At 30.9% G+C, this 197,016-nt stretch carries 165 protein-coding genes, 4 tRNA genes and 1 pseudogene; 73 read left to right on the forward strand and 97 right to left on the reverse strand.

The annotated features are described in order from the left end of the window. Positions 1 to 593: 593 nt before the first annotated feature. Positions 594 to 1,106: an ankyrin repeat domain-containing protein gene (locus tag EG240_RS00005; protein WP_125016126.1), complete on the reverse strand. Its 513-nt coding sequence runs from the start codon at positions 1,104 to 1,106 to the stop codon at positions 594 to 596. A gap of 57 nt (positions 1,107 to 1,163) precedes the next feature. Further along, complete coding sequence (locus tag EG240_RS00010; RefSeq protein WP_125016129.1) at positions 1,164 to 2,687, reverse strand: catalase; 1,524 nt, start codon at positions 2,685 to 2,687, stop codon at positions 1,164 to 1,166. Positions 2,688 to 2,966: 279 nt separating this feature from the next. On the opposite strand from EG240_RS00010, the gene EG240_RS00015 reads away from it, so the two are divergent. Genes EG240_RS00015 through EG240_RS00025 form a run of 3 tightly spaced genes read left to right on the forward strand, consistent with a single transcriptional unit; the run spans position 2,967 to position 10,052 of the window. Further along, on the forward strand, positions 2,967 to 6,185 hold the full coding sequence (locus EG240_RS00015; protein WP_125016131.1) for a toxin-antitoxin system YwqK family antitoxin: 3,219 nt from the start codon (positions 2,967 to 2,969) through the stop codon (positions 6,183 to 6,185). Further along, on the forward strand, positions 6,154 to 8,091 hold the full coding sequence (locus EG240_RS00020) for a hypothetical protein (protein WP_125016133.1): 1,938 nt from the start codon (positions 6,154 to 6,156) through the stop codon (positions 8,089 to 8,091). Before EG240_RS00015 ends, EG240_RS00020 begins: the two co-directional genes overlap by 32 nt. Continuing rightward, complete coding sequence (locus tag EG240_RS00025; RefSeq protein ID WP_125016135.1) at positions 8,088 to 10,052, forward strand: DUF3857 domain-containing protein; 1,965 nt, start codon at positions 8,088 to 8,090, stop codon at positions 10,050 to 10,052. The genes EG240_RS00020 and EG240_RS00025 overlap by 4 nt, the downstream gene beginning before the upstream one ends. 33 nt (positions 10,053 to 10,085) lie before the next feature. On the opposite strand, the gene EG240_RS00030 is transcribed toward EG240_RS00025, so the two are convergent. From EG240_RS00030 to EG240_RS00055, 6 genes are all read right to left on the reverse strand, one after another. Then, positions 10,086 to 14,924 (reverse strand): DNA repair ATPase, encoded by a 4,839-nt coding sequence (locus EG240_RS00030; protein WP_125016137.1) that lies wholly within the window; start codon positions 14,922 to 14,924, stop codon positions 10,086 to 10,088. A 48-nt stretch (positions 14,925 to 14,972) separates the two neighbouring features. Further along, on the reverse strand, positions 14,973 to 17,057 hold the full coding sequence (locus EG240_RS00035) for a flotillin family protein (protein WP_125016139.1): 2,085 nt from the start codon (positions 17,055 to 17,057) through the stop codon (positions 14,973 to 14,975). An 89-nt stretch (positions 17,058 to 17,146) separates the two neighbouring features. Continuing rightward, positions 17,147 to 17,833 carry an OB-fold-containig protein gene (locus EG240_RS00040; protein WP_125016141.1) on the reverse strand — a complete coding sequence of 229 codons (687 nt, stop codon included), beginning with the start codon at positions 17,831 to 17,833 and terminating at the stop codon, positions 17,147 to 17,149. An 18-nt stretch (positions 17,834 to 17,851) separates the two neighbouring features. Then, positions 17,852 to 18,046 (reverse strand): DUF4177 domain-containing protein, encoded by a 195-nt coding sequence (locus EG240_RS00045; protein ID WP_125016143.1) that lies wholly within the window; start codon positions 18,044 to 18,046, stop codon positions 17,852 to 17,854. A 75-nt stretch (positions 18,047 to 18,121) separates the two neighbouring features. Next, a complete protein-coding gene (locus EG240_RS00050) occupies positions 18,122 to 18,826 on the reverse strand; it encodes a PspA/IM30 family protein (RefSeq protein ID WP_125016145.1) in 705 nt (234 codons plus the stop codon). A 14-nt stretch (positions 18,827 to 18,840) separates the two neighbouring features. After that, complete coding sequence (locus tag EG240_RS00055; protein ID WP_125016147.1) at positions 18,841 to 19,233, reverse strand: type III secretion system chaperone family protein; 393 nt, start codon at positions 19,231 to 19,233, stop codon at positions 18,841 to 18,843. A gap of 94 nt (positions 19,234 to 19,327) precedes the next feature. Here EG240_RS00055 and EG240_RS00060 point away from each other — a divergent pair, with 94 nt between their 5' ends. Further along, on the forward strand, positions 19,328 to 19,993 hold the full coding sequence (locus EG240_RS00060) for a helix-turn-helix domain-containing protein (protein ID WP_125016149.1): 666 nt from the start codon (positions 19,328 to 19,330) through the stop codon (positions 19,991 to 19,993). Between the two features lie 56 nt (positions 19,994 to 20,049). On the opposite strand, the gene rplS is transcribed toward EG240_RS00060, so the two are convergent. The 3 genes from rplS to trmD form a co-directional block, all read right to left on the reverse strand. After that, positions 20,050 to 20,406 (reverse strand): 50S ribosomal protein L19, encoded by a 357-nt coding sequence (gene rplS, locus EG240_RS00065; protein WP_125016151.1) that lies wholly within the window; start codon positions 20,404 to 20,406, stop codon positions 20,050 to 20,052. A gap of 178 nt (positions 20,407 to 20,584) precedes the next feature. After that, positions 20,585 to 21,436 (reverse strand): TraB/GumN family protein, encoded by an 852-nt coding sequence (locus EG240_RS00070; protein WP_125016153.1) that lies wholly within the window; start codon positions 21,434 to 21,436, stop codon positions 20,585 to 20,587. 86 nt (positions 21,437 to 21,522) lie between these two features. Then, on the reverse strand, positions 21,523 to 22,203 hold the full coding sequence (gene trmD / locus EG240_RS00075) for a tRNA (guanosine(37)-N1)-methyltransferase TrmD (protein ID WP_125016155.1): 681 nt from the start codon (positions 22,201 to 22,203) through the stop codon (positions 21,523 to 21,525). A 175-nt stretch (positions 22,204 to 22,378) separates the two neighbouring features. On the opposite strand from trmD, the gene EG240_RS00080 reads away from it, so the two are divergent. From EG240_RS00080 to EG240_RS00090, 3 genes are all read left to right on the forward strand, one after another. After that, positions 22,379 to 23,311: a peptidylprolyl isomerase gene (locus EG240_RS00080; protein WP_125016157.1), complete on the forward strand. Its 933-nt coding sequence runs from the start codon at positions 22,379 to 22,381 to the stop codon at positions 23,309 to 23,311. A 231-nt stretch (positions 23,312 to 23,542) separates the two neighbouring features. After that, complete coding sequence (locus EG240_RS00085; RefSeq protein ID WP_125016159.1) at positions 23,543 to 24,109, forward strand: acetate uptake transporter; 567 nt, start codon at positions 23,543 to 23,545, stop codon at positions 24,107 to 24,109. Positions 24,110 to 24,209: 100 nt separating this feature from the next. Further along, entirely contained in the window at positions 24,210 to 24,755 is a 546-nt protein-coding gene (locus EG240_RS00090; protein WP_125016161.1) for a hypothetical protein, read from the forward strand. 28 nt (positions 24,756 to 24,783) lie between these two features. On the opposite strand, the gene EG240_RS00095 is transcribed toward EG240_RS00090, so the two are convergent. Then, positions 24,784 to 26,316, reverse strand: a complete 1,533-nt coding sequence (locus EG240_RS00095; protein ID WP_125016163.1) for an FMN-binding glutamate synthase family protein — start codon at positions 26,314 to 26,316, stop codon at positions 24,784 to 24,786. 192 nt (positions 26,317 to 26,508) lie between these two features. Next, on the reverse strand, positions 26,509 to 27,078 hold the full coding sequence (locus tag EG240_RS00100) for a thioredoxin family protein (RefSeq protein ID WP_125016165.1): 570 nt from the start codon (positions 27,076 to 27,078) through the stop codon (positions 26,509 to 26,511). A 127-nt stretch (positions 27,079 to 27,205) separates the two neighbouring features. Here EG240_RS00100 and EG240_RS16640 point away from each other — a divergent pair, with 127 nt between their 5' ends. Continuing rightward, positions 27,206 to 29,623, forward strand: coding sequence for a hypothetical protein (locus EG240_RS16640; RefSeq protein WP_203229276.1), 2,418 nt, complete (start codon positions 27,206 to 27,208; stop codon positions 29,621 to 29,623). 181 nt (positions 29,624 to 29,804) lie between these two features. Here the strand turns inward: EG240_RS16640 and EG240_RS00110 are convergent, their stop codons facing one another. The 4 genes from EG240_RS00110 to EG240_RS00125 form a co-directional block, all read right to left on the reverse strand. Further along, positions 29,805 to 33,359, reverse strand: a complete 3,555-nt coding sequence (locus EG240_RS00110) for a M1 family aminopeptidase (RefSeq protein WP_449580049.1) — start codon at positions 33,357 to 33,359, stop codon at positions 29,805 to 29,807. A gap of 98 nt (positions 33,360 to 33,457) precedes the next feature. Further along, positions 33,458 to 34,336 carry an ABC transporter ATP-binding protein gene (locus tag EG240_RS00115; protein WP_125016169.1) on the reverse strand — a complete coding sequence of 293 codons (879 nt, stop codon included), beginning with the start codon at positions 34,334 to 34,336 and terminating at the stop codon, positions 33,458 to 33,460. A 98-nt stretch (positions 34,337 to 34,434) separates the two neighbouring features. Then, entirely contained in the window at positions 34,435 to 35,475 is a 1,041-nt protein-coding gene (locus EG240_RS00120) for a PLP-dependent cysteine synthase family protein (RefSeq protein WP_125016171.1), read from the reverse strand. Between the two features lie 70 nt (positions 35,476 to 35,545). Then, positions 35,546 to 37,609 (reverse strand): S9 family peptidase, encoded by a 2,064-nt coding sequence (locus EG240_RS00125; RefSeq protein WP_125016439.1) that lies wholly within the window; start codon positions 37,607 to 37,609, stop codon positions 35,546 to 35,548. Positions 37,610 to 37,751: 142 nt separating this feature from the next. Between EG240_RS00125 and EG240_RS00130 the strand changes: the two genes are divergently transcribed. After that, positions 37,752 to 38,075, forward strand: coding sequence for a YbaB/EbfC family nucleoid-associated protein (locus EG240_RS00130; RefSeq protein ID WP_125016173.1), 324 nt, complete (start codon positions 37,752 to 37,754; stop codon positions 38,073 to 38,075). A 1-nt stretch (position 38,076) separates the two neighbouring features. After that, complete coding sequence (locus EG240_RS00135; protein WP_125016175.1) at positions 38,077 to 38,763, forward strand: DUF4369 domain-containing protein; 687 nt, start codon at positions 38,077 to 38,079, stop codon at positions 38,761 to 38,763. A gap of 40 nt (positions 38,764 to 38,803) precedes the next feature. Here EG240_RS00135 and EG240_RS00140 read toward each other — a convergent pair. From EG240_RS00140 to EG240_RS00175, 8 genes and pseudogenes are all read right to left on the reverse strand, one after another. Continuing rightward, positions 38,804 to 38,884 (reverse strand): annotated as a pseudogene (locus EG240_RS00140) (pyridoxine 5'-phosphate oxidase C-terminal domain-containing protein); the annotation flags it as partial. Between the two features lie 30 nt (positions 38,885 to 38,914). Continuing rightward, a complete protein-coding gene (locus tag EG240_RS00145; protein ID WP_125016177.1) occupies positions 38,915 to 40,870 on the reverse strand; it encodes a M4 family metallopeptidase in 1,956 nt (651 codons plus the stop codon). Positions 40,871 to 40,999: 129 nt separating this feature from the next. Then, positions 41,000 to 41,641 (reverse strand): pyridoxamine 5'-phosphate oxidase, encoded by a 642-nt coding sequence (gene pdxH, locus EG240_RS00150; protein ID WP_125016179.1) that lies wholly within the window; start codon positions 41,639 to 41,641, stop codon positions 41,000 to 41,002. 5 nt (positions 41,642 to 41,646) lie between these two features. After that, on the reverse strand, positions 41,647 to 42,558 hold the full coding sequence (locus EG240_RS00155) for a ribonuclease Z (RefSeq protein ID WP_125016181.1): 912 nt from the start codon (positions 42,556 to 42,558) through the stop codon (positions 41,647 to 41,649). A 36-nt stretch (positions 42,559 to 42,594) separates the two neighbouring features. Then, complete coding sequence (locus tag EG240_RS00160; RefSeq protein ID WP_125016183.1) at positions 42,595 to 42,927, reverse strand: ribonuclease Z; 333 nt, start codon at positions 42,925 to 42,927, stop codon at positions 42,595 to 42,597. 30 nt (positions 42,928 to 42,957) lie between these two features. Then, positions 42,958 to 43,884, reverse strand: coding sequence for an aspartate carbamoyltransferase catalytic subunit (locus EG240_RS00165; protein WP_125016185.1), 927 nt, complete (start codon positions 43,882 to 43,884; stop codon positions 42,958 to 42,960). 32 nt (positions 43,885 to 43,916) lie between these two features. Further along, the gene (gene pyrR, locus EG240_RS00170) at positions 43,917 to 44,465 is read right to left on the reverse strand and encodes a bifunctional pyr operon transcriptional regulator/uracil phosphoribosyltransferase PyrR (RefSeq protein ID WP_125016187.1); all 549 of its coding nucleotides are present in this window, start codon (positions 44,463 to 44,465) and stop codon (positions 43,917 to 43,919) included. Between the two features lie 111 nt (positions 44,466 to 44,576). Then, complete coding sequence (locus EG240_RS00175; protein ID WP_125016189.1) at positions 44,577 to 45,155, reverse strand: DUF5715 family protein; 579 nt, start codon at positions 45,153 to 45,155, stop codon at positions 44,577 to 44,579. A 184-nt stretch (positions 45,156 to 45,339) separates the two neighbouring features. Here EG240_RS00175 and EG240_RS00180 point away from each other — a divergent pair, with 184 nt between their 5' ends. Then, positions 45,340 to 46,800: an alanine/glycine:cation symporter family protein gene (locus EG240_RS00180; protein WP_125016191.1), complete on the forward strand. Its 1,461-nt coding sequence runs from the start codon at positions 45,340 to 45,342 to the stop codon at positions 46,798 to 46,800. A 53-nt stretch (positions 46,801 to 46,853) separates the two neighbouring features. On the opposite strand, the gene EG240_RS00185 is transcribed toward EG240_RS00180, so the two are convergent. The 10 genes from EG240_RS00185 to EG240_RS00230 all read right to left on the reverse strand — a co-directional run bounded on the left by EG240_RS00185 (position 46,854) and on the right by EG240_RS00230 (position 63,617). After that, complete coding sequence (locus EG240_RS00185) at positions 46,854 to 47,447, reverse strand: hypothetical protein (RefSeq protein WP_125016193.1); 594 nt, start codon at positions 47,445 to 47,447, stop codon at positions 46,854 to 46,856. Positions 47,448 to 47,512: 65 nt separating this feature from the next. Beyond that, positions 47,513 to 48,040: a DUF4833 domain-containing protein gene (locus EG240_RS00190; RefSeq protein ID WP_125016195.1), complete on the reverse strand. Its 528-nt coding sequence runs from the start codon at positions 48,038 to 48,040 to the stop codon at positions 47,513 to 47,515. Between the two features lie 102 nt (positions 48,041 to 48,142). Next, on the reverse strand, positions 48,143 to 49,408 hold the full coding sequence (locus EG240_RS00195; RefSeq protein WP_125016197.1) for an aminotransferase class I/II-fold pyridoxal phosphate-dependent enzyme: 1,266 nt from the start codon (positions 49,406 to 49,408) through the stop codon (positions 48,143 to 48,145). A 105-nt stretch (positions 49,409 to 49,513) separates the two neighbouring features. Further along, on the reverse strand, positions 49,514 to 50,287 hold the full coding sequence (locus EG240_RS00200; protein WP_125016199.1) for a hypothetical protein: 774 nt from the start codon (positions 50,285 to 50,287) through the stop codon (positions 49,514 to 49,516). Between the two features lie 57 nt (positions 50,288 to 50,344). Beyond that, positions 50,345 to 52,750, reverse strand: a complete 2,406-nt coding sequence (locus EG240_RS00205) for an alpha-ketoacid dehydrogenase subunit alpha/beta (RefSeq protein ID WP_125016202.1) — start codon at positions 52,748 to 52,750, stop codon at positions 50,345 to 50,347. Between the two features lie 310 nt (positions 52,751 to 53,060). Next, a complete protein-coding gene (gene secDF / locus EG240_RS00210; protein ID WP_125016204.1) occupies positions 53,061 to 56,054 on the reverse strand; it encodes a protein translocase subunit SecDF in 2,994 nt (997 codons plus the stop codon). 219 nt (positions 56,055 to 56,273) lie between these two features. Beyond that, positions 56,274 to 58,214, reverse strand: coding sequence for a DNA topoisomerase (ATP-hydrolyzing) subunit B (gyrB, locus tag EG240_RS00215; RefSeq protein ID WP_125016206.1), 1,941 nt, complete (start codon positions 58,212 to 58,214; stop codon positions 56,274 to 56,276). Positions 58,215 to 58,337: 123 nt separating this feature from the next. After that, positions 58,338 to 58,781: a GreA/GreB family elongation factor gene (locus EG240_RS00220; protein ID WP_235830308.1), complete on the reverse strand. Its 444-nt coding sequence runs from the start codon at positions 58,779 to 58,781 to the stop codon at positions 58,338 to 58,340. Between the two features lie 53 nt (positions 58,782 to 58,834). Then, the gene (locus EG240_RS00225; protein ID WP_125016210.1) at positions 58,835 to 60,595 is read right to left on the reverse strand and encodes a TonB-dependent receptor; all 1,761 of its coding nucleotides are present in this window, start codon (positions 60,593 to 60,595) and stop codon (positions 58,835 to 58,837) included. A 13-nt stretch (positions 60,596 to 60,608) separates the two neighbouring features. After that, positions 60,609 to 63,617 (reverse strand): tetratricopeptide repeat protein, encoded by a 3,009-nt coding sequence (locus EG240_RS00230; RefSeq protein WP_125016213.1) that lies wholly within the window; start codon positions 63,615 to 63,617, stop codon positions 60,609 to 60,611. 177 nt (positions 63,618 to 63,794) lie between these two features. Between EG240_RS00230 and EG240_RS00235 the strand changes: the two genes are divergently transcribed. The 3 genes from EG240_RS00235 to EG240_RS00245 are packed head-to-tail and all read left to right on the forward strand — an operon-like array spanning position 63,795 to position 66,340. Next, positions 63,795 to 64,478 carry a cell division ATP-binding protein FtsE gene (locus EG240_RS00235; protein ID WP_125016215.1) on the forward strand — a complete coding sequence of 228 codons (684 nt, stop codon included), beginning with the start codon at positions 63,795 to 63,797 and terminating at the stop codon, positions 64,476 to 64,478. Continuing rightward, the gene (locus tag EG240_RS00240) at positions 64,478 to 65,368 is read left to right on the forward strand and encodes a glycosyltransferase family A protein (RefSeq protein WP_125016217.1); all 891 of its coding nucleotides are present in this window, start codon (positions 64,478 to 64,480) and stop codon (positions 65,366 to 65,368) included. The genes EG240_RS00235 and EG240_RS00240 overlap by 1 nt, the downstream gene beginning before the upstream one ends. A gap of 36 nt (positions 65,369 to 65,404) precedes the next feature. Beyond that, on the forward strand, positions 65,405 to 66,340 hold the full coding sequence (locus EG240_RS00245; RefSeq protein WP_125016220.1) for a glycosyltransferase family 2 protein: 936 nt from the start codon (positions 65,405 to 65,407) through the stop codon (positions 66,338 to 66,340). Here the strand turns inward: EG240_RS00245 and EG240_RS00250 are convergent. Continuing rightward, positions 66,324 to 67,394, reverse strand: a complete 1,071-nt coding sequence (locus tag EG240_RS00250) for a glycosyltransferase (RefSeq protein WP_158611968.1) — start codon at positions 67,392 to 67,394, stop codon at positions 66,324 to 66,326. The genes EG240_RS00245 and EG240_RS00250 overlap by 17 nt on opposite strands. 35 nt (positions 67,395 to 67,429) lie before the next feature. On the opposite strand from EG240_RS00250, the gene EG240_RS00255 reads away from it, so the two are divergent. Then, positions 67,430 to 68,332 (forward strand): glycosyltransferase family 2 protein, encoded by a 903-nt coding sequence (locus tag EG240_RS00255; RefSeq protein WP_158611969.1) that lies wholly within the window; start codon positions 67,430 to 67,432, stop codon positions 68,330 to 68,332. On the opposite strand, the gene EG240_RS00260 is transcribed toward EG240_RS00255, so the two are convergent. The 5 genes from EG240_RS00260 to EG240_RS00280 are packed head-to-tail and all read right to left on the reverse strand — an operon-like array spanning position 68,308 to position 73,253. Next, entirely contained in the window at positions 68,308 to 68,712 is a 405-nt protein-coding gene (locus EG240_RS00260) for a sugar 3,4-ketoisomerase (RefSeq protein ID WP_125016226.1), read from the reverse strand. The two genes, EG240_RS00255 and EG240_RS00260, sit on opposite strands and share 25 nt — an antisense overlap. A gap of 8 nt (positions 68,713 to 68,720) precedes the next feature. After that, entirely contained in the window at positions 68,721 to 70,181 is a 1,461-nt protein-coding gene (locus tag EG240_RS00265) for an oligosaccharide flippase family protein (RefSeq protein ID WP_125016228.1), read from the reverse strand. Then, positions 70,171 to 71,181 (reverse strand): hypothetical protein, encoded by a 1,011-nt coding sequence (locus EG240_RS00270; protein WP_125016230.1) that lies wholly within the window; start codon positions 71,179 to 71,181, stop codon positions 70,171 to 70,173. The genes EG240_RS00265 and EG240_RS00270 overlap by 11 nt, the downstream gene beginning before the upstream one ends. Continuing rightward, entirely contained in the window at positions 71,182 to 72,279 is a 1,098-nt protein-coding gene (locus tag EG240_RS00275; RefSeq protein WP_125016232.1) for a DegT/DnrJ/EryC1/StrS family aminotransferase, read from the reverse strand. Further along, positions 72,276 to 73,253 carry a GNAT family N-acetyltransferase gene (locus EG240_RS00280; RefSeq protein ID WP_125016234.1) on the reverse strand — a complete coding sequence of 326 codons (978 nt, stop codon included), beginning with the start codon at positions 73,251 to 73,253 and terminating at the stop codon, positions 72,276 to 72,278. The genes EG240_RS00275 and EG240_RS00280 overlap by 4 nt, the downstream gene beginning before the upstream one ends. 140 nt (positions 73,254 to 73,393) lie before the next feature. Here EG240_RS00280 and thrS point away from each other — a divergent pair, with 140 nt between their 5' ends. The 6 genes from thrS to EG240_RS00310 all read left to right on the forward strand — a co-directional run bounded on the left by thrS (position 73,394) and on the right by EG240_RS00310 (position 79,582). Beyond that, positions 73,394 to 75,340, forward strand: coding sequence for a threonine--tRNA ligase (gene thrS, locus EG240_RS00285; RefSeq protein WP_125016236.1), 1,947 nt, complete (start codon positions 73,394 to 73,396; stop codon positions 75,338 to 75,340). Positions 75,341 to 75,372: 32 nt separating this feature from the next. Continuing rightward, entirely contained in the window at positions 75,373 to 75,927 is a 555-nt protein-coding gene (gene infC / locus EG240_RS00290) for a translation initiation factor IF-3 (protein ID WP_262674410.1), read from the forward strand. A 70-nt stretch (positions 75,928 to 75,997) separates the two neighbouring features. After that, positions 75,998 to 76,195 carry a 50S ribosomal protein L35 gene (gene rpmI, locus EG240_RS00295; protein ID WP_125016240.1) on the forward strand — a complete coding sequence of 66 codons (198 nt, stop codon included), beginning with the start codon at positions 75,998 to 76,000 and terminating at the stop codon, positions 76,193 to 76,195. Positions 76,196 to 76,305: 110 nt separating this feature from the next. After that, on the forward strand, positions 76,306 to 76,650 hold the full coding sequence (rplT, locus tag EG240_RS00300; RefSeq protein WP_125016242.1) for a 50S ribosomal protein L20: 345 nt from the start codon (positions 76,306 to 76,308) through the stop codon (positions 76,648 to 76,650). Between the two features lie 162 nt (positions 76,651 to 76,812). Beyond that, a complete protein-coding gene (locus tag EG240_RS00305; protein WP_125016244.1) occupies positions 76,813 to 77,628 on the forward strand; it encodes a 2,3,4,5-tetrahydropyridine-2,6-dicarboxylate N-succinyltransferase in 816 nt (271 codons plus the stop codon). Between the two features lie 100 nt (positions 77,629 to 77,728). After that, positions 77,729 to 79,582, forward strand: a complete 1,854-nt coding sequence (locus tag EG240_RS00310) for an LTA synthase family protein (protein WP_125016246.1) — start codon at positions 77,729 to 77,731, stop codon at positions 79,580 to 79,582. A gap of 42 nt (positions 79,583 to 79,624) precedes the next feature. Here the strand turns inward: EG240_RS00310 and EG240_RS00315 are convergent, their stop codons facing one another. Next, the gene (locus EG240_RS00315; RefSeq protein ID WP_125016248.1) at positions 79,625 to 80,377 is read right to left on the reverse strand and encodes a lipopolysaccharide kinase; all 753 of its coding nucleotides are present in this window, start codon (positions 80,375 to 80,377) and stop codon (positions 79,625 to 79,627) included. A 93-nt stretch (positions 80,378 to 80,470) separates the two neighbouring features. On the opposite strand from EG240_RS00315, the gene EG240_RS00320 reads away from it, so the two are divergent. Continuing rightward, positions 80,471 to 81,532, forward strand: a complete 1,062-nt coding sequence (locus EG240_RS00320) for a glycosyltransferase family 9 protein (RefSeq protein WP_125016250.1) — start codon at positions 80,471 to 80,473, stop codon at positions 81,530 to 81,532. Positions 81,533 to 81,534: 2 nt separating this feature from the next. On the opposite strand, the gene EG240_RS00325 is transcribed toward EG240_RS00320, so the two are convergent. Then, positions 81,535 to 82,353: a glycosyltransferase family 2 protein gene (locus EG240_RS00325; protein WP_125016252.1), complete on the reverse strand. Its 819-nt coding sequence runs from the start codon at positions 82,351 to 82,353 to the stop codon at positions 81,535 to 81,537. Between the two features lie 57 nt (positions 82,354 to 82,410). Between EG240_RS00325 and EG240_RS00330 the strand changes: the two genes are divergently transcribed. Further along, positions 82,411 to 83,148, forward strand: coding sequence for a glycosyltransferase family 2 protein (locus EG240_RS00330; RefSeq protein WP_125016254.1), 738 nt, complete (start codon positions 82,411 to 82,413; stop codon positions 83,146 to 83,148). Here the strand turns inward: EG240_RS00330 and EG240_RS00335 are convergent. Next, complete coding sequence (locus tag EG240_RS00335) at positions 83,140 to 83,853, reverse strand: polysaccharide deacetylase family protein (protein WP_125016256.1); 714 nt, start codon at positions 83,851 to 83,853, stop codon at positions 83,140 to 83,142. The genes EG240_RS00330 and EG240_RS00335 overlap by 9 nt on opposite strands. A gap of 72 nt (positions 83,854 to 83,925) precedes the next feature. On the opposite strand from EG240_RS00335, the gene EG240_RS00340 reads away from it, so the two are divergent. The 7 genes from EG240_RS00340 to purL all read left to right on the forward strand — a co-directional run bounded on the left by EG240_RS00340 (position 83,926) and on the right by purL (position 93,957). Next, positions 83,926 to 84,678 carry a glycosyltransferase family 2 protein gene (locus tag EG240_RS00340; RefSeq protein WP_125016258.1) on the forward strand — a complete coding sequence of 251 codons (753 nt, stop codon included), beginning with the start codon at positions 83,926 to 83,928 and terminating at the stop codon, positions 84,676 to 84,678. Continuing rightward, the gene (locus EG240_RS00345) at positions 84,651 to 85,493 is read left to right on the forward strand and encodes a DUF5672 family protein (protein ID WP_125016260.1); all 843 of its coding nucleotides are present in this window, start codon (positions 84,651 to 84,653) and stop codon (positions 85,491 to 85,493) included. The genes EG240_RS00340 and EG240_RS00345 overlap by 28 nt, the downstream gene beginning before the upstream one ends. Continuing rightward, positions 85,490 to 86,449: a hypothetical protein gene (locus tag EG240_RS00350; RefSeq protein WP_125016262.1), complete on the forward strand. Its 960-nt coding sequence runs from the start codon at positions 85,490 to 85,492 to the stop codon at positions 86,447 to 86,449. The genes EG240_RS00345 and EG240_RS00350 overlap by 4 nt, the downstream gene beginning before the upstream one ends. 2 nt (positions 86,450 to 86,451) lie before the next feature. After that, positions 86,452 to 87,402 (forward strand): lipopolysaccharide core biosynthesis protein rfaS, encoded by a 951-nt coding sequence (locus EG240_RS00355; RefSeq protein ID WP_125016264.1) that lies wholly within the window; start codon positions 86,452 to 86,454, stop codon positions 87,400 to 87,402. A gap of 90 nt (positions 87,403 to 87,492) precedes the next feature. Further along, on the forward strand, positions 87,493 to 88,632 hold the full coding sequence (locus tag EG240_RS00360; protein WP_125016266.1) for a glycosyltransferase: 1,140 nt from the start codon (positions 87,493 to 87,495) through the stop codon (positions 88,630 to 88,632). A gap of 74 nt (positions 88,633 to 88,706) precedes the next feature. Then, the gene (locus tag EG240_RS00365; protein WP_125016268.1) at positions 88,707 to 90,221 is read left to right on the forward strand and encodes a hypothetical protein; all 1,515 of its coding nucleotides are present in this window, start codon (positions 88,707 to 88,709) and stop codon (positions 90,219 to 90,221) included. 67 nt (positions 90,222 to 90,288) lie between these two features. After that, on the forward strand, positions 90,289 to 93,957 hold the full coding sequence (purL, locus tag EG240_RS00370) for a phosphoribosylformylglycinamidine synthase (protein WP_125016270.1): 3,669 nt from the start codon (positions 90,289 to 90,291) through the stop codon (positions 93,955 to 93,957). An 80-nt stretch (positions 93,958 to 94,037) separates the two neighbouring features. On the opposite strand, the gene EG240_RS00375 is transcribed toward purL, so the two are convergent. Then, a complete protein-coding gene (locus tag EG240_RS00375; protein ID WP_125016272.1) occupies positions 94,038 to 95,846 on the reverse strand; it encodes an acyltransferase family protein in 1,809 nt (602 codons plus the stop codon). A gap of 432 nt (positions 95,847 to 96,278) precedes the next feature. Further along, positions 96,279 to 97,409, reverse strand: coding sequence for a DegT/DnrJ/EryC1/StrS family aminotransferase (locus tag EG240_RS00380; RefSeq protein WP_125016274.1), 1,131 nt, complete (start codon positions 97,407 to 97,409; stop codon positions 96,279 to 96,281). 132 nt (positions 97,410 to 97,541) lie between these two features. Here EG240_RS00380 and EG240_RS00385 point away from each other — a divergent pair, with 132 nt between their 5' ends. After that, positions 97,542 to 98,777 (forward strand): 3-deoxy-D-manno-octulosonic acid transferase, encoded by a 1,236-nt coding sequence (locus EG240_RS00385; RefSeq protein WP_125016276.1) that lies wholly within the window; start codon positions 97,542 to 97,544, stop codon positions 98,775 to 98,777. Here EG240_RS00385 and EG240_RS00390 read toward each other — a convergent pair. Both EG240_RS00390 and EG240_RS00395 read right to left on the reverse strand, forming a co-directional pair. After that, complete coding sequence (locus tag EG240_RS00390; RefSeq protein WP_125016278.1) at positions 98,772 to 99,002, reverse strand: hypothetical protein; 231 nt, start codon at positions 99,000 to 99,002, stop codon at positions 98,772 to 98,774. The two genes, EG240_RS00385 and EG240_RS00390, sit on opposite strands and share 6 nt — an antisense overlap. 32 nt (positions 99,003 to 99,034) lie before the next feature. Then, positions 99,035 to 99,553 (reverse strand): hypothetical protein, encoded by a 519-nt coding sequence (locus tag EG240_RS00395; RefSeq protein WP_125016279.1) that lies wholly within the window; start codon positions 99,551 to 99,553, stop codon positions 99,035 to 99,037. A 33-nt stretch (positions 99,554 to 99,586) separates the two neighbouring features. On the opposite strand from EG240_RS00395, the gene EG240_RS00400 reads away from it, so the two are divergent. The 3 genes from EG240_RS00400 to EG240_RS00410 all read left to right on the forward strand — a co-directional run bounded on the left by EG240_RS00400 (position 99,587) and on the right by EG240_RS00410 (position 102,612). After that, positions 99,587 to 100,033 (forward strand): GNAT family N-acetyltransferase, encoded by a 447-nt coding sequence (locus EG240_RS00400; protein WP_125016280.1) that lies wholly within the window; start codon positions 99,587 to 99,589, stop codon positions 100,031 to 100,033. A 69-nt stretch (positions 100,034 to 100,102) separates the two neighbouring features. Then, complete coding sequence (locus EG240_RS00405; protein ID WP_125016281.1) at positions 100,103 to 102,307, forward strand: S46 family peptidase; 2,205 nt, start codon at positions 100,103 to 100,105, stop codon at positions 102,305 to 102,307. A gap of 74 nt (positions 102,308 to 102,381) precedes the next feature. Beyond that, positions 102,382 to 102,612, forward strand: coding sequence for a hypothetical protein (locus EG240_RS00410; protein WP_125016282.1), 231 nt, complete (start codon positions 102,382 to 102,384; stop codon positions 102,610 to 102,612). Between the two features lie 132 nt (positions 102,613 to 102,744). On the opposite strand, the gene EG240_RS00415 is transcribed toward EG240_RS00410, so the two are convergent. Both EG240_RS00415 and EG240_RS00420 read right to left on the reverse strand, forming a co-directional pair. Next, a complete protein-coding gene (locus tag EG240_RS00415; protein WP_125016283.1) occupies positions 102,745 to 103,185 on the reverse strand; it encodes a hypothetical protein in 441 nt (146 codons plus the stop codon). Positions 103,186 to 103,196: 11 nt separating this feature from the next. Then, complete coding sequence (locus tag EG240_RS00420; protein ID WP_125016284.1) at positions 103,197 to 104,708, reverse strand: GH3 auxin-responsive promoter family protein; 1,512 nt, start codon at positions 104,706 to 104,708, stop codon at positions 103,197 to 103,199. Between the two features lie 98 nt (positions 104,709 to 104,806). On the opposite strand from EG240_RS00420, the gene EG240_RS00425 reads away from it, so the two are divergent. Beyond that, positions 104,807 to 105,601 carry a DUF2797 domain-containing protein gene (locus EG240_RS00425; protein ID WP_125016286.1) on the forward strand — a complete coding sequence of 265 codons (795 nt, stop codon included), beginning with the start codon at positions 104,807 to 104,809 and terminating at the stop codon, positions 105,599 to 105,601. 66 nt (positions 105,602 to 105,667) lie between these two features. On the opposite strand, the gene sppA is transcribed toward EG240_RS00425, so the two are convergent. Further along, entirely contained in the window at positions 105,668 to 107,434 is a 1,767-nt protein-coding gene (sppA, locus tag EG240_RS00430) for a signal peptide peptidase SppA (RefSeq protein ID WP_125016288.1), read from the reverse strand. Between the two features lie 132 nt (positions 107,435 to 107,566). Here sppA and folK point away from each other — a divergent pair, with 132 nt between their 5' ends. Beyond that, positions 107,567 to 108,706 (forward strand): 2-amino-4-hydroxy-6-hydroxymethyldihydropteridine diphosphokinase, encoded by a 1,140-nt coding sequence (gene folK, locus EG240_RS00435; RefSeq protein WP_125016290.1) that lies wholly within the window; start codon positions 107,567 to 107,569, stop codon positions 108,704 to 108,706. A gap of 24 nt (positions 108,707 to 108,730) precedes the next feature. On the opposite strand, the gene EG240_RS00440 is transcribed toward folK, so the two are convergent. Further along, positions 108,731 to 109,267: an RNA methyltransferase gene (locus EG240_RS00440; RefSeq protein ID WP_125016292.1), complete on the reverse strand. Its 537-nt coding sequence runs from the start codon at positions 109,265 to 109,267 to the stop codon at positions 108,731 to 108,733. A 121-nt stretch (positions 109,268 to 109,388) separates the two neighbouring features. Here EG240_RS00440 and EG240_RS00445 point away from each other — a divergent pair, with 121 nt between their 5' ends. From EG240_RS00445 to EG240_RS00505, 13 genes are all read left to right on the forward strand, one after another. Beyond that, on the forward strand, positions 109,389 to 109,901 hold the full coding sequence (locus EG240_RS00445) for an FUSC family protein (protein WP_125016294.1): 513 nt from the start codon (positions 109,389 to 109,391) through the stop codon (positions 109,899 to 109,901). 79 nt (positions 109,902 to 109,980) lie between these two features. Further along, on the forward strand, positions 109,981 to 110,517 hold the full coding sequence (locus EG240_RS00450) for a TetR/AcrR family transcriptional regulator (RefSeq protein WP_125016296.1): 537 nt from the start codon (positions 109,981 to 109,983) through the stop codon (positions 110,515 to 110,517). An 82-nt stretch (positions 110,518 to 110,599) separates the two neighbouring features. Then, positions 110,600 to 111,376, forward strand: coding sequence for a DUF3575 domain-containing protein (locus EG240_RS00455; RefSeq protein ID WP_125016298.1), 777 nt, complete (start codon positions 110,600 to 110,602; stop codon positions 111,374 to 111,376). Positions 111,377 to 111,494: 118 nt separating this feature from the next. Further along, complete coding sequence (gene mutS / locus EG240_RS00460) at positions 111,495 to 114,095, forward strand: DNA mismatch repair protein MutS (protein ID WP_125016300.1); 2,601 nt, start codon at positions 111,495 to 111,497, stop codon at positions 114,093 to 114,095. A 4-nt stretch (positions 114,096 to 114,099) separates the two neighbouring features. Beyond that, positions 114,100 to 114,672, forward strand: coding sequence for an HPP family protein (locus tag EG240_RS00465; RefSeq protein ID WP_125016302.1), 573 nt, complete (start codon positions 114,100 to 114,102; stop codon positions 114,670 to 114,672). A 177-nt stretch (positions 114,673 to 114,849) separates the two neighbouring features. After that, positions 114,850 to 115,539, forward strand: a complete 690-nt coding sequence (locus EG240_RS00470; protein WP_125016304.1) for an OmpW/AlkL family protein — start codon at positions 114,850 to 114,852, stop codon at positions 115,537 to 115,539. Positions 115,540 to 115,837: 298 nt separating this feature from the next. Beyond that, positions 115,838 to 115,923, forward strand: a tRNA-Leu gene (locus EG240_RS00475). Positions 115,924 to 115,995: 72 nt separating this feature from the next. After that, positions 115,996 to 116,081, forward strand: a tRNA-Leu gene (locus EG240_RS00480). 87 nt (positions 116,082 to 116,168) lie between these two features. Further along, positions 116,169 to 116,244: transfer RNA gene (locus tag EG240_RS00485), tRNA-Gly, on the forward strand. Between the two features lie 3 nt (positions 116,245 to 116,247). After that, positions 116,248 to 116,333: transfer RNA gene (locus EG240_RS00490), tRNA-Leu, on the forward strand. A gap of 80 nt (positions 116,334 to 116,413) precedes the next feature. Next, positions 116,414 to 117,160, forward strand: a complete 747-nt coding sequence (locus EG240_RS00495; protein ID WP_125016306.1) for a GIN domain-containing protein — start codon at positions 116,414 to 116,416, stop codon at positions 117,158 to 117,160. A 91-nt stretch (positions 117,161 to 117,251) separates the two neighbouring features. Then, positions 117,252 to 117,626, forward strand: a complete 375-nt coding sequence (locus EG240_RS00500; protein WP_125016308.1) for a YegP family protein — start codon at positions 117,252 to 117,254, stop codon at positions 117,624 to 117,626. A gap of 1 nt (position 117,627) precedes the next feature. Next, on the forward strand, positions 117,628 to 118,353 hold the full coding sequence (locus EG240_RS00505) for a GIN domain-containing protein (RefSeq protein WP_125016310.1): 726 nt from the start codon (positions 117,628 to 117,630) through the stop codon (positions 118,351 to 118,353). A gap of 39 nt (positions 118,354 to 118,392) precedes the next feature. Here EG240_RS00505 and tsaB read toward each other — a convergent pair whose 3' ends face one another. The 29 genes from tsaB to EG240_RS00650 form a co-directional block, all read right to left on the reverse strand. Then, positions 118,393 to 119,058, reverse strand: coding sequence for a tRNA (adenosine(37)-N6)-threonylcarbamoyltransferase complex dimerization subunit type 1 TsaB (gene tsaB, locus EG240_RS00510; RefSeq protein ID WP_125016312.1), 666 nt, complete (start codon positions 119,056 to 119,058; stop codon positions 118,393 to 118,395). Then, entirely contained in the window at positions 119,055 to 120,377 is a 1,323-nt protein-coding gene (locus tag EG240_RS00515) for an efflux RND transporter periplasmic adaptor subunit (RefSeq protein ID WP_125016314.1), read from the reverse strand. The genes tsaB and EG240_RS00515 overlap by 4 nt, the downstream gene beginning before the upstream one ends. Continuing rightward, positions 120,377 to 121,819, reverse strand: a complete 1,443-nt coding sequence (locus tag EG240_RS00520) for a TolC family protein (protein WP_125016316.1) — start codon at positions 121,817 to 121,819, stop codon at positions 120,377 to 120,379. Before EG240_RS00520 ends, EG240_RS00515 begins: the two co-directional genes overlap by 1 nt. Before the next feature lie 93 nt (positions 121,820 to 121,912). Continuing rightward, entirely contained in the window at positions 121,913 to 122,149 is a 237-nt protein-coding gene (locus EG240_RS00525; RefSeq protein WP_125016318.1) for a hypothetical protein, read from the reverse strand. Between the two features lie 10 nt (positions 122,150 to 122,159). Beyond that, positions 122,160 to 122,702, reverse strand: coding sequence for a DUF420 domain-containing protein (locus EG240_RS00530; RefSeq protein ID WP_125016320.1), 543 nt, complete (start codon positions 122,700 to 122,702; stop codon positions 122,160 to 122,162). After that, complete coding sequence (locus EG240_RS00535) at positions 122,702 to 123,367, reverse strand: SCO family protein (RefSeq protein WP_125016322.1); 666 nt, start codon at positions 123,365 to 123,367, stop codon at positions 122,702 to 122,704. The genes EG240_RS00530 and EG240_RS00535 overlap by 1 nt, the downstream gene beginning before the upstream one ends. A gap of 3 nt (positions 123,368 to 123,370) precedes the next feature. Then, positions 123,371 to 124,030: a hypothetical protein gene (locus tag EG240_RS00540; protein WP_203229277.1), complete on the reverse strand. Its 660-nt coding sequence runs from the start codon at positions 124,028 to 124,030 to the stop codon at positions 123,371 to 123,373. Positions 124,031 to 124,098: 68 nt separating this feature from the next. Beyond that, positions 124,099 to 124,452, reverse strand: a complete 354-nt coding sequence (locus tag EG240_RS00545) for a cytochrome C oxidase subunit IV family protein (protein WP_125016324.1) — start codon at positions 124,450 to 124,452, stop codon at positions 124,099 to 124,101. A gap of 17 nt (positions 124,453 to 124,469) precedes the next feature. Further along, positions 124,470 to 125,456: a cytochrome c oxidase subunit 3 gene (locus tag EG240_RS00550; RefSeq protein ID WP_125016326.1), complete on the reverse strand. Its 987-nt coding sequence runs from the start codon at positions 125,454 to 125,456 to the stop codon at positions 124,470 to 124,472. A gap of 67 nt (positions 125,457 to 125,523) precedes the next feature. Next, positions 125,524 to 126,108 carry a cytochrome c oxidase subunit 3 gene (locus tag EG240_RS00555; RefSeq protein WP_125016328.1) on the reverse strand — a complete coding sequence of 195 codons (585 nt, stop codon included), beginning with the start codon at positions 126,106 to 126,108 and terminating at the stop codon, positions 125,524 to 125,526. Beyond that, positions 126,108 to 127,007 carry a heme o synthase gene (gene cyoE, locus EG240_RS00560; RefSeq protein ID WP_397337227.1) on the reverse strand — a complete coding sequence of 300 codons (900 nt, stop codon included), beginning with the start codon at positions 127,005 to 127,007 and terminating at the stop codon, positions 126,108 to 126,110. Before cyoE ends, EG240_RS00555 begins: the two co-directional genes overlap by 1 nt. Positions 127,008 to 127,097: 90 nt before the next feature. Continuing rightward, positions 127,098 to 127,841, reverse strand: a complete 744-nt coding sequence (gene deoC / locus EG240_RS00565; RefSeq protein WP_125016330.1) for a deoxyribose-phosphate aldolase — start codon at positions 127,839 to 127,841, stop codon at positions 127,098 to 127,100. A 43-nt stretch (positions 127,842 to 127,884) separates the two neighbouring features. Further along, a complete protein-coding gene (locus EG240_RS00570) occupies positions 127,885 to 128,190 on the reverse strand; it encodes a VanZ family protein (RefSeq protein WP_125016332.1) in 306 nt (101 codons plus the stop codon). 55 nt (positions 128,191 to 128,245) lie between these two features. Next, positions 128,246 to 128,626, reverse strand: coding sequence for a glycine cleavage system protein GcvH (gcvH, locus tag EG240_RS00575; protein ID WP_125016334.1), 381 nt, complete (start codon positions 128,624 to 128,626; stop codon positions 128,246 to 128,248). A gap of 59 nt (positions 128,627 to 128,685) precedes the next feature. Then, the gene (sov, locus tag EG240_RS00580; protein ID WP_449580051.1) at positions 128,686 to 135,948 is read right to left on the reverse strand and encodes a T9SS outer membrane translocon Sov/SprA; all 7,263 of its coding nucleotides are present in this window, start codon (positions 135,946 to 135,948) and stop codon (positions 128,686 to 128,688) included. 30 nt (positions 135,949 to 135,978) lie between these two features. Then, entirely contained in the window at positions 135,979 to 136,560 is a 582-nt protein-coding gene (gene ruvA / locus EG240_RS00585; protein WP_125016339.1) for a Holliday junction branch migration protein RuvA, read from the reverse strand. A gap of 92 nt (positions 136,561 to 136,652) precedes the next feature. Then, positions 136,653 to 138,932: an NADP-dependent malic enzyme gene (locus EG240_RS00590; RefSeq protein WP_125016340.1), complete on the reverse strand. Its 2,280-nt coding sequence runs from the start codon at positions 138,930 to 138,932 to the stop codon at positions 136,653 to 136,655. Between the two features lie 70 nt (positions 138,933 to 139,002). Beyond that, complete coding sequence (gene queG, locus EG240_RS00595) at positions 139,003 to 139,932, reverse strand: tRNA epoxyqueuosine(34) reductase QueG (protein ID WP_125016342.1); 930 nt, start codon at positions 139,930 to 139,932, stop codon at positions 139,003 to 139,005. Next, positions 139,933 to 140,955 (reverse strand): Holliday junction branch migration DNA helicase RuvB, encoded by a 1,023-nt coding sequence (gene ruvB, locus EG240_RS00600; protein WP_125016345.1) that lies wholly within the window; start codon positions 140,953 to 140,955, stop codon positions 139,933 to 139,935. 534 nt (positions 140,956 to 141,489) lie between these two features. Further along, positions 141,490 to 141,930, reverse strand: coding sequence for a hypothetical protein (locus tag EG240_RS00605; protein WP_125016347.1), 441 nt, complete (start codon positions 141,928 to 141,930; stop codon positions 141,490 to 141,492). Positions 141,931 to 142,117: 187 nt separating this feature from the next. Continuing rightward, on the reverse strand, positions 142,118 to 142,303 hold the full coding sequence (locus EG240_RS00610) for a hypothetical protein (protein ID WP_125016349.1): 186 nt from the start codon (positions 142,301 to 142,303) through the stop codon (positions 142,118 to 142,120). 91 nt (positions 142,304 to 142,394) lie between these two features. Beyond that, a complete protein-coding gene (locus EG240_RS00615) occupies positions 142,395 to 144,200 on the reverse strand; it encodes a cytochrome c oxidase subunit I (RefSeq protein WP_125016351.1) in 1,806 nt (601 codons plus the stop codon). A 32-nt stretch (positions 144,201 to 144,232) separates the two neighbouring features. After that, entirely contained in the window at positions 144,233 to 145,420 is a 1,188-nt protein-coding gene (locus EG240_RS00620) for a cytochrome c oxidase subunit II (RefSeq protein WP_125016353.1), read from the reverse strand. A gap of 18 nt (positions 145,421 to 145,438) precedes the next feature. After that, entirely contained in the window at positions 145,439 to 146,794 is a 1,356-nt protein-coding gene (locus tag EG240_RS00625) for a quinol:cytochrome C oxidoreductase (protein WP_125016355.1), read from the reverse strand. 27 nt (positions 146,795 to 146,821) lie between these two features. Next, on the reverse strand, positions 146,822 to 147,370 hold the full coding sequence (locus tag EG240_RS00630; RefSeq protein WP_125016357.1) for a c-type cytochrome: 549 nt from the start codon (positions 147,368 to 147,370) through the stop codon (positions 146,822 to 146,824). A 7-nt stretch (positions 147,371 to 147,377) separates the two neighbouring features. Next, a complete protein-coding gene (locus EG240_RS00635; RefSeq protein ID WP_125016359.1) occupies positions 147,378 to 147,902 on the reverse strand; it encodes a DUF3341 domain-containing protein in 525 nt (174 codons plus the stop codon). Between the two features lie 6 nt (positions 147,903 to 147,908). Beyond that, positions 147,909 to 149,312, reverse strand: coding sequence for an NrfD/PsrC family molybdoenzyme membrane anchor subunit (gene nrfD, locus EG240_RS00640; protein WP_125016361.1), 1,404 nt, complete (start codon positions 149,310 to 149,312; stop codon positions 147,909 to 147,911). Positions 149,313 to 149,344: 32 nt separating this feature from the next. Further along, positions 149,345 to 152,395, reverse strand: a complete 3,051-nt coding sequence (locus tag EG240_RS00645; protein ID WP_125016363.1) for a TAT-variant-translocated molybdopterin oxidoreductase — start codon at positions 152,393 to 152,395, stop codon at positions 149,345 to 149,347. A gap of 30 nt (positions 152,396 to 152,425) precedes the next feature. Then, positions 152,426 to 153,700: a c-type cytochrome gene (locus EG240_RS00650; RefSeq protein ID WP_125016365.1), complete on the reverse strand. Its 1,275-nt coding sequence runs from the start codon at positions 153,698 to 153,700 to the stop codon at positions 152,426 to 152,428. A 218-nt stretch (positions 153,701 to 153,918) separates the two neighbouring features. On the opposite strand from EG240_RS00650, the gene EG240_RS00655 reads away from it, so the two are divergent. After that, a complete protein-coding gene (locus EG240_RS00655) occupies positions 153,919 to 154,308 on the forward strand; it encodes an SPOR domain-containing protein (protein WP_158611970.1) in 390 nt (129 codons plus the stop codon). A 43-nt stretch (positions 154,309 to 154,351) separates the two neighbouring features. Here the strand turns inward: EG240_RS00655 and EG240_RS00660 are convergent, their stop codons facing one another. Together EG240_RS00660 and EG240_RS00665 are read right to left on the reverse strand one after the other, a co-directional pair. After that, a complete protein-coding gene (locus tag EG240_RS00660; protein ID WP_125016369.1) occupies positions 154,352 to 154,876 on the reverse strand; it encodes a hypothetical protein in 525 nt (174 codons plus the stop codon). 68 nt (positions 154,877 to 154,944) lie between these two features. Further along, a complete protein-coding gene (locus EG240_RS00665) occupies positions 154,945 to 157,974 on the reverse strand; it encodes a leucine--tRNA ligase (RefSeq protein ID WP_125016371.1) in 3,030 nt (1,009 codons plus the stop codon). A 182-nt stretch (positions 157,975 to 158,156) separates the two neighbouring features. Between EG240_RS00665 and EG240_RS00670 the strand changes: the two genes are divergently transcribed. The 10 genes from EG240_RS00670 to EG240_RS00715 all read left to right on the forward strand — a co-directional run bounded on the left by EG240_RS00670 (position 158,157) and on the right by EG240_RS00715 (position 166,232). Then, positions 158,157 to 159,032: a cell division protein FtsX gene (locus EG240_RS00670; protein WP_125016373.1), complete on the forward strand. Its 876-nt coding sequence runs from the start codon at positions 158,157 to 158,159 to the stop codon at positions 159,030 to 159,032. Between the two features lie 5 nt (positions 159,033 to 159,037). Further along, positions 159,038 to 159,277, forward strand: coding sequence for a DUF3098 domain-containing protein (locus tag EG240_RS00675; protein ID WP_125016375.1), 240 nt, complete (start codon positions 159,038 to 159,040; stop codon positions 159,275 to 159,277). Positions 159,278 to 159,318: 41 nt separating this feature from the next. Continuing rightward, a complete protein-coding gene (locus tag EG240_RS00680; RefSeq protein WP_125016377.1) occupies positions 159,319 to 160,137 on the forward strand; it encodes an undecaprenyl-diphosphate phosphatase in 819 nt (272 codons plus the stop codon). A 2-nt stretch (positions 160,138 to 160,139) separates the two neighbouring features. Beyond that, positions 160,140 to 160,859, forward strand: coding sequence for a tRNA pseudouridine(55) synthase TruB (truB, locus tag EG240_RS00685; RefSeq protein WP_125016379.1), 720 nt, complete (start codon positions 160,140 to 160,142; stop codon positions 160,857 to 160,859). Between the two features lie 39 nt (positions 160,860 to 160,898). Then, the gene (locus EG240_RS00690; protein ID WP_235830309.1) at positions 160,899 to 161,543 is read left to right on the forward strand and encodes a YiiX/YebB-like N1pC/P60 family cysteine hydrolase; all 645 of its coding nucleotides are present in this window, start codon (positions 160,899 to 160,901) and stop codon (positions 161,541 to 161,543) included. 76 nt (positions 161,544 to 161,619) lie between these two features. Then, on the forward strand, positions 161,620 to 162,033 hold the full coding sequence (locus EG240_RS00695; RefSeq protein WP_125016381.1) for an RrF2 family transcriptional regulator: 414 nt from the start codon (positions 161,620 to 161,622) through the stop codon (positions 162,031 to 162,033). Positions 162,034 to 162,115: 82 nt separating this feature from the next. Then, positions 162,116 to 162,826: a phosphoadenylyl-sulfate reductase gene (locus EG240_RS00700; protein WP_125016383.1), complete on the forward strand. Its 711-nt coding sequence runs from the start codon at positions 162,116 to 162,118 to the stop codon at positions 162,824 to 162,826. Between the two features lies 1 nt (position 162,827). Continuing rightward, positions 162,828 to 163,739, forward strand: coding sequence for a sulfate adenylyltransferase subunit CysD (gene cysD, locus EG240_RS00705; RefSeq protein WP_125016385.1), 912 nt, complete (start codon positions 162,828 to 162,830; stop codon positions 163,737 to 163,739). Between the two features lie 18 nt (positions 163,740 to 163,757). Then, on the forward strand, positions 163,758 to 164,999 hold the full coding sequence (locus EG240_RS00710; protein ID WP_125016387.1) for a sulfate adenylyltransferase subunit 1: 1,242 nt from the start codon (positions 163,758 to 163,760) through the stop codon (positions 164,997 to 164,999). A gap of 3 nt (positions 165,000 to 165,002) precedes the next feature. Continuing rightward, positions 165,003 to 166,232 (forward strand): sulfite exporter TauE/SafE family protein, encoded by a 1,230-nt coding sequence (locus EG240_RS00715; RefSeq protein ID WP_235830310.1) that lies wholly within the window; start codon positions 165,003 to 165,005, stop codon positions 166,230 to 166,232. Positions 166,233 to 166,258: 26 nt separating this feature from the next. Here the strand turns inward: EG240_RS00715 and EG240_RS00720 are convergent, their stop codons facing one another. Then, positions 166,259 to 166,858, reverse strand: a complete 600-nt coding sequence (locus EG240_RS00720; RefSeq protein WP_125016388.1) for a thioredoxin family protein — start codon at positions 166,856 to 166,858, stop codon at positions 166,259 to 166,261. A gap of 51 nt (positions 166,859 to 166,909) precedes the next feature. Here EG240_RS00720 and EG240_RS00725 point away from each other — a divergent pair, with 51 nt between their 5' ends. From EG240_RS00725 to frr, 3 genes are read left to right on the forward strand one after another with little or no spacing between them, the layout of a single operon-like run. Continuing rightward, entirely contained in the window at positions 166,910 to 167,695 is a 786-nt protein-coding gene (locus EG240_RS00725) for a patatin-like phospholipase family protein (protein ID WP_125016390.1), read from the forward strand. A 59-nt stretch (positions 167,696 to 167,754) separates the two neighbouring features. Continuing rightward, on the forward strand, positions 167,755 to 168,459 hold the full coding sequence (pyrH, locus tag EG240_RS00730) for a UMP kinase (RefSeq protein ID WP_125016392.1): 705 nt from the start codon (positions 167,755 to 167,757) through the stop codon (positions 168,457 to 168,459). Positions 168,460 to 168,483: 24 nt separating this feature from the next. Continuing rightward, positions 168,484 to 169,047 (forward strand): ribosome recycling factor, encoded by a 564-nt coding sequence (gene frr, locus EG240_RS00735; RefSeq protein ID WP_125016394.1) that lies wholly within the window; start codon positions 168,484 to 168,486, stop codon positions 169,045 to 169,047. 64 nt (positions 169,048 to 169,111) lie between these two features. Here the strand turns inward: frr and EG240_RS00740 are convergent, their stop codons facing one another. Next, on the reverse strand, positions 169,112 to 169,441 hold the full coding sequence (locus EG240_RS00740; protein ID WP_125016396.1) for a DMT family transporter: 330 nt from the start codon (positions 169,439 to 169,441) through the stop codon (positions 169,112 to 169,114). Positions 169,442 to 169,602: 161 nt separating this feature from the next. Between EG240_RS00740 and asnS the strand changes: the two genes are divergently transcribed. Next, on the forward strand, positions 169,603 to 171,039 hold the full coding sequence (gene asnS / locus EG240_RS00745) for an asparagine--tRNA ligase (RefSeq protein WP_125016398.1): 1,437 nt from the start codon (positions 169,603 to 169,605) through the stop codon (positions 171,037 to 171,039). Between the two features lie 124 nt (positions 171,040 to 171,163). Beyond that, positions 171,164 to 172,630, forward strand: coding sequence for an RNA polymerase factor sigma-54 (rpoN, locus tag EG240_RS00750; protein ID WP_125016400.1), 1,467 nt, complete (start codon positions 171,164 to 171,166; stop codon positions 172,628 to 172,630). A gap of 34 nt (positions 172,631 to 172,664) precedes the next feature. Here rpoN and EG240_RS00755 read toward each other — a convergent pair whose 3' ends face one another. From EG240_RS00755 to EG240_RS00765, 3 genes are read right to left on the reverse strand one after another with little or no spacing between them, the layout of a single operon-like run. Further along, positions 172,665 to 173,354 (reverse strand): porin family protein, encoded by a 690-nt coding sequence (locus EG240_RS00755; protein WP_125016402.1) that lies wholly within the window; start codon positions 173,352 to 173,354, stop codon positions 172,665 to 172,667. After that, positions 173,354 to 174,610 (reverse strand): DUF3078 domain-containing protein, encoded by a 1,257-nt coding sequence (locus EG240_RS00760; protein ID WP_125016404.1) that lies wholly within the window; start codon positions 174,608 to 174,610, stop codon positions 173,354 to 173,356. Before EG240_RS00760 ends, EG240_RS00755 begins: the two co-directional genes overlap by 1 nt. A 2-nt stretch (positions 174,611 to 174,612) precedes the next feature. Then, positions 174,613 to 176,379: a 1-deoxy-D-xylulose-5-phosphate synthase gene (locus EG240_RS00765; RefSeq protein WP_125016406.1), complete on the reverse strand. Its 1,767-nt coding sequence runs from the start codon at positions 176,377 to 176,379 to the stop codon at positions 174,613 to 174,615. A 62-nt stretch (positions 176,380 to 176,441) separates the two neighbouring features. Here EG240_RS00765 and EG240_RS00770 point away from each other — a divergent pair, with 62 nt between their 5' ends. Further along, positions 176,442 to 176,882, forward strand: coding sequence for a nucleoside deaminase (locus tag EG240_RS00770; RefSeq protein ID WP_125016408.1), 441 nt, complete (start codon positions 176,442 to 176,444; stop codon positions 176,880 to 176,882). A 40-nt stretch (positions 176,883 to 176,922) separates the two neighbouring features. Here the strand turns inward: EG240_RS00770 and EG240_RS00775 are convergent, their stop codons facing one another. From EG240_RS00775 to EG240_RS00785, 3 genes are all read right to left on the reverse strand, one after another. Next, a complete protein-coding gene (locus EG240_RS00775; protein ID WP_125016410.1) occupies positions 176,923 to 177,498 on the reverse strand; it encodes a porin family protein in 576 nt (191 codons plus the stop codon). Positions 177,499 to 177,591: 93 nt separating this feature from the next. Continuing rightward, positions 177,592 to 179,136 (reverse strand): Rne/Rng family ribonuclease, encoded by a 1,545-nt coding sequence (locus EG240_RS00780; protein WP_125016449.1) that lies wholly within the window; start codon positions 179,134 to 179,136, stop codon positions 177,592 to 177,594. Between the two features lie 346 nt (positions 179,137 to 179,482). Continuing rightward, positions 179,483 to 179,776, reverse strand: coding sequence for an HU family DNA-binding protein (locus EG240_RS00785; RefSeq protein ID WP_125016412.1), 294 nt, complete (start codon positions 179,774 to 179,776; stop codon positions 179,483 to 179,485). Positions 179,777 to 179,909: 133 nt separating this feature from the next. Here EG240_RS00785 and mutY point away from each other — a divergent pair, with 133 nt between their 5' ends. The 4 genes from mutY to gldD are packed head-to-tail and all read left to right on the forward strand — an operon-like array spanning position 179,910 to position 183,304. Beyond that, on the forward strand, positions 179,910 to 180,938 hold the full coding sequence (gene mutY / locus EG240_RS00790) for an A/G-specific adenine glycosylase (protein WP_125016414.1): 1,029 nt from the start codon (positions 179,910 to 179,912) through the stop codon (positions 180,936 to 180,938). Between the two features lie 36 nt (positions 180,939 to 180,974). Further along, a complete protein-coding gene (locus EG240_RS00795) occupies positions 180,975 to 181,424 on the forward strand; it encodes a single-stranded DNA-binding protein (RefSeq protein ID WP_125016416.1) in 450 nt (149 codons plus the stop codon). Between the two features lie 22 nt (positions 181,425 to 181,446). Continuing rightward, positions 181,447 to 182,757: a gliding motility-associated protein GldE gene (gene gldE / locus EG240_RS00800; protein ID WP_125016418.1), complete on the forward strand. Its 1,311-nt coding sequence runs from the start codon at positions 181,447 to 181,449 to the stop codon at positions 182,755 to 182,757. Then, on the forward strand, positions 182,741 to 183,304 hold the full coding sequence (gldD, locus tag EG240_RS00805) for a gliding motility lipoprotein GldD (protein WP_125016420.1): 564 nt from the start codon (positions 182,741 to 182,743) through the stop codon (positions 183,302 to 183,304). Before gldE ends, gldD begins: the two co-directional genes overlap by 17 nt. A gap of 39 nt (positions 183,305 to 183,343) precedes the next feature. Here the strand turns inward: gldD and EG240_RS00810 are convergent, their stop codons facing one another. Then, the gene (locus EG240_RS00810) at positions 183,344 to 186,472 is read right to left on the reverse strand and encodes an AsmA family protein (protein WP_158611971.1); all 3,129 of its coding nucleotides are present in this window, start codon (positions 186,470 to 186,472) and stop codon (positions 183,344 to 183,346) included. A gap of 214 nt (positions 186,473 to 186,686) precedes the next feature. Here EG240_RS00810 and EG240_RS00815 point away from each other — a divergent pair, with 214 nt between their 5' ends. Then, a complete protein-coding gene (locus EG240_RS00815) occupies positions 186,687 to 187,820 on the forward strand; it encodes a linear amide C-N hydrolase (protein ID WP_125016424.1) in 1,134 nt (377 codons plus the stop codon). A 103-nt stretch (positions 187,821 to 187,923) separates the two neighbouring features. Here the strand turns inward: EG240_RS00815 and EG240_RS00820 are convergent, their stop codons facing one another. From EG240_RS00820 to EG240_RS00840, 5 genes are all read right to left on the reverse strand, one after another. Beyond that, on the reverse strand, positions 187,924 to 188,472 hold the full coding sequence (locus EG240_RS00820; protein WP_125016426.1) for a hypothetical protein: 549 nt from the start codon (positions 188,470 to 188,472) through the stop codon (positions 187,924 to 187,926). Positions 188,473 to 188,491: 19 nt separating this feature from the next. Continuing rightward, a complete protein-coding gene (locus tag EG240_RS00825) occupies positions 188,492 to 188,896 on the reverse strand; it encodes a hypothetical protein (RefSeq protein WP_125016428.1) in 405 nt (134 codons plus the stop codon). A 267-nt stretch (positions 188,897 to 189,163) separates the two neighbouring features. Next, entirely contained in the window at positions 189,164 to 191,125 is a 1,962-nt protein-coding gene (locus EG240_RS00830) for an oleate hydratase (protein ID WP_125016431.1), read from the reverse strand. A 28-nt stretch (positions 191,126 to 191,153) separates the two neighbouring features. Further along, positions 191,154 to 192,638, reverse strand: a complete 1,485-nt coding sequence (locus EG240_RS00835; RefSeq protein ID WP_203229278.1) for an amino acid permease — start codon at positions 192,636 to 192,638, stop codon at positions 191,154 to 191,156. A gap of 20 nt (positions 192,639 to 192,658) precedes the next feature. Then, complete coding sequence (locus tag EG240_RS00840) at positions 192,659 to 194,050, reverse strand: glutamate decarboxylase (protein WP_125016433.1); 1,392 nt, start codon at positions 194,048 to 194,050, stop codon at positions 192,659 to 192,661. A 483-nt stretch (positions 194,051 to 194,533) separates the two neighbouring features. Here EG240_RS00840 and EG240_RS00845 point away from each other — a divergent pair, with 483 nt between their 5' ends. Continuing rightward, positions 194,534 to 195,562: a linear amide C-N hydrolase gene (locus EG240_RS00845; RefSeq protein ID WP_397337229.1), complete on the forward strand. Its 1,029-nt coding sequence runs from the start codon at positions 194,534 to 194,536 to the stop codon at positions 195,560 to 195,562. Between the two features lie 90 nt (positions 195,563 to 195,652). After that, the gene (locus EG240_RS00850; protein WP_125016437.1) at positions 195,653 to 196,843 is read left to right on the forward strand and encodes a porin; all 1,191 of its coding nucleotides are present in this window, start codon (positions 195,653 to 195,655) and stop codon (positions 196,841 to 196,843) included. Positions 196,844 to 197,016 lie beyond the last annotated feature (173 nt).

Raw genomic sequence — 197,016 nt, forward strand, 5'->3', positions numbered from 1 at the left:
CGCCTTATTCTCGTGCCAAACAAGCTTTTTTGAAGTTAATTTTTGATTATTTTTTAGTTTACTGAAATTTAATGTTTTGGAGTTTTGAAAATTTGTGAATTTGCAGATTCGAGGGTTTGGAAATGAAAATCCACAAATAATAATATACCACAGATGCACGAATGAAATTTCAAAATTTAAAATTTAATGATTGAAAAATGAAATAATAAAGATGTTGAATACTCCTTAATCTATGTAAACTTTGTTAGATATAAACCTACAAGGTTTGAAAACCTCACAGGTTAACTTTATGACTTTATGACTTTATGACTTTAAACTTTCAAACTTTAAGACTCTTCTTGCGTTAGGGATTGAAGCGATATCCTTTTTTTTTTAATTTTAGAACACATTATATGATTCAAGGAATGAGATTCTGAAACAAGTTCAGAATAACAATAGAAAATATTAAAAAAAGATTTAGCGGAAAGCCCGACCGAGCGGTTTCTATTACATAAAATTTTACTCATATATATAATGAGCGAGGGAACGCCCAAAATATAAAAAACAAAAAAAATCGGGATAAACCCGATTTTAACCAAAAAACACAACCAAAACTATTTCAATAATGAAATAAGTTCTTTATTTTCTTGCATAGTCGCATGATCTAATGCTGTTTTTCCTCTGTTATCTTTTAAAGACTTATCTGCTCCTGCATTCAAAAGCGAAGTTACCATTTCTGGTTTTCCAAAAGTTGCAGCAAAAATCAAACTTGAAGCTCCATTATAATTCACTTGATTTACATTTGCTTTGTTAGCAATTAACAAATCGACCATAGCCGTATTTTGTTTGAAAATAGCTCCCATTAACGCATTGTTACCCGATTTATCTTGAGCGTTTAAATTCGCACCATTTGCAATTAAAAATTGAACAGCCTCTGGTGCATTGTTGTAAACAGCTAGAATTAAGGGCGTGAATCCCTTTTCATTTGTTTGATTGATGTCTACTTTTTCTAAAACATACTTTTTAAGTTCTTCAACATTGTTTGCACGTGAAGCAGCAAAAATATCTTGAGCTTGAACGGAAACAATAGTGAAAGCCAACAATAAGGTAAAAACTAATTTTTTCATGCGATTTATATTTTAAGAAAAGGAGCGCGAGTGATCACACTCCTTAAAATTATTTGATTATTTTTTTATGTATTCTTGAATATCTGAAACTTTTAAGTTTGTCGCTTTTAATAAACGTTCTCCATAAGTTTTATCAGCTTGATAGAAATGAGCGATCATTTTCTTAACAATTACTTTGTTTTGAACTGCATTTAAAGCGCCTCCTAAATTTTTGATTAAGTTATCCTGATCTTTCTTAGAGAATGAACGGAATAATTCACCAGCTTGTGCAAAGTTGTTTTCTTTATCAATTTTAGCTTGAACTGTTGTTGTTCCTGCTGGGAAAACTGATTTTGAATATTTGAACTTTGCGTTATCTACAACTTCTGGTTGATTTGTAGACGGTTGGTAATTGATATCACCTTCTTGTTTACGCATTGACATATAACCATCTTGGTTGTATGTTTTTACGTTATTGATCGGACGGTTTACATCAACTTGTTGGAAGTTTCCACCAATACGGTGACGTTGTGTATCAAAGTAAGAGAATAAACGACCTTGTAATAATTTATCTTCAGATGGCTCGATTCCAGGAACTAAAGTACCAGGAGAGAAAGCTGCTTGCTCTACTTGTTGGAAGTAGTTTGTAGCATTTTCATTCAAAGTCATCGTTCCAACTTTTACCGATTTAGCAACAGCTTCTGGCCAAATTTTAGTTACATCAACTGGATTAAAATCTAATTTATCAAAATCTTCAGCTTTCAACATTTGAACATATAAATCCCATTTCGGAAAATTACCTTTTGCGATTTCAGTATATAAATCTACAGTTGCATGCTCAATTGCAGTCGATTGAATTTTGTTAGCTTCTTCTTGCGTTAAGTTTTTGATTTCTTGCTGCGGAACCCATTTGTATTTTACGTAAGTAACCTCACCATTCTCATTTACCCATTTGTAAGCATGAACTCCGTTTCCTTCCATTTGACGGTAGTTTGCAGGAATTCCGTAATCAGAGAATAACCAAGTTAACATGTGTGTCGATTCTGGTAAATTAGAAAAGAAATCGAATACACGGTTTGGATCAGATGCGTTATTCATAATTGGAGATGGTTTAAACGCATGAACCATATCAGGGAATTTGATAGCATCACGAATAAAGAAAACAGGTAAGTTGTTACCAACTAAATCATAGTTTCCTTCTTGTGTATAAAATTTTACAGCAAAACCACGAGGATCACGGTAAGTTTCAGGCGAACCTTGTTGGTGCGTTACTGTAGAAAAGCGTACCATTAAAGGTGTTTTTTTACCTGCTTGAGATAAAAAATCTGCCATAGTAACATCAGAAAAATCTGCAGAAGCAACGAATTCACCAAAAGCACCTGCTCCACGAGCGTGAACAACTCTTTCTGGAATTCTTTCTCTATCGAAAGCCGCTAATTTCTCAATTAAATGAATATCTTCTAATAAAACTTGTCCGTTATTACCGATTGTTTTAGAATTTTGATTGTCACCTACAGGAGTTCCTGTATTAGTAGTTAACGTTTGAGCAAACGAAACTGACGTTACTAAAGCGAATCCTAATGCTAATGATTTATTCAACATAATTTGTTACGTATAAAAGTTGTTTTTATTTTTTTACATCACAAAATTACTTCGTCAAACTAGGATTTTTAAAGGTTCTTAAATGTTATAATTTATGCTATCATAAGAAATATTTATAACGCTTAATTCTTTACATATAAAAATGTAGATAGAATCGAAAAAAATAGTATTTTAACTTTTTTGATTTTTTATAATTTACAAAAGAAAAACACAATACAAAATCACTATATCAAACTAAAAAATAACAACTTAACAAAAAGAGCATTTATTTAAAACAAAATGAAACATAAAAATTTAATCTTTTCAGCATTACTTTTCAGCATGTTGACTCAAGCTCAAAATGAGAAATCATATTATGACACAGATATTTTTTTTTCTGAAGGAGTTGAATCAACAAAAAATTCAAAATATGATGAATCGGTAATTGCATATAACAAAGTTCATCCGTTAGATTCAAAATATGCTCAAGCTCAATATGAAATGATTCTTTCATTGCTTTATGCTGAAAAAAAAGAAGAAGCATTAAAGATTTGTGAAAAGCATTATAACGACAAGTTATACGAAAATTTTCCTCCGCAATTATTAATACATGGAATTCTATTAAGCGATCTTGGAAAATATGATGAAGCTTTAAAAATCTTTAATGAAGCAGATATATATTTTCCAAATTCTGCTGGTCTAAATTATAACAAAGCCATTGTTTATATCCGAAAAGATGATAAACAAAAAGCTGTTGATTTATTAAAAACGAATATCAAAATAGATCCTTCACATTCATCTTCTCTTTATAACTTAGGTCTTTTGGCGCTTGATGATGGTCAATTAGTAGAAGGTAATTTACTTATGATGACTTATTTGCTTTTTGAACCAGAAAATTCAAAAGCTAAACAGGCATTATTAGCTCTGAACGAAGATTATTCGAAAACATATAATGCAAAACCAAAACTAAAAATCAGAGAAAAAGGAGATGATTTTTCATTACTTGAAGAAGTTTTGAGAAATAAATATCCATACAATAGTCAATTCAAATTATTGATTGAATTTGATGATTTGGCTCCTAGAAATATGCAAGCAATTGCAGAATATTTCAAAGATCACGAAATTAAAGATGGTTATTTTGAGAATCAATTCGGTAAATTGTATAAATATATCGCTGAAAACAATTTAACAAAAGATTATTTATATCATTCGCTTTCGCTTTTTAAAGATGGATTTGCAAAAGAATATAAAAAGAATGAAAAAAGCATTAACGAATTTTACACAAATTATTTGGCTAATGTACTTTGGAGCGAAATGTACAACAAAGCCTATTTGAATGGAAATGAATACAAAGTTTTTATAGATGACAATTCAAAATCGTTTTATCAATTTAAAGATGGTAAAACAAATGGCGATTATTTCTATACTTCAAACTTAGGTTTTCTTGAAACATCAGGGACTGTAAACAATGATTTATTAGTCGGAAAAAAAACAACTTATAATGAAAATGGAACGATTCAATTAGAAGAGAATTTCAAAAATGGTAAAAAAGACGGTGAAGCAATTACCTATTTCCCAAACAACAAAATGATGTTTAAAGGTTTATATAAAGATGATAAACTAAACGGAAAATATGCTGTGTTTTTTCCAACAGAAAAATTGAATTGCGATGGAACTTATGTTAATGACGAATTTGATGGCGAAAGTTTTTGCTATTTTTCTGACGGAAAACCAAAAGTAATCGTGAATTACAAAAACGGAAAACATGAAGGTGCATTCAAAAAATTTAATGAAGTCGGAGAAATCATTGAAGAGACAAACTATAGTGATGGAGAAGTTGAAGGTGAATACAAAACTTATTTTTCTAAAGACAAATTAAAATCTATAAATACAGTCAAAAATAAAAAACCTATTTCGTATGTTTCTTATTATTTAAATGGAAATAAGGAATCTGAATATTTTTATACTGACGGAAAAATAACAGAAGTTAAAGAATATAACATAAACGGAACTCTTGCAACTTTAAAATTATTTAATTCAAAAGAAGATTTATCCAATGTAAAATATTACAACAAAGATGGAAAACTTTTCTATGAAGATAATTATAGCGGTGGAAAAGCAAAACAATCCGTTCAATATTTTGCCGATGGTACGTCTCAAAAATTGAAAAATAATGGCGATATCAAATTCAATGATTTAGATGGAAAAACCTTTTCTGAAGGTAACATGAAAAATGGTTTACTTGATGGAAAATGGAATTATTATTATCCAAATAAAGCTTTAAAAACTGTTTCAAACTACACAAATGGCGAAGAAAATGGAATTAGAACTGCATATTTAGACAATGGATATCTTGATTATATTGTGAATGTTGAAAACGGAAAATTGAATGGGTTGTACAAAGATTATATCAACGAAAAAATCAATTATATCGCATATTATAAAGACGATTTATTTCATGGTCCGGTTACAACCTTTTATTTGAATGGAAACAAAAAAGATGAAAGTTTTTATGTAAACGGAGTTCTAGAAGGCAAATTAAACACCTATTCTCAAGATGGTAAATTAATTCAAACTACGAATTTCATAAATGACATAATTACTGATGTCATCTATTTTTATGATGGAAAAAGTAGTAAAATTGATTACGTAAATCAGGATGGAATTGTTGAAGCAATGCAAAACAAAGCCGTAAAACGAAAAGTTTCTATAAAAAATGGAAACAAAGATGGTGTTTATGAAATTTCTAATACCAAAAACGAATTAATCAGTAAAGAAAATTATGTAAATAGTAAATTACATGGAAAATCTACTGAATATAATGGATTGGGTAAATTAGAATCAGAAAGTAATTATCATGCTGGAGTTTTACACGGAAACGTAAAACATTTCGATTTAAATGGTAAAATGAATGCATTCGACAATTATGAATCTGGTTTTATAGTCGGAGAAAGCATTATCTATCATCCAAATGAAAAGCAATTTGTGGTTACAACATTCGATATAGGTTCAAAAAATGGACCTGAATCATATTACAATTCAGATGGAACTAAAGTTTTGGTTTTGAACTATTTTAATAATTTTATTGAAAGCTATCAAGTTTTAAATAATGAAAATAAAATGGGTGAAGCAATTCCATTTACTTCTGAAATAACTGCGATAAAATCTAATTTTTCAGATGGAAAACCAGCTTTAGAAATGAGTCTTAAGAACGGAATTTTTGAAAATGATTTCATTGTTTACAACTCTAAGAATCAAAAAGATTTTCAGATCAATTATAAAAAAGGAAAAGCAAACGGAACAGCTTTATATTATTTAAATGGTAAAAAATACAAAGCAATCGATTATAAAGAAGGTTATCTTGATGGACAAATCGTATATTTCAATGATCAAGAAAACATACTTTACAGCACCGATTACAAGAATAATGAAAAACATGGTTATTTCAAAGTTCTTGAAAACAACACATTAAAACCAATCAAAAAATATGATTCAGATGAATTGGCAGAAATTCTTTAATATAAAATTAAGCTTGATATTTTTCTTATCGAGCTTAATTTCCTATTCACAGAACTTGACAGAACTTCAAAATAAATATCCGGATGAGAGTGAAATTGCTTTAGAAGTTTCAGAACATTATTTCATTTCATTAAATAAAAACAATGAAATTGAAGTGAAATCAAATTCTGTTGAAGATTATTTACTTCTAAAAAACACTTCGGCAGGAGTTTCTATAAATGAATCTTTGGTTTTTTCTGAATTGATTTCAGTTACAGCTTTCGAAGCATATACCATTGGAAATGAAGCTGAAAAATTCAAAAAAACTCCAGTTAAAATAATCGTTGACAAACCTTACAATTCAAGTTCTGTTTTTGATTCTGATACGAAACTAAAAGTGTTTACGTTTAGTAATTTATCCCAAGGAACCAGAAAAGTTCTGAAACATAATTTGGATTTTAAAGATCCAATGCTTTTACATCGTTTTAATTTTACTGCGGGAATTCCATCAGTTAGCAGAAAAATTGTACTTACGGTTGACAAATCAATCGAAATTGGTTACAAAATTTTTAATGATACAGATCATTTAGTAAAACTTACAACAGAAGAAAACAAGAAAAATACAACTTACACTTTTGTGATTAATGATGCACCGATTTTTAGAAATGAACCTAAAACCGCAGGAAGATCTTATGAACTTCCGCACTTACATTTTTGGATAAGTTCTTATACAATTAAGGGAGAAAAAACTCCTGTTTTTGGAAAAGTTGAAGGTTTGTATAAATATTACAGTGATTTTATCAAAAACGTAAATAAAACAGAAGATCCAGCTCTAAAAAAATTCACTTTAGAACTTGTCAAAGATGCAAAAACGAATGATGAAAAGATGGAAAAGATTTTCAAATTTGCACAAGAACAAATCAAATATGTCGCTTTTGAAAGTGGTTATGAAGGTTTTATTCCTAGGAATGCTTCGCTGGTTTTCGAAAGAAAATTTGGAGATTGTAAAGATATGTCAAGCATCATGACTGAAATGGCAAAATATGCCGAAGTTCCGAATGTAAATTTAACTTGGATTGGAACTAGAGAATTACCTTATTCTTATGAAGAATTACCAACGCCGGCGGTCGATAATCACATGATTGCAACTTATGAAAGAAATGGAGAAATCATTTTCTTAGACGCAACTGATTCGCAAGTTCCTTTTGGTTTGCCTTCTGAATTTATTCAAGGAAAAGAAGCTTTAATCTCAAACGGAGATTTGTTTAAAATTGTAAAAGTTCCAACGCTGACTGCCGACCAAAATAAATATGAAGATGTGTATTCTTATGTTTTGAATGGAAATAAAATTGAAGGAAAAGGAAAATTAAAAACCAATGGTTTAACTCGTTCTTATTATCTTAATGTAATGAGCGACATTTCTAAAAATCGTAAAAAATATATCGAAGGTATTTTAGAAAGAGGAAATGATAAACTAAATGTTGTTTCATTTACTGAAAATAATATTCAAGATAAAACGCTTCCGTATGAAATTGATTATATTTTCGAGAATGATAATTATGTTGTTCATGCTGGTGATGAAACCTATTTGAATATGTTTTTGCATAAACCTTTAATCGATTTAATTTTTGATGAAGAACGAAAAACCACAGCAGATTTAGACCGTTTACAAAATTTTGAATTTAAAACAGCATTCAAAATTCCAGAAAACACTAAAGTTACTTATGTTCCTGAAAATGTAACTTTTGAAGATGCCTTTATAAAGTATAAAATAAATTTCAACAAAACTGCTAATGAAATTCTTCTAAATTATACCATCGAAAATAAAAAAACATACATAAAACCTTCAGAAGTTAAAAGCTGGAACGAATCACTTAAAAAATTAAAATCAAATCTAAACGAAACAATTGTAATCAAAAAAGCATGAGAAATCTAAAAACAAAAACTTTATTAATTCTGTTTTTTGCAGTCGTAAATTCGATGAATGCACAAAAGATGGAATTTAGTAAATTTCATTTTAACGACACTGAAATTGTAATTTCAGAAGAATTTAAAAATGAAGAAGAGATTATTTTAGAGCAAAATATAAAATCTGAATTTAGCTTTGGAAATAGTTACTCAAATGAATATTATTTATTTCACGAAAAAAAACTACTGAATTCAAACATCGCTATAGAGCGAAATAATAAAGTTTACATTCCTTATACTCAAAAAGAAGATTTAATTGTAAACAAACTTCGTGTAATTCTTCCTAACGGTAAAAAGATTGAATTAAAAGAATCGGATATCATGAAGGATAAAAACGAACAAACTGGTGTTACGTACGAATATTTTGCCGTAAATGGTTTAGAAAAAGGTGCAATAATTGAACGTTATTACATTCTTAAAAAACCTGTTGATGTTTCGGGTGAAACGATAAATGTTCAGGAAAATTTTCCGATTGTTAATTTTTCATTAGAATTAATTTATCCAAATTATTTAGAATTCGAAACAAAATCATATAACGGATTAACTGACGCATCTTTTAATAAAGATAAATATCAAGATAAAAATTCAAATTCATTAGAAGCGAAAAATATTCCGGGTTTGAATTCTGATGAACAACAAAGCAATTGGATTCGAAATGTAAAAGCTGTTCGTTATAAGTTAGCTTCGAATAAATCTAAAAACACAAGCAATTTGTATGCTCATAAAGATTTTGTAAGCGAATTTTTTGAAAATTATTATGTTGATTTAGATTCAAAAGACAAAAGAGAATTAGAAAAATTCACATCGAAATTACAAAAATCAACCGATCCATTACTAAATGCTCGTGCAATTGAAGGTTTGATTAAAGAAAATATTCAATACAACCGTTACTATAAATTAAACACAAATATTTCGGATATATTAAAAAGTAAACAAGCCAATTTATTTGATTTAATGAAATTGTATATCGCGGTTTTAAATCAACAAAACATTGAACATGAATTGGTTTTTACAACGGAAAAAGACAAAGCTACTTTCGATAAAGATTTTGAATCGTACGAAAACATCAAAGAAATTTTGATTTACATGACGGAAGCAAATACATTTATCGAACCGATTGCTACGAATTATAGAACGCCTTTAATTGATTTTAATTTTGGAAATAACTACGGACTTTTTGTAAAACCAAAAGTTTATCAAGGTGTAAAAATGCCTGTTACTACAACTCGAAAAATTCATTTTGCAGATAATTTAAACATCACAAATATGGATATTATTATCGATGCAAGTAAAGGAATTGAAGATGCTAGTTTTAAATCAGTTTTAGAATTCACAGGTTACACGGCTTCCTATTTTCAAGTGGTAAAAGATTTTGTGAATGAAATTGATTTCGAAAATATGAAACAAGATTTAGCCTCAAATTACGCCTTTGAAACGTCTAATAAACCAAAAGTTACAACTGTTAATGATGGTGTTGTAAACCTTGCTTTAAAACCATATATCGTTACAATTGAAGGAAATGCTGAAGATATTATTTCAAAAGCTGGAAATAATTATCTGGTAAAAATAGGTTCGGTTATTGGAAAACAAATGGAAATGTACGCAGATAAAGAACGTCAACTTCCGATAGAAATTGATTATCCACATTTTTATACAAGAAAAATTTCAATGATTATTCCTGATGGATATAAAATCAAAAATCCAGAAATCATTAAAATGAATCATGTTTTAACTAAAGATGGAAAAGTGGTTGCTGATTTTATTTCTGATTATAAAATCGAAGGAAATAAATTAGTTATTACTAACACTGAAAATTATGATTTTGAAATCTTACCTGTTTCTGATTATCCGAAATATCGTGAAATTATCAATGCAGCAGCAGATTTTCATAAAATGAATTTGATTATTGAAAAGATTTAAAACAAAAATGAGGTCCAAAAAGACCTCATTTTTTTATACTTGTTTTTTCAAAATCGCTTTGATAATTCCTTCCAAGTTTTCGTTGAATTCCAACAACTGTCCAAAAACTTTGTCGTCTTTATTTAATCCGCCGTGTTTATTGTTTTTTACAAAAGTTGCTTTAATAGTTTCCCAACGTTCTTTCTCTTCATTGGTCATCAAATTAGCAATTTCTTTTAAACGTAATAAATTCGATTCAGTATCGGTTGTCAATGTTTGCGATTCACTTTCGTAATGCGCTAAAAGGGTTTCATCGATTTCTTTTTCGTTCATCATTGGAACAATTTTCGAAACTAATTTTGACATATTTCTATATGAACCTTGCATTTTAAAAGGCGGTTCCGTTCGGTAATCATCTTGCATTGCAGCACTCGAAATATAGTTTTGATTTACTTTTAACACAACATTTCTAATTTTGATTACGTGTTTTAAAACCGCGATAAAATCATCAATTTCTTGTTTCAAATAATTCCCTTCTAAATCAGGAAGTTGCTCTTGATTTTCAGTAACGAATTGGACCAGCTTGTAAAAATCAGTCAAACTTTTCGATGCAATTTTATCTAAATACGAATTATCACTTGTCGCATTTTCAATCAAACTTAAATTAAACAAAGATTCAGTATCGCCAATCACATCACCCAAATTATAAACATCTGCACGATTGGCTAACATATCCGGAATTTGAAATTTTGAACCGCTTTCTGTGTACGGATTTCCAGCCATTACAATGCAAAAACGTTTTCCTCGTAAATCATACGTTTTACTTTCACCATCAAAAATTCCATCAATTTTACGTTGTCCATCAGCAAGTGAAATAAATTTCTGTAAGAACTCAGGACTTAAATGCTGAATATCATCTAAATACAACATTACATTATCAGCCATTTCAAAAGATAAATTTATCTTTTTCAACTCTTCTCGTTCACCCGAAGTTTTAGCTTCAATCGGATCTATCGAAGTAATATTATGTCCGATAGTTGGTCCATTTACTTTCACAAAATGCAAGCCCATCGTTTTGGCTAAATATTCCATCAAGGTAGTTTTTCCGTAACCTGGTGGAGAAATTAGCAACAACATTCCCATTCTGGCAGTGCGCTTATTCTCCCCTGCCGTTCCCAATTGTTTGGCTAAATTATTTCCGATTAACGGGAAATATACTTCGTTGATTAATTTATTCCGAACGAAAGAAGTCAATACTTTCGGTTCAAATTCTTTAAGTTTTAATTCCTTTTCGTAAGCTTTAGAAATTTGTTCTTTTACGTTTTGGAAAGCTTTATAATTTGGTACATCCGTATGAATGAAATGTTCTAATTTCGAAATAAAATTGTGATAATGTTGATTGTAAATTCCATCAACAATTGTATTGTGATTTCCTTTTAAATTTAAAATTTCAATGTTTGAATTTCCATCGTTAAAATGAAATTTATCTTCTGAAAATAAAATCATCGTAGCCACTTCATTCACCACATTTCGATACGAAACATATTTTTCATTTTCATCAATAAACGAAAAAATCCAATTTTCAATCAAATAAAATTTCTCAGTTACTGAAAAACGTTTATCTGAAATTAAACTATTAAAATCAATCGTATGTTTATTTTTTTCTAAATAATTATGAAATTCACGATTGAAATATTCTGCTTCGTTACTCATTGAAAATGCTTGATATTTGGTCAATGTTGTAAACAAATAATTCGCAATATTTTCTGAAGTAGTTTTTGATTTATCCCAATCTGTTTGCCAATTCTCAAATCGTTCTTTGATTTCATTTAAAATATGATTGAAACGGTTTGAATTCGGAAAATTCTTCAAAATCAATTGAGCTGAAACCAACAATGCTTGTAACTTTTCTTGAATTTTAATTTCTAACGAATGCCAAAAAACCTGAGCAGTTGTTCGCGTTTCCGAATCGAATTGCAAAACATTCAGTTTCGAATTTTTCTCAACTAAAGCATTGAAAATTTGCAATGCATCAAAATTATGAACACCTTTTATATAACCTTCAGAATAGTTTTGTTCTATAATTTGATTGATAAATTTTTCTGCTTCGAAATCGTTTTCATTACGTGCTAAAAAAGCTTGATAAGCTAAATATTCAGCACGATAAACGTGTTGATTTTCCGAAACAAATTCTTGATTCCAAATATTTTGGTAACGATAAATTTCTTCGTTTTTAACTTTCTGATAAAAGCTCGTTCCGGTTAAATGAAAAAATAATTCGTTGTTTCGATTCAATAAAGTCAACGCTAATTGCTGCGTATTTACCGTGAATTTATTTTGACCAAGCGCAATGATATTTTGTCCATCAACAAACAATTCGTTTTTATCACGTAAAACTCGAAGCGTATCTTCTTGCGATTTTTTTAAATGATTTTCTAAATTTTCAGCTTTAGAAACATCTTTTAAATCTTTCAATTCTTGAATGATTTGACGCATTTTGTCAATCATCAAATCGGAAGAATAAAACGCCAGAATTTCTTCTTTAACCGAAAAAGTTTTGGCTTTGTTTTCGATATTTTTTAAAACCCGTAAACCAATTTGCTCTAACGAATTGGTGCGTTTATTGGTTTGCTCAACCAATTGTTCGCGCTTGGTGTTAAAGGCCTTAATAATTTCGTCACGTTTATCGGCAATTTTTAAAGCGAAATCATCAAAATCAGAAAACTTACTTTCTAATTCTTCAAGCTGAACAATGATTTTTGTATTGTATTCTTCGGTTTTTTCTGCCGTTGAAGACAATTCTAAAAAATTCACCACCGTTTGCTCTAACAAAGTCATTTGAGCGGCAAATTCGGCAACCGCTTCTTTACTTTTTAGGGCATTGGTTTTACGAGTTAATTGCGCACGAACTTCATTTAAAGAAGCGAAAATAACCGAAATCTTTTCAATGATTTTAGTCGTTTGCGTCGCATCTTCAATCTTTAAACTGTTAAGAATATCAATCAACAATTCTAATTCAGAAGCGATTTTTAAACAAGCTTCTTCAATTTGTTTGGCATCGAAAACTTTTTCAATAGCAGTAACCAAATCTTTCTGAATCGTAACTTTTTCTTCATAAGGAATCAAAGCTTCATCCAACAATAAAAAAGCAATGGTTTTCGCAGATAAATTTTCGTTTATTCCTGAAAGTTGATTTTCAAATTCTTGAACTCGTTCTGAATCGATATAACGAATCGAACGTAAATCGATTACTTTTCCTTGTAATTTTCGAGCTTCAGCTAAATGACCGACCAATAAATCCAATTGATTGTAAATCGTACTATTTACTTTGAAAACAATTTCTTCAATGATTTTCTCCGTTTGTTCTAAATTTTCCTGAGCAAATTTTTTCTGAACTTGAACTTTAGCAAATTCATCAATCGCTGTGTTTGCAATCGATTTAATTTCTTGTAACGGAACCGCTAATTGAAAGGTTTCTTTGGTATTAATCCAAAAATAACTATCAATAATATTATTCGATTTTCGAACGATATCTTCATATAAACCTTCGTACGAATCTTCTTTATTAATTAACTGAATAACTTCTTGCGCTTCGGCCATTGCCTTTACAATATCTTTATTTCCAATTTTGTAAAGCGGATGATTGGTTTGCGTAGCATTTTCAATTAATTGCTGCGTAAACGGAGTTTCCCAAATTTGTACTTGATGATGACGCGTTGCTTCTTCTTCGGTTCGGAAATAAATTAAACTTCCATCTTGAAAAATCGTAAAACCATTACAAATAATCGGTGTTTCAACCGTTTGCTGAATGATGTTGTATGATAATAAAACGTACGTATTTGTATCAGACTGATTGAAGATGTACATAAAATCTTCTCCGTTTGGCGAATTGACACGACGGAAAAATTGTGCATCTTGAATTTGATTATCAAACAAATGATTCGTTCCATTTTGAAGATAATAACCGTTTGAAAAAATCAAACCTTGATTATCTGGCAATAAAACTGCGGAATTTAAAAGTGCTGGAATATTTACGACTTCTTTAGTTCGAACGTTGAAAATAAACGCACGGAAATCTTCCTGAAATGGTTTTACTTTCACAGCGATTAAGTTTCCTAAATCGGCATAAAAATATTCTGCATCATCTAATTGTTGGTCAACATTGGTAACTTTTTCAGAATAAATTCCTTTACCTGTTTCTGTATTATTTTCAATTTTAAACGTGATATCGCCATTAATCGATTCGATAAAAACTTTATCTAAAATCGAAATATGCGGGTGACGTCCCAAACGACGGTCGTCAATCGAAGTTTTTTGCCATTCAAAATCAAATGGTTCGGCTTTTTTAACTTCGTGAATACTTCTATCGTCTTGATAAATTAATTTTCCATCTTTAATCAACCATTTAAAAGCTTTTAAATCTTGTGCACTTTTACTGGTTTGGAAAATCATATACAGATAATTATCTGTTTTTCTGAATTTCGAAAAAATGGAATCTCGGTAATATTTATATAAATTCTGAAAATCAGCAAAGAAATTTTTATCGTCAATCAAATCCAATGATTGTGGAATAAACTGATTTTCTTCAAACAAATAAATACTAAAAACGTCGCTCAATTGGATATCCGTTCGCAAACCAAAATGAACGTTATACCCAAAAATACACAGATGGTCAAACGCAATAATTCCACGCGCAACACAAGTATTTTCGGTAGTAATTCTTTGGTTGGCACTTAATGCAAAATTGGTTGAATTGAAAACTTCTTTACGAGCTTCGTTCAATTTTTGCAAATCGGTAGAAAGCAGCTCCTTTTGGTTAAGGAGCCTTTTTCTTATGATTTCATACGCACCAGCATCAAGCGTTTCGGTAACATTTATGTTTTCTTTTTGCATTAAAATAAAATCTAAAGGTGGTTAAATCAGATTCAAAATTCGGTTGGTTTATCTAAATTTTTGATTGGCAATTCCCAACTGATTTGCGATTCCGAATAACGAATTAATGAAACCTGTATCTTCATTATTTCCTGAAGCCGACGCTGCTTGTTGCAATTTGATTAACGCCGCAGTAATGGTTAAATTTTTAATATCGTTTGAAGAAATTCCGTATTTCTCAGAAATCGAACGGATTTTTCCTGCCAAATCTCCTTCTCCATTTTCATCAATTAACGCATTTTTAATATCGGTTGCGTGTTTTGAATTGTTGATTAAGTGGTCAAAACCTTTCGCATTTGAAACTTGTTTAACGATATTTTCGAAGAACATAGTTTCACCACCAACGATGTCAATTTTCGCAGATTTCAATGCATTAGATAAAACTTCAGCTTGTGCTCCGGCAATATCTTTTTGGATGTTGATTTGAGCCAATTCAACTTCTTTCTCTTTTTGTAATTGCAATTTGAATTCTTCGTGCTCTTTTCCAACGCCATCTAATTTCTTCATTGCTTCAGCTTTTTCTTCAATTCCTTTCGCTTCAGCAAATGCTTTTTCACGAATAACTTCCGCTTGCGCTAAACCTTCTTTTCTATGAGCTTCCGCTTTTTTCTCGATAACATTTGCTTCAGCTGTTCCTTGAGTTTCTTCAGCTTCTGCTTTTGCAATCATTACTTCAGCTTCAGATAAACCAATTGCAGCTTCTTCTTTCGCTTGCGCTTCTGCAATAATTTTACGAGCTTCTGCTTCTTTTGTTGAAGCTTCTTTTTTCGCTTCAGCATCAATCAATAATTCCTGTGCTTTACGTTCAGCAACTTGCTTTTGCGCATCAGCTTGAATTACTAAACGAGCTGCTTCTTGTTCCGATGCGATTTTTGCAGCTTCAGCAGCTTTCACAGTTTCGATTAAACGCTCTTCAGCTTCTTGAGATGCAGCGATAATTCCAGCTTGTTTGTTACGTTCAACTTCACGGAAAACTTCCACATCTTTTACGCCTTGTTGCTCTTCAACAACTCCTTTTTCAAGCATTACACGTTCTTTGATAACACCTTGAATGTTTTTCTTTTCTACCTCGATTGAACGCTCTTTATCAATTTGAGCCAAAGTCACAATTCTTTCACGCTCGGTTTGTTCCAACGCGCGGTCTTTTTCTACTCGTTCTGTTTCAACAGCATCTGTACGAATTTTATTTTTCTCAGCAATGATAATCTGACGAAGTTTGTTTTCTTCTTGAATGGCTAATTGTTCTTCGGTTGTAATACGAACCGTTTCTGCTTTTAAACGTTCTTCTTCACGAACTTTCGTAATTTCTGCATCTTCGCGAGCTTTTATATTATCAATTTCTCTACGCTGACGTTCTTCTTTTTCAGCCAATTGACGGTCTAATTCAAGAATCGCTTCACGTGCTTCAACATTCTGTTTTCTGATTACTTTCTCTTCTTCACGACGAATAAAATTGGCATTCATATTTTGTTGAGCTGTTAACTCTGTAATTTTTTTAATTCCTTCAGAATCTAAAATATTATCTGGACTTAAATATCTTAATTCGGTTTGTTCTAAATAATCAATCGCACAGTCATCTAAAATATATCCATTTAAATCAGTTCCGATGATGTTTAAAATCTCATCACGAAATTCGCGACGTGCTTCATATAATTCAATAAAGTCGAATTTTTTACCAACCGTTTTTAAAGCTTCCGAAAATTTAGCTTCAAAAATGCTTTTCAACGTTTCTTGCTCACTTGCGCGTTCACATCCTAAATTTTGAGCTACATTAATCACATCGTTTACCGATTTATTAACTCGAACGAAAAACGCAACTTTGATATCGGCACGAATATTATCCTTACAAATTAAACCTTCGTTTTGTTGACGTGCAATTTCGATTTTCTTTACAGAAATATCCATAATTTCCATTTTATGAAAAACCGGAATCACATACATTCCTTTATTGAAAGCTACCTGCGAACCACCAACTCCGGTACGAACAATTGCTTTTCCTTGTGGGATTTTTTTATAGAAAACACTTAAAACGATGAAGAACGCAATGATAATAAAGACGATAACTCCAACAGCAAGTAAAATAAAATTTGTCATAAATAATTAGTTTTTTGTGGTTAATTAGTTGAATAAAATGGTAGTTGTAATTTCAATAATTGGATAAATTAAGTTAATAAAAATCATAATTAAAAAGAGTTTAGTGTGATGTGTTTAGTTACTAGATAATAATGTTTTGTTGGAGTTTCGTCGGTTATAATAACCGTATCTCCGAAATTTATTTTTTCGCCTGATAGACTTTTAATATTTAATGTAATAATGTCTTTATCGATAGGAAATTCGGCAAAACCGATTTTATCTCCTTCAATTGTTGATTTCATTTTTCCGACTCTTCCAATGAAATCAGTTTCTTCTTCTCCGTGATATCCCAATTCTTTAAATGCTTTTACTAATGGTTTTGTTATCCAGTGCATCATTATAAATACAATAATAAAAACTGGTATTAATATTAATGTTGACCAAATTCCGAATTCGGCTAATCCTAAAAGAGTTGTTGAAACTAAAGTGATTACCCAACTTATGAATTTAAAAATGGTAAAAATAACCATCAATGGAACTTTCCCTACATTGATAAAATCTAAACATTTGGCAAAAAATGAGGGTTCAGCATCAGCTTCTGCTCCATCCGAAGCATCAAAATCTGCATCAGTATCGACATCAGAAATATCACCTAAATGAATATCTGAATCGCCACCAAAATCAAATCCATCGCCAGCCAAAAATTGAAACACCCAATAGATTAAGGAAAATCCCATCAAGATGGTCATAATTCCGTTTGGCAATGGATTGAATAATAAGTTTAATAAATCTGTCATTTATAGATTTTTAATATTTTATATTGGCCGTTTAAAAGTGTAATAAATTTGCTGAGAAACACCAGACGTTCCAATTGTTGCACAAGTTACAAGTTCCCATCCTTGGCTTCCCATTTTATTAAATTCTAAATTTATTTTATCGACATCAGCAGAAACTTTTGTAAATCCAACTTTACAAGAAACTTCAATGGTTTTATATTCAAATCGTATCATCTTATTCGTTTTAAATTCTTACTAAATTCAATAAATTTTGGTTAAAAAAAAACATTAGAAACAGTGATTTTTAAATTACTCTTCGCTTTTAGATTGAATTTTCAATTTTAAAGCTTCCAATTCATTTTCAATCAAATCACCTTTAAGAGTTTCGTTAATTTCATCATCAACTGTTTTGGTATTGTTCGCCATATAACCATATGCTTGCGCCAAAGCTTCGTCTTCTTCTACTTTGTTTTTCATACGTTCAAGCATACTAACCGTACTGTTCGAATCGATTTTCGCCATTTGCTTGTTCACCATTTTTGTAGCATTTGCCACACGAACACGCGCTTTTAAAGTCGTCAATTCATTTTCCCATTTATTGATATTGAATTTAAGAACTTCGGTATTTTTAAAAACTTCTTCTGCCGATTTTTCGTGAACGGTTACTTGATATTCCAATTCGGCAATTTCTTCAAGCAAGCGTTTCTTAATCATCAAAGCTTCTTTCGCAAGAGATTCGGCTTGTTCAACAGTAATTTCATTTCGATTTGCTTTCTCTAATAACAAGATTGCTTTATTTTCGTATTCTTCTGCTTCTTTGGTTTTAGCTTTTACAGAATTCTGAGTTCGGATTGCCATTGCTTTAACTTTTGCATAAGCTTCCAATGCTTGATTCAAGTCTTCGCGCATTTCACGAATTCCTTGTTCAGTCATTTTAATTGGTTCTTCCATTTTTTCGACTACCGAATGTATTTCGGCTTGTCCGATTCTAAATATGCGTTTAAAAATATTCATCTTATTTGTTTTTTTTATTGTTTAGAAAATTCAATGATTTGAGCAGAAAATTCACTCATTAATAAGCTTAAAGAATTTAAGGTTGCTTCAAACTCATTTTGATCTAAATTTGAGATTTGAAGTGTGTAACGATAAATCACTTTTGTTCCGTCTTCCGTGATTGCAAAAGCTCCGTGGATGATATCGCGATTTTTCATCAACAAGGCTTTAAACATTTCACAATTTTCATTTGTAATGGTAAACAAATACAATTCGAAAATTATAATCGGTGGTGCAATCCCAACTATTAAGTTTTGAATGCCATCCATTAGATTCTCAATCATAAAAACACCTTCACTTTCATTGCTGTAAGAAATGGTATAATCTACGTTTCGAATATAAGTTTCAACTTTAGAGAAATAATTCATTTTGATGTTAATTGTGTTTTTTGTAATTTGCTTCCATAAAATTAAACAATTTGCTAAAAAAATTAGCAAATCAAAATGTTAAAATTTTCTTAAAATGACTAAGATAGGCGAAAATATAAAAAAACTAAGACAAGTAAAGAACTTAACACAGCAATCATTTGCTGATTTATTTGAAGTTAGCCGTGGAAACATCTCTTCATACGAAGAAAAGCGTGCTGAACCAAAAATTGAAACAATTAGCAAAATTGCTAAATATTTTAGCATACCAATTGGGCATTTGATTGAAAAAAACTTAACTGTAAATGAAATATTACACTTTGATAACTATTTCGAGGAAGGTGATCCTTTACAGAATGTTAAAAATTTGAGCAAAATTCCTTTTTTATCGAGAGAAGTTTTACAAGAAAAAAAAGATTTAAAATTAAATATGGATAAATATCCTTCTATCTTTTTCCCTATTTATAATTCGCATACTTTTATTGCATTAGAATACAATTCAGGTTTAGGAGCACCGATTGATTTTCCATATGAAGAACCGACCATTTTGTTTTTTGAACATCTGGAAGTAGAAAATCTACATTTGGTTGAAGATAAATTTGGTCTTTATCTAATAGAAGATGACGTATTTATTGGTAAATACCGTCAAGAAGAAAATGAACTTGTTTTGGAATTAAATCAATGGAAAAAAATCACTTTTAATATTGAGCAAATTCAAAATTTTTATCAGTTGTATTCGGTATATAAGAAGGTGTATAAATAAAAAAAAAAACTCCATCCGAAATACGAGTGGAGTTTTTTATAGTCTTAATTAAAAGATTACTTACGACGTAATTCTTTAATTTTAGCTTTTTTACCAGTAAGTTCTCTGAAGTAGAAGATACGAGCTCTACGAACTTTACCTCTTTGATTAACTTCAACTTTTTGTAAAGCTGGCATGTTGATTGGGAAGATACGCTCTACTCCAACGTTTCCAGACATTTTACGGATTGTGAAAGTTTCAGTTGTTCCAGAACCTCTTCTTTGGATTACAACTCCTTTGAAGAACTGAGTTCTAGTTTTTTCACCCTCTTTAATTTCATAAAAAACTGTGATTGTATCTCCAGCTTTGAAATCAGGAAAATCTTTTTTTGTAACGAATTCGTCTTGTACGAATTTTAATAAATCTAAAGCCATCGCTTAAATAAATTTAGGTTAAATCAGAACAACGTGCACGTTTCTCGCTAGAGGTTGATCCAATTGAGGTGCAAATATAATTCTTTTTATTTATTTGTTCCAAATATTTTATTGAACATTTTTTACCCGAAACATACTCTTAACTAACTGAATATATAATAGTTAATATTTTATGTTATTATTTTACAGCTTCAACTTTATAACCTACTTTACGTAACAAATCCAAAACTCCATCTTCACTTCCTAAATGTGCAGCTCCAACTGCAAAAAATGTTGGTTTTGATTGCATCATCTCAGGCATTTTTTTTACCCAATTGTTATTTCTGTTTACAACAAATTCATCATAAGCTTTGCTATCCATATAACTCGCTTGTTTTAATAAATCCAAAAGCTTATCAATATTTTGTTCTTTATAAAGTTCAACCATTTGCTTGTTAGAATCCGAACCAGTTCCTAATTCCTCAAGCATTTTTATAGAAGCATCAATGTTTAAATGATCTTCCATGATTTTCATCTGCTCAGAAATGCTTTCTAATCCATTAAGTGATTTTTGTGATGCCATCGCTTTTTGAATCAATTCTATTTCATACATTTTCATATTTTCACAAGGAAAAGATTTCATTGTAACCAAACTTGCAATACCACTTTCAGAAACATTATCAAACATTGCGATATCCATTGCTAATTTCTCTTTTAAAAGAGCTGCTAATTTTTCATATTGTTTTGGAGAAATTCTTTCTTTCAATGATTTGTCGGATTGCATTGCATTTTGCATTAACATCATTTCTTCCATATTACCAAAATTAATCTCAGTTACTAATGCTTCAGAATTTTTTAATGCATTTTCGAAATTATCAGTAAAAAAATAATCTGGTTCACAAATCATGTGAATGGTTCCGAATACATAAGACGGCTTAGTCAAACCATTTCCTGAAATTTTCCATAATAAAGAATTTTCGTTCTGAGCAAAACCAATTGCCGATACTAAAAATAATATGAACGTAAATAAAGATCTAAATAAATTTTTCATGTCTTAAAAGTTTAATTATACAAGTAAGTATTCAAATCGAAAAAACGTTACAGTTAAAAACAAAAAAATCTGAAAATTAATTCAGATTATTCTTTATCTAGTAAATCGGGTCTGCGATTTAATGTATGTTCATATGCTTTTTGTTCACGCCATTTTTCAATTTCAGGAAAATTACCACTCAATAAAATATCCGGAACTTTCCATCCTTTATATTCAGCTGGACGTGTATAAATCGGCGGAGCTAATAAATTGTCTTGGAAACTATCCGTTAAAGCAGAAGTTTCGTTAGATAAAACACCAGGAATCAAACGGATAATTGTATCACAAAGAACAGCTGCTCCTAATTCACCACCAGAAAGTACATAATCACCAATTGAAATTTCTCGGGTAATAAAGTTATCACGAACACGTTGATCGACTCCTTTATAATGTCCGCACAAAATAATGATATTTTCAACCATCGACATTTTATTAGCGATTTGTTGATTCAGAGTTTCACCATCTGGCGACATATAAATGACTTCATCGTAATTACGTTCATTTTTTAGTTTGGTAATACAAGCGTCAATAGGCTCAATACTCATTACCATACCTGCTCCACCTCCAAATTGATAATCATCAACATTCTTATGTTTGTTGGTACTATAATCTCTAAGGTTATGAAAATGAACTTCAACCAATCCTTTTGCAATGGCTCTTTTAAGAATCGAAGCTTCAAACGGACTTTTAATTAATTCTGGTAAAACGGTAATAATATCGATACGCATGATTGTAATTTTATGCAAAAATAAACCAATTTATTAAAGTAACGAATATGTTTGATTCTGGATTTTAAAATCTCATACATAATTAAGTCTTTTTTAACGAATCAAGAAGCTATTACAAATATAGATTTTAACAAAAAAACGTATCTTTGCACTTATTTATTTTAAATCAGAAAAGATGCAAGACGGAATTTATGCAAAATTTAATACCGAAAAAGGTTCGATTTTAGTAAAATTAACTCACGATAAAACTCCTGGAACTGTTGGAAACTTTGTTGCTTTAGCAGAAGGAAATTTAGAAAATAAAGCACGTCCGCAAGGAAAACCATATTACGATGGATTGAAATTTCACCGTGTGATTCAAGATTTCATGATTCAAGGTGGTTGTCCAAAAGGAACAGGAACTGGTGATGCAGGTTATAAATTTGATGATGAATTTCATCCAGAATTAAAACACGATCGCCCTGGAATTTTATCTATGGCAAATGCTGGTCCTGGAACAAATGGATCTCAGTTTTTCATCACGCATATTGCAACGCCTTGGTTAGATAATAATCATACTGTTTTTGGTCATGTTATTGAAGGACAAGAAATTGTTGATGCAGTGGAACAATCGGATGTTTTAGAAAGCGTTGAAATCATCAGAGTTGGAGAAGAAGCTAAGAACTGGAATGCAGTTGAGGCTTTCCGTACTTTCGAAGGTTCTCGTGAGAAAAGAATTGCTGCTGAAAAAGCTGCTGCTGCTGCTGAATTAGATGCTATTGCTGCAGGTTTTGAAACAACAGAAAGTGGTTTACGTTACCAATTCATTCAGAAAGGAAATGGAAAACAAGCTGAAAAAGGTAAAAAAGTAGCAGTTCATTACAAAGGACAATTAGTAAACGGAAAAGAATTTGATAACTCATTCAAACGTAAAGATCCAATTGAATTTACGTTAGGAGTTGGACAAGTTATCGAAGGATGGGACGAAGGTATTCAATTATTAAAAGTTGGAGATAAAGCTCGTTTTGTTATTCCTTCTCATTTAGGATACGGTTCTCGTGGTGCTGGTGGAGTTATTCCTCCAAATGCAGTTTTAATTTTCGATGTAGAATTAATGGATGTGAAATAATTTTTCACTAAAATATATTTAAAAAGCTCTTCAGAAATGAAGGGCTTTTTTTACATAAAAAAACTTTTTCAAGAATCATTTGAGAATAAAAAAATAGCATATTTGTTAAAATTTAATAAAAAATACAAATTTTAAGAATAAAAAAAATATTATGTTTTTATTAGTTGTATTATTATGAATATTTTAATTGCTACTTTCTCAAATCTTTTTATACTTGTAAAAATTTAAAAGATGAGTGAGTACTTACATTTAAAAGATCAAACTTCAAATCCTGGACCAATCGGATTATTTGGATTTGCACTAACTACAATTTTATTAAACATACATAATGCAGGTTTCTTTCCTATCGACACAATGATTATGGGAATGGGTATTTTCTTTGGAGGAATCGCACAGTTTTGTGCTGGTATTATGGAATGGAAAAGAGGAAATCAATTTGGAAGCGTTGCATTTATGTCATTCGGTGCATTTTGGCTATCTCTTGTTTTTATTTGGATTGCATCTGCTGCTGGATTACCAAAGCCAGATTCAATTTCTATGGGAAGTTATTTAGCAATTTGGGGATTATTTGCATTTGTATTTTTTATACAAACTTTAAATGGATTAATGATTGGTAAAATCTTATTCGGTTTATTAGTTATCTTATTTGCTTTACTTTCGATTTATAATTTCACAGGAATTGCTTGGATTGGAAAACTAGCTGGTTTCGAAGGAATTTTATGTGGATTTGTTGCTTTCTATGAAGGAAGCGCGATTATGATTAATCACAAATACCAAAAAAATGTACTACCAATGTAATTCTATAATTATTTAATTTTAAAATCCTCATTAACACTAATTTTAGTTTTTTGAGGATTTTTTTTATGATTAAAATTGTATTTTTGGAAAAACTTTCAAAATGAAGAAAATAATACACTCGTTATTCTTATTTCCTGTTTTTTGTTTTGCTCAAATTGATGTTCCTATTCATTGTGGATTTGATTTTACTTCATATTTTGTAGTTCATCCGCACGAAGACGGAAAATCTAAAACGATTGATGGCTTACGTCTTTCGATTGTTGACACGAATGAGAATGAGGTAATTAATGAGAATAACAGTTTAAGCTGGATTAATTCGGGAAAGCCACTTGTCTTTACAAGAAACTATAAAATAAACGAACAAAATAAAAGAATACCAATAACAGAAAATGGAAAATGGTTTTACTATTTCGCTGATGATCATTATCTATTAACTGTTGCAAATACTTTTCAAGCAGAAAATTATATGCTTAAGGTTGAAGATGTAGATGGCGAAGAAAACGGCGGAAATTTCAAAACACAATACATTCCATTAGCAAGCTATAACATGTATATTCTATGTACATCTGAAGAAAGACAGAAAGCGATGCAATTTGGTAGAAAAGTTACCAATAGACCACTTGATATTGTAATGGAAAAAAAATAGGGAACTTAAAATTAAGTTCCCTATTTTTTTATTTCTTATCACTAAAATACATTTCAGCGAAAGTTAAGTTTTTACCGTGTTCAATACGTTTATGGAATGTTTCTGGTTTAATTTCAGTAGGTTTTTCAAAACCACAAGCCGAAATAAATTCTCCAAATGCTTTCATTGTATTTTTATGGAAAGTTGCGACACGAACAGACTTATCAGTAATATCCATACCTTTATATAACAATGGATCCTGCGTTGCAATACCAACTGGACAATGACCACTATCACATTGTAATGCTTGAATACAACCTAAAGCAAACATCATTCCACGTGCACTATAACAAGCATCTGCACCTAATGCCATATTTTTTGCTAAATCAAAGGCAGAAATCACTTTACCTGCAGCAATGATCTTAATGTTTTCTCTAATACCGTATTCCTTTAAAGTTTTATTTACAAAAACTAAAGCATCAGACAATGCCATTCCCATATAATCAATAAACTCCATCGGAGCCGCTCCTGTACCACCTTCAGCACCATCAACAGTAATAAAATCAGGATAAATATTATTTGTTTTCATTGCTTCAACAATATCAATAAATTCATCTTTTCTACCGATACATATTTTAAAACCAATAGGTTTACCTTCAGATAAATCACGTAATTTCTGAATAAAATGAACTAATCCATTTGCATCTGAAAACGCAGAGTGAGATGATGGTGAATGAACTGTTGTAAATGGTTCAACATTTCTAATTTTAGAAACCTCAATCGTATTTTTCTCTGCTGGTAATAATCCTCCGTGACCAGGTTTTGCACCTTGAGAAAGTTTTAACTCAATCATTTTCACTTCTGGATAAGCTGTTTTTTCTTTAAACAATTCACCATCAAATTTTCCATCTTTAGTTCTACAACCAAAATATCCAGTACCAATCTGCCAAATTAAATCTCCACCAGATCTATGATAATCAGAAATTCCACCTTCACCCGTATTGTGAGCAAATGAACCTAATTGAGCACCTTTATTTAAAGCTGTAATCGCTTTTTTACTCAAAGCTCCATAACTCATTGCACTAATATTATAAATGCTTGCACTATAAGGTTGTTTACAAGAAGAATTCCCAATTGTAGTTCTAAAATTGAAATCAGAAATATGTTTAGGATAAACCGAATGAGAAGCCCATTCATAACCGATTCTATTTGGATCATCTTGCATACCAAAAGAAACCGTTTGTTTTTCGTTCTTAGCTCTTTGATAAACAATTGAACGTTCACGTCTATTAAATGGTTTTCCATCCAATTCGCCTTCAAAGAAATATTGTCTCAATTCTGGACGAACAGATTCCAAAATATATCTCAATCTACCTATAATTGGATAATTTTTTCTAATTGTATGCTTTGTCTGAAAAGCATCTGTGTATGCAAGAAAAAATAAAATTAAAGGTAAAATTAAAGTCAATAAATTATGACCTTTAAAAATAACCAGTCCAATTGTAACTGCTAAATAAAGGATGACAACTGTCCAAATAATTTGGCGAATAACAAAACGATTTAAAAATTTTTGATGTAACATAAGTTCTCTTCTAACTTAAATTTTAAGGTTGTTGTTTTATTGTTTTCACTATTTAATCTTGAAACATAACAATTTTCTACTCATATTATCAAAATGGTAAATTTATCGTACATAATTTACGAATTTTTAAAATACAAGATAAAAAACAGTTTGTTTTTGTAAAAAAATAGTGCGACAAAGTTAAAAAAGTTTTTATAATACACTATTTTTTTTCCACTTAATATTACAGCCCATACTCGGTTTTTGTACAGAATTTATTGATCGATTATATAAAATAGAATCAATTGCACTTCTTAGATCATTTCCACTCGTTGGGATACTATTTCCTGGACGTGAATCATCAATCTGACCATGATAAACTAATTTATCTTGTTGATCAAATAAATAAAAATCGGGAGTACAATTTACTTGATATTTCTTAGCCACATCTTGATAATAATCAATCAGATAAGGAAATTCGAAATTATTATCAAAAGCAAACTCAATCATTTTTTCAGGAGAATCTTCAGGATAAGTTACAAAATCATTACTAGAAATTGCAGCAAATCCAATTCCTTGAACACGATAATCATTAGTTATCATAATCAATTCTTCAATAATATGATGCACATACGGACAATGATTACACATAAAAATAATCAAAGTTCCTTTATCACCTTTAACATCATTGAAAGAAAACTTTGACTTAGTAGTAACATCTTCTAATTCAAAATCATGTGCACTAGTTCCTAATGGAATAAATTCAGAGAAAGCTTTACTCATAACATCATCTTTTTTATAAATTTAAGCCTATTTTTTTGATAATAAAAATATCTTTTCTAATGAATTATTCTTTCTAATTTATTATATAGTGAAAAATGTTTTTATCTTTGATTAAAATTAAACATTTATGAATATAAAATATATTAGCGTATTTTTACTTGGTTTTGCAGGTATTACAGGAAATGCTGTTACCCAAAGAGATATCGAATATCAAAATATTTCTACAGATGCAATTCCGATGGTTATCGTTAATGGATATATCGTTAAGTATTCTGAGTTTTTAAAATTAAAAGAAGAATTCATAGAAACATATATAACCTTAGATGAAGAAGATGGTTTTTCCATTTTTGGGGAACCCGCTAAAAATGGAGCAGTTATAATCACTTTAAAATCGAAGTTTAGAACATTAAATGTTGGTGCTGGAGGAAGGCAAGTTGACGCAAACCTTTTAAATCAAGTTTATGCAAAAGCAAAAGAAGCTGAAGCAAAAGCTGCTAGAAAAGCAGAAGCAGAACGTCTAGCTGCTGAAGCAAAAAAGGCAGCTGATGCAAAAAAAGCAGAAGAAGCAAGAAAAGCAGAAGCGGATCGTTTAGCTGCTGAAGCTAAACTAGCTGAGGAAAACAGAAAAGCAGAAGCAAAAAAAGAAGCAGATCGTTTAGCTGCTGAAGCTAAATTAGCTGAGGAAAACAGAAAAGCAGAAGTAAAAAAAGAAGCAGACCGTTTAGCTGCTGAAGCAAAATTAGCTGAGGAAAACAGAAAAGCAGAAGCAAAAAAAGAAGCAGATCGTTTAGCAGCTGAAGCGAAATTAGCTGAAGAAAATAGAAAAGCAGAAGCAAAAAAAGAAGCAGACCGTTTAGCTGCTGAAGCTAAAAAGGCTGAAGAAGATAGAAAAGCTGAAGAAGCTCGTTTAGCTGCAGAGGTTAAAAAGGCTGAGGAAGATAGAAAAGCAGAAGCAAAAAAAGAAGCAGACCGTTTAGCTACTGAAGCAAAACTTGCAGAAGAAAATAGAAAAGCAGAAGCTGACCGTTTAGCTGCTGAAGCTAAAAAGGCAGAGGAAAATAGAAAAGCAGAAGAAGCTCGTTTAGCTGCTGAAGCAAAAAAAGTTGAGGAAGCTAGAAAAGCAGAAGAAGCTCGTTTAGCTGCTGAAGCAAAAAAAGAAGCAGATAGATTAGCTACTGAAGCAAAACTTGCAGAAGAAAATAGAAAAGCAGAAGAAGCTCGTTTAGCTACTGAAGCGAAAAAAGTTGAGGAAGCAAGAAAAGCAGAAGAAGCTCGTTTAGCTGCTGAAGCTAAAAAGGCTGAAGAAGATAGAAAAGCAGAAGAAGCTCGTTTAGCTGCAGAGGCTAAAAAGGCTGAGGAAGATAGAAAAGCAGAAGCTGACCGTTTAGCTGCTGAGGCTAAAAAGGCTGAGGAAGCTAGAAAATCAGAAGAAGCTCGTTTAGCTGCTGAAGCTAAAAAAGTTGAGGAAGCTAGAAAAGCAGAAGAAGCTCGTTTAGCTACTGAAGCGAAAAAAGTTGAGGAAGCAAGAAAAGCAGAAGAAGCTCGTTTAGCTGCTGAAGCTAAAAAAGTTGAGGAAGCAAGAAAAGCAGAAGAAGCTCGTTTAGCTGCTGAAGCTAAAAAGGCTGAAGAAGAAAGAAAAGCAGAAGAAGCTCGTTTAGCTGCTGAAGCTAAAAAGGCTGAAGAAGATAGAAAAGCAGAAGAAGCTCGTTTAGCTGCTGAAGCTAAAAAGGCTGAAGAAGCAAGAAAAGCAGAAGAAGCTCGTTTAGCTGCTGAAGCTAAAAAGGCTGAAGAAGAAAGAAAAGCAGAAGAAGCTCGTTTAGCTGCTGAAGCTAAAAAAGTTGAGGAAGCAAGAAAAGCAGAAGAAGCTCGTTTAGCTGCTGAAGCTAAAAAGGCTGAAGAAGCAAGAAAAGCAGAAGAAGCTCGTTTAGCTGCTGAAGCTAAAAAGGCTGAAGAAGATAGAAAAGCAGAAGAAGCTCGTTTAGCTGCTGAAGCTAAAAAAGTTGAGGAAGCAAGAAAAGCAGAAGAAGCTCGTTTGGCTGCTGAAGCTAAAAAAGTTGAGGAAGCAAGAAAAGCAGAAGAAGCTCGTTTAGCTGCTGAAGCTAAAAAAGCTGAAGAAGCAAGAAAAGCAGAAGAAGCTCGTTTAGCTGCTGAAGCTCAAAAGGCTGAAGAAAATAGAAAAGCAGAAGAAGCTCGTTTATTAGCTGAAGCGAAAAAAGAAACAGATCGATTAGCCGCTGAACTTAAAAAAGCTGAAGAAGCTAGAAAAGCTGAAATAGCTCGTTTAGAAGCTGAAGCTAAACAAGCAGCTGAGATTGAACGAAAAAAAGAAAACGATATTACTTTAACAACTAATTTCGGAAATCATTTACAGCGACAATTTGTAAAGTCTATTATGAATCCAAGTGTAACAAAAGTCACCGTAAATGGAAAAGTTGTAACAAAAGAAGAAGCTAGCAAAATCAGTGTTTTCAAAGTTGACACTTCGATTATTACTTATAATAAGGAGAAAACAGAATCTACTTTAGAAATCGTTTTAACTAAATAAAACAAAAAAGGATCTAACCTCATCGTTAGATCCTTTTCTGTTTTAAAACCGCTTTTATACGCTGAAAATGATGTCTTAAAAATCAATAATAAAAAAGGCTTAGAATCAACCTTTAAAAACAATCAACCATAAAAAAAGGAAGTCTCAAAATTTGACACTTCCTTTTTTCATTTTTAAAAATTTAGTTTTTTATCTTTTTACGATTATCAAAAGAATCGGTATCTATCAATTTATTGTACGGATCTACACCAACTTCCATTGGTTTTTCTTTTACTTCAATCTGAACTTTATTATTGATCTTATCGATTTTATATTTCTTCAGATACAATTCGTTTTCCAATTCGTATTTATCTTGTTTTGTAGGTTCTCCAAAAATTCCAATTTCGATATAATCTTGTAATGGTAGCGATTCAACTTTAGTTTTTCCTGAACCAAAAACCAAAGTTTTACCGTTTTCATCCTTAAAGATTTTTTTATTGTCTTTACCTGCTCTATATTTAGCTACATTGAAATCAATCTCAACTAAATAATTTCCATTAGGTAATTTTTTAGAAGTTACTTTATTCACTTTATTATCGTATAAAGTGATGGTTTCAAACATATCTTTAATCAAATATTTTAATGAATCTGGCGTTGCTTTTTCGATATAACGAACAAATTCAATTGAGTTTGTATATGGTGCTTCTTGGAAAGCTACAGCCGAAACATAATCTTTTAAAGCATTATTAAAATTCTTTTCTCCAATATAATCACTAATTGCATAAAGAACTAACGAACCTTTGTTATAATGAATGTATTGTTGATTCTCATTATACATTAATGGATTCTCGCTTTTCCATTCAAACGTTCTTCCTTGTAAATAATTATCCAAAGCATCTTTCAAAAATTTACGCATTTGAGATTTACCATAACGTTCTTGTAGAACCATTAACGAACTGTATTCCGAAACCGATTCCGACATTAAAGTTGCACCTTTAACCGCTGCTCCAATAACTTGATGCGCCCACCATTGATGCGCCATTTCGTGCGACACAACTGAGAATGGATAATCAACTGCATTCGGATTATCTTCGTCGATATCAGCAATGAAACCAAATCCTTCTGAAAAAGGCATCGTATTCGCAAAAGCTTGAGCAAAAGTTCCCATTGTTCTTGGAAATTCAATTATACGTGCTTGTTTATGTTGATACGGACTAAAGTTTTCTGAATAATATGCTATCGATTTTTGCATTGCATTCATCATTCGTTCGATGTTAACTTCATGTCCTTTATGATAATAAATCTCGAAATTTACTCCGTCTTTATTCTCTTTTCTAACTTCATATCGACCAGAATTAAATGCATAGAAATTCAACATTTTCTGATCCATTTTGTAATGGAAATATTTTCTTCCATCTTTTTCCCATTCTTTTTGAAGATAACCTGGAGCAATTGCAATTTGATCTGCTGCAGTTGAAACAGTTGTTTCAAAATTTATCCAATCGGCTTCGTTTGAAATATACGTATTTTGACGAGCTTCCATATCATCAACTTCCGCCATACGTTCTTTGTTTGGTAAACCATATTTCTTACGAACATCGTTATCAGCAATTTCAAATCCATCTGAGTAACCAAAAGAAGGGAAAATTCCGTTATTGATAAATGTTCCGTTTTCGATTACTCCAGAACGAACAGCTAAAAATGTATTTGGCTGATTTTGAACTTTGAATTCAACATTCATGGTTTCTCCAGGCTGAAGCGCTTGAGTCAATTTATAAATATTAAAATCATACAACGTATCTTTCGAAACTAAAGTATTTGCTTTACTAAACTTAATGTATTTTAAGTTTTTTCCGTAATTGATAAAAATAGAATCAATCGGTTTGTCTGATTTGTTTTGAACGATATATTTTACTGTTGCATCGTAATTATATTCATACGGAAAAATATTCATTTCAACATTTACATCTGTAATTCTTGGTTGCGGATATTTTTCGAACTTTTTATATTTCTGCTCAAATTCAACTTGTTGAAGTTCGGTTTCTTTAGCAGAATAATACGGTTCCATAATGTTATTGTGCCAATAAATTGCATAACCAATTCCAATGAAACCAAATAAAAAGATAAACATTGGGATGATTATTTTGACATTAAGACGTTTTTTTGCAATTGATAAACGTTCTTTTAATCCTGAAATAATTCCTCTTCTCCAAAGCAATAAAGTAAAACAACTTAATACTAATGTAAACAAAAACCAATACGCTTTATAAATAAAGAAAGTGCGTGTTGTTCCGAAACCATTCATATCTGAATAACCACCAATACTACCCGAATTAAAATGATAGATTTGTTGCTCGATTCCAAATCTGAAAAAAAACTGTTTAACAAGCATAAAAACAATTAATGTAATAAAGCCAACTAAATAGTTTTTGAATAAGGATTGAATAAACATTGCAAATAAAATAACAATGATGTATCCAATCAAATCATAAACGAATAATGATTTGAAATAAATTCCGAATTCAAAATTATAATAACCATAAAAAATTTGAATAAGAATACAAGAAATCATTCCAACAAGTAAAAATAAAACAGTCATTTTTATCAATGCAATAACCTTAGAGATAAATAAAACCCAATTTGGAATCGGAGTTGAATCAACCAATAAATTCATTCTTGACGTTGTACTATTTTGTAATAAAATTCCAGAAAATAAAGCAATTGAAATGAATACGAAAAAGCTCAAGAAAAGATCTAATGTATCTAATACTTTCCAAGTTACTGGAAATGTTTTTGAACCATAAATTTCTTGTCCTAAGGTATAACCCGAACCAACAACGAAAAGCATTAAAATGATCAAAATGGTAATAAATATCCAGTTTTTTAATATTGAACTAAGTTCAAATCTAGAAAGATTCCATGTTGATTTTAAATTTTGAATAAATGAATAATCGAAATTTACTTTTGGAAGATTCAATTTCATGATGCTTCCAAAATTATTTTTCGTTAATCGTTCTCCTTTTTTCTTTCTTGAAAAACTAATAGGAGATTGAGAAAATGAGAAACTAAAATATAATCCAATAAAAACTAAAAGAGAAAATCCAATCCAAATTAAACGATTGTAAACAACAATATCAGAAAAAGGAATACTATTGGTGTTTTGTTCATCAATTGTCCAATATTTTGTGATGTAACTCAAAGCTTCACTTCCATAAGGTTCAAACAATGCTGCCCAATATTTGTCATCGATATTATTAGTTAAACTTGAAATTAAAATTTGAGAAACAAATAGAATAAATACCAAAATAACTCCCGCAGAAACATTTCTTGATAAGGTTACTAGAGCAAATAAAATGGTTCCGATAAAGAAAATATTTGGAATTACAAATAAGAAATAAGATTGAAAATAAGCTCCAATATGTATTGGCCCAATCAAATCTGGATTTGCAAAAGGTAAAATTGTAGCCAAGAAAAAGGCGAATCCCATTGAAATGGTGATTAAAATAGTTATAAAAAAACCACTTAAAAATTTACCTACTAAATAATCAAACTTTGTAAACGGATAAGAATACAAAATGGTGTGTACATTGTATTTAAAATCACGATAAACTGTAGCGCCAATTACCGTTGGAACAATAAAATAGACCAACCAAGAAAGATCGTTCAAAATACCGTTGATAGCCATTGGTGAGTTTGCATAAGTATTTGAAGAAGTAGTTGTTCCTAAAACATCGAAATACCCAAGTGCAATTGCCATTGTTAAAAAGGCTAAGCTAAAAAACAAAGTGCAATATATATAGAAAGTCCAACTGGTGAACCATCTTTTCGTTTCAAATAAAAATATGTTATTTAGCATTATACTCTATCTTTTTTAAGTGCAACGAAATAAACATCTTCTAATTGAGGTTTAGCTTCAACAAAAGTTTCGTGTGGCTTTTCATCACTATAAACACGGATATTTAATGTATTGTCTTGATTATAATTTGATGATAAAATATTATAATTTCTAGCAAATTCATCAAACTCATCTCTTTCGATAATTCGCATCCAAATTTTACCAACTAAACTTTCTTCAGCTTCTTTTGGAGTTCCACGATAAAGTATGTTTCCTCCATTTAAAATAGCAAGTTCATGACAAAGTTCACGAACGTCGTCAACAATATGCGTTGAGAAAATTACGGTATGATTGTTTCCGATTTCTCTTAGAACATTTAAGAAACGATGACGTTCTGCAGGATCTAATCCAGCAGTTGGTTCATCAACAATAATTAATTTTGGATTATTTAAAAGAAGTTGTGCGATTCCAAAACGTTGTTTCATTCCGCCAGAATAACCGCTAACACTTTTATTGCGAACGTCCCAAAGATTGGTAACTTCTAAAACTTCTTTTATTATTTTTTTACGATCTTCTTTAGATGCGATTCCTTTCAGTTGAGCAAAATAGTTCAATAATTTTTCGGCTGACATATTTGGATAAACACCAAATTCTTGAGGTAAATAACCTAAAACTTTACGTAAAGACATTTGATCTTTTAAAACATCAATATCTCCAAATGTAATAGACCCTGAATCTGGGCTTTGAAGTGTTGAAATGGTACGCATTAAAGACGATTTTCCAGCTCCATTCGGTCCCAATAAACCGAACATTCCTGTTCCAATTTCTAAATCTACATTGTCTAATGCTTTAACTCCGTTTTTATAGGTTTTGCTTAAACCTTTTATCTGTAACTTCATAACTTATGATTTTTAACTATAAGTAAGTTTTTTTTAACAATTGTTACAAATTGGAGCAAATAAAAAAGAGAAAAGTTATAACTTTTCTCTTTTCTGTATTATTTAATAAATTCTATTTGTTTTTCTTCTTCACGATTTACATTATCAAAGAAACCTTGTTCATTCATCCAATCATCACTATAAATCTTACTCATATAACGCGATCCGTGATCAGGAAAAATAACTACAACATTACTATTCGCATCAAATTCACCACCTTCAGCTAATTGCTTAACCGCTTGAAAAGCAGCTCCAGAAGTATACCCTACAAACAAACCTTCTGTTTTTGAAATCTGACGAGCTGTATGTGCAGCTTCTTCATCGGTTACTTTCACAAATTCGTCAATTGCATCAAAATCTGTAGCAGTCGGGATTAGATTTTTCCCCATTCCTTCAATTCGGTATGGATAAATTTCCGATGAATCGAATTCTCTTGTTTCGTGAAATTTCTTTAAAACAGAACCAAAAGCATCAACTCCAATTACACGAATATTTGGATTTTGTTCTTTTAAGAAACGAGCAGTTCCAGAAATGGTTCCACCTGTACCAGAACAAGCAATTAAATGTGTGATTTTACCAGCAGTTTGTTTCCAAATTTCTGGTCCGGTAGTTTGATAATGTGCATCAATATTTAATTCATTGAAATATTGATTGATATAAACAGAACCGTTTGTTTCTTCATGTAAACGTTTTGCAACGCTATAATAAGATCTTGGATCATCTGCAGAAACATTAGCTGGACAAACATAAACCTTGGCTCCCATCGCACGCAACATATCAATTTTATCTTTCGAAGATTTTGATGTTACTGCCAAAACACATTCGTAACCTTTGATGATACTGACCATTGCGATACTAAATCCTGTATTTCCAGAAGTTGTTTCAACAATAATGCTACCCGGTTTTAATATTCCTTTACGTTCTGCTTCTTCAATAATATGCAGAGCAATTCTATCTTTTGATGAATGACCTGGGTTAAAAGCTTCAACTTTTGCATAAAAGTTTCCTTCTAATCCTTCTGTCACTTTTCTTAATCTAACTAATGGTGTATTTCCTATTAAATCTAAAATATCATCATGAGCTTGAATTTCTTCTTTCATAATACCATTTTTAAAGAGCCTGAATTTTTAGAACTCTTACAACCGTACAAAATTAATAAAAAAATAAATACTATTTCGAAATTCCTTCCAAATCTAATAAAAAAGCAAATTCCTTTGCAACCTCTTTTAAAGATTCGAATCTACCTGAGGCTCCACCGTGACCTGCATCCATATTTATATCAAACAATAAAAGATTTTTATTTGTTCGAAGCGCTCTTAACTTAGCAATCCATTTTGCAGGTTCCCAATATTGAACTTGAGAATCATGAAATCCAGTAGAAACGTATAAATTAGGATAAGCTGTTGCTTCAACATTATCATAAGGAGAATATGATTTCATATAATCATAATATTCTTTTTCGTTTGGATTTCCCCATTCATCATATTCGCCAGTAGTTAACGGAATACTATCGTCTAACATGGTAGTTACTACATCAACAAAAGGCACTTGTGCAATCATTCCGTTATATAATTCAGGAGCCATATTCATCACTGCTCCCATCAATAAACCTCCAGCAGAACCACCTTCAGCATATAAATGTTCTGGCGAAGTATATTTCTCAGCAATCAAATATTTAGAACAATCGATAAAATCCGTAAATGTATTTTTCTTTTCAAGAAGTTTACCTTCTTCATACCATTCACGACCTAAATCTTCGCCTCCACGAATGTGTGCGATTACATAAATAAATCCACGATCCAAAAGACTCAAACGAACTGTTGAAAAATATGGATCCATTGTAGAACCGTATGAACCGTAAGCATATTGCAACAACGGAGCAGAACCATCTAGTTTTGTATCTTTATGATAAACCATAGACATTGGGACTTTTGTTCCATCTTCAGCTACTGCCCAAACACGTTTTTCGATGTAATTCTCTTTATTGAATTTACCGCCTAAAACTTGTTGTTCTTTTTTAACTTCTTTTTCTTTAGTTACCATATTAAAATCGATAACCGAAGAAGGCGTTGCCATTGATTGATATCCGTAACGTAAAATATTTGTATCAAAATCAACATTCGTTGTTGTGTAAGCGGTATATGTTTCGTTATCAAACGGCAAATAATAAGCAGCTTCTGGATTTTTCCAAGGTTGAATTTTAATATGAGTTAGCCCGTTTGAACGTTCAGAAATTACCAAGAAGTTCTTAAAAATATCAATTCCTTCAATTAAAACTTCGTCGCGATGTGGAATCAAATCTTTCCAATTTTCAATACCGGTTTTATCTTCATCGGTAATCATCACCTTAAAATTAGTTGCATCATCTGCATTTGTAGTAATGTACCAATGATTTCCATAATGTGAAATCGAATATTCTAACTCACGCGTACGAGGTTGAAAAATTCGGAATTCACCATTTGGATTATCCGCTTCTAAAATTTGATACTCTGAAGTTAACGTACTATCTGAACCTAAGATTAAATATTTCTTAGATTTAGATTTATAAATATGAGTAGTAAACGTTTCGTCGTTTTCTGTAAAAACCAATTCATCATTCGAAATATCATTTCCTAGAACATGTTTAAAAATTCGGTCTGGACGCAATGTTTGTTCATCTTTACGAGAATAGAATAAGGTTTTATTATCGTTAGCCCAAGTTGAACTTCCAGTAGTTTTTTCAATTTTTTCAGGATAAATTTCACCAGTTTCTAAGTTTTTAATCTGAATTATATATTCACGACGAGAAACCGTATCTACACCAAAAGCAGCATATTTATTATCATCAGAAATATTTAAACCACCTAATTGAAAATAAGAATGTCCTTCTGCCATTTGATTACAATCAAACAGAATTTCTTCTGCTGCATCTAAACTACTTTTTTTACGAGCATAAATCGGATAATCCTTTCCTTTCTCGAAACGAGTAATATAATAATATCCGTTATAGAAATACGGAACTGAAGAATCATCTTCTTTAATTCTCGATTTCATTTCTTCGAACAATTCAACTTGAAAATCTTTAGTGTGCGAAGTCAAATTATTGTAATATGCGTTTTCTTCATTTAAATAATCGATAACTTCTTGGTTTTCGCGTTCGTTCATCCAATAATAATTATCGATTCTGATATCACCATGCTTTTCTAATTCTTTAGGAATAATTTTAGCAACTGGTTCTTTTATATTTTGATTCATCTGATTCTTTTTAGTTCCACAAGAAGCAACAAAAATACTACAAATTAACAAGACAATGGATTGATTTTTCATGAGAAATTAGGCTTTATTATTTTCAAATTGATACATTTGTAAAGTAAATATAAACAAAAAATACATTACTATGTTTGGAGACTTAATGGGAATGATGGGCAAAATGCAAGAAGCTCAGAAAAAAATTGAAGAAACTAAGAAACGTTTAGATACCGTTTTAATTGACGAAAAAAGTTCAGACGGATTGTTAGAAGTTACTTTAACTGCAAACAGAACCATTCGTTCTTTACATATTTCTGAAGAACTTTTAGGAGATAAAGAACAATTAGAAGATTACTTAATCATGGTTTTAAACAAAGCTATTACAAAAGCTACAAATATTAACGAAGCCGAATTAGCAGCTGCAGCTAAAGACGGAATGCCAAACATTCCTGGAATGGATTTATTTAAATAAAATGAAAAAGTTTTTATTTTTAACTGCCATTGCATTTTCTGTTATTTCATGTTCTAAAGATTCCGGAAATCTAAACTTAACTGGAGAAGTAAAAGGCCTGAAACAAGGAACCATTTACATCAAAACAGCAAAAGAAAATGGAATTGTAACTTTGGATAGTATTGTTTTTGACGGTAAATCACAATTCAAAACAAATTTAAATATCGAAGAACCTCAAGTTTTATATTTAAGTTTGAATCGTGGTGTTTCGCAATCTCAAGACAAAAATTTGATGTTTTTTGCAGAACCTGGCGAAATGAAAATTACAACATCGTTAGAACGTTTTTACGGAGATGCTAAAATTGAAGGTTCTAAAAATCAAGAATTATTTGATAAATATTTAGCAAGCAAACGAAATTTGACCAATAGACAAAACGATTTGATTAAAGACCAAATGTTATATTCTAAATCTGGTTTCCAAAACAAAGCAGATAGTTTAGAAAAGGCAATCCAATCAACAACAAAGCGAATTTATCTTAATGCAGTAAATTTTGCATTAAAAAATAAAGATAAAGAAGTTGCTCCTTATGTTGCAATTACAGAGATTGCTCCTATTTCAAATAAATATTTAGATACGATTCAAAAATCTATTCCTGATAATATTGCAAAAAGTTTGTATGGAAAAGCTTTAATTGAAATGAATAAATAATTACAAAGCCCAAAAGAAAGAGATTTCCTTTGGGCTTTGTTTATAGTGCTAAACGTTCAATTTTCCAATCAAAATCGTTTAATGAATATCTAATTCTGTCGTGTAAACGATTGGCTCTTCCTAACAACGTATTTTGTATTTTATAAGAAATTTAATTCTTTATAAGCTTTTCTGTATGAGTTTTTTCATCAGTTTTAAAAACTAAGAAATAAATACCATGAGATAAATCATCTATTTTAATCTGATTGATCCCTTTTTCTAATTCAAATATCGAACTAACTTGTTTTCCTAAAAAATCATAAACTTGTAAAGTAACTTTTTCATCAAATTGAGAATCTATAGTTAATTTTCCTTCTTTTGTTGGGTTTGGATAAATTTTTAGATTCGATTTAAAATCGAACTCTTTTTTATCCAAAAAAACATCTCCTACACCAACCGCATACCAAGCATTTACAACTTGAACATATTCATAAGAATCTACACCATATAAAGCAATAGCAACTTGTTTAGTTGCATTATAATAATCTAAATAAGTGGCAGTAGGTGTTAACCCTTCCATTAAAGCTTTGTAAACTATCTTTTCTGCTTTATTAATTCCTATTCCTTGTACATAATAAGAATTACCAATATCATTTACTCCTGTATGAAACTCTTGCTTACTTAATAGATAAAACCAAAAGTTACCTACTCCACTATGAACATGAACTGCATAAGATTGAGTAAATTCATCTGGATACCAATGTAATCCCATATAAGTATCAGGAGATGGTGTTCCACTTGAATTGGGATCTTCCATACTCCGAACAAAGTTAGGTTCTTGAGGTTCTATATAAATTCCTTCACCAACAGTCCATTGCGGATTTACACTTGAATAAAATTCAATTGCTTTACCAAAAGAGTCTGCCATTGATTCATTTATCGCTCCTGATTCATACTGATAATTTAACCCCCCATTTCCATTCCGACGAATAACAGCATGTGTAAATTCATGACCAACTATTTCTAATAAAACAAATGGATTACGATTATTTGTCATACCTCCTTCAGAAAAAGTAAAATAATCAAATTGATTAAAGGTAAGTGCTGCAGCGTTGTAATTCGGTCCAAATTTATAATAGCTATTGATAGGGCTACCTAAATTATCAAAACTGTTTCGGTTATGAATATTTTTAAAATAATCAAAAGTCTGAGTCATTCCCCAATGAAGTGAAACTGCAGGTTGCAATTCAGATGAAACAAAAGACTGAGCAGAATTAGTAAAATACTCAGCTCCAATAACCAAACCTGTTAAAGTGTCTAAATATGATAATGTATTACTATAACTATATGAATTAGCATTTTGACCGTTAAATGTATGAATATTACGAAAATTATCTTTTAATCGATATATTCCTTCATGGCTATCAACAGTAAAATTTCTAGTTCCATTATAAAATGTTACACCAGAACCAGGAACATCTACATGATTATTTTCACTAAACTTATTAACAATTTCACCATCATTATTCAAATAGTATCTAACGTTTTCAATTGGATAAAACGAATAGATATTAACTCTTTTAGCAATCTCGATATTGATTTTCTTTTTCTTTTCATATTTTGAAATTACCAAATCAACATGTGAACTAAAAGTTACAATTCCTTCATCAAAATCTGTTTTAGCAATCTGAATTATTGCTTCATCAGATAAATTAAAAGTAACATCTAAATTTTCAAATCTAACTAATTGCCCGTTAACAGAAGTAACTTTACCCGATTTACTATGTACAAAAACCAAATCATTTTCTACTTTTAAACCTTTATAAAAGTGTTGAAAAGATTCATGCTTATAGCCAATTTCATCAATAAATTCTCTAACTTTTTCTAAACTATGATTATCATCTAAATTAAACCATTGAATTAATTGATTATTAAATTTATTTGTAGAAATATTATAAAAAGATAAGTCTTCGTAAAAAGTACCCAAATGATTTTGAAAAACAGGATTTGGTATATTGCTTTCAGAAATAGATTGAAAACTTTTAGCTTGAAGAATAGTTAAATTACCAAATAAAAGGAATAAACAAATAAAAAATTTATTTGAAATAAAAACGTTGATATTTTTCATAAAATTATTTTTGATTAAATCTAAAATACAAAAAAAAGATCAATATTTACATTTACTAAAAAACAACAATTTATACTAAAGTTTACAAAAAAATATCCCAAAAAGTTTTATTCTTTATGGGATATTTTTTTACGGTGCTAAACGTTCAATTTTCCAATCGAAATCGTTTAATGTATATCTAATTCTGTCGTGTAAACGATTGGCTCTTCCTTGCCAAAATTCAATGGAAACAGGTTCAACTAAAATTCCGCCCCAATGTTCTGGACGAGGAATTTCTTTTCCTTCAAACTCTTGTTCCAAATCTTTTAGATTTTTTTCTAAAAATTCACGTGAATCAATAACCTGACTTTGTGGAGAAACCATTGCTCCCAATTGACTTCCAACCGGTCGACTATGAAAATAATTGTCGGAAACTTGAGTATCTACTTTCTTAGCTATTCCTTTTATGATTACTTGACGTTCGATTGAAGGCCAAAAAAAAGATAAACAAATATGAGGATTTGCTAAAATAGCTTTTCCTTTTTCTGAATTATAATTCGTGTAAAATACAAATCCTTCTTCGTTATATTTTTTTAACAAAACCACACGAGCTTTTGGAAAACCATCTAATCCAATTGATGAAACCGTCATTGCATTTACTTCATCAACACCACCAAATTCCTCAACTTCATAAAACCATTTCTGAAATTGCATCATAGGATTTTCATCAACTGTTGATTCTAACAATTCACTTTTTTCGTACGATTTTCTATAATTTCCTAAATCACTCATAACTGTTATTTATTAAATTCAAAAACTTTTCCGTCATCACCTAAAAGCACATTTTCAAAAACCGTTTTTGCTTCTTCTTTAAACAATTTAATGTTTCCGTAACGCGTTGAATAATGCCCTAGAACCAAAGTTCCAACGTTTGCCTTTTTAGCAATAGTAGCTGCTTCAATTGCAGTTGCGTGCATAGTATGCGTGGTTTTATCTTTATCTTGTTCTAAAAACGTAGATTCGTGATACAAAACATCGACATTTTCTATCAAAGGAATAATTGATTCATCATATTTTGTATCTGAACAAAAAGCATACGATTGTGTTGGAGTTGGATCGAACGTTAATTTTTCATTCGGAATAATTCGTCCGTCATCTAAAGTGATATCTGAACCATTTTTTATTTTCTGATAATAACATTTATCAATTTCATAATTAAAAACCGCTCCTAAATTCAATTTTCTATCACCAGGTTTTTCTTGAAAAAGAAATCCATTGGTATAAACACGATGTTGTAAAGGAATGGTTGAAACTTTTACTTTATCATCTTCATAAACAACTTGTGATTCTTTCGAAGTTAATTCGTGAAAATACAATCCGTAACCGGTAAATGAATTCGATAATCGCAATTGAAGCAAGATTACTTCTTTGATTCCTTTTGGTCCATAAACGTGTAAATCATTCTGGCGATTTAACAACATAAAGGTAGAAATCAATCCAACTAAACCATAAAAATGGTCGCCGTGAAGATGCGAAATAAATATGTGATTGATTCTTGAAAACTTGATTTTGTGTTTTCGAAGTTGTACCTGAGTTCCTTCTCCACAATCTATTAAAAACATTTGATTATTGATTTCAATAATTTGTGAAGTCGGATTTGTTATGGTACGAGGTGTTGCCGAATAGCAACCTAAAATGGTTAATTTCATTTAGTTTTATTTTAAACTGATGAAGATTTTCATCAATTAAAAACCTAAATCTCTTTCGATTTCTTCCATCTCAATGATATCAAAAGCTTCTTGAAGTGAAGGAACAACAATTACTTCTTCTTCATCAATTTCATTAAAATCGGCATTTTCAAAAACTATCACAAAAGACTTTTTATTGTTCTGATGCTTTGATTTTAAATCCTCAAACAAAGAAATTTCAGCAATATCAAACGTTTCATTACAAACATCAATTACCAGATTGTTGTTTTGGAACGTTGCATAATTATCTTGAATCTTAGATATTAATTCTTCTATCGATTCTTCGCTGCGTTTGATAATAACGGTATGTCCTTTTTCTTTTACTTTCATAAAGAGATTTTTTTATCTTTTTTAAAGATACTATTTTATTTTAGACGCCAATAAATAAATTACAGCCATACGAACTGCAACTCCATTTTCAACCTGATTTAAAATCACTGATTGTTGTGAATCTGCAACATCAGACGAAATTTCAACACCACGATTAATTGGTCCTGGGTGCATTACAATGATTTCTTTGTTTAACGAATCTAACAATTGCTTATCCAATCCGTATTGCTGAGCATATTCTCTTGTTGATGGGAAATAGTTTACATCTAAACGTTCGTTTTGAACACGTAACATATTTGCTACATCACACCATTCTAAAGCTTTACGTAAATTAGGTTCGTATTTCACTCCTAATTCTGTTATATATCTTGGAATTAAAGTTTTAGGTCCACAAACCATAACTTCAGCACCTTGCATTTGTAAAGCAAAAATATTTGAAAGTGCTACACGAGAGTGAAGAATATCTCCAACGATAACAACTTTCTTACCTCCAACTTCACCCAAATGTTCACGAATTGTGAAACTATCTAATAAACCTTGAGTTGGATGTTCGTGAGCTCCATCACCAGCATTTACAATACTTGCCTTAACATTTTTTGACAAGAAATGCGCTGCACCAGGATTGCTGTGTCGCATAACTACCATATCAACTTTCATTGAAAGAATATTGTTCACCGTATCAATCAATGTTTCTCCTTTTTTAACTGACGATTGCGCAGCAGAAAAACTAATTACATCGGCAGATAATCTTTTTTGCGCCAACTCAAAAGATAATTTTGTACGTGTACTGTTTTCAAAAAAAATGTTCGCTATCGTTACATCACGCAACGAAGGAACTTTTTTAATTGGACGGTTGATAACTTCTTTAAAATGGTCGGCTGTTTCAAATATTAAATCAATATCATTTTTATTAATGTACTTAATTCCTAATAAATGATTAACGCTTAATTCTTTCATTGGTATTGTTGTGTTGTTGTCCCGAATTTATTTTATTTTTCACTTTCTGTTAAAAGCACTAAATCTTCTTGCGCATCAACGCCTTTCCACTGCACTTTCACTTTATCATTATTAAAAGCATCTACTTGACGACCTCTATAATCTGGTTGAATTGGCAAATGACGACTAAAACGTCTGTCAATTAAAACCATCAATTCTACTTCATTTGGTCTTCCAAAAGATTGAATCGCAGTCAAAGCCGCATTGATACTTCTTCCTGTATAAAGAACATCGTCAATAAACACGACTTTTTTGTCTTCTACAAGAAAATCAATTTGGGTTTTATTCGCTTCTAATGGTTTTTCGTTTCTACGAAAATCGTCTCTAAAAAATGTTATATCCAAGAATCCTAATTCGACATTTTGAATACCATATTCATTTTCAATAATTTCTTTGATTCGATTTGCTAAATATTTTCCTCTTGGTTGAATACCAATTAAAACCGTGTTTGAAAAGTCTAAATGTTTTTCAACTAATTGACAAGCCAAACGGTGCAGAATGATATTAACTTCTTTTGAAGATAACAATATTTTTGGACTCATAAATGAAGTGTTGTGTTCGGAGTGTAAAATTACGGTTTTTCCTTTTATTAAATCTTACAATTCAAAAAAAAATCACACGAAATAATCGAATGATTTCTATAATTGATTGTATTACTTTCTAAAAATGATATGAAAACATTTCATCTTTCTCTCTTTTACAAAATAAAGTTTTCCTTCTTTTTCAAACTGTTTTAAAATGTTTTCCAATGATTTTTCCAATTTCGCATTTGGTCCTTTTACGTGATTAAATCGAACGTAAGAAATATCAATTGCAGAACCAAAACTGTGCGAACTATCATTTGAAGATGCATTCGGATTGATATTTCGTAAGCGATTTTGGTCCGATTCAGTTCGAGTCATTGAAGTAACAACAAAGAAATTTTGACCTGTTTGTTTAACAAATTCACGTGCAATTTCTACTAAAATTGTATTTCCTTTCGGAACTAAATACGGATGGCTATGTGTTAAATCATCAATTCTGTAACCGTAACCTCGTTGCTTAACCTTTACAAGTTTACCTTGTTTAGCTAATTTATCTAATTGTTTTTTATTTTTAATTAATTCAACATTATGCGATTTTGCGGCATTTAAATGCATTACATATTCCGCAGAAGGTTCGATTACATTTCGTTTTTGGGCATTTACGATTGTAAAAGAACTTAAAAGTAAAAAGGCAGCTATTCTTTTCATATTATTTTAAATTCTTTACAAAAGTAATTAATTAAATTATTATCACGAAAAAACATTATTAACTGATAAAAAATTAACTTTAAAAACATTTTTATCAAATAATCGAACGTTAAAACTAATTTTATTATATTCGAATTGAAATCTTTTTTAGAATTTCGCATTCATAACACACAACTCAATTTTTATGAAATACTTTGATAGTATTATTTCAACCTTAAACAGTATCATTTGGTCACCACCATTTATACTTTTATGCATTGTAATTGGTTTATACTTCACTTACAAAACCAAATTACTACAAGTAAGAAATTTTAAAGATATGGTTCAACTTCTTTTTAAAGAAGGTTCGAACGATAAAGGTGTAAGTCCTTTTCAAGCATTTTCGATGGCGATTGCCGGAAGAGTAGGAACAGGAAATATTGCTGGTGTTGCAACTGCGATTGCTTTTGGTGGACCAGGAGCCATTTTTTGGATGTGGGTAATTGCTTTTTTTGGAAGTGCAACTGCATATATAGAATCTGCTTTAGCACAAATTTATAAAGTTGAAAAAAATGGAGAATACGTTGGTGGACCAGCTTATTATATCGAAAAAGGTTTGGGTAAAAAATGGTATGCTGTTTTATTTGCGATTGTAACCATTGTAAGTTGTGCCTTATTTTTACCAGGTGTTCAAAGCAACAGTATTGCAAATGGATTGGAAGGTGCATTTAATTTTGACCATCTTTACACAGGAATCGGTGTAGCAATTGCTTTAGCTTTAATAGTATTTGGAGGTGCAAAACGCATTGGTAAATTCGCAGAAGTTATCGTTCCATTTATGGCAGGAGCTTACATTTTAATGGCTTTAATAATTATGTTTATGAACTTTGAAAAAATTCCAGAAGTTTTTTCATTAATCATTAGTTCAGCTTTTGGAGTTAACTCAACTTTTGGTGGAATTTTAGGTTCTGCAGTTTCTTGGGGAATCAAACGTGGAATTTATTCGAACGAAGCAGGTCAAGGAACAGCTCCACACGCGGCGGCGGCGGCTGCAACTTCCCATCCAGCAAAACAAGGATTAGTTCAAGCTTTTTCTGTTTACATTGATACTTTATTTGTTTGTAGTGCAACTGCTTTTATGATACTTTTTACGGGGCAATACAATGTTTATAACGACGAAGCAAAGAACACTAAAGTAATAGAAAACTCAAAATATATCATTGAAAATCTTCCAAGTGTTGAAGATGGACCAGCATTTACTCAAGGTGCCATCTCTTATCATTTTCCTGCAATTGGGAGCGAATTTGTTGGAATTGCTCTATTACTTTTTGCATTCACAACCGCAATGGCTTATTATTTCATTGCCGAATCAAACTTAAAATACATCGATAAAACAAATAATAAATTCTATTTATGGACACTTCGAGTCGTATTTCTTGCAAGTATCATAATTGGTTCAATTAATACCGGCGGTAGTAGCTGGGCAATTGGTGACATCGGAGTTGGATTAATGGCTTGGTTGAATTTAATTGCTATTTTCTTACTAAGAAAACCAGCTCTTTTAGCTTTGGAAGATTATAGAAAGCAGAAAAAAGAAGGCAAAGATCCAAAATTTGACCCAGAAGCTTTAGGTATCAAAAACACTTCTGAATGGAACGATAAATAATGAATACAAAAAATGCACTTCGATTTGAAGTGCATTTTTTATTTATCCTTTGTTTAAATCTGACGAACTAAACTTAATTGTTTCAAACTATTATAATCTGCTTCAATCAATTTTTGTTCTTTTACTAAATTTTCTTTAAGAATATCATTCGTTTCTTTTGTTGATTTTATTTGTTCAAAAAGAACATCTTTATAAAAATAACTTCTGGTTTCTGTTATAATGGATTTATTTAAATCAAATTCTTCATCATCAAGTTCATTCCAATAAATTGGTCGATTATATCTAAACTCTTTTCTAAAAACGAAAGACAACTTACTATCTAACAAATAATATTCAATCACGTTTTTACCTGATTCGCCATAATAAACAGCAACAATCTTTTGTAATTGCTTGTTTGCAAAATAAAATTTAGCTTGTCCGCCTTCTGTAGAATCATCTAATTCAACTGAATCTACAACGGTCCAATTCTTCATTGAATTTATGCGTTTAAAATTAGCTCGAATGACTTCCATCTTCTGATTATAATCTACAGAAGAAATGGAAGAATTTTCAACACCGATTTTAGCTTGAGAATCTTTTGATTTCTTTGAATCACAACCAAAAACTAAAAAAGTAATAAACAAAATATTGAAATAGTAGATTCTCATAACAAAACACATATTTCATCTAAAATAATAAAAAAATAAACATCATTTAATGATTAAACTTATTATTATTTCATTTTCTTAACCAAATTCAATTTACTTCCAGAATTAAAATCAGTACCCTCAAAAATCACACTTTCTACATCAGGTTTTAAGCTACTACTCCCTTTTTTAATCTGTACAAAAATTCGACTCAAAATGATTTTTTTATTATTGATAATCGTCCATACTTTAGGTTTACCTTTTTCGTTAAGAAACAATACAAGCTTTACATCTTTTGATACGGCTAAATACATTTCGAAAATATTATTACCCGTTTTTTTTATATCTAATCCATAAGCCATTTTTTTTTGGATTTCAGTCAAAGGCTTTTTCACACCTCCATCGGTATAAACAATTCGATAATAATCGATCGGATTCTTTGAATCAATATCTGACCCAATTAACCTAGCATCATAAACAAAAGTATTGTGATTGTTACTATGTTGAATATAGAATAATCTATTCTCGCTTTTAGGAGGAATTGGGTAATTCTCTTGACCAAAAGATGTCGGAATTGTAAAAAAACAAATCAAAAGAAAGGTAACTATTTTCATGTTTTGCCGAATCTATATAAAACACTAATATAATACTTTACCTTTATTATAATAAAAAAAGGATTCGAAATCCGAATCCTTTTAAAATATATTTTAATTTAATTATTTAGCATCCATATCCACTAAATTTGCATCAGCTACTTTTTTATAAGTACCATCAACTAATTTAGCACGAATTGCTTCGAATGAAGATAAAGTCACATCGATATCTTCAAAAGTATGCGAAGCTGTTGGAATTACACGTAATAAAATGATTCCTTTTGGAATAACTGGGTAAACAACAATTGATAAGAAAATACCGTAATTTTCTCTTAAATCATTTACCATGATCATTGCTTCAGGAACAGAACCTTCTAAATAAACTGGAGTTACACAAGTATTTGTGTCACCAATATTAAATCCACGTTCTTTTAAACCTCCTTGTAAACGATCAACATTTTCCCACAATTTATCTTTTAAACCTGGGTTTGAACGTAGTAAATCTAAACGTTTTAAAGCACCTTTTACTAAAATCATTGGTAATGATTTAGCAAACATTTGCGAACGTAAATTATATTTTAAATAATCGATTATATCTTGGTCAGCAGCAATAAATGCGCCGATTGAAGCCATTGATTTTGCGAAAGTAGAAAAATAAACATCGATTCCGTCTTGAATACCTTGTTCTTCTCCTGCTCCAGCTCCTGTTTTTCCTAAAGTACCAAAACCATGAGCGTCATCAACTAATAATCTGAAATTATATTTTTCTTTTAATGCAACGATTTCTTTTAATTTACCTTGTTGTCCACGCATACCGAAAACACCTTCAGTAATTACAAGAATACCACCATTTTGCTCTTCAGCCATTTTAGTAGCACGTTGTAAATTTTTTTCAAAAGATTCGATATCGTTGTGTTTGTATGTAAAACGTTTGCCCATATGTAAACGCACACCGTCAATAATACAAGCGTGAGAATCTACATCATAAACAATAACGTCATTTTTAGTTACTAAAGCATCGATCGTAGAAACCATTCCTTGGTAACCGAAGTTCAATAAATAAGCAGCTTCTTTGTTTACGAAAGCAGCTAATTCTTTTTCTAATTGCTCGTGCCAATCTGTGTGTCCAGACATCATACGTGCTCCCATTGGGTAAGCAGCTCCGAATTCAGCAGCAGCTTCTGCATCCGCTTTAAGAACTTCTGGATGAGTTGCTAATCCTAAATAATCATTGATTGACCAGTTTAATACTTCTTTACCTTGAAAATTCATTCTTGGTCCAAGTTTTCCTTCTAATTTAGGAAACACAAAATATCCTTCAGCTTGTGAAGCCCATTTTCCTAACGGACCTTTATTATCTTGAATTCTTTCAAATAAATCTTTTACCATCTTAATTAGTGTTTAAAACTAAACAAATGTAAGAATATTTAATATGCAATCATAATAATTAAGATTCATTTTTTTTTTGAATAAAAGAAGTCTCGATTACATTTCTTAAAATAAAAAAGTATAAATCGAATAAACTAAAATATAAAGAATTGAACTGATTGAAATGTAAAAATCATGCTTAGGATATTGATTTAAAATTACAGAAATATTCTTTTTTGGTCGGAAAACCAATTTTAAAATTGAAAAAAGAAATACAATAAAAAAGAAAATTGAAAATGCTAAATTAGCAGCAGAATGTGAATTTCTAAAATAATCATTCTTACTAAAAACCTTATAAACTTCTTTATTCGGTTTCTTAAAAATATATAAATCTAAATTCGATTTCATGGTATCAATTTCAGAAACTGCAAAGCGTTCCGAATTATCATCTTGATTAATAATATTCAATAAACTTCCGTCAAGATAATTAAAATCAACTGTTTTCTTAATTAACGCTGAATCTTGCTTAAAAAACAAATCCGTTGAAACTGAAGTTCCTATTTGAAAATCATTACCAAATACAATAGGAGTTGATGATTTCTCTTCAATTTTATCAACTTGAACAACTTCCCATCTCGAATGCATCATTACAAATTCATAATACTGAATTCTAGGAGAATAAGAATAAATAAGCGCAAAAATAATTCCTACAAAAAAAGTTAAAATAAAAAAATCAGGTACAGGAACTCGCAAACGTTTATTTTTAGACTTTGCGATAATAACACCAATATAACAAACCACAAACGAATAAATAGCTATTCTGAATGTGGTAAAATAAGCAATCACTAAAAAAAATAAGGTAATAATTATTGCTATATAAATATTATTCTTTTTCAACATTATTTTTTAAGGAAAGTTACAAAAAAAAAGCAACTGAAACTCAGTTGCTTTAATATTTTAATATAAACTTGGAAATTTTGTTGGATTTACCTCATTCATAATTGAATAAATTTTTTCAAAAACATCTTCAACCGATGGTTTAGAGAAATAATCACCATCAGTTCCGTAAGAAGGACGATGTGCTTTTGCAGCTAAAGTTTGAGGTTCGCTATCTAAATATTTAAATCCGCCCTGAACTTCGATGATTTGTTGCAATAAATATGCAGAAGCACCACCTGGTACATCTTCATCAACCACTAACAAACGATTTGTTTTTTGTAATGATTTTACCACATCATGTTTAATATCAAAAGGCAATAAAGATTGTGCGTCAATGATCTCAACATCGATACCTATTTCTAATAATTCTTTTGCGGCTTGTTCTACAATTCTGATCGTTGAACCATAAGAAACAACGGTAATATCTGCACCTTGTTTCATAACTTCTACTTCACCTATTGGCGTTGTAAACTCACCTAAGTTTAATGGCATTTTCTCTTTTAAACGGTATCCATTCAAACATTCGATAACCAAAGCTGGTTCATCAGATTTTAATAAAGCGTTATAGAAACCTGCTGCTTTCGTCATATTACGAGGAACTAAAACGTGCATTCCACGAATTGCATTAATAATCATTCCCATTGGAGAACCTGAATGCCAAATTCCTTCTAAACGGTGACCACGAGTACGAACAATTAACGGTGCTTTTTGACGTCCAGCCGTTCTGTATTGTAATGTAGCCAAATCGTCACTCATGATTTGAATTGCATACAATAAATAATCTAAATATTGAATTTCGGCAATTGGACGTAAACCACGCATAGCCATACCAATCCCTTGACCTAAAATAGAAGCTTCACGAATACCTGCATCAGAAATACGAGTTTCTCCATACTTAGCTTGCAATCCTTCTAATCCTTGATTTACATCTCCGATGTTTCCTGAATCTTCACCAAAAATTAAAGTTTCTGGATAAGTTTCAAAAATCTTATCAAAGTTATCTCTGATGATTAAACGAGCGTCAACATCTTCAGATGAATCGTCATATAATGGTTGAACCTGTTCAATATTTTCAACTACTAAACTTGAAGAAGAATATAAATTTGAACTGTATTTTGGTTGAATTTTATTTGTATAATTTGTTATCCAATCTGCTAAAGTTTGTTTTGATGATTCATTTATAATCAAACGTAAAACTTTACGAGCAGTTGTTAAAATATCTTTACGAATTGGCTCTTTTATCGAACCTAAATCTGAAACATATTTATCAATAAATACTTTATTTGCAGATTGAGCTGCGATAGTATTTAAAGTTTGAATTAATTCTTCACGTTCCGCTTTAATCGGATCCAAATAAGCAGACCAAGCCGCTTTTTTTCCTTCAAGAACTTGTTTCTTTAATTCGTTATCTAAAGTATCTAACTCTTCAACTGTAATAATATTGTTTTCGATAATCCAATTACGGAACTGAGTTAAACAATCAAATTCAGTTTCCCAAGCTAAACGCTCAACTGATTTATAACGTTCGTGCGAACCAGAAGTTGAATGTCCTTGAGGTTGCGTTAATTCTTGAACGTGAATTAAAACAGGTATATGATTTGTTCTAGCAATATCAGCAGCTTTCGCATAAGTTTCTACTAAAGTTGGATAATCCCATCCTTTAACGGTTAAAATTTCATAACCATTAGAATCTTCTGTTTTTTGAAAACCTTTTAATATTTCAGAAATACTTTCTTTTGTTGTTTGATAGCGAGCATGAACAGAAATTCCGTACATATCATCCCAAACACTCATTACCATAGGAACTTGTAAAACACCTGCCGCGTTAATCGTTTCGAAAAACAAACCTTCAGAAGTTGAAGCATTACCAATAGTTCCCCAAGCAACTTCGTTTCCGTTAACCGAAAACATATTTGCTTTATCACTTTGTGGAAATTCTCTAAATATTTTTGAAGCTTGAGCTAAACCTAACAAACGTGGCATTTGTCCAGCTGTTGGAGAAATATCAGCACTTGAATTTTTTTGCTGCGTTAAGTTTTTCCAATTTCCGTTTTCATCTAAACTATGAGTAGCAAAATGCCCTCCCATTTGTCTTCCTCCTGACATTGGATCTTGATTGATATCGGCGTGACCGTATAATCCAGCAAAAAATTGTTGAATATTTAGAGCACCAATAGCCATCATAAAAGTTTGATCGCGATAATATCCTGATCTGAAATCTCCATTTTTGAAAGCCTTAGCCATAGCTAATTGAGGGATTTCTTTACCATCTCCAAAAATTCCAAATTTTGCCTTACCAGTTAAAACTTCTTTTCGACCCAATAAACTACACTCTCTACTGATACGCGCAATTCTATAATCGTTAAAAATTTCTTCTTTAAAATCTTCAAAAGTTAAAGCTTTTTTAGTTGTAGGTTGACTCATAATATATAGACAAAAATTACTGTGTTCTTAAAAAAAACGAATATAAAACTATAATCGCAAATTTACTAATTTCTTTATTTAGTTTTTTATTCTAAAAACGACTTTTTTTTTACGATGTAAATAAATAAAACTTAAATAAAAACAATTTAATTAGATAATATTCAAACAAATGACAATTTGAATTAGAATACCGAAACACTTATAAAATATTATTTAAAAAAAAACAATAACTACATTTTCAAATTATTTTAAAAAAAAGACAAAAAAAAGCCGTTTCAAAATTGAAACGGCTTTTAAAGTTATATCGAAATTATACAATCTCAGAATTTTGTTCTTCCTCTTCTTGAGCTTTAGCACGAGCTTCTGCTCTTTCTCGCTCAACTGATTTCTGAACTGTATCAACTAATATTGGTGTTGAAATGAACAATGATGAATATGTTCCAACTCCGATACCAATTAACATCGCGAATACAAATCCACGTAACGAATCACCACCAAATATAAACATTATCAATAAAACAACAATAATAGTTGCAGACGTATTAAATGTTCTTGAAAGTGTTGTATTAATAGATTGATTAACTACTTCAACAAAAGTACCTTCTGTTTTACCTTTAATATATTCACGAACACGGTCAAATACAATTACCGTATCGTTCAATGAATATCCAATTACAGTTAATAAAGCAGCAACGAAAGATTGGTCTACCTCCATATTAAACGGTGCCCATCTGTAGAAGAACGAATAAACTCCTAATACAAAAATAACATCGTGAGCAACAGCAGCAACAGCACCTAAAGAATATTGCCATTTTCTGAACGACAATGCTAGATAGATAAACACAATTGCTAATGACCCAACAACTGCCCAATATGCATTAGTTTTAACATCTTTCGCGACAGTTGGACCTACCTTTGAAGCTTGTAAAACACCAATAGTTTTACCTTCGTAAGTATTAACGAATTGTTCGTAAGTTAAATCAGCAGGTAAATGTTTTTTCAAGTTTGCAAATAAAACTTCATTTACTTCTTTATCAACATTCGCTCCGTCTTCTTCAACTCTATATTTAGTCGTAATTTTAATTTGAGAAGCGTTACCAAAAACTTTTGCTTCAACATTACTATCAAATGCATCAGATAATTCTTCAGAAACAATAGCAGCATCAATTGGTTTATCAAACTTCACTAAGAAAGTTCTACCACCAACGAAATCTGTACCCATATTCATTCCATTAATAAAGATTGAAGCGATACAAGCAATCATCGTAATTGATGAAATAATGTAAGATGCTTTTTTCTTTCCAATGAAATCGAAATTCATATTTGTGAACCAGTTTTTAGTGATTCCTGTTGTAAAAGCAAGATCTTTATTTTTACGTACTGCTCTATCAACTAAAACACGAGTAATAACAATTGCCGTAAATAATGAAGTTGCAATACCGATTAATAAAGTAACAGCAAAACCTTTAATTGGACCTGTACCAAAAATTACCAATACAATTCCTGTTAAAGCAGTTGTAACGTTAGCATCTACAATCGCAGACATAGCACCATCCCAACTAAATGCATGTTTAACAGATTCTTCACCTGTATGACCTGCGCGAAGTGATTCTTTTGCTCGTTCGTAAATCAAGATATTTGTATCAACTGCAGTTCCGATTGTTAAAACGATACCAGCAATACCAGGTAATGTTAATACAAAACCAAATCCAGTAAAGATTGCAAACAAGAACAATAAGTTAACAGCTAAAGCAATAATTGCATACCAACCTGCTTTTCCGTAGAAGAATAACATCCATGCAGCAATAATTAATAAACCAGCAATTGAAGACATTAAACCAGCATCAATAGCTGCTTGACCTAATGATGGTCCAACAATTTCTGATGAAATAATATCTGCAGAAGCAGGTAATTTACCAGCTTTTAAAATATTAGCTAAATCTTTTGTTTCTTCGACAGTAAAATCTCCAGAAATAGAAGAGCTACCACCCGCAATTGCACCAGTCGTAACTCCTGGAGCAGAATAAACCACATTATCTAAAACAATTGCGATGTTAGATTGTTGAGCATGTGCTTTACCAGTTAATTCTTCCCAAGCTTTTGCACCTGTAGCATTCATTTGCATAGAAACAACAGGTTTACCAGTCATTTGATCGTAATCATCGCGAGCTTGTGTAACTACATCTCCAGAAATAGGAGCTACATTTCCTGCATTTCCTTTTAAAGCTAATAATTGAGCAACTGTTTCTCCTTTTTTAACTTTTTGCCAAGCAAAACGCGCATAACGATTTTGACCTGTCAATAAAGAACGAACTTGAGGATCTGCTAAATATTCATTTACTTTTTCAACATCCGAAGTATTGAAATATCCAATTATAGGAGTACCTTGTTGACCGAAACCTAACATTAAATTAAGTAAAGGACCACGATCTTCAGTTTGCGTCGAAGTAGAATCTTTAGAAACTCCAGTTAATAATTTATCAGCATCTGTAGCTTCTTTAGCAATCGCTGTTGTATCTTTAGCCTGAGTTGGAACTGAAACTTTTGTTTTCAGAACTTCATTAGCTGCTAACATAAAATCAGCTAATTCATCAACCTTATAAGTTTCCCAGAACTCTAATTGAGCTGTAGATTGTAATAAGTTTTTAATACGATCAATATCTTTTGCTCCTGGTAATTCTACTAAAATTCTTCCAGAATCTCCAACTAATTGAATAGTAGGTGAAGTCGTTCCGAATTCGTCAATACGTTCACGAATTACGATGTAAGCACTTTCAACCGCTTCTTTTACTTTTTTCTCAAGTACAGTTTTTACTTGAGCATCAGTCATTGAAATATTAACTTCTGGCAAAATTCTGTTTGAGAAAATATCTGCTGAAGATAATTTTACAGTTCCTTTAGACTCATTTTCAAATGCTGTAAAAAATGCATTTAAATACGTTTCATTTCCTCCACGTACGTTTTCCGCATCAGCTAATGCTTTATTGAAAACAGCATTATTTGAATTGTTTGCTAGACTTTTAAGTACATCTTTGATTGATATTTGTAGCATTACATTAACACCACCTTCAAGGTCTAAACCTTTTTTAATTTGTTTTGACCTAACTTCTTCAAAAGTTTGACCTATAAATACTTTTTCACCTGCAATGGAATCAAGATAACGAGATTCTTTTGTTAAATCTCCTTTAGCGAAATCTTTCGCCTTGTTTTCATAATGATTCGTAACAAATGTAAATGAAAGCTGATAAATACTTACCAGTGCAAAAAGAATTGCAATAAACTTAACGAGTCCTTTATTCTGCATTATTACTAAAAAAATTAATTAAATTTTTATTGATTGATTAATCTAAAAAATAGAGTTTGAAGTGTACTTTTTAAAATTAACGAACAAATATATAACATCGAAAAAGATAAACCAATAAAAAAGTTAATATATAGGTTCAAATTTTAACAAATTATTCTAAGTGTAAAAAAAACAACAACCCTAAAAGGTTGTTGTTTTAAAATTTATATATCTTAAAGATTAAGCATCAATATTCGCATAAACAGCGTTTTTCTCGATAAATTCTCTACGTGGTGGAACCTCATCTCCCATCAACATTGAGAAAACTCGGTCAGCTTCTGCCATGTTATCAATTGTAATTTGACGTAATGTTCTGTGCTCAGGATTCATTGTTGTATCCCATAATTGCTCAGCATTCATTTCCCCAAGACCTTTATAACGCTGAACCGCTGAACCTTGACCCATCTCTTCAATTAAAGCAATACGTTCTTCATCATTCCAAGCATATTGTTTCTTAGCTCCTTTTTTAACTAAATATAAAGGAGGCGTTGCAATATAAACATATCCTTTTTCAATTAAATCACGCATATAACGGAAAAAGAAAGTCAAAATTAAAGTTGCGATGTGACTACCATCCACATCGGCATCACACATAATAACAACTTTATGATAACGTAACTTTGATAAATTTAATGCTTTCGAATCTTCTTCAGTTCCGATTGTTACACCTAAGGCTGTAAAAATATTACGAATCTCTTCACTTTCGAAAACTTTGTGATGCATTGCTTTTTCAACATTCAAGATTTTACCACGTAATGGCATAATCGCTTGAAAATTACGATCACGTCCTTGTTTTGCAGTTCCACCTGCCGAGTCACCCTCGACAAAGAAAATCTCACATTTTTCTGGATTTTGTTCTGAACAATCCGAAAGCTTCCCTGGTAAACCTCCACCACTCATAACCGTTTTACGTTGTACCATTTCACGAGCTTTTTTAGCAGCGTGACGTGCTTGAGCAGCAAGAATTACTTTTTGAACAATGATCTTCGCATCTGCAGGATTTTCTTCTAAATAGTTTTCCAACATCTCAGCAACAGCTTGAGAAACTGGAGAAACGACTTCTCTATTTCCTAACTTTGTTTTAGTTTGCCCCTCAAATTGAGGCTCCATAACTTTAACAGAAATAATAGCTGTTAAACCTTCACGGAAATCATCTCCTGAAATTTCAAATTTTAATTTTTCTAAAAGTCCAGAAGCATCTGCATATTTCTTTAGTGTACGAGTTAATCCCATACGGAAACCTTGCAAATGTGTTCCTCCTTCGTGTGTATTAATATTATTTACGTAAGAATAAATATTCTCAGAATAACTATCATTATAAATCAAAGCAACCTCAACTGGGATTTCACCTTTTTCATGTTCCATACTAATCACATGAGAAATAATTGGCGTTCTGTTTCCGTCAAGGAATTTGATATATTCTTTTAAACCTTCTTCTGAATGAAATGTTTCTTTACGAACTTCACCTTTATCATCAACTTCTCTCATATCAGTTAATGTAATAGTAATTCCTTTATTTAAGAAAGAAAGCTCACGTAAACGAGCAGCTAAAGTATCGTATGAATATTCTAAAGTTTGTGTAAAGATTGTACCATCTGGCTTAAAAGTAACCTTTGTTCCTTTTATATCTGTATCTCCAATCTGACGAGCAGGATAAATTGCTTTACCTTTTTCATATTCTTGTTCCCAAACTTTTCCGTCTCTGTGAACTTCTGCACGTAAATGGTCAGATAATGCATTTACAACAGAAACTCCAACTCCGTGAAGACCTCCTGAAACTTTATATGAATCTTTATCGAATTTACCTCCAGCACCAATTTTTGTCATTACAACTTCAAGAGCAGAAACGCCTTCTTTCTTGTGCATATCCACAGGAATTCCACGTCCGTTATCTTGAACAGAAACAGAATTATCTTCGTTAATGATTACTTGAATAGAATCACAATGTCCTGCTAAAGCTTCATCAATTGAGTTATCTACAACTTCATATACCAAGTGATGTAAACCTCTAACACCCACATCACCGATATACATTGAAGGACGCATTCTTACGTGCTCCATTCCTTCTAATGCCTGAATACTATCGGCAGAATACGAATTCTTTTTTACTTCTTCACTCATAATTTATATCAAAATATTTTTTGTCGCATTTAATACACAAATATACGAAATTTAAAGCAATTATAAAATTTTAAACCGCAATCAAATATCATTTATTAACATATTTATTCATATTTGGTAACTTTATAAAACTTGTTGGATTTTATATTTCACATTATTAACAACAACCTCATCACCAATTGTTTTACCCAATAACAAACTTCCTAATGGAGAAAATTTAGATAACGAATAAATAGCTAAATTATTCACATTTACTTTTGGCAATGCACTACTTAAAAAGAACCATAAATCATTAGCTTGAATCAAACTTCCTAATGCAATTATTTCTGATTTTCTTGAAATATCAATTCGTAAAAGCTCTTGTTGTTGCGTTACATATTCATTGATTTTAGCGCTTAATTTTTCTTGTTCGATGTGCATCATTGACAAGGCAGTTTCGTGTTTATCTCCAGCCGAACTTTTAGCGTCATTTTTGGCATCTTCTGAAAGCGCTTCAACTCTATCTTGAAACGCATCAATTTTATCTTGCAACATTTGCAAATGCAGTTGTAATAATTCTTCTTTCATAATAAAAAAACTCACCATAAAAGTGAGTTTCTAAGATAATATTTATTTTTGATTTAATTCTTAAAATTGAATTTATACATCGCTCCTACTAAAACTTGAGTTCCTTGAACTTTATAATTGCTCCAAGATTGATACGATTGATTAAACAGATTATTACCTTTTGCGAAAATTGTCCATTTATCAGTTGCTTTATAACCAACATTTAAATTTAAATCTGCAAAAGAATCAACCTTTACAAGTTTTCGTTCTAAATCACCTGTTCCATCATTCACATAACCCATATCGTTTCTTTGTCCTACAAAATACATATCCAAACCACCAAACCATTGGTCTGTAAAATCAACTTTTAGTTTTGCCGTTAATTTAGTTTCTGGAAGATTGAAGACCGAACCATTTTTTGCAGAATATGAATTGTATTCTCCAGATAAATCTATTGTTACGTCATCACTAAAATTCAAATTTAATTCACCGTAAGCATTAAAAGTATCAACCGTATCATAAGTTACACCAAACGAATTTCCATATTGATAAACTTGACTATTTAATAAATCAAACGATGGTACTTTTGGATTATTCACAAACATTGCTTTATTATCTTCAGTCATATAAGATGCTCGAATGTTATATGAAATATTATGATACAATTTACCTTTCATTCCAATGTAGAAATTGAAGTTCTGCTTCGTTGCTAACAATCTTAAATCTGGAGAAACAAATGGATTTTCTCCTACAAAATTAGCGTACGTATTGTTATAAACACCTCCTTCAGCTCCGGCATAAGCGATTACAATATCTTTTACCAAATCATAATTTGCTTTTACTTTAGGATAAACAACGAAACTATCTTGTTTTTCACCGTTGGATTCCCCACTAACATTAGCTAAACCAAATCCCAATTGAACCGAATAATCGTCGGCAATAAATCGAATGTTTGGCTCAATACCAACTATTAAAGAATTACTTTTTGTATTTATTCCTGAAATTAATTCGTCTTCAAATTGTGTGTTGACATAATCTGCTTTAACGTCAAGATTAACAATAGATTGCTCTAAGACAAAATTAAATTTAGGATTTATTAAAAAATGATTTTCTCTTGAATCAAAAGCATCCCAAAAATGCTTAAATTTCAACGAACCGCCATCAAAAGCACCTTTGTTACTGTTGTAATTAAAACCAAAATGAACATCGTTATATTTCTGACCAAAATCTCTACCATCATATTCAGCTGGAGCAAAAATAGCTACATCTGTTGGCAAACCATACCAATTATAATTCTGCTGTGAAACTCCAAAATTCAAATTCCAATCGTTAGTTGTTTTTCTAGAACCCACATTGAAATCTAAATTAGATTTTGAATAATTATCATCAACTAAAACACCTGCTATTCCACCTTGAGAAGAAATATGATTTAAAAAACCAGCAACGTAAACATCATCGCTAACCTTTTCTGCAATTCCTAATTGACCTTGTAACGTATTAAAATTTCCGTAACCTAAAAGTGCATAATTATTAAAAAATGAAGAAAGTGAATCTTTATCAACCTTAGCTGCTTTCCCTTTTTCAGGGGCAAAAGTTGATGCAACCGGAAACGAATAAATCGAATATTTGATTACTTGCTTTTCGTTATCTTCATCACCAATTTGAGGCGTATCTTTAATTTTAAAAGCATCAATTACCGTAGCTTCGTAAGATTTTACAACTCTTACTTCTTCGGTATTCATATTACTATCTTTTGGCTTATCTTTTTCTTGCGCTTGCACTGACAATCCGAATAAAATTGCGAATGCAGAACTTAAATATATCTGTTTTTTCATTTCTAAATTCGATTTATTTTACGGATGAATTACGTTTTGATTCTTCTGATTTGATTTTAGCTAATTCAGCTTTTGCATCTGAAACAACATCGTTATAATCCGAAAAATTCTTAATCACATTTTCTAAAATATAAGTTGCTTGATAACTATCTTTTAAACCATAAAAGTTTTTCGCCATAAGCACCAAACCTTTTGCTCCAAAATATTTGTAACTCGAATAATCTTTAGCTAACTTTTGAATTGCAACATTTGAAGCTTCATATTTCTTATCTGCATTTTTAAAATACGCATCGTAATAAAGTGCTTCTGCAGCGATTTCTCCATTTGCAGTAGTTAATAATTCCGCATAAGATTTTTTTGCTGTTGTCCAATCTTTATTTGCAATTGCTGCACGAGCAGAGATCAATTGCGCATCAGCTTTTATTCGTTTATCAACTTTTGAATTTGAAAGTACTTTTTCTGCATAAGATTCAGCAGATTTTGTATCATCAGATTCCGAATAAACCTTCATTAAATTAGCTTGTGCAAATAATTTATTTTGTTCTTTTTCAGCTTCGTTTTCTAAACGTTTTAACAACGGAATTGCTTCTGCACTTTGCTTGTTATCTAAATAGTAATCTGTTAAACGAACCAAAGAAACTTCTGTATATTCGTTTTTCGATTTTCCTACAATACTTTTATAATGTGGAACTGCTTTGTTTACTTGATTTTCTGTAACGTATAATTCAGCCAAATTAAATTCAGCTTTCAAAGCATTTTTTCCGTTAGAATAATTTTTTAAATAATCTTCAAAACCAGAAATCGCTTGTTTTGAATTGTTTTGAAACAATTGTTTTTCAGCAGCAACGTAACTATCGTTTTCTAAATCGTAATTAGAAACATCAATAAAATCCAAACCTTTAATCCAAGTTGCATATTCTGATGTATTTCCAGAATCTATATAAATTAAACGAGCCGTTTCAACTGCTTCCACTGCTTCTGGAGTTTTTGGATAATCAGAAACTACCTTTTTGAAACGCTCCAAAGATTTTTCATTTTCTTTTTCGTTATAATAAACCAAACCTTGTTTCAACATCGCTTTTGGTACAAATGCACTTTTTGGATATTGACTGATTAATTTATTAAAAGTAGCGATTGATTCATCTGATTTATTCAAATTAGAATACGTACTTCCCAATTCATACATTGCATCAACAACATAAGATGAATTTGGATAATTTGAAATAAAACTATTTAATTCTTTAATTTTATTATCATTTCTATCGACAAATCCGTAAGAAATAGCTTTTTGATAAACTGCATAATCAACTTCAGAACCTTTACTTTCAATAACCTTATTATACGATTCCATTGCTGGCCAATATTTTCCATTTACAAATTGACTATCTCCTAAACGTAAATAAGCATCGTTTTTCTTACTAGAATTGTTAGCTGATTTTGTATAGGCATCAAATAACATTACTGATTCATCGTAATTTTTAAGTTTGAAATTTGCATAACCCAAACTGTAATTTACATCTTTAAATTCAGGTGTGATTTCAGCATAAGGCAATTTTTTAAATCCAGAAAAAGTCGTTTTCGCATCATTAAAACGATTCAAAGCATATTCCGACTCACCTTTCCAATACGTTGCACGAGCAATCATTTTTTTATCTTGAGCTTCGTTTATAGATTTATTGAATAAAGTTAATGCATCTGCATAATTTCCTTCATTGTATAATTCTAAACCACGATAAAAATTCACTTTTTGATAAGCTAATTTATTTTGCGGAGTTCTATTTTTTTCTAATAATACTAAAGCTTCATTGTAATTTTTCGACGAAATATAAGAATCAATTAACAACGCATTTAATTCTTCTTTATATGCAGAATTTGGATATTTCTGTAAAAAAGAAATAATCACCGTTGGCGTACTTTGATAAGGATTTCCGATTTCGTAACTTAATTTAGCATAGTTTACATTTGCATCTTCTTGAATTTTAGAATTAAAAGACATTTCAGATGCATTCTTAAATGCATTTAAAGCTTGCGTTTTTTGTTCTGATTTTAAATAACTTTCTCCTAAATGATAATATGCATTTTGAGCAACTGAATCAGAACCATCGATAATTTTATTGAACTCAGAAATTGCTTTTGGATAATCTCCTTTTTTGTAATAAACGTAACCCAATTGATAAAAATCAACATTGTTTAAACGATTGTTTTTTCCGTTATATTGTAATAAATACGGAAGCGCTTCATCATATTTCTGAAGATTAAAATAACTTTCACCAATAATTTTCGCTAATTCAGATTTTTCTTCATCAGTTGATTTAGAAAACTGCTCTTTACCTAAACGGATAGCTTCATCAAAATTTCCAGACTTGAAATTCATATCAGCTTTAAAGTATCCCATTTTTTCGTAATACTTTTCGTTATAAGAAACTTCGCCAAAATATTCAGAAGCCGTTTTATAATCGTTATTTTGATAAGAAATATAACCTAAATAATATTTTGCCTGATCATCGTACTTTTCAGAATTAGTAACTTTAGAGAAATATTCCTTTGCTTCAGGAAATTTGTTTTCTACAAAATAGCAATATCCTTTTTGGAAATTTAATCGGTTTTTTATTTCATCAGAAAGCACCGTTTCATTAATTCCACGAGAATAGTTTAAAACTTTTTTGTATTCGCCTTTTTTGAAATAAAAATTACAAACCTCAGAAAGAGCATCGACTTGTTTAGAACTCGTTGGATAATTTTTTATAAAATCCTGAATTTTATATTCTGCGCCATCTTGATCTAAATACATAGCACAATTGGCAATATAATAAGCACAATCAGCCTGAATTTCGTCATTGAAATTCGTGGTTTTAATTTCTTCAAATAAAACTTGAGCTAACGCGTATAAATTTTCGCTATATAGAGAAACTGCTTTATCAAACTTGTAATTATCATTTGTGTAAATTACAGATTGTTGAGCTTGTAATTGGGTCGAACCTAAGGCAAGTGACAAAAAAAATATATTATTTAATTTTCGCATTATCCGATTTTTTTAAGATTCAAATATATCAATTTATATTTTGTTTATAACTTTAAAAACGCAACTTTATAATCTTATAGTATCAAATGAGAGCCTTTTAAAAAAAATACAACTTTTAAAACCGTAAATTTGATTAAATACAATTAACTTTATATTTTTACAATAAAATTATTCAAGATGTCCAACACTATTTTATCACTACAAAACGTTTCCATTTTTCAAGAAAACACATCTATTTTAGCGAACATTTCTTTGAATGTAAATCACGGTGAATTTATTTATTTAATCGGAAAAACAGGTTCTGGTAAAAGTAGTTTAATGAAAACGCTTTACGCGGATTTGAATTTAACTGAAGGTGAAGGAACAATTGTTGATTTTGATTTAAGAACACTTAAAGAAAGTCAAATTCCATTTTTGAGAAGAAAAATCGGAATTGTTTTCCAAGATTTTAAATTACTTCCAGATCGTACGATTTACAAAAATTTACTTTTCGTTTTGAAAGCTACAGGTTGGACAAATCAAAATGAAATGGACAATCGAATTGAAGATGTTTTAGATCGCGTTGGAATGTTAGATCACGCAAACAAAATGCCACATCAAATTTCTGGTGGAGAGCAACAACGTGTTGCGATTGCAAGAGCTTTACTGAACGATCCAGAATTGATTTTAGCTGATGAACCTACCGGAAACCTTGATCCACAAACAAGTGTTGAAGTTATGGAAGTGCTACAAAAAATCAACGCAAACGGAAGAACAATCATTATGGCAACGCACGATTATGCTTTGCTTATGAAATATCCAGCTAAAACATTGAAATGTGAAGGCGGACAAATTTTTGAAGTTGTACAAAAAACAATTTAATGCTTAGTATTTTAATTCCTACATTTAATTATAACACTTATCCATTGGTTAGTGAACTTTACAATCAATGTATGCGAATTGAAAATTTAGAATTTGAAATTCATGTAAATGATGATGCTTCTAAGCAAAATTTTGAAAATGATTTAATAGAAAATTTAAAACATTGTTATTTTCATAAACAAAAATCAAATCAAGGTTTAAGCGCTTCTAGAAACTATCTTATCACAAAGGCAAATCATCAATGGTGTCTTTTTTTAGATGATGATGTTTGGCCTACATCGGATAATTTTATCTTAAATTACATCGAAAAAATCAAGCAAGAAAATCAAATTTGTGTAATTTTTGGAGGACTTGAATATACTAAAGAAATACCAAAAAATAATGACCTTTTAAGATGGCTTTATGGAAATAAACATGAAGCTTTATCTTTTAAACAACGTATTCAAAACAAACCGAAACATTTTTTGAGCAGTAATTTATTAGCTAATAAATCAATTCTTGAAAAATTTGCTTATCCAAAAGAAATTAAAACTTATGGATATGAAGATTTAATTTTTAATCTTAAAATCATCGAAAATAATATTGCTGTTTTTCAATTAGACAATCCCGTTTTTCATGAAAAATTAGACACATCCGAAATTTTCCTAAACAAATCCAAAAAAGCTTTAGAAAATCTATCTAAATCTATTGATTTGGATTTATTGCCTAAAGACGCAACAGGAATTTCAAAACTTTTTTATAAGATAAATAATAACGGAATTAGAAAATTAATTGCACTCACATTTCGTTTAAATCAAAAATGGATGGAAAGCATTTTGATAAGTAAAAACACGAATTTAACGCTATTTAATTTTTATAGATTAGGCTATTTTTTTAGTATCAACAAATAATTTAAAGTAATTTTAGTTTGAAATAATTTCATTTTTATGCCTTTTTTCAGTATTATCATTCCATTATTCAATAAAGAAAAATTTTTGAAAGCGACCTTAGAAAGCGTTTTTGAACAAACTTTTTCTGACTTTGAAATTCTTGTGATTAATGATGGTTCTACAGATAAAAGTTTAGAAGTTGTAGAATCAATTCAGCATAAAAAAATTAAGATTTACAATCAAAAAAACCAAGGCGTTTCAGCAGCAAGAAATTTAGGAATTGAAAAATCTACAAGTGATTATTGTTGTTTTTTGGATGCTGATGATATTTGGAAACCAAATCATTTAGAAAGTTTATTTCAACTGATTCAAAAGTTTCCTGATGCGGGTTTGTATTGCAATAGATATGAAATCCAAATTAGTAAAAACAAAATTATTTCTACAACTTTTGAATTCGGAAATTCGCATGAAGGTTATATAAACGATTTTTTTAAAAGTAGTTTAGTAAATCGAATTGCACTAACTTCCGCATGTTGCATTTCCAAAAAAACATATCATGAAATTCAAGGTTTTGATACAGAAATAACTAATGGCGAAGATTTAGATTATTGGATCCGAATTGCTTTGAAATATAAGATTGCCATTAGCAATCAAAACACCTTGATATATAATTTCAGAACTGATAATCAAAGTATATCAAAAATAAACATTGAAAAACAAAAACTTCCAAATCTCGAAAAATATCATTCCGAAGAAAAGCAAAATCCTTCTTTAAAACGTTTTTTAGATTTGTACAGAATCGAATATGCTTTACATTTTCATATTTGTGGAAATACAAACAAAAAGAAATTTTACTTAAAAAACGTTGCGAAAGAAAACATCAATCCGAAAACGAAATTATTATTCAGAACTCCTTCTATTCTTTTAGAAAAAATGCTGTTTACAAAACGTTATTTAAAACAGTTTGGAATTGACTTTAGTGTTTATCATTAAAGATAGAAATCCATTGTTTTGAAATATTCTTTTTAGAAAATTTTTCGATTGATTTTAATGCATTTGATTTACAAATTTTATATAAATTTTCATCCTCAACAAATAAATTCATAGCTTCAATTAATTTATTTACATTCTGATTTTCAACCAACAAACCATTTCTTTTATTTTGAATAATTTCATTTGGACCAAAGTCACAATCAAAAGAAATAACTGGAGTTTCACAAAGTAAACTTTCAATCAAAACCATTCCCAAACCTTCAAATTTACTAGACAAAACCAAATATCTAGCATTTTTATAATACGAATATAATTCAGATTCAAATCCTTTAAAAACAACTAAATCTTGTAAATTCAAATCCAAAACTTGTTTTTTCAAAAATTCCATTCGAATTCCAGAACCTAAAATCAAAAGCTTAATTTGATTTTTGGGCAAAATCGATTTTGAATAGCAATCAATCAAAACATCAAATTGCTTTACGTTGGAATCATCCATTCGTCCAACTGCCAAAACATAATCATCGTTTATTTCGTTGAAAATTTTATCAGATTTAGAAACTTCAACATTATTATAAATTGTTTGAATTTGAATTTTAGGGTAAATTTCTCTCACTCTAGATTCGATTCCTTTAGAAACTGATACAAATTTGATTTTTGGATTATTGACCAATTTAGCATTCAAATAACCCGAAATATCCGAACTGTGAATAAAATAAAAAACGTTTTGATTCTTGTAAATCTTCTTAATCCAAAACGATTCTATCAAATCATTTAGACGATAACGATGGTCTAAAATAAAATCAAAATTTCCAGATTGAATTTCATTTTTAAGTTTAATATAATTTTTAATTTTCTTCAAAAATCCGTCGGAAGGTTTAAAATCAAACTTATGCAATTGACCTTTGTATGAATAATCGATTTCATCTTCTAAAACAAATAAATCTACATCAAATCCCAATTCATGAAACAAAAAAGTTTGATTCGAAACGACACGTTCCAAACCACCCGATTTTAAAGTATAAACAACAATTGCTATTTTCTTTTTTTTATCCAATGAAGAAGGTTTATATTTGTTTGAGAAATAAACTTATGAATCAAAATCCACTTGTAACTGTAATTTGCACATGTTTTAATCATCAAAATTTTGTGATTGAAACCATTGAATCTGTATTGAATCAAAGCTATTCAAATATAGAAATAATTATTGTAGATGATTGCAGTTCGGACGATTCAATTTCGATTATTTCGAGATTTTTAGAAAAACATCCCGAAATAAAATTTATACAAAATCAACAAAATTTAGGAAATACCAAAACATTTAATAAAGCAGCAAAACAAGCGAATGGTTCTTTTTTAATTGATTTGGCTTGCGATGATATTTTACTACCTAATTGCATTTCGATTCAAGTAGAATCTTTTTTGAAATCTAATATTATTTCTACCGGAATAGTTTTTGGAAATTCGGAATATATTGATGAAAACGGAAACTATCTTTCTGATTATTTCATAACAGATTTAAACAAAAAAGTAATCGATAAAAAATTATTTACAACCAATTTAATACAACTTTTAGAAGGTGGATTGGTTATGAATTCGGTTTCAGCAATGATAAATAAATCTATTTTTGATGAATTAAATGGGTATGACGAAACACTTGCTTTTGAAGATTTAGATTTCTGGATTCGTGTTTTAGAAAAATATCAAATTGAATTTATAGACGAAATTATCACACAAAAAAGAGATTTAAAATCGTCATTAGGAAATCAATTTTTTAAGAATAACGAAACCGCAAATAAGATTGATTCTTCAATGAATGTAATCTTTTCTAAAGTCATAAAAAAACATAAAAAAGATAAAATCGTACTAAAAGCAGTTTTAAAACGTATTCATTATTGTATTGATAATTCAATAAAAAACAAGAAATTTAGATTTGTTTTCTTATATGGAATTCAAAAACTAAAAGTACATTATTTTGTTTTGTTTGCTAAATAAATTTTAAAATCATCAAATTCACGAATATAATCCGATTCGTCAAATTCTCCAGAAGAAACCACCAAACAAACAGCGCCAGAAGAGAAGTTTTTCAATTCGCGCCATGTGTCATTTCCAACATAAAGTCCAGAACTTGGATTATTCAATGAAAATGTTTTATCGGAAATTCCGTCATTTAGAACCACATCAAAACTTCCAGAAACTGCAATAATAAACTCTTGTTGATTGATATGTGCGTGACCGCCACGTTCTGCTCCACTCGGAACATCGTACAAATAATATACACGTTTTACAGCAAAAGGAATATTTTCTTTTTCGATTACAGATAAATTTCCTCTTGGGTCTTCAATTTTTGGTAAATTTATAATTCGACTATTCATTTTATTTTCTATTTAATAAACTTTTTCTTTAGTGAATCAAAAAAGTTATTATTCTTATTTAACTCAAAAATGCAATAAGTAACCCCAATTAAAGCTACTATTGCTTTAGAAATATACAACAATAAACTTTGTGCTACAAATATAAATTCGCATCCTACTATTAAAAAAGAAAAAAGAAAACAAACTAAAATGTAACGCATAGATTTTGAATCAAATGCAAAAAGATTTCGTTTTGAAACAAAATGCCATAAATAAAAATTGAATCCAAAATATTGAATAAACATCGCCAAACCAATTCCTATTAATCCAAAAAAATGAAAGAAAATCAAGATTAAAACAACATTTAAAATATCACCAACAATATTCTGATAGAAATAATTTTTGGTGTCATCAATTGCCAAAACGATATAACCAAGCGGATAATTTATGGTTTTACAAAGAATCGAAATCAATCCGAATAATAAAATTTCACGAACTGGTAAAAAAGCGTTTGAAGTCAGTAATGGAATAATAAAATCAAAACCAAAATACATAATTAAAATAAGTGGCGTTGAAATCAAAATTGAAGTTTGAATTTGAATATTTACAAAAGAATTTATGTCTTCTTTTTGAGCAAATTTATTGGTCAAAGTAGGAAAGTAATCACTGGCTAATGAAGTAAAAATAATACCAAAATACGATACTAAAAATAAATTTCCAATATCGTAAAAACCTAGATATTCTGGATTATTTTCCTTTAAATATAATCGAATTAAGAAAAAACAAACCAATCCAAAAACGCCATTCAAAGCCAATAAACTACCTTTTAAAAACAAATATTTTCCTTGAGAAAAAAAATCTGATTTAGTTATTGAAATTGCTTTTAAATTTAATTTCGATAAATAAAATGAATAAACTATAAATGTAACTAAACCAGTTGCTATAAAAGCAGGAAATATCCCGTCAATTCCCCACAAAACATAACAAGAAATGGTTGAGAGAGAAATTAAAACTGTTGAAATTATTTGATATTTAATCAACTTTTTAATTTCATTTAATCCTTTCAAAACAATGATAGAAAAATTGATTATCGAAAAGAAAATGAAGTAAACCGAAAGCGCTTTAAAATGAATTGAATACGCATCTGAATCAAATGTAATTTTACTCAAAAAACTAGAAAAAATAAAACAGAACAAACCTGCCAAAACTCCACAAATAAACATCCAAATAAACAAAACTTTTTGGTTGCTTTTATTCTCGCGTTCTTTTGCAATCAACTGCGTTCCGATAGTTTGAATACCAAAAGACGAACCTTGTGTGATTAAGTTAATAACATTATCAATCAGACCGATTAATCCAACTCCAGATGGACCCAAAATCACGGTAGTTATTTTCACAGAAATGATTTTACAAACCATTTGTATGGCTTGCACGCTTCCGAAAATTGAAATGGATTTAAAGATTTTATTATGTGTTTTTTTATCTGTCATTCTCAATCACACAACCAATATTTTTATATGATTGTTTTAATGTAACATACCAATCTTGCCATAATTCAAACGTATTTGAAGGTAAATTAGTATTCGAAATCACTTTTTCTATAAAGTTATTTGAAATGTCATTTTGAAAATCAAATGGTTCAAATTGATTATTAAACCAAACTTCGTTCAAAATTTTATTCAACGAATATACGTTAAAATCTGACTTAAGATTCTCTTTATTTTGTAAAGAAGCGGTGGTTTTCAAAGAAGTCCGAATGAATTCAGATTTAGAATGCGCTACATTTAATTCGGATTTGGTAATTTGAATTACCTGTTTAATTTGAGCCAATTCATCAACTTTATTTTTTGTAGTTTGCCAGGCTTTTAAATAATATTTTTTAGAAAAAGCAGCATTTGCTACTGCATAAATTTGATAATATTGTAAAAGATTATTTTCAATCGGAACGCCTAAACGATTCAATATAGAATCAATTTTACACGTTTTTTTTCTATAAATCAGCTCAAAAACAAACGGATTCCAAGTAAACAAATCAGGATTCGTAATTATTAATAATTCCGTCTTTTTTTGAATTTTATTTGAAATCAACATTTCATTTCCCATCCAAAGAAATTTGACTAATTGCAAGTTATTTGATTTCATTTCACTCTCTAAAATCGAAAAATCAATCGGTTCACAAAACCAACAATCGTCTTCAATTAAAACAAAATAATCTGAACCTTTAGAAATCATTTCTTTCCAAAAGACAGAAGGAATATTTTTTTCAGGAGCTAAATCGTTTTCAATTGCTTTGGATTTTTCAACATAGAAATCTGATTTTTCAATTCTAATTTCAGAATATTTTTCTTGAATTTTTTGAAGATATTTCTGAGGCGTTCCATCATCCATAACGACAATATTTCCATTGAAATTTTTAGCAAACTTTTTTATGCTCGCTAAACATTTATCCAACAAAAATGGACGGTTAAACGATTTTATGAAAATATCCATTTAATAAGAATTTACAACCTCAATGATTTTAGCAATTTCTTCGTTTGTCAACATCGGATGTAACGGAATGCTCACAATTTGATTATGAATTTGTTCAGAAACAGGAAAAATCAAATGATGAAATTCACTCATTGCTTCTTGTTTATGCGGCGCAACCGGATAATGAATCAAGGTTTGAATTCCGTTTTTCAACATAAATAATTGAAAGTTTTCTCTATCTTCTAAACGAAGCGTAAAAACATGAAAAACATGATTTTCAGAACCGTCATAAAAAGGCAATTTAACTTTCGGATTTACAATTTCTTTTAGATATCGTTTCGCAATTCCACGACGTTTATCATTATCAAAATCTAAATCTTTTAATTTAATAGAAAGAAAAGCTGCTTGAATATCATCTAAGCGAGAATTTATTCCTTTATATAAATTGTAATATTTCATTTCGGAACCATAATTTCGTAAAGCTCGAATAATTTCTGCCAAAGCAGAATCGTTTGTTGTAATCGCACCGGCATCGCCCAAAGCTCCCAAATTTTTACCTGGATAAAAACTAAATCCAGCTGCATTTCCAATATTTCCAGCACGTTTTTTATGAGAAATAGCTCCGTGAGCTTGCGCTGCATCTTCAACCAAAATCAAACCCATTTCTTTAGAAAAGGTAACAATCTCATCTGCATCGGTGATTTGTCCATACAAATGAACCATCAAAATTCCTTTGGTATATTGAGTCGTTGCTTTTTTAATATTTTCAATCGAAAGATTGTAAGTGTCTAAATTTGTATCAACCAAAATAGGTTTTAATCCCGCATTCTGAATCGCTAAAATACAAGCAATATAGGTATTTGCGGAAACTAAAATTTCATCACCTTCTTTCAAATCGCCTTTTAAGATATAGGCTTTAAAAATTAAAACTAATGCATCCAAACCATTTCCAACTCCTATGCTATGTTTTGTTTCACAGAAATGTGCAAAATCACGTTCGAAATCGGATAATTTTTCACCTAAAATATATCTTCCGCTATTCAGAAAATTTTGAGTAGCTTCTAAAAATGCAGCGTCGTAAGGTTTATTTATTTTATGTAAATCTAAATATGGAATCATAAATACAAATGGTCTAATTTTGAAAAACTTTTTGTTTCGAATTTATAAAATTCTTGGATTGCAGAACGAGCACCGAATTTTTCCTTCCAGAAAAGCAATCCTTTATTAATATTTCGCCCATGATTTTCATTTGAAATTCCAAAATCAAAATATTTTTTTTCGTTCTTAAAATATTCAATTAAAGATAAATGTAAAAAATCAAGAACACCTTCATTTGCGATATCTTTATTCAAACTTATATATTGAGAATGTACTACATTTTTTGAAATAAATAAAGTTGTTCCTCCAAGAATTTTTCCTTCCTCAGAAAACACGTTAATTTGTCTAATATTTTCAGGAAATAAATTTTTTAAATATAAAATTTCTTTTAAAGAATGAACCGGTTTTGTTTGAAAAGTATTCTTCAAATTTGGTTCTAAAATTTCATTCCAAAACAAATCAAAATTACCATCATAATCAATTTTATGATTTTTCTTTACAGAAATATTAAAATCTCGTTTAACCGATTTAGATATATGAAAGCTTTCTGACAAATTGATTACAGAACAAATATCTTTACGATAAATTTCAGCATCTAAAACAAATTGTAAATACTTGATTTCATCAGAAAATTGATTGGTATAAAAACTCGGTATATCCTTAATATATAAATGAGTAAAATTAAAACCCTCTAAAAACTGAAGTACATTTTGGAAAATCAAAACAAAATCAGTCGAACGTAATCTTTCAGAAACGATTAAACCTCCGTAAGTGAGACCTTGATGTGAATAAATTTCATTATCAACTATGTTTGCAGGCAAAACAGCTACTAATTTTTCATCCTTAAAAACAAGAAGTGAAAAATCAATAAATCGATCGCCATGATATTCCATAAAATTTCGATGAAACAAAAAAGTCCCATTCTTACTTTTGGAAATAAAATCATTCCAAATCTCAAAAAAATCAATGCTGTATTTTCGTATTTCGAAACTCAAAAAGTGTGTATTTTAAACGGTTTTACAAATATCTAAACTAAATAACGTAAAAACAATCACATTTCATACGAAAGGTTAATTATTTTTTGTTGTTGAAATAGTATTCTCGTATATTTGCAGTCATTATATACAACGTACTTATGATAAAAATAACATTACCAGACGGTTCAGTAAAAGAGTTCGCTTCAGGCGTAACTCCACACGAAGTCGCTTTGAGTATAAGCGAAGGTTTAGCGAGAAATGTAATATCTGCAAGTTTTAATGGAACGACCATTGAGACAGCTACTCCTTTAACCACCGATGGTAGTTTAGTTTTATACACGTGGAATGATGCAGAAGGTAAAAAAGCTTTTTGGCACTCAACTTCACACGTAATGGCGCAAGCTTTAGAAGAAAAATTCCCTGGAATCAAATTAACAATCGGACCAGCAATTGAAAATGGTTTTTATTACGATGTTGATTTTGGAGACAAGCGTATTACAGATGCTGATTTCAAAGACATTGAAGACCGCGTTTTAGTAATTGCAAAAGAAAAACACGAATTTAAAATGCGTTCTGCATCAAAAGCAGAAGCTTTAGAATTATATAAAGACAACGAATATAAAACGGAATTAATTACAAATCTAGAAGACGGAACAATTTCTTTCTGTGACCATTCTACATTTACCGATTTATGTCGCGGTGGACATATCCCAAACACAGGAATCATCAAAGCAATGAAAATTCTTTCTGTTGCAGGTGCTTATTGGAGAGGAGATGAAAAAAACAAACAGTTAACTCGTGTTTATGGAATTTCGTTCCCTAAACAAAAAGATTTGACTGATTATTTATTATTATTAGAAGAAGCAAAACGTCGTGACCACAGAAAATTAGGTAAAGAACTAGAACTTTTCCATTTCTCACAACGAGTTGGACAAGGCTTACCTTTATGGTTACCTAAAGGAGCTGCGTTACGTGACCGTTTAGAGCAATTTTTGAAAAAAGCTCAGAAAAAAATGGGTTACGAACAAGTTGTAACTCCACATATTGGGCAAAAAGAACTTTACGAAACTTCTGGACATTACGCAAAATACGGAGCAGATAGTTTCCAACCAATTCATACTCCAGCAGAGGGAGAAGAATTTTTATTAAAACCAATGAATTGCCCTCACCATTGTGAGATTTACAATGCAAAACCTTGGTCTTATAAGGATTTACCTAAACGTTATGCTGAATTCGGAACTGTTTATCGTTACGAACAATCTGGAGAATTACACGGTTTAACTCGTGTTCGCGGATTTACTCAAGATGATGCTCACATTTTCTGTACACCAGACCAATTAGACACAGAATTCAAAAAAGTAATTGATTTAGTTCTTTATGTTTTTGGTTCGTTAGGATTTGAAAACTTTACAGCACAAGTATCTGTTCGTGATTTAAACAATCCTGACAAATACATTGGTAATATTGAAAATTGGGAAAAAGCAGAGCAAGCAATTATCAATGCAGCTAAAGACAAAGGTTTAAATTATGTTATTGAAAGTGGAGAAGCAGCTTTCTATGGACCAAAATTAGACTTTATGGTTAAAGATGCATTAGGTAGAAGTTGGCAGCTTGGAACCATTCAAGTTGATTACAATCTACCAGAACGTTTTGACTTAACTTACAAAGGTTCAGATGATAAATTACACAGACCTGTAATGATTCACCGTGCTCCTTTCGGTTCAATGGAACGTTTTATAGCAATTTTATTAGAGCACACAGCAGGAAATTTCCCTTTGTGGCTAATGCCTGAGCAAGTTATCATACTTTCTTTAAGTGAGAAATATGAAAATTATGCAAAAAAAGTTTTAAATTTGTTAGAAAATGACGAAATTCGCGCTCTAGTTGATAACCGAAACGAAACTATCGGTAAGAAAATTAGAGAAGCAGAAGTTCAAAAATACCCATTTATGCTTATCATCGGAGAAGAAGAAGAGAAAAATGGTACAGTTTCTGTAAGAAAACACGGTGATGCTGGAAAATCTAACATCACGATGAAAATTGAAGAATTTATTTCATTCATACAAGAAGAAGTAAGCAAAACAGTTCGTTCATTAGAAGTTTAACCGCTTGTTAACAAGCATAAATACATAACACCATAGCTTTAAATAATAGAAGAGGATATACTCCTCGAGTTGAAAAGAAAGACGCGCACAGAACAAATGGCGCGATTAGAGTTCCAGAAGTTCGTCTTGTTGGAGATAATGTTGAACCAGGAGTTTTCAGAACATCCGTAGCACAGCAAATGGCTGAAGATATGGAGTTGGATTTAGTTGAAATTTCACCTAATGCAGAACCACCTGTTTGTAAAATTATCGATTACAAGAAGTTCCTTTACGAACAGAAGAAGCGTGATAAAATGTTGAAAGCTAAATCAACTCAAATTACTGTAAAAGAGATTCGCTTTGGACCTCAAACAGACGAGCATGATTATGAATTTAAAAGGAAAAACGCTGAAAAATTCTTAAAAGACGGAGCTAAATTAAAAGCATTTGTATTCTTTAAAGGACGTTCTATTATCTATAAAGAACAAGGACAAATTTTATTGTTACGTTTGGCACAAGATTTAGAAGAGCTAGGAAAAGTAGAAGCTATGCCTTTACTTGAAGGAAAAAGAATGACTATGTATATTGCTCCTAAAAAGAAAAAATAAATTACTTTTTTCAAAAAAAGTAATCATTTATAATATTGTTAAGTAAGATAACATAAATACCTAGGAAGACATGCCTAAAATGAAAACTAAATCTAGTGCTAAGAAACGTTTTAAAGTTACTGGTTCTGGAAAATTAAAAAGAAAGCACGCTTTTAAAAGTCACATCTTGACTAAAAAATCTAAAAAGCGCAAGTTAGCTTTAACTCACTCAGCTTTGGTTCACAAATCTGACGTTAGAAGCATCAAAGAACAATTAAGAATAATGTAATCGTTCTTTCGGTTAAAAACAATTAAAAAATAACCCTGGAGTGGGCAGATTAAAATTAATCGATAAGTAACTTAAAATTAAGTTCGCCTTACTACAAAAACATCAAAATTATGCCAAGATCAGTAAATTCAGTTGCTAAAAGAGCAAGAAGAAAAAGAATTTTGAAGCAAGCCAAAGGTTTCTTCGGAAGACGTAAAAACGTTTGGACAGTAGCTAAAAACGCGGTAGAAAAAGCAATGTCTTACGCTTACCGCGATAGAAAACAAAAGAAAAGAAATTTCCGTGCTTTATGGATTATGCGTATCAACGCTGGAGCTCGTTTACATGGAATGTCTTATTCTCAATTCATGGGGAAAGTTAAAGCTAATAACATCGAGTTAAACCGTAAAGTTTTAGCTGATTTAGCAATGAACCACCCTGAAGCTTTCACAGCTATCGTTAATAAAATTAAATAAACGTTTTGTAAAACCTGTTTATCTTACTTAATATATAAAACCTATTCATTTATTTGGATAGGTTTTTTTATAAAGAATAGTTATAGTGCTATCAATTTTTTAGCAATCCTTAACTGTTTTAAACACTAACTTATCTTTATATTTGTATAAATAATTGAATAGATGGAAAACTTAAAACAAATCATTGAACAAGCTTGGGAAAATCGTGAGCTTTTAAAAGAAGAAACAACTCAAAACACAATTAGAGAAGTTATTGATTTAATTGACAATGGGAAATTAAGAACTGCTGAACCGATTGATGGTGGATGGCAAATTAATGAATGGGTTAAGAAAGCTGTTGTAATGTACTTCCCTATTCAAAAAATGGAAACATTAGAAGCTGGTATTTTTGAATATCACGATAAAATGCCTTTGAAAAGAAATTATGCTGAGAAAGGAATTCGTGTTGTACCAAATGCAGTTGCCCGTCACGGAGCATATATTTCTTCTGGTGTAATTTTAATGCCTTCTTATGTAAATATTGGTGCTTATGTTGACGAAGGAACAATGGTTGACACTTGGGCTACAGTTGGTTCTTGTGCTCAAATTGGTAAAAACGTTCACTTATCTGGTGGTGTTGGAATTGGTGGCGTTTTAGAACCTTTACAAGCATCTCCAGTTATTATTGAAGACAATGCTTTCATCGGTTCACGTTGTATCGTAGTTGAAGGTGTTCGTGTTGGAAAAGAAGCTGTTTTAGGAGCGAATGTAGTATTGACAGCATCAACTAAAATCATAGATGTTACAGGTGAAACTCCAGTTGAAATGAAAGGATATGTTCCTGAGCGCTCGGTTGTAATTCCTGGTTCTTATACTAAAAAATTCGCAGCTGGTGAATATCAAGTTCCTTGCGCATTAATCATCGGACAACGTAAACCGTCTACAGATTTAAAAACTTCTTTAAACGACGCGTTAAGAGAATATAACGTAGCAGTATAATATAACTCTAAAATCCATTTTTAAATTTAAAATGGATTTTTTTTATTTATTTTTGGTTTAATATTTTTTTAAGTACAATTTTGTCATTCATTAAAAAGCTATGAATAAACCCAAAAATACACTAACCTTATTCTTACAAAGATTTCTTTTACTAATTATAATTTATCAACTTATTCGAATTGGATTTTACTTCTATAACCAATCTTTTTTCCAAGAAATAAATTTAAAAATTTTCCTTGGCGGATTAATCTTCGATTTGGCAATACTAGGTTACATCAATATAATATTTGTAATTTTACACTTAGTTCCAGGGAAATTTCAAGAAAATAAAAAATATCAAAATTTTCTTTTTTATAGTTTCTTCATAATTAATGGAATTATATTAAGTACCAATTTTATCGATTACGAATATTTTCGATTTATTGGAAGACGAAGTTCGTTTTCAATAATTACTGCCGAAGGTATGTCAAATGAAATTGGAGGTTTACTTATTTCATACATTAAAGATTATTGGCAAATTCCAATTATGATGATTATTTCGCTATTCACATTTTGGCTTTGCTTAAAAAAAATTAAATACCAAACCGTAAAAACATTTTCAAAAATAGGTAATTATGTAACTTTATTATTTGTCGTTGGTTTACTTTTTATAGCTGGTAGAGGAATTGGTAGAAAACCAATAAGTTTGGTAGATGCAACAAATTATGGACCAATCGGAAGTTCTGCTTTAGTTTTAAACACGCCTTTTTCGATAATGAAAACACTAAGCAAAAAAGAAAATCTCAAAGAAATAAAATATTTTAGTGAAGCAGAAGCCAAATCTATATTTAATCCAATTCAAACATTTTCGTATCCAGAATTTAACAAAAAAAATGTAGTCCTAATTATTTTAGAAAGTTTCGGAAACGAAAATATACAACGTGGACAAACTCCATTTTTAGATTCTTTGATTCAAAAAAGTTATTATTTTAAAAATGCTTTTGCAAACGGAAAATTATCAATAGATGCCGTTCCGTCAACTATTTCAAGTATTCCTGGATTAATGAATAAAAGTATTATTTCGTCAAATTACGCTTTAAACGAAGTCAACGGATTACCTAAAATTTTAAAAGAAAATGGTTATGAGACTTCATTTTTCCATGGCGCATTTAACGGAAGTCAAAATTTTGATAAGTATGCAAATGTTGCGGGATTTGATACTTATTATGGAAAAGATGAATATATTGGACCTAAATCATTTGATGGAAAATGGGGCGTATTCGATGAAGATTTCATGCAGTTTTTTGCTAAGGAAATAAACAACTTCAAACAACCTTTTTTCACTACATTATTTACCGTTTCTTCCCATGCACCGTTTACAATTCCAGAAAAATACAAAAATAAATTTCCTAAAGGAACAACCGAAATTCATGAATCAATTGCTTATACCGATTTTGCTTTAAAAGAATTTTTTAAAACAGCCGAAAAAATGCCTTGGTATGAAAATACAATTTTTGTGATAACATCAGACCATACGTCATCAACTGGCGAAGAACTTCAATACAAAAACAATGTAGGAAAATTTAGAATTCCGATTTTATTTTACGTCCCAAATGATGAATCCATGATTGCAGTAGATGAAAAAAATTTCCAACAAATTGATATTCTACCAAGCTTAATGGACTATTTACAATTGAATACTAAAATTATATCTTACGGGAAATCTTACAAATCAAAAGATGATTATGTAGTGAATTATTTAGATAATGTTTATAATTTAGAAATGGGCGATTTTTATTTAGCTTTTGACGGAACAAAAACTTTAGGTCTTTATAATTGGAAAACTGACCCATTGTTAAAAGAAAATTTATCCGATAAAAATCCTGAAAATAAACAAAAAATGGAACGATTTATAAAAGCTTATATTCAGTCGTTTAATCATCGAGTTTCTAAAAATCAACTTACTGTTAAATAAATAAAATCCTATAAAACATTCTTTATAGGATTTTGACATTTTCTAACGTTTAAGTTTTCGTTTTAAATATTTTTTCTTTGCGATTTTTCGTTTAAATTGTTGACTTGATTGCATCAATACATCAAACAATTGTTTTTCATTTACGTTTGATAATTCAGCATATTTCTTAGCAATTACTTTTACCATATGCTTTGAAATCCACATTTTCTTAAAATTATCCATTCGTTTTTCAATAGACAAATTTTCAAATTTCATTCGATTTAAATCGATTAAATAAAAATCATACTTAAAATTATCTCTTTTAACAATTAAGGTATTTCCTGGCGAATGGTCTAAAAAATTTACTTTAGCTTCGTGCAACTTAAAAGTAAACTCAGTAAACTGTTCAATAATTAAATCACGGTCTGGAAACAACGGATCGTGAATCAATTCACGAAATGTAAAATCATAATTAATATGATCCGAAATGTAAAAACTTTCGGCAAGTAAACCATTTTTATAATCCTCTGAAAAAGCAATCGGATTTGGAGTTAAAATCTTATGTTTCAAAAGATAGTTCGCGTATTCAAAAGAACGCTTCGCTTTTGAAGGACGAAAAAAAGTATAAATCAATCCTTTAAAGAATCCAAGTTTCGCAAAATACTTTAAGTTCACTTCCTTTCCATCCAAAAAATTAGTTTTAATACTATTTCGGGCACCTTTTACCAAAACTTTTCCTTGCTTATGATAATTTAAAATCAATTGCTCGATTTCATTTTTTAATGGAAGATATTTTGAATTTATAATTATTTTCACTTGTAAATATATTTGGATTGAAACTATAAAAAATAGTACTTTGCACAAAGTTACGATTTAAGATGTAAGTCGGTAAAAAATGAATTCCTATTTATGAAAAAAGTTTTAATTATTCAGAATAAACGCATTGGTGATGTTTTGATAAGTTCAATTTTAGCAAACAATTTCAAGAAGCGATTTCCTGATAGCGAAATTCATTTTATGGCTTATGATTTTACAACTGGTGTTCTAATCAATAATCCGAATATAGATAAAATTATTCCGATTAAAGAAAAAGAGCTAAAAAAGCTTCCAAATTTATTCAAAAAGATTAAAGAAGTTAGAAACGAAAAATACGATATTATTTTAGACCCGTATTCAAAATTTCAATCTCGAATCATCTGTAAATTTTCTAATGCTAAAATAACAGTCGGTAATAACAGTCGCAAAAAGCTTGGAAACTTAGGCTATTACACCAATCCGGTTACTTTACTAAAAGAAAAAACGCATATTGCTGGAAAAGCAATTGAAGATCGTATTCAGCTATTAAAACAAATCGATGGTTTTAATACGTTTGATTACGAACCTAAAATTTATATATCAGAAGCTGAAAAAAGCGAAAAATTAATTCCTACAAATAATTTTAAAAAAACCGTTGTTTTAGGAGTTTTAGGAAGTACACCGCAAAAATCAATGCCGTATGAATATGTTGCAGCTTTAAGTGATTTTATTTCTGAAAATTTTGATGTCAATATTCTTTTTAATTACGCACCAAATCAAAAAAGTGAAGCTTTAAAAATATATGAGATTTGTAAAAACAAAGAACATATTATTTTTGAATTTAATGCACCGACCATTCGAGATTTCATTAAAATCATGAATGAAGCAGATGTTTTGGTTTCTAATGAAGGTGGAAGTGTTCATATCGCAAAAGCTTTAAATAAACCAACTTATACGATTTTTTCACCTTATGTAAATAAAGATTTTTGGGCAAGTTTTGAAGATGGAAAATTTCATAAATCAATACATTTATTAGAAAAACTTCCTAATCTTTATAAAGAATTTTCTCATGAAGAACGAAAAGAAATCGAAAAAAACCCACACGAGTTATATAAAAAATTAACTCCGGAAATGATTATTCCGGAGTTAAGTGAATTTTTAAAAAATAATTTATAATCTTATTTCTTTACGATACCAAAATCAGTCCAAGGTCTTTTCGAAGATCTTGTTTCTTTTCTTATATTTTGATTTTTTTCAATCGATTCTTTTGTTGCATAACCACGTTTGTGATCTAAATGCAAACAAGTTGTTGAATATCTAATTTGTTTAGGTTTAACACCCAAATTCACCAAACGCTCACCTAATTCGCGATCTTGACCACCGTATTGCATACGTTCGTCAAAACCATTAATTTTAAGAATATCCGATTTCCAACCAGATGCATTATGTCCATTCCAACTCGGATTGGTTGGAGTTAAGGCATTTAAAACAGAACTTTTCACACCATAAGCGTCGATTTTATGATTTTTGAAAGACGATTTCATTCCGTTCTTTTTCAACCAAGAAACATCGAAACATTTATCTGAATAAATATCCTCTTTATTAATTTTATGCGATAAATCCATCGGCAGTTTGTGATATCCACCAGATAAAAAATAACCTTCTTCTCTGAATTTAATATGTTGTTCAACGAAATCTGGACGAGGAATACAATCGCCATCAGACATCATTATATAATCTGTCGTACAAGCAAGAATCGCTTTATTTAAAATTTGAGATTTCTGAAAACCATTATCTTCGTGCCAAACGTGAATAATCGGATAAAAAACTTCTTTGCGTAATTCATCAATCATATCAATCGTTTCTTGGCGAGAACCATCATCTGCAATCACCATTTCAAAATTTCGATAGGTTTGCGTGTTATAACCCCAAATTACTTTCTTAAGCCATTCGGGTGAATTATATGTCGATATAATAACTGAAATATTCTTTTGCATAATAGTGCAAAGATACGTATTTTTGGTAAATCCGAACACTTAACAAATTCATAAATAATGAACAGAATTTCTGTAATCATACCAACTTATAACGAAGAAACTTATATCGAAGATGCTTTAAATTCAGTTGCTTTTGCGGATGAAATTATAGTAGTAGATTCTTTTAGTTCAGATCGCACTAAAGAGATTGCAGAAAAATTTGGATGTAAAGTGGTTCAAAGAAAATTTGACAATTTTTCGGCTCAAAAAAATTTCGCTATTAAATATGCAACTGCTGATTGGATTTTGTTTATCGATGGTGACGAACGTGTTTCGAAAAAATTGCAATACGAAATCAATGAAACGATAAATAATCCAAAACATGCTGGTTACAAACTTCAGTTTCCACATTTTTATATGAATCGTTTTTTATATCATAAAGTGGACCGAGTGGTTCGTTTAGTTAAAAACGACAATGTTCATTTTACTGGTGATGTACATGAAAAACTTCACGTAAAAGGAAGTATTGGAATCTTAAAAAATTTCATGATTCATTATACCTATAAAGGTTTATTTCATTTTTTAAGCAAGAAAGATTCTTATGCTTGGTTTCAGGCAGGAGAATCGTTTAAAAAGAAGAAGAAAGTCACTTATTTTCATTTGGTCTTTAAACCTTTTTATCGATTTTTTTCGGGTTACGTTTTAAAACGTGGTTTTCTAGATGGTGTTCCAGGTCTTGCTGTTGCAAGTATAAATGCATATGGCGTTTTTTCTCGTTACGTGAAATTGATGTTACTTCAACGTAATTTAAAATAACTTTAGTTTACCAAATTTTAATTTTAGTTTAAATTTCAAAAGTGAATCTTCACCTTTGATGTCGATTCGTTGAATTTCATATTTATCATTAAAAGGAAATTTACTTACACGATTACCAATTCGCAAAGCGAAAAGCATTTTATTTTTTTCCAAAACTTTAAAAAAAGCTTCTTTTTCAGTCGAAACTTTTTTGGGATATTTCCCATAAGGATAAGCGATTGCTTTGAAAACGTTCAATTGATTTTCTACAACAAATGCTTCAGACAATTCGAAATCTGACTGAGATTCTTCTAACGAAATTTTCTCAAAATTACGATGCGCAAACGAATGGTATCCCAATTCAATATTGTCTGGAACTGCCTTTAACTCGTCAATAGTCATAATAGCTTCAGAAGATGAATTCCAATCATCAAAACCTCCAACGTATTTAAAAGGAATAAAAAACGTAGCTTTTAATCCATATTTTTGTAATAAAGGAATGGCAAATTCCATTTGATTTTTGGTTACATCATCAAAAGTCAAAATCACACTTTTTTGTGAAATTGTTTTTAGATTTTGTAATTCAGACAAATGATATGTAGTATATTTGTTATCAATCAAATATTTAAACTGCTCTTCTAGCCTATCAACAAAAATGTTTAATCCTTTAGATTTAGATTTTTCTGAAACAACATTGTGATACATTAAAATTGGTAGAGAACTCATTAATATTTTGATTTTAAATTTGAGACTAAAATAGTACATTTGTTTTATAAAAATTGACAAAAAAGAAAAAAATTGACGCCAAAAATAACCGCTTTAGCTATTACATTAAACGAAGAACAAAATATTGAAAGATATATTAAGAGTTTGCATTTCGCCGATGAAATAATCATTGTTGATTCATTTAGCAATGACAAAACAGTTGAAATTGCAAAGAATTTAAATGTAAAGGTTATACAGAATAAATTTATTGATTTTTCTTCGCAACGCAATTTTGCTATTAATCAAGCGTCAAATGATTGGATTTTATTTTTTGATTTAGATGAATATGTAACTGATGATTTACGAAATGAAATCATTGAAAACATTTCAACTCCAAATGGAAAGGTTGCTTTTTTTATTAAACGTCAATTTAATTTTTTAGGAAAAAAAATCAATTTTGGTGGGTGGCAAAACGACAAAGCTGCTCGAGTTTTCAATAAAAAATACTGCAAATTTGAGGGTTTAGTGCATGAGAGTTTAAAAATTGATGGCCAATTTGGAAAATTAAAGCACAAACTGAATCACGAAAGTTACAATTCTTTTGATTTATATAATGCTAAATTAAATTTATACAGCAAACTACAAGCTGAAAAATTATATGCAAAAAAATTGAAACCAAACGCCTATCATTTTTTATTCAGACCTTTTTACAGATTTACTTGGCAATATGTTTACAGACTAGGTTTTTTAGATGGAAAGGAAGGATTTATCTTGGCTTATGTTCACGGTTTTGCAGTCTTTAAAAGATACTTACAATTATGGATGAAATACAGAAAACTCGATTAAGAATGAATGAAAATAAAAAATCTTGTATAGTAATTCCTGTCTATCAGACAAAACTTAATAATACTGAAATAGTATCATTAAATCAAACATTATCTATTTTTAAAAATGAACAAATTTTTATTGTTTCACCAAATTCTTTAAATCTTGAATCCTTTTTAGAAAGTTATAATCTAAATACAAAAAACGTAATTCGCTTTGCAGATGATTACTTCAAAAATATAGATGGATACAACAAATTATTGATGGATTCTATCTTTTATGAAAAATTTTTAGAATATGATTATATGCTAATTTGTCAACTTGATGTTTTTGTTTTTGAAAATCAGTTGACCTATTGGGTAAACAAAAATTACGATTATATTGGCGCACCTTGGTTGGATAGCGAAAAAAGTTTTTTTAGAGATTTTTCAAGAAATTTAAATTCTTTATTTAGAAAAATAGCAAATAAAAAACAACGAAGTTTTGAACATTTAAATCAGGTTGGAAATGGTGGATTTTCATTGAGAAACGTTAGTAAACATTATGAAATTTCTTTAAAAGAGATTGATTTAATTTCTGAAAACATCATCAAACGACCATCTAATAATTATTATATTGAGGATGTTTTTTGGTCAATTCAAATACCTCAAAAATACAGTGATTTTAAAATACCAAATTACATAGAGGCTTTGAATTTTGCTTTTGATAGAAAACCAAAACTAGCCTTTAAATTAAATAGTAATAAATATCCGTTTGCTTGTCACGGATTTAATAAACCTAAAGTTTTTGATTTTTGGAAAACTAAAATCGATGCCTTAAAAAAAATATCCATATGAAATGTATTGCCATTTTAAGTTTTGATTTATGGGGTTTCAACAAAAAAATTGCCGAACATCTTACTCAAAATGGATATCAGGTAATTTTTATAAACACAGAAGATATACATTTTGAATATAAAAATATTTTCCATAAACTAAATAATGCGTTTAGTAAAATTCTCTTTAAAAGAAATCTTAAGAAAGAAGCAAAAAATAAAAAATTAGCACAAAAAATAGCTTCTATTACTACTGAAATTGATGATTTTTTAATCATTAATCCAGGACATTTTAAGTCAGAAATATTAATGCTTGCCAAACAAAAATCAAAAAAATTGATCGCTTATAATTATGATAGTCTTGAAAGAGTTCCGTTACCAAACAATTATGAAGTAATATTTGATGAAGTTTTTTCATTTGACGATGAAGATGCGAAAAAAAACAACTTTAAACATATCACAAATTTCATATATTTAGATAAGGTAAACTCAATTAATCAAGAATACAATTTAAAAGCATTTACTGTTCAGTTTAAAGATAAAACACGTTTAAATATATTAAATGAAATTGCTGATATTTTCATAGAAAAAAAAATAAACAACTTTGAATTTTATATTTTAGGCAGCAAAATAAAAAGAATAAATCCTAATATTAAATTCATAAAGAAAAAATTAGATTTAGATGTTGTATCCATAAAATCTGATCAATCAGAAATCATAATCGATATTGTGCATTCAAATCAATCAGGATTAAGTTTTAGAGTTTTTGAGGCAATAGCGCTTCAAAAAAAATTAATTACAACTAATAAGACGATCTTAAATTATGATTTTTATAACCCATCGAATATATTGGTTTTGGACGTCAATCAAATAAGCATTCCTGATTCTTTTTTAGAAAGTAAATTTGAAAAAATTGATCCAGAAATTTACAACAAATACACAATTGAATCTTGGACTAAACAAGTTTTTCAAATTTAAGTATGACAAATAAACCTAAATTATTATTTTTTGCTCCAAACCATTTTGGAATAGATAAAATCATATATCAAAATCTAGTTTCTTTAGACGCTTATGATATTACGGTTCTTGACGACAAACAATATCGTTATAAAAATATTTTTGAACGCATCTACAATCAATTTTATAAATTTTTCTTTAAAAAGAATTTCAAGAAGATTTATAAAGGAAAAAGAGATATAAATATTCTCAAGAACAAAACATTTGACATATCAATTGTTATAAGACCTGATCTATTGAGTAATGATTTTTTGGCATTTTTGAATAAAATAACAAAAAAAAATATTGTTATTTATTGGGATAGTATGGAAAAAATCCCAGACCAACTAAGAACAATAGAATATTTTAATTATCATTATAGTTTTGATTTTAAAGATTGCGCAAAGTATAACTTAAAGTTAAATACCAATTTTTACATAAATGATGAAATTAACCCAAATTCGGATTTTGATGTTTTTTATTTTGGCTCTTTAGATAATCGTATTTCAGATTTACAAAAGATTTTTGATAAATTAGAACAATATAATTTAAAAATAAAATCGAAAATATATTCGAAGAAAAAACAAAAAGAAATTCATCAGTACATAGAATTTATATACGAAGAAGTTAATTTTAAAGATTGTTATAAATTTTCAGAAAACACCAAAGTTGTTGTTGATTTAGTTCATAAAAATCAAATTGGATTATCAATGCGTCCGTTTGAAGCACTTGGCTTAAAAAGAAAATTAATTACAACAAATACTTCAATCAAAGATTATGATTTTTACAATCCTAACAATATTTTTATAATTGAAGATATTAATAATTTCGATATTCCCACAAGTTTTTTTGAAAGTGAATATGAAGATATTGAACAAAATATTTCAAGTAAATATCACATTAAACCCTGGTTAGAAAATATATTAAAAACATAATAATCTACTATTTGTAAAAAAGTCTATTTTTAGGATTAGAATAGAAAGATTACTTAAAAAAATCAGATTATTAAAAATTTTAATTTTATTATGAAACAAAAAATTTTATTTCTTTTTCATGAAGACACAAGAACTGGTGCCCCAAATGCATTGCTCGCTTTTTTAAATTATATTAATGAAAATCACACCAATGAATTCATTATAGATGTCTTTGTTTTAAGATCTACAGGTGGAGAAATAGAACCCGATTTAAAAAAAATTTCTAGAAATTTTTATATTAAAAGAAAAAACAAATTAATAAAAACAAAATTAATTAACATTTTCAAACCAATTTCATTAAAACTATTTGTTTTACAAAAATTTCATAAATACGATATCATTTACGGAAATACGGTTTTAACCTTAAAACATTTAAGTGAAATAAAAGAAAAGATTAAAACTGTAAAAACCATTTTATATGTACATGAGAGTCAATATTTATGCAATCTGCATTTAGATCAAAAAAAGTCAATAGAACATTTTAAGAATATAGATAAAATTCTTGCAGTAGCTAAATTTACAGCAGACAACTTAATTACTAATTATAAAGTATCATCAGAAAAAATCGCAATTATACACCCATCAATTAAAAAAGAAGAAAAAAACCAAAACAACCCATTGAAGGGTATTTATAGCCAGAATGATTTAGTTTTAGCAAATATTGGGCAACCTAGTTTAACTAAAGGAACCGAACTTATTCCGCAAATTGCTGATGCCTTACGCCGAAGAAACCCCAATCTTAAATTCAAAATATTAATTGTTGGAGTTAGTAATGAAAATGAATATATAAAAGCTATTAAATTAGATATAAACAAATTAGGACTTGAAAATTACATCGAACTAATTCAACATACTAAAACACCTTTAAACTATTTAGAAATAGCTGATGCCTATCTAATTACTTCAAGAGAAGATTCATTTACTTTAATGGGAATACAAGCTGCTGTTTTTGGAAAACCAATTGTTACTTTTGATAAAAACACAGGTCTTACAGAAATTTTAGATAAGGAATGTACATATCAAGCAAATTATTTAGACATCACCGATTTTGTTGAAAAAATAGAATTTATGTACACAAATCCTGAGCTCTCTAAAGAAAAAACAATTTTAGCGAAACAAAAATATGATACCTTTTTGGATTCTGATATATGCAATAGAAAACACTATTTAGAATTAAAAAAACTAACTTAATAAAATTTAAGCACAAATTGTTTAAATTTGAATCAATCATAATAAAACTGTAATCCTTTAAAAATAAAATCAATATGAAATTTATATATTCCTTTATAATTATTTTTATCACCTTTGGATTTACTTCGTGCCGAAACGATTTCGATTTCGAAACCAGTTCAGGTACAGATTTACGTTTTTCTAGAGATACGGTTTATTTAGACACTATTTTCTCAAATATAGGCTCAAGCACCTATACATTAAAAGTATACAATACAACAAATAACGATATTAAGATTCCTTCTCTAAAATTAGGAAAAGGCGAGAACTCGAATTTCCGTTTGATGGTAGATGGAGTTGCAGGAAAAGTTTTCAATAACGTAGAACTGCTTGCTAAAGACAGTATGTTCATCTTTGTAGAAACAACTGTTGATATTCAATCATTAACCAATCAAAAAGAGTTTTTATATACCGATCAAATTCAATTTACATCAGGTTCAAATTCTCAAAAAGTTGAGTTAGTAACTTTAGTAAAAGATGCCATATTCTTATATCCACAAAAATTTGCTGATGGTACTAAAGAAACTTTACCTTTTGATGGAGATGAAATTGAAGGTTTCTTTTTGGATGAAAACGATCCAATAAATGGAAACGAGTTAATTTGGACAGACAATAAACCTTATGTAATTTATGGGTACGCAGCCGTTCCTTCAAACAAAACATTAGAAGTTGAAGCTGGAGCGCAAATTCATTTTCACGATAATTCTGGCCTTTTAGTTGCAAACAATGGAAACATAAATGCAGTTGGAACCATTCAAAATCCAATTATTTTTCAAGGCGACCGTTTAGAGCCAAGCTTTGAAAATGTTCCTGGTCAATGGGGAAGTATTTGGTTAACGGTTGGAAGTTCTGGAAACTTTGAAAATGCAATTATAAAAAATGCAACAGTTGGACTTCTTATTAATAAAAACCAAGGAACGGTAAACCTACACAACCTTCAAGTTTACAATGCAACAGATTTTGGAATTCTTGGACGCGCTGCAACAATTCGCGGAACCAATGTAGTTACTAATAATTGTGGTCAAGCGGCTTTAGGTTGTACGTTTGGAGGTGATTATCATTTCATACAATCTACATTTGGAAATTATTGGAACAAACCTAATCAAACTTCAGTTGTTATTGATAATTATGATGGAACACCAGAATTCGCAATACAACAGGCATTATTTCAAAATTGTATCATTTATGGTTCTAGTAGTGAATCTTTGATTATGAACAAACAAGGTTCTGATAGCAATTTTAATATTAAGTTTGAAAATTCATTAATTAAATTTTTAGATTTTTCAAATCAAGTTTTTGGAACTTTTCCTTACGCTTTTGATAATCCAACCTATTTTTCAAATTGTTTAGTTGCGAGAACTTCTCAGCAATATCGTCCTTATTTCAAAAACACGAATAAAAATGAAATGATGATAACTGATAAAGCAACCGATTTAATAGGAATTGGAAATCCTATTTTTGCGCAACAAGTACCATTTGATTTATTAGGAAATAGCCGACTTTCAAGTCCAGATTTAGGAGCATATCAGAATATTCCAGAAAGTCAATAATAATTTTTTAATTGACTAAAATTAAGTTATTTTTGTAGCTTCAAACAACACAACTAATACATACACAATGATTCATTTCTTCGTGAACCAAAAGGGCACTGTTTACAGTGTTCAAATCGAAAAAGATTTATCTACAGAAGATATTGCTAAACTTAACTGGTTATTCGGTAATTCTTCAAAAATTGAACAAACTACTTTAGAAGATTTTTATGTTGGCCCACGTGCGGCAATGATTACACCTTGGAGTACAAATGCTGTAGAAATTACTCAGAATATGGGAATTGAAGGAATTATTCGTATTGAAGAATTCGAAAAAGTTTCTGAAGATTTCACTGATTTTGACCCAATGATTTCTCAAAAATTCACTGCATTAACACAAGAAATGTTTACCATTGCAATTAATGTAGAACCTATTTTAGAAATCGAAGATATTGAAGCTTATAACAAACAAGAAGGTTTAGCTTTAAGTGCTGAAGAAGTTGAATACTTAAACAACTTAGCTACAAAATTAGGTCGTAAGTTAACTGATGCAGAAGTTTTTGCTTTCTCGCAAGCCAACTCAGAACACTGCCGTCACAAAATTTTTAACGGAACTTTCGTTATTGATGGTATAGAACAACCTACTTCGTTATTCAAATTAATTAAGAAAACATCAGAAACAAATCCTGGAGGAATCGTTTCTGCATATAAAGATAACGTTGCTTTTGTAAAAGGACCAAAAGCAACACAATTTGCACCACTTTCTGCTGATAAACCTGATTTTTATGCTGAAAAAGAATTCGAATCAGTAATTTCATTAAAAGCAGAAACGCACAACTTCCCAACTACTGTTGAACCATTTTCTGGTGCTGCGACAGGAGCTGGAGGAGAAATTCGTGACCGTTTAGCTGGAGGTCAAGGTTCATTACCTTTAGCAGGAACTGCGATTTATATGACTTCATATTCTCGTTTAAACGAAGATCGTCCTTGGGAAAAAGCCGTTGCAGAACGCGATTGGTTGTACCAAACGCCAATGGATATTTTAATCAAGGCATCAAACGGAGCTTCTGATTTTGGAAATAAATTTGGTCAGCCGTTAATCGTTGGATCGGTTTTAACTTTCGAACACGAAGAAGATGCACGTAAAATTGGTTACGATAAAGTAATTATGCAAGCCGGTGGAATTGGATACGGAAAATTAGACCAAGCCATTAAACACAAACCAGAAGTTGGTGATAAAATTGTAATTTTAGGAGGTGAAAACTACCGTATTGGTATGGGTGGAGCTGCAGTTTCATCTGCTGATACAGGAGCTTTCGGATCTGGAATTGAATTAAATGCTATTCAACGTTCAAACCCTGAAATGCAAAAACGTGCAGCTAATGCGGTTCGTGGTTTAGTAGAATCTGATAACAACCCTATCGTATCTATTCACGATCATGGAGCTGGTGGACACTTAAATTGTTTATCTGAATTAGTGGAAGAAACAGGTGGTTTAATTGATTTAGACGCTTTACCTGTTGGAGATCCAACTTTATCTGCTAAAGAAATTATTGGTAACGAATCTCAAGAACGTATGGGATTAGTTATTGGTGAAAAAGATATTAAAACATTACAAAAAATCGCTGATCGTGAGCGCGCGCCAATGTACACAGTTGGAGACGTAACAGGTGATCACCGTTTTACTTTCGAATCTAAAACTACAGGTGAAAAACCTATGGATTACGCTTTAGAAGACTTCTTTGGATCGTCTCCTAAAACAGTAATGACAGATAAGAAAATTGATAGAAATTATGCTGGATTAACATACAGTACAGAAAATATTCCTACTTATTTAAACCAAATGTTACAGTTAGAAGCGGTTGCTTCTAAAGATTGGTTAACCAATAAAGTAGACCGTTGTGTGGGCGGACGTGTTGCCAAACAGCAATGTGTTGGTCCGTTACAATTACCTTTGAACAATGTGGGTGTAATGGCTTTAGATTATAAATCTACAGAAGGTATTGCAACTACAGTGGGGCATGCTCCTACTGCAGCTTTAGTTGATCCAGTTGCCGGTTCTCGTAATGCAATTGCTGAAGCTTTATCAAACCTTGTTTTTGCTCCAATCAATAACGGTTTAGCTGGTGTTTCTTTATCAGCAAACTGGATGTGGGCTTGTAACAACGAAGGTGAAGATGCACGTTTGTATGAAGCAGTTAAAGGATGTTCTGACTTTGCAATTGAGTTAGGAATCAATATTCCAACTGGAAAAGATTCACTTTCAATGAAACAAAAATATCCAAACGGTGAAAACGTAATTGCTCCTGGAACAGTTATTATTTCAGCTGCTGGAAACTGTACAGATATTAATAAAGTAATTGAACCGGTTTTAAATAAAGAAGCTGGATCAATTTACTACATCAATTTATCCCAAGATACATTTAAATTAGGAGGTTCATCTTTCGCTCAAATTTTAAATAAAATCGGAAACGAAGTTCCTACAATTAAAGACGGAGCTTACTTTAAAAAGGCTTTCAACGCCATTCAAAACGCCATCAATACTAATTTAATTGAAGCTGGTCACGATATCGGATCTGGTGGTTTAGTTACTACTTTATTAGAAATGACTTTTGCTGATGTTAATTTAGGTGCAAACTATGATTTGTCTGCTTTAAACGAAGCGGATACAGTTAAAGCTTTATTTAACGAAAATATTGCCGTTGTTTTACAGGCTAAAGAAGATGTTGCCTTTGAAAAAGCATTTGCTGAAGCTGGAATTGAAGCGGTAAAAATTGGTGCTGCAGTTGCTGGTAACGAAGTTACTTTTAAAAACAACAACGATGTATTTACATTTAATGTAACAGAAACGCGTGATACGTGGTTTAAAACCTCATTCTTATTAGATCAAAAACAATCTAAAAACGGAATGGCGCAAGAACGTTACAACAACTATAAAAATCAGCCGTTAAACTTTACATTCCCAACGCACTTTACAGGTGTTAAACCAGTTCACAACGGAGCGAGACCAAAAGCTGCGATTATTCGTGAAAAAGGTTCGAACTCAGAGCGTGAAATGGCAAATGCTATGTACTTAGCTGGTTTTGATGTAAAAGACGTTCACATGACTGATTTAATTTCTGGAAGAGAAACGTTAGAAGATATTCAGTTTATTGGAGCTGTTGGAGGATTCTCTAACTCAGACGTTTTAGGATCTGCTAAAGGTTGGGCTGGAGCTTTCTTATATAACGAAAAAGCAAAAGCAGCGCTAGAAAACTTCTACAAACGTCCTGATACGATGTCGGTTGGAATTTGTAACGGATGTCAGTTATTAATGGAGTTAGAATTAATTAACCCAGAGCACGATGTTCACGGTAAAATGATTCATAATACTTCTGGTAAACACGAATCGAACTTCGTATCAGTGAATGTTCAAGAAAACAACTCCATCATGTTATCTACATTAGCTGGATCTACATTAGGGGTTTGGATTTCTCACGGAGAAGGAAAATTCAACTTACCAAAAGAGGAAACTGCTTATAATATCGTTGCAAAATATGCGTACGAGCAATATCCTGCAAACCCGAACGGATCTGATTATAACACTGCTATGATGTGTGATACAACAGGTCGCCATTTGGTTACAATGCCACACATTGAGCGTTCTACGTTCCAATGGAACTGGGCAAACTACCCTAACGGACGTAAAGACGAAGTTTCTCCTTGGTTAGAAGCTTTTGTAAACGCGAGAGTTTGGTGTGAAACAAATAAAAAATAATATAATTTATATAAACCAAAAACTCCACCTTAAATAAGATGGAGTTTTTTTTTATAGAATAATCCGTATTTAAAAAAAAATTATTTTAGATATTCTTTTAAAAAATTATAAAAATCGTCACCAATTTCATCTGCTAGTTTTGTTGAACCATAATGATTTAAATGGTTTGAATCATAATAAATTAAGGTGTCGTTGTAAAATGGAGCATTATCAAAAAAATGCTTCTTAGACAAATCATAGTAAAAAACATTTTTATATTCATTAGCAAGTTTTTTAATCATTAGAATATCTAAAGAATCACGATTATCCTTTTGTAATTTTCCGATTTTGTTAATGTAACCTTTATTTACTTTTAAAATATTTACTTCTTCTAATGTTGGAAAGGAATTAATAATAATCAATTTTTTATTATTTTTCAAAAGTGTATCAGCTAATTGTCTAATTGGAATATTAAAATCATTGAAATTATTAACTGCAATAATAACTAAAGAAACTTTGTCAATATATTGATTCGTCAGAGGTGATAGATTTTTTGCGAATCGTAAATTCTCTATATCATTCTTTTGATTGACTTTAATACCTTCAATTGGAGGATAACCATCACAAGTTAAACTATAAAAAGAAAAATTTTGTTTTTGTCCAATTTGGTTAAAAAATGGTTTCAACATTAGAGCATGACTATTTCCAACCAATAAAAAAGAAGGTTCTTTTTCTGTTGATCCAAATTTTTCAACAATTCCTTCAAAATGAGATTTTAAACCTAAAATAGGTCGAGAATAAATATCAGGAATTTTTTTATATCCAATTAAAGATTCTTTGTTGAGAAAAATAGTACAACTGATAGTTACAATTAAAAACATCAATCCAAAAAATAATTTTGTACTAAATTTCGCAAATAATACTTCTACATATTTGTACGATAAATAGGACAAAATGAAAGTTAGAAAACAAATTATCAATAACTGATAAAACGAAAATTCATAAAATCCATTTTCATATCTCATATATGCCATAATAGGCCAATGCCATAAATACAAAGAAAAAGATAAAGTCCCTATGAAAACTAGATATTTATTTGATAAGAATTTTAATACATAAATATTTCTACTAATTAAAATATTTGCTGTTGCAATACAAGGAATCAAACATAAAAAACCAGGGAAATTCATATTTTCATGAAAAATGAAAACACAAATAAGTAAAGTTAATAATGAAACCCAAGTTATAGCATCATTATACAGATCCTTTTTAAAGAAACCTTTATTAAAATATTGAGCATATAAAATACCAATTGTAAACTCTGAAATTCTACTTCCCAAAGAAAAATAGGACGCCGTTAAATTATTATCCAGATAAATTAATTTACAAGAATATAAAACAGAAAAGAGTAAAACAATTGGTAAAATAAAACGCAGATATTTTCTTCCATAATACAATAAAATTGGTAAAAAAAGATAAAATTGCATTTCTACTCCTAACGACCATGTATGTAAATAAGGATTTTCACTTAAATTAGGTCCAAAGTAAGATTCACCGTTTTCAAAAAAAAAATTGGATAAAAAAAGAAAAGCATATTTAAACGAACCATTCAAACTGCTATAAAAATCAATATATGTATATAAAAATATTCCTGTCAGATATATTAATAATACACAAATATAATACGCTGGAATTATTCGTTTTAATCTTTTTAAATAGAATTCAACAAAGCTGAATTTTTTATTATCGATATTCGTAACTACAATTGAAGACATAAGAAATCCAGATATTACAAAAAAAATATCTACCCCGAGAAATCCCCCAGGCAAAAAATTAGAATTTAAATGAAAAATAAAAACTAAAATAAATGCAATTGCTCTTAAACCTTGTATATCGTTACGGAAGATCATAATTAGTAATAAATCAATTATAAAACAAAAAGTAAACAAACCTAGTAATAATTAAACAGAAAGTTAGATTTAATCGCTTTTTTCTAAAATTTAGTAAAAAACTTAATCACCTAAAAAACAACCTGTTAATCTATTTATTTAGATTAGGATTAAAAGACATTAAAACTAAGGACTTTTAAATATGTTTTTTGTGACACTGAAATCTAAGATTCAATGTAATTAGATATTCTTATGAGATGCTGAAACAAATTTAACATGACAAAAAAATGATTATGTTTTAAACAAAACGCGTGTCACCCTGAATTCATTTCAGGGTCTCATCACAAACTTGTGAGATGCTGTACTTCAACAAGCTCAGTAACCAGATCAGCAGGACAAAAGCTAATTTCAAAAAACAAAAAATCCCATCTTAAAAAGACAGGATTTTGATATTTATTGTACGAAATTTAAAATCGTTGATGTGATAAATGCAATTTGTTCATCGTCTAATTCGGTATGCATTGGTAAGGCAATTACCTCTTTACATAATTTGTTAGTTACAGCAAAATCAGCATCGTTATAACGAGCATCAGCATACGCTTTTTGAACGTGTAACGGAATTGGATAATAAATTGCACAAGGAATTCCGTTTTCTTGTAAGTACGTTAACAAAGCATCGCGTTTTCCGTTTGTAATTCGCATTACATATTGGTGAAATACATGGTCGTCTCCTTCAAAATCAAATGCAGGAGTTACAATATGCTCGTTAGCTGCAAACGCATCGTTATATGCTTTAGCTGCTTTTCTACGCGCTTGTCCGTAAGTATCTAAATGAGGTAATTTGGCATTTAAAACCACCGCTTGAATACTATCTAAACGAGAATTCACACCAACAACATCGTGATGGTAACGCTCATACATTCCGTGATTCACAATTCCACGAATTACGTGAGCTAAAGCATCATCATTTGTAAAAATTGCACCACCGTCTCCGTAACATCCTAAGTTTTTAGATGGGAAGAAAGAAGTAGCTCCAACATGACCAATTGTCCCAACTTTTTGTTTAGAACCATCTTTCCACGTATAGTTTGCTCCAATAGCTTGTGCGTTATCTTCAATTACAAATAAGTTATGCTCTTTTGCAATTTCCATAATCGCATCCATGTTAGCCGCACGACCAAATAAGTGAACTGGAACAATTGCTTTAGTTTTAGGTGTAATGGCTTTTTTAATGGCTTCGATAGAAATGTTCATGTTATCTTCATCAACATCTACCAAAACCGGAGTAATTCCTAATAAAGCGACTACTTCAACTGTTGCAGCAAAAGTAAAATCGGCAGTGATCACTTCATCTCCCGCTTTTAAACCTAATCCCATCATGGCAATTTGTAATGCGTCGGTTCCGTTAGCACAAGGAATTACGTGTTTTGCTCCTAAATAGTTTTCTAAACTTTTTTGAAACTCGTGAACTTGAGGTCCGTTTATATATGCAGTTGTATCTAAAACTTCTTGAATACCTGCGTTAATTTGTTCTTTTATATGTTGGTATTGACTTTTTAAGTCAACCATTTGTAACTTTTTCATTAATCGAAAATTTTGATAAGCAAAAGTAATAAATTACTTGAAGTAACACTTCTGAATTGTATATTTTTTAGGAAAATGACATAATAAACGTTATTCAAAACTTATTTGTATTTTTGTAGATATTCAATAATTATGGGGGTTTTATATCAGGTTGGCATTCAAACAGCTTCTTTACTTTTACCGATTTCGAGCTTATTCAGTTCGAAAATGAAATTGTTCATCAATGGAAGAAAAGAATCATTTTCTATATTGAAAGAAAAAATCAATCCGAACAAAAAATACGTTTGGTTTCACGTTGCTTCTTTAGGAGAATACGAACAAGGATTACCGGTTATGGAAGCGTTGAAAAAAGAACAACCTGAATTAGGAATTGTACTTACCTTTTTTTCACCTTCGGGATACGAAATCAGAAAAAACAACACCGTTGCCGATGTAACTTTATATCTTCCGTTAGATACCAAAGCCAAAGCAAAACGCTTTTTAGATTTAGCAAAACCGGTTCAAGCATTTTTTATTAAGTACGAATTTTGGCCGAATTATTTAACTGAACTGAAAAAGAGAAACGTTCCTACGTTTTTGATTTCGGGAATTTTCAGAGAAAATCAATTATTCTTTAAGCCTTATGGCGGATTTTATCGCGAAGCTTTAAAAACGTTCACCCATTTTTTTGTTCAGAATGAAACTTCAAAACAACTTTTACAGCAATTGCATTTTAATAATGTAACCGTAAATGGCGATACGCGTTTTGACCGAGTGGCTCAGATTTTAGAAAAAAACAACCAGCTTGATTTTATCAAAACTTTTAAAAACAATACCAAAACCATTGTTATTGGAAGTTCGTGGCCGCAAGATGAAGCCTTTCTAATTCCGTATATAAATGAGAATAAACAAAACGTAAAATTTATCATTGCGCCTCATAATATTAAGGAAGAACAAATCAATAATATAAAAAATCAGCTTAAAAAATCGGTGGTTTTATTTTCAGATAAAGAAGGTAAAAATCTGGTCGACTTTGATGTTTTTATTATTGATACGATTGGCATTTTAACCAAGATTTACAGCTATGCAGAAATTGCTTACGTTGGTGGTGGTTTTGGAACAGGAATTCACAATATTTTAGAACCTGCTACTTTTGGAGTTCCCATTATTATTGGACCTAAATATCAGAAATTTCAAGAAGCTAAAGATTTGGTTGCTTTAGAAAGTTGTTTGGTTGTTCATAATCAAGAAGATTTAAACAACACATTCAACCTTTTAATTGAAGATGAAAACATCCGAAAAGAAAAAGGAAACTTGAGTAAACAATTTGTATTGAAAAACAAAAATGCAACTCAAGTAATTATGCAATATTTAAAGACCAATTTATAACATACGGTCTTTAATATCTTTTGAATAATAGTCTGACAAATAAATTAACGACGAAATTATTGGAAATGCAATCAAGGAGATTAAAACCAAAAGTTTTATAGATGTGTTTTGCTTTTTACTTTTAATCAAACAAAATATTGACCAAATTACTAGAGGAATATTTAACAATATCACCAATTGCCAAGCAAATAAACCAAAACTAAAATCATCAATTAATTTACCCATAATTTAATTTTTTAACAAATATATGATTTCTTTTAAAACAACAAATAAGAATAAAAAGATTCTAAAGTAAATGAAATCAAGTAGCTAATTAAAAAAACAATTATCGAAGCTTTATAATTTCCTTTTTTATATTTTTTAAACTGTAGGAACAATAGAACAATAAGAATGAATGCTTTTAACAATAATTCTCCAATGGTTTGAAAATACAATGTATTTGGAATTAAAGGATTATTAAAATCAAAATAATATTTCACCGAATAAACTAAACAATTTAAAATATACAACGAAGTTGTAAATAATCCGATGGTCGAAAGAAGTTCAAATGTATTTATTTCTTTTTTTAGTTTTTGACTTTTAAAATATTGTATTAGATAACAAATCGGAGCGATTAATCCTGAAATACATAAAGAAATAAAAACATACAACTTATTTATCGTTTTTTCATTTTTATTTAAATACAAAAGTACTAAAACCCAAATATTTAAAACAGTAATTATTAGAATAAACAGGTAATTAAAAGCAGAAATATCATAATTTATAATATGATCCAAAATAACATCTTTATAATTAATAAAAACAAATATATGATTTCATTTGAAGAATTAAAACCCGAAAACATAAATAGCATCACAGAATTAATGACTGATTTTTATGCTATTGATAATTATCCGATAGATGTTGAAGTAACCAAGCGTAATTTCGAATATTTTATTCAGCAACCACAATTAGGACGTGTTTTTGAAATTCGTTATGAAAATGAAATCGTTGGTTACATCTTATTTGCAACCTTATTTAGTTTTGAATTTGGAGGAACAATTGCCTTTTTAGATGAGTTATACATTTCAGAAAAAATGCGTGGCAAAGGTTTGGGTAAAATGGCTGTTGAATTTGCTAAAAATTACACTAAAGAACAAGATTATAAAGTTTTGTATTTGGAAGTTGAACCTCACAATGAAAAAGCACAGGAATTATATAAAAAATCGGAATTTAAAACACATCATCGTGGTTTGATGATTTATAAAAAACCATAAAATTACATTTAGATAAAATTTGTATATTGCGAATTCTTTAAAAAAATCATTAATCAAGTATTTATAATTATGAAATTACTAAGACTATTAGTAGTATTATTTTCTGTACCAATGTTCGCTCAGCAAGGCGGAATGTGGATTCCTTCGTTATTAAACGGAATGAATGAAACAGAAATGACCAATTTAGGTATGAAAATGTCGGCAGAAGACATTTATAGTGTAAACCAATCGAGCTTAAAAGATGCGGTTCCGCATTTTAATGGAGGATGTACTTCTGAAGTAATTTCGCCAAATGGTTTAATATTAACTAATCATCACTGTGGATATGGAGAAATCCAATCACATTCAACAGTTGAAAATGATTATTTACAAGATGGTTTCTGGGCAAAATCATACGCTGAAGAATTACCAAACGAAGATTTAGAAGTTACTTTTATTGTAAGTATTAATGATGTTACTAAAGAAGTGCTAAATGGAGTTAATGCTTTAAAAACCGAAGGTGAAAAGAAAGCGTTAATCGAAAAAAACATTTCAAATTTACAAAAAACATACAAGCGTGAAGATTGGCAAAATGTTATGATTCGTACGTTTTATGAAGGAAACCAATATATGTTATTCGTTACAGAATCTTTTGAAGATGTTCGTTTAGTTGGTGCGCCACCTTCATCAATCGGTAAATTTGGTTCAGATACAGACAACTGGGTTTGGCCACGTCATACTGGAGATTTTGCTTTATTCAGAATTTATGCAGACAAAAATAACCGTCCTGCAAAATATTCAAAAGATAACGTTCCTTACAAACCAAAACATTTCTTACCAATTTCTTTAGACGGAATTGAACAAGACGATTTTACAATGGTTTTTGGATACCCTGGAAAAACACAAGAATATTTACCTTCTTACGCTGTTGAGCAAATTGTAAATGAATTAAATCCTGCGAAAATCGAAATTCGTGATGCTGCCTTAAAAGTAACTGACGGTTATATGCGTCAAGACCAAGCTATCAAAATCCAGTATGCATCAAAATTTGCTAGAATTGCAAACTATTGGAAAAAATGGATTGGAGAAAGTCAAGGTTTAAAAAAATCAAATGCAGTTGCTGTTAAAAAAGCTTACGAAGTAGATTTCACAAATAAAGTTAACGCTGCTGGTAAACAAGCAGAATACGGAAATTTATTACCTGAATTCGAAAGATTGTATAAAGAAATTGCTCCTTATGCATTAGCTAACGATTATTTCCAAGAAGTAGTTTTACGTAATAATGAATTATTATCTGTTGGATTTAGATTGTATCAATTAGAAAATACTTATAAACAAAACGGTGAACAAGCATTTAATGATCGTAAAGAAAATCTAATTAAAGGATTTGAAGCTTTATATAAAGATTATAATAAAAAGGTAGATGAAGATGTTTTCGAACAAATCATCGCGCTTTACGGAAAGAATGCGCCAGCTAATCTTACACCTGCTATCATCAAGAATGTTGATTATGCAAAATTAACGGATGAAGTTTATACAAAATCTGCATTAACATCTTATGACGGATTGAAAGCTTTATTTAGTGGAAGTGCTCCAGATGTTATCAAAAAAATGAATCAGGATTTTGGATTTAAAGTAGCAAAAGATTTAGCAAAAGATTATTTCGATAAAGTTGCTCCAAAATACCAAGAATTAAACACAGAGATTGCAGCTTTACAAAGAACATATATGAAAGCGCAATTAGAAATGAATCCAGATGCAAGAATTTTCCCAGATGCGAACAGTACATTACGCGTTACTTACGGAAAAGTTGATGGATACGAACCTAAAGATGCTGTATCTTATGATTATGTTACGTATTTAGATGGAGTTATGGAAAAATACGTTCCTGGAGATTATGAATTTGATGTTCCTGCAAAATTAATTGAACTTTATGACAATAAAGATTTTGGACCTTATGCTGATAAAAATGGAAAATTGCCTGTAAACTTTATTGGTACTAATCACACAACTGGTGGTAACTCAGGTTCTCCAGCAATTGATGCAGAAGGAAACTTAATTGGATTAAATTTTGACCGTGTTTGGGAAGGAACAATGAGTGATATTTATTACGATCCAGCAATTTGTAGAAACATTATGGTTGATGCTAGATACATTTTATTCGTTGTTGACAAATACGCTGACGCAAAACATTTAATCGACGAAATGGTTTTGGTACATCCTAAAGAAAAGTTAAAAGATAATAAACTGAAAGACAATAAGTTAAAAAAGACTAAAAAAAATAAAAAAAAATAAAGATTTTGTAATCTCGAATTAAAAAATTTATATCTTTGTCAAGAATTAATAATTAACTTTTATAATTTAGTAAGATGAAAAAAATCGTTTTAAGTTTAGCATTAGTTGCTACTGTAGCATTCGTATCTTGTAAAGACACTGCAAAAGAAACTCCAGCTGTTGAAGAAGCTGCTGTAATCGAAGAAACTCCAGCTGTTGAGGAAACTCCAGTTGTTGAAGAAACTGTAGTTACTGAAGAAGCTGCTGTTGAAACTCCAGCTGCTGACGCTACTGCTCCAGCTGCTGACGCTGCTCCAGTAAAATAATTCTAAACTTATAGTTAGAATCAATAAAGCCTCGCTAAGCGAGGCTTTATCATTTTATAAAACTTACCTATTAAAAAATTAAGCACAAAAAAACTCTATTTTCATAGAGTTTATAATTAAATCTTATTGATTTTAGTTTACTTGAGCATTTAACGGAATTGCTAAATCTTGCTTGATAAACTCACCATTAATCATTGGAATGATTAATTTATTCATTTTTGTTCCTTCTGTTTTAGCGTGTAAAACTCCACGAGCTGTACTCATTGTAAAGTTAGCTAACATTTCTAATAAACCTTTTGGTAAAATTAACTGATCACCTTTAATAAAGAAATTCCATCCGCTAGCTTCAAATTCAAATTCACAAGAAACAGCTAAAGTAACCATCTCTTCTTTATCTAATAAAAATTTAAATTTCGAAATTGTTTTTACGAAACGCTTATCATTATTAACTCCAAACTGAAAATCGAAGTTTAAATCTAACGTACCATTGTCTTTTTCTAACTCTTTTGCATCAAACTCTTCCGTGTTAATACTAATCAATCTGTAATTGATGTTCATTGGTTGTTCACTCATTTTTTTTGTAATTAATTTAATTTTAGTAATTCTTCTAAATAATGTCTATCATTCGATAAACGTGGTATTTTATTCTGACCTCCTAATTTGTCTTTATCACGTAGCCATCCATAAAATAAATTCGGACGAGCTAAGTGCAATTTCAATCGATTTAAAGTCAAACTATTATAACGCTTTGCTTCATAATCTGAATTCAATTTTTGAATATTCAAATCTAAAGCTTCAGCAAATTTCTCTAAATCTTTTGGTGGATTTTTAAATTCAATAATCCATTCGTGCGCTCCATTTTCTTTTCCTTCCATAAAAATTGGAGCAGCTGTATATTCTACAATTTCTACATCAAACGAATCAGCTGTCAAAGCTAAAGCCTTATCGGTATTTTCAACCATTAATTCTTCGCCAAAAACATTGATATGATGTTTGGTTCTACCTGAAACTTTGATTCGGTATGGTAATAAAGATGTAAAACGAACCGTATCACCAATCAAATAACGCCATAATCCTGAATTGGTTGTTATAACCATTGCATAATTTTTATTCAATTCAACTTCTGCTAAGGAAATTATCTTTTGATTCGACGTTCCAAAAGTTTCCATCGGTATGAATTCATAAAAAATTCCATAATCCAACATCAACAATAAATCATTAAAGTCGTTTCGGTCTTGAATTCCAAAAAATCCTTCCGAAGCATTATAAATTTCATAATATCGAAATGAATCACTCGGAAACAATTTTTTATATTGCTCTCGATAAGGTTCAAAACTAACACCTCCGTGAAAATAAACCTCAGCATTAGGCCAAACATCTAACAAATTTTCTTTGCCCGTTTGTTCAAGAACCTTATTAAACAATACCAACATCCAAGACGGAACTCCAGCAAAACTTGTAACATTTACATTGCGAGTTTCTTCAACAATAGCAAACATTTTCTCATTCCATTCGCTCATCAAAGAAACTTTGTTACTTGGCGTTGAACTCAATTCTGCCCAAAAAGGCAAATTATCAATTATGATTGCAGATAAGTCACCAAATATAGTATTATTATCTTCATAAAGCTGCTTACTTCCTCCTAAACGCAAACTTTTTCCTGTAAATAATTGCGAGTCTTCATTGTTATTTAAATACAAACAAAGCATATCTTTTCCCGCTTTGAAATGACAATTCTCTAAAGCTTCTGGACTTACTGGAATAAATTTACTTTTGGCATTAGTTGTTCCACTCGATTTGGCAAACCACTTTATCGGAGTTGGCCAAAAAACATTTTGTTCACCTTTTCGAGCACGTTCTATTAAAGGCTCAAACTCTTCATAAGTACTTAATGGAACTTGTTTTGCATAATCTTCATAATTCTTAATTGAAGTAAAATTATGATTCTTTCCAAACTCTGTATTATGTGCCTGATTTATTAAACTCAAAAGTAATTCGTTTTGTACATCGATAGGAAATTTCATAAAAAGCTCCATCTGATGAATACGCTTTTTCAAAACCCAAGTAACAATTGAATTGATTAATGTTAATGCCATATCAAAATATCTTCAGGATAAATTTACTAAAAAATAAGTTAATATAAGTTCAATTAAAGTTTAGTAAATTTGTCTGAAATCAAAATTAGTAAAATCTCATGCAATACCAAGGAGTTTTAAATAAAATGCAAACCGAATTCGGAAATCCCATCCAATATTATTTAGCTTTCAAAAATTCATTCATACATTTCAATCAATTATTGAATAAAGAAATACAAATTCAGTTCGATGGATATGAATGTTTACATTGTGGTAAAGAAAAAAAGATTTTTAGACAAGGTTTTTGTTTTGATTGTTTCAATTCGAGCGCAGAGGTTGGCGATTGGATTATGCGACCAGAATTGAGTAAAGCACATTTGGGAATTGAAGATCGAAATTTGGTATACGAACAAAAAGTTCAATTACAACCACACATTGTTTATTTAGCCGTTGCAAGCGATGTAAAAGTCGGAGTTACCAGAAAAACACAAGTTCCTACACGTTGGATTGACCAAGGAGCTAGTTATGCTGTTCCGATTGTTGAGGTTCCGAATCGATATTTAGCTGGTATTACAGAAGTTCATCTGAAAGGTTTGTTTACCGATAAAACCAATTGGCGAAAAATGTTAACGAACGAAATTATGGCTGTTGATTTATTTGATTTGGTTTTGAAAACTCAAGACAAATTACCAACCGAAGTAATTCCTTACTTTGAACAAACGAATCACGAAGTTTTACATTTAGAATATCCGGTTGAATATTTTCCTACAAAGGTTAACAGTTTGAATTTAGATAAATCGCCTTTTTATTCAGGAAAACTAATCGGAATCAAAGGTCAGTATTTAATTTTTGATGACAATACGGTTTTCAATATCCGAACTTACGAAGGGTATAAAGTTAAAATAAGCATATAAAAAAAGACCTTCATTTACGAAGGTCTTTTCATTTGAATTGAATAATTTGAGTAATATAAATTGAATTTATTTTATATTGATTTGATAAGGTAACATTGCTTGAATTGTTTTTGTTTCCTTTATGTAATTTAATCTTTCGAATAATTCGTAGTTTTCTTTTCCAACGGTTTGAATAATTGCTTCTTGTTGTGCTTCTTTTACATTCATTCCGATTAATCCACGTAATAAATCTCTTAATTTGATTTCATATTCTGGATAGTAATTTATGCGGTAATCTGTTAAACCAACTTCTTTCGCAGCAAAAGCAACCGCAGCATCTAAACCACCTAATTCATCAACCAATCCATTTTCTAAAGCCATTGTTCCTGTCCAAACTCTACCTTGAGCTAAGGCATCAACTTTTTCATACGTCATATTTCTACCAGCAGCCACACGATTTACGAATGTTGAATAAACACGTTCAATATCCGCTTGAATCGTTTCTTTAAATCCTTCATCTAAATCTGTAAACACACTGTAACCCGCGGCATTTTTATGTGTTTTTACGACTTGAGCATTTACACCAATTTTATCAGTAACTCCTTTAAAGTTTGGTAAAACTCCGAAAACTCCGATTGAACCAGTGATTGTTGTTGGTTCTGCAAAAATGCGAGTTGCATTACAAGCAATGTAATATCCGCCAGAAGCTGCAACATCTCCCATAGAAACGATTACCGGTTTTACTTTTTTAGTTAGTTCAATTTCTCTCCAAATAATATCTGACGTTAAAGCACTTCCTCCAGGGCTATTCACACGTAAAACAATTGCTTTGATATTTTCGTTTGTACGAGCTTCTTTCAACGCACGATTAATCGAACCTTCACCAATAATATTTACACTTCCTTCACCTCCACGAATTTCTCCTTGAGCAACGATAACCGCAATTCTATCTTTAGATTTATTTTTAGATTTTCCGAATGTTGACGAAACATAATCTAAAATATCAACTTTATTGATTTCTTTATCCTTCTCGATATTCATTGCTTTACGCATTCCGTTTTCGTATTCATCGAAATAAGCAATTTTATCGATAAGCTTATTTTTCAAAGCCAATTCTGGAGTTCTTCCTTCTAAATTAGTTGCAATCAAATTCAATGAATCTTTACTAATTTTTCTACTAGTTGAAATATCTGTAATGATATTATCCCAAATTGAATTCAACAAAACCGTCATTTGTTCACGATTTTCTTCACTCATTGTTTGCTGTAAATAAGGTTCAACAGCACTTTTATATTTTCCGTGACGAATCACTTCCATTTTAACTCCAGATTTTTCTTGTAAATCTTTCATATATAAAATTTCAGAAGCTAATCCTTTAAAATCAACACTTCCCATCGGATTTAGATAAACGGTATCCGCAACCGAATTCATATAATATTCAGATTGAGAATACCCGTCAGAATAAGCTACAACGAATTTACCTGTCTTTTTAAAATCCATCAATTTTTCACGAATTGCTTTACGCTGCGTAATCCCCAACATTGAAGCATTATTTTCGATTGAAATTCCTTTGATTGATGAATCTGTTTTTGCAAATTCAATCGCATTCAAAACATCGATTAATCCATCGTTATTTTTTTCTGAAAATTCGAAATCAGTTACTCTGGTTTTTCCTCCGTAATCGTTTGTAACCGCAAATAAATCCAATTTAATTACAGAATTATTTTTTACCGATACTGTTGATTCAGATGAAGCTGAAACAGCGATTCCTACGATAAACAACAAAAAGAAAGAAAGCATACTAAAAAGTATAATTCCGACCATTGTTGCTAAGACATTTTTAAAAAAATTCATTTCGTTCCTTATTAATTTAAACTATAAGTAGTCTGTTTTCATTTTTTGTTACATTAAAATAAATATTTTTTTTGTGGAAAACTACTTTTTAAACCGTTGTGATTTTTGCTTGAGATTTGTTTATTTTGCAATATGTATAAACAACATCAAATCATACTTTCGTTAGGAAGCAATCAAGGAAACAGAAAAGATAATTTACAAAATGCTATCAATCTCATAAACAATGAAGTTGGAAGTGTAATTACCATTTCTCCCGTTTACGAAACGCCGTCTTGGGGTTTTGAAAGTGATGCTTTTTTTAATTGTGCGATTTTAATTCACAGTTTTAAATCCGCAGAAGATGTTTTAGCTCATTGTTTACATATTGAAACGCGTTTAGGAAGAATCAGAAATCAAGAAGCTGGATATGCTGCTCGAAGTATTGATATAGATATGATTTCTTTTAATGAAGAAATTATTTCAACCGATACATTAAAAATTCCGCATCCGTTTGTTCAAGACAGAAAATTTGTTTTACAACCTTGCGCTGATTTAAAGTTAGATTGGATTCATCCAATTTTAAAAAAATCGTTTAAAGAATTACTTGTTGCAACAACAGACGATTCTGAAATTAAAAAGATTGATGCACTTGTGAATCCAATGGATAAATATACGTTCAATCAGTTAAACTTTATTGCAATTGAAGGAAATATCGGTTCAGGAAAAACAACATTAACTCAGAAAATTGCAGCAGATTTTAATGCAAAAACGGTTTTAGAACGCTTTGCCGATAATCCGTTTTTACCTCAATTTTACAAAGACCCAAGTCGATACGCATTTCCCTTAGAAATGTCATTCTTAGCTGATCGGTATTCGCAAATTTCAGATGATTTAGGTCAACTTGATTTGTTTAAAGATTTTATTGTTGCCGATTATTTTATTTATAAATCATTGATTTTTGCTCAGGTTACGATTGATGAAGACGAATTTCGTTTGTACAAAAACATTTTCGACATTATGTACAAAGAAGTAACTCAACCCGATTTGTACATTTATTTACATCAAGAAACTGATAGATTATTAGATAATATAAAGAAAAGAGGAAGAAGTTACGAATCTGAAATTCCTGCAGATTATTTAAATAAAATCAATAAAAGCTATGCCGATTTTATCAAAACAAACAAAAATCAAAATACGTTGGTGATTGATATGACCGAACTCGATTTAATCGAAAATCAAGAAGATTATATCGCTATTTTAGATCAGATTCAAGAAAAAATAAAACCGAACTAATATTTTTACTAGTTCGGTTTTTTATTATTTTAAAACTTGTAATTTCTGAAACAAATCCCAGATTACAATTCCGGCACTAACCGAAATATTCAATGAATGTTTGGTCCCTAATTGAGGAATTTCGATAACTCCTTTTGACATATCAATTACTTCTTGAGAAACACCTTTTACTTCATTCCCGAAAACCAAAGCATATTTTACGTTTTCAGAAACTGAAAAATCATTTAACATAATCGAATTTTCAACTTGTTCAACCGAATAAACAGCTACATTTTCTGACTTTAATTTTTCAACAACTTCAACTACATTTTTAGCATATTCCCATTCCACAGTTTCAGTTGCACCCAAAGCTGTTTTATGAATTTCTTTATTTGGAGGTGTTGCGGTAATTCCGCATAAATAAATTTTCTCAATTAAAAAAGCATCTGAAGTTCTAAAAACAGCTCCAATATTATGTAAACTTCTAATATCATCTAATACAATTATAATCGGAGTTTTCTCTGCTTGTTTAAACTCTTCAACATTAATACGATTTAAATCGTCTAAAACTAATTTTTTCATTTTGCTGATTTTGACAAAAATACAATTTAGTTCAAAGTCACAAAAATTATATCTGAAATTAAAATAAATTTATGTTTTGATGTGGTAACTTTGTACAAAGAAAAAAAAAGAAAAAACACTAATGGACGCTCTTATAAAAAGGATTATTACATCACAATTAATCATTTATATTTTTCGATGTATAATAGGTTTTGTAATAGGATATGAATTAATGATGAACTATCCAAAATATGATTTGTTTTGGGTTTTACTTTCCATAATTCTAGTTATTTCTCCGGAAGGAAAAGATTCCAGAAGATTAACTATTGAACGAGTTAAATCTAATTTAATTGGTTCTGCAGTTGGTTTGGGTTGCGAATTTTTTAATGACAAACCTACAATCTATGTCATAATAGTTGGTATAATTATAACTTCAATCATTTGCTATGTTTTAAATGTAATGAATATGGCACGTGTTGCTATTGTAGCATTATTAATTGTTTTACTACAACCTCATTTATCTGAAATCGAACTAACTCCAATTTTCAGAGCTGGAACCGTAGTTTTAGGTTGTATTATTGGTTTTTCGATTACGTTATTCAGCTCCATTCTTATCAGAAGATTAAAAAAACATTACAAGATTATCGAAAGTTAAATTTAGTTTTTTTAGGAATTCGTTTAGAAAAACATCAGCATTGCATTCACTATCTTTGCATTAAATTCAACAAGAAAAAATGTCAAAAAAACAAGATATATTAAATGCTTCCCTTTTTCTATTCACAGAACAAGGTGCTCGAGCAACATCAACAAAATCAATCGCTAAACAAGCTGGTGTTTCTGAAGCTTTGATTTTCAAATATTTTGGAACAAAAGATCATTTACTTGAAGAACTTATCAAAAAAGATTATTTAGATGCAATTGATTTTACAAGAAAATTTCTTGCGGCCAATTCTGCAGAAGAATTTCTAATTAAATTCATTGATTTACCGATTGCATTAATCGACCATCAATTTGATTTTTGGCGTATGATTTATAAAATTCTACCCCTAAATCCGATAGCACAACAATACCATCAAAATTATATGAAGCCTAGTTTAAACAAACTAAAATTTTCATTTGAAGCTTTGAATTATAAATATCCCGAACTTGAAGCTGAAACTTTATTATTACTTACAGATAATGTCTGGAAAAGCTACGTTTCTGACCGCTTAACCAAAGAACGCTATCAAGAAATCGCAACTCTTTTAAAAAAGAAATACGCCTTAATATAACACAACGGTTATTAATTCACCATCCTAAATCATAAAATTATTTTTTTTATTCAAAATTTTTTGTTAATTATGCAAAAAAACAATGATGAAGAAAATTAATTTTTTATTAGTACTCTTATGTTGTCAATTTGGGTTTTCGCAAAACAATCTCCCAACTACAACAGAAGAAGAAGTTGTTTCTGAAAAAGTCACAGAAATTAACGAAAACAAAAACCTTGTCAAATTAAATTTATTAGCGTTAACAATGGGGAATTTTTCTTTTCAATACGAAAGATCTATTGGTTCTAAATTTACAATTGGAGGTTCAATTAATCTTATGCCAAATAGAAAACTTCCATTTTCAAAAAAAATTGAAAGCTTAGTAGATGACAAAACTACAGCTGCACAGCTACAAGGAATTAGACTTTCTAGTTTTTCAATTACACCAGAAGCTCGTTTTTATTTAGGTAAACAAGTTTTCAAAGGATTTTATGTTGCTCCGTTTTTTAGATACGGTAGCTATTCTTTAAAATTCCCATTAAATTATACATATGAAAACCAAGACCAATCAATAAATTTAGACGGTAAAGTAAACACAATTTCAGGAGGTTTAGCAATTGGTGCTCAATGGAAAATTGCTAAAAATGTTTATTTAGATTGGTTAATAATGGGGCCTCATTTTGGTAGTGCTAAAGGAAATTTAACTGGAAATAAAGCTTTAAATGCAGATGAACAAGCAGCTATTGCAGAATCTTTAAATGATTTAGACATCCCAGTTGTCGATTATGAATATGAAGTTAATGCAAATGGCGCTAAAGCTAAAATCAAAGGTCCTTGGGCGGGAGTTCGAGCTTCTATCGGTATTGGTTATCGCTTTTAATAAATCAAAAGTATAAAAGAGAAATATTCGAAATATTATAATGGCAATCCGTAATTGGGTTGCTTTTTTTTGTGTTTTACTTATGGTATATTTGTCTTCTTAAAATAGTAAAATCAAGATGGCAAAAAAAGAAAAAGAAGTAAAAGAAACTCCGTTAATGCAACAATACAATCAAATAAAAAGCAAATATCCAGATGCTTGCTTGTTATTTCGTGTTGGTGACTTTTATGAAACTTTTGGTGAAGATGCCATTCGAACTGCAAAAATACTAGGAATTACTTTAACCAAACGTGGAGCAGGAAGTCCAAGTGAAATTGAATTGGCAGGATTTCCACATCACTCTGTCAACGTTTATTTACCCAAATTGGTCAAAGCTGGACTTCGAGTTGCGATTTGCGACCAATTGGAAGACCCGAAAATGACCAAAACCATTGTAAAACGTGGTGTTACGGAATTGGTAACTCCGGGTGTTGCAATCAATGACGAAGTTTTACAATCTAAAACTAATAATTTTTTAGCAGCTATTCAGTTTGGTAAAAAACATATCGGGATTGCTTTCTTAGACGTTTCTACAGGTGAATTTTTAACTTCGCAAGGAAACGAAGAATACATCGACAAGCTTTTACAGAATTTCCGTCCGAGTGAAGTTTTGGTTCAAAAAGGAACTAAAAATCATTTTTTGCATCAATTTGGTTCTGCTTTTAATTTATTTTATTTAGAAGATTGGATTTTCAAAGAAGATTACGCCAACGAAACCTTAACCAATCATTTCAAAACAAATTCTTTAAAAGGATTTGGAATTGAAGAACTTCAAGAAGGAATTATCGCTTCAGGAGCCGTTTTATATTATTTGTCGGAAACGCAACATAATCGCATTCAACATATATCAAATATTCAACGTATTGCTGAAGATGCTTATGTTTGGATGGACCGTTTTACGATTAGAAATCTTGAATTACATAACAGTTCTAACCAAAATGCAACCACACTTTTAGATGTAATTGACAAAACTTTATCGCCAATGGGCGGACGTTTATTAAAACGTTGGTTGGCACTTCCTTTAAAAGATAAAAATAAAATTACCGATAGATATGAAGTCGTTTCTTACTTAAAAGAAAATCAAGAAACCTTACAATTCTTTCAATATCAAATCAAACAAATTTCAGATTTAGAACGTCTGATTTCAAAGCTAGCAATCGGAAAAATTTCTCCTCGCGAAATAATTTATCTTAAAGAATCTTTAGATGCAATTATTCCGATGAAGGAAAAAGCTTTGCAATCTAAAAATGAATCTTTAAAAACCATTGGCGACAATTTCCACGCTTGTGAATTGCTTCGTGAAAAAATCAAAACTACATTAAACCAAGATGCGCCAGTTGCCTTAAACAAAGGAAATGCTATTGCTTCGGGAATTAATGAAGAGTTAGACGAACTTCGAAACATTTCTCAAAACGGTAAAAATTATTTATCTGATTTAGAATCTCGCGAAAGCGAGCGCACAGGAATTCCTTCCTTAAAAGTTGCTTTCAACAACGTCTTCGGATATTATATTGAAGTTAGAAATACACATAAAGATAAAGTTCCAGAAGAATGGATTCGTAAGCAAACTTTAGTTAGTGCAGAGCGTTATATTACAGAAGAATTAAAAGAATACGAAACCAAAATTTTAGGAGCTGAAGAAAAAATCTCGCGTATTGAATCAGAAATTTATGAAAAGTTCATCAATTGGTGTGCACAATATATTCAGCCAGTTCAGTTAAATGCTGGCTTGGTTTCACAATTAGATTGTTTGCAATCGTTTGCACAATTGGCAATTGACAACAATTACATTCGTCCTACTCTAGTTGATGAATTTGTTTTAGAGATTAAAGAAGGCCGTCATCCTGTTATTGAAAAGCAGTTACCAGTTGGCGTTCCGTATATTTCAAATGATGTATATTTAGATAACGATTCGCAACAAATCATTATGATTACCGGACCAAATATGTCGGGTAAATCTGCTATTTTACGTCAAACCGCATTGATTGTTTTATTGGCTCAAATGGGAAGTTTTGTACCAGCAAGCGAAGTTACGATGGGAATTGTTGACAAAATTTTTACACGAGTTGGGGCATCAGATAACATTTCGATGGGCGAATCGACTTTTATGGTTGAAATGAACGAAACGGCTTCCATCTTAAATAACTTAACCAACAGAAGTTTAGTTCTATTAGACGAAATTGGACGTGGAACTTCAACGTACGATGGTATTTCGATTGCTTGGGCAATTGCAGAATATATTCACGAACATCCAAATAGAGCAAAAACACTTTTCGCAACGCATTATCATGAATTAAATGATATGCAAGAACAATTTGAGCGCATCAAAAACTTCAATGTTTCGGTAAAAGAGCTTAAAGATAATGTACTTTTCTTACGTAAATTAGTTCCTGGCGGTAGCGCACATAGTTTTGGTATTCACGTGGCTAAAATGGCAGGAATGCCACAAACCGTAATTGCAAAAGCACAGAAAATCTTAAAGAAACTAGAAGCAAGTCACAAAGCTGACGGAAAAGTTCAAATAAAACCTGAAGATGATTTACAATTAAGTATTTTTAAATTAGACGATCCACTTTTAGAAGATATAAAAGAAGAAATATTGAATTTAGATATCAATTCGTTAACACCAGTTGAAGCTTTGATGAAATTAAACGAAATCAAAAAAATGGTTAGTAAATAAAGCTATGTCATTCAAAAAAAACAGAACGTACAGAAAAACCAAATACGTAATTTACAAAGAAACCTTACTTAATGTAAACGAACATATTTGGGCATTTATTGGTTCTTTTGTCGGATTGGGTGTTATTTGTTTTTTACAATTTCAAGCACTTTCTAAATTTGATTTAACTTTATTAATTGGTTCTTTTGGCGCAAGCTGTGTTTTGATTTATGGCGTAATTGACAGTCCGTTAGCACAGCCAAGAAATTTAGTTGGTGGACATTTAATTTCAGCAATCATTGGAGTAACTATTTTTAAATTAGTTCCGATTTTATGGATAGCTGCGCCGTTAGCTGTTTCCCTTTCCATTATTGCTATGCAAATAACCAAAACATTACATCCACCAGGAGGAGCAACTGCATTAATTGCAGTTACCGGCGGAACCTCAATTACCAGTTTAGGATATATGTATGTACTCTCGCCTGTTTTATCAGGTGTAATCATATTACTAATTGCTGCATTAATTTTTAATAATATTCCTAAAAATAGAACCTATCCTAAGAAAGGATTTCATCTATTCGGAAAGAAAATAATTTAATTATAAAACAACTTTTTTAAGAGAGCACGATATCAAAATCGGGCTCTTTTTTTTGGTAGAAAAAGTACGATGGTTTTACTGAACAAATCCAATAAAAATAAATGATTCAACTGATTATTATCACAATTTAGAAGCTCCTAAAAAAGTAACTTTAATCAAATTAAAAACACAAATACCATGAAAAAAGTTATATTATCATTAGTAGCAATATTGAGCATATCAACTTCAATAATTGCACAAGAAAACTCAAATAATACAGATTATAAAAAATGGCAAGTTCGTTTAAGAGGCGTTGGTGTTATACCGAATGAAAGTGCAAATATTGGAATTATTGGTGGCGGAGTTGATATTTCAACAACTTTCATTCCAGAATTAGATTTCACCTATTTCTTTACAAAAAATATAGCAGCAGAATTAATTTTAGGAACATCAAAACACAATGTAAAAACAACAGGTTCAAATCTAACAGCTGTAGGTTTACCACCTAGTGTTGATGTTGATTTAGGTTCGGTAATGCTTTTACCTCCTACTTTAACAGCACAATATCACTTTTTTCCAAGCCAAGATGCATTTGCTAAACCTTATGTTGGAGCGGGTATTAACTATACAATTTTTTATAATGTGAAATCAAGCGGAGTTGTTAATGGAGTTGAATATAAAAATAAAGCTTCTTTTGCATTACAAGCTGGTTCAGATTTTAATTTAAATGATGATATTTTTATAAATGTTGATATCAAATATCTTTTCTTGAAGACAGACGTAACTGTTGATGCATCAAATTTAGTTGGTGGAAATACTTTAGATATTCCAGCAGAAGTGAAAATTAATCCACTTTTAATTGGAGTCGGCGTTGGATATCGATTCTAAATTATTAATTCGTGATAGAAGAAAGGTTTTTTATTAAATTAGAGAGCCTTTTTTTATTTGCTTTAGTTCGAAATCGATTTAATAAATGGTACAAATTTCAAATTAAAACCAAGATTTTATTGATGTTTCAAATGAGTCGAAAAAAAAATCAAAATCTCAACAACTAATAATCAAACGATTAAAAAAAACATTCTTTTTTTTATTCCAAAGCTATTGTAGAAACGAAAAAACGTTCTATATTTGCACTCGCAATACGGAAGTAAAGCGAACGTTCTAAAAGATATTTAGTACCAAAAATGCTTGAGTGGTGGAATTGGTAGACACGCTGGACTTAAAATCCAGTGAGCAGTAATGTTCGTGCGGGTTCAAGTCCCGCCTTGAGTACTAAATAAACGTTTTATTAATTTTCGTGAATAAATTAAATTGTTCTTTACAAATCATTGTTTAGTACCAAATGCTTGAGTGGTGGAATTGGTAGACACGCTGGACTTAAAATCCAGTGAGCAGTAATGTTCGTGCGGGTTCAAGTCCCGCCTTGAGTACTAAAAAAACAAAAAAAGGTTTTGCTATCTTAAAAAATATTTTTAAATTTGCATCACTTAACAAGAAGTTCTTTAAAAATAACAATTGCGAAAATAGCTCAGCTGGTAGAGCGCAACCTTGCCAAGGTTGAGGTCGCGGGTTCGAACCCCGTTTTTCGCTCCAATTGCTCGAGTGGTGGAATTGGTAGACACGCTGGACTTAAAATCCAGTGAGCAGTAATGTTCGTGCGGGTTCAAGTCCCGCCTTGAGTACTAAAACCTGAAATTTTATATTTCAGGTTTTTTTGTTTTTAATCCTTTTGTATTTTTTTATATTTTAGTAAAAAAAAACAATGCGTAAAATCTACTACCTTTTATTCTCAGTAACTTTATTGGCAAGCTGTAAAAAACCAGATGTTAATAATAATTCAAACGAAATCACTTCAGAAAATACTTCAGCCGAGACAGTTGAAACCGTTATTTATAAAATCGGTACTTACAATGCAATTAGTAATAAATCTATTGTAAACATTGAAATCAGTAATGACATTCCAAAGGATGAAATTCATATTATTTCAACTAAACAAAATTTAGAAGAAATCAAACATGAAATAATTGAGGGCGAATTGATTCTTTCGCAAAAGAACAAAACCTTTACCCTGAAAAATAAAACGCAAATCATTGCTAAAATAAATTCTGAAAACATTTCAAAATTTAATATTTCTGGATTGGGATATATAAAAAGTACAATTATTCAAAAAGCTGAAAATATCGAAACAGAAATTGAAGGCGCTGGGAATTTAGAATTAACTATTAACAACAATTCTATTTCAAATAAAATTGAAGGTTTAGGCAATATTTCTTTAAAAGGAAGAACCAATAATGCGAAGACAGAAATTGAAGGAGCTGGGAATTTAGATGCTTTTGAATTAGAAACAAATTCTACAATTGTAACTATCGAAGGACTTGGAAATGCAAATGTAAATGTTTCAGAAAAACTAGAAGCAACTATTTCTGGAGCTGGAAACTTAACTTACAAAGGAAATCCAAAAGAAATAATCAAAGAAAAATCTGGTTTAGGTTCGATTAATCAAAAATAAACTCAGTTTAAAACTTAGAAACAATTATTGACTTTTACAAAAAAAATAAACGAATGTTTTGTTCTATTTTTGTGTTTATTCAAAAATAAAAATGGGCACTTTAGTAATTACAATCAAAGAAAATCAAACCTATAAATATTCTTACAACAACTACAAAGGAAACACTTTATTTACAAGTAATACATTAAAATCTAAAGCTCAATGTTTTAGTGAAATCAATATTATTAAAAATAATTTTGACGTTTTGCAGTTTGTGAAATTTAAAACTCCTGGCGGAAAATTTTTCTTTAAATTAGAATTAAATGGTTTTATTTTAGGAAATAGTAGAAAATTCACTACACCACTTTTAATTGAAAAAGGAATCAATGATATTAAAAAAAATTTCATATCTTCGGAAGTATTAGATTTCACTGAAAATATTTTTGGAGAAATCCCCGAATTTGAAGAACTTTTAGAAAATCAATAACATGAAACTAATTTATATTTTAGTATTTATTTTAGGTGCAACTTTAAATGGAAATGCACAAACTCAAGGACCCAGAAAAGTTAAAGGAAATGGTCGTGTAATTGAAAAAGAACGTCGTTTACCTGAATTTGACCGTATTGAAATTTCTGGAAATATCGATGCAACGATTTTAAACAACGATTTTCAGAAAAAAATCATGGTCAATGGAGATATTAATTTACAAACTTTAATTAAATCGAAAGTCGAAAATGGAACTTTGTATTTAACTTACAACAATAATGTAATTATACTTTCGCAAACCGAACCGTTAAAAGTTAGAATTCCTTCTAAAAAAATCAAGGAAATCGTTTTAAAAGACGGTGCTAAACTAACAAACTTAGGAGCAATTGAAACATTACAATTAAAAATCACATCAACAGATAACAGCACAGCTGATTTGAGATTGAAAGTTGATGAAGTAATTTTGGATATTGAAAATGATTCGGAAATTAAATTAAATGGTTCAGCAAATATTTTAAAAATCAACTACAAAGGTTCGAAAGATTTTGACGCTAAAGAACTTTCTAATTTCTTCACTGAAATTGAATTAGAAGGAAGTGGAAATGTTTACACAAATACGGTTAATGGAATTGATGGAAATATAAATGGAACAGGAAATTTATATTACAAAGCTACAAAAACAGTGAATGTTACTGACAACGGAAACGGAAAAGCAGAAAAATATTAAACTAAAAAAAGGGACTTCAAATTTGAAATCCCTTTTTTTTTATTTCTTAGTTGTTAGCATAAAATCTTTTAAGTAATATGGCTCAAAATAAGCCACATCTTCGAACTTTTTATTTAAATAAGCATCGTAACTCAACTCAACCATTTCTTTAGCTGAAGGATATTTTAAATGCGAATAATACACAAAACGTTCCGATTTTAAAACTGCCTCTGACTTCTCAGCTCCATCTCCAATAAAATGTATTTTTTCTTGAATATCTTCAAACGAATTTTCGTCTAAAACCAAAGCCTTTGTTTGTCCAACTATTTGATGTTTTTGGTCAAAAGAAGCCGTAAAAACTTCCATTCTTCGAGCATCAATCATCGGCTGAATAATTCCTTCAGAAATCTGAATTTGCTTAGCAATTATCTGTAACGTATCAATCGCGATAAGCGGAATATCTAAAGCGTAACACAATCCTTTTGCTGTAGAAACACCAATTCGTAAACCTGTATAAGAACCTGGTCCTTTACTTACAGAAACTGCATTCAAATCACTTAATTTGATATTTGATTCAGTCATTACTTCTTCAATAAAAACATGAAGTTTTTCTGCGTGATTGAAATTTTCTTCAGCTAATTCACGAAGCGCAATCAATTCGTTATTTTTAGAAACGGAAACCGAACATTGTTTAGTTGCCGTTTCTATATTTAAGATATAAATCATTTTTTTACTTGTTCTCCTTTAACAGACACCTTATCTCCTACTTTCAAAGTTTTACTTACAACAGAATAAGGCCCTACGATTATCTTGTCTCCTGGTTTTAAGCCTTCTAAAATTTGAATATTTTTATTGTCTTGAATTCCAGTTTTCACAAAGCGAAGTTCGGCTTTATCTCCGTTTTTCACAAATACTGCTTCATTTTTTTTCTCCTCTGTTTCAACAACAACATTTTCTGAAATATCAATTTCCTCTTTTTTCACTTTCTCATCAACAGTTGTAGAAACTACAGATTCAGATTTCGATTTCATAACAATTGCACTAATCGGAACCATCGTAACATTTGTAAGTTTCTTAGAAATAATATCAACCGTAGCAGTCATTCCTGGTCGAAATGGAGAATACGAAGCTGGTTTACCTTCTAATAAATCTTCATAAGATTCTTTTAAGATTCTCACTTTCACTTTGAAATTTGTAACCTGATCGGCAGAAGTTGTTGTATTTGTAGATGAATTTGAAATTGATGTAACAATTCCTTTAAATTCTTTTTTCAAGAAAGCATCAACTTCGATAATAGCTTCGTTTCCTACAGCAATTTTAACGATGTCATTTTCGTTAACATCAACTTCAACTTCCATATTATCTAAATTAGCAACACGCATCAATTCGGTTCCAGTCATTTGTTGCGTACCCAAAACACGTTCACCAAGTTCAACATCTAAACGAGAAATCGTTCCAGCAACTGGCGAATAAATTGTTGTACGATTCATGTTATCTCTTGCTTCAGTTACCGATGCTTGTGCTGCCTCGACATTGAATCTAGAAGAATTTTTTGAAGCAACTGCAACTTCATAGGCCGAAACAATTTTATCCCATTCTGCTTTTGAAATTACACCTTTATCTAAAAGAACTTTATTTCTATCATAACTTAATTTAGCTTCTTTCAATTGCGCTTCTGATTGACTCAATCCTGCTTTTGAAGTAGCTAAAGAAGCAACCGTTCTGTCGATACTTGATTGATATAAATCGGGATTGATACGAACTAAAAGTTGACCTTTTGTAACAAGTTGACCTTCCTTTACAGGTAAATCGATAATCTCTCCTGAAACTTCAGATGAAATCTTAACTTCAATTTCGGGTTGAATTTTACCCGTTGCAGAAACTTTTTGAATAATTTCACCAGTTGCCAAAGTTTCAACTTCAACTTCTGTAGATTTATCTTTGTTCTGCTGAGAGCTATAATAATAGAATCCTAATCCCACCAATACAACTAAAACGATGGCAATTATAATCTTTTTTTTATTGTTCTTTTTCTTCGTTTTCATTAGTTTTCGTTTTTAAAGATTGGTAATCCGAAATAATATTCTAGAATTTTAGTTTTGAAAATGAAATCATATTTTGTTCGTAACAATTCAGATTCAGCAGCGATAACTAAATTTTGATTTTGATTCAAATCGAAAATATTCAATAAACCAACATCATATCGCTGTCTTGCATATTCTAATGATTGCTTACGAGCTGTTAATGTTTTTTGCGCTGCTTTATAAGTTTGTAAAGCACCTTGGGTATCAGAATAAGCAGTATAAACTTTTTGTTCGATTTGTAAATTGGTTTCTTTTAGATTTAATTCAGCTGTTTCAAGTGCAATTTTTGAACGACTTACATTATTACGAATCTGAAAACCATTTAAAATTGGAATAGAAATTCCAATCCCAAAATTCTGTCCTTTGTTCGTATCAAATTGATCAAAAATACCTTTTGCTGGTCCAAGAACAGGAGAATAGTTTGGCGTTAAAACACTTTGATTCGTTCCTTCTACATATCCAATCGTACTCGTTGGATTCGCTTGATTCAATTCCATACCATTTACGATTTTTGAATAAGCGGCACGTGTTTGAAAACTATAAAAACCACGAATTGTTGGCAAATATGAAGCTCTTGCAATTTGAATATCTTTTTTAGCAATTTCTAATTCTGCTTCATTAATTTTTGAATCTAACAAAACATCTTTAGATTTAGCTACAATAGTCTCTGGCGATTCTAACAAAACCGAACTATCTTCTGCTACAATATTTTCTTCAATCACATCGAAATGTTCGTAATCTGTGATTTGTAATAATTGTGCTAAAGCTAGTTTTGAAATTTTTAGATTATTTTCAGCAATTGTCATATTCTGTAATGTCGTAGCTAAAGTTGCTTCACTATCCAACAAATCACCAGCTGGAACATTACCTGCTTCAACTAATATTTTGATTCTATCATATTGAGACGCATCATATTTATATTGCGATTGATACACTTTTAGAAATTCTCTATTAAAAAGAATTTGTAAATATGAATTAACAACATTTATAGAAATATCATCTTGTAATTTATCTTGTTGATATTTAGCAGACAACTCAGTTAAACGGCTACGTTGTAATTTATACAAATTTTGAGAACCTTTGTAAATGTCAATTCCAACATCTAAACCAGCTGAAGTAAATTGCGTCGTTTGATTTTCAAGTAAACCCGTTGTTATATTTTGATTCAAACCAATATTCCAAGAATGCGAAGACGAAACATTTGCAGAAGGTAAAAAATTACCGATTGCATCACTTTTGTTTATCAAAGCGTTTTGATATTGTAATTCAGACTTTTGAACGAAAATGTTATTTTCACGAGCATGAGAAATACATTCTTGTAAAGTCCAAAGTTTATGCTGTGCAAAAGTTGCGGTTGTAGAAACCAAAAACAACATTGCTATATTCCAAAAACTCCTTTTCATACTTTTTATTTAACATTATAAGTAGATAAATCTTAAAATATGTTACACCAAAAACAAAAAAAAACTGCAATAAGCAGTTTTTTATTTTTATAATTAAGTTGTCTTCTTTTTCTTAGTCATCACACTGTAAATTGCCCAACCAACAACAGCTAATAAAATATAAGGAAAAGCCATTAAATAAACAATTCCATCGTTAATTGATTCGGCTTGGATTCCTGATTCTTCAGATTCTAAAACAGCTCTACACATAGCACATTGAGCATTGGAAAACTGACTAAATAATAATATTGCGAAAACAAGAATCGTTGTTTTTATATTCGGTAATTTCATTTCTATAAAATTAATTTACATAATATGGAGAAATCATCAAATACACAATAACACCAGTAACAGCAACATACAACCACATTGGATACGTAATTCTTGCTAATTTTTTGTGTCGTTGATATGACCCTGAAATCCCTCTTACAAATGTAATTAAAACAAAAGGAATGATGATAATCGACAATAGAATATGTGTAATTAAAATAAAGAAATATACATATCTAATATAGCCTTCTCCGCCAAATTTTGTTTCGATTGACGTCATGTGATAAGCTACATACATGGCAAGAAACGCAATCGAACAACCGATACAAACTTTGATTAACTTTTCGTGTAATTTTACATTTCCTTTTTTAATAGCCGCAACAGCTAAGAATAATAAAACAGCAGTAATACCATTAATTGTAGCGTAAATCGGAGGCAAAAAAGACAATGGTTTAACATCATAACCCAACTTCTGTAAGTTAACAGTAAATAATATGGCAACCACTACAGGAATTGCAATAGATAAAATCCAAATCCAAATATTATATTTTTTTTCTAACTCTCTATTTTCCATTACTCAGCTAATAATTTTTTAATATCTTCTTTTATCATTTTTACACCTTCATCTGTCGTACCATCATAATAGACAATTGGATTACCAAAATCATCTTGACGTGAGCGTAAATTACCGTTTTTATCAATCAAAGCAAATAAACCAGAATGCTCAAATCCTCCAGGCGCATCATTGTTAGCTCCAACAAACATATTGTAATTCTTAGCTAAACCAAAAATGGCATCTTGCGTTCCTGAAAAGAAATTCCAATTTTCATGAACTGCACCAATTTCTTTTGCATGTTGTTTTAAAACTTCAGGTGTATCGTTTATTGCATCAATCGAGAATGAAGCAATACCAAAGTTTTTATCATAAATATGTTCCTTTTGAATTTTAACCATATTTTCGTTCATGATCGGACAGATCGTTGGACAAGAGGTAAAAAAGAACTCAACTAAATACACTTTATCTTTATAGAATGCATCAGTAATTATTTCATTGTTCTGATTTGTAAAACTGAATTTTGGTGCAGCTGCAATTTCTACTAATTCACTTTTAGGAGCGATATTCAAACGGTCGTTATCTACCATTGCATCACCTTTGAATCGGTCAACAATTTTTGGAACCACTAGAATTCCAAATACAAGTATGATGAATGAAATTCCAATATAAGCTTTATTCTTCATGATTTATCGAGTTATATTTTCTTCTTTATTATTCTTTTTAAGTGCCAAACGATATTCTGCTAAAATAACTTTTACATCGTCAGACATTTCGTTATGTAAATCAGCAGCTGATGTTGTATTATATCCTTCTCTATATTCTTCAACTCCTTTTTTATTGGTTCCTTTTCTACCTCTAAGATTTAATTCTTTATCGATAATAAACACATTAGGTGTTGCTGCATCAGAATCTAAACCACCGACTAATTGAAGCTTTGAATAATATTCAGAAATCTCATCTGGAGTAGCAAATACAAAAAACCATTTAGACAAATCAGCGTCACGACTTAAAGTTTGAACAATTTTAGAAATTTCTTCTTCTGTACCAAATGGAGCAACATAGACCACTTGAAAATCCACAAACTCCATATTTTTAGAATAGATTTTATGACATAGATTGGTAATATTACCTTTAAATTCATTTACATTATTACCTGGAAAACCAAGAATTGTAATTTTATTTTTTAGTTGAATCACACTATCATTTTGATTTTTAAAATTTGGTAATTCAGGGACGTTTGAGGTAACAATTGGCAGCTTAACAAAGTTATTTACTCCTGAGGCAAAAAATAAATAAGCGACAATTGGAATTATAAATAAAGCTACAATAAGAAAGACTTTTTTCATTATGAAAATTTTTACAAAAATAAAAAAAAGGCGGTAAAATACCGCCTTTTTAACTCATTTTTATGGATTTAGAAAATCCATTTATAACTTGAATTTTGGAATACTTGATGAATATATTCACCTTCGATTAAAACGATAGCAGTTAAGTAAACACATAAAAATGCTAATGTACCAACTATCGACCATCTGAAAGATGCTTTTTCACCTTCTAAGTGCATGAAAGCCCACATAATGTAGTATGCTTTCCAAATTGTCATTAAAATAAATATCCAGTTTAATAAACTTAATGTTAAAAACTCGGTGTAGAATAAAAATGCTGGTTTTACAATTCCTAATGCTACCTCAACAATTGTTAGAAGAGATAAATAAATAAAAACCATCCAAATTCTTTTGGTATTCGATCCGTGTGCGTTTGCTCCCATTTTTTTCTAATTTAAAATTATACCAAGTAGAAGAATGTGAATACGAATACCCAAACTAAATCTACAAAGTGCCAGTATAAACCAACTTTTTCAACCATTTCATAACTTCTTCTTCTTTCGTAAGTTCCCAATAATACATTAAAGAAAATAATAATGTTTAACAAAACTCCAGTTGCAACGTGGAATCCGTGGAAACCAGTAATAAAGAAGAATAAATCAGCGAAAGATTTGTGACCATATTCGTTTCTAACTAAGTTAGCACCTTCAACTACATATTTAAATTGAGAAGCTTGAGCTAAAGTTTCTTCTCTAGAAAGAATAACTTTTTTATGTCTTCCTTCATCAAATTGCGTTCTGATTAAAACATCTGGATTTTTCTCTAAACCAGCTTGAATTTGCGCAACTGAATAAGTAGGTGGTGTTGAATTCCCAAGGAACCAAAAAGCTTCGCTATTATTTAAAGCAACACGCTCATTTGGAACAGATGTATCAGCAAAATCAGCTAAAGCAACTCTTTTTCCGTCTTTATCAACAAATTGTAAAATCTGACCTCCTTGTGTTTCTACAGCTCCGTAAGTTCCAGTAATGAAATTTTTCCACTCCCAAGCTTGAGAACCTAAGAAAATAAAACCTCCTACAATTGTTAAAAGCATATAAACAGCAACTTTATTCTTTTTCATTTGATGTCCAGCATCTACTGCCAAAACCATCGTAACAGATGAAAAGATTAAGATAAATGTCATCAATGCAACATAATACATCGGTAAATTCATACCGTGCAAAAACGGAAAGTGATTAAAGACCTCGTCGGCGATTGGCCAAGAATCGATAAATTTAAATCTTGTAAAACCGTAGGCTACAAGAAAACCACAAAATGTTAATGCATCTGATAATATGAAATACCACATCATCATTTTTCCGTAGCTTGCGCCTAGAGGTTGCTGTGATGCTCCTCCCCCCCAGACTTTTTCTTTAGTCGCTGCTGTAGTAACTGTCGCTCCCATAAAAATTTTAAAAAGTTAAAAAGTTCCCAAATTTACACATTTTTTCTATTCAAGAAAAGTAAATTCACTAATTGTAAAAAGTAAAAAATAAAAATAAATACAACCACAAGAAGTCTAAGAAGTGCCAAAACATCGCACCTAACTCTATTCCAAGACTTTGAGTTGAATTATACCTTTGTTTATAATGATTATAAATTACTATCAATAATGAAATTAAAGCTCCGATAATATGTGCCATATGCACTAACACCAAAACATACAAAAACGAAGTAGTAATATTACTTTCACTTCCTGTAAAATAATATCCCTCAGAAACAATTTGAGAGAAACCTTCGAACTGTAAAGCTATAAATACAATCCCAAAAAACAAAGTAAGACCCAAACAAATTGACGTTAGATTACGATTATTTTTCTTAATCGCAACTTTAGCCATATGAAAAGTCACACTACTAACAATCATGATAATTGTGCTATACAAAAACGCACTAGGCAAGTTAAATTCAGCCAACCAATCAGGCCTACTTTTACTAACAACATAAGCACTTGTCAAGGCAGCAAAAATCATAACGATACTTCCCATTCCTAAAAACAACATCGTTTTATAGGCTTTTTCCTTTTTCTCGCGCTCCTTATTAATTTCCAATGTATTCATTATCTAATAAATTTATCAACTATATATATAATTTGTATCAATGAGATATAAGAAACACTCACCAACATCAACGAACGAGCAGCTTTTGCAGTTCTTGTTTTATACAACTGAACCGCTGCATACAACATCCATAATCCACATAATAAAACCAAAACGGCAGCAATAGGAGTTAAAAACAATCTTCCTGTTAATCCAAAGGCCGGGAAAATCGAAACTAAGATTAACCAAATCGTATATAATATTATTTGTAAAGCTGTTTTTGTATCACGTTTCCCTGTTGGCAACATAGAAAAACCACCTTTTTTATAATCGTCATATAAAAACCATCCGATTGCCCAAAAGTGCGGAAACTGCCAAAAAAACTGAATGATAAAAAGCATTCCTGCTTCAATACCAAATTCACCAGTTGCAGCAACCCATCCCAACATAAACGGAATTGCTCCAGGAATAGCTCCAACAAAAACCGATAGAGGCGTAACTGTTTTTAAGGGTGTATAAACGCTCGTGTAAAGAAAAATTGAAATCGCACCAAACATTGCAGTTTTAGGATTCACAACGTATAATATTGCAACACCTAAAATCGTTAGAACGACAGCCATTGTCAAAGCTGTTTTTGGAGAAACTCGACCAGAAGCTACTGGACGATTTTTTGTTCGGTCCATCTTTGCATCTAAATCTTTTTCAATGATTTGATTGTAAACATTAGATGCTCCAACCATACAATATCCTCCAACAGCTAGTAAAATTAGAGTTACGTAATTAACTTCACTCCAATCATTAACAGCTAAAAAATACCCTGCAATTGTAGAAAAAACAACACTCATAGCCAAACCAGCTTTGGTCATTTCTTTAAATTCAGAAAAAAGGGTAATACTTTTATTATTTATTTGTGCCAAAATAGTAATATTTTGTAATTTTTAACGGTGTGCAAATATACTTTAAAAAATTGGTAAACGCCACAATTCGTTAAATAAGTAACTGTTAAACTTCTAATAATTACTATTTCCTGTTTGTCCAAATAAAATCGCTTTTTGAGAAGATGTTCCAATTCGTTTTACACCTAATTTAATCATATCAATTGCTTCTTGCGTTGTACGAACTCCACCAGCTGCTTTCACAGGCAAAGGCGTTGCGTTTTCTAACATCAAAATAATAGAATGAATCGTTGCTCCGTTTGGTTCACCATTGGGAGTTTTAAAAAATCCAGTCGATGATTTTACAAAAACATTTTCGTAATCTTTTTCTTTGAAGTTTGAAATTACAATTCGTTTTATCAAAGTTGTTAATTGAATAATTTCTTTATCCGATAAAGCAGCTGCTTCAATAATCCATTTTACGACTTTATGATTCGATAATCCTAATTTCGTTCCTTCCAAAATTTCTTCTGAAACCTTATCGATTTCTCCATTTTTAAAAGCATGATAATCCACGACAAAATCCAAATCATCTGCACCTAAATCAATCGCATTTTGAGCTTCTTTCAATTTCAGTTCTAATCCGCCATTCCCAAAAGGAAAATCGATAACTGTACCGACTTGTACTTTTGAATTTGCTTTTGATAACATTTCTTTTGCTAGCGTAATGTAATTATTACGAATCATAACCAATTTGTAGTTATCCACAATTGCATCTTCGATTAATTCAATCACATTTTGAGTTGTCTCGTTTTCGGATAAACCGCTATCTTCTGGAGTTTTTAGATAAGTTGCATCTAAATATGTATTCAATTTCATTTTATTACAATTAAAAAACCTCACTAAGTTAGTGAGGTTTTTATTATTTTGAAATTAATTTACTGATTAATATTCCGGTTAAAATTCCTGAGCAGTTAGAAACTACATCTAAAAATTCTCCTGAGCGTGATTTGGTAAAATATTCTTGAAGGATTTCAATCAAAATACCAAATACACTACCAAAAATAAAAATAAGTAAAGCGTATTTTTTAAATGAATTAGGTTGATTTTTCTTTACTAAACTCCACATCCAAAAAAAAGAAAGTAAAGTATAAAGTGCATAATGAACTATTTTATCAATATTCGGAATCTTTATTTGTTGAACTTCTTTAATATTAGAGAAACTCATCAAGCAAAGAATTGGTATTAATATGGTCCAAAAAATTGCAAATCCAATTCTAAATTTACGCTCCAATTAATTCTTTGTATTGTTCGTCAGATAATAATGAATCTACTTGTGCTAAATCAGAAACTTTGATTTTAATCATCCATCCTTTTCCGTAAGCATCTGTGTTTACTAATTCTGGTTGTGTTTCTAACTCTTCGTTGAATTCGATAATTTCACCTCCTAATGGTAAAAATAAATCAGAAACTGTTTTTACTGCCTCAACTGTTCCAAAAACTTCATCTTGATCTAAAGTTTGGTCTAAAGTTTCAACTTCAACATAAACAATGTCTCCTAATTCTTTTTGTGCGAAATCTGTAATTCCAACAGTTGCAACATCTCCTTCAATACTTACCCACTCGTGGTCTTTTGTGTACTTTAAATTAGCTGGTATATTCATTTTTTAATTTGTTTTTTACAAATGTATAACTTTATTGATAATTCAAAAATTTTTAGGCTTTAATTTCCGAAATTATAACGAATTCTAAATCCTGCTCTAATATTGGTTACTGGGAAAGCTGTAGAAATAACTGCCTTAGAAAAATCATGACTATAATAAAATGCACCTACAATATTTTTTGTGAACTGATAATCAGCAGTTGCATCAATTGTCCATCGATCTGTACCAGCACCAATAATATTATTTTCGTAATCTAAATAACGAATAATTGTTGTTGATTGTCTCCAAGTAAAATCAAATTTCACATTCAAGTCACTCACAATTGTACCTCCGTTTGGAGCTCCCTCTATATCTGTATTGAAACGAACATCTTTGACTCTGAATCCAACTCCTAGAACGTAATCATTTCCTTGAACTTCTGTTAATAAATTATTATCAAAACTCATCGAAAGTAAACGATCTCTATTTATAGAAGCATTGAACTTGAACATAGATTTTGTCTGAAAATCAATTCCAATCAATGGTCTAAATTGTTCCGTTAAATTAATATTTCCAACAACTGTTTCAGACGGATAATTCCCCATCGTATTTAACACATCACGATTTACTTGGAATTCATAATTTGTTTGGAACGAGTTTACAGTATAGTTCGATTGATAAGCATGCTTCATCGTAAAGTTTGTAAAACGTTCTTTGAACCATTGCAAACGAACAAGTCCTGAATAATTCACATCCCAGTTTGGAAGAGGAAAATCTCTAAAAATTCCTTTTTTGACTGTACTTGCATCTCCACCTGTATAAGCTGATAAAAATGCTGGAATTAAAACTTCTTGATTCGTTCTACCATAACCGACTGGATAACCATATTGATCTATATTCGCAGGATTTGTCAAATCAATTCCTCTATCAGTAGCTAAACGATTTGCAACGATTTTTCTATTTGCTCTAAACGTATTGAATGTCTCAGAGAAATCAACTGTACTTTTATTAAAAGCTGTTTTAATTAAAATCGTTGAAATTCCAAAATTACCAAATTCATAAGGTGAACGAGAATTATACAATCCATCTTGAACATCGAATTGTTCGTTTAAACTTTTCGAATATTGTCTATCTCCTCTTAATGTAATCGTTAAGTTAGGAATCGGACGAATATCAGCATTATATTGTAAACGTTTTGTATTCACACGACTGAATTCTTGATTGAATTCTGGATAAATACTTAAATAACCTCTTCTTGCAGCTTCATATCGAACATCGGCTTGGCTACCAAAAATGAATCCCATTGTTGGTTTTGTTGAACCAAAGAAACCTAAACCTGGTAAGAATCCAGGAAGCGCTGTACCGTTTGTTTCGTTATAATCTACTCTAATTTTCTTAATTGAAGTTGCGATTCCAATTAACGCATCTGTAAATTCATTCGATTTAGATTCTTCAGGTTTCTTCGCAATTTGATTTCTCTCAATTTTTTCACCTGGTTTTGGAGCAGCTTGTTTTGTGTCTGCTTTCTTTTTACGTTGTGAACTCGGAACCAAACCAACATCTTTATACAATTTTTCAAATGATAAAGTTGTACTTAAACGATGTGTATTTGCATTCTGAATCGTATTTCCTAATTGATAATTTATACCTTCAAAATCTACATTCGAAAATGCATCAGAAGAACGTTGCCAACTATAATCTCCCGTATAAGCATAATCTGATTCTACAAATGATAAATAAGGAATTTTGTTAATTGGTAATTTGTAATTCAGTTTAAACTGTTGCATTCTTGCATTTGCTTCCCCAACTTCAAAATACCCATCCCAAACATCTAAATCATTATTTACAACATTGAACTCGTTCATGTAATTACGAACAATATTGTTTACAGAAACTGCATATCCTAAACTTAATGATTTAGTCAAATTAAAATTGAAACCATAGTTGTAGTTAAAATTATAATTTCTTCTATACAATGGTTTAATTGCAATTCCTTCTACTTCTAACGAACGGTATTTCTGACGATTGAATTGACGTAAAACATTTGTATTAAATGTAATATTTGTCGGTAATAAATTCAGATTGAAATCTGTTAATAATTTCAAACTTTGTTTACTTTTTATATCCTTAGAATTTTTGAAAGGTTCAATATTCATTGGTTTAAAAGAGAAAGCATAATCTAAAGTTGTTCTAGTTTGCTTGTCTAAAACACTTTCGATTTCATAATTATGTTGCTCTAAAACATTATACGATTGAGACAAAGAGAAGTTTTCTATATCGTAGAATCTCTGTTCTTGTCCTTCACTTCTTTGTTTTCTAACACCAATTAAATTTACACTTGTACGTTTTGTATAATCAATTGCACGTTCTTTAATCTGATTTTTCTCTTCGCGTGTTGCAGCCTGATCCATCATATCTTTTAAACGAACATCCGGATTATTTGGATCATATTCTGGAGTAATTGTAGCTTCAGAAATCGCATAACTAAACGGAATATTCAAATTCCATTTTTTAGGTAACAATTGATTTACGTTAACAGCTGTTGCAATATTATATTGAAAAACATCTTCACGACTTCTTTCTTGTGGACCTTGTTCAATTGAACCAAATCCAATAGTAGATTTCATTGCTGAAGCATTTATACTTGCAAAATCCGCAATCTTAGCGTCGATTGTTGATACAGCTGCCCAACCTGCTTTTTTATCCATATCGGACAAACGCAATTCGTTGAACCAAACATCACCACGAATATCTCTTGGAGTTCCCGTATTTGCGTATAAAATATCCGTATTATTTCGAACACCTAACATCATATTACGAACCAATCCAAAGTTTGGATTTCCTTTTACTCCAATTCGCAGTTTATTAATTTTTGTTGCTAAAGAAGGATCAAGCTCCATTTCATCTTTGAAATAAATGTAGCGTGGATCATAATTCGCATCTCTATTTTTTAAGTTTTTTAATTTCGTTAATAAATCTAATTGAACCTCAATCTCATTTGCTAATTTCCAAATCTCGTTTGGATCTGTTGTATTCCATTCTGTAACTTTTAATGGAATTTCAACTTGATAAAAGTTTTCTGTAAAATCATTTCCAAATCGAATAAACGCAACCATCTCATCATCTTTCAATCGATCAGAAGCAGTTGGCGATTCTAAAGATTCGGCATGTAAAAACATACGTAATTTTTTATATTGACGCATATCAACATTAACCGATTTGAAAACCGCACGCGAATCTCCAGGCTCTAAACCATTAGTTGAAGTTACATTTTGGCTTTGTCTATAAACACGTAACGACAACGATTGCTCATTTTGATTTACTATCGTATTATTCTGATTTACACGTTCACGAACTAATCCAGGAGGAAGTACATACGGAATTGGTTCACGAGCAAAATTCTCAATAATGTTCAATGTTGTTACATCGAAACCTGTATTTGTTCCTAAAGGAGTAATGGTTGGATCTTCAACTAATGATTCTTGATAACGTCTCCAATCACTACGAACTAAATTTAAACTACCAAAACGAAGCGTAACTTCATCTGTAAATCCAGTCACGAACATACGCATAAAACGAATCGATTGTAAATCTGAAATCGCTCCAACGGCAAACTCTGGTAAATCTGAAATCGGTACTTTATATTGAACCCATTTCACAGGAGTTGTTCCTCCATTTGGTAACTGCGCAGTTGTTGTTTGAACATCTACAACATAATTTTGTCCAAGTACTGGATTTGGAGTAATTGGAACTTTATATTGAAAATATGCATTGATCGTATTCATGGTATTATCACCATCAATATCTTCAACGTCTGGAAGATTCTTCGCACCACGATCATTATCAGAAAAACTTACAGGCGAGTTTCCTTGTAATCCATTAAAATTTTTATAACGTTGTAAAACATTTCCTGTTGCATTTAGAAAGTATTCGTAGTTATCCGCAGATGGATCGCCGTATTGAGCGAATTGCGGAAATTGAGCTGCTTCTTCTCCATCCAAAATTCCATCTAATCCAGAATCTTGAATAACACGATTTGCCGGATCAGTATCAAACGCATACAATAAAGCAGTTGACGCTGGTACTTTTCCCCAAATTGTACTTAAAGTCGATCCTTGACCAGTTGCTCCTGGTAAACCATTTTCATATTGTTTCAATCCATCTTGAAGAATATCTTCAGAAATATAACCTAAGTTCAAATTTAATTCTCCAACATTAGTCATATCAGCTACATCATTTGGATTTCCAGTAAATGGATCCAACATCCAAAATTCTACATATTCAATATTTGAACGTTCGAAATTTGAAGTTGAAATAGCGCGCATGATTCCACCCCAATGATCTTGTGGATTTGCAAATGAATTGCTTGCTAAGTATTGTGGATTGAAATTATATGGTCCACGTTCTTTTGGATAATAAGTTAAATCTAAAGTATTAATCGTTAAATTTTCACCATTAGCAACATCCATTGTAGGAAACAATTCTTCTTTATAAATTCTTCTTGTTCGGTTTGAAGAAACATCATTTTCAGTAACTCCATCAGGACGACGTGAAGATGAATGGAAAACTTGATCAATATTATACCAAGATAATTTTGATCTTTTATAACCAGAAGATAAATCCGTTTGATCAGCACCAAATCCAATTGGCACACTCGAAAGGAACCATGAATTTGCAGATGAAATATCAATATTTGTACGAGTTGCTTCAAAATCATCTACATAAGAAGTCGCTTCCCCATTCATTTGATCTACTTTTGAATTTCCTGGAATTAAGTAAGCAAGTTCTGTCTTGAAACTAATATTCGATGGTACATCAGTATCGATATTTGGTAATTTATTTACCCAACGTGTAAGGAAAGGAGCTTCTGAATTGTAATTAAAATTCAAACCAAGCATGGTATTATTTACCGATTCTTGTCCATATGAAGATTTAATTGTCAAAGGTGTTTCTGATAATCTCAAGAAAGTAGCACCTAATGAAACATCTTTGTTGAAAGTATGTTCAACATGAGCACCGAAGAACGTTCTACGATTCATGCTCATCATATTATTATTTTCAACAGTTACGTTAATTGGTGTATTAGATTGTGCTAATGACGGATCTAGAATATCCACACGTCCTGATGAATAATCTACCGTATAATCAGAACCTTCCATTAAAGTTCTTCCACCAGCAGTAACCACGACAGAACCTTGAGGGACATTCATTCCAATATTAATACCTCCGTTTTCACTACGGAATTTACCTTTTACTTGGAATTTATTTTTTGACGCATCTTGAATCGCTTTTGAATACGATTGACGATATAAATTTTTATAAACGTATTTCTTTTGATTCTCGTTATATGACGCATCGATTTCGTAATCTTCTCCTGCGTTTACAGACAGTTTATTAAACAAGTAATCTCCAAATGGTTCAACACTTGTAAACATAATCAATCCTCTTTCAGAGTCAATCGTAATCCCTTGAATTGTATTTGTATTCTGAGATCCAGATTGATTTGAATATGGATTCGAATTAGCTTGATTTGCAAACGGATCAGCAACTGCTGACGAAACAAAATCGAAGAATCCATCTCCACCTAATTCTGGGTCATTAGTAGAATTTAATCGATCTAAATTAAATACATTTAATAAAGGCGTATTAGCAACATCTTCAGGTAATGGAGTTGCCCCAACTGGTGTAATATAATTTAAAGGTGATGGATCCGTATAAAGAATGTTTAATCTAAAACCTTCTTGTGTAATATTTTGAGCACCTGGTAAAAGGTAAACGTTTTTCATCATCAAATCCCAAACAGGTTCTTCAGTTGAAGTTAAACTACTTTTCAGAAGTTTTAAAATCAAACTTTGAGAAGTTGGAACATCTTGACCGTTTTGATCTTGACCAACAACTGTTGCATCAATTCCATCTGTACCAAATTCCCCAACACGATAAATTTTTTCACCAATCGTATATTCATAGGCTACAGCGATTACTTCATCATTAGACATTCTTTGATTTAACGAAATGTATCCTAACTGCGGATGAAATTTAAATTCTGAAGGAGAAAGTTTTCTTGCATTTTCCAATTTCACAAAATCCCTTCCTTCTGTAACTGGAATATTAAAACCAGAAGCAGCTGTATTTATATCTCGAATACCAGGATTTAAAAAATTTGTACCAATATTCCCCGGATCAAATTGGTTATTGGCATTATTTGTTGGTGTATTAGTTGGCGCTATTAAGAAATTAGGATATAAATTCAAATCAATTCCAATACTACGATCAGCAGGAACATTTGAAAGACGTGTTTCTCCTAAATCTTGTAAACCAAGAATATTTCTAAAGTTATTGTCTTTGTTAGCAATACGATTTTGTTTATTAGTAATCCAAACTTCAACACGTGTAATACGTGTACGACTGTTTACATACGGATAGTTTACTAAAGCTTCATCATAACGATCTCTAAAATATTGAGATAAAAAGAAGTGGCGATCGGCATCGTAATCCAACGCAAAAAAATCATAATCTGTAACTAAACCACCACCTTCTGTTGTAATGGTTCTTGATTCTGAATTTTGTTTTGAGAAAATACCTGTAACTCTTGTTTTACCAAATTGTAATTCTGTTTTAACACCAAATAAACTTTGAGCACCTCTAATTAATGAGTTATTAATTGGCATAGAAACATTACCAACTTCAATTTTTTGAAGAATATCGTCTTCTTCTGGAGTATAATCCAGTTTAATCATTTGTTGCTGAATTCCAAAAGTAGCTTCGGTATCGTAATTGATATTAACATCCAATTTTGTCCCAACTTTTCCTTGCATACTCAATGTGATTTTCTGATCAAAATCCATGGTAAAAGTACGTCGGTTTCTAGGAGAAATTAACGGATTATCTTGTTTTGTATAACGAACTCCTAAATCAACTTCAACAGTACCCAAAGGTTTAATATCTATTGTATTACTTCCGAAAATAGATTCGAATAATTTAGAATTCACATAATATCTTGGTAAAAGATCTTTCTTTTCTTCATCTGTAGCCGTTCCATCGATTGCAGCTTGTTTCTTTTGAAAATATTCAAGCATGGTTTTACGCATCACTAAATTCGAATATTCTTCGCGAGTCAAAAACATTGGATATTGCATATCAAATCCATCAATTGTTCGTGTATAAACATAACGATCAGTCAATGGATCATAAGTATAAGCTTCGATTATACCGTTTACATCTTCAATTTTTATGTTACCGATAAGATTAGAATTTTTGTCATCTTCATTCTCTTCGGTAACGACTTGAGCACTCGTTTGGAACGAAATCCAAAACAAAGCAATAAGCCATAGATATTTTTTTATAAATATTTTTTGTGGTAACGCCTTCAAATTCTATAAGTTTTTTAAAGCCAGTTTAATAATCATTTCAACAGAAGCATCGGGAGTTTGTTCAACGATTTTCTTCACAATTTTTTCTGAAGATTTTCTCACAAATCCAAGAACTTCTAAAGCAGATAACGCTTCTTCTGAATTTGTATTGTGGTAAGGAACAGATAAATCTTCAATATTGAACAATTTAATAACTTTTTCTTGTAATTCAATAATTAATCTTTGGGCTGTTTTTACACCAATCCCTTTAATTGATTGAATTGTTTTTAAATCATTCGAAGCAATTGCACTCATCAATTCTTTAGGATTTGTATGCGAAAGCATGTTACGAGCCGTATTTCCACCAATACCAGAAACAGAAATTAATAACTTAAAAATTTCTTTTTCTACTTTGTCTGCAAATCCATATAATGTTTGTGAATCTTCTTTAACTTGAAAATAAGTATGAAGGATAATATTTTCGGAGGTAGGTAATTGTGCATAGGTATGCAATGAAATATGAATATGGTATCCTACTCCATTACAATCAATAACAACATCTGTGGGTGATTTCTCAACCAATCTTCCTTTTATAAAAGCAATCATAACTCTATTTTTTCTTCAAAAATAGAAAATTTTATTAACACTTTTATAACATTTTAAAACTCTTTAGAAGATTGGTTGAAAGAATCTACTATTTATTTTTTTCTTTTTTTCTTTTCTTGAGCATCCACAACAGCTACAGCAGTCATATTAACCATTTCATCAACACTTGCTCCTAACTGAAAAACGTGAACGGCTTCATCTAATCCTAAAATAATTGGACCAATAGAAGTTGCTCCATTTAATTCTTTTAGCATTTTATATGTTGAATTGGCAGCATCTAAATTAGGGAATAAAAGCGTATTTACTTTTTTACCAACCAATTTAGAAAAAGGAAAACGCTCTTTTAGCATTTCTTGATTTAAAGCAAAATCCATTTGAATTTCTCCATCAACAATCATGTCAGGATGATTTTTGTGAAGATATTCAACAGCTTGTCTCATTTTTTTAGGTGATTCTTCTTTAGACGAACCAAAGTTTCCAAACGAAACCATTGCCATAATTGGTTCCATTCCAAACATTTTCACGGTACGATCTGTCATCAAAGCAATCTTAGCTAATTCTTCAGCCGAAGGATTAGGATTAATTGCTGTATCTGCCAAAAACATAGGTCCGCGTTTGGTCATCATTAAGTTAGTTGTTGCAACTTTAGAAACACCAGGCATTTTAGGAATCATCTGTAAAATAGGTTTGATTGCTGTTGGATAACTACGAGAATACCCAGAAAGCATTGCATCTGCTTCACCTTGAGTAATCATCATTGAAGCAAAATAACTACGCTCTCGCATCATCTTTTCAGCATCCAATAAAGTTACACCTCTACGTTCATTCTTCTCCCAAAAAGTAGTCGCAAAACGAGTTCTACGTTCAGCTTCTTCTTTTGTTTTGGGATCAATAATTTCAACATCTGCATCGAAACCAATTTCTTCTTTAAGTTCTAAAATAATTTCTTTATTACCTAACAAAACCGGAATTGCAATTCCTTCTTCATGAGCAATCTGAGCTGCTTTTAAAACGTTTAATTGATCTGCTTCTGTATAAATAACACGCTTAGGTTCTGTTTTTGCACGGTTGATTAACAAACGTACCATCTTATTGTCGTTACCCATTCGTGTAACTAATTCTTCACGATATTTATCCCAATCGGTAATTGGAGCAGTTGCAACTCCTGAATCCATTGCAGCTTTTGCTACTGCTGGAGGAACTTCAGTAATCAAACGAGGATCAAATGGTTTTGGTAAAATATAATCTTTTCCAAAAACTAATTTCTTCTCTCCGTAAGCGATATTCACTTGCTCAGGAACCGATTCTTTAGCTAATTTAGCCAAAGCATGAACCGCTGCCATTTTCATCTCTTCGTTGATTTTAGTTGCACGAACATCTAAAGCTCCACGGAAAATGAATGGAAATCCAAGAACATTATTCACTTGGTTTGGTTTGTCTGAACGCCCTGTAGCCATGATGATATCTTCACGAGTTGCAACTGCCAATTCGTAATCAATTTCCGGAACCGGATTTGCCATTGCAAATACAATCGGATTTAAATTCATGGTTAACAACATTTCTGGAGTTAAAACATTTGGAGCCGATAAACCTAAGAAAACATCACAACCTTTCATTGCTTCAGCTAAAGTCATGCCTTGAACATCTTTTGCATATTGCATTTGTACAGGAAGTAAATCAGTTCGATTGGTATGAAGTACACCATCTTTATCAAACATAATTATGTTTTCAACTTTAACTCCTAACAATAAATATAAATTAGAACAAGCCAAAGCTGCAGAACCAGCACCTGAAACCACTAATTTGATTTCATCGATTTTTTTGTCAGATAATTCTAATGCGTTTAATAAAGCAGCAGCAGAAATGATTGCAGTTCCATGCTGATCATCATGCATTACAGGAATGTTTAACTCTTCTTTTAAACGTCTTTCGATTTCAAAAGATTCTGGAGCTTTAATATCTTCAAGATTAATTCCTCCGAAAGTTGGAGCTATATTTTTTACAGTTTCAACAAATTTATCAATATCTTTTGTATCAACTTCAATATCAAAAACATCGATATCTGCAAAGATTTTAAATAATAAACCTTTCCCTTCCATCACAGGTTTAGAAGCTTCTGGACCGATATCACCCAATCCTAAAACAGCTGTTCCGTTTGATATTACAGCAACTAAATTTCCCTTAGCTGTGTATTTATAAACATTCTCAACATTCTTTGCAATCTCTAAACAAGGTTCTGCAACACCAGGAGAATATGCCAATGATAAATCTCTCTGAGATGCGTAAGGTTTTGTAGGTACAACAGCAATTTTACCTGGAGTTGGTTTTGCGTGATAAAGAAGTGCTTCTCTACGTTTAGTGTCTTTATGCATAATTTTTTAGTTTCTATTACAAACAAATATACCATTTACAGACCACTAGAAAAAAAATAAAAAGTTTTTTTTATTTCACTTCTTTAATAAATTCGATATTTTTTACCAAACCTTCAAATTTGATTCGTTTAACTGCCGATTTTTTAAAAACTTTATTATATATTTCTTTATTTAACGCATTCCAATCTTGTTTCGTCAACTCTAAAAGATTTGCTCTAGGTTCAAACAAAGGTTCGTTATGTGGTTTTGAAAACCGATTCCATGGACAAACATCCTGACAAACATCGCATCCATACATCCAATCATCAAGTTTACCTTTCATTTCTTTAGGAATTTGATTTTGAAGTTCAATTGTAAAATAAGAAATACATTTACTGCCATTAACCACATAAGGTTGCTCAATTGCTTGTGTTGGACAAGCATCAATACAAGCTGTACAAGAACCACAATGATCTGTTACAATAGTATCGTAATCTAAATCTAAATCGCAAATAATTTCGGCAATAAAAAAGAAAGAGCCTGTTTTTTTAGAAATCAAATTGGTGTTTTTACCCATCCAACCCAATCCACTTTTAACCGCCCAAGCTTTGTCTAAAACAGGTGCCGAATCAATAAAAATTTCAGAATTGATTTCTCCGATATTATTTCGAATAAAAGCGGTTAACTCACTCATACGTTTTTTTATCACTCCGTGATAATCTCTTCCGTATGCATATTTTGAGAGTTTATACGAATCTTCAACTTGAAATTGAGATGGATAATAATTCATCAAAAGTGAGATAACTGTTTTTGCTCCATCAACCAACAATCTGGGATCTAAACGTTTGTCGAAATAATTTTCCATATAAATCATTTCTCCATGCATATTGTTTGACAACCATTTTTCTAAACGAGGTGCTTCGGATTCTAAAAACTCAGCTTTAGATATACCACAAGAAAGGAAGCCTAATCGCTCGGCTTCCTTCTTTATCATTTGAGTATGTTTTGTACGATTTTGCATTTAGAATAATCCTCCTTGAACGTTTGGTTTTTGTCTATCTAAATGTTTATAAGCCTTTTCAGTAACTTCACGACCACGAGGCGTTCTAAAAATAAATCCTTCTTGAATTAAAAAAGGTTCATATACTTCTTCGATGGTTTCGGCATTTTCAGAAACTGCAGTTGCCAAAGTAGATAATCCAACTGGTCCACCTTTAAATTTATCAATTATTGTAGAAAGAATTTTATTATCCATTTCATCTAATCCATATTTATCAACATGTAATGCGTTTAATGCAAAACGAGCAATTTCGATATCGATTTTACCATTTCCTTTAATTTGTGCAAAATCACGAACACGACGCAAAAGCGCATTTGCAATACGAGGTGTTCCACGACTACGACCCGCGATTTCGATTGCAGATTCTAACGTAATTGGAACTCCTAAAATAGATGAACTTCTTTCAACAATTGTACTTAAAAGTTCTGTATTGTAATATTGTAATCGGCTTTGAATTCCAAAACGAGCACGCATTGGAGCTGTTAATAATCCTGAACGAGTCGTTGCACCAACTAATGTAAACGGATTTAGATGAATTTGAACTGAACGTGCATTGGGTCCAGATTCAATCATAATATCGATTTTAAAATCTTCCATTGCTGAATATAAATATTCTTCTACAACAGGACTCAGTCGGTGAATCTCGTCAATAAAAAGAACATCACGTTCTTCTAAATTAGTTAGCAAACCAGCTAAATCTCCTGGTTTATCTAAAACAGGTCCAGAAGTAATTTTAATTCCAACATTTAATTCCGCTGCTAAAATATTAGCAAGCGTAGTTTTTCCTAGTCCAGGAGGACCGTGAAACAAAGTGTGATCTAATGCTTCGTTACGTAAATTAGCAGCCTTTACAAAGATTTGCAAATTTTCTAAAACTTGGTCTTGACCTGTAAAATCGTCAAAACTAAGCGGACGTAATTTTTTTTCCACATCGTTTTCCTCTGGTGTGAAATGTGCATTTGTTGGATTTAAATTCTGATTCATTTCGCAAAGATAAACTTTTTTGGAATTAAGAGATAGATGATAGTATGTAGATTTGATATTTGAAAAATTCTCAAATATTCTTAATCGAATTTTTAAAATATTTAATTGACATTAAAATAAATGGACTTAAAAAACAAGCAATTACTAACATTAAAAAAAAAGACCTACTAAATAATTCAATTGTAGAAAAAACAACTCCAATAAATAGAGAAAAAAGAATATAAAACAAAGTGTTTGCAATTGCTAATCTAAAAACTACAGATCGAATATTTAGATAAGTATAAAAATGTTTTATACATAAAACCCAAAATAGAAGATATAAAAGGAAACGTATCAAGAATATTTCTTTTGTATGCAAAAAAGCTTTATTCATTTGTAAAAATGAAATTGAATTATCAATGTAATATTGAATTTGTAAAAAAATAATAAAATAAAATGCTCTATCAACATTAATGATATTCCAATGCTTATGATATTTAGTAAATATTTCAATTGCACATAATTTATTAATAGCGAGTTACAGTAAATAAAAAATTAAAGTCTAATATTACCATCAACAGAAACGATGTCAAAATAGGATAAATCAACTCTAAAATAATTGTTTTTTAAAATTGGTTCTAATCTTGTAATTCCGTAACTGTCAGTCGGTAAATGAGTCTTGACTTTGAACTTCATTGTATCTAATTTATTTTCTAGAATTATTGAATTATGGTTATAAAGAACCCAACCACAATTGTTATCAGACCAGTAACCAATAATTTCTTCTGCAATAGGGTCGAAATTATCGATAGAAATTTTCACGTAATTTCCTTTAGATAAATCAAAATTATCTCCAGAAATTATATAACGGATTTTATTCGGTTTATCCGTAATAATAGAAATACAACATTCTTTATTCTTCGAATAAATTTGAAATTTTTCTTGACTACAACTGACAAAAAATACACTAAATAAAACAAGAAAAAAAATCTTCATAAAATAATTTAAAATCAAAAATAACAAAAAAGTCCCACACTAAAAGTGCAGGACTTTAATTTTTATCAAACAAAGAGCTTACTTTTTATAATCCGTACGTTGTCTTTTTTTAATGGTTTTACAAACATTAAAAATTACATTAATAATGATAGATTACAGCTGTAACTCAAGTTTTGATGCATTTACATTATTTATCTTCAAAAAATGTCATACTTAAAATAAAAATTCCTACGAAAGCTAACACATAAAAATAAATATAAAATTTCATTTCAGCAGCAAATCCAGGTCCATCTCTAAACTTAGGAATTCTTTGTATAATTATACCTATTAAACCTATAACTAAAAATATAGTACCAACCAAAATCCTCTCCATACTATTTTATTTTCATATTTATTTAATCTTCATCAATAAATATAACAAAAAGTCCCACACTAAAAGTGCAGGACTTGATATTTGAGAGTTATTAATGAGCTCCTCCGTCTTTTTCACCTTCCCTTAATGGAACGGTTTGCATAACGAAATCTTCATCATAACCTGGTTTTGAATAATCGTAAGGCCATCTGTAAACTACAGGTAAATCACCTGGCCAGTTTCCGTGGATTGGCTCTACTGGAGTTGTCCACTCTAATGTAGTTGCTCTCCATGGGTTTTGAGTTGCTTTCTTACCGTAGAAAATACTATAGAAGAAGTTCCATAAGAAAACCAACTGGAATGCAGCACCAACTAATGCGAATACAGTAATTAAGATGTTAACATCTACCATATCATCAAACATTGGGAATGCAGAGTTAGAATAGTAACGACGTGGTAATCCTGCTAATCCGATAAAGTGCATTGGGAAGAAAACTCCGTAAGCACAAACTGCAGTAACCCAGAAGTGAATATATCCTAAGTTTTTGTTCATCATTCTTCCGAACATTTTAGGGAACCAGTGGTAAATACCAGCAAACATTCCGTAAAGTGCAGAAATACCCATTACTAAGTGGAAGTGAGCTACAACGAAATACGTATCGTGAACGTTGATGTCTAATGTAGAATCTCCTAAGATAATACCTGTTAAACCTCCTGTGATGAACGTTGAAACGAAACCGATACTGAATAACATACCTGGGTTCATTTGTAAATTACCTTTCCAAATTGTAGTAATGTAGTTGAATGCTTTTACTGCAGATGGAATTGCAATTAATAAAGTTGTAAATGTAAATACAGAACCTAAGAATGGATTCATACCTGAAACGAACATGTGGTGACCCCAAACGATCGTAGATAAGAATGCAATTGCTAAGATTGATGTAATCATTGCACGGTAACCAAAGATTGGCTTACGAGCATTAGCAGAAATTACTTCAGAACAAATACCCATTGCTGGTAAGATTACGATGTAAACCTCAGGGTGACCTAAGAACCAGAATAAGTGTTCGAATAATACTGGAGAACCACCTTGGTAATGTAAAACTTCTCCTGCTAAATAAATATCAGATAAGAAGAAAGAAGTACCAAAGCTTCTATCCATGATTAATAATAAAGCTGCTGATAATAATACTGGGAAAGAAACCACACCAATAATAGCTGTTACGAATAAAGCCCAAATTGTTAATGGTAATCTTGTCATTGTCATACCTTCAGTACGTAAGTTTAAAACTGTTACGATGTAGTTTAATGAACCCATTGCAGATTGTACAATGAATAATGCCATAGAAACTAACCATAAAGTCATACCTGTACCAGAACCTGGAATCGCTTGTGGAACTGCAGATAATGGAGGATAAATTGTCCAACCTGCTGATGCTGGTCCTGATTCTACGAATAAAGAAGACAACATAACAACACTAGCAATAAAGAAAATCCAATATGATAACATATTCATGAATCCAGATGCCATATCTCTTGCTCCAATTTGCAATGGAATAAGTAAGTTAGAGAATGTACCACTTAAACCTGCTGTTAATACGAAGAATACCATGATTGTACCATGAATGGTAACAAGAGCAAGGTAAATATCATTTCTCATTACTCCTCCTGGTGCAAAATCATCACCTAATAACCATGAGAAAACTTTGAAAGATTCTTCTGGCCAAGCAATTTGCATACGGAATAATAATGACATCACAATACCAATGATTCCCATGAAAATTCCTGTTATCAAGAATTGTTTAGCAATCATTTTGTGATCCATACTAAAGATGTACTTTGTTACGAAAGTCTCTTTATGGTGGTGGTCATGAGCGTCGTCATGTCCGTGTGTTAAATCGTGTCCTACTGCTGACATACTAAAATTTTATTTTTTGTAAGTATTAACAATTATTTGATAACCTGAGCTACAACAGCGGTAGTATCTACCACTGTTTCTAACTCTTGTGTATTTTGTTCAGGAGCAACAACTTCTTCAACTGCAGGAGCTTCAGCAGCAGCTTTTTCATCAGCTACTAATTGTCCTAAAGTTTTTTGTGCAGCGAACCATTTATTAAATTCAGCTTCAGTTTCAACAACTACTTTCATTTGCATGTTATAGTGAGAACGTCCACAAATTTTGTTACATAATAACACATAATCAAATACATAAGGAGCTAAAGCTTCTTCTCCTTTTGCAACAAGTTCAGCACTTCTTTCAGAACGAACTTTATTGATTCTACTTACTCTATTCATAATTTCTTCTCTTTCTCTCATTTCAGTTGTAGTAACTGAAGGAGTCATAGCAAATTGAGTCACCATACCAGGAACACAGTTCATTTGTGCTCTAAAGTGAGGGAAGTAAGCTGAGTGAAGAACGTCTTGAGAACGCATTTTCATAACTACTTTTTTACCTACTGGTAATCTTAATTCAGTTGCTAAAATATCATCTTGAGAGTTTGGATCTGACATATCTGCTCCAGTAACATTCACACCTTTAATAAAACGAACGTTAGCTTTACCTAAAACGTTATCTTTTCCAGCGTAACGAATATCCCAACCGAATTGTTTAGCATACACTTCAACATAAATAACATCTTCTTCTTCGTCAACATTCATGATTGCATTCCAAGTGAATAATCCATAAAGAATTAAACCAGATAAAACAATTACAGGAATGATTGTCCAAATCATTTCTAATTTTTCGTTATCAGAAAAATAGAATGCTTTTTTATCTTTTCTACCTCTATTTGCAAAAGCAAAATAGTGTAATAAGAATTGTGTAATGGTTTGAACAAAAAAGATTAATGCTAATGAAATCCACATTAAGTTATCAACGTCTTTACCATGTTCTGATGCAGAGTTAGCTAAAAGTGGAAAATGTCCATACTTAACAATACTGAAAATAGTTAAGGCATAAATAAATCCTAAAAATCCGAACATTAAATATCCTTGGATATTGTTGTCTTTATCTGTAGCGATTTCAGAATCACATGATTCGTTACCAGAAACATTCTGTGTTAAATCAAATATTTTAGTCAATTGCCAAATCGCAATTCCTAATAATGCTACGATAACTAGTATTAATAAACTCGTCATTTGTTTATTATTTATATATTAATAATGAAAATGTTTACTCTCTTCAATCATTGGGTTATTCTTCACTAATAATGGAGCTTTTGCTAATGCTCTAAATCCAAAATAGATAAATAATCCAGCAAAGAATAATATAGCACCAATTTCAGTAACACCAATATACCAAGAAGCACCAACAGTACCAGGCATAATCATATTATAGAAATCTAAATAGTGACCTACAAGAATACAAGTACCAGTCATTACAATAATCCAAGATAAACGTTTGAAGTCTGTGTTGATTAATAATAATACAGGTAATAAGAAGTTCAATACTAACATTCCAAAGAACGGTAAGTTATACTCTTTAATTCTGAAGATATAATATGTAACCTCTTCTGGGATGTTAGCATACCACATTAACATGAATTGAGAGAACCATAAATATGTCCAGAAGATTGAAATACCGAACATGAATTTAGCTAAATCGTGGATGTGACTTTTGTTTACGAAATCTAAATAACCTTCAGATTTTAAGTAAATAGTAGCCAAAGCGATTACTGTAATTCCTGATACAAAGAATGATGCGAAAACATACCATCCAAATAATGTAGAATACCAGTGAGCATCGATTGACATAATCCAATCCCATGACATGATAGATTCAGTAATAATAAAGAATACTAAATACATTGCTGCTAATTTAAAATTCTTTTTGTAGTAAGTTAAATCACCAGTTTCGTCTAAAGCGATCGAGTTTCTACGAGATAACATTCTAAAGATATTCCAACCAGCTAAGAAAATAACCGCACGAATTAAGAAAAACGGAATATTTAAATAAGCTGCTTTACCTGCAATGATAAAATCATATTTAGGACTATTTGGATCAGTAATACCATCAGCCATCCAAACAAACATATGGTTTAAATGTAATGATGAAGCTACTAATAAAATAAACAAAATAATAGAACCAGGTAATAAATACGCTGATAAACCTTCCATAACTCTGAATAGAACTGGAGACCAACCTGCAGATGCTGCGTATTGAATCTGATTGAAGGTAAAAATACCTAAAGCAATAAACATAAAGAATATAGCAGCAACATAAACAGCAGACCAAGGCTTGTTTTGTAATTGGTGCAATACGTGCTCTAAATGTTTTTGATGAGCTTCATCATGAGCAGCAACTTCAGCGTGTGAATCTCCTACTGCATGACTATCTGTTGTAGCGTGAGCTTCATCATGAGAACCATGACCACCATGGTGTTGTTCTGATAAAATAAGCTCAACATCTTGAACAGTTTTAGGAGCCGTTAAAAAACCATAAGCTATACCAATAACCCCAAGGATTATTAACACAAAAGAAAAGGTTTTTAATTTATTTGAAAATGTGTACATATCTAAACTTTCAACTAAGTTTTACAATTATAATTCCGATTTCAATTTCATCACGTATTCAGTAACTAACCAACGTTCATGTTGAGTTAACTGGTTTTTGTGAGAACCCATTGAATTCATACCATAAGTAATTACGTGAAAAACACTACCAGGAGTAATTTCTCTATCTAAATAACTAGGTACTCCAAGGAATTTTTCTTTTTTAACTAAATTACCTTTTCCGTCTCCAGAATCACCATGACAAATTGCACAATAAATACCGAACAATTTTTTTCCTTCTTCTAAATCTTCAGGAGTAACTTCAGTAAGAGGCGAATTCAAATTCGCTTTAGCAGCTGCTAATCCTTCTGGAGTATTTTCATATTCATAAGGCTCAAAACCACGAGGAATAGACCCCTTAGCTGGCAATTGACCTTCTTTACCGTTTGGGAAAGCCTTAGACTCAGAATAAGTTTCATAAGCTACAGACTCGTACATATTAGGAAACAACTGATAGTTTGGATTTTCCTTATTAAAACAAGAAGTAGTTAAAGCTGAAACTCCTGCTAATGCTACAAATTTATATAAAGTCTTCATTCTACTATTAGTGTTTATCAATTACTTTAACTTCAACTGCTCCAGTACTTTTGAAGAATTCAACTGCCTCTTCTTCGTTTCCGTGTAAAGAAACTTCCATTAAGAAGTGATCATCTGTAGTTCTTACGTCTGGATTTTCAGCTGCTTTGAATGGCCATAATCTACTTCTTAAGAAGAAAGTGATTACCATTAAATGGGCAGCAAAGAAAACAGTTAACTCAAACATTACCGGAACGAAAGCCGGCATGTTTTGAATATAACTAAAACTTGGTTTACCACCGATGTCTTGAGGCCAATCTTGAATCATAATGTAATCCATCATGAATGTTCCGAAACCTAAACCACATAAACCATAAATAAAGGCACAGATAGCTAAACGTGTTGGAGCTAATCCTAAGGCTTTATCCAATCCGTGAACAGGAAATGGTGTGTAAACTTCTTCAATGTGATGATGTGCAGCACGTGTAGTTTTAACAGCGTCCATTAAAACGTCATCATCATTATATAATGCATGTATAACTTTTGTACTCATAATTTATTAATGATTATGTGAATGGTTCCCGTTTTCTCTAGCTCTTTTGAAATTGTCTCCTGAAGATTTTAAAATAGTTTTAACCTCTGCTTGAGCAATTACTGGGAAGCTTCTAGCGTATAATAAGAATAATACAAAGAAGAATCCGATTGTTCCGATGTAGAATCCTGCATCAACAAATGTTGGTGAGAACATTGTCCAAGATGATGGTAAGTAATCACGGTGTAATGAAGTTACGATAATTACGAAACGCTCAAACCACATACCTACGTTTACTACTAACGAAATAATGAAAGATGCCATGATACTTGTTCTAATTTTCTTGAACCACATTACCTGTGGAGAAATTACGTTACAAGTCATCATTAACCAATATGACCACCAGTAAGGTCCTGTAGCACGATTCAAGAAAGCATATTGCTCATATTCTACTCCAGAATACCATGCAATAACTAACTCAGTAATATATGCTACCCCAACGATAGATCCAGTAATCATTACAATAATGTTCATTAACTCAATATGTTGAATTGTAATATAGTCTTCAAGACCAGATACTTTTCTCATAATGATTAATAAAGTGTTTACCATCGCAAATCCAGAGAAGATAGCTCCTGCAACGAAATACGGAGGTAAGATAGTTGTATGCCATCCTGGAATAACAGAAGTAGCAAAGTCAAAAGATACAATTGTGTGTACCGATAATACAAGAGGTGTTGCTAAACCAGCTAATACTAAAGAAACCTCTTCAAAACGTTGCCAGTCTTTTGCACGACCAGACCATCCGAATGATAAGATTGAATAAACTCTTTTTGTAAAAGGCGAAATAGCTCTATCACGTAACATCGCGAAATCAGGTAATAAACCAGTCCACCAGAAAACTAACGAAACTGATAAATATGTAGAGATCGCAAATACGTCCCATAATAATGGAGAGTTAAAGTTAACCCATAATGAACCGAATTGGTTTGGCATTGGTAAAACCCAGAATGCTAACCAAGGACGACCCATGTGGAAAACTGGGAACATACCCGCTTGACATACAGAGAAAATAGTCATTGCCTCTGCAGAACGGTTAATTGCCATTCTCCATTTTTGTCTGAATAATAATAATACGGCTGAAATAAGTGTACCAGCGTGACCGATACCTACCCACCAAACGAAGTTAGTGATATCCCATGCCCAACCTACTGTTTTATTTGAACCCCAAGTACCAATACCTGTTGAAACGGTATAAGCTACACAGCCAACTCCCCAAAGGAAAGCAACTAATGCGATTGAAAAAACAATCCACCACTGTTTATTTGCTCTTCCTTCAACAGGTCTAGCCACATCTACAGTTACATCGTGATAGCTTTTATCACCAAGAACTAAAGGTTTTCTAATGGGTGCTTCGTAATGTGACGACATAATCCTTTATAATGTTTCTAATTAATAATATACTATGAATTTCTAACTTTTACGTGGTAGAAAACATTTGGTTGTGTACCAATGTGCTCTAATAAATGATACATTCTATCGTCTTCTGCTAACTTAGCAACTTCAGATTCTTTATCATTAACGTCTCCAAAAGTCATTGCGCCAGATGAACATGCTGCAGAACAAGCTGTTTCAAATTCATTTGGTTTTACAACTCTACCTTCGCTCTTAGCATTTAAGATTGTAGCTTGAGTCATTTGGATACACATAGAACATTTTTCCATAACTCCACGTGAACGAACATTTACATCTGGATTCAATACCATACGACCTAAATCATCATTCATGTTATAATCGAACTCAGCATTTTGAGCGTATAAGAACCAGTTGAAACGACGTACTTTATAAGGACAGTTGTTTGCACAGTAACGAGTACCTACACAACGGTTATAAGCCATTTGGTTTTGACCTTGACGACCGTGAGAAGTTGCAGCTACTGGACATACTGTTTCACAAGGTGCGTGATTACAGTGTTGACACATTACTGGTTGGAAAGCAACTTGAGGATTATCAGCAGGATTTTCTAAACCTTTGAAAGTTTCGATAGAACCCATTAAACCACTTGCTGCCATTTTAGTTTCAACATCTTCTTGGAATGTATCTTCAGAAGAATAATATCTATCGATACGCAACCAGTGCATATCACGAGATTTTCTTACTTCTGTTTTTCCAACTACAGGTACATTGTTTTCAGCGTGACATGCTATAACACATGCTCCACATCCTGTACAAGAATTTAAGTCAATCGATAAATTAAAATGATGTCCAATTGAACGATCAAATGATTGCCAAATATCAACTGTAGAAGCTAATACTGCTTGGTGGTCTAAAGAAACATGAGGTTTGATATTCCAAACTTTAGGTTCTTTATCATTAAACGTTTTTAAACTTGTATCTTTTAAGATATCACCTCTACCCATTAATGTTTTTTGCAACTGAACACAAGCAAATTCATGCTCACCTGCAGTTTTTTCAATTGTTACATTTTGAGTATTATTGAAGTTGTTGTATAAAGTATAAGCATTTACACCTACTTGCATCTCTTCTTTCATACCAGCTTTACGCCCGTATCCTAAAGCTAAACCAATAGTTCCTTTTGCTTGTCCTGGTTGAACAACAACTGGTACGTTTTCTAAAACTTTATCTCCTAATTTAATAGAAATATAACGCCCGTTCATACCACCGTTTGCAACAAACCAATTTTCTAAACCTAATTCTTTAGCATCAGCACTTGAAACTGTAGCATAGTTATCCCAAGAAGCACGAGTGATTGGGTCAGGGAACTCTTGTAACCAAGGATTGTTCGCTTGTTGTCCATCTCCCATTCCTGTCTTAGTGTATAACACTAATTCGAAACCAGTTCCTTTTTTAGCAGCAGCTAATTGAGAAGCAGCAGTTCCAAAATCTGCAGTTGCAGTTGCGTTACCAGCAGCTTCATAAGTATAGAAACCATTGTGAACTAATTTATTCCAAGTTGTACCAGATGCAATTCCAGTTCCAACAGCTTTTAAATAATCGTAGTAAGATTCTGTTTTCCCTAACCAAGAAAGCATTCCTTCTTGTAATTGTTTTGAATTGAATAAAGGACGAATCGTTGGTTGAGTAACCGAATAATGACCTTTTTTCATTTGAACATCTCCCCAAGACTCTAAGTAATGAGTAGTTGAAGCAGCAATTGTTGTAGCTGCAGCAGTCTCATCTTCTCTTAAAGTATAAGTAGCAGATAATTTAACTTTTTTCAATCCTTCTAAGAAAGCAGCACTATTAGATAATGTGTATGCAGGATTTACACCTGACATAATTAAAGTATGAACTAAACCAGCGTTCATATCTTTTACTAATTGAGTAACTTCTTTATTATTTCCTCCACGAACATATTTCGGTTGCGCAGGATTAAATGCAGCAGATCCTAAAGCTTGGTTGATAGCAAAAACAAGTAATTGAGCATTTACATCATCAATTCCTGTAACTAAAACCCCAGCAGAACCAGCAGCTTTTAATTGTTGAGCAGCTTTTACTACTTCAGCATCAGCAGCTGTAGCAGCTACAGAAACAGAAGAACCAGTAATTAAGCTATATAACTTTACTAATGCTAATTTTTGATCAGCAACAGTCATTGGAATACGTTTATCAGCATTAGCACCAGCTAAAGACATATTTGTCTCAAACTGAATATGCTTAGACATTTTTCCATTTTTTGGAACACGACCTTTTGCATAAGCAGCATCATATCCACCACCTTGCCAATCTCCTAAGAAATCAGCACCAAGAGAAACAATTACATCAGCTTTTCCGAAATCGTAATCAGCTAAAGCTCTTTCTCCGTAAGCTTGTTGGTAAGCATCCAAAGCTGCATCTGAAGAAACTGCATCATAAACAACATGTTGAACAGTTGGATATGCTGCTTGTAATTCAGACATTAATTTATTTGTAGAAGGAGAAGCCATAGTGTTTGTTAAAACTACTACTTTACTTCCAGCCGTTTTAGCTGCTTCTAAACTCGCTTTGATTTTAGAATCAACATCAGACCATGAAGCTGCTTTACCTTCAATTTTTGGTTGTTTAAGACGTAAGCTATCGTATAATGATAATACAGAAGCATGAACTCTTGCGTTAGCTCCAGTTATTGCACCTTCTTCATTATTATTAACAACTTTAATAGGACGTCCCTCACGTGATTTAATTAAAATATTAGTGAAATCAAATCCATCAGCAATTGTAGTAGCATAATAATCTGCTACTCCAGGAATGATTTCTTCTGGTTGCAACACATAAGGAATCGATTTTTTCAAAGGACCCTCACAAGCAGCTAAAGAAGCAGCCGCTGTTGAAAAACCAACGTATTTCAAAAAGTCTCGACGAGTAGTTGAAGATGAAGACAATGTATTTTTATCTCCAAGAAACTCTTCTGTAGGAATCTCTTCAACAAACTCATTGTTTCTTAGCTTATCAACAATAGAACTGTTCTCGTTAAGCTCCTCAACACTTTTCCAGTATTTTTTGTTTGATGCCATTGTTATATATATTAGCTTCTTAAATTATTATTAATAGTGACATTTACCACATTCAGTTCCACCCATCTGAGCAGCTGTTAACTTCTCAACACCATACTTCTTAGATAATTCTTCGTGAATTTTAGCGTAGTAAGCGTTATCATTAATCTTAACATCTGTTTCACGGTGACAGTCAATACACCATCCCATAGTTAATGGAGAATGTTGTCTCATCACTTCCATCTCTTCAACTGGTCCGTGACAAGTTTGACATTCTAAACCTGCAATAGAAACGTGTTGCGAGTGATTGAAATATACGAAATCAGGTAAGTTGTGAATACGAACCCATTTAACTGGCTTCTCTTCTCCTGTATATTCTTGTGCAATTGGATCCCATCCTACTGCATCATAAATTTTCTGAATTTCTGCAGTATAGTATTCTCTACTATAATCTACATAAGTTGAATCTGGATGACCAGTAAACTCATTAATGTTTTTGTGACAGTTCATACAAACATTCAAAGAAGGAATCCCTGAAGTTTTACTTGTACGTGCTGCAGAGTGACAATATTTACAATCAATTCCATTTTCTCCAACGTGAATTTTGTGAGAGAAGTGAATTGGTTGAATTGGCTCATAACCTTTATCAACTCCAATTTGCATCATAAATCCGAATGCGAAATAAGAACCAACTAAGATTAAAGTAATCACAGAAACAATTACTGCAAATTGATTTTTAACGAAAGCTTTCCAAATTGGTAAACTTTTCTGCTCATTAATAGTTAAACCATTTTTCTCAACAACTTTAGATAATACTTTCTTAACTAATAAAAGCATTATTACTAACATTGCTAAAACCACAGCTAGAGCTCCTAATATAACCATATTAGAAACACCGTTGTCAGTCGCTGCACCTTGAGCAGCTCCAGCTCCACCAGCTCCTGGTTTAGGCTCAGCTTTAACTTCCGAAGTATAAGCGATAATATTATCAATATCTTCATCAGTTAAATTCGGGAACGAGTTCATCGGAACTTGTTTCCACTCATTGAAAACCTTGACAGCAGCAGCGTCACCTGATTTAATTAATCCTGAACTATTCTTAATCCATTTGTGTAACCAGTCAGCAGAATGTCTTTCAGCAACACCACGTAAAGCAGGCCCTGTTGAAGTACCATCCAACTTATGACAAGCAGCACAGTTTGAATTAAATAATTCCTTACCCTTTGCTGCATCTTGCGCAAAAGACAACGTAGAAAAAGTTAGCATAAATGCTAAACACAAGAAAAAAATCCTTGAAAACGAATTATGGTTACCCACTTTTTTCATAGTTAAAAAATGATTATCAACTAATTTTGGTTTAAAATTCCTATTAAAACAACAGACTCTTTTACACCTTTTATTTATAAACTTCGACAAAAATACAACATAACACGCACTAACAAAAACCTCAATTACTATAAATTGTAATTTATAATTATTCTAAATAAATGAAATTGTTCATTATTTTTAAAGAATTTGTAATTTTGCATCAAATCACATTCATTATGAAGAATTTAAGAAAACACTATTTTTATTTTATTATAATTTTAACATTTATAGGTGTTAATAAGTCCAACGGTCAAAACAGTCAATTTGAACTAATTCAAGACAATAACTTCGAAAAATTAGTCAAAGAAAAAATTTCTGTTAACAATTCTTTTTCAATTTATAAAAATTTTTCGATTCAACTTTTTAACGGAAATAAAATTGACACTGAAAATAAATTTCACGAGTTTAAAAATATTTTTCCAGACTTCGTAGCAACCATTATTTACGCTGAACCAAAATATAAATTAATTGTTGGAAACTACAGAAACAAAATTGACGCTGAAAGAAATTTAAGTAAATTGAGAAAAAATTATCCTGAAGCCTTCATTGTTCGATTAACAAAATAACAAATCGCCTTTCATTTTGAGAGGCGTTTTTTTTTGTTGTTTACTATTTATAATAAATTATTTGATGTCCAAAATCCGAGAAATATGTAAAATATACAAAACCTATTAAAATGACAATTAAAAAAAGTAAATACACAAAAGCCCCAAATCTTGATTGGAATCGTGGCGCGTAATTTTGTTGCAAATAAAAAACAACCGTTAACAAAAGAAACATTGAAATCATAACTGTAAAAGAAAGTACAAATTTCGCAAAAGACATACCTGCTTCAAAACTGCTTGTCCTAAAAGCTAAATATACAGATCCGAAAGTACAAACAAAAAACACAAAAGCTAAACGAGATTTCCATTTACTATACCAACCACTAAAGCCTGGATAAGTATCAATATGATCTAAATGTTCATTGTAAATATTAACAGATTTTTTTCTAAAAAAACGATCGATACGATTCATTTCTAAAACGACAATTACCATCAAAATTGACATGAAGATAATAAAAAAATAAACGACACCTGGAACCGTATCCAGATACTGAATCATAACATCTAAATTCTCGATATTTTCTTTCATACATTTATAATAAGTTGGTTTATAAATGTATAAAAAAAACGCCTTCTAAACAAGAAGACGTTTTGTATCTAAAATCCAGCGATGTTAATAATCTTACCTGGAACAATAACAATTTTTTTAGGCTCTTTACCATCTAACTGAGCAATTGTTCTTTCGTCATTCATAATGATTTCTTGAATTTGCTCTGCGGTTAAATCTAAAGGTAATTCGATTTTGAAACGCATTTTACCGTTAAAAGAAACCGGATATTCTTTTGAGCTTTCTACTAAATAAGAAGCATCAAAAATTGGGAAAGCAACTTCTGAAATCGAACCTTCATTTCCTAACATATTCCATAGCTCTTCTGCAATATGAGGCGCGTAAGGCGAAACCAAGATTGCTAAAGGTTCCAAAATTGCTTTATGATGACATTTTTGCTGCGTTAATTCGTTTACACAAATCATAAACTGAGAAACCGAAGTATTGAAAGAGAAATTCTCGATATCTTCAGTTACCTTTTTAATGGTTTTATGTAACGATTTGTACATTTCTTTTGTCGGTTCTTCATCAACAATAACTACACCATTATCATCAGCATATAATTTCCATAACTTTTTCAAGAAACCAGAAACTCCAGTAATTCCAGCTGTATTCCAAGGTTTAGCTTGCTCTAACGGACCTAAGAACATTTCGTACAAACGCAATGTATCTGCTCCGTATTCTTCTACAATATCATCAGGGTTAACAACATTATAAAATGATTTTGACATTTTCTCAACTTCACGACCTACTTGATATTCTCCATTTTTATTTCCAACAAAAATAGCAGAAGAAATATCACGATATAAGTCACTATTTCTAAGCTTATCAATATTCAAAACATTAGTAGTTTCATTTATTAACTCTAAAGAAATCTTTCTATTAATAAACTTTGGAGTAACATCTTGCCAAACAGCAGATAAAATACCTTTCTCTTTATACATCGAAATAATGTCTTGCTTTAATTTTTCAAAATCAACATTTTCTTCACCACGTAAAACAGAATCATAAATTTCTTTAGTAACAAAAACTTTAACGTTTGGAACCTCAATCATTACTTCACTAGGTTCTTGAACCAAGACACTAATCATTAATTGATAAGCATAAGCACTCATTCCCAAAATCATTCCTTGGTTGATTAATTTTTTAAAAGGCTCATCTGCTATTACAAAACCACGGTCTTTCAAAAACTTATTCCAGAAACGAGAATACAATAAATGACCTGTTGCGTGTTCGCTTCCTCCTATATATAAGTCAACGCTATCCCAATATGAAATCGCATCCTGAGAAGCAAAATCAACTTTATTATCGGCATCCATATAACGTAACCAATACCAAGAAGAACCTGCCCAACCTGGCATTGTATTTAATTCTAATGAAAAAATAGTTTCGTTATCAATCAAAGTATTTTCTACAACCTTATTATTAACTGTATCCCAAGCCCAAACCGAAGCATTTCCTAATGGTGGTTGCCCGTCTTCTGTTGGAAGATATTTTTCTACTTCAGGTAAAACAATTGGCAAATGCTTAGCATCAATCATTTTTGGTAATCCATTCACATAATAAACCGGAAATGGTTCTCCCCAATAACGTTGACGAGAGAAAACAGCATCGCGTAAACGGTAATTTACTTTTGCTTTTCCTGCACCAATCGCTTCTAATTGTTCGATAGCTTTCTTAGTTCCTTCTTTATAATCTAATCCGTTTAAGAAATCAGAATTCACCAATTCAAAACCAGATTTTTCTCCGAAAGCAGCATCAGAAATATCTTGATTAAAAATATTTTTAATTTCAGGCATTCCTTCCGTTCCTTTAAAGAAATTCGCGAAAGCATAATCACGCTCATCGCCACAAGGAACCGCCATTACAGCACCAGTTCCGTAACCAACTAAAACGTAATCACCAATCCAAACTGGAATCGGCTCTTTTGTAAACGGATGTTCTGCATAAGCACCTGTGAAAACTCCAGAAATCGTTTTAACATCAGCCATACGCTCACGTTCACTTCTTTTTGCAGTTGCTAAAACATAAGCTTCAACTGCTTCTTTTTGTTCTGGAGTTGTGATTTTAGAAACCAAATCGTGCTCTGGCGCTAAAGTCATAAACGTTACTCCAAAAATCGTATCAGGACGAGTAGTGAAAACTTCTATATAGTCTGAAGTCGAAGGTTCAAAGTCTGTAACGTCTTTTGACTTTTGACTTTTGACTTTAAACTTAACTGAAGCACCAACAGATTTTCCAATCCAGTTACGTTGAGATTCTTTAATTGATTCTGACCAATCAATCACTTCTAACCCTTGAAGTAAACGTTCTGCATAAGCAGAAATACGCATTGACCATTGTGTCATTTTTTTACGAATAACCGGATGACCACCACGTTCAGACACTCCATTTATAATTTCGTCATTAGCCAAAACAGTTCCTAAAGCTGGACACCAGTTTACTTCTGTTTCTGCCAAATACGTCAATCTATATTGTAATAAGATTTTTTCTTGTTCGTCTTTTGAAAAAGCATTCCATTGTTCAGCAGTGAATGCAATAATATTATCATCACAAACCGCTTGTACATTTGTATTCCCTTCTTTCGAAAAAATATCGATTAATGTACAAATACTTTCTGCTTTATCTGTAACCTTATTGTACCAAGAATTGAACAACTGAATAAAAATCCATTGTGTGTGTTTGTAATATTCAGGAGTTGAAGTACGCACTTCTCTGCTCCAATCGAAAGAAAAACCAATTTTATCTAATTGTTCTCGGTAACGATTAATATTTGTTTCGGTAGTAATTGCAGGATGTTGCCCCGTTTGAATCGCATATTGTTCTGCTGGCAAACCAAATGAATCGTAACCTTGCGGATGTAAAACATTAAAACCTTGATGACGTTTAAAACGTGAATAAATATCCGAAGCGATATAACCTAGCGGATGTCCAACGTGTAACCCAGCTCCTGACGGATAAGGAAACATATCAAGAACATAATATTTTGGTTTATCTGAATCGTTTTTTGCTTTAAACGTTTGGTTATCGTTCCAATATTTTTGCCATTTGGCCTCGATTTCGTTTGGATTGTATTTCATTTTTAAGCGTACAATTTACCTTAATTAACTTTATTTCAATATATTAAAAAACAAAAAGAGTGAATTTGATTTTTAAATTTCATACAAAAATAAACTATATTTATAAGAAATGTAAATCTTTACACATTATAATAGGTGAAAAATAATTTTCTTTAGTATTTTTACCCTTTAAAAAATTAGTTATGGCAAGTTCGTTCGAGAGATATCAAAAAAGAAGATTAATATCGTCTTATTTTTCAGTTATCTTAAGTATCTTTTTAGTATTATTTTTACTTGGTTCACTGGGATTATTCTTGATAAATTCAGAAAAAATATCAAATAATTTCAGAGAAAACATTCCGATGTCGCTTTATTTCAAAGACAAAGCTACACCTGACGACTTAGCTAAATTTGAAGAAACTTTAAAAACTGCACCTTACATCAAAGATTTTAAATTTGTACATAAAGATTCGGCAGCAGTTGAACAACAAGAAGTTATTGGGGAAGATTTCGTTCACTTTTTAGGATTCAATCCACTTCAAAATTCTTATGACATTCATTTTAATGGAGAATATGTTATAAAGGATAGTATTAAAGAAATTGAATTAACTTTTAAAGAAAATGAACTAATCGAAGATGTTGTTTATGACCAACAACTTGTTGAATTAGTAAACGAAAATATTACAAAAATTACATTTTGGGTTTTAGTTATTAGTGCCGTTTTTGCATTTATTTCGTTCTTGTTAATCAACAGTTCTTTAAGACTTTCTGTTTACTCTAAGCGTTTTATCATCAAAACGATGCAAATGGTTGGAGCAACAAAATCATTCATCAGAAAACCTTTTATTTGGACAAGTGTAAAACTTGGAATGATTGGTTCTATTTTAGCAATTATTGGTGTTTTAGCAATCGCTTATTACGCAGATTCTAAATTTCCAACTTTACTAATTCTTGAAGACACACAATCATTATTCATAGTTTGCGGAGGAATTTTTATTGTAGGAATTATAATTACTTATATTAGTACATTCTTTGCAACGCAACGTTTCTTAAACTTAAAATCAGACGATTTATACTAAAATATATGGAAAAGACAGAAAATAACGATAAATTTTTATTCCACAAAGAAAATTACATCACCTTAATTATTGGTCTAGCAGTCATTGCTTTAGGATTCATCTTGATGTCTGGTGGAGGAAGTGATGACCCAAATGTTTTCAATGAAGAAGTTTTCAGCTTCAGAAGAATTCGATTAGCTCCAACTGTAATCTTCATTGGATTTGGAGTATGCATTTATTCAATTTTCAAAAAATCAAAAAAATAACACAAACCAAAATAATTTAACCTAAAAAAAACAACTTTTCAATGGACATTTTCCAAGCTATCATTATTGCCATTATTGAAGGCTTAACCGAATATTTACCAATATCATCAACCGCACATATGGGATTCACCGCAGCGTTGATGGGAATGGAAGAAACAGAATTTTTAAAAATGTTTCAAGTTTCAATACAATTCGGTGCTATTTTATCAATCGTAGTTTTATATTGGAGAAAATTCTTTGATTTTTCAAACTTCAATTTCTATTTAAAATTAGGTTTTGCAGTAATTCCAGCTTTAGGTTTAGGTTATTTATTAGACGATAAAATCGAAGCTGTTTTAGGTAATCAAATTGCAATTTCAACTGTTTTAGTTTTAGGTGGAGTTGTACTTTTATTCGTTGATAAATGGTTTAAAAATCCAAAAATCAATGACGAAAAAGAAATCACTTTCAAAAAAGCAATTATTATTGGATTTTGGCAATGTTTAGCTATGATGCCAGGAACTTCACGCTCTGCAGCTTCAATTATTGGAGGTATGACTCAAGGTTTAAGCAGAAAAGCAGCAGCTGAATTCTCGTTTTTCTTAGCTGTTCCAACGATGTTAGCAGTAACTGTTTATTCCGTTTTTGTGAAAACTTGGGGAAAAGGAACCGAATTAGAACAAAAAGGTTACGAAATGATTTTAGCTTCAAATGAAACCATTATAACTTTTATTATCGGAAACGTTGTAGCTTTCGTGGTTGCTTTAATTGCAGTAAAAACATTCATCAATGTATTAACTAAATACGGATTCAAATTTTGGGGTTGGTACCGCATTGTAATCGGAATCTTATTATTAGTTTACTTCAACTTTTATAAATAAAAATGACAAAATTATCTCCTGAAGAATTTCAAGCTGGTCAAATATTATTAATCGATAAACCCCTAACTTGGAGTTCGTTTCAAGCGGTTAACAAAGTAAAATACGCTTTGATTAAAAACTTGGGATTACCAAAAAAATTTAAAATTGGTCACGCAGGAACTTTAGACCCTTTAGCTTCTGGATTATTGATTATTTGTACAGGAAAATTCACCAAACGAATCTCTGAACTTCAAGGTCAAATCAAAGAATATACAGGAACAATTACCGTTGGCGGAACTACGCCTTCTTATGATTTAGAAACAGAGATCAACCAAACGTTTCCAACCGAACATATTACAAACGAGTTAATTCACGAAACAACGAAACAATTCATTGGTGAAATCGACCAGTTCCCTCCTATTTTTTCAGCTTTAAAGAAAGATGGAAAACGTTTGTACGAACACGCAAGAGCTGGTGAAGAAGTTGAAATTGCATCGAGAAAAGTTGAAATATCAGAATTTGAAATCACTCGAATTCAATTACCTGAAATTGATTTTAGAGTAGTTTGCAGCAAAGGAACTTACATTCGTTCATTAGCTTTCGATTTTGGAAAAGCTCTGAACTCTGGAGCGCATTTAACAGCTTTAAGAAGAACAAAAATCGGTGAATTCTCTGTAGAAAATGCCATAGAACCTTTAGCGTTCGAAAAAATATACAATCCAAATTTTAAAGAAGCTGAATAAGCTTCTTTTTTTATATCTTCACATTTCAAAACAAAAGAAATGAACCTAAAATATATGTACAAAAACTTTATATTTATTGCTTTCTTTCTAATTTTTAATCAAACCATTACGGCTCAAAATCAAAAATTAGAAAATGGTGATTTACTTTTCATCAACATCAATTGCGGTCCAATGTGTGAAGCAATTAATGCGGTTACCGAAGGTTTTGAAGGTAAAGATTTCAACCATATGGGAATGATTATTAACGAAAATAGCGAATATTTTGTTTACGAAGCCATTGGAAAATCGGTTGTAAAAACTCCTTTGAAAACATTTATTTCATATACAAAAGAACCAATTTATTTAGGTCGTTTAAAAGAAGAATTTCAGAATTTAATTCCAGATGCGATATCATTTTCAGAAAAACAATTAGGCGTTCCGTATGATAATGACTTCATATATGATAACGGAAAATACTATTGCTCTGAACTAATTTACGATGCTTTTTTATCTGCAAACAACAACAAACCATTCTTTAAATTATATCCAATGACGTATAAAGAACCGAATTCGGATAATTTTTTTCCAATTTGGATTGAGCATTTCAAGAATCAAAACATTAAAATTCCAGAAGGCAAACTTGGTTGTAATCCAGGCGGAATGAGCTTGGATGAAAAAATCACTTTCGAATTATTTCAAAATTAAATTGAGTTAAATTTCAAAACCAATTTGCAATATAATAAAAACAGTACATTTGTCAATCTAAAAGAAACTTCTAAATATGCTTTCAAAAAAATGTAAATATGCTTTAAAAGCAATGGTTTGCCTAGCTAGAAATTACCAACAAGGTAGTTTAACAACGGCGGCAATTGCAGATAAAGAAAATATTCCTAAAAAATTTTTAGAGCAAATTTTATTAGAGTTAAAACGTTGGAAGTTAGTAAATAGTAAGCAAGGAATTGGTGGCGGATATTATTTATTAAAAGATCCGAATGAAGTTTCTTTAGCTGATTTATACCGAATTTTTGACGGTCCTATTTCACTTACTCCTTGTGTTTCTATAAATTATTATGAGAAATGTGACGATTGCAAAGATGAAACTTCTTGCTATTTACGTAAACAATTAATAGAAATTCGTGATAAAACACGCGCCAGTATGATGGAAGCTACTTTACAATCTTTTATAAATAGCTAATTGCTATTTTTTTTATTTTTAAAACTCTACTACTTTGGTGTAATTTATAGAATTTATATATTTGCATAAATAAAACATTCTAATGAACAGCGTTTTAAAAAATAAATTCGATACGATTTTAAAAGATAACATCGAAAAATTAAGCTTTGAAGAACAAGTAAATTACATCACAAAACATTTTGAGAACATCGTTTTTTCAACAAGTTTTAGTTATGAAGATCAATTAATTACTTTTCTACTTAGAAAAGAAAACATTGAAATTTTCACTTTAGACACAGGGCGTTTATTTGAAGAAACGTATGAAACTTGGAACGAAACAGTTTTGAAGTATAAAATACAAATCAAAACATATACACCTACCTCAACTCTTTTGAGTGATTTTATAACTCAAAAAGGCCCAAATTCATTTTATCAATCGATAGAAAACAGAAAACAATGTTGTGATATTCGCAAGGTTTTTCCATTAAAAGAAGCAATCCAAAATAAAGAAATTTGGATTACAGGTTTACGTGCCGAACATTCACCAAATCGAAAAGACATGACCATTTTTGAATGGGACGAAACCAATCAAATAATCAAATTCAATCCGCTTCTACATTGGAAAACTTCAGAGGTTATTGATGAAATCACTAAAAATCAAATTCCGTTTAACAAACTACATAACAAAGGTTTTGTAAGTATTGGTTGTGCTCCGTGTACAAGAGCAATCAAAGAAGGTGAAGATTTTAGAGCCGGTCGTTGGTGGTGGGAAGATGCATCAAAAAAAGAATGTGGATTACATATACATAAATAAAATGGATACAAAATATAAATTAGATTACTTAGACCAACTCGAATCAGAATCGATTCATATATTTCGTGAAGTTGCTGGTCAATTTGAACGTCCTGCATTACTTTTTAGCGGAGGAAAAGACAGCATAACTTTAGTTCACTTAGCTTTAAAAGCTTTCAAACCAGGAAAGTTTCCTTTTCCATTAATTCATATCGACACTGGGCATAATTTCCCTGAAGTTATCAAATACAGAGATGCTTTAGCAGAACAAATTGGAGAAAAACTTATCGTAAGAAAAGTCGAAGACACCATAAAAAGACAAGGTTTAAAAGAACAAAACGGAAAATTCGCAAGCAGAAATGCCTTACAAACTTATACGCTTTTAGAAACTATTGAAGAATTTGAACTTGATTGTTGTATTGGTGGTGCAAGACGCGATGAAGAAAAAGCAAGAGCAAAAGAACGCATATTTTCAGTACGTGATGATTTTGGACAATGGGACCCAAAATTACAACGCCCAGAACTTTGGAATCTATACAACGGAAAAATTAATAAGGGTGAAAATGTTCGTGCTTTCCCTATAAGCAATTGGACCGAATTAGACATTTGGAATTACATCAAACGAGAAAAAATCGAACTACCATCTATCTATTTCACCCATAATCGTGAGGTAATTCATATTCAAAATCAATTACTTGCCACAAACGAATTCGTGAAAATTGAAGCGGATGATAAAATCACTTTCGAGAATGTGCGATATCGTACCGTTGGAGATATGACTTGTACAGCAGCAGTTGCTTCAGAAGCGCATTCGATTGATGATATTATCAATGAAATTTCAGCTTCCAAAACAAGCGAACGTGGTGAAACAAGAATTGACGATCGAATTTCTGAAGCTGCAATGGAAGATAGAAAAAAGCTAGGTTATTTTTAATTATTACGAAACTTACAAATGGACATATTAAGATTTATTACAGCCGGAAATGTAGATGATGGAAAAAGCACATTGATTGGAAGATTATTGTACGACAGCAAAAGTATATTAATCGACCAAATCGAAGCAATTGAAAAAGCGAGTAAATTTAAAGATAACGGAGTTTTAGATTTAGCTCTAATTACTGATGGCTTAAGAGCTGAACGCGAACAAGGAATTACTATTGATGTTGCTTATAAATACTTTTCAACACCTAAAAGAAAATTCATCATTGCCGATGCACCAGGTCATATTCAATATACGCGAAATATGATTACAGGAGCATCAAATTCGCAATTGATTATTTTATTGGTTGATGCAAGAACAGGAATTACAGAACAAACCAAGCGTCATACATTTATCGCATCGCTTTTAAAAATCCCTAAAATTGTAGTTGCTGTTAACAAACTTGATTTGGTGAACTTCGACGAATCAATCTATAAATCAATTGAAAATGAATTTAAAGAACTTAATAAAAAGTTAAATTTAAACGAAGTTACCTTTATTCCAATTAGCGCATTAAACGGGGATAACATCGTTGATGCTTCAGAAAATATGTCTTGGTACAAAGGTCCGACATTATTAGATTTTTTAGAAACTGTCAACATTCAAGAAAATGAAAATCTTGAAGCAAGTCGTTTGCCAATTCAATATATCATCAGACCACAAACCACTGAATTACATGATTATCGAGGTTATGCTGGAAAAATCACAAGTGGAATTTTCAAAAAAGGCGATAAAATAAAAATTTATCCTTCTGAAATTGAAGCTACAATTTCGTCAATAGAAGTAAATTTAAAAGAAGTTGATGAGGCGTTTGCTCCTCAAAGTGCTGTTATTCAATTAAACAAAGACATTGATATCAGTCGTGGAGATTTGATTGTGAATTTAGACAAACAGCCAAAATTCACAAACGAATTAGAAGTTCAAGTTTGTTGGATGCATCAAAAAGCATTACAAATTGGAAGTAAATATTTAATTCAAAATCAAACAAATCGTGTAAAAGCAGTTGTAAAATCAATTGAATATTTAGTTGATATAAATACATTCGAAAAGCAATTTGAAACTTCAGAAGTACAATTAAATCAAATTGCTAAAATCAAATTAAAAACAGCAACACCAATAGCGTATGATATATTTTCGGAATTACAAGCTCAAGGAGGAATTATATTTATTGACGAAACATCAAATGTAACTGTAGGCGCTGGAATATTAGATTAGAATATGGGAAACATAGTAAAACCGCAAAAAATTGAAGTTCTACTGATTGGTCATTCTACACTTGCTGCTGAAGAATTAAACAAATTAATACACAGTGAAATTGTAGGTAAAATTTATATTTATGCATCGATAATTAGTGACGACATTCGCTGCTTAATGGATGCAAATAAGACCATTGAAATTATAGAAAATATTACTGAAGATTTTCTTGACAAAATAAGTTTAATCATAGTTGCTGATAAATATAATAATCAAGAAAATTGGTTTGAGATTGCACAAGAAAAAAATATTCTGATAGAGCAATCGTTTCAAATCAAAGCTAGAGAAAGTAATCAAAAATTCTCGGATGAAAAAAAATGGAAATTCATAGCTTATACAGGTTTTGTTCTATTTTTAGGTTTATTGATAATAAATATTTCATCATTTTATTTCACTTGGCAAGATGTAAATCACGTTTTTGAATTTTTAAACGAAAATACAGACGACCGTTTTGTTGCTCTAATAATCGTAGGATTCGTTGCCCAAATGATTGATGGCGCATTAGGTATGGGCTATGGTGTAACAAGTACAGCAGCATTGTTGTATTTTGGAGTTCCACTACCATCAATTAGTAGTAGTATTCATACAGCTGAAATGTTTTCAAGTGGTGCGTCTGGATTCAGTCATTATAAATTTGGAAACATCAATAAAAAATTATTCAAAAACATTGTACTTCCTGGTATTGCCGGAGCTGTTTTAGGAGCTGTTCTGTTATCAACTTTTGGAGAAGAATATTCAGGAATTATAAAACCTATTTTAGCAATTTATACACTTTTATTAGGTGTTAAGATTTTTTCGAATGCCTTTAAAAAACGTACCGAGCGTAAAAAAATCAAACGTGTAGGTTGGTTAGCTGGAATTGGCGGTTTCTTAGATTCGTTTGGCGGTGGTGGATGGGGACCTGTCGTGACAAGTACATTAATCTCAAAAGGAAAAACACCAAAATATGTAATCGGAACTGTTAGTTTAACCGAATTTTTTGTAACTCTTTCAAGTGCATTTACCTTTTTTACTTTAATCGGAATTGGGCATTGGCAACTCATTTTAGGATTGGTAATTGGAGGAATGCTAGCTGCTCCTTTAGCTGCTAAACTTGCAGGTAAATTACCTGTAAAAAAAATGTTCTTAGCTGTCGGATTATTAATAATCGTTTGGAGTTTAAACATCTTTTTGAAAACTTTAGGTATTTATTAAAACTTCAAAATATTAAAAAACTCGGTTTATTTAACCGAGTTTTTTAATATATGAACAATTTCATTTTGAGTAGAAATACCTTTATCTGTGTTGTACCATTTCTGTAATTCTTCTTTAACTTCATCCGTAATCGAACCAAATTTAGCTTTCAAATCAATCATTAATTGAACTGCTTCTTTAGGTCTTGGTCCCCAATCTGCCAAAACATCAAACGTTTCAGGATTTACAAATAACAACTTCGGAATAGCTTTTCCACCATTGGTCAAAAATTGATTCATCAAAGCTTCATTTTCATCACGAAGAACAATTTTAAGTTCAATCGCATCAGACAATTCTGCCATTTTATTAATAACCGGTAAAGCCTGAGCTGCATCACCACACCAACCTTCAGATATAACAATCCACAAAATAGGTTGTTTCAATTCTTTTAAAAAAGTTTCAATTTCTTCTGGAACGATTAATGTTTTATCCAAACGTTTCATACGTTGGTCGTTCATCTTTATATAAGGCAACGCATCAATCCCTTCAACAATAAATGTATCTTGATTTAAAGATTGCGTAACCAGTTCACGATATTCTGTGTAAGTAAAAAATTTCTTTAAGCTTTCTGTGATAATAGTTTTCATTGTGATATATTTATAGCTCTCAAAGATAAATTTAAAACTATTCAAACTAAAATGAAACTAAAAAATTTAGAAATCGGGTTGGTACTTTCGGGTGGCGGTCATAAAGGAATTGCACACGCAGGAGCTCTAAAATTTTTAGAAGAGCAAGAAATAAAACCAAAAATTATTGCTGGAACAAGCGCCGGTTCGATTGTTGGCAGTCTATATTCAGTTGGAATGAAACCCGATGCTATTTTGACTTTCTTTAAATCGGTTGATTTTTTTAGTTGGAATCATTTTACTTTCAGAAAAGCTGGCGTTTTAGATTCAAGTTCATTCAGAACCTATTTAGAAGCCATTTTTAAAGAACGTAAAATTGGAGATTTAAAAAATGAATTATACATAACAGGAACCGATTTAGAACGCGGAAGATTAAAAATTTTTGATTCACAAACGCGTTTATTAGATGCCGTTTTAGCTTCAAGTGCTTTTCCTGGAATCATTTCACCAGTTTCTGTAAACGGAAAACTTTATAGCGATGGCGGAATCTTAAATAATTTTCCTGTAACAACAGTTCAAGGTCGATGTGACTTCATTATCGGAATTAATTTATGTCCGGTTGTAGAAGTTGAAACTGAAAAATTAACTTCAATAAAATCGGTAACATTAAGAGCATATGAAATTATGTTAATGCAATCTTCTGGAGCCTTTAGAGAACTTTGCGATTGGTATATGGAACCCAAAAAACTTGCTGATTATAGTACATTTGAAACAAAAAAATCGAGAATGGAAGAGATTTTTGAAATCGGATATTACGAAGCAAAAAGAACTTTTGAGAACGTTAGAGATAAAATTTAGAAAGCTATTTTAAAAAAAGTTTATAATGTTTATATTTGCACAAAACAAAAAACCTTCTCATGAAATATAAAAGAATACTTCTAAAATTAAGCGGTGAAGCTTTAATGGGTGAAAATCAATATGGTATTGACCCACAACGTTTGTCTGAATACGCTCAAGAAATTAAAAAAATTCACGCTTTAGGGGTTGAAATCGCTATCGTAATTGGCGGTGGAAATATTTTTAGAGGTGTTGCTGGAGCAAGTAAAGGAATGGATCGCGTTCAAGGTGATTACATGGGAATGCTTGCAACTGTAATCAACGGAATGGCTTTACAAGGTGCTTTAGAAGATGCTGGAATGTTAACTCGTTTACAAACTGCTTTAAAAATTGAAGAAATTGCTGAGCCTTATATCAAAAGAAGAGCCGTTCGTCATTTAGAAAAAAACAGAATTGTAATTTTTGGTGCTGGAACTGGAAATCCGTATTTCACAACAGATACAGCAGCTGTTTTAAGAGGTGTTGAAATCAATGCTGATGTTATTTTAAAAGGAACTCGTGTTGATGGTGTTTACACTGCAGATCCAGAAAAAGATCCAAATGCAGTAAAATACGAATCGATTACTTTTACTGATGTTTTAGCAAAAGGATTGAATGTTATGGACACAACAGCATTTACTTTAAGTCAAGAAAATCAATTACCAATTGTTGTTTTTGACATGAACAAAGAAAATAATTTATTAAAAGTATGCCAAGGTGAAAACATTGGAACTACAGTATATTAATTAAGAAATAAACAATCACAAGTCATGACAGAAGAAATTAATTTTATCATAGACGAAGCAAAAGAATCAATGCAAGGTTCGGTAGCTCACTTAGAGAAATCGTTCTTAAATATTCGTGCTGGTAAAGCATCTCCTCAAATGTTAGGAAGTGTTTTTGTTGATTACTACGGTTCTCAAACAGCACTTTCTCAAGTAGCTAATATTAATGTTCCTGATGCAAGAACATTAACTGTTACACCTTGGGAAAAAAATATGCTTCATCCAATTGAAAAAGCAATTATGATTGCTAATTTAGGATTAAACCCAATGAATAATGGAGATAATATCATCATTAACATTCCAGCATTAACAGAAGAACGTCGTCGTGATTTAGTAAAACAAGCTAAAGCTGAAGCTGAAGACGCAAAAATTTCAATTCGTAATGCACGTAAAGATGCAAATACAGAAATCAAGAAAGAAGAAAAAAACGGAACAGCTGAAGATATTTGTAAAGTAGCTGAAGATAGTATTCAGAAACTTACTGATAGCTACATCAAAAAAATTGATGAAGTTTTTGTAGTTAAGGAAGCTGAAATAATGAAGGTATAATTTCATTTACATAAAAAAAATCGTTCTGTTGAACGATTTTTTTTATATTTATTTCTTAAAATATTTAATGACTTGAAACAAATTTTAATCCAACAATAGATCCGATTAAAGTAAAAATAAAAAACACTCTCCAAAAAGTAACTGGCTCTTTAAAAACAAAAATACCGATTAAAACAGTTCCTACCGCGCCTATTCCAGTCCAAACGGCATAAGCTGTTCCTAACGGTAAAGTTTGAGTTGCTTTCATTAATAATAACATTGAAGCTACCAAGCAAACTAAGAAACCTCCATACCAACCATACATTTCGTTCCCCGAAGATTGTTGTGCTTTTCCAAGGCAAGAAGTGAATCCAACTTCACATAATCCTGCAATAATTAAAATAATCCAATTCATATTAATTGTTGTTTTTGAGCGCAAATATAATCACTTTAAAATTAGAAATTTCAAAGCATAGAATATCTTAAAAACTAAAACAAAAAATTAGTATCTTTGCAAGTCGTTAGAAAAACCGTTTTATTTCTAATGTAAATTATAAAAACAAGAAACAATTCACAATGAAACATATTAAAGTAAATGATCTTTTAAACGGATCTAATCTGCTTCAAGAAGTAACTGCGAAAGGTTGGGTACGATCTTTCAGAAACAATCAATTTATTGCTTTAAACGATGGATCTACCATTAATAATATTCAATGTGTGGTTGATTTAGATAAATTTCCTGCAGATTTATTAAAAAAAGTTACAACTGGATCTGCAATTGCAGTTAAAGGAACTTTAGTTGAAAGTCAAGGAGCTGGACAAAAATTCGAAATTCAAGTAAATAACTTAGAAGTTTTAGGAGAATCTGATCCAGAAAAATATCCAATTCAACCAAAAAAACACTCTTTAGAATTTTTAAGAGAAAATGCACATTTAAGAGTTCGTACAAATGCTTTCGGAGCAATTATGCGTGTTCGTAGCGTTTTATCTTTTGCTGTTCATAAATATTTCCAAGAAAACGGATTTTACTACGTAAACACACCAATAATCACAGGTTCTGATGCTGAAGGTGCTGGAGAAATGTTTCAAGTAACATCATTTCCTTTAGATGGTTCTGCTCCAAAAAATGAAGACGGAACAATCAATTACAAAGAAGATTTCTTCGGAAAACAAACAAACTTAACGGTTTCTGGACAATTAGAAGCTGAGACTTACGCAATGGCTTTAGGTCAAGTTTATACTTTTGGACCAACTTTCCGTGCAGAAAATTCAAATACTTCTCGTCACTTAGCTGAATTTTGGATGATTGAACCTGAAGTTGCGTTTAATGATTTAGATGCTAATATGGATTTAGCTGAGGATTTCATTAAATCGGTAATCAAATACACATTAGAAAAATGTGAAGACGATTTAAATTTCTTAGACCAACGTTTAAAAGACGAAGAGAAAAACAAACCACAAGCTGAAAGAAGCGAAATGAGCTTAATTGAAAAATTAAACTTCGTTTTAGAAAACAATTTCAAGCGCGTTTCATATACAGAAGCTATCGATATTTTAAAAGCTTCTAAACCTAACAAAAACAAAAAGTTCCAATATTTAATTGACGAATGGGGAGCTGATTTACAATCAGAACACGAACGTTTCTTGGTTGAAAAACACTTCAAATGTCCGGTAATTTTGTTTGATTATCCAGCTAAAATCAAAGCATTCTATATGCGTTTGAACGAAGATGGAAAAACGGTTCGTGCAATGGATATCTTATTCCCTGGAATTGGAGAAATTGTTGGGGGATCTCAAAGAGAAGAACGTTATGATGTATTAGTTGAAAAAATGAAAGCATTAGACATTTCTGAAGAAGAATTATGGTGGTACTTAGATACACGTAAATTCGGATCAGCAGTTCACTCTGGATTTGGCTTAGGATTTGAGCGTTTGGTTTTATTCGTAACCGGAATGACAAACATTCGTGATGTAATTCCTTTCCCTAGAACACCACAAAACGCGGAATTCTAAAATCAAGCGTTATTCCCATATTAAATAGTTTAACTTAACTACTTTTTTCTTATTTTTGAAGTAAAGAGTTTTTAAGTTAAACTTTTTTTATACCCAAAAATTAAATTTCTTTAGATCACCAAATATGTTAAAACAAAATTTACAATTTAAACTTTCGCAAAAGCTTTCTCCTCAGCAAATTCAGTTAATGAAACTGATTCAATTGCCTACGCTTGCATTTGAACAACGCTTAAAAGAAGAACTTGTTGAAAATCCGGCTTTAGAAGCAGGAAAGGAAGAAAGTGAAGAAATTGATGAATTCGGGGATCAAGATGATTACGACGATTATGATAACGATAGCGAAAGAATTGAGGCTGATGACATCAATATCGACGAATATTTAAGTGACGACGAAACTCCAGATTATAAATTACAAGCAAACAATTATAGCGATGATGACGATGATAAATTTTCGCCAATCGTTGCACAAGTTAGTTTTCACCAAGATTTATTAAATCAATTAAACACCTTTATTCTTAATGATGAAGACCGTGTAATTGCAGAATTTTTAGTAGGAAGCATTGACGATATGGGATATATCCGAAGAGATATTCAGGATATTGTTGATGATATGGCTTTTACTCAAGGTATTTATACCGATGAAGAAAAAGTACATCATATTTTAACTCATATCATTCACGAATTAGAACCTATTGGAGTTGGAGCAAGAGATTTACAAGAATGTTTATTACTTCAATTAAAACACAAACTTCCGTCTGAAACGAATGATTTAGCAACTGATATTATCGAGAATCAATTTGATGCATTTACTAAAAAACATTACGAAAAATTAATTCAGAAATACAACATTACCCAAGACCAATTACGCAAAGCAATTGATGTAATCGAAAAATTAAATCCAAAACCCGGTGGAGCTTTCGCTGGAAGTACAAAAGCAATTGAACACATTATTCCTGATTTTGCTATACGAATTGTTGATGGAGAACTAGAACTTTCATTAAACGGAAGAAATACACCAGAATTACACGTTTCTAAAGATTATCAGGAAATGCTGGAAACGTATAAATCTTCAAATGAAAAATCAACTTCTCAGAAAGAAGCTGTTCAGTTTATAAAACAAAAATTAGATGGAGCTAAATGGTTTATTGACGCAATAAAACAACGCCAAGAAACACTTTTTGTAACGATGAGTGCAATTATGCATTATCAAGAAGAATTTTTCTTAGATGGTGATGAAACCAAATTAAGACCAATGATTTTGAAAGACATTGCAGATATGGTTGGCTTAGATATTTCAACAATTTCTCGTGTTGCAAATAGTAAATATGTTGACACACCTTACGGAACAAAATTGATTAAAGAATTCTTTTCTGAAGCAATGATTAACGACCAAGGTGAAGAAGTTTCGACAATCGAAATCAAGAAAATTTTACAAAATATCATTGAAGATGAAGACAAGCAAAAACCACATCCAGATGATAAATTAGCCGAATTATTAAAAGAAAGAGGTTATCCAATCGCAAGAAGAACGGTTGCAAAATATAGAGAACAACTCGATATTCCGGTTGCAAGAATGCGTAAAAAAGTATAATAAAAAAACCTGTTTGAATTCAAACAGGTTTTTTTTATAAAATATAAAACATCAATCCAACGTTAAAGAAATTTAAGCTTTTCTTATCAACGAAAACATCCTTTTTGAAAATTGGATTAAAGCCGTAATAAGCATAAATATTCCAAGTATTAAAACCTGCAGAAATGTAAGCTCCTATAATATTTTTATTGTAATCTGGATTTGATTTTACATCATATTTTCCAAAAGGCCCATCGTATTTAGAAACATCTCTAAGCAAATAGCTATACTTTACTCCAGCATAAATTCTCCAAAATTTATGTGATTCCATTGTTGAAGTACGCCATCTAAACTCTATTGGAATTTCCAGATAAGTCAAATTTTGAACATTTTTATTGTAATTAGAATCTACATAATAAGACAATCCATCTTCTGAAACAGAAAGATTATTTCTTAAGTTATAAAAAGCAATTCCAACACCAGGAGCAATCGCTACATTTCTCCGCTTATTTACAGGAAAGTCACGAAGAAAACCAAAAGAAATCCCAGTTGAAAATGAATTGGGCTTGTATCCATCAGGTTTATTTGTCAAAATACTATGTGTAATTCCAAAATAAATTTGATCTTCACGATATTTTGGATCATCTACGTCAACGGTACGCTCAATTGCAGGAATTGAATCTTGAACTTGAGCAAATCCAATAGTAGAAAAAAATAATAATATAAATAAATAAAATTTCATCATCAAAAAGTATAAGTTAAACCCACACCGAGTAATTGTTTAAACTGCAAACGTGGACCAGTTATGACTTGAACACCATCAACTTCTTTTTTCGCTTTGATGTCATCATCATAAATCAAATGTGTTCCGATGGTTGCTTTAATAAAATTATTAACAGTCATTTCTAACTGCAATTGCCAATCGATATCGACATTTCCAAATCTATTTAAATAATCGGTATAAATCGAAATCTTGTGATCTAAGATAACGTTTTTTGCAATGGTTTTCTTATATTGATTGGTAATTAAAAAACCGAATTCACTACGAGATTTTTTTCCGGCACGAAGTAATGTTCCATTTTCATCAAATCTTCCTCCTGGCAACCCAAATGCACCAACATTTGCTAAACTATCATTCAATACAAAGGTAGATTTTAAAGTCGCTGGTGAAATATAAACGCTAAAGTCTTTATTTTGAGGTTTATATTCAGCTCCAATCCCGACAAATAAATAAGCTGGCGCAAAAATACTAGAAATTGGATTTTTTGTATTTGGATAAGAGTATCCATTCGCCATTTGTGTATTTAAAGTCAATTTTGCAGAATGATACCAACTCGATTTCACTGAAGTTCGATAACCAAAAGTAGAGTTTAACGCAAATACGTCATCTGTTTTTCTAACTTCTTGATTATCTTGTTTATTTAAACCATAACGAACTTTTAAATCGCTATTCCAAATAATTCTTCCTTTCTCATATTTTCTAAAAAAATCGCCTTTAACAATACCCGAAATTGAATTATAACCACCAGCATTCCAATTTGAAAAGGCACCTTGATTGAAATCTAATCCAACAATATTTTTTTTAGTCCAATACGATTGCGATGTTTTAACTTGAGACAATCCATCAAAAGGAATTACGTATTCTGATGTAGGTTTTCGATTGTATATCATTTCAAAATCATCAGGAATTAAGAAATAAGAAATCTCGGTTTTTCGCCTACGTTTTGCAACTTCAAAACTTGAAAGCACAACTTTCTTAACATCTGGATTTTTGGTTTTTACTTCGGAAGATTCCTGAACAATAATTTTTTCTTCAACAAAAACGGGTGCTAAATAAACAACATCACCTACTCGCTTAATCGAATCAAATGAACTAAAATTATAACGATAAAAATCTTGTATTGCTATTTCCGATATACTATCATTACTTACTTGAGCATTTAAAATACTTAGTTTAAATAATAATATAAACAGGAAAAATATTTTTTTTAATTGTTTCATAACTAATATTTCGAAAAAAAATCGATTAATTTATTTTCACTAAAACCACAAATTTCTTGTTGTTCTAAAACCGTTGCGTGTTCAATAAAAACATCAGGTACACCCAAACAAGTAACTTTTACATTCGGATGCAATTCTGTTACATATTGAGAAACAACACTTCCAAATCCACCAATAATCGAACCTTCTTCAACTACGATTATTTCTTTATGATTTTTTATAATATCTGAAATATAATCTTTGTTAAACGGTTTTATTTGAATAAAATGAAACACCGAAAATAATTCTTTATTTGGTAATTTTTCAATACAATTTAGAACTGTTTCATAAATAGTTCCAGTAGTAAAAACTGCAATCGTATTTCCTTTTCTAATATTTTCGACTTTATTAAAATCTAGGCTTTCAAAAGGTAATTGCCAATTTAGTTGATTACTTCTACCTTTTGGATAACGAACAACTGTCGGATTTTTATTATCAAGTTGCAAAGTGAATAAAGTATTTCTAAGTTCAATTGCATCTTTTGGAGATAAAATTTGAAGATTTGGAATCGCATTCAAAAAAGCAATATCAAAAACTCCTTGATGTGTTGCTCCATCTTCTCCAACCAAACCAGCACGGTCAACACAAAAAATTACAGGAATATTTTGCAAAGCAACATCGTGGATAATTTGGTCGTAAGCACGTTGCAAAAATGTTGAATAAATAGTACAAAAAACTGTCAAACCATCAAGAGCCATTCCTGCAGCCAAAGTAACTGCGTGCTGCTCAGCAATCCCAACATCTATAGCACGTTCGGGAAAAACTTCCATCATATATTTTAACGAACTTCCTGTTGGCATTGCTGGAGTAATTCCAACAATTTTATCATTCTTACGAGCCAATTCTAATAAAGTTAAACCGAAAACATCTTGATATTTAGGTGGTAAGTTATCTTCAATTTTCGGAAATAAATCTCCGGTTTCTTTATTAAATTTGCCAGGAGCGTGATATACAATCTGATTTTCTTCAGCTTGCTTCAGCCCTTTTCCTTTTGTTGTAACAATATGTAAAAATTGAGGTCCCGTTTTCTTTTTTAAACGTTTTAATTCTGCAATTACCAAAGGTAAATCGTGTCCGTCAATTGGTCCAGAATATTCAAAATTTAAAGCCTGAATCATATTATTTGCCTTCGGATTTCTTCCTTCTTTCACTTCGGTTAAATAACTTTTCAAAGCACCAACACTCGGATCAATTCCAATTGCATTGTCGTTCAAAATAATCAAAACGTTAGCATTTGTATCGCCAGCGTGATTTAAACCTTCAAATGCCATTCCTGCTGCAATAGAAGCATCACCGATTACAGCAATATGCTTTCTGTCTGAATCGCCTTTTAATTGAGCAGCCAAAGCCATTCCTAAAATTGCCGAAATCGAAGTTGAAGAATGTCCAACACCAAAAGCGTCATATTCGCTTTCATCGATTTTTGGAAAACCACTGATTCCGTTTAATTGTCGATTCGTATAAAAAACATCTTTTCTACCCGTTAAGATTTTATGTCCATAAGCCTGATGCCCAACGTCCCAAATCAATTTATCATTAGGCGTATTAAACACATAATGCAAAGCAATTGTAAGTTCAACAACTCCTAAACTTGCGCCTAAATGCCCTTCTTTTGTAGCAACTACATCAATAATAAACTTTCGCATTTCCGAAGCTAATTGAGGTAATTGATTCAAAGTAAGTTTCTTTAAATCTGCTGGATAATTAATTTGAGATAAAATGTTGTTCATTTTTATTTAAATAAAGAACAAATTTACGATAATGTTTTATTTTTGATGTGATAAAATCAATTATGGACGATATATTTACAGATGAATATTATATGCGAATAGCTTTAAGTGAAGCAAAATTTGCATTTGAAAATGGAGAAATACCAATTGGAGCAGTTGTTGTGGCGAATAATCGCATTATTGCAAAAACACATAACCTAACTGAAACATTAACTGATGTAACGGCGCACGCAGAAATACAAGCAATTTCATCTGCAGCAAATTCAATTGGTGGAAAATATTTAAAAAATTGTACAATTTACATCACAGTTGAACCTTGCCAAATGTGTGCAGGTGCATTATATTGGAGTCAGGTTTCGAAAATCGTTTATGGTGCAAGCGATAACAAACGTGGTTATACAGAAATGGGTGGGAAATTACATCCAAAAACAGAAATTATAACAGGTGTTTTAGAAGCCGAATGTTCAGCCATAATGAAAGAATTCTTTCAGAAAAAGAGATAAAAAAAGGAAATTTCGTGATTGAAATTTCCTTTTTGCATTTTTATAAAAATCTGTATCCAACTCCAATTTGGAAAACATCATTTTTAGAATTTGTCCCAGATGATGGAATTCCATCGATAGAAGTATTTTTACCCAATTTAGACAAACCAAAATTGTAACGTGCATCAACATTAATTCCTAAAGGTAATTTATAAGATAATCCGATACCTAAACCAAAATTAAACGATTGATATGAATCTTTGGTGTCAAATTTTGTGTTTAAAAATTTCGTATCTGATTTTGTAAGAAAATCAAATTTAGGACCTAATTCAGCAGAAAGACCAGCTATTAATTTATACTTAAACATAATTGGAACAGAAACATAACTGTTATTAATTTCTACTCCTTCAACTTTACCTCCTTGAGCCGTATATAAAACCTCTGGTTGAATAGATAATTTTCCGAATCCAACTTCTGCAAAAGCTCCAAAATAATAACCTGTTTTAGATTTTCCGTCTTTTACACCAGTTAAACTAGAAAAGTTAGCACCAACTTTTGGTCCTACACTAAAACTTTGAGCCTGAACAACACTTGTAAAAGCAAAAAGTATTAAAACACAAAATGTAATTTTTTTCATAAATTTTCGATATCGTTTGTTATTCAAATAAATATAATATTTTAATTAATATTAACAAAACAAAAAAACCACATATTTCTATGTGGTTTTTTGTTAGTCAATTTCATTTCCTTCTTTATCGAAGAAATGATATTCTAAATACGTGTAAGCGTCACGAGGTACAATTTTCACCCATTTTTTATGTTCAAAAAGCCATTTTGAACGTATTGATGGAAAACCTTTTGTAAGGTAGGCAGCCACGAATGGATGCGCATTCAAGACCAATTTTGATTGATCTTTGATAATTCTTTCTAGGTCAGCTGATATTTTGTCAATAACTAAGATTGGAGCTTCAATTTCACCGTTTTCATTATTCGGATCTTCTTCTCTTGTTTTGATAGAAACTTCAGGTCTAACTCTTTGTCTAGTAATTTGAATCAATCCAAATTTGCTAGGAGGCAAGATTTTATGCTTCGCTTTATCATCGCTCATTTCTTCTTTAAGGAAGTCGTAAAGTACTTTTCTATTTTCTGGATTACCCATATCAATAAAATCTACTACAATAATTCCTCCCATATCGCGTAATCTCAATTGTCTAGCAATTTCGGCAGCTGCGATTAAATTAACCTCAAGAGCTGTATCCTCTTGATTTTGAGCTTTGTTTGAACGATTTCCACTATTTACATCAATAACATGTAACGCCTCGGTATGTTCTATGATTAAGTAAGCTCCTTTGCTCATAGAAACCGTTTTCCCGAAAGAAGTTTTAATTTGACGTTCGATGTTATACTTTTCAAAAAGAGGAACCTCTTTTGATTGATAATGTTTAACAATAGAAATTTTAGAAGGAGCTATTTCTTGCAAATAGTCCTTAGTTTGATAATACAACTCTTCATCATCTATATGAATTCCGGTAAAAGTATCATTAAAGACATCTCTTAATATAGAAGATGCTCTATTTACTTCACCTAAAACTTTTGACGGATGCATTGCTGTAGTTAATCGAGTACACATATTAGACCATTTGTCTAATAATGATTGTAAGTCTTTTTCTAATTCGGCTACATTTTTGCCTTCGGCCACTGTTCTCACAATAACCCCAAATCCTTTTGGTTTAACAGCAAGAACTAATTTTTTTAGTCGATCTTTTTCTTCTTTTGAATCAATTTTTTGAGAAATTGAAACGCGATCAGAAAACGGAACTAAAACCAAATAACGTCCAGCGATAGAAAGTTCAGAACTTATTCGAGGACCTTTAGTTGAAATTGGCTCTTTAACTATTTGAACTAAAACTGATTGATTAGCACTTAACACATCGGTTATGGCACCATCTTTATCAATTTCTGGCTCAAAAGGAAAGTTTTTAAGAGTGAAATCTTTTAATTTACCTGCGCTTACAAGTTTTGTGAATTTTAAGAGAGTTGCTAAGTTTGGTCCCAAGTCATGATAATGCAAAAAAGCATCTTTATCAAATCCAACATTTACAAATGCTGCATTCAATCCTGGAACGGGTTTTCTAATTTTAGCGATAAAAATATCACCTACTTGAAAACCTTTTTCATCTTCCCTATCTCTATGTAATTCAATTAATTTTCCATCTTTTAACAAGGCAAAATCTACTGTATTTGAACCAGATCTAATAATCAATTCTTTGTTCACACGGTACATTTTTATCCATACATATTTGTCTTGATATGTTTTAAAATTCAAACTTTATTTGAACTAAAAATACACAGGAAGAACCTTTTGTACAGATGGATTAAACATTAATTACAGGTATTATTACCCATTAATTTCTCTAAACCCTTACAGAATAAGGCATTTTCTGTTTAAAGAAATTGTTTTCAAAGAACAATCTAAAAAAAAGAAAAAAGTAGTTTAAAACTACTTTTTCTTTTTGTGACGGTTAGCTCTCGCTCTCTTTTTACGTTTGTGAGTCGCTACCTTATGTCTTTTTCTTTTTTTACCACTTGGCATAATCGTGTAGTTTTGAGTTAATACTTATTTAATTTTTTACTTCTGTGTTTGATTTGACACCTTCAACAAACACTTTAGCTGGCTTAAACGCTGGTATATTGTGAGCTGGAATCTTGATTGTTGTATTTTTCGATATGTTTCTACCTGTTTTTTCAGCTCTAGTTTTGATAATAAAACTACCGAAACCTCTTAAATACACATTATCACCACTTTCAAGAGAAGTTTTCACTTCTTCCATAAAAGTTTCCACTGTTGCTTGCACATCACCTTTCTCAAGCCCTAATTTCTCTGAAATCTTAGCTACAATGTCTGCTTTAGTCATTTCCTTTATAAATTAATTTGTTGTCCGTTTTTTCGAGAGTGCAAATATATTAATTAAAATTCCATTTTTCAACCATAACGGATTAAAATTTAAATATATAATTCTTTTATTTTTGCAAACACATATAAATCTCATGAGCTTCTCTACAATTTTAATCGATTGGTACCTTAAAAACAAACGTGAATTACCTTGGCGAAACACCACAAATCCATACCATATTTGGTTGTCTGAAATCATATTACAACAAACTCGAGTAAACCAAGGACTTCCTTATTTTGAATCTTTTACTTCAAATTTCCCTTCGATTAACGATTTAGCTAATGCGACTGAAGATGAAGTTTTGAAACTTTGGCAAGGACTCGGCTACTATTCTAGAGCACGAAATTTACACGCAACAGCTAAATTTATAAGTGCAAATTTAAACGGAATTTTCCCAAAACAATACGATGAAATCATAAAATTAAAAGGAATTGGTCCTTACACAGCGGCTGCAATTGCGTCATTCGCTTATAAAGAACAAGTTGCAGTTGTGGACGGAAATGTTTTTCGTGTGATTTCTCGTTATTTTGGAATATTTGATGACATCTCAACATCCAAAACTCGCAATGTTTTTCAAGATTTAGCCAATGAATTAATTTGTAAAATCAATCCAGATTTGTTCAACCAGGCGATAATGGATTTCGGAGCAACTCAATGTACTCCAAAAAATCCAGATTGTTTGAATTGCGTTTTTCAAGAGAATTGTTTTGCTTTTCGAAATCAGAAAACAACAGAATTACCAGTTAAATTAGGAAAAACAAAAGTTAGTAATCGCTATTTTAATTTTATTATCTATAAAGATAAATCAGATTTCACGATAATTGAACAACGTGTAGAAAAAGGGATTTGGCAAAATTTATTTCAATTTCCACTGATCGAAACATCGGAAAGTGTCGATTTAAAAAACATCAAATCATTGATTAACGAATCATTTCAAAACATAATAAAACTGAATCAAACTGAAATTATTCATAAATTATCACATCAGAAATTACACATCAATTTTTGGGAATTGGAAGTTGATGAGATTTCAAACGAAAATAAAATTTCTATCGAAGATTTAAATACATTTGCATTTCCTATAGTGCTTTCGAATTTTATAAAATCGCACTATGAAATCTAAAAATCATTTTTTATATTTGAATCATAACATATAATTATGCACGGTACTTTAAACAAAGTTACATTAATTGGACATTTAGGCGACGAAGTTAAAATGCACTATTTTGAAGGCGGAAATTCTATTGCACGCTTTTCTATTGCAACAAACGAGGTTTATATTAATAAAACTACAAACGAAAAAATTACTTCAACCGAATGGCACAATTTAGTTGTACGAAATAAAGCTGCAGAATTATGTGAGAAATATCTTTCTAAAGGTGATAAAATCTACATTGAAGGAAAAATCAGAACGCGTCAATGGCAAACCGAAGAAGGAATTACTAAACATACAACTGAAATTCAAGTAACGGAATTCATCTTTTTGAATACAAAAAAAGATATAGATGGTAAAAACAAAAGTTTAAAACACACCGTTGAAGATAAATTAGCCGATTTTGAAATCCCTAAAATATCTGAAATGGAAAATTTAGATAATTTACCCTTTTAATGTTTAACTTAAATCAATAAAATTGGACCCAGAACCCGCCAGATTATTTTTAGAAAACTCCATTTACATTATTCCATTAGTAATTTTCGCTTTACTAATATTGGCTTTGATTGCCTTAATTTCAAGTACAGAAGTTGCTTATTTTTCAACTTCAAAACAAAAGTTTGAAAACTTAAATGAAAATTATCCGAAACAAGCTGACTTGTATCAAAAACTATTAGAACGTCCTGCAAAACTTCAAGCTACATTGAATTTAAGTTCGGTAATTTTTAAAATACTTTTCATTTTCAGTGTTATCGAAATCAAATTTCATTATTTTGATTTACACTTAACAACAACATTTTCTTATTTAATTACATTCATAATACTTTTCATTGGAATTGTATTTTTCGGAGAAATTTTTCCAAGAATGTATGCCTATAGAAATGTAAATCGTTTTATAAAATCAAGTGTAAAAACAATTTATACGTTAGATTTAATTTTATTTCCGATTGCATTTCCACTTCAAAAAATCAGTCAATACATAGCAAATAAATTTTCTAAAAACGATGATTCGTTTACTGTTGAACAACTTTCTCAGGCTTTAGAAATGACTGATTACAGCGAAACTTCAGAAGAAGAACAAAAAATATTAGAAGGAATCGCATCGTTTGGATTAACCGAAGTTTCTCAAGTTATGACACCAAGAATTGACATTTTTGCTTTAAGTACGAATGAAAGTTTAAGTGAAGTTCTTCCAAAAATTATTGAAAATGGTTATTCAAGAATTCCTGTTTACAATGATAATATTGACGAAATTGCAGGTGTTTTATTTATTAAAGATTTGATTCCGCATTTAAACAAGAAGTTTTTCAATTGGAAAACATTGCTTCGCGAAGCTTATTTTATTCCAGAAAACAAAAAACTTGATGATTTACTTAAAGATTTTCAAACACAGAAAAACCACTTAGCTGTTGTTGTGGATGAGTTTGGTGAAACCGCTGGAATCATAAGTTTAGAAGATATTCTTGAAGAAATTGTTGGTGAAATCACCGATGAATTCGATGAAGATGAAAAAATGTTCACCAAAATAGATTCTGAAAATTATTTATTTGATGGAAAAATTTCGATGAAAGATTTTTATAGAATTGTACCTGTGGATGAAGATGAATTCGAATCCGAAAGAAAAGAAGCCGAATCATTGGCTGGATTTATTTTAGAACAAACAGAAATTTTTCCGAAGGTAAATGATGTTATTTCATTTGCAAACTGTAATTTTACCATCATTCAAGTGAATAAACGTAGATTGCAACAAATTAAAGTTACAATACAAACCAATGAAACAAATAACTAAAATAGCTTTTTTACTTTTTACTTCGGCTTTATTTTTAACAAGCTGTACCAAAGAAGCAAAACCAAAACCTGATAGTTTATTACGATTAGAATATCCAAATCCGGTTTATAAAAACTTTGATGAAACTTGTGCTTTTTCTTTTCAAAAAAACGAATTGAGCATTGTTGAACAAGAGAAAAACTGTGCTTTTAAAATCAATTATCCTAAATTAAAAGCAACCATTTATATGAATTACAAACCTGTAAATGGCGATTTAAATAAGCTTTTAAAAGATGCACAAAAACTAACTTATGACCATACCATAAAAGCTGATGGAATCATTGAACAACCTTTTGTAAACCCCGACAATAAAGTTTATGGAATGTTCTATGAAGTTGAAGGAGATGCTGCAACAAACGTTCAATTTTATGCAACCGATAGCGTTAAAAACTTTGTAGTTGGTTCTTTATACTTTTATGCTAAACCAAATTACGATTCGATTTACCCAGCAGCAGCTTACATAAAAGATGATATTCGTCGAATTATGGAATCGATACAGTGGAAATAAAAAATGCTTTCAGTCTAATAAACTGAAAGCATTTTTTTATTAATACTCCTTCATTTCCATTGGTTCCAATGTTTTTCGATAATCTTCATATTCTTCATCTGTTTCTTCCAAAGGTACTTCTTCTTGTTTACCTAGTTTAATTTTCATATTATCTGAATTTCCAGTAATTATCATCGGAATACCAATAACACCGAAAGGAGGTAAACCTAATCTAAAGCCAAGATTCATTCGTCCGTCTAACGTAATCTGACCTTGAATTCGAGGTCTAAATCCTGAAATTCTAAACTTGGTAGGTTCAATAGTCATCACATTGTTTTTAATTGATGTTTTCACTTCTACTCTAGAGGCTTTTGCATCATGTAAAGACTCAAAAGACGTTTTTTCTGAAACAGCATTAAACAACTTAAATCCTTTAAATTGAATATCTTCTAGCGTTAAAATTCCTTGCCCTTTTACCGTTTTTAACTTAGGCATCATATCAGCATCTAAAATACCAGACAATGAATAATCTAAAGAAACAACTCCATAAACGTTTTCTGCTGCAGAAGCTAATTCTCTAAAAATTGTAATTTCTTTGTAGGCTTTTTGAATATCAAAATCGTTTGCTTTAATCGTGTAATCAAAATTAGCCATTCTTGGTGAAATAGGCTGATAAGACCCGGACATTGAAAACTTACTTCCGATCAAATCAAAATTAGTTTCATTTAGATTAACTTTTCCTTTATTCACAGAAAGATTTCCTTTAAAATTAGCCAATTCAATTCCTTTAAAAAACACTTGATTAGCATTAGCGTTTAAAGCAAAATTAGAAGGAATCATAATCACACCACTTGGATTACCTTTAGAAGCATTCACAACTGTATTATTTGAAGTTGTATTATTAAAAGCCATCAATTCATCTAGCATAAGTTTTTTTGCTTCTACAGTAACATTTCCGTTAAGCACGGCAGCATCATTAAAAACAAAATTCATATAATTAGAAACTTCTCCTCCTATTTTAAAAGAATTTGATGCGTATTTGGCATTTATATTATCTAAAAGAATTTTCTCTCGTTGAAATTTCAATTTTCCATTTTGGATAATAAAACTATTAGGAAACAAATCTGAATCTAAAAAAATATTTTTTAAATCAATAAAACCTCTATTTCTGACTGTTGAATTGTCTGAAGAAGTACCTTTTCCAAAAATGTTTAAATTCGCCTTAATCATTCCGTTTACATTGTAACCTTCAATGGCAAAAACACGATAAATTTTATTTAAATCTAAAGTACCTTGCGAATTAATCTTATAGGTAAGATTATTAAAATTATACAAATCAGCATCCAATTTAAATTTCTCTCCAGCTAACTTAAACGAAATCGGTAGTACTTCAATTTTCAAATCATTAATCGACCCTTTAGCAGAACTTACATTCATTTCAATATCAATATCTTCAATTGGTAACTCTGGAATATCGGTATATTTAAGGTATCCATTATCTAATTTCAGATGTGAATTACTAATCGGAAAAATGTTCTTTTTCGGTTCATAAGTTCCATTAGCTTTAAAATCAATTTTTAAATCACCTTTTACTTTGAAAGACTCAACTGGAAAAATAGAAGTAATATTCGCTAAATTTAAATTTGCTTTTAAATTAGTCTCTAATTGATAGTCTCGTAAATTATAAATTTTAGCGTATCCATCTATGAAATTATTAGATGCTTTTGCTTTTATTTGATTCACCAAAATAGCAGTATTTTCAAAAACTCCATCCAAATTTTTAATTTCAAAATCTGCGTAAATTTGCTCGATTGCCATCGGAAGTTCTTTCATTTTAAAATATCCGTTTGATAATTTAGCAATCATATTTGTTTTTGGAACAGAAGAAATAAATATTTGTTCGTTATTTCTAATTCCGACTTTTCTAGATTCATGAAGATAAGCACCATCAATATCTGCGTTTATTTCTAATAAACCTTTGATATCAAAAGCAGACAATCCGATAGCTTTTTGTAAAATAGCTAAATCTAATTTTGTCTCAATTTTCGATTTTATAGTTGTTGGCGCTTTAAAATCTAGATTTCCTTTTACAAATCCCTGATTTAAATCAAAATTAAAATCTGAAATATTAACTTCTAAATTTTCAGGATTCAAACCTGGAATATTAATAAATGACTTTAAATTTAGATTTTTTAAAGGAAATTGTCCGTTGTTATAATTTATCAAACCATTTGAAACTTGAAGTATAAGTTTCAAATCCGGTTTCAAGTTCAAAGATTCATTCATTTTTCCTTTTAATGAAAAATCGAATGTTGAATTCCCTTCAATTTTTGTATTTTCATACCATTGTTGAAAATGAACCGGAACAAGCGAAAGCAAATCGGACAATTGATTGTTTTGAGATGAGATTTTTAAATCGAAATCAATTTCATTATTAGGTAATTTAATTCCACCATGAACTTCAAAAGGAAATTTAGCCAAAACGAATTTATTCTTATTGAATTTAAGACTTAAATTTTCTAAATCAATTTGCGTATCAACTTCAGCATTCAAGCTTTTTTTATCGATATAAATTGACTCATCGAAGGCAAAGAAAACTTCATGAATTTTAGTTTTAGCAGCTAAATCAATTTTATTTTCAATAAAACTTACTGAGCCTTTATAATTGAAATTTGAAGCCTTAAACAAGATTCTAGATTTCAAATCTTCATATACAAGATTCGTTTTGTTTATGTTTATCCTTTCGAAATTTAAATTTACCGAAGAATCTTCTTTAGGAGCCTCATCATCAGAAATAAAAATATCAAAATTTGAATTCCCTAAAGAATCTGTCTTAATTGAAATTTCTGCATCAGAAAGATATAACTGATTAAATGTGATTTTATCACCAAACAAACTAAACAAATCGATTCCTAACGAAATTTCGTTAGCTTTGATTAGATTTTGCTGAGGAAAATGTTCAGATCCACTAATTACAGTATTATCTAAACTCACAGTAAGATTTGGAAAATGGGTATAAAAAGAAAGATTAATGTTATCAAACTTAACATCTGACTTAATATAATCTTCAGCCAATTCAATTACACTTTTCGAAATGGTATCTTTAAAAAAATAAGGTAAAACATAAAGTAAAACAGCAAAACCTCCAACAGTCACCGCAAAAATTTTAAAAAAACTATTCGCCTTCAATTTAATTTTTTTGAAAAAAATCATATTTATTATTTGATTTACAAATATACAGCTCAAAAAATTAGATAAAAAAAATAATTTATATAGATTTAGTAGATTATTTATCTAATCGAAATTTTTAATAAAAATAACATTTGTCTAAATAAAAAATAAAAAAACGATTTTTATTTGTAATTTTATAAAGATTACAAACCTGACAAATACAATATTTAAAATGGAAAAAGAAAGAAACTTAAACAAATCTATTGAGTCAAATTCTACAAATAACGTAGCATTTAAATCATTTGAAGAACTTCAATACAAAGGAGAAAACGGAGTTGCTCCATTTGCTTGTACCACATTGATCGTAAAAGATAAAAACAACAATGTGTATCACGGAAGAGGAATGGAATTAACTTTTGGAGAAGGTTTGTCAAGTTTAACCTATTATCCAAAAGGTTATGTTTTCCAACATTTAGCTCCAGATCAAAGTAAAGGTTTACAATACACCGCTAAATATGCGGTAATGGCTGTTACAACTCCGATTAGTGCATTTGATCCAAAATGTGCAATGGAAGGTTTCAACGATGCTGGATTGGCTTTCAGTTTGAATATGATGCCTGCTCCGCCATTAAAAGATTTAACTCCTGACCAATATCCAAATTCAGTTCCTTTTGCCTCTTTTGGAGAATATATTTTAGCTGTTTTTGCTACTGTTGAAGAATTAAAAGCAGGAATTACGCAAGGCGTTAATTTTTGGTCAGAATCTTTACAAATGTTGGGTGGATTAAAAACACCTTTCCATTTTGCAGTTTATGACAAAACTGGCGGTAGTGTAGTAATTGAAGTTAAAAATGGTGCATTAATCGTTTATGATAATCCAACAGGAGTTATGACAAACGGTCCTGAATTCCCTTGGCATATCGAAAACTTAAACAACTATTCACATATGACTAATATTGAAACAGTTGTAGGTCAAGTTGGCGACGTGAAATTAAGACAACCAGATAGCGGAATTGCAACAAGTGTTTTACCATCTTCTGCAACTTCAGTTGGACGTTTTGTAAAAGCAGTTTATTATTCAGCATTTGCAAACCGAGTAGATAATCCAGATGTTCAACTTGCAGAATTAGGTCACGTAATGAACAACTTTGACCGTCCAAAAAACATCACTAAAGAATTAGCTGCTCCTGCTAAAGAAGATGGAACTCCAGCTAAATATATGACAGAATTCACACTTTGGGTTGTATTAACGGATTTATCTAGAGGTGAAATGCACGTTCGTTTATACGATAGCTTAAATTATCAAAAATTCACTTTCGAACAGTTCAAATCAAATACAGACGAAGTTTCAATACTTTTGAAATAAACTCATTATTTTCTATTAAAAATGCTTTCTACACTTTAGAAGGCATTTTTTTCACCCTTAGATTTAAAGACTTTTAAGAGAAAACATTCAAAAAAAATTGGCATTACCAAATTTTAGCTTTTGGCAAATAATAAAAACTTGTATCTAATTCATTTTGCCAAGGTGCTTGATAAAAATACCAAGATTCTGGAATGTTATCAAAATTTTTACTCATACTTTGTTCACCCCATTGATAGCCAACTTTATAATCAATGCCATCACTAGTAATCGTTCCAAACACGAATGGCGAACTTGTACCAGAAACTCCATTTGTATATTGAATTGCTTTTTCTATTTTAAGAGAAGCTCCTTTGGGAATTTCAAATATTGTTTCAATTTCGTTAATTTCTACAAAATTAGGAATAGATATCCAGTCAGGATCTTTGCTGTCTATTAAAAAATAAGGATAATTACTATGAAACACTTCAGCAGAATTTTTATACTTATAAAGAATTACATCATTGTTTAACACCACTGTTTTGCCTATCAATTCTTTATAAGGAACAAAGTTATTAAGGCTAGTAGATTTTGTTTTTATGGTTTGAAAAAGAAACAATGCAAATAATACGATTACTACAAAAACTACAATTCCGATTATCTTACCTGTTGACATATACTAATTTTATTATCAATTATTTATTCTCATTTATTGTTTCAAATATTACTTCCATATAAGGGGCAGTACTAGCTAAGTCATAAAATATTACTTCATCGTTTTTTAGTTGAATTTCCCGATACCTCCTAGTAGATTTTTCATCTTCAATGACAATTACATCGTTATCAGAAACTTTTCTTTCAGCTAAATTCTCGTTTTTAATAAAAGAAATAGATTGATGTATCGGATCTAGATAAATATTAAATCCATTTATTGAAAAATATGGATTATTATTATACTTATTACAATACGTTCTGGTCTGTCCTTGGTCTAAAACAAATTTTACAATAGTTTCAAAATCTGCTTTCGTTAATTCAACTTTTTTTTCTGTATTATGCATATTTTCATTCACTAAAGGTTCATTTGTATTTTGTGCAAACATCTGTTGATGAATACAAAAACTGAGTAGAAAACAGATTAATATATATCGCATAATTCATTGTTTATTGTTCACAACTACATCATCGGTTCGTTTGGAGTTTTTTTTAAAATTTCATATAAGCTTAGCATCAATAACTTAAAAACAAATTCCAATCAACTTTAATAACTGATAATTAAAGATATGAATTTAAACAACTTGTAAGTTAATATTTCAAAAAAAATACCGCAAACAAATAGTTTACGGTATTTTGATTTCTATAAAAGAAAATTATTTATTCAATTTCCCTCTTACATGATCCATCCAATCGTGGAATTTATGCATTTGTTCTTGAATGAAGGTCTCTTTTTTCTCTTCATTTTCGTCAATTGCATTTCCAGGAATGATGTGCTCGTAATATGTTCCTTTCATAATTTTACGAAGTAATCCTTCTCCTACGAATGATTCTCCATCATTTAAAGCTTTAGTTGCTTTCAATAAATGACGAATATCGTATTGAGATGGATAAACATCAGGTACTTGTTTGTTCAAGTTCAATAATGAATATACCGCAACACGAGCTGTACGAACCGAACTTTCCATTGTAAATACAACGTCGTTATTCGTTTCAACAAACTGACCTACTAAACCTAAGTTAGTACATCCTTCTGGTACAACAGCAGGACGATCTCCTTTAGCACGTGGCATAAACATCGAAGTAATGTATGGCATAAACGCTGTACGAACTTTTGTATTTTCGATTACATTATCCAACTGATCTTCGATGCCTAAATGGTAACATAACTCAGCTAAGATATCATTACCAGTACATTCTGGCATTGCTTTCTTCACATAGTTACCATCTTTATCCATAAATAAAGCATAAACCCAAATTACCAAAATATCATCTGGTTGCGTTGGATAATGTGGTTGGCGATTACATGTAAAACTCATTAACCAATTAGAATCCGTAATTGTGATAATACCACCAGTAACTGTTTTTCCAGAATATGGATCGTTAACCGAATATCCTTTCAATTTCTCAACAAAAGCTGAAGGTTTACAAGTTAAAGTAGCTGACATCCAAGAAGATTTTTCGATATCACCACAGAATTTTTCTGGACGACCAAACACTTCTGATTTCGCAGCTAAGTTTTTCCATAATTTCCAACCAGCAGAATTTCCACTTGTAGCGTTATCGATTTTTTGGATTGGTGCTTCCGTGTTGTTTCCGTAAGCTGAATCTTCTGTCATCGAACCTGTAGTCACGATTACATAATCTTCTGCTCCGATTACAATTTGAGCATCTTTCCCGTCTTGAACAGTTTCAATTGATTTTACAACTTTAGTTCCGTCAGCAGCGATTTCAATATTCATATCATCAACTAAAGTATTTAATTGAATTTGAACTCCTTTACTAACTAAGAAATTACGCAATGGTTTGATGAATGTATCGAACTGATTGTATTTTGGGAATACTAAGGCAGATAAATCGTTTAAACCATCTAAATCGTGTAAGAAACGGTGCATATACAATTTGAATTCTAACAATGAATGCCATTGTTCAAACGCAAACATCGTACGCCAGAACGTCCAGAAGTTACTAGCTTTGAATGTATCACTGAAGTAATCATCGATTGTTAAATCGTCTAATTCTTCTTTGTTTTTCAATAATAATTTAACCAAAGCTAATTGGTCTTTTTTGTTTAATCCCAATTTACTAAAATCTTCAACAACACCTTTGTTACTGATTAAACGAGATTTAGAATAGTTAGAATCATTATCATTTAATAAACGGTATTCATCTAAAACACTGTAAGGATGTGGAAGTTCAACCGCAGGAATATCTTGGAATAAATCCCAGAAATTCTCATAAGTCATATCCATTTCACGCCCACCACGAATTAAGTAACCATCTTCTGCGTTACCAGAACCGTCCATAGAACCACCTTCAATATGCAATTGCTCAATGAAAGTAATGTTTTTTCCAGGAACTTGTCCATCACGAATTAAATAATAAGCCGTTGACAAACCCGCAATACCACTTCCGATGATATAGAATTTACTATTATCAAAAGATTTATTTAAAACAGGTCTATTACGTTGGTAATTACCATTTTGATTTGCGTAAGGCATAGATCGCTCTGGACCATTGTGGATTACGTCTTTATTTGCATCTGGTTGATGGTCTACATTATTGTAAAACTTCGACGCATTCAATACTTTGTCAAAATGTTTAGTTGTGTCTTTCATTATTTTCTTTGTTTTGGGTTAATGAAAATTATTTTTTAACGTCGTAACGTTTCATATATTTACTTATCAATATTGGAATTAGTAAAAACACTAAAGTTCCTACTATTAAAAATACTGTATAAAAAGTTGGACTACTTATCGGCAATTCCGAAGGCGGTATAAAACATAGAATTAAAGCAAAAACTACGGCTACAAAACCAACTCCACCAAAAAGCATCATTCCGTTTTTACCACCAGGCACTTTAAAAGGACGCGGTAAATCAGGTTGTGTTTTTCTTAATCGAATCCCTGCTAAATACATTAAAACGTACATTACTAAATAAAGTGTTGCGTTTAATGAACTCAACAAGAAAAAAGCTACGTTAACATTCTCCATAAAGAAATAAAGAGAACATAGAATCGTCACGATTACACCTTGCAATAAAATGATATTAATCTGAACACCATTTTTATCTACAACTGCCATAAACTTAGGTAATTCATTATCCTTTGCAGTATAAAGTAAAGATTTACTTGGACCAGAAATCCACGCAATAACACTCGCTGCACAACCAATTACAACTAAAACAGCCATAACATTGGTTAACCAACTTAAATCATAACGAGCAAATCCCATTTGGAAGGCGTCCATTACTCCAGAATCTAATTCGATTTTATCGTATGGAAGAATCACAGAAACCGCATAAGCACCAACACCTAAAACCACAAAGCACAAAAATGAAGCAATAAAAATAGCTTTTGGATATTGAGTTTTTGGCTTATCTAATTCGTTAGCATGTACAGCAAGAGCTTCGATACCAGAAAATAATAAGATAATGGTAGAAAGGAAAACAATACTTCCTATACTTGTAAGATGAGGAATAAAACGAGGCGTTGTAATTCCGTTTATGGTTTGTGCAATTTCGGTTTGTGCTGCAGGAATGGCATCGTAAGCAATCGGATTTTTATCAATCATCCAATAAATAGCCAAACCAATTAAAATAACCAACGGCACCATTGTCCCCCAAATAAAACCAACACTCGAAAGTTTTGGGATTTTAGTCGGAGCTTTTAACGAAATCCAAGTAGAAATCCAATAAATAATAATTGTAGCTCCTCCAATATACTTACCGTTACTTGCTAATTCTGGCATTCCGATAATATAAAAAATCGCAGCTGAACCAAAAGTTATGGTAATCGGATACCAAACGATATTCTGAATCCATTGCATAAAAACAGCAACAAAACCAACACGTTTGTTATATGCTTCTTTTACCCAAGTATAAACACCACCGCCTTGATCAGCAAAAGTAGTACCTAGTTCCGCACTTACTAATGCTGCAGGGATCAAAAAAAACACAGCGGCGAATGCCATATAAACAAACATCGTCAATTCCACTTGAGACATTAGTGGAACTCCGCGTAAACTCATTACCGCAGCAGTGGTCATTAAGATTAATTGCATAACGGTCATTCTACTCACTTTTGGAGTAGAATTTCCGTTATCAGAATTATTTTGGTTTGAATCAGCCATAAATAATTTTATGAGTTAGATTAGTGTTTAAAATTACCCGCTTCTGCTTCTGTCATAGCTATTGCAACCGGATGGTTTTTAAAGTATTCTATACAAGTTTTCAAGTCAGTTAATAATAAATCTGCCATATCATGGCTAAAACCGTGACGAATTAATACACGTTGAATCACCATATCTTGACAATCTGTCGGTAAAGAATAGGATGCAACTTGCCATCCACGAGAACGTAATTTGTCTGTTAAATCATATAAAGAGAAACCTGGATTTACATCTTTTTTCAACATCCAACAAGCACCTGGGATCCCACCTACTCCATCATAAAGAATATCGAATAATCCAATTTTTTCAATTTCTTTTGCGATATATTGACCGTGATCAGCACAAGTTTGTTGAATTCTTTCGTAACCTTCACGACCGTGACGTAAGAAGTTAAAATATTGAGCAATTACTTGTCCACCTGGACGAGAGAAATTTAATGCGAAAGTCGGCATTTCTCCTCCTAAATAATTTACGTTGAAGATTAATTCTTCTGGTAAATCTTTTTCTTCTCTCCAAATAATCCATCCCACACCAATTGGAGATAATCCAAATTTGTGCCCCGATGTATTGATTGATTTTACTCTTGGCAATCTAAAATCCCATTCTAAATCCTTTTGGATGAATGGCGCTAAGAAACCACCACTTGCTCCGTCAACGTGAATTGGAATATCTAAACCAGTTTCAGCTTGTAGTTTATCTAAAGCATCATTGATTTCTTTTACATTTTCATATTGTAGAGTAAATGTAACTCCTAAAGTTGGTACAACTCCAATCGTATTTTCATCTACTCGTTTTAAAACTTCTTCAGCGTTCATTAATAAACGACCGTGTTCCATTGGAATTTGACGAATTTCTACATCGAAATAACGTGCAAATTTTTCCCAACAAACCTGAACTGGACCAGTAATAATGTTTGGTTTGTCTGTAGATTTACCTTCAGCTTGACGTTTTTTTCTCCAATTCCACTTCATCGCTAAACCACCCAACATCGCAGCCTCACTAGAACCTGTAGTTGAACAACCTAAAGTAGTTGCACTTGCAGGAGAATTCCATAAATCAGCCAAAATATGTACACATCGCGATTCGATTTCAGCAGTTTGTGGATATTCATCTTTATCAATCATATTCTTCACAATGCATTGATCCATAATTTCTCTGGTTGCATTATCTGTGTATGTTTGACAAAAAGTCGATAAATTCTGCTTAGCATTTCCATCTAACAACAATTCATCAAGAATCAAATCTTTGATTAATTCAGGATCATTAGAAGTTTCAGAAATCGCAAACTTTTTTAAAGAAGTTTTGGAGTCATTTTGTGTATATAAATCATATACACTTTCGGCCAATTCCTTGTTTACTTTGTGTGTTGCCATAATTTAGATTTTTTAAAAAATTATTTTTCTTAAAATTACTAAATCCATCACAACAAAACAATAAAAAAATACAATTTAGCTATAAAATAAGATAAAAAATTATAAAAACAAAATATAAGACATAATAATTATCTACTTTTCAAAAAAAAACGTTCTTTTTTAAATATTGTATATTTTATAAGAGGATTAGAAAAAATACGACAAAAACAATGAATTCAATCATCTTAACAGAAACATAAACTAGTGTTTAAAAAAAATTAAAAAAAGAATTCATATAAAAATATTAATAATCGAAATAAAACAATTATATCAGAATATTAACTGAATATTTTAAATCGTCAAAAAATGAATTTTAAACAAAGTAAACAGCATTTTTTCCAGTAAACAAACCAAAAAAATAGGATTAACAATCATTTTTGACTAATTTTACATAGAATTTCTAACTTAAAAAATATGAAAAAAGGATTTTTATACAAAGCGACAATGCTTTTAACTGCGACATTTTTATTTGGAAATATCCAAGAAGCAGATGCATGTACACGAGTTGTCTATAAAGGAGCAAACAACACCATTATTACCGCAAGGTCGATGGATTGGAAAGACGAAATTGATGCTAACTTATGGATTTTTCCTCGTAATATGGAACGTTCTGGAAATGTTGGTCCGAATTCTTTAACTTGGAGTTCTAAATATGGAAGCGTAATTACGAGTGCTTGGGATATTGCTACAACTGATGGAATCAATGAAAAAGGTTTAGTTGCAAATATTCTTTGGCTAGTTGAAACGGAATATCCAAAATTCAATCCGAATGGTTCAAAACCAGGATTAACCATTTCTGCTTGGGCTCAATATGTTTTAGATAATTTTGCTACTGTTGATGAAGCGGTTAAAGCTTTTGAAAAAGATGAATTTGTAGTGGTTTCTGATTATCTACCAGGAACGCAAAAATATGCTACATTACACTTATCTATTTCGGATGCTTCTGGAGACAATGCTATTTTTGAATATGTTAATGGAAAACTAAATATTCATCATAACCAAACCTATACAGTTATGACGAATTCTCCAATTTTTAATGACCAATTAGCTATTAATAAATATTGGGAAGGAATTCCTGGAACCGAAATGCTACCAGGAACAAACCGTGCTGCTGACCGTTTTGCAAGAGCTTCATATTATATCAAAGCAATTCCACAAGAAGCAGATACAAGAACTTCAATCGCAAGTGTATTCAGCGTAATTAGAAACTGTTCGGTACCTTATGGAATATCTTCAGAAGCAGAACCAAATATTTCTTCTACACGTTGGAGATCGGTTGCTGATCAGAAAAACTTAATGTATTTCTTTGAAACTGTAAAAACACCAAATACATTTTGGGTTGATTTAAATAAAATTGATTTCGGTAAAAAAGGAAAAGTAAAAAAATTAAGCGTTAGTCATAACGAAACGTATTCTGGAGAAACTTCTGCCTTGTTTAAAGACAGTAAGCCATTTACTTTCTTAGGAATATAATCTAACTAAAGTTGTTTTTAAACTGTAATTATTCTCAGATTTAAAAACAACTTTTTTTATACAAAAACTCAGATTTATTTAGAAAAAGCTATGAAAAAAATCAAATTTCTATTAATCAGTTTATTTTTAACAACAACAGTTCAATCAATACAAGCACAAACAGATAACGATTCACTTGAAATTAGTTTCAGACCTTATGCAAGTTTCCGTGGACATTTGGCTGTTTACGACAATGAAATCGCTTTACAAGAAAATGTTTCACGTGTTGGAGCAAAGATTGGAATTAAAAAAGGGAATCTAACATTTCTGGCTGCAACGGAATTACACCTTAGTCTTTTTCAGGGCGGTGCGAGCTTTAATGTTGATGGAAATGAAAACAATGATTTTTTAGATGTTACTACAGTAAAAAATAATCAGGCATTTACAAACAGAATTGGTTATATCGGTTTTGATTTCGAAAAATACGGAACGTTAACTTTCGGAAAACAATGGAGTGTTTATTACGATGTTGCTTCATATACCGACCAATTTACAATTTTTGGAGGCAGAGCTTCTGCAACTTATATTGGCGGAACTGATGGCGGTACGTCCGGAACAGGACGCGCAAATCAATCTGTAATTTATCGCAATCAATTTGGTGATTTTTATCTTGGCGCACAAGCTCAAGTTCGCGGTGGAGATAACAATCATTTTATTGATGGTTTTGGATTTTCAGCTCAATACCAAATCGTAAAGGAAATTTTTATTGGAGCTTCGTTTAATCGAGCTTTTTTAAGTAATCAATTAATCAATCAACATCGAATTATTGGATTAGATGGTCAACCAACTTATTATTCGGCTGGAATTAAATATCTTGGCGAGAAATTAACTTTGAGTATTTTAGGAGCTGTTGAAAAAAACGGTGATTTTTCTCAAGGCGCCTACTTTAATTCAAACAATGATTTGATAAATCCGACTGTGGTTTTTGACGCCAAAGGTTTTGAGTTTTTTGCGAACTATCAATTTAAAGATTTTTCAGTTCACGGAGGTTACAACTTATATATTCCAGATAGAAAAAATATAGAAACAGAAAATAATCAAATTCCAGTGAGTTCGAATTTCAAAGTAAATGATGTCATTTTCGGATTGAATTACCAACCTTTAAAATTTATACAAGTTTATGCCGAGCAAAGATTATCATTTGGTCGAAATGCTTTAAATGTAAAAGACCAAAGCGTTTTTGCTGTTGGAATGAAAATCGATGTTTCAAAAACGTTTAACACAAAGATAAACGCGAAATAATATTTTTTTTTACTTAAAATATCAAAACCTCAGAATTTCAAAATTGATTTTCTGAGGTTTTTTTTTATTTACAAATCAATCTATTACAATAAAATGAAATGCTTTTTAGTTATGAACCTGAATTCGATTATTAATACAAAGCTAACTGACTGGAATTTAGATGTTCAAATTTA

The sequence above is a fragment of the Paenimyroides tangerinum genome (assembly GCF_003865405.1).
In the GTDB taxonomy this organism is placed as follows: domain Bacteria; phylum Bacteroidota; class Bacteroidia; order Flavobacteriales; family Flavobacteriaceae; genus Flavobacterium; species Flavobacterium tangerinum.

Excerpts from the sequence above, each read along its gene's own strand:
- EG240_RS00005 (WP_125016126.1), bottom strand. The coding sequence starts at position 1,106 with ATGAAAAAATTAGTTTTTACCTTATTGTTGGCTTTCACTATTGTTTCC.
- EG240_RS00010 (WP_125016129.1), bottom strand. The coding sequence starts at position 2,687 with ATGTTGAATAAATCATTAGCATTAGGATTCGCTTTAGTAACGTCAGTT.
- EG240_RS00015 (WP_125016131.1), top strand. The coding sequence starts at position 2,967 with ATGAAACATAAAAATTTAATCTTTTCAGCATTACTTTTCAGCATGTTG.
- EG240_RS00020 (WP_125016133.1), top strand. The coding sequence starts at position 6,154 with ATGATTCAGATGAATTGGCAGAAATTCTTTAATATAAAATTAAGCTTG.
- EG240_RS00025 (WP_125016135.1), top strand. The coding sequence starts at position 8,088 with ATGAGAAATCTAAAAACAAAAACTTTATTAATTCTGTTTTTTGCAGTC.
- EG240_RS00030 (WP_125016137.1), bottom strand. The coding sequence starts at position 14,924 with ATGCAAAAAGAAAACATAAATGTTACCGAAACGCTTGATGCTGGTGCG.
- EG240_RS00035 (WP_125016139.1), bottom strand. The coding sequence starts at position 17,057 with ATGACAAATTTTATTTTACTTGCTGTTGGAGTTATCGTCTTTATTATC.
- EG240_RS00040 (WP_125016141.1), bottom strand. The coding sequence starts at position 17,833 with ATGACAGATTTATTAAACTTATTATTCAATCCATTGCCAAACGGAATT.
- EG240_RS00045 (WP_125016143.1), bottom strand. The coding sequence starts at position 18,046 with ATGATACGATTTGAATATAAAACCATTGAAGTTTCTTGTAAAGTTGGA.
- EG240_RS00050 (WP_125016145.1), bottom strand. The coding sequence starts at position 18,826 with ATGAATATTTTTAAACGCATATTTAGAATCGGACAAGCCGAAATACAT.
- EG240_RS00055 (WP_125016147.1), bottom strand. The coding sequence starts at position 19,233 with ATGAATTATTTCTCTAAAGTTGAAACTTATATTCGAAACGTAGATTAT.
- EG240_RS00060 (WP_125016149.1), top strand. The coding sequence starts at position 19,328 with ATGACTAAGATAGGCGAAAATATAAAAAAACTAAGACAAGTAAAGAAC.
- rplS (WP_125016151.1), bottom strand. The coding sequence starts at position 20,406 with ATGGCTTTAGATTTATTAAAATTCGTACAAGACGAATTCGTTACAAAA.
- EG240_RS00070 (WP_125016153.1), bottom strand. The coding sequence starts at position 21,436 with ATGAAAAATTTATTTAGATCTTTATTTACGTTCATATTATTTTTAGTA.
- trmD (WP_125016155.1), bottom strand. The coding sequence starts at position 22,203 with ATGCGTATCGATATTATTACCGTTTTACCAGAATTAATTAAAAGTCCG.
- EG240_RS00080 (WP_125016157.1), top strand. The coding sequence starts at position 22,379 with ATGCAAGACGGAATTTATGCAAAATTTAATACCGAAAAAGGTTCGATT.
- EG240_RS00085 (WP_125016159.1), top strand. The coding sequence starts at position 23,543 with ATGAGTGAGTACTTACATTTAAAAGATCAAACTTCAAATCCTGGACCA.
- EG240_RS00090 (WP_125016161.1), top strand. The coding sequence starts at position 24,210 with ATGAAGAAAATAATACACTCGTTATTCTTATTTCCTGTTTTTTGTTTT.
- EG240_RS00095 (WP_125016163.1), bottom strand. The coding sequence starts at position 26,316 with ATGTTACATCAAAAATTTTTAAATCGTTTTGTTATTCGCCAAATTATT.
- EG240_RS00100 (WP_125016165.1), bottom strand. The coding sequence starts at position 27,078 with ATGAGTAAAGCTTTCTCTGAATTTATTCCATTAGGAACTAGTGCACAT.
- EG240_RS16640 (WP_203229276.1), top strand. The coding sequence starts at position 27,206 with ATGAATATAAAATATATTAGCGTATTTTTACTTGGTTTTGCAGGTATT.
- EG240_RS00110 (WP_449580049.1), bottom strand. The coding sequence starts at position 33,359 with ATGGCAATTGCACTTGGGTATTTCGATGTTTTAGGAACAACTACTTCT.
- EG240_RS00115 (WP_125016169.1), bottom strand. The coding sequence starts at position 34,336 with ATGAAGTTACAGATAAAAGGTTTAAGCAAAACCTATAAAAACGGAGTT.
- EG240_RS00120 (WP_125016171.1), bottom strand. The coding sequence starts at position 35,475 with ATGAAAGAAGAAATTCAAGCTCATGATGATATTTTAGATTTAATAGGA.
- EG240_RS00125 (WP_125016439.1), bottom strand. The coding sequence starts at position 37,609 with ATGAATCAAAATATAAAAGAACCAGTTGCTAAAATTATTCCTAAAGAA.
- EG240_RS00130 (WP_125016173.1), top strand. The coding sequence starts at position 37,752 with ATGTTTGGAGACTTAATGGGAATGATGGGCAAAATGCAAGAAGCTCAG.
- EG240_RS00135 (WP_125016175.1), top strand. The coding sequence starts at position 38,077 with ATGAAAAAGTTTTTATTTTTAACTGCCATTGCATTTTCTGTTATTTCA.
- EG240_RS00145 (WP_125016177.1), bottom strand. The coding sequence starts at position 40,870 with ATGAAAAATATCAACGTTTTTATTTCAAATAAATTTTTTATTTGTTTA.
- pdxH (WP_125016179.1), bottom strand. The coding sequence starts at position 41,641 with ATGAGTGATTTAGGAAATTATAGAAAATCGTACGAAAAAAGTGAATTG.
- EG240_RS00155 (WP_125016181.1), bottom strand. The coding sequence starts at position 42,558 with ATGAAATTAACCATTTTAGGTTGCTATTCGGCAACACCTCGTACCATA.
- EG240_RS00160 (WP_125016183.1), bottom strand. The coding sequence starts at position 42,927 with ATGAAAGTAAAAGAAAAAGGACATACCGTTATTATCAAACGCAGCGAA.
- EG240_RS00165 (WP_125016185.1), bottom strand. The coding sequence starts at position 43,884 with ATGAAAGAATTAAGCGTTAATCATTTATTAGGAATTAAGTACATTAAT.
- pyrR (WP_125016187.1), bottom strand. The coding sequence starts at position 44,465 with ATGAGTCCAAAAATATTGTTATCTTCAAAAGAAGTTAATATCATTCTG.
- EG240_RS00175 (WP_125016189.1), bottom strand. The coding sequence starts at position 45,155 with ATGAAAAGAATAGCTGCCTTTTTACTTTTAAGTTCTTTTACAATCGTA.
- EG240_RS00180 (WP_125016191.1), top strand. The coding sequence starts at position 45,340 with ATGAAATACTTTGATAGTATTATTTCAACCTTAAACAGTATCATTTGG.
- EG240_RS00185 (WP_125016193.1), bottom strand. The coding sequence starts at position 47,447 with ATGAGAATCTACTATTTCAATATTTTGTTTATTACTTTTTTAGTTTTT.
- EG240_RS00190 (WP_125016195.1), bottom strand. The coding sequence starts at position 48,040 with ATGAAAATAGTTACCTTTCTTTTGATTTGTTTTTTTACAATTCCGACA.
- EG240_RS00195 (WP_125016197.1), bottom strand. The coding sequence starts at position 49,408 with ATGGTAAAAGATTTATTTGAAAGAATTCAAGATAATAAAGGTCCGTTA.
- EG240_RS00200 (WP_125016199.1), bottom strand. The coding sequence starts at position 50,287 with ATGTTGAAAAAGAATAATATTTATATAGCAATAATTATTACCTTATTT.
- EG240_RS00205 (WP_125016202.1), bottom strand. The coding sequence starts at position 52,750 with ATGAGTCAACCTACAACTAAAAAAGCTTTAACTTTTGAAGATTTTAAA.
- secDF (WP_125016204.1), bottom strand. The coding sequence starts at position 56,054 with ATGCAGAATAAAGGACTCGTTAAGTTTATTGCAATTCTTTTTGCACTG.
- gyrB (WP_125016206.1), bottom strand. The coding sequence starts at position 58,214 with ATGAGTGAAGAAGTAAAAAAGAATTCGTATTCTGCCGATAGTATTCAG.
- EG240_RS00220 (WP_235830308.1), bottom strand. The coding sequence starts at position 58,781 with ATGAAAGAAGAATTATTACAACTGCATTTGCAAATGTTGCAAGATAAA.
- EG240_RS00225 (WP_125016210.1), bottom strand. The coding sequence starts at position 60,595 with ATGAAAAAACAGATATATTTAAGTTCTGCATTCGCAATTTTATTCGGA.
- EG240_RS00230 (WP_125016213.1), bottom strand. The coding sequence starts at position 63,617 with ATGCGAAAATTAAATAATATATTTTTTTTGTCACTTGCCTTAGGTTCG.
- EG240_RS00235 (WP_125016215.1), top strand. The coding sequence starts at position 63,795 with ATGTCCAACACTATTTTATCACTACAAAACGTTTCCATTTTTCAAGAA.
- EG240_RS00240 (WP_125016217.1), top strand. The coding sequence starts at position 64,478 with ATGCTTAGTATTTTAATTCCTACATTTAATTATAACACTTATCCATTG.
- EG240_RS00245 (WP_125016220.1), top strand. The coding sequence starts at position 65,405 with ATGCCTTTTTTCAGTATTATCATTCCATTATTCAATAAAGAAAAATTT.
- EG240_RS00255 (WP_158611969.1), top strand. The coding sequence starts at position 67,430 with ATGAATCAAAATCCACTTGTAACTGTAATTTGCACATGTTTTAATCAT.
- EG240_RS00260 (WP_125016226.1), bottom strand. The coding sequence starts at position 68,712 with ATGAATAGTCGAATTATAAATTTACCAAAAATTGAAGACCCAAGAGGA.
- EG240_RS00265 (WP_125016228.1), bottom strand. The coding sequence starts at position 70,181 with ATGACAGATAAAAAAACACATAATAAAATCTTTAAATCCATTTCAATT.
- EG240_RS00270 (WP_125016230.1), bottom strand. The coding sequence starts at position 71,181 with ATGGATATTTTCATAAAATCGTTTAACCGTCCATTTTTGTTGGATAAA.
- EG240_RS00275 (WP_125016232.1), bottom strand. The coding sequence starts at position 72,279 with ATGATTCCATATTTAGATTTACATAAAATAAATAAACCTTACGACGCT.
- thrS (WP_125016236.1), top strand. The coding sequence starts at position 73,394 with ATGATAAAAATAACATTACCAGACGGTTCAGTAAAAGAGTTCGCTTCA.
- rpmI (WP_125016240.1), top strand. The coding sequence starts at position 75,998 with ATGCCTAAAATGAAAACTAAATCTAGTGCTAAGAAACGTTTTAAAGTT.
- rplT (WP_125016242.1), top strand. The coding sequence starts at position 76,306 with ATGCCAAGATCAGTAAATTCAGTTGCTAAAAGAGCAAGAAGAAAAAGA.
- EG240_RS00305 (WP_125016244.1), top strand. The coding sequence starts at position 76,813 with ATGGAAAACTTAAAACAAATCATTGAACAAGCTTGGGAAAATCGTGAG.
- EG240_RS00310 (WP_125016246.1), top strand. The coding sequence starts at position 77,729 with ATGAATAAACCCAAAAATACACTAACCTTATTCTTACAAAGATTTCTT.
- EG240_RS00320 (WP_125016250.1), top strand. The coding sequence starts at position 80,471 with ATGAAAAAAGTTTTAATTATTCAGAATAAACGCATTGGTGATGTTTTG.
- EG240_RS00325 (WP_125016252.1), bottom strand. The coding sequence starts at position 82,353 with ATGCAAAAGAATATTTCAGTTATTATATCGACATATAATTCACCCGAA.
- EG240_RS00330 (WP_125016254.1), top strand. The coding sequence starts at position 82,411 with ATGAACAGAATTTCTGTAATCATACCAACTTATAACGAAGAAACTTAT.
- EG240_RS00335 (WP_125016256.1), bottom strand. The coding sequence starts at position 83,853 with ATGAGTTCTCTACCAATTTTAATGTATCACAATGTTGTTTCAGAAAAA.
- EG240_RS00345 (WP_125016260.1), top strand. The coding sequence starts at position 84,651 with ATGGATGAAATACAGAAAACTCGATTAAGAATGAATGAAAATAAAAAA.
- EG240_RS00350 (WP_125016262.1), top strand. The coding sequence starts at position 85,490 with ATGAAATGTATTGCCATTTTAAGTTTTGATTTATGGGGTTTCAACAAA.
- EG240_RS00355 (WP_125016264.1), top strand. The coding sequence starts at position 86,452 with ATGACAAATAAACCTAAATTATTATTTTTTGCTCCAAACCATTTTGGA.
- EG240_RS00360 (WP_125016266.1), top strand. The coding sequence starts at position 87,493 with ATGAAACAAAAAATTTTATTTCTTTTTCATGAAGACACAAGAACTGGT.
- EG240_RS00365 (WP_125016268.1), top strand. The coding sequence starts at position 88,707 with ATGAAATTTATATATTCCTTTATAATTATTTTTATCACCTTTGGATTT.
- purL (WP_125016270.1), top strand. The coding sequence starts at position 90,289 with ATGATTCATTTCTTCGTGAACCAAAAGGGCACTGTTTACAGTGTTCAA.
- EG240_RS00375 (WP_125016272.1), bottom strand. The coding sequence starts at position 95,846 with ATGATCTTCCGTAACGATATACAAGGTTTAAGAGCAATTGCATTTATT.
- EG240_RS00380 (WP_125016274.1), bottom strand. The coding sequence starts at position 97,409 with ATGAAAAAGTTACAAATGGTTGACTTAAAAAGTCAATACCAACATATA.
- EG240_RS00385 (WP_125016276.1), top strand. The coding sequence starts at position 97,542 with ATGGGGGTTTTATATCAGGTTGGCATTCAAACAGCTTCTTTACTTTTA.
- EG240_RS00390 (WP_125016278.1), bottom strand. The coding sequence starts at position 99,002 with ATGGGTAAATTAATTGATGATTTTAGTTTTGGTTTATTTGCTTGGCAA.
- EG240_RS00400 (WP_125016280.1), top strand. The coding sequence starts at position 99,587 with ATGATTTCATTTGAAGAATTAAAACCCGAAAACATAAATAGCATCACA.
- EG240_RS00405 (WP_125016281.1), top strand. The coding sequence starts at position 100,103 with ATGAAATTACTAAGACTATTAGTAGTATTATTTTCTGTACCAATGTTC.
- EG240_RS00410 (WP_125016282.1), top strand. The coding sequence starts at position 102,382 with ATGAAAAAAATCGTTTTAAGTTTAGCATTAGTTGCTACTGTAGCATTC.
- EG240_RS00415 (WP_125016283.1), bottom strand. The coding sequence starts at position 103,185 with ATGAGTGAACAACCAATGAACATCAATTACAGATTGATTAGTATTAAC.
- EG240_RS00420 (WP_125016284.1), bottom strand. The coding sequence starts at position 104,708 with ATGGCATTAACATTAATCAATTCAATTGTTACTTGGGTTTTGAAAAAG.
- EG240_RS00425 (WP_125016286.1), top strand. The coding sequence starts at position 104,807 with ATGCAATACCAAGGAGTTTTAAATAAAATGCAAACCGAATTCGGAAAT.
- sppA (WP_125016288.1), bottom strand. The coding sequence starts at position 107,434 with ATGAATTTTTTTAAAAATGTCTTAGCAACAATGGTCGGAATTATACTT.
- folK (WP_125016290.1), top strand. The coding sequence starts at position 107,567 with ATGTATAAACAACATCAAATCATACTTTCGTTAGGAAGCAATCAAGGA.
- EG240_RS00440 (WP_125016292.1), bottom strand. The coding sequence starts at position 109,267 with ATGAAAAAATTAGTTTTAGACGATTTAAATCGTATTAATGTTGAAGAG.
- EG240_RS00445 (WP_125016294.1), top strand. The coding sequence starts at position 109,389 with ATGGACGCTCTTATAAAAAGGATTATTACATCACAATTAATCATTTAT.
- EG240_RS00450 (WP_125016296.1), top strand. The coding sequence starts at position 109,981 with ATGTCAAAAAAACAAGATATATTAAATGCTTCCCTTTTTCTATTCACA.
- EG240_RS00455 (WP_125016298.1), top strand. The coding sequence starts at position 110,600 with ATGATGAAGAAAATTAATTTTTTATTAGTACTCTTATGTTGTCAATTT.
- mutS (WP_125016300.1), top strand. The coding sequence starts at position 111,495 with ATGGCAAAAAAAGAAAAAGAAGTAAAAGAAACTCCGTTAATGCAACAA.
- EG240_RS00465 (WP_125016302.1), top strand. The coding sequence starts at position 114,100 with ATGTCATTCAAAAAAAACAGAACGTACAGAAAAACCAAATACGTAATT.
- EG240_RS00470 (WP_125016304.1), top strand. The coding sequence starts at position 114,850 with ATGAAAAAAGTTATATTATCATTAGTAGCAATATTGAGCATATCAACT.
- EG240_RS00495 (WP_125016306.1), top strand. The coding sequence starts at position 116,414 with ATGCGTAAAATCTACTACCTTTTATTCTCAGTAACTTTATTGGCAAGC.
- EG240_RS00500 (WP_125016308.1), top strand. The coding sequence starts at position 117,252 with ATGGGCACTTTAGTAATTACAATCAAAGAAAATCAAACCTATAAATAT.
- EG240_RS00505 (WP_125016310.1), top strand. The coding sequence starts at position 117,628 with ATGAAACTAATTTATATTTTAGTATTTATTTTAGGTGCAACTTTAAAT.
- tsaB (WP_125016312.1), bottom strand. The coding sequence starts at position 119,058 with ATGATTTATATCTTAAATATAGAAACGGCAACTAAACAATGTTCGGTT.
- EG240_RS00515 (WP_125016314.1), bottom strand. The coding sequence starts at position 120,377 with ATGAAAACGAAGAAAAAGAACAATAAAAAAAAGATTATAATTGCCATC.
- EG240_RS00520 (WP_125016316.1), bottom strand. The coding sequence starts at position 121,819 with ATGAAAAGGAGTTTTTGGAATATAGCAATGTTGTTTTTGGTTTCTACA.
- EG240_RS00525 (WP_125016318.1), bottom strand. The coding sequence starts at position 122,149 with ATGAAATTACCGAATATAAAAACAACGATTCTTGTTTTCGCAATATTA.
- EG240_RS00530 (WP_125016320.1), bottom strand. The coding sequence starts at position 122,702 with ATGGAAAATAGAGAGTTAGAAAAAAAATATAATATTTGGATTTGGATT.
- EG240_RS00535 (WP_125016322.1), bottom strand. The coding sequence starts at position 123,367 with ATGAAGAATAAAGCTTATATTGGAATTTCATTCATCATACTTGTATTT.
- EG240_RS00540 (WP_203229277.1), bottom strand. The coding sequence starts at position 124,030 with ATGAAAAAAGTCTTTCTTATTGTAGCTTTATTTATAATTCCAATTGTC.
- EG240_RS00545 (WP_125016324.1), bottom strand. The coding sequence starts at position 124,452 with ATGGGAGCAAACGCACACGGATCGAATACCAAAAGAATTTGGATGGTT.
- EG240_RS00550 (WP_125016326.1), bottom strand. The coding sequence starts at position 125,456 with ATGGGAGCGACAGTTACTACAGCAGCGACTAAAGAAAAAGTCTGGGGG.
- EG240_RS00555 (WP_125016328.1), bottom strand. The coding sequence starts at position 126,108 with ATGAATACATTGGAAATTAATAAGGAGCGCGAGAAAAAGGAAAAAGCC.
- deoC (WP_125016330.1), bottom strand. The coding sequence starts at position 127,841 with ATGAAATTGAATACATATTTAGATGCAACTTATCTAAAAACTCCAGAA.
- EG240_RS00570 (WP_125016332.1), bottom strand. The coding sequence starts at position 128,190 with ATGAGTTTCTCTAATATTAAAGAAGTTCAACAAATAAAGATTCCGAAT.
- gcvH (WP_125016334.1), bottom strand. The coding sequence starts at position 128,626 with ATGAATATACCAGCTAATTTAAAGTACACAAAAGACCACGAGTGGGTA.
- ruvA (WP_125016339.1), bottom strand. The coding sequence starts at position 136,560 with ATGATTGCTTTTATAAAAGGAAGATTGGTTGAGAAATCACCCACAGAT.
- EG240_RS00590 (WP_125016340.1), bottom strand. The coding sequence starts at position 138,932 with ATGCATAAAGACACTAAACGTAGAGAAGCACTTCTTTATCACGCAAAA.
- queG (WP_125016342.1), bottom strand. The coding sequence starts at position 139,932 with ATGCAAAATCGTACAAAACATACTCAAATGATAAAGAAGGAAGCCGAG.
- ruvB (WP_125016345.1), bottom strand. The coding sequence starts at position 140,955 with ATGAATCAGAATTTAAATCCAACAAATGCACATTTCACACCAGAGGAA.
- EG240_RS00605 (WP_125016347.1), bottom strand. The coding sequence starts at position 141,930 with ATGAAGATTTTTTTTCTTGTTTTATTTAGTGTATTTTTTGTCAGTTGT.
- EG240_RS00610 (WP_125016349.1), bottom strand. The coding sequence starts at position 142,303 with ATGGAGAGGATTTTGGTTGGTACTATATTTTTAGTTATAGGTTTAATA.
- EG240_RS00615 (WP_125016351.1), bottom strand. The coding sequence starts at position 144,200 with ATGTCAGCAGTAGGACACGATTTAACACACGGACATGACGACGCTCAT.
- EG240_RS00620 (WP_125016353.1), bottom strand. The coding sequence starts at position 145,420 with ATGACGAGTTTATTAATACTAGTTATCGTAGCATTATTAGGAATTGCG.
- EG240_RS00625 (WP_125016355.1), bottom strand. The coding sequence starts at position 146,794 with ATGTACACATTTTCAAATAAATTAAAAACCTTTTCTTTTGTGTTAATA.
- EG240_RS00630 (WP_125016357.1), bottom strand. The coding sequence starts at position 147,370 with ATGAAGACTTTATATAAATTTGTAGCATTAGCAGGAGTTTCAGCTTTA.
- EG240_RS00635 (WP_125016359.1), bottom strand. The coding sequence starts at position 147,902 with ATGAGTACAAAAGTTATACATGCATTATATAATGATGATGACGTTTTA.
- nrfD (WP_125016361.1), bottom strand. The coding sequence starts at position 149,312 with ATGTCGTCACATTACGAAGCACCCATTAGAAAACCTTTAGTTCTTGGT.
- EG240_RS00645 (WP_125016363.1), bottom strand. The coding sequence starts at position 152,395 with ATGGCATCAAACAAAAAATACTGGAAAAGTGTTGAGGAGCTTAACGAG.
- EG240_RS00650 (WP_125016365.1), bottom strand. The coding sequence starts at position 153,700 with ATGAAAAAAGTGGGTAACCATAATTCGTTTTCAAGGATTTTTTTCTTG.
- EG240_RS00655 (WP_158611970.1), top strand. The coding sequence starts at position 153,919 with ATGAAGAATTTAAGAAAACACTATTTTTATTTTATTATAATTTTAACA.
- EG240_RS00660 (WP_125016369.1), bottom strand. The coding sequence starts at position 154,876 with ATGAAAGAAAATATCGAGAATTTAGATGTTATGATTCAGTATCTGGAT.
- EG240_RS00665 (WP_125016371.1), bottom strand. The coding sequence starts at position 157,974 with ATGAAATACAATCCAAACGAAATCGAGGCCAAATGGCAAAAATATTGG.
- EG240_RS00670 (WP_125016373.1), top strand. The coding sequence starts at position 158,157 with ATGGCAAGTTCGTTCGAGAGATATCAAAAAAGAAGATTAATATCGTCT.
- EG240_RS00675 (WP_125016375.1), top strand. The coding sequence starts at position 159,038 with ATGGAAAAGACAGAAAATAACGATAAATTTTTATTCCACAAAGAAAAT.
- EG240_RS00680 (WP_125016377.1), top strand. The coding sequence starts at position 159,319 with ATGGACATTTTCCAAGCTATCATTATTGCCATTATTGAAGGCTTAACC.
- truB (WP_125016379.1), top strand. The coding sequence starts at position 160,140 with ATGACAAAATTATCTCCTGAAGAATTTCAAGCTGGTCAAATATTATTA.
- EG240_RS00690 (WP_235830309.1), top strand. The coding sequence starts at position 160,899 with ATGAACCTAAAATATATGTACAAAAACTTTATATTTATTGCTTTCTTT.
- EG240_RS00695 (WP_125016381.1), top strand. The coding sequence starts at position 161,620 with ATGCTTTCAAAAAAATGTAAATATGCTTTAAAAGCAATGGTTTGCCTA.
- EG240_RS00700 (WP_125016383.1), top strand. The coding sequence starts at position 162,116 with ATGAACAGCGTTTTAAAAAATAAATTCGATACGATTTTAAAAGATAAC.
- cysD (WP_125016385.1), top strand. The coding sequence starts at position 162,828 with ATGGATACAAAATATAAATTAGATTACTTAGACCAACTCGAATCAGAA.
- EG240_RS00710 (WP_125016387.1), top strand. The coding sequence starts at position 163,758 with ATGGACATATTAAGATTTATTACAGCCGGAAATGTAGATGATGGAAAA.
- EG240_RS00715 (WP_235830310.1), top strand. The coding sequence starts at position 165,003 with ATGGGAAACATAGTAAAACCGCAAAAAATTGAAGTTCTACTGATTGGT.
- EG240_RS00720 (WP_125016388.1), bottom strand. The coding sequence starts at position 166,858 with ATGAAAACTATTATCACAGAAAGCTTAAAGAAATTTTTTACTTACACA.
- EG240_RS00725 (WP_125016390.1), top strand. The coding sequence starts at position 166,910 with ATGAAACTAAAAAATTTAGAAATCGGGTTGGTACTTTCGGGTGGCGGT.
- pyrH (WP_125016392.1), top strand. The coding sequence starts at position 167,755 with ATGAAATATAAAAGAATACTTCTAAAATTAAGCGGTGAAGCTTTAATG.
- frr (WP_125016394.1), top strand. The coding sequence starts at position 168,484 with ATGACAGAAGAAATTAATTTTATCATAGACGAAGCAAAAGAATCAATG.
- EG240_RS00740 (WP_125016396.1), bottom strand. The coding sequence starts at position 169,441 with ATGAATTGGATTATTTTAATTATTGCAGGATTATGTGAAGTTGGATTC.
- asnS (WP_125016398.1), top strand. The coding sequence starts at position 169,603 with ATGAAACATATTAAAGTAAATGATCTTTTAAACGGATCTAATCTGCTT.
- rpoN (WP_125016400.1), top strand. The coding sequence starts at position 171,164 with ATGTTAAAACAAAATTTACAATTTAAACTTTCGCAAAAGCTTTCTCCT.
- EG240_RS00755 (WP_125016402.1), bottom strand. The coding sequence starts at position 173,354 with ATGATGAAATTTTATTTATTTATATTATTATTTTTTTCTACTATTGGA.
- EG240_RS00760 (WP_125016404.1), bottom strand. The coding sequence starts at position 174,610 with ATGAAACAATTAAAAAAAATATTTTTCCTGTTTATATTATTATTTAAA.
- EG240_RS00765 (WP_125016406.1), bottom strand. The coding sequence starts at position 176,379 with ATGAACAACATTTTATCTCAAATTAATTATCCAGCAGATTTAAAGAAA.
- EG240_RS00770 (WP_125016408.1), top strand. The coding sequence starts at position 176,442 with ATGGACGATATATTTACAGATGAATATTATATGCGAATAGCTTTAAGT.
- EG240_RS00775 (WP_125016410.1), bottom strand. The coding sequence starts at position 177,498 with ATGAAAAAAATTACATTTTGTGTTTTAATACTTTTTGCTTTTACAAGT.
- EG240_RS00785 (WP_125016412.1), bottom strand. The coding sequence starts at position 179,776 with ATGACTAAAGCAGACATTGTAGCTAAGATTTCAGAGAAATTAGGGCTT.
- mutY (WP_125016414.1), top strand. The coding sequence starts at position 179,910 with ATGAGCTTCTCTACAATTTTAATCGATTGGTACCTTAAAAACAAACGT.
- EG240_RS00795 (WP_125016416.1), top strand. The coding sequence starts at position 180,975 with ATGCACGGTACTTTAAACAAAGTTACATTAATTGGACATTTAGGCGAC.
- gldD (WP_125016420.1), top strand. The coding sequence starts at position 182,741 with ATGAAACAAATAACTAAAATAGCTTTTTTACTTTTTACTTCGGCTTTA.
- EG240_RS00815 (WP_125016424.1), top strand. The coding sequence starts at position 186,687 with ATGGAAAAAGAAAGAAACTTAAACAAATCTATTGAGTCAAATTCTACA.
- EG240_RS00820 (WP_125016426.1), bottom strand. The coding sequence starts at position 188,472 with ATGTCAACAGGTAAGATAATCGGAATTGTAGTTTTTGTAGTAATCGTA.
- EG240_RS00825 (WP_125016428.1), bottom strand. The coding sequence starts at position 188,896 with ATGTTTGCACAAAATACAAATGAACCTTTAGTGAATGAAAATATGCAT.
- EG240_RS00830 (WP_125016431.1), bottom strand. The coding sequence starts at position 191,125 with ATGAAAGACACAACTAAACATTTTGACAAAGTATTGAATGCGTCGAAG.
- EG240_RS00835 (WP_203229278.1), bottom strand. The coding sequence starts at position 192,638 with ATGGCTGATTCAAACCAAAATAATTCTGATAACGGAAATTCTACTCCA.
- EG240_RS00840 (WP_125016433.1), bottom strand. The coding sequence starts at position 194,050 with ATGGCAACACACAAAGTAAACAAGGAATTGGCCGAAAGTGTATATGAT.
- EG240_RS00845 (WP_397337229.1), top strand. The coding sequence starts at position 194,534 with ATGCTTTTAACTGCGACATTTTTATTTGGAAATATCCAAGAAGCAGAT.
- EG240_RS00850 (WP_125016437.1), top strand. The coding sequence starts at position 195,653 with ATGAAAAAAATCAAATTTCTATTAATCAGTTTATTTTTAACAACAACA.